The following is a 166,144-nucleotide window of genomic DNA, read 5'->3' as shown; positions in this document are numbered from 1 at the left end:
CCGAATCTTGTCCGTATCCATTCATCGCAACCTCCTTGGCTGAAGTGTTGCGACGACCGGTTGAATCCGCCCTGGGTCGCCCGGTCAAGCCGGGCGACGACAGCGGGAAGCGTCAGCGCGCCTCGTGCACGCTCTTGCGAAAGCGCTGGATCAGCCGCAGCGTGCGCGATGACCAGCCGTCGCCGCCGCCACGCAGGATTTCCCGGATGCGCAGCTTGATCGGCTGGACCAGGGCCGCCGCCTTGGCGCGCATCGCCATGATGAATTCATAGGTCTTCTTGAACCACGCCATCTGCAGGAGCTTCGTGCGCGTCACGTCGAAGATGAAGGCGGTGACGCCGACGCCGACGAATTTCCCGAGCACGATGACGGTGACGGCGCTCAGCCAATACTCATGCGCCAGCAGCCAGAGACCGACCAGCTTGAGCGGAAACAGCGGGATCACCGGCACGGCGAACACGATCAGCGTCATCGCCGGCGACAGCGCATCGACGCGCTCGGACAGCCATTGCTTGAATGCGCGCAGCGGGATCAGCGCGACGATGCGCTCGACGATCGGCTCGAGATGATCCCACAGCCAGGCTTCGATCAGGAAGATGACCGCAAGCAGGACCCAGAACGGCTGTAACAGGCGGCGCATCATCGATCATCATCTCTAGAGCGGAATGACGTCCATTGATTGGTCGCTCCGCTCTTTTTCTTCGTTCAAAGCATGATCTTTTCGAGAAACCGGATACCTGCTTCTTCAATCACGCTCTACCCGGTATGTTCCGGATGTGGATCACATATGGATGGCGCGTTTGCCGACCGCAAGCGCGGCCTCCTTGATCGCTTCCGACCGGGTCGGGTGGGCATGGCACGTGCGCGCCAGATCTTCGGCAGAGCCCCCAAATTCCATCAGTACGCAGGCTTCGTGGATCATTTCGCCGGCTTCGCGGCCGATGATGTGCACGCCAAGCACGCGATCTGTCTTCGCATCTGCGAGAATCTTCACGAAACCGTCAGTGGTCTGGTTGACCTTGGAACGGCCGTTGGCGGTGAACGGGAATTTGCCGGAGGTATAGGCCACGCCCGCCTGCTTCAGCTCTTCCTCGGTCTTGCCGACTGATGACACTTCCGGCGTGGTATACACGACGCCTGGAATAACATCGTAGTTCACGTGGCCCGCCTGGCCCGCGATAATTTCAGCGCAGGCGACGCCTTCATCCTCGGCCTTGTGCGCCAGCATCGGCCCCGCCACCACGTCGCCGATCGCATAGACGCCCTTCACGCTGGTTGCGAAATGCGCGTCGATCTGCACGCGCCCGCGATTGTCGAGCGCGATACCGGCTTCCTTGAGCCCGAGCCCTTCGGTGTAGGGCACGCGACCGATACAGACCAGCACCACGTCGGTTTCGAGCGTCTCTGCCGGTCCACCGGCTGCCGGTTCGACACTGGCCTTCAGCATCTTGCCCGACGTATCGACGCCAGTGACCTTGGCGCCGAGTTTGAACGCAAAGCCCTGCTTTTCGAGCATGCGCTGAAATTGTTTCGCCACTTCGCCGTCCATGCCGGGCAGGATGCGGTCGAGGAATTCGACGACCATGACCTCCGCTCCCAGCCGGCGCCACACCGAGCCAAGTTCGAGGCCGATCACACCGGCGCCGATGATCAGCATTTTTTCCGGCACTTTTTCCAGCGACAACGCGCCGGTCGACGACACGACGCGCTTCTCGTCGATTTCGACGCCCTTCAGCCGCGCGATATCCGAGCCGGTGGCGATGACGATGTTCCTGGTCTCGACCGTCTGCGCCTTGCCGTCGCCGCCCGTGACCTGAACCTTGCCGGCGCCGAGGATCTTGCCCTTGCCGCTGATCACGTCGATCTTGTTCTTCTTCATCAGAAACTCGACGCCCTTGACGTTGCCGTCGATGCCCTGCTGCTTGAACTTCATCATCGATGGCAGATCGAGTTTCGGCGCGGAAATGCTGACGCCCATTTTCGCAAAGGAGTGTGCGGCTTCCTCGAACGTTTCGGAGGCATGCAGCAGCGCCTTCGACGGCATGCAGCCGACATTGAGGCAGGTGCCGCCAAGCGTCGCGTTCTTCTCGACCACGGCGACCTTCATGCCGAGTTGCGCCGCGCGGACCGCGCAGACATATCCGCCCGGGCCGGTGCCGATGACGACGAGATCGTAGGAAGCCATGATCGAAGTCCTGTAGCTGGGAAAAATGTCAGGTATTACCGCCCGCCCGATACGTCGAGGATGGCGCTGGTGACGTAGGACGCCTCATCCGACATCAGCCAGACGATGGCGTTGGCGATTTCATCCGCGGTGCCGACACGTTGCATTGGCACCATGTGCGCCAGCCGGTGTGCGCGATCGGGCTCGCCGCCGGAAGCATGAATCTCGGTATCGATCAGCCCGGGCCGGATCGCGGCGACCCGAATGCCCTCGCCGGCGACTTCATGGCCGAGGCCGACGGTGAAGGAATCCACCGCGCCCTTGGAAGCCGCATAATCGACATACGTGTTGGGCGAACCGAGTTTCGCCGCGACCGAGGAAAGATTGACGATGACGCCGCCCTCGCCGCCCTTGCGGGTCGACATCCGCTTCACCGCCTCGCGCGCGCACAGGATGCTGCCGGTGACGTTGACGGCCATCATGCGCTGGATACGCTCGGCCGACATGTCCTCGACGCGCGCCGAGGGCCCGACGATGCCGGCATTGTTGACGAGCGCACCGAGCGTGCCGAATTCATCCGCGGCGGCAAACAGCGCTAGAATGTCCGCCTCGCTGCCGACATCGCATTTCACCGCAATGGCCTTGCCGTTCTTGCGCTCGATCGAGGCGACGACTTCCTTCGCCGCCGCCTGATTGCTGGCATAGCCGACCACGACGCGAAAGCCGCGCGCGGCGGCAGCGAGCGCGGTGGCGCGGCCGATGCCGCGGCTGCCGCCGGTGATCACAACAACCTTGTCCGTCACATCAGCCCCCACAATCAACGCGCATCGATCCATGCTCGCGATACCGGCTTGGGCGCCGGCGTCAGCTAGCGTGATATGTCAGAGATCCAGCACCAGCCGCGCCGGGTCTTCCAGGCTTTCCTTGACGCGAACCAGGAAGGTCACCGCTTCCTTGCCGTCGATCACGCGGTGATCGTAGGACAGCGCCAGATACATCATCGGACGGACCTCGATCTTGCCGCCGACCACCATCGGCCGCTCCTGGATCTTGTGCATGCCGAGGATGCCGGACTGCGGCGCGTTCAGGATCGGCGTCGACATCAGCGAGCCGTAGATGCCGCCGTTGGTGATGGTGAAGGTGCCGCCCTGCATCTCGTCGATCTTGAGCTGGCCATCGCGGGCGCGGCGGCCGAAATCGGCGATCGACTTTTCGATGTCGGAGATCGACTTGTGGTCGCAGTCGCGCACCACAGGCACGACCAGGCCCTTGTCGGTGCCGACGGCGACGCCGACGTGGTAGTAGTTCTTGTAGATCAAATCGGTGCCGTCGATCTCGGCATTCACCGCCGGGATGTCCTTCAGCGCCTGCACGACGGCCTTGGTGAAAAAGCCCATGAAGCCGAGCTTTGAGCCATGCTTCTTCTCGAACACGTCCTTGTATTGCGCGCGCATCGCCATGATGTGGGTCATGTCGACCTCGTTGAAGGTCGTCAGCATCGCCGCCGTGTTCTGCACGTCCTTCAGCCGCCGCGCGATGGTCTGGCGCAGCCGCGTCATCTTCACGCGCTCCTCGCGAGCCGCATCGTCGGCCGGCGAAGGCGCCCGCACCTGCACCGAAGCGGCCGGCTGATTGATCGGGGTCGGCGCGGAAGCCGCCTTCTCGATTGCGGCCAGCATGTCGCCCTTGGTGACGCGGCCGTCCTTGCCGGAGCCCGGAACGGTCGCGGCATCGATGCCGCTCTCCGTGGAGAGTTTTCGAACCGACGGCGCCAGCGGCGCATCGGATACCGCAGCCTTCAGGGCCGCAGCAGGCGCGGCGGCGGGCGCTGCAGCCGGGGCGGCGGCCCTGGCGGGCGCGACCGACTTGGCGCCACCGGCTGCACCTTCGTTGATCTGCCCGAGCAGCGCGCCGACGGCGACGGTCTCGCCGTCCTTGGCCGCGATCTCGCCGAGCACACCGGCGGACGGCGCCGGCACTTCGATGGTGACCTTGTCGGTCTCGAGCTCGACCAGCGGCTCGTCCACCGCGACGGCGTCGCCGGCCTTCTTGAACCAGCGGCCGATGGTGGCTTCCGTCACGGACTCGCCGAGCGTCGGAACACGAATTTCAGTCATGGTATTTTTCCTCTTTGCGTCATGGCCGGGCGTAGTAGTCTGCATTTTCGCAGACTACGTATACTTGTCTGCGCCCGGCCATCCACGCCTTAAGTCAATTTTCAAAAACAAGACGTGGATGCCCGGGACATCTGGCGCGAAAGCGGCGCTTCGCGCCTTTTGCCCGGGCATGACGACGTGAACAAATCCTAGTTCAGCGCCTCATCCAGCATCGCCTTGAGCTGCGCCAGATGCTTCGACATCAAACCGGTGGCGGTTGCGGCCGACGCGGCGCGGCCCGCGTAACGCGGACGCCGGTTCGGCGCATGGATCTGGTTCAGCACCCATTCGAGATAGGGCTCGATGAAGTGCCACGCGCCCATGTTGCGCGGCTCTTCCTGGCACCAGACCACTTCGGCGTTCTTGAAGCGAATGAGCTCCTGCACCAGCGCCTTGAGCGGCACCGGATAGAGCTGCTCGACGCGCATGATGTAGATGTCGTCGATGCCGCGCTTCTCGCGCTCCTCGTAAAGATCGTAATAGACCTTGCCCGAGCACAGCACGACGCGGCGGATCTTGTCATCCGGCGCGAGCTTGATCTTCTCGTCGGGCAGCATCTGGGCGTCATCGTACAGGATGCGGTGGAAGGTGGTGTCCGCCCCCAGTTCGTCGAGCCGCGAGACCGCGCGCTTGTGCCGCAACAGCGACTTCGGCGTCATCATGATCAGGGGCTTGCGGATTTCGCGATGCAGCTGGCGCCGCAGCACGTGGAAGTAATTCGCCGGCGTGGTGGGATACACCACCTGCATGTTGTCTTCGGCGCACATCTGCAGGAAACGCTCGAGCCGCGCCGAGGAGTGCTCCGGCCCCTGCCCTTCATAACCATGCGGCAGCAGGCAGACGAGGCCGGACATGCGCAGCCATTTGCGCTCGCCCGACGAGATGAACTGGTCGAACAGAACCTGGGCGCCGTTGGCGAAGTCGCCGAACTGCGCTTCCCACATCGCCAGCGCCTTCGGCTCGGCCAGTGAGTAGCCGTATTCGAAGCCGAGCACCGCCTCTTCGGACAGCAGCGAGTTGATGACCTCGTAATGGCCCTGGTCGTGGCCGAGATGGTTGAACGGCGTGTAACGGCTCTCGGCTTCCTGGTCGATCAGCACCGAATGGCGCTGCGAGAAGGTGCCGCGCTCGGAATCCTGTCCCGACAGCCGGACGTGATGGCCTTCCTGCAGCAGCGTGCAGAACGCCAGCGCCTCGCCGGTCGCCCAGTCGATGCCGACGCCGTTGTCGATGGCTTTGGCACGGTTTTCCAGAAAACGCTGAATGGTGCGGTGAACCCGGAAACCGTCCGGCACCTTGGTGATCTTGCGGCCGATATCCTTGAGGACGTTGATGTCGACGCCGGTGACGCCGCGGCGGGCATCCTCTTCCTGATCGGCTGACTTGAAGCCCGCCCACTTACCGTCGAGCCAGTCGGCCTTGTTGGGCTTGTAGCCGGAACCCGCCTCGAGCTCGGCATCGAGCCGCGCGCGCCAGTCGGCCTTGGCCTTCTCGACCTCGCCCTCGGTCATCACGCCGTCGGCGATCAGCCGCCTGGCGTAGATCTCCAGCGTGGACGGGTGCGAGGCAATGCGCTTGTACATTACCGGCTGGGTGAACGCGGGCTCGTCGCCCTCGTTGTGGCCATGGCGGCGATAGCAGAACATGTCGATGACGACAGGCTTGTGGAATTTCTGCCGGAATTCGATCGCGACCTTGGCCGCGAACACCACCGCCTCCGGATCGTCGCCATTCACGTGGAAGATCGGCGCGTCGATCATCTTCGCCACGTCGGACGGATAGGGCGAGGAGCGCGAGTAGCGCGGATAGGTGGTGAAGCCGATCTGGTTGTTGACGATGAAATGCACCGAGCCGCCGGTGCGGTAACCCTTCAGGTCGGACAGGCCGAAGCATTCCGCCACCACGCCCTGACCCGCGAACGCCGCGTCGCCGTGCATCAAGAGCGGCAGAACGGAAATACGCATGTCCGGCGGATCGCCGTGCTGGTCCTGCTTGGCGCGCACCTTGCCGAGCACGACGGGATCGACGATTTCCAGATGCGACGGGTTCGCGGTCAGCGACAGATGGATCCTATTGTTGTCGAACTCGCGGTCGCTTGATGCGCCCAAATGGTATTTGACGTCGCCGGAGCCTTCGACCGCGTCCGGGTTGGCGGAGCCGCCCTTGAATTCATGAAACAGCGCGCGGTGCGGCTTGCCCATCACCTGGGTCAGCACGTTGAGGCGGCCGCGATGCGGCATGCCGAGCACGATCTCCTTCACGCCGAGATTGCCGCCGCGCTTGATGATCTGCTCCAGCGCCGGAATCAGCGATTCACCGCCGTCGAGGCCGAAGCGCTTGGTGCCCGTGAACTTGAGATCGCAGAACTTTTCAAAACCCTCGGCTTCGACCAGCTTGTTGAGGATCGCGCGGCGTCCCTCGCGGGTGAAACTGATCTCCTTGTCCGGACCCTCGATGCGTTCCTGGATCCAGGCCTTCTGCGCAGCGTTGGAGATGTGCATGAACTCGACGCCGAGCGTCTGGCAATAGGTGCGCTCGCAGATCGCGACGATTTCGCGAAGCGTGCCGTATTCGAGGCCGAGCACGTGGTCGAGGAAGATCTTGCGGTCAAAATCGGCTTCGGTGAAGCCATAGGTGCGCGGATCGAGCTCTTCGCGATCGCGCTGCGCCTCGATGCCGAGCGGATCGAGCTTGGCGTGGAAATGACCGCGCATGCGGTAGGCGCGGATCAGCATCAAGGCGCGGACCGAATCGCGGGTCGCCTGGTTGATGTCGGCGGCCGACAGCTCGGCGCCCTTGGCCTGCACCTTGGCGGCAAGCTTGGCGCCGACCGCCTTCTCGACGGTGATCCAGTTGCCGTCCAGCGCCGAGGTCAGTTCGTCGCGCGGGGTGAGTGGCCAGTTGTCGCGGCCCCAAGAGGGTCCCTCGGCGTTCTTCTGGACGTCGGCCGGGGTGTCTTTCAGGCTCTTGAAGAATTCCTGCCATTCGGCGTCGACCGACGCGGGGTCTTGCTCGTAGCGGGCGTAGAGGTCGTCGATGTAGGTGGCGTTGGTGCCCTGCAAAAAAGAGGAGAGGGCAAATGCTGCATTCGCGTCCTGGCGAGACATGATGGCGTCCTGGTAATTTTCGCTTTGCGCGTGGAAAACGGCGCTTTAGCCGGTCCGGAAGCCCGAACCAGCTCGGTAAAGCACCTTTACCCTATTTAAGACGGATATTCGCGCCTAAAAGAACCAAGGACTGAATTAAGACTTCAACTTTTCGGCAAGGGTATGTCCGAGCCGCGCGGGCGACGGAGAGACCGTAATTCCGGCCGCTTCCATGGCCGCCGTCTTGGATCCGGCGTCGCCCTTGCCGCCGGAGATGATCGCGCCGGCATGGCCCATGCGGCGGCCGGGAGGGGCGGTAACGCCGGCGATGAAGCCAACCATCGGCTTCTTGCGGCCCCGCTTGGCCTCATCCTTGATGAACTGGGCTGCGTCTTCCTCGGCCGAGCCGCCGATTTCACCGATCATGATGATCGAGGTGGTCTTCGGGTCGGCCAGGAACATTTCCAGCACGTCGATGAACTCGGTGCCCTTGACGGGGTCGCCGCCGATGCCGACCGCCGTGGTCTGGCCGAGGCCCTCCTGGCTGGTCTGGAACACGGCTTCATAGGTCAGCGTGCCGGAGCGGGAGACGATACCGACACTGCCGGGCTTGAAGATGTTGGCCGGCATGATGCCGATCTTGCACTCGCCCGCCGTCATCACGCCCGGGCAGTTCGGCCCGATCAGGCGCGATTTCGATCCCGACAGCGAGCGCTTCACGCGCACCATGTCGAGCACCGGAATGCCCTCGGTGATACAGACGATCAGCGGGATTTCCGCATCGATCGCCTCGCAGATCGCATCCGCCGCGCCCGGCGGCGGGACATAGATCACGGAGGCGTCAGCACCGGTCTTCTCACGCGCTTCGGCGACGGTGTCGAAGACGGGCAGGTTGAGATGCGTCGAGCCGCCTTTGCCCGGCGAGGTGCCGCCGACCATCTTGGTGCCGTAAGCGATCGCGGCTTCCGAATGGAACGTGCCGTTCTTGCCCGTAAAACCCTGGCAGATGACTTTGGTATTCTTGTCGATCAGAACGGACATGATTGAGGACGCTTTCCTAGGTGACCGGGAACGATGGGTTTAGTGAATCCGCCGGTAGACGCCGGTGAGCACATCGGCCCATCCTTCGGCATCGGGCGAGAACTGGATTTTCAAGGTGTAGTTGTCGTTGTCGACGACTTCATAGACATGGCGCGCGTTGCCGCGCAGCGAGCCGCGCACGAGGATCAGCGACTTGCCGCTCCAGCCGCCGGAGGCCGGCGCCGGCGAATAGTAGCCGAGCGAATCGTGCCAGAACAATTTGTAGTGCCGGTCGTCGCGGTCGTAGGTGAACACGCCGTGGGTGGCGAAGGTTTCCTTGCCGTCGCGCATCTGGCGGGTGTCCTGGATCAAATAGAAGCCGTTGAGATCCATCCGCGCCGCCACATGCGAGGTCGCAGGACCGCCCGCGGTCCAGCGCGACGGATAGACCATTTCCTCACCTGCCCATTCGCCGGCAAACACCTCAAGCTTGCGGTGTTCTTCCAGCGGCATCGGTGCGGCGAGATGGTCAGCCATCGCTAGCCTCCCTTGACGGCTTTCACGATTTTCTGCGCGGCATCGTCGAGGTGATCGGCGGTTAGCACATTGAAGCCGGAATCCTCGATGATCTTCTTGCCGGCTTCGACATTGGTCCCTTCCAGCCGCACCACCAGCGGCACTTTCAGGCCGACGTCCTTGACCGCGGCGACCACGCCTTCGGCGATGATGTCACACCTCATGATGCCGCCGAAGATATTCACCAGGATGCCCTTCACGTTGGGATCGGCGGTGATGATCTTGAACGCCGCCGTGACCTTGGTCTTGTCGGCGCCGCCGCCGACATCGAGGAAGTTGGCCGGCGCCATGCCATAGAGCTTGATGATGTCCATGGTCGCCATGGCGAGACCGGCGCCGTTGACCATGCAGCCGATCGTGCCGTCGAGGGCGATGTAATTGAGATCGAATCTTGACGCCTCGATTTCCTTGCCATCCTCCTCGGTTTCATCGCGCAGCGCGACGACGTCGGGATGGCGGTAGAGGGCGTTGTCATCAAACGACACCTTGGCGTCGAGGACGCGCAGCTCGCCCTGCTTGGTGATGACCAGCGGATTGATTTCCAGCATCGCCATGTCCTTGGCGACAAAGGCGGAGTAGAGCTGCGCCACCAGTTTTTCCGCCTGCTTGGCGAGACCGCCAGTCAGATTCAGGGCTTTCGCGACCGTGCGGCCGTGATGACCCATGGCGCCGGTTGCCGGATCGACGGAAAAGGAGACGATCTTCTCCGGCGTCTTGTGCGCGACCTCCTCGATATTGACGCCACCCTCGGTCGAAACCACAAACGATACTTTGGAGGTTTCGCGGTCAACCAGAATGGAGAGATAGAACTCCTTGTCGATGTCGGAGCCTTCCTCGATGTAAAGACGGTTCACCTGCTTGCCGGCGGGTCCGGTCTGCTCGGTAACGAGGGTCGCGCCGAACATCTGCTTGACGAATGCATTCAACTCGGCGGCTGATTTGGCGATGCGAACGCCGCCCTTGTCGCCGGCGCTAGCCTCCTTGAACTTGCCCTTGCCACGGCCGCCGGCATGAATCTGGCTCTTCACCACCCATATCGGACCGCCGAGCTCTTCGGCGGCAGTGTCCGCGTCGGATAGTTTGATGATCGCGACCCCGCGCGACACCGGCACGCCGAACTCGCGCAGCAGAGCCTTGGCCTGGTATTCATGGATATTCATCTGGACGCTCCCCAAAACCCTTAGCGGCGAGTTCTACAGTTCACCGGCATTGGTAGTTGGCATACCATATACCAATAGAACTGCAACCCTGAAAACGCTTTCGCCCCCGCGCAGGAGCGAAAGCCGAGCAAAATCAACGTCCGAGCAGATCGGGCGCGATCTTCTTGCAGGCGTCGACCAAGCCCTGAACGGCGCCGACCGACTTGTCGAAGGCTTCGCGGTCCTTGCCGGCCAGTTCGATCTCGACGATGCGCTCGACGCCCTTCGAGCCGATGACGACGGGAACGCCGACATACATGTCCTTCACGCTGTATTCGCCGTTGAGATAGGCGGCACAGGGCAGCACGCGCTTCTTGTCCTTCAGGTAGCTCTCCGCCATCGCGATCGCGGAAGCCGCCGGGGCGTAGAACGCGGAACCGGTCTTCAAGAGGTTGACGATCTCGGCGCCGCCATTGCGGGTGCGGTCGACGATCTCGTCGATGCGCGCCTGCGAGGTCCAGCCCATCTTGACCAGGTCAGGCAGCGGAATGCCGGCGACGGTGGAATAGCGGGTCAGCGGCACCATGGTATCGCCGTGGCCGCCGAGCACGAAGGCGGTGACGTCTTCGACCGAGACGTTGAATTCGTCGGCCAGGAAATAGCGGAAGCGCGCGGAATCGAGCACGCCGGCCATGCCGACGACCTTCTTGTGCGGCATGCCGGAGGCCTTCTGCAACGCCCACACCATCGCATCCAGCGGGTTGGTGATGCAGATGACGAAGGCGTCGGGGGCATACTTCTTGATGCCGGCGCCGACCTGCTCCATGACCTTGAGATTGATGCTGAGCAGATCGTCGCGGCTCATGCCGGGCTTGCGCGGCACGCCGGCGGTTACGATGCAGACCTTGGCGCCATCGAGCGCGTCGTAGGAATTGGCGCCGGTGAGATGGGCGTCGAAACCGTCGACCGGCGACGACTGCGCGATGTCGAGCGCCTTGCCCTGCGGCACACCCTCGGCGATGTCGAACATCACGACGTCGCCGAGCTCCTTCAGGCCGATGAGGTGAGCCAGCGTTCCGCCGATCTGACCGGAGCCAATCAAAGCAATCTTGTCGCGCGCCATGGGAAATTTGTCCTTCTGAGACGAAGATGAGGGTGTGGATAGGAAAGTTGGATGGGTGGTTATCCCTTTCGAATGACCGGTTCAAGCCGGGGCGTGCCCAATTCTAAGGCCCCGCCTCGATTTCGGTCAGGTATGCCAGGAAACCTCGCCCACCGTCATTGCGAGGAGCGTTGCGACGAAGCAATCCGGACTGCCTCCGAGGAGGGATTTCTGGATTGCTTCGCTTCGCTCGCAATGACGACGGAGAGATTAGGTTTCCACCAGCCCCGTACTCGACCCGCTCGCCGCGGAATCCTTCCGGCCATGCGGCAGGGCCAGGTAGGATTCCGAGCTCATTTCGATCAGCCGCGACGAGGTCCGCTTGAACTCGTTGGCCTCATTGCCCTCGGTCGCCAGATACAGCGACACCGGATCGGCCTCGGCCGAGGCCATCAGCTTCACAGCGTTGTCGTAAAGCGTATCGATCAGCGAGATGAAACGCTTGGCGGCGTTGCGCTCGGGGTAATCCATGACCGGAATGCGGTCGATCAGGATGGTGTGGTAGTCGTGCGCAAGCCGCAGATAGTCGCTTGCCGCGAGCGGCTTCTCGCAGATGTCGGCAAAGGAAAACCGCGCCACGCCGTGCGCCGAGCACGGCACATGCAGCTTGCGGCCCTTGATCGTGATGTCGCGCGGCCGGCACGGCGCGTTGCCGGTCATCCTGCCCCAGGCGCGGTTGAGGACGAATTCGGCTTCCGGATCGTTCGTCAGCCACATCTTCACGCCGGCGAGTTTTTCCAGCCGGAAATCCGTGCGCGCGTCGAGCAGCAGCACGTCCATGTGATCTGCGATCTGCTTGATGAAGGGCAGGAACAGCGCGCGGTTGAGGCCGCCCTTGTAGAGGTCTTCGGGCGCAACGTTGGAGGTCGCCACCACGACGGTGCCGAGTTCGAACAGTTTTGAGAACAGCCGACCCAGGATCATGGCGTCGGCGATGTCGGTGACGTGAAATTCGTCGAAACACAACAGCCACGCCTCGTCGAAGATCGCATTCGCCGTCAACGCGATGACGTCGCCGTCGGCGACCTCTCCGCGCGCGATGTTCTGGCGATAGCTGTAGATCCGCTCATGCACCTCGGCCATGAATTCGTGAAAATGCGCGCGGCGCTTGTGCTGGACCGGTGAATGCTGAAAGAACAGGTCCATCAGCATGGTCTTGCCGCGGCCGACGTCGCCGTGAACGTAGAGCCCGAGCGGCGGCGGCTCGTCCTTGTCGGCGAACAGCCGGCCGAGCAGGCTCTGCTTGCGCAACGGCTTGTAGCTCGACAGCCGCTCCTCGAGCGCGGCAAACGCCTCGGCGGCGTCGGCCTGCGCGGGATCGGCCTCGATTGCGCCGGAGGAAACCAGCGCCTGATATTGTGCGCGGAACGAGGTGGGGTCGGTCGACAGCATGGCCCCCTTTCGGCCTCAAGCGAACAAAAATTGCAAGCCGTGAATTGGTGCTAGGGGTATGCAAGCGCTACGCGTCATACCCGCGAAAGCGGGTCCGGTACGCCCCGGCTCCCCGGTTCTGTCTCAGGCGTCACTGGTATACGGGATCATCCGCTGGAGCCTGCCATCGGGCGGCGCAACGCGCCGACCCGTTGGCGGATGACGACGGCGGTGGACATGACGCGCACCAAGCCTCACGCACTCAGCGCGTAGGAATCCTCGACTACATAGGGGCCGCCGCCGGTGGAGGCGCGGGAGGAGAACAGCACAAAGCGCGACGCCATAAACGTCCGGCTCGGAAAGTAGCCGCGCACCGAAAGATAATCGGCAACGTCCTGGCTCGACGCATCATGCAGCCGCGCCAGCGTCACGTGCGGCGTGAATTTGCGGCCCTCGGGATCGAGCCCGAGCCGCTGCATCAGCCGCTCAAGCTCGGCCTGCAGCTCGATCAGCGGCCGGCTCGGCTCGACGGACGCGACCACCGCGCGCGGTTTCTTGCCGCCAAAGCTCTGCAAGCCCTGCACCTTGACCTCGAACGGCTTGCGGTTGACCCGAAACAGCATCGAGGCGATTTCATTCGCCGACATGCCGTCGATATCGCCGATGAAGCGCAGGGTGACGTGATAATTTTCGGGATCGATCCAGCGTGCGCCAGGAAGGCCGCCACGCAAATTGGAAAGGCTCTGGCCGATCTCGGCCGGAATTTCCAGTCCAGCAAACAAACGCGGCATCGCAAAATCCTCGATGCGAAGGCGTCAGCTTGGAGGCTCACGCCTGACAGCAAACCCGGTGACGAATCACCGATCACTAATTTCTACCCGACTTATATGACCCTGCGAAGCACGCGGCGCGAGCAGACCGGAAAGCTACGGGGAAAACCGTCGGTAACGTTATTCGTTTGCATCCTTTTCAACTCCGCTGCCCGGAGATCGTGCCGAGAAATGCCTCCACCATAGGCAGAATATTCTTCACGATGACATCAACGCCCTCCGCGGTCGGATGCAGCCCGTCGGCCTGGTTGAGCTTTGCTTCGGCCGCCACCCCCTCCAGGAAGAACGGATAGAGCGGGACCCCGAAGGATTTGGAAAGCTCCGGATAGATCGCGTTGAAGCGGGCGGCATATTCGCTGCCGTAATTGGGCGGGGCAAGCATTCCGCACACCAGCACGGCGATCTTGCGCGCCTTCAGCCGCGTCAGGATATCGGTCAGCGCGGCGCGGGTGACGGCCGGGTCGATCCCACGCAAGGCATCGTTGGCGCCAAGTTCGAGGATGACCGCCTCGGTTCCTTCCGGGATCGACCAGTCCAGCCGGTCGCGGCCGCCGGAAGAGGTGTCACCGGACACCCCGGCATTGATCATGTCGACCTTTATCCCTTTGTCGTCCAAGGCCTTTTGAAGACGAGCCGGGAACGCCGCCGAGGCCTGCAGGCCAAGGCCGGCGCTCAGGGAATCGCCAAGGACGACCATCTTGACCGGCTTGTCCGGCACCACGGCCGGGGCTTGGGCAAATACCGGTCCCGCCGTCATCAAAGCCATAATCAACACGCGTATGTGCGCAAACATCCGTTTCAAGCCCTCGACCCGAGCGGCGGAAGTGCCATATGACCGAGCCATGGACAGTCTCATCGAACCCTCTTCGCTGGCCGGCCTCGGGCCGGACACCATTTCCATTTCCAACGTCAACCTCTCGCTCGGCTCAGGCGCTGCACGCGTTCATATCCTGAAAGATATCAGCCTTCGTGTGGCACCGGGGGAGGCGATCGGCCTGATCGGACCTTCCGGCTCCGGCAAATCGACCTTGCTGATGGTGATGGCGGGGCTGGAGCGTCCCGACAGCGGAGAGGTGGTGGTCAACGGCACGCCGTTCAATGCCCTCGACGAGGACGCGCTGGCGCGCTTCCGCGGCCGCCAGGTCGGCATCGTGTTCCAGTCGTTTCATCTGATCCCGACCATGACGGCGCTGGAAAACGTCGCGGTGCCGCTGGAGCTCGCCGGCAATCCCGACGCGGCAGCGCGCGCGGCGCAGGAGCTGGCGTCCGTCGGGCTCGGCGATCGCCTGCATCATTATCCGACGCAATTGTCGGGCGGCGAGCAGCAGCGCGTGGCGCTGGCCCGGGCGCTCGCGCCCGATCCCGCGATCCTGGTCGCGGACGAGCCGACCGGCAATCTCGACGAAACCACCGGCAAGCAGATCGTCGATCTCCTGTTCACCAAACATGCCGAGCGCGGCATGACCTTGGTGCTGGTGACGCACGATACCTCGCTTGCGCAACGCTGCGACCGCGTGGTGCGGCTGCGTTCCGGCCGGATCGACGGACATTCATGACGATCGTTTCCGAACCCCCTTACCGCAGCCGTGCGTCGTCCCTTGCCCTGCGCTACGCGTTGCGCGAGCTGCGCAGCGGCCTGCGCGGCTTTTATGTTTTCATCGCCTGCATCGCGCTCGGCGTGATGGCGATTGCCGGCGTCGGCTCGGTCGCAGCGAGCCTCAGCGAAGGGTTGACGCGCGAGGGCCGCACGTTGCTGGGCGGCGACGTTGCGTTCTCCCTGATCCAGCGCGAAGCCAAGCCGGAGGAAATCGCCTTCCTGCGCGCGCGCGGCCAGGTTTCGGTCGCGGCCGCGCTGCGCGTCATGGCCCGCAGCAACGACGGCAAGCTGGCGCTGGTCGAGCTCAAGGCCGTGGACGGCAACTACCCGATGCTCGGGGAATTGACACTTGAGCCCAAAATGCCGATGGCGGATCTGCTGGCCGAGCGCGACGGCGCGTTCGGCGCAGCCGTCGATTCCATTTTGCTGGCGCGGCTCGATCTCAAGCTCGGCGACCGCATCACAATCGGCAACGCCAGCTACCAGATCCGCAGCGTCGTCGGCGCCGAGCCGGACAAGCTCGCCGGCAATGTCGGACTGGGCCCGCGCGTTCTGGTCAGCGAGCAGAGCCTGCGCGCCACCGCATTGTTGCAGCCCGGCAGCCTGGTGCGCTGGCTCTACCGCGTGAAACTGCCGGACAATGCGGCCGACGATCGCGCAGCGACCCAGTTGATCGACAGCGCGCGGAGCGCCCTGCCGGAGGCCGGCTGGTGGATCCGCAGCAGCAGCAATGCCTCGCCGCAGCTCGAACGCACCATCAACCGCTTCACCCAGTTCCTGACGCTGGTCGGCCTCGCCGCACTCCTGGTCGGCGGCGTCGGCGTCGCCAACGCGGTCAAGAGCCACATCGACCGCCGCCGCGACGTCATCGCCTCGTTCAAGGCGCTCGGCGCCACCGGCCGCGACGTCTTCACGATCTACCTGACGCAGGTGATCCTGCTCGCCGCGGTCGGCTCAGTGATCGGGCTGGCGGCCGGCGCGGCCTTGCCGTTCGTCATCGTCGGCGTGTTCGGCAAGCTGCTGCCGCTGCCGGTGATTCCTGCCCTGCATTTCGATGAGCTGGCGCTGTCGTTCGTCTATGGCCTGCTCACCGCGCTCGCCTTTGGACTGTGGCCGCTCGGGCGGGTACACGACGTGCCGGTCGCGGCGTTGTTTCGCGAGGAGGTCGCTCCCGAATGGCATCGCCCGCGCTGGAGCTACCTCGCGCTGATGGCGGTGGTGATCGCGCTGCTGGTCGCGGTCGCCATCGGCCTTGCCTATGACAAGCGGGTCGCGGCCGTGTTCGTCGTCTCCTCGGTGGCGGTGTTCGCGCTGCTGCGCGGCGTCGCGGCCGGGCTGATGGCGCTGGCACGCCGGCTGCCACGATCCCGAATCACGATGCTGCGGCTGGCGATCGCCAACATCTACCGGCCGGGCGCGCTGACGCCCTCGGTCGTGATGTCGCTCGGCCTCGGGCTCGCGGTGCTGGTCACGATCACCCAGATCGACGGCAATCTGCGCCGGCAATTCCTGGCGGCATTGCCGGAGAAAGCACCCTCGTTCTACTTCATCGACATTCCGACCGCCGATGCCGACCGCTTCGGCGCCTTCCTCAAGAAAGTGGCACCGGAATCAACCATAGAGGACGTGCCGATGCTGCGCGGGCGCATCGTCGGTGCCCGCGGCGTCAAGGCCGACGAGCTCAAGTCGTCGCAGGATTCCGAATGGGTGCTGCAGAGTGACCGCGGCCTGACCTACACCAACGAAGTCCCGAAGGGCTCGAAGGTGGTCGAGGGCGAATGGTGGAGCGCGGACTATAAGGGGCCGCCGCTGGTCTCGATGGAAAAGAAGATCGCCGACGGCCTTAAGCTCAGAATTGGCGATGAGATCGTGGTCAACGTGCTCGGCCGCGACATTCCGGCCAAAATCAGCAATTTGCGCAACATCGACTGGCAGGGGCTCGGTATCAATTTCGTGCTGGTGTTCTCGCCCAACGCGTTCAGGGGCGCGCCGCACAGCCATGTCGCGACCTTGTCCGAGGTCCATCCGGATCCGGCCGGCGACGCCCGGATCATCAAACAGGTGGCGGACGCCTTCCCGATGGTCACCAGCGTACGGGTCCGTGAGGCGCTGGAAACTATCGGCACCGTCGTCACCAACCTCGTGCTCGCCATCCGCGGCGCCAGCGCCGTGACGCTGATCTCGGCGATCCTGGTGCTGGGCGGCGCGCTGGCGGCCGGCCACCGCCACCGGGTTTATGACGCTGTCATCCTGAAGACGTTGGGCGCGACCCGGGCGCGCCTGCTCGGCGCCTACGCACTGGAATACCTGATGATCGGCCTCGCCACGGCGGTTTTCGGCGTGATCGCGGGTTCGATCGCGGCCTGGCTGATCGTGACCCGGCTGATGACGCTCAGTTTCATCTGGCAGGCCGGCAGCGCCGCCGGTGTGGTCGCCGCCGCCCTGGTCGTCACGGTAGGGCTGGGGCTCGCCGGGACGTTGCTGGCCCTGAACCAGAAGCCGGCCAGCGTGTTACGGAATTTGTGACAATTTGTGCGGCGGAAAGGCGGGATTAACGCTGCTTTTGCTTGGGAATGACAGCAGAAGCGACATTCAGCCGCGCATGGAAGCTTGCGTCGAATGTGTTAGTTTCCCACATACCAGCCAAGATCAGAGGCCGGCTTGATGACGCGGAATTAATGTCAGCAAATCAGAGCATCTGAGATAGAAATCTAACCGGCGCCGCAAACCCCTTGCGCTCCGCCGGGCAACCAACGGGAATTCGACCATGTCGGACCTAGACCGTAACTACGTATCTCCTTTCGGCCGGGCCGCCGGGCGCGTTGATGCCGCGGCCGTCGATGCCGGTCTGCGCGCCTACATGCTGCGCATCTACAACTACATGAGCATCGGCCTGGCCATCACCGGCCTCGCGGCGCTCGGCGTCTACATGGCCGCGGTGACCACCGATCAGGCCGGTGCCGTCGCCAAGTTCGGTAACGCCTACCTGACGCAGTTCGGCTATGCGATGTATGTCAGCCCCCTGAAGTGGCTGTTCATCCTCGCGCCGCTGGCCATGGTGTTTGCGATCTCGGCCGGCATCAACCGGCTGCGTCCTGCGACCGCCCAGATGCTGTTCTGGGTGTTCTCGGCGCTGATGGGCATTTCACTGTCGTCGATCTTCCTGGTGTATACGCACACCTCGATCGTGCGGGTGTTCTTCATCACCGCGGCGTCGTTCGGTGCACTGAGTCTCTACGGTTACACCACCAAGCGTGACATGACCGGCATGGGCTCGTTCCTGATCATGGGCCTGTTCGGCGTCATCATCGCGAGCCTGGTCAACCTGTTCCTGGCAAGCTCGATGCTGCAGTTCATCGTCTCGGTGGTCGGCGTGCTGGTGTTCGCGGGCCTCACCGCCTGGGATACCCAGCGGCTGAAGAACGACTACATCTACGGCTACGCTTCTGAAGGCGGCGAGATTGCGGAAAAAGCGGCGATTACCGGTGCATTGTCGCTCTATTTGAACTTCATCAACCTGTTCACGCTGCTGTTGCAGCTGCTCGGCCAGCGCGACTAGTCGCTACCGACCAGGTACGAGCTGAAGCCCCGGCCTCGCGGCCGGGGCTTTTGTTTTGGCCGCCGGCGTCATGGCGGAGCTCATCCCGGACATGGCAGAAAGCGTTGATCCTTGCTGGTCTGCTGATATCTTTCTCTCCATGTCCGTTCCCGAAATTCGCTCCGCCACCGAGGCCGACCTCCCAGCCATCACCGCAATCTACGAGCACGCGGTGCGCTACGGCACCGCGACGTTCGAGCTGATTCCGCCCGATCTCTCCGAGATGACGCGGCGGTTCAGGGGGCTGATGGATGGCGGCTTTCCCTATTTCGTTGCCGCGGTCGAAGGCCGCGTGATCGGCTATGCCTATGCAGGGCCCTATCGCCCGCGGCCGGCCTACCGCTTCACCGTGGAGAATTCAGTCTACCTGCAACCCTCGACCCACCGCCGCGGCATTGGCCTGCAACTGATGCAGCGGCTGATCGCCGAATGCGAGGCGCGGGGCTACCGGCAGATGATCGCCGTGATCGGCGATTCCGCCAATGCCGGCTCGGTCGGCGTTCACACCAAATGCGGCTTCCAGATGATCGGGACGCATCGCAATGTCGGCCTCAAGTTCGGCCGCTGGCTCGACACCGTGATGATGCAGCGCGCGCTCGGTGAAGGCGGGTCGACGGTGCCGACGTCGTAGCTTCGCAGGGTGGGCAAAGCGAAGCGTGCCCATCGTTCACGACCAGCGTATGGATGGTAGATGGGTGGGCACGGCGCATTGCGCCTTTGCCCACTCTACGGATCTTCGTCCGGGCTACAGGATCCCGCCTACACCAGCGCCAGCTTGCGGTCGATCACCAGCAGCACGCGTTCAAGTTCGTGGCCGCGGCGCAGGATCAGACCGGTCGCCGAGATCACGCTGTACATGCCCTGCTTGCGCGCGAGGCGCGGATCTTTCTCGATGCGATAGATCGGAACTTCGGAGGCGCGGCGGAATACCGAAAACACCGCGCGGTCTTTCAGAAAGTCGATGGCATAGTCGCGCCACTCGCCATCGGCGACCATGCGCCCATACAGATTGAGGATACGGTTGAGTTCGAGACGATTGAACGTGACCCGATTTGGCGGCGGGACTGCAGCGGCGGCGCGCGCCACTGCGCGGTTAGCGCTTGGATCGGTGTCCTCCGATATCGAGCTCATGGAGCGCCTCCTGTCATCTCAGGCATGCCCTCGTTCCGAAAACCGGTCCCCACTTTTCGGGAACATGCCGAGGTTTACATGATCGCGCTAACCGCAGGACGCCGCAAGGGGGGCAAATACAAAGGGAACCCGGCCGATGACCCAGTATTACCGGAAATATCGATTCACGGGATCGTTAGCGGAATCTTATTGCTGCCCCACTTCCGCCAACCGCCCGCCCCGCTAGGTTGCGACAAGAGAGTACTGCGTTGGCCCGGTCCTTTCGGTTCCGGATTCCTCAGCCCCCAGCCCCCCGGGGCCGTCGGGATCGGGCCTGTTCGCAGAGGGAGTTAATCCCGATACTGGGCCAACGAAAGTTGGTCCTTTTTCGTTTGCGGGTCAGGCCTGGAGATCGGGCTTGGATACGGCGGCATTTCGGCGCGTTTGAACCGCGCCTGCTGCAGCAACATCCATTCAAGAAAATTCCGATAAGAGAACTATCGCAGCGCGGTGTAGGCGGCGCCGAGCATCGCGCCAGGCTTTTCGCGACTGCCATCCTGGACATAGACGACCGCAGCATCGACGCCGTCGCGGGAAATATTTTCCAGCGGAATGGTCCAGCTTCCCGCACCGCCGTTCCAGTCGCCGACCTTCACGAGATTGCGCACCACGTTGTAGTACGTGAGTTGTTGGCCGCGATTCTCGCCGCGCCCGATCGAAATCGGCACCGCTCGCGAGACCGAGCAAAGCCAGACTTCGCCGCGCCCCGTCGTCGCCACCTTGCTCGCCTCGACCGAGACGTTGATCAGTTTGCCCGACAACGTCATCGTCACCGGCACCGACATCACGCCCTCGGCCTTGCTCGTGTTCTTGATGGCGCCTTCGATGGCGGCGCGATCGCTGCCGATCACCTGCGCCGAGCCGTTGACGATCATCTGCGGCGTATAGAGGTTGCGGTCGCCGCGCACATGCGAATAGGCTTTCTGACGCGCGCTGAAACGCGAGTCCGCCAGCGTGTCCTTCCAGCCAAGATAGTCCCAGTAGTCGATCGGCATGCTCAGCGCGATGACGTTCGGATCCTTGGCGAGTTCGCCGACGATCCTGTCGGCCGGCGGACACGACGAACAGCCCTGCGAGGTAAACAGTTCGACCACGGCGCGCGGATCGGCATGAGCCGGGCGGATGACGGCGATGATTGCGCAGACGCCAAGCGCACCGGACCATCGCGATATGCAGTTGTAGGCCATCATCGCTGTCATAGGTCGAACCGGTCGTCGCGTTTTCTGTCCGTATTTGTACGGGGCATGACTTGATATCCTGAATGCGTGCCCCAGACGCGCGAAAGCGGCCTTGTCATAGGCCGCCTTCTTCTTGCTCGCTACTCACTTCGCAGTGAGGCACTGATCACAAATCCGCGTTAGGCCGCGAGTTTGCGCAGTACATAATGCAGAATGCCGCCGTTTCGGTAGTACTCGAGCTCGTCGAGGGTATCGATGCGGCAAAGCAGCGGCACGCGCTGCAGCGCGCCATCGCCGGAGACGATCTCCGCCGTCAGGGTCTGACGCGGCTTCAGGTCGCCCTGCAGGCCCCGGATCGTCACCTTCTCGTCGCCCTTCAGGCCCAGCGACGTCCATGACGTGCCATCCTCGAAGGTGAGCGGCAGCACGCCCATGCCGACCAGGTTGGAGCGATGGATGCGCTCGAAGCTCTGGCAGATCACGGCGCGAACGCCGAGCAGGCGGGTACCCTTGGCGGCCCAGTCGCGCGACGAGCCGTTGCCGTATTCGGCTCCGGCGAACACCACCAGCGGCACGCTCTCGGCCTGGTACTTCATCGCCGCGTCGTAGATCGACATCTGCTCGCCGTCGGGCCAGTGCTTGGTGAGGCCGCCTTCCGGAATATTGCCGTCAGCGCCCTTCAGCATGAAGTTCTTGATGCGGATGTTGGCGAAGGTGCCGCGCATCATGATTTCGTGGTTGCCGCGCCGCGTGCCGTACTGGTTGAAGTCGGCGGGGCGCACCTGATGCTCGCTCAGGAATTTTCCGGCCGGCGAAGTCAGCTTGATCGAACCGGCCGGCGAGATGTGGTCGGTCGTGATCTTGTCGCCGAACATCGCCAGAATCCGCGCATCGACCACGTCAGCGATCGGGTCGGGCTGCTTCTTCATGCCTTCGAAATAGGGCGGGTTCTGCACATAGGTCGAGCTCATGTTCCAGCGGTAGGTCTCGCTCTCGACCGTCTTGATCTTGCGCCAGTTGGTGTCGCCCTTGAACACATCGGCATAGCGCTTCTTGAAGATCGTCGCGGTGACGAACTTCTTCATGTAGGCGTTGATTTCCTTCGTGGTCGGCCAGATGTCCTTCAGGAACACCGGCTTGCCGTCCTTGCCGGTGCCGATCGGCTCGACCGCGAGATCCTTGGTTACCGTGCCTGCCAGCGCATAGGCCACCACCAGCGGCGGTGATGCCAGGTAGTTCGCCTGCACGTCCGGCGAGACGCGTCCCTCGAAATTGCGGTTGCCCGACAGCACGGCCGCGGCGACGATGCCGTTGTCGTTGATCGACTTCGAAATCTCCTCCGGCAGCGGGCCCGAGTTGCCGATGCAGGTGGTGCAGCCGAAGCCAACCAGGTTGAAGCCGACCTTGTCGAGATCGGTCTGCAGTCCGGAATTGGAAAGATATTCCGCGACCACCTGGCTTCCGGGCGCGAGCGAAGTCTTCACCCACGGCTTGGCCTTCAGGCCCTTGGCGGCGGCGTTGCGCGCCAGCAGGCCCGCGCCGATCAGGACGCTCGGGTTGGAGGTGTTGGTGCAGGAGGTAATCGCGGCGATCACGACGTCGCCATGGCCGAGATCGAAGTTGCGGCCCTCGACCGAATAGCGGTTCTCGCCGCCTTCCGGCTTCTTGTACTCGCCGGCGAGCGCGGTGGCGAAGCCGGTGGAAACGGCGGGCAGCGCGACGCGGCCTTCGGGACGCTTCGGGCCGGCCATCGACGGCACGACATCCTTGAGATCGAGCGTCAGCGTTTCCGTGAACACGGGGTCGGCCGATTTCGCGGTGCGGAACAGACCCTGCGCCTTGGCGTAGGCGGAAACGAGAGCGACGCGATCCGCCTTGCGGCCCGAGGTCTTGAGATAATCAATGGTCGCGGCATCGACCGGGAAGAAGCCGCAGGTCGCGCCGTATTCCGGCGCCATGTTGCCGATGGTCGCCTTGTCAGCGACCGAGAGGAAGTCGAGGCCGGGGCCGAAGAACTCGACGAACTTGCCGACCACGCCCTGCTTGCGCAGCATCTGCGTGACCGTCAGCACGAGGTCGGTCGCGGTGACGCCTTCCTTGAGCTGGCCCTTGAGCTTGAAGCCGACCACTTCGGGCAGCAGCATCGACAGCGGCTGGCCGAGCATGCAGGCTTCCGCCTCGATGCCGCCGACGCCCCAGCCGAGCACGGCGAGGCCGTTGACCATTGTCGTGTGCGAGTCGGTGCCGACGAGCGAATCCGGATAGGCGACTTCGAAGGTGCCGGTCTTCTTGCCGACCGTCATCTTCTCCTTCTTGGTCCAAACCGTCTGCGCGAGATATTCGAGATTGACCTGGTGGCAGATGCCGGTGCCGGGCGGCACCACGGAGAAGTTCGAAAACGCCTTCTGGCCCCACTTCAGGAATTCGTAGCGTTCCTGGTTCTGCTTGTATTCCTCGACCACGTTCTTGCCGAACGCCTTGTTGTCCCCGAAGAAGTTGACGATCACCGAGTGGTCGATGACGAGATCGACCGGCACCAGCGGGTTGATCTTCTCGGCATCGCCGCCGAGCGCCTGCATCGCGTTACGCATCGCGGCGAGATCAACCACCGCCGGCACGCCGGTGAAATCCTGCATAAGGACGCGCGCCGGACGGAACGCCACTTCATGCTCGAGTTTACGCTTCCTCAACCATTTCGACACCGCGACGATGTCTTCTTTCTTGACCGTGCGGTCGTCCTCATTGCGCAGCAGGTTTTCCAGGAGCACCTTCATCGAATAGGGCAGCTTGGAAATTCCCTTCAGACCGTTCTTCTCGGCGGCGGGCAGGCTGTAATAAACGTAGGTCTTGCTGCCGACCTTGAGGGTCTTGCGGCATTTGAAGCTGTCGAGCGAGGTCATGTCAGGAAATCCCAAATTCTAGTTATACCCGGCAAGGGTATTTAAACACCGTCAGCGTGAGGCTGGCCTCTTGGCTTGCAGCCGTCGATTGTGTGCTGCATCAAGTTCCGGGCTTATAGAATCTTTCTAGAAGCGCCGCCACACCGACAAGCGTGCTGCAGCAATGCGGTACCCACAAATTCTGACGCGGTACCCATCAATTTCAGAGGGCTGTGAAGAGGCAAAATGCGGCTCTCGGGGCGCCACATCGACTGTATCCGGGGCGGCCGAGACGTGTTCTCCGGCCTCGACTTCGAAGCCTCTTCCGGCGAGGTGCTGGCCGTGCTCGGCCCGAACGGCTCCGGCAAGACCTCGCTGTTGCGCCTGATCGCGGGCCTGCTGGTGCCGGCGGGTGGATCGGTCGGCCTGGAGGGCGGCGAGGCCGAGCTGACCTTGCCGGAACAATCCCACTATCTCGGCCATCGCGATGCGCTGAAGCCGGCGCTGAGCGTGCACGAGAACCTCGCGTTCTGGCGCGATTTTCTGGGCGGCGCGGCCGGCGACCTCAGCCAATGCCTCTCCGCCGTGGGGCTCGGCCATGCCACGCATCTGCCGGCGGCGTATCTCTCGGCCGGCCAGCGGCGGCGGCTGTCGATCGCCCGCCTGCTGGTGGTGCGCCGGCCGGTCTGGCTGCTGGACGAACCGACCTCGGCGCTCGATACCGCCGGACAGGACCTGTTCACCGGCGTCATGCGCGACCACCTCGCAAGCGGCGGCATCATCATCGCTGCGACCCACACTCCGCTCGGGATCGGGGCCAGGGAACTGCGGATGGGGGGTGGGAAATGAGCGCCCTGGCCGCACTGATTCTCCGCGACATCAAGATCGCCCTTCGCGTCGGCGGCGGGGCGCTGATCGGCGTGCTGTTTTTCCTCACCGTCACGGTGTTGATGCCGTTCGCGATCGGGCCGGATCTCGCGCTGCTGACCCGGCTCGGACCCGCGATCCTCTGGCTCGGCGCGCTGCTGGCGAGCCTGCTCACCCTCGACCGTCTGTTCACGGCCGACCATGAGGACGGCTCGCTCGACCTGATCGTGATGGGCCGGGCGCCGCTGGAACTGGCGTGCGCCGCAAAAGCGCTGGCTCACTGGCTTGCCGCGGGCGTGCCGCTGATCGTGGCGACCCCTGCGCTGGGGCTGCTGCTCAATCTCGACGCCACCGCAACCGCGGCGGTGGCGCTGACGCTGCTGGTGGGAACACCGGCGCTGACCTTTACGGGCATGATCGGCGCTGCGCTCGCCGTGACACTGCACCGCGGCGGCCTCTTGCTGGCGGTGCTGGTGCTGCCGCTCTCGATCCCGGTACTGATTTTCGGTGTCGCAGCGTCGCAGGCCGCCATAACAGGGCCGCTGTCGTTTGGAACACCGTTTTCGATCCTGTGCGCGCTCTCGCTGGTCAGCCTCGTCGTCGGACCGTTCGCGGCCGCGGCAAGCCTGCGCCACGGTCTGGACTGACATGGCCAAGACTGACAGTAACTTGACCCCGATCAACTCTCGCGGAAGGCAATATGAAACAAACCGAGCCGCATTGCCTGCCCCGCCGCTGACGACTATCAGGATGCCATGACGCTGATCGATCTCGCCAATCCCACCAAATTCCTGTCGCTGACGGCGCGCGTGCTGCCGTGGCTGGCGGGCGCGGCCGCGATCCTGCTGCTGATCGGCTTCTATCAGGCGGCGACGGCGCCCGATGACTATCAGCAGGGCGCCACCGTCAAGATCATGTTCATCCACGTACCGAATGCGTGGCTTTCGATGTTCGTGTGGGGCGTCATGAGCGTGGCCGCGCTGGGCACGCTGGTCTGGCGGCATCCGCTGGCCGATGTCGCGGCCAAGGCCGCCGCCCCGATCGGCGCGGCATTCACGTTTCTGGCTCTGGTCACGGGTTCGCTGTGGGGACGGCCGATGTGGGGCACCTATTGGGAATGGGATGCGCGGCTGACCTCGGTCCTGATCCTGTTCCTGATGTATCTCGGCCTGATGGCGCTGTGGCGCGCGGTGGACGATCCGTCGCGGGCGGCGCGGGCCGCCGCCGTCCTGACGCTGGTCGGCGCGCTCAACCTGCCGATCATCAAATTCTCGGTCGACTGGTGGAACACGCTGCATCAGCCGGCCTCGGTGATGCGGATCGGCGGCTCGTCGCTCGATCGGGCGTTTCTGATTCCGCTGCTGGTGATGGCGATCGGATTTACGCTGCTGTTCGTCACACTGCATCTGGCGGCGATGCGCAACGAGATCCTGCGCCGGCGCGTGCGCAGCTTGCAGATGATGCAAGCCAGCCAGCAGGCGGCGTGACGCGATGTCGCTCGGACCTTACGCCTCCTACATCGTGACGTCCTACACGCTGGTGGCGGCGATCGTGCTGATTCTCATCGTCTGGATCGCCATCGATTATCGCCACCAGAAGGAGCGCCTGCGCGAGCTCGAGGCCAGCGGCGTGACCCGGCGCTCCGGCCGCCAGGCGACGGACATCTGATGAGTGTGCCCGCAACATCGGAGGCTCCCGCGCGCCGCCGGCGCTGGCTGGTGGCGCTGCCGCTGATCGGCTTCATGGCCATTGCCGGGCTGTTCCTGGTACGCCTGTATGGCGGAGATCCCTCCAAAATTCCTTCCGCGCTGATCGGCCGCCCGGCGCCGCAAACGTCTCTGCCGGCGCTCGAAGGTTTGATCCATAACGGCGCACCCGTACCGGGGCTCGATCCCGCCGCCTTCAAGGGCAAGGTCTCCGTCGTCAACGTCTGGGCATCCTGGTGCGTGCCATGCCACGAGGAGGCGCCGCTGTTGACCGCCCTGGCCAAGGACACGCGGCTGCAGATCGTCGGCATCAACTACAAGGATTCGCCCGATAACGCCCGCCGCTTCCTCGGCCGCTACGGCAACCCGTTCAGCATGGTCGGCGTCGACGGCAACGGCCGCGGCTCGATCGAATGGGGTGTCTACGGCGTGCCCGAAACCTTCGTGGTCGGCCGCGACGGCACCATCGTCTACAAGATGGTCGGGCCGGTGACGCCGGCCAATCTCGACAGCGTGCTGAAGGTCGCGATCGAGAAGGCGTTGAAGGCGGGGCCTTGAACGGGCCTGTTTACGGAAGCCGCGGGAAATGAAATACGTAATTGCATTCGGGCTGGCGATCATGGTCGTTCTGGCCAGCGCCGCAGCCTATGTCTATTACGGGCTGACTCACCGACCTGATCTCTCCTCATTTGTTGCTCTCACGGCAGCGCCCGATATCAACCGCAATGCTCCGTTGCGGGTAACGTTTCTCGGCGTGTCAACATTGCTGTTTGACGACGGCAGCACCGCAATCCTGCTCGACGGGTTTTTCACGCGGCCGAATTCCAGACAGTTGTTTCTTGAAAAGATTTCGCCCGACAAGACGATCATCAAGAACAGCCTGCAGCGCGCCGGAATCGACAAGCTCGCCGCGGTGATCGTCAATCATTCTCACTATGACCACGCGATGGACGCGCCTGAGGTCGCCGCGCAGACCGGCGCCGTGCTGGTCGGCTCCGAATCGACGGCCAATGTTGGACGCGGTTGGGGCTTGCCGGAAGCCAACATCGCGGCCCGCCGTCCCGGGGACATCATGACCTTCGGCCGTTTTACGGTAACGCTGTTGCAAAGCCGGCACGTGCCGTCGCCCTTCACCGGCGGCGAAATCGCAGCGCCGCTGGTCCCGCCGGTGCGCGCCAACGCCTATCTTGAGGGCACCAGCTTCGCCGTCCAGATCGAACATGATGGCCGGCGTCTGCTGGTCAACGCCAGCGCCGGATTCGTTCCGGGCGCCCTTGCCGGACGGCGCGCCGATGTCGTGTTTCTCGGCATCGGCCAGCTTGGCAAGCAATCCCTGTCCTACATGGCGGAATATTGGCGGGAGTTGGTGACGACCAGCGGCGCCCGGCGGGTGATCCCGATCCATTGGGACGACTTCACGGCTCCGATCGATCAGCCGCTGCGGCCGATCCCCGTGCTACTCGACGACATGAACGCATCGATGAAATTCCTGGTCGCGGAGGGCGGCAAGTCGGGGGTCGAGGTGAAGCTTCCGGAGGCGTGGACGGTCTTTGATCCTTTTTACCGGCTGCCGGCATCGGCACGCTGAGACGGAGCGGCACGGACCCATGCGCGGTTCGCAGTGCGAAGAATCCAAATAATTTTCCGCTTTTATCTGGCGTTCATTTCGCAGCCATGGCGCCGCCACGAATTCGCAGCTAGCTTGATGGCGTTACTTGAACCGTCCTTGGAGGGACACCCTATGCGTCATTTCACGCTCGCTTCCGTTCTCGCAACCGCACTTGCCCTGGGCATGCTGACGGCGACCCCGTCGATGGCCCAGACCGCGCAGCCCGCGGCCAAATCCGACAGCAAGATGGCTCCCGCGCCGAAGGCCTCGGAGTCGAAGATGGCGCCCGCGCCGAAGGTCGAACTGCTCGACATCAATTCCGCGACCGCCGATCAGCTCGACGCGCTGCCGGGTGTCGGCAAGGCCTATTCCGCCAAAATCATCGCCGGCCGGCCGTACAAGGGCAAGGACGAGCTGGTGCAGAAGAGCATCGTGCCGCAGGCGACCTACGACAAGATCAAGGACAAGATCATCGCCAAGCAGAAGAGCTGATCTTTACAGCAGAGAGACGCATCGGCGCTCCGCGCCGGTGCGTCTTGCTTTTGATCACCCCTTGCTCACATCACCCGCTTCCGCCTCGCTCGCCTCGAGCGTGGCCGGCTCCAGATGGTAGCGCTTGATCACCGGCATCTGGGAAATCGCAAAGATCATCGTCAGCGGAATTGCACCGAACGCCTTGAAGGCGACCCAGAAGTCGGTCGACTGCGTGCGCCAGATGAATTCGTTCAATATCGCCATGGCGAAAAAGAACAGCGCCCAGCGCATGGTCAGGATGCGCCAGCCCTTCGGCGTCAGGTTGAACATCTGATTGAACAGGATCGCGATGAAGGAGCGGCCGAACAAAAGACCGCCGCCGAGGATCGCGGCGAACAGGCCGTAGATGATGGTCGGCTTGACCTTGATGAAGGTCTCGTCGTGCAGCACCAGCGTCAGCGTGCCGAACACGAGCACGATGATGGCGGTGACGATCGCCATCATGGGCACATGCCGCACCACCACATAGGAGGCGATCATCGCGGCCACGATCGCCACCATGAAGGCGCCGGTCGCGACAAACAGGTTGAATTTGGCGTTGGCGACGAAGAACACGATGAGCGGACCGAGTTCGGTCGCGAGCTTGAACACCGGATGCGGCTGGGTCTTGTCCATCGTTCACTTCATCTTTCGTTTGGGCATGATCTTGGCCGAAAACCGGTTCCCACTTTGCGCTAACGCGGCCCTTCGGGTCGGGATCATGCCCCTTCAATTCCTGCAATCGCGTTGGCAAAATCCCGCGCGGTGAACGGCGCGAGATCCTCGATGCCTTCACCGACGCCGATGAAGTGCACCGGCAGTTTGAATTTCTCCGCCAGCGCCACCAGGATGCCGCCGCGCGCGGTGCCGTCGAGCTTCGTCATCACGAGCCCGGTGACGCCAGCGGTACGATGAAATGCCTCGACCTGCGACAGCGCATTTTGTCCCACCGTGGCATCGAGCACCAGCAGCACCGCATGCGGGGCTGACGCATCGACCTTCTTGATGACGCGAACGACCTTTTCGAGCTCGTTCATCAGCTCGGCCTTGTTCTGCAAACGCCCTGCAGTATCGACCAGCAGCACGTCGATATTCTGTTCTTTCGCCGCGGTCAGCGCATTGAAGGCAAGGCTCGCCGAATCCGAACCCTGCGCGCCTGATATCACCGGCGACCTGGTGCGCTCGCCCCACACCTTGAGCTGTTCGATCGCCGCGGCACGAAACGTATCGCCGGCCGCCAGCATGATCTTGCGGCCTTCCGCACCGAGTTTCGCGGCAAGCTTGCCGATGGTGGTGGTCTTGCCCGAGCCATTGACGCCGACCACGAGAATGACGAACGGCTTTTGCGCCGCGTCGATCTCCAGCGGCTTCGCCACCGGCGTCAGCACTTTCTCGACCTCGCTCGCGACAACCGTCTTCACTTCGTCGGCCGAGATCGCCTTGTCGTAACGGCCGGCGCCGACGGCGTCCGCAATCCGTACCGCCACGACAGTGCCGAGATCGGCGCGCAGCAGCACATCCTCGATATCGTCGAGCATGGCGCGGTCGAGCTTGCGCTTGGTGACGAGGTCGGCAACGGCGGAGCCTAGCGAACTCGAGGTCCGCTTCAGGCCGCTCGAAAGCCGCCGCCACCAGCTTAGTTTGGGGGTTCCGGGAGTGGTATCGCTCATGTCGGGGACGTGTTAGCGGTTTCGCGCCATGAGCGGAAGTCACAACAGGTCCATCAATGTTCCCGGGACATCTTTCAACGTTCCAGGATTAACGGCAGAAGAAATCCAGGCTCGCGTGCTCCACCGCGACGGGCTGATGCTGGTCATCGACAAGCCCGCCGGGCTGCCGGTGCATCGCGGCCCCAAGGGCGGCGCCAATCTGGAAGCCTCCTTCGACGGCTTGCGATTCGGCCTGCCGCGGCCGCCGGTGCTGGCCCACCGGCTCGACAAGGATACCTCCGGTTGTCTCGTGCTGGGACGCCACCGCAAGGCCACCGCCTCGCTCGGCCTGCTGTTCAAGCACGGCAAGATCGGAAAGACCTATTGGGCCGTGGTCGAGGGCGGACCTGCCGAAGATGAAGGTACCATCGACATGCCGCTGGGACGGCTCAACGTCGAGCGCGGCTGGTGGCAGAAGCCGGATCCGGACGGGCAGAAGGCCGTCACCAATTGGAAAGTGCGCGGCCGCGGCGATGGCCTTTGTTGGCTCGCGCTGGAACCGGTGACCGGCCGCACCCATCAATTGCGCGTGCATACGTCCGCCATGGGCTGGCCGATCGTCGGCGACAATATTTACGGCAACGGCCCAAGGTTCGGCGAGCCGATCCTGCATCTGCACTCCCGCGAGATCGTGATTCCGATTTCGAAGAACAAGGAACCGGTGCGCGTGGTGGCGCCCGCGCCGGAACATATGCGGGAGCGGCTCAGGGCGTGCGGGTGGAACGGGGAGTAGGTGCCAGTGGCCAACGCTTGATGCCGGCGACCGGGGCAAACTCGACCAAATCCGCCATCTCGAATGTGCCTGCGAGCGACCGCCAATCCTCTGCCAGTAAACTCCTCGCGTGATCTATCTCGACGTCCGTCATGCCCGTTGCCAGAGTGCAATGGGGCGTCCAGCGCCCAGCTTGGTAATGGGGCCTGCAAGTTTCGCTGATCGCAGCAACGATCGTGGCATGTAACCGCGTGAGATCGGGAGAAGAGGCCAGGGCCGCGTAGCAAACGCCACTGCCGGCTCCAAATGTCGAAAAGCCGGTCAAGGTGACGGGTATCCGGTCGACAGAGCGGCGCTCGCCGCCTCTACGGCCAACGCGTCATAAACAGCCAATGTCAGATGCGGCTGGTATCCGAGATCACCCATCGAACGCGACAAGCCGGCATCGGCGAGGCGCTGCCAACGGGCCGAAACGGCATCCGCAATTTCCGAGTTGAAGAGCAGGCTCACCGCGTAGGCCATCGCTGGCTAGTGCCCCGTTAACCGCGCGCCATCATGTCCATTGATCGCAAGCGCCCGCACAGCGCCCGGGGTCTCGCCACTGATCGCAACCGGCAGGAAATGCTCCGTCCGCCCCTGCGTCGCGCTCTCGATCAGGACCTGGCGCATCGCACCGATTTCCGATGCGAGCCGCTTCTGCAGGGCTGCGTCCCCGGCCGCCCGCAGGCGTCGTGCCCGATTCTTGATCGCCTCGCCCGCCACCTGCGGCATCCGCGCGGCCGGCGTGCCGGGTCGCTTCGAGTAGGGAAACACGTGCAGGAAGGTGAGATCGCATTCGTCCACGAGAGCCTGCGAACGCGTGAACATGTCTTCGGTCTCGGTCGGAAAGCCTGCGATAATATCGGCGCCGAGCGTGATGTCCGGACGCAACCGCCGCACCCGGGCGCAGAACTCGATTGCGTCGTTGCGTGAATGCCGGCGCTTCATCCGCTTCAGGATGAGATCGTCGCCGGATTGCAGCGACAGATGCAGATGCGGCATCAGCCGTTCGTCACTGGCGATGACATCGAGCAGATCGCGATCGGCCTCGATGGAATCGATGGACGAAATCCGCAGACGCCTCAGCTCCGGCACGTGGCGCAAAATCTGTTTTGTCAGTTGCCCCAGCTTCGGCGTCCCCGGCAGATCGGCGCCGTAGCTCGTCAGATCGACACCGGTCAGCACGATCTCGGCATGGCCGCGTTCGGCCAGCGTACGAACCTGTTCGACGACCGCACCCATCGGCACCGAACGCGAATTGCCGCGGCCGTAGGGGATGATGCAGAAAGTGCAGCGATGGTCGCAGCCGTTCTGCACCTGCACGAACACGCGCGGCAGGCCGCTCTTGAAACCATCGAGCAGATGCGGCGCCATTTCCTTGACCGCCATGATGTCGGCGACCGCGATCTTTTCGCTTGTCCCGACGCCAAAGCCCGCGTCGAACGCCGCGCGCGCGCCGCGCCACGCCTCGCTCCGCATCTTGTCGTCATTGCCGACGACACGATCGACCTCGGCCATTTCGGCGAACATTTCCGGCTGGGTCTGCGCCGCGCAGCCGGTGACGACGATGCGAAGCTCCGGTCGCTCGCGCTTCAGCCGCCGGATCGATTGCCGCGCCTGCGCCACCGCCTCGTTGGTGACCGCACAGCTATTGATGACGACGGTATCGGAAAGCCCGGCGCGCTCCACCTCGCGGGCGATCACTTCGGATTCGAAGGCGTTGAGGCGGCAGCCGAAAGTGAGGACGTCGACGCTCATTGCTCTCAGGCGACGCTGGCGAACAGCGCCGGATCGAATCGCCCCTCATATTCGAAATCGGCGGTGCCGGTCATCAGCACATGGTCGTCGTGCTCGCGCCATTCGATCGCAAGCTTGCCGCCGGGCAGCGTGACCTCGACGCTGCGATTGGCACGCTTCAGCCGCGCCGCCGCGACCGCAGTCGCACATGCGGCCGAGCCGCACGCCTTGGTCAGGCCGACGCCGCGCTCCCAGGTGCGGATCGTGATGTGATCGCGATCGACGATGTGGGCGAGCGTGATGTTGGCGCGCTCGGGGAAGATCGGGTGGTTTTCCAACAGCGGCCCGAAGCGCTCGAGGTCATAGGCGTTGACGTCCTCGACCCAGAAGATCGCGTGCGGATTGCCCATCGAGACCACCGACGGCGAATGCAGCACCGGCGCATCGATCGGCCCGACCTGCAGCTCGATGTAGCGGGTATCGCGAAACTCTTCGGCCAGCGGAATATCCTGCCAGCCGAACTTCGGTGCCCCCATGTCGACGGTGTAGAGATCGGGCGCCGGGCCCTGCCAGCAATTCAGAAGGCCGGCGCGGGTTTCGAAGGTCACCGCGGTCTGGCCGGTCCTCTCGAACAGCCGGCGCACCACGCAGCGCATGCCGTTGCCGCAGGCGCCGGCTTCCGAGCCGTCATTGTTGTAGATGCGAATAAAGGCCTCGGTGCCCGAAAGCCGCGGCGGCTGCAATACCATCAACTGGTCATAGGGCACGCCCGCGGGGGAGGCGACCGCACGCGCCTCCTCGGGCGTCACGGCGGCCTTAGAACCGCGCAGATCGGAATCGCGCAAATCCACCACGACGATTTCGTTGCCGATACCGTTCATCTTGGCAAATGCGTGGTTGGCGAGCGCGCTCATGGAATTTCCCAAATTATGCCTGCCTTATATGGCGAATGATGGCGGGTTGCCTAGTACGCGGGGGCATATGACGCATCTGTCATGGGACGAAAGCGGACCTTGCGTGTTAGAAAATAACACCATCCTGGCGGGCGCGGACCGGGACATGCCGCCGCCAGGTGGGGTGGATGGAGAATACCTGAAATGAACCGTATCAGCACTTTCCGTGCGGCCCTGGTCGCGCTCTCCATGGTTGCGTTTGGCGGGGCCGCGCTGGCGCAATCGCCGGCGCCCTCAGCCTCGCCGGCCACGAGCCCGTCGGCTGTGCCCAGCCCCGCACCATCGGCGGTGCCGGTCCCGCCGCCAGCCGAAACCAAGTCGCCGGCGGATGCCCCCACGGCGGAAAAGGCCCCGCCGCCCGCACCCCCGCCTCCTCCCGCCGCCAGCGTCCAGGCCGCCGACCCCTTCGGCGAGGAATTCACGCTCGAGCCCAGGAAGGTGGTTGTCATGAAGGGCACCGCAAATTGGGATGCGGCGTTCGACACCCTGATCGATGCGTTCAAGGCCCTGACCACCCTGCTCGACAAGCAGGGCATCAAGGCCACGGGCAATTCGATGATCGTCTACACCTCGACCGACGACACCGGCTTCACCTTTCTGGCGGAAATCCCGGTCGATCAGGAGCCGAAGAACCTGACCAAGGACATGAGCATCGGCAAATCGCCCGAGGGCAAGGCGCTGAAGTTCGTCCATCGCGGCTCCTACGACAACATGGACAACACCTATGAGGCGATCACCAACCACCTCGACGACAAGAAGCTCGAGGCCAAGGACACCTTCATCGAGGAATACATCACCGATCCCCTAAAGACGGCGGAGGACAAGCTGGTGATCAACGTCTACGTGCCGCTGAGGTGATCGGCTTGAAACGTCCGCTCGCCTTCGCCGTCGTTACCGCCGCGTGGCTCGCCACGCCCGCGCTGGCGCAGACGATGCCGCCGCCTGCGATTTCCGTGACCGGCGAAGCGAACGTGTCGGTGGCGCCCGATCAGGCCCAGATCGACGGCGGCGTGACATCGGACGCCAAGACCGCGCGTGAGGCGTCGGATGCCAACAACGCCGCGATGGGCAAGGTGCTGCTGGCGCTCAAGGGTGCCGGCATCGAGGAAAAGGACTACCAGACCTTGCGGCTGTCGCTGCAGCCGCAATTTGCAACGCCTTCCAAGGTCGCGGAGCGCGCAGCAGGCATCGTCAGCTTCCGCGCCAGCAACCGTGTCACGGTCAAGATCCGCGATGTCACCAAGGTCGCGAACGTGATCGACGTGCTGGTAGGCGCCGGCGCCAACGACATCGGCGGCATCAATTTCACAGTAACGCAGGCCTCAAAGCATCTGGACGAAGCCCGCGAGAAGGCAATCGCGGATGCGCGCCGCAAGGCGGAGATCTACGCCAAGGCCGCCGGCGTCACGCTCGGCGATCCGGTCAGTATTTCCGAGGAAGGCGCGCCCACGCCGGTATTTCGCGGCAAGATGGCAGCGCCAATGGCCGCCGGCGCGCCGGTAGCGCAAGGCGAGGAGACGCTTTCGGTGACGGTGAGCGTGACCTGGGCGATCAAGGCGGCGCAGTAGTTGCTGTCGTCCCTGCGAACGCAGGGACCCATACCGCGTGATCCATCGAGGAAGCGCGGTAGCTGACGCTCTACATTGTCCGACACGCGCAGTGGATTGCTGAACCGAAGCCGTCTTCCAATGTGCCCATTCCGTCGGCCGCGGCGTATGGGCCCCTGCGTTCGCAGGGGCGACGGATCAGATCTCCACCACCTGCCCCGGCTTCAGCGCCGCAAACCGCTCCGGCGGAATCTTCGCTTCCTTGAGCGCTTCCGCCAGCGCATTCACCGGCGCGTCGATCGCCTCATCCGTCAGTTGGAACGTGCCGTGATGATGCGCCAGCGCCTGTTCGGCGCCGCAATCGGCCAGCGCCTTCACGGCATCAGACGGATTCATGTGCTGGTCCTTCATGAACCAGCGCGGCTCATAGGCGCCGATCGGCAATATCGCCAGCCGCAGCGGCCCGTGCTTTTCGGCCACACGGCGGAAATGCGTGCCCTCGCCATAGCCGGAATCGCAGACGATGTAGATTTTTCCCGCCGGCGTCTCCAATACAAAACTCGCCCATAGCGCCTTGTTGCGGTCGAGCAATCCGCGCGCCGACCAGTGCCGCGTCGGCGCCAGCGTCACCGCAATGCCGTTGCCGAGCTCGACGCGGTCCTGCCAGTCGAACGCTTCCGCTTTGATCGCGGCATCCGCATCGCGCATGGTGACATCGTTGCCGAGCGGTGTGATCACGCGCGGCGAAAACTTTTCTGTAAGCTTCGACAGCGTCCCGAGGTCGAGATGGTCGTAATGGCCGTGCGACACCAGCGCGACATCGATCTCTGGCAGCGCATCGAACGCAATGCCGGGGTCGTTGCGCCGCTTCGGCCCGGCGAAGGAAACGGGCGAGGCCCGCATCGACCATACGGGGTCGATCAGGATGTTGAGATCCCGGGTCTGGATCAGCCAGCTGACGTGGCCGACGAAAGACAGCCGCACCTTGTCGCCACTGACGCGCGGCGGCGGCGTATCGCTGTGCGGGCTCGGCACCCAATCCGGCCAGTTCACGCGCTGCCGATCGGTCCCGAACTGCCAGCGCAGCACCCCGGCCAATGATTTCGGCGGGACCCCATCGGGATCGAAGAATCGTATTCCATCGAAATGATCGGAGACGGGGCCGTCATAGGTCTTCATGCTGCTAATCCAGGCAGAGGGCACACCGACGGCCGCCCCGGCGCCGGCGAACATTCCAAAAACACGGCGGCGGGTGACCGGCACGGGGCGGGATCAGGTAAGTTGGGAGTGAACGAGGGTCATAAAACGTTATATGGCGCATGAGGCTCAACTTTGAAGCTGCGGCGAAAAGACGTGCCTTCCGCCGACTCTAAAATCCTAAAACGATCAATTTTATCAAATGCTTGTGCGGATAACGCATGTGCCTTTACCCCAGTTTCTCCTTGACTTTCGCTCCCTCCAGGCGTTTAAGGCGCGCACTTTCTCGGAAAGACGTTCTTTTCGACCCGCCGCCCGGCCCCTGAGACCGGAGGCCAACGCCCGACAGCGCGATGCGCCCTCGGGCGCGAAAGTGTTTGGATCGACATAGCGCCTGCAAACGGCAGGACAGAGGACAACGGCATTGTTCGACAATCTGTCGGAAAAGCTTGGTGGGATACTCGATCGGCTGACGGGCCGCGGTTCGCTGTCGGAGGCCGATGTCGATGCCGCGATGCGCGAGGTGCGCCGCGCGCTGCTGGAAGCCGACGTTGCGCTCGAGGTCGTCAGAGGTTTTACGGAACGCGTCCGCGAGCAGGCGGTTGGCGCCACCGTCGTCAAGTCGGTCACTCCCGGCCAGATGGTGGTCAAGATCGTCCATGACGAACTGGTCGCAACCCTTGGTTCCGACGGCCAGACCATCGATCTCAATGCGGTGCCGCCGGTCGCCATCATGATGGTCGGTCTGCAGGGTTCCGGCAAAACCACCACCACCGCAAAGCTCGCCCGCCGCATGACCCAGCGCGACAAGCGCAAGGTGCTGATGGCTTCGCTCGACATCTACCGCCCGGCGGCGATGGAGCAGTTGGCCGTGCTCGGCCGCGATCTCGATATCCCGACGCTGCCGATCGTGGCGGGACAAAAGCCGGCGCAGATCGCCAAGCGCGCCCTCGAAGCCGGCAAGCTCGGCGGCTACGACGTGGTGCTGCTCGACACCGCCGGGCGCACCACGCTCGACGAAGAGATGATGAGTGAGGCGGCGGAAATCAAAACCGTCGCCAATCCGCATGAAGTGCTGCTGGTCGCGGATTCGCTGACCGGCCAGGACGCGGTCAACCTCGCTCGCGCCTTCGATCAGCGCGTCGGCCTCACCGGCATCGTGCTGACGCGGGTGGACGGCGACGGCCGCGGCGGCGCGGCGCTGTCGATGCGCGCGGTGACCGGCAAGCCGATCAAGCTGATCGGCACCGGCGAAAAGACCGACGCGCTGGAAGATTTCCATCCGAGCCGCATCGCCGGCCGTATCCTCGGCATGGGCGACGTGGTGTCGCTGGTGGAGCGGGCGGCGGCGAATATCGACGCCGAGAAAGCCGCGCGCACGGCCGAGCGGATGCGCAAGGGCCAGTTCGACCTCAACGACATGCGCGAGCAATTGCTGCAGATGGCGAATATGGGCGGCATCAGCGGGCTGATGGGCATGATGCCGGGCATTGCGAAAATGAAGAACCAGATTGCCGCCGCCGGGATCGACGACAAGATCATCAAGCGTCAGGTCGCGGTGATCGATTCGATGACGCGGCAGGAGCGCAAGAATCCCGATATCCTCAAGGCAAGCCGCAAGAAGCGCATCGCCGCAGGCGCCGGCCTGGAGGTCCAGGAAGTGAACAAGCTGCTCAAGATGCACCGGAACATGGCCGACATGATGAAGGCCATGGGCTCGGGCAAGCGCGGCCCGCTGGCCGGCATCGCGCAGGCGATGGGTTTTGGCGGCGGCATGAAGCCGCCCTCGCCGGAAGAGATGAAGGCGCTGGCGGACAAGATGCAGGGCGGCGCCGGAGGCGGCCTGCCGAATTTGCCGAAGGATCTTCCCGTCGGCCTGCGCCAGGGACTGCCGAACGTGCCGGGCCTCACGGGCCTCAGCGGCAAGCCGACCTTGCCCGGCCTCGGCGGCTTTCCGGGGAAGAAGAAATGAGGACACCGTCATTGCGAGCGTAGCGAAGCAATCCATCGATCCGCGAAAGAAAGAATGGATTGCTTCGTCGCTTCGCTCCTCGCAATGACGAATTAGACCAACCAACACACTTTCAATTAACCCACACTCAGGAGAACCAAATGTCAGTCGTTATCCGCCTCGCTCGCGCAGGCACCAAGAAGCGTCCGGTCTATCACGTCGTCGTCGCCGACTCGCGCTTTCCCCGCGATGGCCGCTTCATCGAGCGTCTCGGCCATTTCAATCCGCTGCTGCCGAAGGACAATGAGTCGCGGCTGAAGCTCGACATGGACAAGGTCAAGGCCTGGCTCGCCAAGGGCGCGCAGCCGTCCGACCGCGTCACGCGCTTCCTGGATGCGGCCGGAATCGTCAAGCGCCCCGCCCGCAGCAACCCGGAAAAGGCCGTGCCGCGCAAGGAGCGCAAGGCGCGCGCAGAAGCCGCCGCGAAGGCCTAAGACTTAGCGGCGCACGACGGTGGCTGCACCGATTTGCGTCGCGCGTATCGGCGCCGCGCATGGCGTGCGCGGCGCGGTGAAACTGTGGACGTTCACCGAGGATCCACTGGCCGTAAAACATTACGGTCCGCTGACCACCAAGGACGGCGCGCGCCAGTTCGAGGTGACGCATGTCCGCGAGGCCAAGGACCATCTAGTGGCGACGCTGAAAGGCATCGCCACCCGCGAGGACGCCGAGCGGCTCAACGGCATCGAGCTCTATATCGCGCGCGAAAAACTGCCCGAGACCGACGAAGACGAATATTATCACGCCGACCTGATCGGGCTTGCGGCGGTCAATGCCGCCAACGAGCCGCTCGGCCGCGTCGCTGCGATCCATAATTTCGGCGCCGGCGACATCATCGAGATCGCGCCTCCGCAGGGGCCAACCATGCTGCTGCCGTTCACCAATGCTGTCGTGCCGACAGTCGACCTCGCCGGCGGCCGCGTGGTGATCGAGCTACCGCAGGAAATCGAAGGCGACGACGCCCCGACGCTCACGTGATGGGTTTGACATGACCTGGCGCGCCACCGTTCTCACGCTCTTCCCCGAGATGTTTCCCGGGCCGCTCGGCGTCAGCCTGGCGGGCAAGGCGCTGGCCTCCCGTCTTTGGGAACTCGAGGCACGGGACATCCGGGCCTCCGCCACCGACCGCCACCGCAGTGTCGATGACACCCCGGCCGGCGGCGGCCCCGGCATGGTGCTCCGGGCCGACGTGCTCGCGGCGGCGATCGATGCCGCGGATACCGGCCAGAACCGGCCTCGCCTGCTGATGAGCCCGCGGGGTCAGCCATTGACCCAGTCGCTTGTGGCAGAACTCGCCGCCGGGCCCGGCCCCCTGATCGTCTGTGGCCGGTTCGAGGGGGTCGATCAACGGGTCATCGAAACACGACACCTCGAGGAAGTCTCGATCGGGGACTATGTGCTGTCCGGTGGCGAGATCGCCGCGATGGCCCTGATCGACGCCTGCGTACGGCTTCTGCCGGGAGTGATGGGCAAACAGGCCTCGGGCGAGGATGAAAGCTTCTCCGAAGGACTACTGGAATACCCCCAATTTACCCGCCCGCAGGAGTTCGAGGGCCGCGGTATCCCCGAAATCCTGATCTCGGGGGACCATGCCAAAGTGGCGGCCTGGCGAAAGGCCGAAGCCGAGGCGCTGACCCGGGTGCGGCGGCCGGATTTATGGGCCGCGAGGCCCGGCCAAAAAGGCACAAAAAGAACGACAGACGGGTGACAAGCGCCCGCCTTTGCCTTATACGGGCGCCAAATCCGCGCAATGGCAGGATACTAGGACGTTCGCGCAGCCCGCGCTGGACTGGCTGGGCGCGCCGCCGATGGAGATTTCAATGAACCTCATTCAACAGCTCGAAAAAGAGCAATTCGATAAACTGTCGGCGACCAAGGTAATCCCGGAGTTCGGCCCCGGCGACACCGTGATCGTCAACGTCAAGGTGGTCGAAGGCGAGCGCACCCGCGTGCAGGCCTATGAAGGCGTCTGCATCGGCCGTTCCGGCGGCGGGCTCAACGAGAGCTTCACCGTCCGCAAGATTTCCTACGGCGAAGGCGTGGAGCGCGTGTTCCCCGTGATGTCGCCGATGATCGACTCGATCAAGGTGGTGCGCCGCGGCAAGGTGCGTCGCGCCAAGCTGTATTACCTGCGCCAGCTGCGCGGCAAGTCGGCCCGCATCGTCGAGAAGCAAGACCGCGCGACCGCCGTCGGCGAGTAATTCGTCCCAAACGGGATGTGACGAAAAGCGCGGGGCTTGCCCCGCGCTTTTTATTGTGCCTCCCCGTCATTGCCTGCGACAAACGCGAAGCGTTTGCGCAAGGGAGCGAAGCGACGAAGCAATCCATCTGTCCCGGGCGGAAGGTGGATTGCTTCGCTTCGCTCGCAATGACGGTGGGCGACAAACGCATATCGCGCTTAGATAGCTCATGTGCTATGAGACTGGAATGGTTCTAGATCACACCAGCGCCGCCTTCGGCACCGCCCAGCGCGTCGTCATCGACGACCGCTCGCGCCTGCCCGGCCGCTTCTTCGGACGGTTCGCGACGTCGGCGACGTCTGAGCTTACGCGCGCAGCTTGAAGCTGCGCCGACGTCCGTTGCTTGCGCGTATCCGCGCTTGACCGCTCACACAGAATTTCATTTTGGAGCTGACGCTCATGTCCAAACCGACCACGCTGTATGACAAGATCTGGAACGACCATCTGGTGCACGAAGCCGATGACGGCACCTGCCTGCTCTATATCGATCGCCATCTGGTGCATGAGGTGACCTCGCCGCAGGCGTTCGAAGGCCTGCGCGCCACTGGCCGCAAGGTTCACGCGCCGGAGAAGACGCTGGCCGTCGTCGATCACAACATCCCGACCACCGACCGCTCGAAACCCAATCCCGATCCGGAAAGCATCGAGCAGATGCGCGTGATGGCGGAAAACGCCAGGGAATTCGGCATCGAGTATTACAACGAGCACGACAAGCGTCAGGGCATCGTCCACGTGATCGGCCCCGAGCAGGGCTTTACGCTTCCCGGCACCACCATCGTCTGCGGTGACAGCCACACTTCCACGCACGGCGCGTTCGGCGCGCTGGCGCACGGCATCGGCACCTCCGAGGTCGAGCATGTGCTGGCGACGCAGACGCTGATTCAGAAAAAAGCAAAAAACATGCGCGCGGTGGTCGACGGCAAATTGCCCGACGGCGTCACCGGCAAGGATATCATCCTGGCGATCATTGGCGAGATCGGCACCGCCGGCGGCACCGGCTATGTGCTGGAATATGCCGGCGACGCCATCCGCGCGCTTTCGATGGAGGGCCGCATGACGGTCTGCAACATGTCGATCGAGGGCGGCGCCCGCGCCGGCCTGATCGCGCCGGACGAAAAAGCGTTCGAATTCCTGAAGGGTCGGCCGAAGTCGCCGAAGGGCGCCGACTGGGACGCCGCGATGCGTTATTGGGAAAAGCTGCGCTCGGACGAGGGCGCGCATTTCGACCACGAGATCCGGCTGGACGCAGCAACACTGCCGCCGATCGTGACCTGGGGCACCTCGCCCGAGGACGTGGTGTCGATCACAGGCTTCGTGCCGGATCCCGACAAGATCGCGGACGAGGCCAAGCGGCTGTCGAAACACCGCGCTCTGAAATATATGGGCCTGACCGCGGGAACGAAGATCACCGACATCAAGCTCGACCGCGTCTTCATCGGCTCCTGCACCAACGGCCGCATCGAGGATCTGCGCGCTGCCGCAAAGGTCGCCGAAGGCAAGACCGTCAACGCCCACGTCAATGCGATGATCGTGCCGGGTTCGGGCATCGTGAAGGAACAGGCCGAAGCCGAAGGGCTCGACAAGATCTTCATCAAGGCCGGCTTCGAATGGCGCGAGCCGGGCTGCTCGATGTGTCTGGCGATGAACCCCGACAAGCTGTCCCCGGAAGAGCGCTGCGCCTCGACCTCGAACCGCAATTTCGAGGGCCGCCAGGGCTTTAAAGGCCGCACCCATCTGGTGTCGCCGGCCATGGCCGCAGCTGCGGCGATCGCCGGGCATTTTGTCGACATCAGGGAGTGGCGTTAACCCTGCTTTGCCTAGATAGCGAGGCGTTCCGGAAACGCCACGTTAACAGGCGAAGTGCAGACTGGTCGCTTGCGAAGCGCTTTCGCGAGGGACCCGACCGTGACGGACAAGCCAGAATTTGTCGATATGATCAGCGAGGCGACGCGGCAGGTGCGGCGGCGCATGACGCCGCGCATCGTCGACCTGCAGCCCGTCGCCACCAAGGAAGCCTCGCGCCTCAGTCACTGGCCGCCGGAACACTGGCAGCAGTGGCGGATGGAGAAGCTGACGCCGTGGAAGATCAAGCCTTGGGAAGGCAAGGATTGGGATTGAGCCGCGAAATTCTTCTGCCGCTAATGAAAACAGGCGCCCCACCGGGCGCCTGTTTTGTTTCAACCTGTCTCACCAATAGCGGTACGGGAATCCGTAGTAGCGGTGGCGCCAGTGGTGACGATACCACGGACGATAGCGGCAGATCTTGCGCGGCCCGTAATAGGTCCAGATCACGCGGCAGTAGCGATGCCGGTAGCCATAGTAATATGGGTATCCGTAATAGCTCGGCGCGTAGAACCGGCGATGGAAGTGATGCCGGTGATGGAAGTGCGGCCGGTGATAGACTTGGCGATATCCGTAGCGATAACCGCCGCCGTGGAACACCGGCGCGGCGCGAAAGCCGCCGCGATGGATCGCAACACCACCGCCTCTGAACCCGCCGCCATGGAACGCGGCGCCGCCACCCCTGAATCCACCGCCATGAAACCCGCCGCCGCGGAAGCCACCGCCTCCACCGCCACGAAAACCGCCGCCGCCGCCATGGCCGCCATGCCGCACTTCGGTCGCAAGCCCGTCGGTTGCAAATTTCGCTGAAGGCGCCGCGCCGGGACTTGCAAGCGAGAGCGCCTCGGCGCGCTGTTGTGATGCCGCTGCGAACGCAAGCAGAGCCGCAGCCGTTACACCCAGACGGCGGACAAGGCCGCGTCCGGGATCGGATAACGCCATGGATGAACCTCCCTAACCGGCGACGGCGCGCCCTCAACCGCTCTGCGGCTGGTCCCCGTCGCGTTTCATTGCGGTCGCTCCCAACGTGACGTTAGAGACAGGCACGTGAACGCGCCATGAATGCGCTGATCGCAAAGATGAACGCGTGCGGAAAGGGATTACCTCTACGTGATCGTGTCGGCTAATAGTCCGTCACCAGTACGGCCCAACTCCCACACCAAAGCCGAAACCGAACGGCCCCACTCCGAAGTAAGGATAAGGTCGATAGTAGGGATAGGGCCGATAGTAGTAGGGATACGGCCGATAGTAATAGGGCCGCGCATAGTAGTAAGGCCTGTAGTAGGGCCGATAGTACGGTCGGTAGCCGTATCGATAGTAGCGCCGGTAGTGGCGCCGGTGCGCACTGAAGTCGGTCGCATCCGATGAAGCGGCGGTTTGCGCCTTCGCTTGCGGCGCGGCAACAGCCGAATCGATCGCTGCCGGCCCGACCAATGCCAGGGCGCCAGCGACAATTGCGGCTCCGATCAATCTTTTCATGGCGAACTCCTTTACGCTCATCTGGTGACCAAAATAACGCGCAGCAATCGTGCCAGTTTAATGGCGGCGATATCCGCGCAGATGAGACCAAAATGAAAATAGGCCCGCGATGAAGCGGGCCTATTGATTTCAATCAAACCGTCCTCACCAGCGATGCCAATGACGATGATGATGATGGTGCCAGCGATGCCAACGGTGATGGCGGTGATGCCGCCAATGCACTTCCGTTGTCGCCAGCCTGGCATCTTCCTGAACCGCCGCCGCCGCGCCGGGATTGCTGAGCGACAGCGCATTGGCGCGCTCGGCCGGCGCAGCGAGCGCGAGCAACGCGCCAACGGCGGCGAGCCCAAAAACTTTCGTGACAAGAACTTTCGCGAACTGCATGAATGCTCTCCTTGGGTCGGGTGTCACGTCTGCGCCGAATCGCTCGCCGCAACGCTGCACGCAAACTGACGCCAGCGACTTGAATGGGTCCTGAATGAATGCGCCACGAACATGAATGGATGACGGCCGCGGCTCGCCGCAATCCTTGCGCACGAAATCGGCGCAGAACGCCGCCGCGACTTCAGCGTGGAGTGCCCGCAGAGTCGGGCCCGACCCGCGTCACCGAAATGAGCGATAAAAAATGCTGCGGGAAAAAACCTAGCCCGGGCGCCAGTAGCAGTTCATGCGCGGGGTGATCACCGTGCCGCTCGGCCGGTACTCCTGCACATAATGCGCGGTGCAATCGCGCACGGCGTTGGGGCCGGGGTTGTAGCGCGGGTAGACGTCGGGCGTCCATTCCTGCCGGTAGATCGGCACGCGCCGCAGCGGCCGCCGCCGTTGTGCGGACACATCCGTGACGGCCGGCTCCGGCGCCGTCGCGACCCGCAGCACCGGCGATGTCGTCTGCGCCTGCGCCATCGTACCGGGGAGCAGGAGCCCGGCAAAAGCAGCCCAAATTGCGACCGTCACAATCCGCTTCATCTTAAGTCCACCCACGCCTTATATCCCCCGTACGGTCACCGATTGGCGCGCCGAGGTCAACTCCGCAAAACCAGTATGCGCCCGGGCACAACACACGCTAAATACGTCCTGATGTGGACCGAAGCAAAAGCCCCCTCGCTCGCCGAAATGGAAGCCATGGCGCATGAGGTGTTCGAGCGCCTGCCCAAGACGTTTCGAACCCTGTGCCAGGGCGTGATCATCCGCGTCGATGATTTTCCGACCGATGAGGTCCTCGACGAGATGGAAGCCCAAAGCGAATTCGACCTGCTCGGTCTGTTCCAGGGCATCGGCCTGCCGCACCAGAGCAATCAGGACATCGCCCGCCTGCCCAACATGGTTTGGCTCTACCGCCGTCCGATCCTGGATTACTGGGCCGAACATGAGGAAACGCTGGGCCATATCGTCCGCCACGTCCTGATCCACGAGATCGGGCACCATTTCGGGCTGTCGGACGCCGATATGGAGGCGATCGAGGCGGGTGCCGGCTAGGTTGCGCAGGCTAGGATTGCGCAAATTGGCCTTTTGCCGGGGCCATATTCGCGATAAATCAACGCCCCTGTCCCACCCTTCAACCGGGAAGTGCGATCGATGGAAAAGTTCACCACACTGGAAGGCGTAGCTGCCCCCCTGAAGATCATCAATGTCGACACCGACATGATCATCCCGAAACAGTATTTGAAGACCATCAAGCGCACCGGCCTCGGCAAGGGCCTGTTCTCGGAACAGCGCTACAAGGATGACGGCAGCGAGAACCCGGACTTCATCCTCAACCAGCCGGCCTATCGCAACGCCAAGGTGCTGGTCGCCGGCGACAATTTCGGCTGCGGCTCCAGCCGTGAGCACGCGCCGTGGGCGCTCTTGGATTTCGGCATCCGCTGCGTGATCTCGACCTCGTTCGGCGACATCTTCTACAATAACTGCTTCAAGAACGGCATCCTGCCAATCCGCGTCACCCAGGACGACCTCGACAAGCTGTTCGACGACGCCGAGCGCGGCGCGAATGCGACGCTGACCATCGATCTCGCCAACCAGGAGATCCGCGGTCCCGACGGCGGCAAGGTGAAGTTCGAGATCGACCCGTTCCGCAAGCACTGCCTGATGAACGGCCTCGACGACATCGGCCTGACCATGGAAAAGAAGTCGTCGATCGACGATTACGAGGCGAGGCTGAAGAAAGAGCGCGCCTGGGCCTGACCGTGTTACCTGTTCGTGTTACGAGAGCCCCGATCGCATCGGGGCTCTTTCGTTAAGCGGAGGCGACGCGGATGCGGCCTGACGTCGTCACCTTCTGGCACGGCCGGCTCGACGGGCTGCGGCTGACCTGCCTGCGGTCGCAGGTCGCTGCCGGCCACAAGGTCACGGTCTACAGTTTCGATCCATTGCCGGGCCTGCCCGACGGCGTCGGCAATGCCGAGGCCGAGGCGATCCTGCCGCATTCCTTTTCCGAGCGGCTGCGTCCGCCCGAGCCGGATGGGAGCTGGCGCGACTGGACCATCCTGCAGTTCAGCGATTTCTTCCGGATGCGGCTGATGGCGGAGCGAGCCGGACTGTGGCTCGACGCCGACGTGCTGCTGCTCAAGCCCGTCGAGATCGATCCGGCAAAACCCTATTTCGCCTGGGAACGGCCGCACCAGCTCGGCAATTCGGTGCTGTACCTGCCGCCGGACGATCCGATCGTGCTGGCGTTCGAAAACCTGATGGAACAGGACGATCTGACGCCGGACTGGCTGGCGTGGCGGCATCGCCTCACCTTCGCGCTGCGGCAGTTGCGCGGCCGGTCGAACCGGCTCTCCGACATCCGCGTCGCGATCTATGGCCCCGCCGCACTGACCGCGCTCGCGCGCCGCTCGAACCGATTGCAGCACGCGCTGCCGAAGCAGTCCTTCTACGCGGTCCACGCCGAGCCGAAGCTGTTCTTCGAGCCAACGGATTTTTCAGGCCTGCTCGCCGATCCCCAAATCATCGGCCTGCACATCTCGCCAAAGGGCCGCGGCGGCGAAAAGCCCATTCCCGGCAGCCTTTATGCCTGGGCAGCGGAGAAGTTCGGCAAATAGCCGTGGCGCGCCGCTTCCCCAGTTTGATCCAGCGCAACGACGCCCGCGCGATCTGCCCTAGCCTTCGGTCATTGGAACTACTCAAGGGAACCGTGCCATGACCATTCAGGAAAAGCCCTATCCCGTCGTCAGCCTCGTGGTCGACACCTTCGGCGAATGGCTGAAGCACCGGCGCGAGTTGAAGGAAATGCGCGAGATGGATGCCGCCAATTTCGACCGGATCGCCAGCGAATTGCGGATGTCTTCCGCCGACCTGGAGGCGCTGGTTCGCCAGGGACCGCATGCCGCCGACGAGCTGCCGAAGATGCTGCAGGCGCTTGGCATCGACCAGGAGGATCTGGCGCGGAGCGAGCCCCTCGTGCTGCGCGACATGGAACGCGTCTGCTCACTGTGCAACCACAAGCGCCAGTGCGACCGCGATCTCGCCGCCGGCACCGCCGCTGCGCATTATGAGGAATATTGCGGAAACGCCGATACGATCGATGGTCTTGGCCAGCGGTGAACCAGTAAGGACGTCCTGCAGGGGTTGCCGAAAATGGCGCGTTCCACTTGGCTGCAAATTTTGATCGCAGTTGCCGCAGGCCTTGCGGTGCTGTTGTTCGTGCGGCTGCATAATGCGAACGGCGCCCCGCTGCCGTCAGACAGCGCCTCGGCCGGGCATCGTCTCGCCGAGGCTTGGTGCAAGGATTGCCACGCGATCGAGGCTGCGACCGTGGGAACCAGAGGCGGCCCGCCGGATTTCGTCGCGATCGCCAACCGGGCATCGACCACGGCGCTATCGTTGAAGGTATTTTTCAAGACCAGCCATCATCGGATGCCCAATCTCATCATCGCGCCCGGTGAGGCCGACGATCTCACGAATTACATCCTGAGCCTGAAGCGCAATTAAAGCGCTTTCCAGCGAAGTGGGGCCGGTTCGCGTCAAGAAAACGCGTCAACTCAGGAATCTAGTTCCCCATCGCCGCGATCGCGTCGGCAATCGTAATCGTCCGCCGCGCCATGTCGGCGTGTAGCCGCTCCACCATCCGCCCGTCGAGTTGGATGGCGCCCCGTGAGGCGTTTTCCGGCTTTTCGAACGCCGCGATGATCTTGCGCGCCTGCTCGACCTCTTCCGCCGGCGGCGTGAAGATGGCGTTGCAGGCCTCGATATGGCTCGGATGGATCAGCGTCTTGCCGTCGAAGCCGAGATCGCGGCCCTGCGCGCATTCGACCGCAAAGCCGTCGATATTGCTGATGTCGCTGTAGGGCCCGTCGAGAATTTCGAGCCCGTGCGCGCGCGTCGCCAGGATGCAGTGCGTGATCATGGGGATCATCGCGGCACGGCCCGGCTGCATGCGGATACGTGTCTCCCGCGAAATGTCGTTCGGCCCAAACACGAAGCCCGCAAGCCGGGTTTCCGAATCCTTCGACGCCGCCGCCAGCTTGTCGGCATCGAGCACGGCGCGCGCGGTCTCGATCATCGCCCATACCCGGATGGACATGTCGGCGTTGATGTCGCTCAGGCGGTTTGCGATGGCGTTGAGATCGGCCACGGTGGAAATCTTGGGAACCAGAATCCCGTCGGGCCTGGCCTTGCCGGCCATGGTGACGTCGTCGACCCACCAGGGCGTATCGAGGCTGTTGACGCGGATCAGAACCTCGCGCTTGCCGAACCCGCCGGCCGCAATCGCCTTGGCGATCTGGTCGCGGGCCACAGCCTTGGCGTCCGGCGCCACCGAATCCTCGAGGTCGAGAATGATGCCGTCGACGGGCAGGTTGCGCGCCTTTTCCAGCGCCCGCGCGTTCGATCCCGGCATGAATAACAGGCTGCGGCGCGGACGGATCATGGGCTGGTTCCTCTGGAGGCTTCGAACCCCCCGCCCTACCATTTCAAACCGGGGTCCGAAAGTCTTGTTCCCGTCATCGGCTTATGGTTAGCCATGCCCGATACGGACAGGACACCATGGCTCCATTCCCGCAACATCTGCTCGACGGCTACCGGGCCTTTACCTCGCAGCGTCTGCCGACCGAACAGACGCGCTACCGGGAACTTTCCGAGCGGGGCCAGTCGCCCGCCGTGATGGTGATCGGCTGCTGCGATTCGCGCGTCTCGCCGGAAGTGATCTTCGACGCCGGCCCCGGCGAACTCTTCGTGGTGCGCAACGTCGCCAATCTGGTGCCGGTTTTCCAGCCGGACGGCGGCGCCCATGGCGTCTCGGCGGCGCTGGAATACGCGGTGCAGGTGCTGCGCATAAAGCACATCGTGGTGCTCGGCCACGCGCAATGCGGTGGCATCCGCGCCTTCATCGACGATATCGATCCGCTGTCGCCGGGCGATTTCATCGGCCGCTGGATGGCGATGTTCATCAAGCCGGGCGAAAAGGTCGGCCAGCGCGAACGCGAGACCCGGCAGGATTTCACCACGCGGATCGAGAAGGCCGCGGTGTTCCGCAGCCTCGAAAACCTGATGACGTTTCCGTTCGTGCGCAGCCGCGTCGAGCGCGGCGAGACGGAATTGCACGGCGCCTATTTCGGCGTCGCCGAGGGCTCGCTGTTCGTGCTCGACCAGGAGGCGAAGGAATTTCGCAGCGTCAGAAATGGCGAATAGCTGCGTAGAGATGGGCAAAGGCGCACCGCGCCATGCCCACCATCTGTCCTCGATCGCAATGCTGAATGGTGGGCTCGCTTCGCTTTGCCACCCTGCGAATCACAAATTCGACTTATGCTGCCTTCTTCTTGGCGCTGATCAGCTTGCGGTTGATCAGGCATTCGGCGATCTGGATCGCATTCAGCGCGGCGCCCTTGCGTAAGTTATCCGACACGCACCACAGCGACAGGCCGTTCTCGACGGTGTTGTCCTCACGGATGCGGCTGATATAGGTCGCGTCTTCGCCCGCCGCCTCATACGGCGTGACGTAGCCGCCGGGCTCGTGCTTGTCGATCACCAGGCATCCCGGCGCATTGCGCAGGATGTTGCGCGCCTCATCGGCCGTGATCGGGTTCTCGAATTCGATATTGACGGCCTCCGAATGGCCGACGAACACCGGCACACGCACGCAGGTGGCGGTGAGCCTGATTTTGGGATCAAGAATCTTCTTGGTCTCCATCATCATCTTCCACTCTTCCTTGGTGTAGCCGTCCTCCATGAACACGTCGATCTCGGGGATGACGTTGAAGGCGATACGCTTCGGGAATTTCTTGTTGATCAGCTCGCTGTTGGTGTAGACGGCCTTGGTCTGCGAAAACAATTCGTCCATCGCATCCTTGCCGGCGCCCGAGACCGATTGATAGGTCGCGACCACGACCCGCTTGATGGTGGCCTTGTCGTGCAGCGGCTTCAGCGCGACCACGAGCTGCGCCGTGGAGCAGTTCGGGTTGGCGATGATGTTCTTCTTGGCAAAGCCCGCGACCGCATCCGCATTGACCTCGGGCACGATCAGCGGCACGTCCGGATCCATCCGCCAGGCCGACGAATTGTCGATCACGACCGCACCGGCGGCGCCGATCTTCGGCGACCATTCCTTCGACACCGAGCCGCCCGCCGACATCAGGCAGATGTCGACGTCGGAGAAGTCATAGTGCTCGAGCGCTTTGACCTTCAGGGTGCGGTCGCCATAGGAGACTTCAACGCCCACGCTGCGGCGCGAGGCCAGCACCACGACCTCGTCGGCGGGGAATTTGCGCTCGTCGAGAATGTTGAGCATTTCGCGCCCGACATTGCCGGTCGCACCGACGACAGCGACTTTGTAACCCATCGTTCACTCTCCGAGGAAAAATGCCGCCCCGCCGCGTCAAGCGGAAAGGGGGAAGGCAGCGCTTCTATGCGAGAAACGCCGATATGACAACGTTTGACGGCTGTGTTTGGGCGTTTGATGCATTCGTTTCCGGCCGATCCGGCCAATTCCTACTATACGCTGAGCATCCGACCAGCGCTGGCAAGCTTCGTGGACGAGGTCTGCGGCACGCTGGCACGGCTCTGCGCCTATCTGATGACGCTGGCGCTGATGGCCATTTGCGGTATCGCGCTATGGCACCATCTACCCGATGTTGTGGCGATGGAGACGTCACCCAAAACCTGGAGCCAGGCCGGACGCACTACGCCCGCGTTCGCGGTAAGCCATCTCATTTTCCCAGGTAAGACAGAGACTTATGAAGTTTTTCGGCATCCCGAGGGCGGCCGCAAGGACGTGTTCTACTGGAGCGGCACCGGCGGCACGCCGGTCGCTGAACTCGAAATCTATCGTCCGGGTGACGAAATCGATCAGGTCGGCTCGGCGGCCGGCTACCTTGCCGCAAGGATGGACCCGGCTGGCCCGCGCGAGTTGGAGGCGGCAGGACTCATCGACAGCAAGTTCGGCGCCGTAACCCTGTTTCGCCGGGTCGGCGGCGCGGAGGCCTCCCGCTCCTGCCTCCGATTTTTCAAGCATATCGATGAGCCGAAATTCCGTTTCTCCGGCTGGTCATGCCTGGGCGAGGATTTGCCAGCCCGCCGCACGGCGATCGGCTGCATCCTGAACCGGCTCATCCTGCTGACCGCCGGAAACGATACAAAACTGACGGAATTGTTCGCCCATGCTGAAGTCAGACGCAGCGATTGCGCGACATCGGGCGTGCCGGCCTTATCGGCGGATTGGGTGACAGGCGCCGATAACCCGCATTTGCGCGGCGCCCTGTAATCCACCGTTGGCGGGGCCTGCTTCGGCAGCCCCTCACAATTGTGGCAACAAGCAGCCAAGACACTGGTTTTCATGAAACTTTTTCGCTTCGCGCCGCATTATTCCAGCGCGGTGTGGCGCAATTGACCTAGCGACGATAGTCCCGCCGTGGCTACAATGCCGGCAACCAGATTTGGCGATCCGCCAGCCCGTCAAGGGCGGACAATGACGAGGATGCAATGACCCGAAAATTCCCCGCTGCGAGCAAGCTCGCGATGTTGCTTGCTGCGGCTGCCCTCGTCGCGCTCGGCTCGGCTTCCGCCAGCGCCCAGTCCAAGCAGAAATATGACCGGGACGGTCGTCCCTATTATGGCCCGAACGGTCCCAACCGGTCGTACCAGCAGGGGCCGCGCACCCGCGTCTACGTCACCACGCGCTCCTGGCTCGATGCCGGCACGGAAGTGTTGCCGGGCGACCGCAAGTTCCAGGACTACGCCTTCCCGCCGGAGATCGGCTATCCGACCTTCGCGCGCGAAAACCTCAACCGCCCGATCGACCGCCAGCCGCTCAACCCGCCATCGGACATGGGCGGCTATCCGCAGCGCTTCCCGCTGTATTGATCTGGAAAATGTAGGGTGGGCAAAGGCGCGCTTCGCGCCGTGCCCACCATTTTTCCTTGCGCATAAGCTGGTGGGCACGCTTACGCTTTGCCTACCCTACAAATCGCTACGCATGCAGCTTCTGCAACTCCTTCAGGATCGCCTCGCCCATCTGCGTGGTTGAGGCAGAAGTCGTGCCCTCGGACTTGATATCAGCGGTGCGAAGACCGCTGGCGAGCACCGCCGCAATCGCCGCATCGACCTTGTCGGCCAGCGCGCCCATGTCGAAGGAATAGCGCAGCGCCATCCCGAACGAGGAGATCATCGCGATCGGATTGGCGAGGCCTTGGCCCGCGATATCGGGCGCCGAGCCATGCACCGGCTCGAACAGCGAGCGGCGCTTTTTGGTCTTGGCGTCGATTTCGCCGAGCGAGGCCGAGGGCAGCATGCCGAGCGAGCCGGTCAGCATCGCCGCGATATCGGACAGCATGTCGCCGAACAGATTGTCGGTGACGATGACGTCGAACTGCTTCGGCGCCTTCACCAGCATCATGCCGCCGGAATCGGCGAGTTGATGCTCGAGCGTCACGTCCTTGTATTCGCGCGCATGCAGCGCCGTCATGACCTCGTTCCAGAGCACGCCCGACTTCATGACATTGCGCTTTTCCATCGAGGTCACCTTGTTGCGGCGCTTGCGCGCCAGATCGAAGGCGACGCGGCCGATGCGCTCGATCTCATAGGTGTCGTAAACTTGCGTGTCGATGGCGCGCTTCTGGCCGTTGCCGAGGTCGATGATGGTCTTCGGCTCGCCGAAATAGACGCCGCCGGTGAGCTCGCGCACGATCATGATGTCGAGGCCTTCGACCGCCTCGCGCTTCAGGCTGGAAGCATCCGCCAGCGCCGGGTAGCAGACGGCGGGGCGCAGATTGGCGAACAGGCCGAGATCCTTGCGCAGCCGCAAGAGACCAGCCTCGGGCCGCACCTCGTAGGGAACGCTGTCCCATTTCGGCCCGCCGACCGCGCCGAAGATGATGGCGTCCGCAGCCATGGCCTTGGCCATGTCGCCTTCCAAGATCGACACCTTGTGCGCGTCATAGGCGGAACCGCCGACCAGACCCTGCTCGGTCTCGAACCTCGCGATCCCCTCCTTGTTCAGCCAGTCGATCAGGCGCTGCACCTCCCCCATCACTTCGGGGCCGATGCCGTCGCCTGGGAGAAGCAGCAGTTTATGGGTCGCCATGGTCAGGTCCTTTTAGATCGCGGGTCGTCATTCCGGACGCCGAGCGCGAGCCGAGGCGATCCGGAATCCATGCCGGCCACGGGTCCCAGCGGGCGAATGGATTCCGGGTTCGCAGCTTCGCCGCGCCCCGGAATGACGGGTCGGGCGGAGTGCTAAAGCGCCGGAAGCGGATTGGCAAGGCGCAGAAAACAGGGCCAGAATGGTAGGGAAAGAGCAACCCGCAGCCCCCGAGAAGGCACCAAGACGGACCTCATGACATCAGCCATTATCTACGCCTTCGCTTCGGCGGGCTTCCTGGGCGCCGGCGTCGTTCTGGCGCAGCTGGGCTTGCGGACCGTCGAACCGCTGTCGGGGGCCGCAATCAGCGTCCCCTCCTTCACGCTGCTGTTCCTGCTGCTGTCGCCGCTGATCCTCCAGGGCGAGCCCGTGGTCTGGCGCGGTCTCCCCATATTCATCGCCATCGGCCTGTTCTTCCCGGCCTCGCTGACGCTCTTGACCTTCGCCTCGAACCGGGCGCTCGGGCCGGTCATCACCTCGACGCTCGGCAACCTCGCACCGATCTTCGCAGTGACGACGGCGGTGATCCTGCTGCATGAGCCGCTGCATCCGCCGCAACTCCTCGGCCTTGTCGTTGCGGTCGCCGGTGCAGGGATCATCACCGTGACCCGGCCGCGCGATCTCGGCCATTGGCGGAGCTGGGCCCTGCTCCTGCCGCTATGCAGCGCGCTGGTCCGCGGCGTGGTGCCGCCGATCGTCAAACTCGGGCTCATCGTCTGGCCAAGCCCGCTCTGGGCCTGCCTGATCGGCTACGTCATGTCATCGCTGGTGGTGCTGACGGTGCAGCGCATCCGCAAGGGCAGCTTTGTCGTGCAGGCGCCGCGCGCGGGCCTGTTCTGGTTCGCAATGACCGGCATCAGCAACGGCTTGAGCGCGCTCACGCTGTTCGCCGCGGTCCGCAACGGTCCGATCACGCTGGTGGCGCCGCTCGCCGCGATCTATCCGCTGGTCACGGTGGGGCTGAGCGCGATGCTGCTCAAGCATATCGAGATCACCGCGCGCATCGTGGCCGGGGCCGCGCTGACGGTGCTTGGCGTCGTGCTGGTGCTGATCGGTTGATCCTGTTGCAGGATCGGCAAGACACCGTTGCGGAGACGGCACCTGTGCAAGCCCGTATGCGCCTGCCACAATACCGACCTGCCGGAGTTTTCAGTGCGATCCCCAGACGTTCCCCAGCTCTACGCCCATCCCGCACGGCTGATCCTCATCCTGTCGCTGGCGCCCACTGTCGGTCTCGGAATCGGACGCTTTGCCTATGCGCTGGTGCTGCCGGATATGCGTGATTCGCTTCTCTGGTCTTATTCCGCGGCCGGATTCATGAACACCATCAATGCGGCCGGCTATCTCGCGGGCGCCCTTCTCGCCTCGCGCATGATCAGGACTTTTGGGCTGGCCGCATCGGTGCGATGGGGAACGCTGGCCTGCGTGCTGTCGCTGGCGCTGTGCGCCGTCTCAGGCAATTTCTACGTGCTGAGTTTCGCCCGGCTTCTGGCAGGTGTCGGCGCCGCGGCCGGATTTGTCGGCGGCGGCGCGCTGGCCGCGACGATCGCGCAGTCGCGCCCCGAACGAGCGAATTTTCTGCTCAGCCTGTTCTATGCCGGACCCGGGATCGGCATTTTGGCGTCGGGGCTGGTGGCGCCGTTTGTCTTGCAGGGATTTGGGCCGGGGTCGTGGTGGATCGTCTGGTGGGCGATGACGGGGCTGGCGGTCATCATGACGATCCCCGTGCTGCTCGCGCCGCTCCATGCCGGCGCCATGGCCACTGAGACGGCTGCGGCCAAATTCGCGGTAACACCGGTCCTGATCTACCTCACCGGCTACTTCCTGTTTGGCGCCGGCTACATTGCTTACATGACCTTCATGATCGCCTATGTGCGCGACGCCGGTGGCGGCGCGGTAGCACAGAGCGCATTCTGGAGCCTGATCGGCCTCAGTGCATTTGTGACTCCATGGGTGTGGCGGCGCGTGCTTGCGCTCGACCGCGGCGGCCTCGCCACCACGATCATTCTCGGCACCAACGCCATCGGCGCGGCGCTGCCGATCTTCGGACACTCGGTATGGCTGCTGGCGATATCGGCGTTGGTGTTCGGCGTCGCGTTTTTTGCGGTGGTCGGCTCCACCACGGCTTTCGTCCGCTTCAACTATCCGCCGCAGGCCTGGCCGACCGCGATTGCGGCGATGACGATTTCATTCGGCATCGGCCAGACGCTCGGCCCGATCGTCGTCGGCGCGATCACGGACGCGGTGGGCAGCCTGTCGTTTGCGCTGAATGTATCCGCCGCGATGCTGGCGCTGGGGGCGGTACTGTCGGCGTTTCAGAGGAAGGTGGGGAAGAAAACGTAGGGCGGGCGAAGGCGCATTTGCGCCGTGCCCACCATCATCTCGCACGTTGCTAATGGTGGGCACTCTTCGCTTTGCCCACCCACAATTCCCAGCGCGCGGCGTCCGTCATTGCGAGCAGCGAAGCGACGAAGCAATCCATGTCGAAGAAAACCGAGAAGTGGATTGCTTCGCTTCGCTCGCAATGACGGTGGGAGTTCTAACTCCCGCTGAACGAATTATACCCCTGGTCTTCCCAGAAGCCGCCCTTGTAGTCGTTGGTGACTTCCATCGAGATCACGTATTTCGGATTCTTGAAGCCGAGTTTGGTCGGCACCCTGATCTTCATCGGAAAACCGTAGGCGCGCGGCAGGATCTCGTCGCCGAACTTGAACGTCATCTGGGTCTGCGCATGCAGTGCGGTCGCCATGTCGAGCGGCGAATTGTAGCCGTCCTTGTCGGCACACTGGAACCAGACATATTTGGCGCGCGTGTCGGCACCGACCAGTTTCAGGAAATCGCGCAACGGCGTGCCGGTCCAGCTTCCGATCGCGCTCCAGCCTTCGACGCAGATGTGGCGCGTGATCTGTTTGACCTGCGGCAATTGATAGAGTTCTTCCAGCGTCCAGGATTTCTTGTTCTCGACAAGCCCGCGCACCTCGAGCTTCCAGGTCTTGCCGTCGACCGTCGGCGCGTCCTCGAGGTCGTAATAGGCGTTGAACGGGAAAGGCTTGGTGATGTCTTTCTCCGAGAAAGTCGGCGCCATCGCATTGGGGTTGAAGATCAACGCCTGCACGCCGTCATTGAACTTCGAGACCTGCTTCAGCATCTCCTCGGCCGAGAAACTGTCCGTCACGTCGCAGCCTGTGAGCAGCGTCAGCGCGCCGAGGCTGGCGCCGCCCGAGATGAAACGGCGGCGCGTCAGGTCCGGCATGGTCTTGACGGCGTCTCGGACCAGAAGCGTCTTGTCGACGCCGGGGATCAGGAGATTGCGCATGCGGCCCATGACCGTGCTCCCTTTAAGTTAGCGGCCGATGATCATGGCGCGCAGGCTCTTCGGCACCAGAAGGGCGAGCGCGACATGAACCACCATGAAGGCGACAATCGCCGCCATGCAGAAGAAGTGGACGTACCGGGCGGCATCGTAGCCGCCGAACAGCGCCGTCAGGTATTGCAACTGGACCGGCTTCCAGATCGCCAGGCCGGACAGCACGATGAGGATGCCGACGACGATGATTCCGGCGTAAAGCAGCTTCTGCACGTAGTTGTATTTGGTGAGATCGTCGTGCGACAGCTTGCCGGTCAGCGCCGCTTTGGTATCGGAGATCACACCCTCCGGCGTGATCGGCAGCAGCTTCTTGCGGAAGCGGCCGGTGGCGAGACCCACAGTCAGATAGATCAGGCCGTTGACCATCAACAGCCACATCGCGGCGAAATGCCAGAGCAGGGCACCGCCGAGCCAGCCGCCCAGCGTGATGCTCGAGGAGAAGCGGAAATCGAACAGCGGCGAGGCGTTGTAGATCTGCCATCCCGACATGATCATCAAAACCATCGCGAAGGCGTTGGTCCAATGCAGCGCCCGCACCCAGGCCGGCTGGATGACCTTGGCCTTGGATGACGCGGTGTGTTCGTCGCTGACTGTGAGGGCCGACATGGCTTTTTCCCGTGGTAGCGTTTTCCAGTGAAGTGGGTACCGGTTCACTTAAAGAAAACGCGTCAAACAAAAAGGCAATTCGATATCGTTTATACGCCGGGAACCGGCTTTCCGTTACTGCCGTGACGCTATCAGATCGATGCACGGCGCGTATCGGGTTCACAAAAAAGCGAGCCGGGTCGCCCCGGCTCGCCAATCCACACGCCCTGTTGGGACCAGTCAGGGGCGCGCGGGAGCTCAGGACGCCGGCATCAGCACGGTGTCGACCACATGGATCACGCCGTTCGACTGATTGACGTTCGAGATCGTGACCATCGAGGTTCCGCCCTTGGCGTCGACGATCCAGGTCTTGCCGTCGGACTTCTTGACGGTCAGTTCCTCGCCCTCGGCGGTCTTCAGCTTCTTGCCATCGGTCAGGTCGGACGCGGCGAGCTTGCCGGGCACGACATGGTAGGTGAGGATCTTGGTCAGGGTCGCCTTGTTCTCAGGCTTCACCAGCGTCTCGACGGTGCCGGCCGGCAGCTTGCCGAAGGCGGTGTTGGTCGGCGCGAACACCGTGAACGGGCCCTTGCTTTCGAGGGTTTCGACCAGGCCGGCAGCCTTCACCGCGGCAACCAGCGTGGTGTGATCCTTCGAGTTGACGGCGTTCTGGACGATGTTCTTGGAGGGGAACATCGCCGCACCCCCGACCATCACGGTCTTTTCCTCCGCGCTGGCGGGCGCGGTGATGGTGGCGGTGAAAGCCAGTGCGCTGAACACGGCGGCGGACAGAAGTGCAATACGTTTGGACATGGAATCTTCTCCCGAGGATTGTGATGGCCGGCGGGGCATCCGCCGGTGATGAAAACAACGACGCCAAGTCGATTGACCGGGTTGATTTCGTCGTCGTTGGGCGAGCTACGGGAGGTTTTTCGGCCGGTTTCGGCGAATAAATTATCGTGATGGCTGAAACTTTTGCGGGGGCGGGCCGTGCGCCACCGTCATTGCGAGCGAAGCGAAGCAATCCATCGTGCCGTAAGCAAAGGTATGGATTGCTTCGTCGCTGGCGCTCCTCGCAATGACGGAGCCCCATATCGCCGGAGGGTTACCGGGACTAATCCCTGTTATGCGGCGTCTGGATGAATCCGCGATTATGCGTCGGGCTGATCAGGATCTCGTTCATGCACACGCGCGGCGGCATGCTGGCGACGAAGGCGATGGTGCGGCCGCAATCTTCCGGCTGCAGCATTTTCGCCTGCTCCTCCTCCGACGGCACCACGGGTCGCAGTTTCAGGATCGGGGTGGCGACCTCGCCGGGCGACAGGCAGCAGGCGCGCAGGCCGTTGACGCATTCGTCCATGTTGAAGGAATGGGTCAGCGCCAGCACCGCATGTTTTGTGGTGGTGTAGGCCGGGCCCGGCATTTTCGAGACGTGACGGCCGGCCCAGGACGCGACGTTGATGATGCAGCCGTCCTTCTGCTTCCTCATCGCCGGCAGCACCGCGCGCATGCAGTAGAGCACGCCGTTCAGGTTGATATCGACGACCTTGTCCCAGCCCTCCAGTTCCATATCGGCCCAGCTGCGCTTCGGCACGTTGATGCCGGCGCTGTTGACGAGAAGATCGATCCGGCCGTGTTTGGCGAGAATCTGGTCGGCCGCCTTTTCCACATCGGCCTTGTTGCTGACATCGAGCGCGATCGCCTCGGCCTTGCCGCCCTTTTTGGCGATATCGGCCACGACCTTGTCGAGGGCCTCTTTCCGCCGTCCCGAAACCACCACGGTCCAGCCATCCGCCGCCAGGAATTCTGCCCCTGACGCGCCGATCCCGCTGCCACCGCCCGTCACCCAGGCCACGCGTTTCCCGCTATTTGTCATGCAAACTGTCTCCGTTGCTTTATGAGGGGCGTTCTTGCTAATCCAGCCGGCGAAATTCCGCTGGCCAGCGCCCTCTCAGGGAATGTTGCATGAACACGACCGCCAACGCCAACCTGTTTTCCCGCCTGTTCGACACGCTCGACGATCCGAACCGGCTCGCGATCGAAATGCTCGACGGCACGCGCATCAGCTATGGCGATCTGATTGCCCGCGCCGGCCAGATGGCGAACGTGCTGGTTGCGCGCGGCGTCAAGCCCGGTGACCGCGTCGCAGCCCAGGCCGAAAAATCAGTGCCTGCACTGGTGCTGTATCTTGCGACCGTGCGTGCGGGAGCGGTGTATCTGCCGCTCAACACCGCCTACACGCTCAACGAACTCGACTACTTCATCTCCGACGCCGAGCCGTCGCTGGTCGTGTGCGACCCCTCGAAGGCCGAAGGCATCGGCGCGATCGCGGCCAAGGTGAAGGCAAAAGTCGAAACGCTTGGGCCCGACGGCAAGGGATCGCTGACGGACGCCGCTGCCAAGGCTGAAGCTGCGTTTGCGACCGTCGCGCGCGCCAACGACGATCTCGCCGCGATCCTCTACACCTCGGGCACGACAGGCCGTTCCAAGGGCGCGATGCTGACGCACGACAATCTCGCGTCAAACTCCTACAGCCTGGTCGACTACTGGCGCTTCACGGACAAGGACGTGCTGATCCACGCGCTGCCGATCTATCACACCCACGGCCTGTTCGTGGCGAGCAACGTCACCCTGTTCGCCCGCGCCTCGATGATCTTCCTGCCGAAGTTCGATCCTGAAATGATCGTCAAGCTGATGGCGCGCGCCACCGTGATGATGGGTGTACCGACCTTCTACACCCGGCTGTTGCAGAGTCCGGCGCTGACCAAGGAATCGACCAGCCACATGCGGCTGTTCATTTCGGGCTCCGCGCCGCTGCTCGCCGATACCCACCGCGAATGGGCCGCGCGCACTGGCCACGCCGTGCTCGAACGCTACGGCATGACCGAAACCAACATGAACACGTCGAACCCCTATGACGGCGAGCGCGTGCCCGGCGCGGTCGGCCATCCCCTGCCCGGCGTTTCCGTCCGCGTCACCGATCCCGAAACCGGCAAGGAGCTCGCGCGCGACGCGATCGGCATGATCGAGGTCAAGGGCCCGAACGTCTTCAAGGGTTACTGGCGGATGCCGGAGAAGACAAAATCCGAATTCCGCGACGACGGCTTCTTCATCACCGGCGATCTAGGCAAGATCGATCCCAAGGGCTACGTGCACATTCTCGGCCGCGGCAAGGACCTGGTGATCTCGGGCGGCTTCAACGTCTACCCGAAGGAAATCGAAAGCGAGATCGACGCCATGCCGGGCGTGATCGAATCCGCCGTGATCGGCGTGCCGCATGCCGATTTCGGCGAAGGCGTCACCGCCGTCGTGGTCTGCAACAGGGGCGCCGAGGTCACCGAAGCGGGCGTGCTGCAGGCGCTGGACGGACGGCTCGCGAAATTCAAGATGCCCAAGCGCGTGTTCGTGGTCGACGAACTGCCGCGCAACGCCATGGGCAAGGTGCAGAAGAACATTTTGCGGGATACTTACGCGAAGATTTACGCGAAGTAGTTCGCCGCCGTAGCCGGATGGAGCGCAGCGCAATCCGGGGTTCTGGCAGATGGACAGATCGGTCCCGGATTTCGCTGCGCTCCATTCGGCTACACGCCTCACAACAAGCTGATCACGAACCTCCCGCCGACGATGAAAAGGTACGCGCCGAACGCCATCTCCAGGTTCCGCTTCGACATCGCATGCGCGGCGCGGACGCCGAGCGGCGCGGTGAGCAAGCTGGTCGGCATCACGAGCACAGCCCCGATCAGCGACACATAGCCGATCGAGAACGGCAGCTGCAGCGCGGTGACATCGGGAAAACGCGCCGCCGCGGGCCAGCCGGCATAGACGTAGCCGAGCGCGCCGGGGATCGAGATCAGCACGGCGAGCGCCGATGAGGTCGCCACCGCCTGGTGGATCGGCCGGCCGTAGAACGTCATCAGCAAGTTCGCGAACAGGCCACCGCCAACGCCCATCAGCGTCGAAAGCAGCCCGATGAAGAAGCCATAGACGCGCATCAGCGGTCCGGTCGGGATCTTGTCGCCGAGCTTCCAGTTGTCGCGCGCGAGCAGCAGCCGCGCCGCTGCCGACCACGCCACTATCACGAACACGATCTTAAACAGGCGTTCCGGCGCAAAGCGTGCGGTGACGCTCCCGGCGACCACCCCGATCACGATCGGCAGCCACCAGCGCCTGAGGATCTCCATGTCGACGGCGCCACGGGCGTAATGGGCGCGAAACGAGCTGATCGAGGTCGGGATGATGATCGCAAGCGAGGTGCCGATGCAGAGCGGCATCCGTACCTCCAGCGGCACGCCGGCCAGCCGAAAGCATTCGTAGAACACCGGCACCAGGATCGCACCGCCGCCGATGCCGAACACGCCGGCCAGAAATCCCGACAGCGCCCCGACCGCGATCAGAAGCAAGGCGAGTTCGATGAGCTCTTTGGGATCGAGGCCGGCCATCATGTCTTTGAGCATTCCGCGTTCAGCACCTGCGGCCGCGCATCTGCACGGCCGCCCGCGAGACTTAGCTGCTTCAAAGCAGGCCGCAAAATCCGCATATCCGGTCGGCTCTGGATGAATAGCCTCGATGCACTCGCCACGGTTGGGAAAGAAGGCGTCGGCATCGTGCGCGTGCCGTCGTGGCAGGCCGAGGCCGATCTGGCCGCCGGCCATCTGGTGCGCAGCTGGTCGATTACGAGCCGGCGCCAGTTCCATTGCACTTGATGTTTCAGCCGTCGCGGCCGGCTTCGCGAAGATCGGGGGCCTTCGTCGATTATCTCGTCGCGCGTTGGCGCAGCATCGATCCGCTCAGTGCATAGCCCCGCGTCGACCAATGAAAAGAATTAGCATTCAATTCTTAAACCGTGCCAAAAGGCCGTGGTATACCAAGCCGATGATTAATTGCGTTTCGTGGTCTCCTAGCAATGAACGGTGGTTCGATTCCGAGCGATTTGGTCGTTGCGCGGACTGATTCGACTCCGTAAATAGAATTCATCTACCGCGCATCCCCATGGGCCGGCCGCGGTTCCACACAACATAAAAGCCGCCGAATGACCGCCAGGATCGAACGACCGCTATCGCCCCATTTGCAGACCTATCGCGTCACCCTGACGATGGCGCTTTCCATCATCCACCGCGCCACGGGAATTGCGCTCTATTTCGGTACGCTGCTGCTCGCCTGGTGGCTGATTGCCGCAGCTTCCGGTCCCGGGGCCTACGCCAACGTCCAGGCCTTCACCGGCAGCATCATCGGCAAGCTGATCGTGTTCGGCTACACGTGGGCGCTGCTGCATCATCTGTGTAGCGGTATCCGCTACTTCTTCTGGGACCTCGGCTACGGCTTCAAGCCCAATGAGCGCGAGGCGCTCACCTGGGGCGCCCTGATCGCGGGCATTTCGCTGACCGTCCTGGTCTGGATCATCGCCTACACGGTCGGAGGCGGACGATGAGTGGCCCCTCCTCGATGCGCACGCCGCTCGGCCGCGTCCGCAATCTCGGTTCCTCGCATTCCGGCACCACCGATTTCTGGCGCCAGCGTCTCACGGCGGTGGCGATGGCGCTCCTGATCGTGCCCGTCATCGCGATCATCCTGATGCTGATCGGCCGCAATCAGGCCGGCGCCGCGCAAATCCTCGGCTCGCTTCCGATCGCAATCATCCTGGTCCTCTTCATCATCGCCAGCACCTGGCACATGAGGATCGGCATGCAGATCGTGATCGAGGATTACGTGCACAACGAGAAACTGAAGCTCGCCGGCGTGATGGCCAATAATTTCTTTTGTATCGCGGTGGCCTTGGCCTCGATTTACGCGATCCTCAAATTGTCATCGGGAGTGTAACCCATGGCTTCTCAAGGTTCGGCCGCTGAAGGTAACGGCAAGGCCACCAACGGCAGTAGCCCGGCCACCAACGGAAAAGCCTATCCGATCGAGGACCACACCTACGACGTCGTGGTGGTCGGCGCTGGCGGCGCTGGCTTGCGCGCCGTGGTCGGCTGCTCCGAAGCGGGCCTGCGCACCGCCTGCATCACCAAAGTATTCCCGACCCGCTCGCATACGGTCGCGGCGCAAGGCGGCATTTCGGCTTCGCTCGGCAACATGCATCCGGACGACTGGCGCTGGCACATGTACGACACCGTCAAGGGGTCGGACTGGCTCGGCGACCAGGACGCGATCGAATACATGGTGCGCAACGCGCCGGAAGCCGTCTACGAGCTAGAACATTGGGGCGTGCCGTTCTCGCGCACCGAAGACGGCAAGATCTACCAGCGCCCGTTCGGCGGCATGACCATGGACTACGGCAAGGGCCAGGCGCAGCGCACCTGCGCCGCCGCCGACCGCACCGGTCACGCCATGCTGCACACGATGTACGGCCAGGCCTTGCGCCACTCCGCCGAATTCTACATCGAGTTCTTCGCCATCGATTTGATCATGGACGACCAGGGCGTCTGCCGCGGCGTGATCGCGCTCAAGCTCGACGACGGCACGCTGCATCGTTTCCGCGCCCAGACCACGATCCTCGCCACCGGCGGCTACGGCCGCGCCTACGCTTCCTGTACCTCGGCGCACACCTGCACCGGCGACGGCGGCGGCATGGTGTTGCGCGCCGGCCTGCCGCTGCAGGACATGGAGTTCGTCCAGTTCCATCCGACCGGCATCTACGGCGCTGGCTGCCTTGTCACCGAAGGTGCGCGCGGCGAAGGCGGCTATCTCGTCAATTCCGAGGGCGAACGCTTCATGGAGCGCTATGCACCGTCGGCCAAGGATCTCGCCTCCCGCGATGTCGTCTCGCGCTCGATGACCATCGAAATCCGCGAGGGCCGCGGCGTCGGCAAGAAGAAGGATCACATCTTCCTTCATCTCGACCATCTCGATCCCAAGGTGCTGAACGAGCGGCTGCCGGGCATTTCCGAATCGGCAAAAATCTTCGCCAATGTCGACGTTACCCGCGAGCCGATCCCGATCGTGCCGACCGCGCACTACAACATGGGCGGCATCCCGACCAATTATCACGGCGAAGTGCTGACCAAGAAGAATGGCGACGACAATTCCGTGGTGCCCGGCCTGATGGCGCTCGGCGAGGCGGCCTGCGTCTCCGTGCATGGCGCCAACCGGCTCGGCTCCAATTCGTTGATCGACCTCGTGGTGTTCGGCCGTGCGGCTGCGCTGCGGCTGGCGGAAAAGCTGACGCCGAACGGCAAGCAGCCGGAACTGCCGAAGGATTCCGCCGATAAGGCGCTGGGACGGCTGGATCATTACCGCTACGCCACCGGCGGCACGCCGACCGCGAAGCTGCGCGACAGCATGCAGCATGTGATGCAGAACAATTGCGCGGTGTTCCGCACCGGAGAGGTGCTGCAGGAAGGCCATAACCTGATCCACAAGGTGCATGGTGGTATCAGTGACGTCGCCACCTCCGACCGCTCGCTGATCTGGAATTCCGACCTGATCGAGACGCTGGAATTCGACAATCTGATCGTGCAGGCGGTCGTGACCATGGATTCGGCGGCGAACCGCACCGAAAGCCGCGGCGCCCATGCGCGCGAGGATTTCCCCGATCGCGACGACAAGAACTGGATGAAGCACACGCTGGCGTGGATCGGCCAGAAGGGCGACACCACGATCGATTACCGCCCGGTGCACGATTACACAATGACGAACGACGTTCAGTACATCCCGCCGAAGGCGCGCGTGTATTGATCGCACTGGCCATGCGCGGACTTGATCCGCGCATCCATCCTCGGGAAAGGATGGATTGCCGGGTCAAACCCGGCAAGGACGAGAAGAACGGCAGAGGCAGGACATATGGTTGAATTCGCGCTCCCGAAAAATTCGAAGATCACCGGCGGCAAGAGCTGGCCGAAGCCGGCGGGCGCGACCGAGACGCGCGAGTTCAGGGTCTATCGCTGGAATCCGGACGACGGCAAGAATCCGAGCGTCGACACCTACCACGTCGACATCCACGACTGCGGGCCGATGGTGCTGGACGGCCTGATCTGGATCAAGAACCACATCGATCCGACGCTGACCTTCCGCCGCTCCTGCCGCGAAGGCGTCTGCGGCTCCTGCGCGATGAACATCGATGGTCAGAACACGCTGGCCTGCACCAAGTCGATGCACGACGTGAAGGACGGCGCGGTGAAGGTCAACCCGTTGCCGCACCAGCCGGTCGTCAAGGATCTGGTGCCCGACCTCACCAATTTCTACGCGCAATACGCGTCGATCGAGCCATGGCTGCAAACGACTACGCCGACGCCGCAGAAGGAATGGAAGCAGAGCCACGAGGACCGCGAGAAGCTCGACGGCCTCTACGAGTGCATTCTCTGCGCCTGCTGCTCGACCTCCTGCCCGAGCTATTGGTGGAACAGCGATCGCTTCCTCGGCCCCGCCGCGCTCTTGCAGGCGACCCGCTGGGTCAAGGATTCCCGCGATGAAGCCACCGGCGAGCGGCTCGACAATCTCGAAGACCCGTTCCGGCTCTACCGCTGCCACACCATCATGAACTGCGCCAAGGCCTGCCCGAAGGGCCTCAACCCCTCCGAAGCCATCGCCGAACTCAAGCTGAAGATGGTCGAGCGGCAGATCTAGCTAGGCGTGGTGCCGTAGCCCGGACTGATATCGCTGCACTGATCGGGCAACGGCGCTGAAGCTAAGGCTTCCCGGAGAAGTTACGTCGCAGCTTGTCGGCAAACCAGAACGCAAAAATACCGACGAACGAGAGAACGAATAATTCCCCGGTCAACAGAAAAGCCTGTTCTGCCGCTGACATGGATTCCCCCGCCTGCTTTGTTCGTTCACCGGTTGATGCCGGCGCACGACTGCCGGGTGGCAGGAAAATTACCTGCAACCGCCAACCCAACATTGCGATGGATCAATTCGGGAACCGTCGCCGTCGATCCCAAGGCTCAACGAGCGCATCGATGCCCTCCCCCGGGCATTTGCAATTTGAAGCAAATCAGAGCGTGCCAAGATGGCCGCGGCAAGCCATCGCGGCTCCATCGACGGGACTTTGTTCCCAGTCGAAGATTGCGTTAAGCTCGGCGTGGAGCCGGAGCGAACGTGCAGACCGCGCAACGTAATTCGCTGAGACTGCTGCAATGGATGATGGTCGCTTCGCTGGCCCTTCCGTTGGCCCTGTTTGCATTTGCATCCGCCGTCTCCTCGGTCTCGACCCGCGAAACGGCCGACCGTGAGATCGAACGCGCGCTGGATGTCGCGCATGAACATGCGCTGAAAGTCTTCGAGACCATCGACCGCAGCCTGTCGGAGATCGCCGAGATCATCCGCGACGTTCCCGATGCCGACATCGTTGCCCGCGAGCAATTGCTGCATCTGCGGCTGAAACAACTGGTCGCGTCCCTGCCGCAGGTGAAATCCGCCTGGATCTTCGACGCCAGGGGCCACGCGCTCGTCAACAGCCTCGTCGTCCCGGCGCCGGAGATCGATTTTTCCGACCGGGACTATTTCAAGTCCCACGCGGCCAGCGATATCGGAACCTATATCGGTGAAGCGCTGAAGCCGCGGCCGCCCTATCAGGGCGCTGAGTTCTTCGGCGTCAGCCGACGGCGCCCGAGCGAGGACGGCAGCTTCGCCGGAGTGCTGCAGGCGTCCGTATTTCCGGAATATTTCGAGAATTACTACGCCCGGATCGGCCGCGAGCCCGGCAGCTATTTCGCGCTCGGCCGGACGGACGGCACCGTGCTGGCGCGTTTCCCCCCCATCGGCCGCGACATCCGTCTCGACCGCAATGGGCCGATCGGGAAAATAATCGCCGCCAATCCGACGACCGGCCTCATCACCGTGACATCGCCGACCGACGGCATCGAACGCCGCCTCGGGTACCGGCGGCTCGCGGAATACCCGCTCTATGTCGGCGCCGGCCTCGAGACCTCGGCGATCCGGGCGCGCTGGCTGTCGACCATGGGCCAGCATTTGATCTTCGGCGCGCCGGCCACCGCGCTGCTGTTCGCCCTGCTCGGGCTGGCCTTGCGCCGGACGCGTCATCTTTATTTCGAAGCCGAGAAGCGGCAGGCGGCGGAGGAGGCGCTGAAGCACGGCCAGCGGCTGGAGGCGCTGGGCCAACTCACCGGTGGCGTCGCGCATGACTTCAACAACCTGCTCACGGTGATCCGCGCTTCCGTGGACCTCTTGCGGCGGCCCGACCTGCCGGAGCCGCGGCGGCTGCGCTATATCGAGGCGATTTCGGATACGGTGACCCGCGCCGCCAAGCTGACCGGGCAGTTGCTGGCCTTCGCGCGGCGGCAGACGTTGAAGCCGGAGGTATTCGAGGTCGGGCGAAGCGTGCAGACGCTGAGCGAAATGATCGGCACCCTGATCGGTTCGCGCATCGAGATCGTCATCCTCGGCCCGGAAGAGCCGTGCTTCGTTAACGCCGACGCCGGCCAGTTCGAAACTGCCATCATCAACATGGCCGTGAACGCGCGGGACGCCATGGAGGGCCGCGGACGGCTGACGATTGCAGTGGGGATGGCGGCCAGTCTGCCCAACGCCGCGCCGTTGTCGCAAAATCCATATGGCTATGTTGCCGTATCCGTCGCCGACACCGGCAGCGGCATTCCGCCGGACCAGTTCGAACGCATCTTCGAACCCTTCTTCACGACCAAGCAGGCCGGCCATGGCACCGGGCTCGGCCTGTCGCAGGTATTCGGCTTCGCCAGGCAATCCGGCGGCGAAGTGGCGGTCGCCAGCGAAGTCGGCAAGGGCAGCATTTTCACGCTGTATCTGCCGCGCACTGCCGGCAGCGGGAAATCGCGACAGCTGCCGGCGGATGCCCCGGCGATCGACGGCAGCGGGATGTCGGTGCTGGTGGTCGAAGACAATGCCGAGGTCGGACGATTCACCACCGACGCGCTGGCCGAACTCGGCTACGCCACCAAGCTCGTCGGCAACGCCGCGCATGCGCTCGAAGAACTGGCTGATGGCGCTGACCGCTTCGACGCCGTGTTCACGGACGTCGTGATGCCCGGGATGACCGGCATCGAACTGGCCCAGGAAATCCGCCGCCGCCATGCCGATCTGCCGGTCGTGCTGACCAGCGGCTACAGCCACATACTGTCGGAACACGGCAGCTACGGCTTCGAGCTGCTGCAAAAGCCCTACTCGATCGAGCAGCTCTCCCGGCTGCTGCACCGGGTTGGCCGCTTGCGCAAGGTGAGGCGCGCCAACGAAGTGATGTGACCCCGCCACTTCCCCATCACTGCGAGGATGCGAGCCGACAGAACCACAAGGAACCATTTGATTTTTCCCTGCGTTATCGGGCCATGGCCAAGACAGATGCAAAGCTCAAACCGCCCGCTAAAAAATCCGACGCGAAGAAATCCTCTGAGTCCGAAAAGAAATCAGAATTCGCTGAAGTCACCGCAGAAGGCGGCGATCACGTCGAACCGCCACCGCCGGACGTCGTCGAACCGGATCCGGAATTATCACCTGAGGAGGCCGAGCAGGCCCGCAAGGATTATCTGCTCACGCGGTTTTGGATCAGCGCGCGCGGCTATTGGGGCAGAAGCGGCGACCGGCTGGCGTGGCTGTTCACGATCGGGCTATTGCTCCTGATCGTCGCCAATGTTGGCTTTCAATACGGCATCAATGTCTGGAATCGCGCGATCTTCGACGCCATCGAGAAGCGCGATTCCGCCACCGTGTATTACCTTGCCGCGGTGTTTTTTCCGCTGGCGATCAGCAGCGTGCTGCTCGGCGTGGCGCAGGTGTTCACCCGCATGGGCATCCAGCGCCGCTGGCGCGCCTGGCTGACGCATGCGGTGATATCGCGCTGGCTGGCCAGCGGCCGTTACTATCAGCTCAACCTCGTCGGCGGCGATCACCAGAACCCGGAGTATCGCATTGCCGAGGATTTGAGGATCGCGACCGACTCGCCGGTGGATTTCGTCGCGGGCGTCACATCGGCGTTCCTGTCGGCCGCGACCTTCATCGTCGTGCTCTGGACCATCGGCGGCGCGCTGACGGTGACGCTCGCGGGGTCGACGATCACCATCCCCGGCTTCCTCGTGATCGCCGCGATCGTTTACGCCGCGATCGCCTCGGGCTCGATCATGACGATCGGACGGAGCTTCGTGCAGGTGTCCGAGGACAAGAACCAGGCCGAGGCCGAGTATCGCTATGCGCTGACGCGCGTGCGCGAGAACGGCGAGAGCATCGCACTGCTCGGCGGCGAGAAAGAAGAGCGCGACGGCATCGACAAGACCTTTACAAAAGTTCTGCGGCAATGGGCGCGGCTCGCCGGCCAGCACATGCGCACCACGCTGGTATCGCAGGGATCGAGCCTGATCGCGCCTGTGGTTCCACTGCTGCTGTGCGCACCCAAATTTCTCGACGGCAGCATGACGCTCGGACAGGTGATGCAGGCGGCCTCCGCCTTCACCATCGTGCAGACCGCGTTCGGCTGGCTGGTCGACAATTATCCGCGGCTCGCCGACTGGAACGCCTGTGCGCGACGCATCGCTTCGCTGATGATGTCGCTCGATGGCCTCGAGCGCGCCGAGCAGGGTGACGGCATCGGCCGCATCAAGCGCGGCGAGACCGAGGGCGACGCCATGCTGAGCCTCAACGATCTCTCGGTCACCCTCGATGACGGCACCGCCGTCGTCGGAGAAACCGAAGTCGTCATCGAACCCGGCGAGCGGTTGCTGGTGGCCGGCGAATCCGGCACCGGCAAGAGCACGCTGGTCCGTGCGCTGGCAGGGTTGTGGCCATGGGGCGGCGGCAGCGTCAACTTCCACCCCGACCGCCGGCTCTTCATGCTGCCGCAAAAACCCTACATTCCGTCCGGCACGCTGCGGCGCGCGATCGCCTATCCCGGCGCGGCCGACGACTGGCTGGCCGAGCAGATCTGCGAAGCCCTGCACAAGGTCGGCCTCGACCACCTCAAGGAGAAGATCGAGGAGGAGGGACCGTGGGACCAGACGCTGTCCGGCGGCGAAAAGCAGCGGCTGGCATTTGCGCGCCTCCTGCTGCACAACCCCGACATCGTGGTGCTCGATGAGGCGACATCGGCGCTCGACGAAAAGAGCCAGGACAGGATGATGGAGATCGTCATCCGGGAGCTCCCGAAGGCCACCATCGTCAGCGTCGCCCACCGCGTCGAACTGGAGGCGTTTCACAGCCGCAAGATCGTGCTGGAGCGGCGCAAGGGCGGCGCCAAACTGGTCAGCGACGTCGCGCTGATCCCGCGGAAGGACAGGCGACGCCTGCTCGGACGATTCCTGCGCCATCGCAAGGCCACGAAAAAGGCGGCGTAGTTTCTTCCCGTTCTCCCCTCAGTGGCGTGCACGATCTCTCCATCCGTCATTGCGAGCACAGCGAAGCAATCCATCTCTCCACTTGCCGCGCTGTGGATTGCTTCGCTGCGCTCGCAATGACATGGATAGGCCGCGGCGTACTGAACACACCCCATTCGTGGCACGACGGGCCGGTCAAACCCGCACAACAATCGAGCCTGTTTCACGGCCGCAAAACCGGCTATGGATGCGCCGCTTCACCGAGGACTTTGGTTTGACGCCCGACAACGATCCTTCGCCCGCGCCGTTCGGCGCATTCGCCCCGAATGCCGCACAGGCCGTGATCATTTCACTGGCCCACCGCACGCGGCTGAAGCGGGGCGCGTTCCGGCCGATGCTGTCGCGGCTGGTGAATCTGCTGCGCGCAGGTCCCGTCGACGTGCCATACCAGGGCGCCGCGTTCCGCTTCTACCATCAGGCCAGCGCCACCGAGCGCGGCGCGCTGTTCAATCCCGCCTATAACATCGAGGAGCTGGATTTCTTGCGCGCGCATGTTCCCGCGGGCGGGGTCTTCGTCGATGTCGGCGCCAATGTCGGCACCTACGCACTGGCGCTGGCGCGGCATGTCGGCACCGGCGGCAAGGTGATCGCAATCGAGCCGCATCCGGTCACCCATGCGCGGCTGGCCTTCAACAACTCAGCCTCCGGCACCACCCAGGTGCGGCTGGTCGCGGCCGCCGCCGGCCCTGCCGATGGCGAATTGCTGATCGAAACCGACGGCGACAATCTCGGCGCCAGCCACGTCGTGTCGGGCGAGGCCTCAGGCAAGGCGATCAAGGTGCCGTCGCTGCGGCTGCAGCGCATCCTCGAAGAGGCCGGTGTCTCGCATGTCGACGCGCTCAAGATCGACGTCGAGGGTTTTGAGGATCGCGTGCTGACCGGCTTCTTCGCCGACGCACCGCAGGCATTGTGGCCCCGTGCGATCGTGATCGAGCATCTGTCGAAGGACGAGTGGCTGGACGACTGCATCGCCGACATGCGCGCGCGGGGCTATATCGAGACGGGCAGGACCCGCAGCAACACGCTGCTGGCGCGAGGCTGAATTTTCCTATTCCTCAAACCGCAGGAGAGCTTGATGATCGACCACATCGGATTTCCGGTTTCCGATTATAAGCGCTCCAAGGCCTTCTATCTGAAGGCCCTGGCGCCGCTCGACTACACCCTCGTGATGGAAGTCACGCAGGAGCAGACAGGCCACGATCCCGCCGCAGGTTTCGGCGCCAATGGAAAGCCCGATTTCTGGATCGGCGGCGAAGGCGGATTGGCCAAGCCGCTGCATGTCGCGATCGTGGCGAAGGACCGCGCCACGGTAGACGCTTTCTACCAGGCAGCCATGGCCGCCGGCGGGCGCGACAACGGCGCACCGGGAATTCGCGCGCACTACCACCCGAACTATTACGGCGCCTTCGTGCTCGATCCCGACGGCCACAATATCGAAGCCGTCTGCCACGCGCCGGCCTAGAGCCCCGTTCCGATTCCATCGGGAGGGGGCTCTAGATTTTTGATTTGACGCGTTTCCTTGCCGCGAACCGGTCCCCACATCGCTGGGAAACGCTCTGGTCGGTTCCATCGGCGAGGCGCGCGGGAACTTCGCGCCCGCCTCGCCGTTGTTGTTCCTGGAGTTGAAACTTCAGGAGACGTGATGCCGATTGAACCGCCGGGGATACCGCCGGCGACACCGGGACAACCGACTGAGCCGCCGCAGGAGAGCCCTCCGGGTAATCCTCGCCCGGAAGTGCCACCACCATTCCGTGAGCCGGATCAGCCACCACAACCGCAGGAGTTACCGGGCGAGATGCCGGAGGAGTTACCGATACGCGGGCCTAACGGGCCCCGCACCCCCAATCCCGCCACCGATCCGGGTGCCGGATGATTATCTCGCCTGAACGCGCAATGAATAATGATGCATGCAACCCATTGCGCCGATGAAATAAAAAGCATCCGACCATTTGTCGGCCGCCACAATCCGGCCTAATGATTAGCCGTTCAATCGACCAACTGACATGCCAGTGCAGGCCATTCCGTTGCTGTCAGGCCTACTTCCGGGGACCAAGGACATCATGACAAACCTTCGCATCCTGCTGCTCGCCACGACTGCCTTGACGGCGACGCAGTTCGCGACCTCCGCATCGCACGCACAGACCGCACCGATTGTCGTGGCGCAAGCCAGGGATGAGGGCGGCCCCCCAGGCGCCAAGAAGGAGGCGCCGAAGGGTGCCCCGCCGGCTGCCGCGCCAAAGGCGCCCGCGCCTCCGCCGCCCCCGGCCGCCGCACCTCCGCGTCCGGCAGCCCCTCCGCCGCCACCGGCAGCTGCGCCGCCACCACGTCCGGCTCCGCCGCCGCCCCCGCCTGCTGCGGCCCCGCCACCGCGTCCGACTCCACCGCCCCCGCCTCCCGCGGCCGCACCACCGCGCCCGACGCCACCTCCGCCGCCCCCGGCAGCCGCGCCGAAGGCCCCGACTCCGCCTCCGCCACCCCCGGCGGCCGCACCTTCGCGCCCGACGCCGCCTCCGCCCCCTCCGCCGGCGGCAGCGCCCGCGGCACCGAAGCAACCGGCTGCACCTACCCCGCCACCGCCACCGCCGCCGCCTTCATCTCAGAAGGCGACGCCATCGCCCGTACCGCCGCCGCCACCGCCGTCTGGCGCCAAGCAGCTGCCGGCTCCTGCCACCACGCCGGCTCCGACAGCGCCGCCGGCGGCCGCCCCTCCACCTGGCGGAAGCACGACGACGGCGCCACCGCCGCGTCCCGGCGCACCGACGACGCCTCCGAGCGCGGGCGCCCCGACGACCACGCCGACCACACCGCCTGGGCGACCCGGCGCGCCGCCGCCTGCCGCGCCGAGCGCTGGCACCCCCGCCGCTCCGGGCGCAACGCCGCCGGCGGCTGCTCCCGCGGCTCCTGGAGCCACGGCGCCAACCGCCGTGCCGGGCACGCCGAACGCCGCGCCACCGGCCGGCCGGGCACAGAACGCCCCGCCGACGGTCGCGCCGGCCTTCCGCCAGGCGCCTCAGGTCACCGCGCCGCTGCCGGCAGCCCCACTGCCTGACGCCGGGCTCAAAGCCATTGCCCCGGGTGCGCCACCGTCCGGACCGCAACGCCTTGACGACTTCCGCGGCCAGCGCCGCGAGAGCCAGCAGGGCGGCCGCACCATCATCACCGAGCCCGGCCGGATCATCATTCGCGATCCCGGCGGACAGCAATATGTCCGTCACAACGAAGTGGACCGTTTCCGCTACGGCGCGCGTGACATCCAGACCCAGACCGTCGGTGGCGAGACCCGCACCGTCGTGATCCGGCCAGACGGCACGCAGGTGATCACCGTGGTTGGCCGCGACGGCCAGTTGCTGCGCCGTATCCGCCGCGACCAGCGCGGCCGCGAGATCATCATCATCGACAACAGCTACCGCGATCCGCGCGGGGGCGGCGGATTCTATGTTGCCCTGGCGCCGCCAGTGGTCCGCATTCCTTATAACCGTTACATCGTCGATTCCGAGGAGGCGTCGCCGGAGGTGCTCTACGAGACCATGATGGCGCCGCCGGTGGAACGGATCGAACGGCGCTATTCGCTGGACGAAATCCGCTACAGCCCCACGGTGCGGCAGCGGATGCCGAGCATCGACGTCAACACCATCAACTTCGAAACCGGATCGTGGGAAATCCCGCCCGACCAGGCGGCGAAGCTGCAGGCGATCGCCGACGGCCTCAACCGGGCGATTCAGGAGAATCCGCGCGCGGTGTTCCTGATCGAGGGCCACACCGACGCGGTCGGAAACGATGTCGACAATCTGTCGCTGTCGGACCGCCGCGCGGAATCCGCGGCCACCCTGCTGACGCAGCAGTTCAACGTGCCGGCGGAAAACCTGACCTCGCAAGGCTACGGCGAGCAGTATCTGAAGGAGCCGATCGACGGGCCGAGCGCGATCAACCGGCGCGTCACCATTCGCAACATCACGCCGCTGCTCAATGGCGGGCAGGCCTCGCTGCCGCCGCCCCCGCCCGGCACCGCGCCGCCGCGCCGATAAGACAGGTCATCGCAATTGAAAATGGCCGGGAGCAATCCCGGCCTTTTTTTGCGTCAGGCGCTAAGCGCCCGCGGCGGCACGCAGGCATCGCAAATGGCTGCTGCATGCCGGTGATCGGTGCCGCAGCAGCCGCCGAGAATACGCATCTTCGGAAACGCGCCCCTGAGGCGGAGGTAACGCCGTCCCAAATCGGACGGATCTCCTGCATCAAGTGTTTCCGACTCGTCGAGTTCAGCGTGGCTCTTCGTCGACGCATTGGCCCTGACGCCGTGGATGCGCGTCGTCCAGGCCTCGCCCGCCTTCAATGCACCCTCGAAATGTGTGGGGTGGGCGCAGTTGATCAGGAAGTATTCGGGCGCGCCGTCGGTCTCGCGATCCACGGTCTCGATCGCCTCGCGCAACGTCTCTCCATTCACCAGACGGCCGTTGGTTTCCACGGTGAACGAGATCGCCGCCGGAATCCGCTGCGCCCACGCCGCCCGCGCGATGCCGATCGCTTCATTGATACTGGTGAGCGTATAGGCCGTAATCATGTCGGCGCCGCCCTCCACGAAGGCTGCGATCTGCGCCCTGTGATAGGCCTCCGCTTCCGCAGCCTCCATGTTGCCTGCCTTGTAGCCATCGCCGCGCGGGCCGATCGCGCCGCTGATGACGCAGGGCGCGCCGGGCTTTTCCCAGCCGGCGCGCAATTCCTCCAGGAATGCGATCGAACGGACATTGATCGCCTTGAGCGCGGCCGCATCGTAATCAAGCTTCGCACCCCAATCCGGATTGGCGCGCCACGTCGGGCTGTCGAGTACGAACCCGACCCCATGCTCGCGCGCGACCGCAAGATAGTTGGCATAATACCGCTTCAATTGCTGCCGGCCTTCGGCGCTGTCGAGCAGCACGAAGGCGGCGAAATGCGGCAGTTCGATTCCTTCGTGAAAAATCAGCGTCGTTTCCATGCCGCCATCGGTCAGGAAAATGCCACCGCGCCGCTGCGGAAGATCATCTCTGTATTTGGACATTTCAATATCTCCGGATCTGGTCGCCGGCGGTTACGTCTCTCCCGCCCCGGCTCGGGTCTTTCGATGTTGGTGCCTCATAGTGTCGCGGCTTCCTAGGCGGCCCGTGGTTTGGATGAACCAGAAGCCGCAAAGTGATACGAAATCAGACGGTTGTGGATTGGGCGGCAGTGCTGCCGTGCTGCCGGCCGTGGAGAAACCGTACCGTGAGTGCAGTTTTGGAGAAGCGGATGGGAAAGGGCGAGGCGACGCGCGAGCGAATTTTGGAGATCGCGGAATCCGCCGTGCTTGCGAAGGGATTTGGCGCGACCTCGATCGACGAAGTGATTGCCGAGGCCGGGCTCACCAAAAGCGGCTTCTTCTACCACTTCAAGGACAAGAATGCGCTCGCCCACGAAATGCTCCGCCGATACGTCGCCACCAACGATCAGCTCTTCGACGAAATCTTCGCGCGCGGCCACCAGCTATCCGACGACCCACTGCAGGCTTTCCTCATCTCGCTGAAGCTGCTTGCTGAGACGATGTCCGACCTGCCGAACGGCCATCCCGGCTGCCTGATCGCCAGCATCTGCTATCAGGAGCGGCTGTTCGATCGCGAAGTGCGCGAACTCACCGCACAATCGGTGCGGGACTGGAACGCGCGCTTCCGCAAAATCCTCGATGGCATCGCGGCCGTGTATCCGCCGAGGGAGCCCGTCGATCTCGACGATGTCGCCGACATGCTGTCCTGCATCGTCGACGGCGCCATCATCATGTCCAAGACGCTGAACGATCCGAGCCGTCTGGAACGGCAGATCCTGATCTTTCGGAGCTGCGTCAAACTGATGTTTGCGCCGTCGCCGCTTCCCTGAACGCGCAAGGAACTGGCGTGGAGCTATGGGCCCACCGCCGCGAGCCCGAGCGCATCGGCCATGACATGGAAGACTTCGGTATTATCCATCGAGCCGTGCACCCGCTCACTGCCGGGCCCGGTTGCGGTCAGGATGACGTCCTCGCCCGAATGCACGCTGGCGCCGATCATCGCCGGCAGATTGCCGAACCGCAGCACGACGCCGGGAACATCCTTGTACTTTTCGTTGGCCTTGAAGGCATCAGGCTGCTCCCCCTTCACGGTTGGCTCATTCGGATTATCGAGCTTGGGGCGAAAGGTTTCGTAGTGGTCCGGCAGGCTGGCAGAGAAGATGGCGAGGCGCTTGCTGACGTCCACGCGTGATGGATAGCCCTCGGCGTCGGGCGCCGGATAGTTGGGAAATCCAGCCTTCTCATACACACCGACGCGCTCGCGCAGCGGCACGTTGGGCGTCGTGCTCATGTCGTCATTGATCGTTCCGACCAGGCTGTTCGGATGATTGTGGTCGGCCAGCACCAGGATCAGGGTGTCGTCGCCCCGCGCGCGCGCCCAGTCGCGCGTCAGGCGAACGGCGTTGTCGAGCATGATCGTGTCGAAGACGGCGCGCTCCATGTCGAGGAGATGCGCGTATTTGTCGATCATCCCGGACTCCACCATCAGGAAGAAGCCGGCCTCGTTCCTCGATAGCACGTTCAGCGCCGCCTGCACCTGTTCGGTCAGGTCGGGTTGATCAGGAAACTTCTTGACCCCGCCGCCCTTGAGGAACTTGCGGTCCAGCGCGCCATCCATGTTGCCGGTGGCAAACAGCCCGAGCAATTTGCGCGTGTCCGAATTCGCCGCCGACGCATCCAGCTCGGACCTTGTCATAGCCACCTGATAGCCGGCGTCGCGAAAGCGGGCGATGTAATCGACGTCGTCCTTGCGTTTGGAACCGGCCGCGGCCTGCGGCAGGAAATTCGCGCGGCCGCCGCCCATCAAGACATCCGGCTTGGCAGCGAAATATTGCGCGACGATCTCGTCATAGGCGGCGCGGCGGCGGGTATGCGCCACCATCGCCGCCGGCGTGGCGTCCTCGATTTCGGTATTGGTGACGATGCCGATCGCCAGGCCAAGCCGCCGCTTCGCCACGCTTGTGATGGTTTCGACCCTGGGATCGTCGACCGGACTTGCGGTGCGGTCGGCGTAGACGCCCATCGCGTTGACGGCGGTCTTGTGGCCAGTGGCGTAGGCGCTCGCGGCATTCGCCGAATCGGTGATGATGGAATCGGAGCCGGCGGTGGCCACCAGCGCCATGTGCGGCATGTCGTCGATGGCAAGCTTGCCGCGGCTCTTGCCTTCAGCAATCCCCTTGGAGAGAAGGCGCGCGGCGACACGGTGGGCGGGCGACAACCCGTCGCCGATGAACAGGATCACGTTCCTCGCCTTGCGCGGACCGGTATCATAGACCGTCCACACCACGCTGCGGCTGCGTGTGCCGTCGCTGACCTCAACCGTGACGCTGCCGGGTTTCGACAATGCGACATTGCGCAGGATCAGCGACGAATGGTCCTTTTCGTCTTCGCGATCGACGAAGGTCCCGTTCTGGCCGAATACGGCCGGAGAGTCCGTCCCGTTGACCGTCACTTTCAGTTTCGCTGGGTCGACGCGATCAGGAAACTCGACCTTGAAATCGAAATTCGCGCCGGCAAGAATTTCGGCGCGGTCGATCGGATAGATCGTTTGAGCCGATATCGGCGATGCCGACAACAGGACGGCAACGGCGGTTGCGGTGATTGGCTTGATCATGATCCATGCCCCACAATCGTTGGTGGTGCCGCGGACGGCGGAATTCAACGCCCCCGTGCGCGCTGCGCGGCTAGCCTAGCCGAGCAGAATGACGTCTCCATTACATCAGGAGTCGGACACCGGCCAGGAACGACCAGAGCCGCAGCCGCTTGCGCTGACCGGGCGCGAGCGCCCCGCGCGGTTCAGCCCTTGTCGCTACCGAGCTTGAAGATGTCGGAGCCTTCCCGGCTCGATAGCAGGCCTGTCTTGCCGTAGAGATCCAGCTTGGCGCGGGTATCGGCGATGTCGAGGTTGCGCATCGTCAGCTGGCCGATGCGGTCCGCCGGCGTGAACGCTGCATCCTCCACCTTCTCCATGCTCAGCCGCTCCGGCTGATAGGTCAGATTGGGGCTCTCGGTATTCAGGATCGAATAGTCGTTGCCACGGCGCAGCTCCAGCGTCACCTCGCCGGTGACGGCGCGCGCCACCCAGCGCTGCGCGGTCTCGCGCAGCATGAGGGCCTGGGAATCGAACCACCTTCCCTGGTAGAGCAATCGGCCAAGACGCATGCCACTGATCCGGTATTGTTCGATGGTGTCTTCGTTGTGGATACCGGTGACCAGGCGTTCATAGGCGATGTGCAGCAGCGCCATGCCGGGCGCTTCGTAAATGCCGCGGCTCTTGGCCTCGATGATCCGGTTCTCGATCTGGTCGCTCATGCCAAGGCCATGCCGGCCTCCGATGGCGTTGGCTTCGAGGAACAACGCGACCGGGTCAGTGAACGTCTGGCCGTTCAGCGCAACCGGCTGGCCCTCCTCAAAACGAATGGCGACCTTTTCGGCCTTGACGGCACAGTCGTCGCGCCAGAACGGCACGCCCATGATCGGATTGACGATCTTGATGCCACTGTCGAGATGCTCGAGATCCTTGGCCTCGTGGGTAGCACCGAGGAGATTGCTGTCGGTCGAATACGCCTTCTCGGCGCTCATCTTGTAGGCGAAGCCATTGGCGGTCATGAACGCCGACATTTCCGCGCGGCCGCCCAGTTCGTCGATGAACAGCTGGTCGAGCCAGGGTTTGTAGATCCGCAACCTCGGATTGGTCAGCAGGCCGTAGCGGTAGAACCGCTCGATATCGTTGCCCTTGTAGGTGGAGCCATCGCCCCAGATGTTGACGCCGTCCTCCTTCATGGCCGCGACCAGCATCGTGCCGGTCACGGCGCGGCCGAGCGGCGTGGTGTTGAAGTAGGCGATGCCGCCGGTAGAGACGTGGAAGGCGCCGGACTGGATGGCGGCGATACCTTCATGGACCAGTTGCGTGCGGCAATCCACCAGCCGGGCCTTTTCGCCGCCGAACTCGAGCGCCTTGCGCGGAATCTCGTCGTAGTCGGCCTCGTCAGGCTGGCCGAGGTTGGCGGTATAGGCAAAGACGCGCGCGCCCTTTTGCTTCATCCAGAGCAGCGCTGCGCTGGTGTCGAGACCGCCCGAGAAAGCGATGCCGACCTTTTCTCCCTTGGGCAGGCTTTTCAGAATCGTACTCATAGAGCTTCCAATCGATCGAAATGGCGAAGGCCGTTTGCGGCTTTAAGGGCGCGAATAACAAATTTCGCGCTGATGGGCACGCGTTTAATGGCGCCTGACGCGATGAAGTCGACGGCAGAATGATCTCGCTACTGTTTCGCGGGATTCCCCGACCCGCGCCAGCGCTGCAGCAGCCGGTATCCGGGCCAGCCCCATCGCGCCAGTGCGGCCTCGATTTGCCCATCCGTGAGCCGGGTCGATGGCCAGCGGTAAATCCAGGCATAAGCCAGCCAGATCACGAAAAAGCTGACAAGGCCCGCGGCGGCGACGTCGGTAAAGAAATGCCCGCCGAACGCCATCCGCAGCACCGAGGTCGTGACGCCGAACACGGTCGCCGCCACGTAGGCCAAGGGCCGCCACGCCGGCGGCGTCAGCGCCGCGGGCGCATAGGTCCAGAACGCGGTGGCGCCTTCGCCGGAGAAGAACGAGCAGTTGCGCCCGCACTCCCCGCGCGGGTCCCACCACGGCACGAACTGCCAGGGGCCATTGAACTCTGTCACCACCACCGGCCGCGGCCGCCCCCAGTAGCTCTTGAAGGTGAGGTTGGTCAGCACGACCGCGGAGAGCAGGATGGTGACCAGCAGGAACACCGCCGCGCGTCCCGGAACCAGCATCGGCCGGTCCGGCCGCACCAGCTTTCCCACGATGGCAATCAGCGCCGGCAGCGCCAGCGCCCAGGCGATCCACATCGCGCCATCGCGCGCGAAGGCGGCAAGCCCGCGCTGCTTCAGCGGAAACGATCCGCTTGTGGCATCGTAGAACAATGCCGCCAGCTTCAGGTCGAGTTCGGGGAAAATCCCGAACAGCAGTCCGATGACGAGCGATATGCCCACCGCGATAACAAGTCCGGTCCGGTTCATGGCGCGGGGTTTAGCCGAGGTGGTTGGGGATGGAAAGGCTCACGCTGATCTCCCTTCTCCCCTTGTGGAGAGGAGAAGAAACAAGAACGCGTCACGCTTGCGGCCGCGAGTGCGAGGGCAATGGCGGCGGTGGCCGCAACGGCGGAGGCGGTTCGCGCCAAGCGCCGGCGGACCGGCCCGCGATCATCCAATAGATCAGGCCGGCGACGATGCCCGCGCCGGTCATGATTTCGAGATGGCGGCGCACGATGCCGTCGAATTTCAGCGTCTCTGGATCGAACGGAATGAGACCGAGATAGCAGGCCGCGCCGACGATTGCGCCACCGACCGCATAGGCGAGCACGCTGCGGATATAGAAGGCCTCGGTGATCAAAACCACAATCAGCGCGGGCAGCAGCGCAAAGCCGGAGAGAAAGATGAAGCCAAAGCCGATCAGGACATTGAACGCGCTCTGATCGATCTGGCCGTCGCCGAGATCGCTGAATTCAGGGTAGAGCACCGCGCCGACCACGATCATCCCTGCCACGAAGCAGGCGGCGAGGAAGGCGAACAGGATGACGAAGATACGGCCGATCAGCGCCATCGATCCATACCCCTCTCGTTGCCTGCTTAATTAACGACGAAATGGAATTTGAGATGTTCTCACCTCGGCCTTGATTCCAGCATTTTCGAGAATCATTTCGACTGCTTCCAACAACATCTCTTGATCGGCGTGCGGCCCAACAATCACCGATCTAATTGGTAGAATTGTATCCTTTGTTTCAAATATTTCGACGTAAGGCACAATAGAGCCATTTCTAATTCTAAATTTGATTGGCTTGTGCTCGCCCTTAAATCCCTTGTCTCCATGCCTCTTCCTGACAGGCGCTAACACCATGCGGTACTCGCGCTCCTCACGAAAACCGGCGTGCTTTAGGAACGGTGCCACCAAGATGTAGTTGCGAATGGCTTCGTCTATGTTCTTTTGCCCCGTTATCTGACTTGTATCTCGGTTGCCAAACAACTTTGCAATCAGCGCCCCCGCAAGGCCCTCAAACTGCTCAGGCTTGAACAAGGATTCAAAATTTTCGTACAAAACATCGGAGGTTTTCGAAACACCGTAAATGAATTGGGCATCCTCGGAATGCAAGAAGGCGTCGATTCCCATCTCGTCGAATTCAATTGCGACTCCACCTCCATTGGAATAGCCGCGCCATTGGCTTAGCAGCCCGTGCTCAAATTGATCCGTGTTTTCGTCATGCCTACAAAATGAGAGCACGAAATATGGGCTGACATTGTCGATCGTTTGAGTGATCGCTCGATAAATAGATTCAGCCTGTATTCGGTGCCCGTTTGCACCATATTCCTCGTAGAATGCAGGCTTTAGCCATCCGCGCTCAATTAGTTTTGGCGTGACACTAGCCACCTCCCTTTCGAGAATGGGCATAATCAAATTGCGGATAACCTTGGCTTCAGTGGAATCATTCAAGCATCTGTAGTGAGTTGCGAATAGCGATTTCGAGGTAACAATGCCTACCAACCCGGCAGCGTCCGTGTAGTGAAAAATAGAAGCCATCCTCAATCCGTCATCGCCATGGCGCGGAGCGCCTGGCGCTCGCGCGCGGACAGCTTTTCGGTCTCCGACTTCAACTGGCCGCAGGCGGCGAGAATGTCGCGGCCGCGCGGGGTGCGGACCGGCGAGGAATAGCCGGCATTGAAGATATATTCGGAGAATTTTTCGATCTGCTCCCAGTCCGAGCACTCATACTTCGTGCCCGGCCATGGGTTGAACGGGATCAGATTGATCTTGGCCGGAATACCCTTCAGCAGCTTTACCAGCAGCTTGGCGTCATCCATGGAATCGTTGACGCCCTTGAGCATCACATATTCGAAGGTGATGCGCCGCGCGTTCGATGAGCCCGGATAGTCGCGGCAGGCCTGCAACAGTTGTTGAATCGGATATTTCCGGTTGAGCGGCACCAGCTCGTTGCGCAGTTCGTCGCGCACCGCATGCAGCGAGATCGCCAGCATGACGCCGATCTCGTCGCCGGTGCGGATGATGTTCGGCACCACGCCGGAGGTCGACAGCGTGATGCGGCGGCGGGAAATGCCGATGCCTTCATTGTCGGCGACGATCAAGAGCGCATCGCGCACCGCGTCGAAATTATAGAGCGGCTCGCCCATCCCCATCATGACGACATTGGTGACGAGCCGGCTGCCGGTCGGCGTCTCGCGATCGGCCCAGTCGTTGAGGCGGTCGCGCGCCACCATGATCTGGCCGACGATTTCGCCGGCGGTGAGATTGCGCACCAGCCGTTGTGTGCCGGTGTGGCAGAACGAGCAGTTCAGCGTGCAGCCGACCTGCGAGGAAACACACAGCGTGCCGCGATCGGTTTCGGGAATGTAGACGCACTCGACCTCGTGCGCCTTCTGGAACGCGTCACCGCTCGGCAGGCGGAGCAGCCATTTGCGGGTGCCGTCGTTGGAAACCTGCTCGGCCACCACTTCGGGGCGATCGACGGTAAAATGCTGCTCTAGCTGCGCGCGCATTTCCTTCGAAATGCTGGTCATCTCGTCGAACGCCTTGGCGCCGCGGACATACATCCAGTGCCAGAGCTGCTGCGTGCGCATCTTGCGCTGCGCGGGCGCAACGCCGATCTCGCCCAGCCCGTCGGCGATCTCGGTGCGCGACAGGCCGATCAGCGAAGGTTTTGCCGGCGGCACGTAGGTTTCGAGCGGAACCTTCTCAAGCGGCGCCACGGAAGATGAAAGCGACATTAAAATTCACACGAGGACGGTTGAGTGGATACGTAGGGTGAAGCGAAGCGTGCCCACCACAAACGCTAATGGTGGGCACGGCACCTCCGCGCCTTTGCCCACCCTACGAAGTCAATCAAATAGGCCTTCCAGGCCCTCTAAACAACGCCAATCTAGGCTCAAAACCACCTAGCGCTTGCAATCCTGCGCCAGCCGATCGAGCGCCTGGGACAGCCCCTTCAGTGAAAAGACGTCCGTGGTCTCGGTGCCCTTGGCCGAAATTCCCTTGACGGTGACTTCGGCGGATTTGCGCATGGCGCTGACCATCTGCTCTTCCTCCGCGGCGTTCTTGATCCAGAGCCCGTCGCCCTGGGTATACATCGCATAGGACGAGCCGCCGACTTCGAGCGAGGATTCCGAACCCGGCTTCAGCGCGTATCCGATCATGATCGAAACTTCGTTGACGACTTTTTCGGCCGGACGCGTCGAGACGAAAGCGTAGGCGGGATCGCGCGGACGATTCGGCGGATTGGTTTTGGATGACGATGGCTTCGCCAACGCGAAACAAACCTTCCTGCCGTTCGGTGTCGCCGTGTAGGCGCCCCAGGTACCGTACTGACCGATCAAGGTGGGCTCCGCACCGCCGGCAGCGGCGGTCGCTGTCGGTTCCGGCTTCGCGGGCTTGGCCGCCGTGGGCTTGGCCGCTGGAGAAGGCGCAGGCTTGGCGGCTTCTTTTGCCGATTCCTTGGCGCCCTTCGAAGCAGCGCTCTGTGCTTGTGCGAGGGAAGCCGCCCCACACAACGCCGCAATCGCAACCAGAAATGTCAGTATTCGCAACACGGACAACTGGTTCCCTCATCATTGTGACTGGAAGATGGCCCGAAGGCGCATCGCGCCGCCGGGGGATGGATAGCCGGGAAATGCTTTTTTGGGAAGGCGGTTGCGGTGTTGCTCACCGCCATGGCGACGCTTCGTCCCAAGTCCCTTTGGTGAATCAAAAACGCAGGCTTCGGTTTCAGCCCCTGGGACGGCGCTCGCGCTGCTTTTGCCACTGCGCATCGGTCCATTGCAACAGATCCTCGGCGCCGGAACTGCGCAAATGGGCGCCGCCATCCTGCACTACCATCTCGCCATTGATATAGCCGGCCTGGTCCGAAATCAGAAAGCTCGCCAGGTTCGCAAGTTCGCCATGCTCGCCGGCGCGGCCGAGCGGATTGCGCTGCGCCCAGCTTTCATCGCGGCCCTCGGGACGGAGCTGACCCGAAGCCCCCGGCGTCGGAAACGCGCCGGGCGCGATCGCGACCGTGCGCACACCCTTGGGTCCCCATTCCACCGCAAGGCTTTTGGTCATCGCGAGCACGGCCGATTTCGCCATCGCCGAAGGCACCGTGAAGGCGCGGCCGGTGATCGTCGAGGTCGAGAGGATGCTCAACACCACGCCCCTGTGCTTGCCGTCGATCCAGCGCCTGCCCGCGGCGAGCGTGCAATACATCGCGCCGTGCAGCGTCGGCGCCAGGATCGCGTCCGCCGCCCGCGGCGACAGATGTTCGGTCTGCGCGATGAACGTCGCGGCGGCATTGTTGACCAGCACATCGAGCGGCGCCTCCCGCCATATCGCTTCCATCATGGCATCGACCGCGGCGCCGTCGCGGATGTCGCAGCTGATCACGCCCACCTTGCCGCCGAGCTCGCCGCGCATCCGCGCGGCCGTCGCCTCCAGCAATTCGAGCCGGCGGCCGCAAATGATCAGCTCGGCGCCGAGCTCGACGAAGCGGTGACCCATCGCAGCCCCGAGCCCCGAACCGCCACCGGTGACCAATATCCGCTTTCCCGCCAGCAGGCCCTTTTCAAACATCGTTTGAATCCCCCTCGACCACCATGAAGCCATGCGCCTGAATCGGATTGTAGCCTGCCTTCAATTCCGGCAAGAAGCATCCAGCCTTTTCTTTCCCGGTCCGAAATCAGGTGCGCCCATGAAAGCCATTCTCTGCTCGCAATATTGCCAACCCGACGACCTCGTGCTGGCCGACGTCCCCGATCCGGTGGCCGAACCGGGACAGGCCGTGATTGCGATCAAGGCCGCGGCGCTGAATTTCTTCGACATCCTGATGATCCAGGGCAAGTACCAGATCAAGCCGCCCTTCCCGTTTTCGCCGGCCGCCGAGGTTGCCGGCGTGATCGAAAGCGTCGGCGCAGGGGTCACCGACCTGAAGGTCGGCGACCGCGTGGTGGCGTCCTGCGGCCACAACGGCGCGCGCGAAAAGATCGCGCTGCCCGCGAACTCAATTGTGAAAATTCCCGACAATCTGGATTTCGATCGCGCCGCCGGCATCATCATCATCTACGGCACGGCGCTGCACGCGCTGGAAGACCGCGCCAGTCCGAAGCCCGGCGAGACGCTCGCGGTGCTGGGCGCTGCCGGCGGCACCGGACTTGCGGCCTGCGAACTCGGCAAGCTGATGGGCCTGAAGGTGATCGCCTGCGCATCGTCGGACGAGAAACTCGAATTTGCCAAAGCACATGGCGCCGAGCTCGCGCTGAACTACAGCAAGGAAGACCTGAAAGAGGGCTTGCGCCGGCTCACGGGCGGCAAGGGCGTCGACATCATCTTCGATCCGGTCGGCGGCACTTACGCCGAAGCTGCATTGCGCTCGATCGCCTGGGAAGGTCGCTTCCTGGTGATCGGCTTCGCCGCGGGCGACATTCCGAAGATGCCGCTCAACCTCGCGCTGCTCAAGGGCTGCGATATCCGCGGCGTGTTCTGGGGCGCGTGGACCAGGGTCAATCCCGAGAAGAACCGCGCCAACCTGGAAAAGCTCGTGAAGTGGACCGCGGAAGGCAAGATCTCCTCGCATGTCGACCGCACGTTCCCGCTGGCGCAAACCGCCGAAGCGCTGAAGGTGCTCGCCGGCCGCAAGGCGATGGGCAAGGTGATCCTGCATCCCTGAAAGGAAATGGCGGATTATCCGTTGAATTTTTGAATTGTTGTCCGCTTGAAAAAGCTCGAACGGCCCGTGCGATGCGCGGGCCGCGGAGGTGTGTCGCGATGTGACGCATGCCTCGATGTCATGTCACCGAGATAATTTCTCGGTAACAATGCGTGTTCCAAAACCCCCTTATGCCGCTTCTCTGCCTCAATCATACCAAAATATCTCCCAATTCACCCCGGCCGCCGTCGTTTTTTGAACCCATTCCGTATGCGACTTTAACCATCAGTAAAGGGCGCCCTGTACGTCAACAAAAGCAAGAAGTAGGTGCAGGGGACGCCCGTCGTTGCGTTCAAGTAGTGGGGAGCATCAACCATGGCGGAGAATACCAGACCGGTTCAGTCAAGAGATCCGTTTGACCGGTTCGACGAAGCCATCAGCGATCCTCGGTTGTATGAAGCCGATCAATCTCGATACGAGCAGCTACGAGCGCAGCTACGGTACGAGCCGCAGCATGAGCCGCAACCTCAATATGAGCAGCCCGAATACGAGCGGCCTCAATACGAGCAGCCCTTTGCGCTGTCGTTTGAGCGGACGGATGTGCTGCCGGAGGAGCTGCCGTCACACGAGCCGGTACCGCTTTTCCTCTCCAACTACGAGGAGGAGGCCCATCAGCAGCTTTCCGAATATGCTTTCGCGAGCGGCAACCGACGGTTCGGCAGCGGCGGGCTGAAGAAAGCGCGCGCGGGGCGCATCGTAACCGGCGTGGTGGTGGTGTCGGCGATAGCGGCCGTTCTCGCGCTGTTTTCCATCGACTCGACGCGCGCCGTCATCTTCAACGCCTCGCTCGGCGGTGGCGGCGGCAGTGCACCGCCGCCCGCTCAGCTTGCCGCGGCGGTGCCGGAGCCTGCGCAGCCGCAGCGCAGCATTGCAGCGCCGCCGCTCGCCGCCGAACCGACCGGCGCGGAGGTTGCGGCCGCACGCCGCACGCCGCCCAATGCGCTGGCATCGGCATCGCCGTCCCGCGACGAAATCGCCGCCGCCTATCAGAGCGCGCTCAAGGGCAAGGTCGCGGTGCCTGAGCCTGTGGCGCGGGACGCTTCCCGCGAGGTCGCTGCGGTAACGCCAGCGGCCCCGGTCGTCGCGGTCGCTCCGGCCGTTCGCGAGCCCGTTCCGGTGACGCGTGAGGCGGTTCCGGCAAGACGCATCGATCCGGACGAGCTTGCGGCGCTGCTGAACCGGGCGAAGAGCCTGCTTGCGATCGGCGATATCACCTCCGCCCGATTGCTGCTCGAACGGGCCGCGGACGCACAGGAGGCGGAAGCGGCGCTGATGCTGGCGGGGACGTATGATCCGCTGGTGCTGGGCAGCCAGGATTTGCGGAGTGTCACAGCAGATCCGGCGGCGGCGCGGGTTTGGTATCAGAAGGCCGCCCAGCTCGGTTCGGCGGACGCGAAACGGCGGCTCGGTCAGCTGCAGAACTAGGCAGAACTAGGCACTTACTCAAGACCAGCGCAGAGGTATCTATGCGACATTTGTTCGGAATGGCATTGCTTGCCATAACGATGGCATGCAGCAACACGGCGGCCCAGGCCGCAGAGACGGAATACGATCCGGCCAAGGTCAGCGATAGCCTGAAGGCCATTTTTCAGTTCGGCTCGGTCGCCACCAAGCAGGCGCTGAACCAGAACACAGTCACGCTTATCTCGGGAACGATCGGCGGCACCTATGTGCAGTTCGGTGCCGATCTCGCTTCCGTGCTCGACGACGGAAACAAGTTGCGCGTACTTCCGATCGTCGGGCGCGGCTCCGTGCAGAGCGTCGCCGATATCCTGTTCCTGCAGGGCGTCGACCTCGGCATCGTGCGAGCGGACACGCTCGACTATCTCGAGAAAAAGGGCTTTGCGAAGGACATCAAGAAGCAGTTCACCTATGTAACCAAGCTTTACAATGAAGAAATGTATGTCATCGCGTCGAAGTCGGTTACCAATGTGAGCCAGCTCAACGGCAAGAAGGTCAGCGTCGACCTTCCCAACGGCGGCACCTTCGTCACCGCGGCGGTCGTGTTCGAGCGGCTCGGCATCAAGCCGAACTTCCTCTATATCGAACAGCGCATTGCGATGGAGAAACTGAAGGCTGGCGAGATCGACGCCGTGATCGCCTGCGGCGGCAAGCCGTACAAATCGGTCAGCGCGTTTAAGGACGACCGCTTCCACCTCGTTCCGGTCGACTATGCGCGTCCGCTGCAGACCGACTATCTGCCCGCAACCCTTACGTCGAAGGATTATCCCAACCTGATTGCGGAAGGGGAGAAGGTCGATACCATCGCGGTGCCCGCGGTGCTCGCCGCCTACAACTGGGCCCCCAACACCGACCGCTACCGCAAGCTGGCTCAGTTCGTGGACGCGTTTTTCACCAAGTTCCCGACGTTCCAGAACCCGCCGTTCCACCCGAAGTGGAAGGAGGTCTCGCTGTCGACGCCGTTGCCCGACTGGCAGCGTCTGCCGGTCGCCGAACAATGGCTCAAGAGCCACAACGTCGAGGCCGTGACGCGCGCCAGGTTCGACGAATTCCTGAAGCAGAGCCCGGCGACCGCGGCAAGCGTCAAGACGGATGCAGACAAGGAAACCCTGTTCAAGCAATTCCAGGCGTGGGAGGCCGAGCGGGGCGCAAGAGCGCAGGCTCACCCGCCGGCACAGCGCTAAGGAAAACGCATCAAATCAAAAATCCAGGGCCCCGTTCCGATTCACATCGAACGGGGCTCTTCGCTATTCAATCCGTCGCTTCGGCGGCGTCGATCCCGCGCTTTAAGGCGGCGCGGGCGGCATCGCGATGCTCCTGCGTGATGTGGCCGGCGACCATGCGGATGGCGGTGGCCAGGATGGCGGCATCGTCGGTAAAGCCGAGCAACGGCAGCATGTCCGGCATGAAATCGAACGGCAGGATGAAATAGGCAACGGCGCCGAGCAGCGCCGCCTGCACGTGACGCGGCGTCTCTTTGTCGAACGCACAATAGTAAGCGGCGAGCAGATCCTCGGCAAAGGGAAGCTGCGCCACCACCTGCTTGAATTTGATCCAGAAGCGCCGGCGCACGCTCTCGCGGTCCTGCGCCAGCCGGTCGGCCGGTTCGAAACCCACGGTGTGATCGGACGATGCCATCGCGGCGCTCCTCGGAACCCGGCGCGGCGGATCGCCGCGGCCGCTCGTATGATTCAAGAATTGGGGATGTCCGCCCCGCCCTGCAAGATCATGGGCGCACGAACTCAGGTGACGCCCAATTGCCTCGCGATCGCATTCATCGCCTTGGCCAGATCGATGTCGAGCCGGGTGACGCCGCCGGCGTCGTGGGTCGCCAGCACCACTTCCACCGTCTTGTAGACGTTCTTCCATTCCGGATGATGGTCGTTCTTTTCCGCCACCAAAGCGGCGCGGGACATAAATCCGAAGGCTTCGTTGAAGTCTGTGAAGGTGTAGGTCCGCGCGATCGCCTCGCGTCCCGGCGTCTCGGACCAGCCGGGAAGTTCCGCCAGCGCCGATTTCCGCGCCTCCGCCGACAGCCGTTCCGCCATGATCGCCTCCCGTTTCAAACCGCCTCTACCCTAACACCGAAGACCGCATCGGGGATCCCCAGCCCCGGAACAGACCGCAACTGGCCTCTTGGGGGCACCGGTAACCATGACGGAGATGTAACAATGGTTAAGCGGGAAATTTGCTAGAGTACGCGTGTAAGTGTGCCGGCGGCATGAAATTGCACCTCCAACGATCATCCAGGGATTGATGAGCGACGGCCCCCTCCTTTCGGAAAAGCCGGCCCCACCCTCGCCCCGCTCAGCGAAACGACGGCTGACCTTCGTCACGCTGGCCGGCGTGCTCGCCATCGTCGGCGCGCTGGTTGCTGGCTATTACTTCGCCATGCGGCCGGTGACCCTGCGGATCGCCGTCGGCCCCGCCAACAGCGACGACCTCAAGGTCGTTCAAGCCCTGACGCAGGCCTTCAACAACCAGCGAAACAGCGTGGTCCGGTTGCGCCCGGTGCAAACCGATGGCGCGCTGGCGAGCGCCAACCTGCTCGGAGAAGGCAAGGCCGATCTCGCCATCATCCGGGGCGACCTCGATGTGCCGAAGAATGCGCAGGCCGTGGCGACGCTGCGCAAGAACGTCGCGGTGCTGTGGGTGCCGCCTGCGGCCAAGACCAAGGGAAAGAAGGCCGCGCCCGCCATCACGAAAATCGGCCAGCTCGCCGGACGCCGCATCGGCGTCGTCGGCCGCACCCAGGCCAATGTCAATCTGCTCAAGGTGATCCTGCGGCAATACGGCGTCGATCCGGCAAAGGTCGAAATCATCCAGTTCCCCGCCAACGAAGCCGCTGAAGCCATTCGTAACCAGAAGGCGGACGCCTATCTCGCCGCCGGCCCGGTCAACAGCAAGATCACAACGGACGCGATTGCCGCCTCCGCGCGCGACGGCGGCACGCCGAAATTCCTCGCGATCGATTCGGCCGAGGCGATTGCGCAGAACCATCCCGCCTACGAGGCCTCCGACATCCCGGCCGGAACATTTGGCAGCGCGCCGAGCCGGCCCGAAGAGGAGATCAAGACAATCAGCTTCTCGCACCACATCGTGGCGCGCAGGGGTGTTGCAGAATCGACCATCGCCACCTTCACGCGGCAGTTGTTTGCGATCCGCCAGACGCTGAAGACCGAATTTCCGCTGGCGGCCAAGATCGAGACGCCCGATACCGACAAGGACGCCACGATCCCCGTTCATCCCGGCGCCGCAGCCTTTGTCGACGGCGAGGAAAAAACCTTTCTCGACCGCTACAGCGATTACATCTGGTGGGCGTTGATGGCGCTGTCGGCGATGGGTTCCGCCGGCGCCTGGTTCGCCGGATATCTCAAGAAGGATGATCGCAGCATCAACACGTCGCAGCGCGACCGGCTTCTCGACATGCTCACTGCCGCCCGCCAATGCGATTCGATGGAAGAGCTCGACCGGATGCAGTCGGAAGCCGACGCCATTCTGCGCGACACGCTGCAATGTTTCGAGCACGGCGCGATCGAGGATGGCACATTGACCGCGTTCAACATCGCGATCGAGCAGTTCCACAACGCGGTGGCCGACCGCAAGGCGTTGTTGATGAGCATGCCGCAAAACCTGCAACGGGCGAGCGCGCAATTCCGCGCAGCCGGCAACGCCTGATCTGCAAATCCGGTAATCCAACCGTCATCAATTCTTTCTAGGTCTGTCGGTGCTATCGTCGCATCCGCCAGATCCGAAAGAGGCTCGCATGACGTTCAGGATTTCCCGCAATGATCGCCGCGGAATTTCGCGGCGCCGTTTTCTCTCCACCGCGGGCGCCGGCGCTATCAGCGCCCTTGCGATGCCTTATCTCAGCCGCGCCGACGACCGGCCGGTCGTCACCTCCGGCGTGCAATCCGGCGATATCGGCGCCGATGGAGGCGTGGTGTGGGCGCGCGCCGATCGCCCCTCGCAAATGCTGGTCGAGGTCGCCACATCGGAGTCCTTTGCCGACGCACGGGCGCTGCCGCCGATCGCGGCGCTGCCCGAAAGCGACTTCACCGCAAAAATGCTGCTGGAGAACCTGCCTGCCGGACAGCAGATTTTCTACCGTGTCCGGTTTCGCGACCTCGCGCATATCGGCATCGAAAGCGAACCGGTAGTCGGACGGTTCCGCACCGCCCCTCGCGATCGCCGCGACGTCAGTTTCGTCTGGGGCGGCGACGTTGCCGGACAGGGCTGGGGCATCAACCCGGACGACGGCGGCATGCTCACCTTCGCCACCATGCGCAAGCATCGCCCGGATTTTCTGCTGCACTCCGGCGACACCGTCTATGCCGACGGACCGATCAAGAGCGAGGTGACGCTTCCCGACGGCAAGGTCTGGAAGAATCTCACGATTCCGGAGAAGGCAAAGGTCGCCGAAACGCTCGACGAATTCCGCGCCGCGCACAGGTACAATTTCATGGACGAACATCTGCGCGCGTTCAACGCCGAAGTGCCTGTGTTCGTGCAGTGGGACGACCACGAAGTCACCAACAACTGGTCGCTGTCGAAGGAATTGCCCGCGACCTACAAGGAACGCAACATCGCCCTGCTCGCCGCCCGCGCGGCGCGCGCATTCCACGAAATGTATCCGATGCGCGAGAGCATCGCGGAGCCGGGACGGGTCTATCGCACGCTGAATTACGGTCCGCATCTCGACGTGTTCATGCTGGATGAGCGCAGCTATCGCGGCCCCAATGGCGCGAACCAGGAGACGGCCTACGGGCCGGAAAGCTTCTTTCTCGGGCCTGCGCAACTCGCCTGGCTGAAACGGGGGCTGATAAATTCGCGCGCCACCTGGAAGGTGATCGCATCCGACATGCCGCTCAGCATCATCGTCTATGACGATGCGCCCAACAAGAAGGGCTCGGAGGCCGTTGCGCAGGGCGATGGGCCGCCGCGCGGCCGCGAACTGGAGATCGCCGACCTCCTGCGCTTCATCAAGACATCAGGCGTCGTCAACACGGTGTGGCTGACGGCGGATGTGCACTACGCGGCCGCGCACTACTACAATCCCGACAAGGCGCAGTTTCAGGAGTTCGACCCGTTCTGGGAGTTCGTCGCCGGGCCGCTGCACGCCGGCACGTTCGGCCCGAACGAACTCGACAACACCTTCGGTCCCGAACTGAAGTTCATCAAGGCGTCGGGACCCGGCAATCAAAACCTGCCGCCATCGGCCGGCATGCAGTTCTTTGGCCATGTCAGGATCAACGGCGCCAGCGGGCAGATGACGGTGACCTTGCGCGACCGCGCCGACGTGGCGCTGTGGTCGACAACGCTCGATCCCAAGCCCGTGTAGCCGTCGCGACGGCCGCAATCGCTCAAGGCCTGCTGCAACCGTTCTTCAAGAGCGCCTGCAGCGCGTCGGTCGAATAGGGCTTGGGCAGCCGCGGCCTCGTCGCGAACGCCGCCGGCAGCATCGTGTCGGCGCCATAGCCGGTGACGAAGGCAAACGGAATCTTGAGTGCCTCCAGCCGTTCGGCTACGGCAAAACTCTTCTCGCGGATCAGGCTGACATCGAGCAGCGCGAATTCCGGTGGCCGGTCGGCGATCATATCGAGCGCTTTGGCCACGTTCGCGGCGGCCCGCACCGTCTTCACGCCAAACCCCAAAATCGTGTCTTCGAAATCGAGCGCAATGATTGGATCGTCTTCAACGATCAACACATCGTTGGGCATGCCGTCATAGGAGGCGGGTTCCATGTCTCTCGCCAGTTCAAGGTTCAGCATTTGATCAGAAGCCCGGGCCGAAGCCCCGGAAGGCGCAATGCCAGCCGACGCCCATAATAGCGCATCGCCGGTTCCGGAACCGAAACCACCATATGTAAGTTGCTACCGTCTGTCCACTAGTGAACACATAAACCGCTTTGGACCGATTATTGTGCTCCGGCGGGGAGCAGGAACCTTCAATGATTTCGCGACAGGAAGACACGGCCGGCGAGCGGCCGTTCAACAATTTGCTGCGCCGCCTGAACGACGCCGATTTTGCGTTGATCGAACCGCACCTCGTCCCGGCCGACGCCGCTCCGAACGACCTGCTCTACAGCCCCGGCGACCACGTCGAGACCGTGCACTTTCCCTGCGGTCCCAGCCTCGTGTCCTACATGGTGACCAACGAGGACGGCCGCGATGTCGAGACCATCCTGATCGGCCGCGAAGGCGCCGTCGGCGGCATCGTCAGCCAGGGCTACCTTCCGGCGTATACCCGCATCACCGTCAAATTCGCCGGGCCCTTCGTGCGGATGCCGGTCAGCAAGCTCGATGCGGCGAAACTGAAGTCGCGCACCCTGAACAACATCTTCGCGCGCTATGCCGACTGCATGCTGGCCCAGATCTTCCAGTCCACCGCCTGCAATGCCATCCATTCAATCGAGCAGCGCACGGCGAAATGGATCGTTTCGGCGATGGAACGCACCGACGGCGACGAGGTCGTGCCGCTGACTCACGAGCAATTGGCGACCCTGCTCGGCGTCGGCCGCTCCTATACCAGCCGGGTCATTCAGACCTTCAAGGCGGAACGCACGCTGGAGACCCGGCGCGGCTCGATCCTGGTCCGTAACCCGGATGCGCTGCGAAACCGGTCCTGCCAGTGCAATGAGGCGGTCAAAGCCCATTTCGAGGAGGTCTTGCGGGGGGTCTATCCCGACCCCGAAAAGGGCAATTAAGGCCGCGGACGCGCCCAAAATCGGCTAACCAAATGGCAAACAAACCATTGTTTTTTGGCGTTTTCTGAATATATTGCGCCGCAACGCGTAAGGTATTGCCCGGTCCTTTTGGCCGGGCTTCCTTTTTGGGGGAAAAGCGCCCCCGGAGCATGATCCGGAAAAGTGGGTACCGGTTTTCCCTCGGGACAAACGCGGTACGCGTTTGCCCGGAGATCATGCTCGAACAAAATAGATGGAGCGGGATGACGATTCGAAGAAGCGTCATCACGCGCCGGTATTCCAGGTTTTAGAAGCGCGATCCGGAAAAGTGGGTCCCGGTTTTCCGGTGAGATCGCGCATTCACCTTTGCACGACCAGAAGAAGAGCCATGAACCTTCGTAACGTCGCCATCATCGCCCACGTCGACCACGGCAAGACCACCCTCGTCGACCGCCTGCTGCAGCAATCCGGCACCTATCGCGAGAACCAGAAGGTGACCGAGCGCGCAATGGACTCCAACGACCTGGAGCGCGAGCGCGGCATCACCATTCTGGCCAAGGCCGCCTCGGTGCAGTGGAAGGACACCCGCATCAACATCGTCGACACCCCCGGCCACGCCGATTTCGGCGGCGAGGTCGAGCGCATCCTGAACATGGTGGATGGCGCGCTGGTGCTGGTGGATGCCGCCGAAGGTCCGCTGCCGCAAACCAAATTCGTGGTCTCCAAGGCGCTCAAGGTCGGGCTGAAGCCGATCGTCGTCATCAACAAGGTCGACCGCCCCGACGCCCGCCCGACCGAGGTCATCAACGAGGTGTTCGACCTGTTCGCGGCGCTCGACGCCAGCGAGGAGCAGCTCGATTTTCCGATTCTCTACGGGTCGGCCAAGCAGGGCTGGATGGCCGACAGCCCGGACGGTTCGCACGATGCCGGCATGCAGCCGCTGTTCGACCTGATCGTGCGCCATGTCGCGCCGCCGACCGTCGAGGAGGGCCCGTTCCGGATGATCGGCACCATCCTCGAAGCCAATCCCTATCTCGGCCGCATCATCACCGGCCGCATCACCTCGGGCTCAATCAAGCCGAACCAGCAGGTGAAGGTGCTCGGTGCCGACGGCAAGACCATCGAAACGGGGCGTATCACAAAAATCCTCGCCTTCCGCGGCATCGAGCGCACCCCGCTCGATGAAGCCGAAGCCGGCGACATCGTCGCCATCGCAGGCCTCACCAAGGGCACCGTCGCCGACACCTTCTGCGATCCCAGCGTCGAAACGCCGCTGGTGGCGCAGCCGATCGATCCGCCGACGGTTTCGATGTCGTTCATCGTCAACAACTCGCCGCTCGCCGGCACCGAAGGCGACAAGGTCACCTCGCGCATGATCCGCGACCGCCTGCTGCGCGAAGCCGAAGGCAATGTCGCGCTCCGCGTGGTCGAGGCTTCCGACAAGGATTCGATGGAAGTCTCCGGCCGCGGCGAATTGCAGCTCGCGATCCTGATCGAGACCATGCGCCGCGAGGGCTTTGAGCTCTCGGTGTCGCGTCCGCGCGTCGTGCTGCAGAAGGACGAGGCCACCGGCCAGTGGAAGGAGCCAATCGAGGAAGTCGTGATCGACGTCGACGAGGAGCATTCCGGCGTCGTCGTGCAGAAGATGAGCGAGCGCAAGGCCGAGATGATCGAGATGCGCCCCTCCGGCGGCAACCGCCTGCGGCTGGTGTTCTACGCGCCGACCCGTGGCCTGATCGGCTACCAGGGCGAATTGCTCACCGACACCCGCGGCACCGCGATCATGAACCGCCTGTTCCACGGCTACGCGCCCTACAAGGGCGACATCCAGGGCCGCCGCAACGGCGTGCTGATCTCCAACGATCAGGGCGAAGCGGTGGCTTACGCGATGTTCAAGCTGGAAGACCGCGGCCCGATGATGATCGAGCCGGGCTGCAAGGTCTACAAGGGCATGATCGTCGGCGAGCACACCCGCGACAACGACCTCGAGATCAACGTGCTCAAGGGCAAGCAGCTCACCAACATCCGCACCACCTCCAAGGACGAAGCGGTGCGCCTGACGCCGCCGATCCGGATGACGCTGGAAAAGGCGCTGGCCTATATCGAGGACGACGAGCTGGTCGAAGTGACCCCGAAATCGATCCGCCTGCGCAAGAAGTTTTTGGACGCCAACGACCGCAAGCGCGCGGAAAAGGCCAAGGAAGCGGTGGCGTAAGGGCCTCCTGTCCATCGAAGAAACCGTCATGGCCGGGCTTGTCCCGGCCATCCACGTCTTCGATACTGCGACAAAAGAACGTGGATGCCCGGGACATCTCGCGCGAAGACGCGCTTCGCGCTTTTGCTCCGGCGTGACGATGAAGCAGACGACGTAATGTCCCTCCCCTCCTCAGTCGATATCGCGATCATCGGCGCCGGCGCCGCGGGCCTCGGCGCTGCGAATGCGCTGAAGAATTCCGGTCTCTCCACCATCGTGCTGGAAGCGCGCGACCGCGTCGGCGGCCGGGCGCATACCATCATGGCCTCGCCTGACGTCACCTTCGACGTCGGCTGCGGCTGGCTGCATTCGGCGGACCAAAACTCCTTCGTCCAAATTGCCGAACAGCTGAATTTCGAAATCAACAAGGCGCTGCCGCCCTGGGGCGAGCGCGCCTATGGCAAGGCGTTTCCGCAGGACGACCGCGACGACTTCATCCGCGCGCTGAACGCGTTCTACGATCGCGCCGAGCAAGCCGCTGATGAGGCCGAGCGAAGCGGCCGCGACGGCCCCGCCAATGCTTGCCTCGAGCCCGGCAACCGCTGGAACCCGATGATCGATGCGATCTCGACCTACATCAATGGCTGCGAGCTCGATTCCGTCTCCCTTCTCGATATGGACGCCTATGAGGATACCGACCTCAACTGGCGAATCCGCCGCGGCTACGGGGCGCTGATTGCCGCCTACGGCGCGACATGTCCACTCGCGCTCAATTGCAAAGTGACGCTGATCGATCATTCGGCAAAGCGCATCCGCATCGAGACCTCCCGGGGCACGCTGACGGCCGACAAGGTCATCGTCACCGTGCCGACCAACCTGATCGCCGACGAGACGATCCGATTTCACCCGCCCCTGCCGGCAAAGGTCGACGCCGCGCGCGGCCTGCCGCTCGGCCTTGCCGACAAGGTGACGCTCGCTTTGGACGAGCCGGAGGCGCTGCCGAAAGAAGGCAATCTGCGCGCCGCCACCATGCGCACCGCAATGGGCACCTATCACATCCGCCCATTCGGCCAGCCCTGCATCGAAGGTTTTTTCGGCGGCCGTTTTGCGCAATCGCTGGAAGACGCCGGCCCCGGCGCGCTCGCGGCGGAGAGCATCAACGAGATCGTCTCAATCCTCGGCAACGATTTTCGCCGCAAGCTGAAGCCGCTGGCGGAATCGCGCTGGGCTCATGATCCCTTCGCGCGCGGTTCGTACTCGCATGCGCTGCCGGGACATGCGGGGGATCGTGCGATACTGGCCGCGCCCGTCGACGGACGATTGTTCTTTGCGGGAGAGGCGACCTCACCGGATTTTTTCACGACCGCGCATGGGGCACGGGACAGCGGAGAGAGGGCGGCGGAGGAAGTGATGGCGGCGCTCGCGGGCCAATAAATCGGACTGGTAGGGTCGCCAAGGGGCACCCAGACACAAAATCTCGAAAACAACCCCATGCAAAGTAGAAATGGGGCAGGCTCGTGGTCCTCAGACCGGCTGGCGTTCGGAGCACGTAGATGGTCTTCGCCACTGCCAAGGCCAATTTCATCCTGCTCAAGTTACGGCTCGCGGTGAACAACGTTCCAATTGAACGTTGCTCAACTCTGGCGGACAAACTATCCTGCCCGTCTTAGCAGATCCTGTTGAGATAGGTGCAGGCTCCCAATGAACCCTCACAAAGATGGCTGGTCGTGGTCAGAGATCGGCTTCACAGACTGGCGACGCGTCGTCGATCTGCGGCTTGAAGAGGTCTATGCGATAACCATCGAAGATGCCGGGTTTGACGACGAGTTCTTGAAATCCCATTGGGAGGAAAAAGAGCCACCATTTGAGTTTGTACGATGGTTTGGCGAAAAGCACGATCTGGAGCCAAGAAAGCCAGTTTGGCTATATCCAGATCAAGTGGTGGCCCCGCATCAGTACTGACGAAATGGCCGACGGCGAACGCAACAAGGATTGGACGGTCGAGGAACTCGATCTGATCGTTGCTGACTATTACTCGATGCTGAGCGCCGAAATACGGCGGGTATCCTACGATAAGACCCAGCATCGGAAGGCTCTCATGGCCCAGATCGATCGCAGCAACAGCTCGATCGAATTCAAGCATCACAACATTTCAGCGGTGTTACAGCAGCTCGATTTGCCCTGGATCAACGGATACAAGCCGAGGGTACATTTTCAGAAGTCGATCGTGAACGCGATAGAGCGATATATCCTGAAACACCCGACCGCTCAGCATCCGGAAGCCTTGGCTGGGGCTTTCACTGAACGACCTCCGCTTTTCATAGAACCTCCTCCTTTGCTTGAGCAAAAGAAGGAACGGCCGGAGATCGTTCAACGACTCGTGCGGAAGTTCAATCCTGCCGAGCGCGATTTCGTCAATCGCAGGCTCGGGCATGACGGCGAAGAAATGATCTTCAATTTTGAGCAGCAGCGTCTGCGGCAAGCGGACAGACATGACCTTGCAAGAAAGGTCCGCTGGATATCTAAAGAGGAAGGTGACGGTGCCGGCTACGATATTTTGTCTTTCGATCAAAAAGGCCGTGAACGGTTTCTTGAGGTAAAGACAACCGTCGGCTCGCAGACTGCTCCATTCTATCTGACGAGGAACGAGCTATCGTTTTCAAAGGAAAGGCCGACGGAATTTCGGATTTGCCGACTGTACGATTATTCAAAGATTCCCCGAATGTTCGAGATTGCGCCTCCGCTGGACAAATTCATTCATCTTGAGCCCCTGTCATTTGAAGCATCTTTCAAGTGAAGCCGTAATCCTACTCCATCACCCGCGCCCTCATGCTCGCATCCGGCACGAAGCACTCCTCATACTTCCCGAAAATCCGGTACCGGTTTCGCGCGACCAGCGTATAGACGCCATCGCGCAGTGGCTTCGGCACGGCGAACAATGCCCGCGTCCACCGCCAGCCGGGCAGCGAGCCCAGCACCATTAATGCGGCGTCGGATTTGAAATACGCGACGCCGCCATGGACGACGGCATTGGTATCGGGATCATCGGGATCGATACCGAACGCCTGCGCCAGCCGCGTGCCGTAGGGCGACTGGATCGCGGTGAAGCGGAATCTCCGCTCGGTGTCGCGGGTGGCGACGAAGCGGACCCAGCGCGAGCAGAAGATGCAGACGCCGTCATAGAGGATCACGTCGTCGTCGGGCCAGCCTCCGGTCATCTATTATCCAGGGTCAGCAGCGCCACCAGCATCAGCACCACGGCGGGACCGGTCTTCACCAGCGCGCCGAGCGGCTCGATCCAGAGGTCCGGCGTCAGGATCGCCGCGCCGATCATATAGCCGAGCGAGGCGACGATGCCCGCGATCAGACCCGATGCCGCGGTGCGGCGGAACGCGATCAGCACGCCGATGCTCATATCCATCAGGCTTGTGCCAATTGTGACGGGAGCGACGAGCCACGGCGGAAAGCCGTGGCTATGCAGGATCCCTGCCGCCGCGTCATAGGAAATCACCAGCGCAATGAAGCCCGAGACGACCCAGAACAGCACGAGGCTTGCGACCATCAGCGCCTTGATCGGGAACAGCCGGGCAAACCATTTGTCCTGGATGGTCGCCAGGCGTTTTCCGGCCATCTGTTCGATGCGCTTCGGCACGATGCCGGTGGCGGCCATCCAGCCGACCGGGTCGCCGTTTACGCCGCGGCGCAGCTCCGCTATCGCCGTGGTTCGCATCGGCGGCATCCAGCCGAGCAGGCTCGTGAGGTCGCCGAGCCTGGCGCCGAAATCGAGCAAGAACACCGGCATCACAATGCGCCGCCATCTGCCGGTGCCGAATACCTCGCGGAATTGATCGATCACGTCACCGAGCGTGACCGGCTGCTCCTGCATCAGGTCCCACGTCACGGCGTTCGCCTCGCCGGGATCGCGCGCCGCGAGCCAGGCGATGGTCGCGGCAATGTCCTCCATGGCGACCGGCTGGAATGGCGCGGCACGTTCGGCGGCCGGGAGATCGATCGGAAACGCCGCGAGCGAGCGCACCATGGCGCTGCCGCCATAGGCCGCAAGCGCCACCACGAAGCCCGGCCGCAGGATCGTGAACGCGACGCCGGATTCCGCGATCAGCCGCTCGGCCTCGCGTTTGGTGGTGCTGAAGGCGGTGCGGTCGGTCTCGGTCGTGCCGGGAATCGAGACATGCACCAGCCGGATCGCACGGTCGCTTTCGCGGATCGCCTGCAACAACCGCGCGACGAAATCGCAATGCACGGCGGCCGTGTCGCTGCCGGGGCCGTCCTGCAGCACGCCAAGGCAATTGACGACGACATCGATGCGGTGATCGCGCAGCAGCCGCGCCAGCGTCGCCGCTACCATCGACATGACCGGCAGTTCGAGATCGAGCGCGGCGCGTTTCTGCGACGCGGGCAGTTTGCGGGCAACACCCACCACAGGAAATCCCCGCCCGCGCAGATCATCGGTGACGAAGCGGCCGATCAGGCCGGAGGCGCCGAGCACGAGGATTTTTCGGATGTCGGCGTTCATGCTTGCCTAGATCGGTTTGGCGATCATCAGCCAGAGAATAGCCATGACAGAGCCAAAACCGGGAATCCCGAACAGAAACCAGCGGTGGAAAAGTGTGAAATAGCGCGGCGGCAACCCCAGGTTCTGCTCAACCGCCTTGGCCGCGAGATCGCGCATTTCGATCTGCATGAAGATCACCGGCACCCAGAACAGTCCCGCAACCGCATAGAGCCCGAGCGAGGTCATCAGCCAGCGCTCGCTCCACATGGTAGAGGACAACCACATCAACACGCCGCCGCTCACCGGCTGCAGCAGCACCGCCGTCAGCGTGAACAGCATGTCGGCGATCACGACGGTCCCGGCCGTGCGCGCGATGAAGGCCGCATCCCGGCTGCGATGGGCCATCAGCATGAAGAACGCGATACCGGTGCCGGTGCCGAGAATGACGATCGCGCCGAGCACATGCAGGTATTTGACGAGGAAATACAGCGTCATCGCTTGGCCGCCGGGGTTGGAAATCGCGCCTTCAAGGCGCGATCGAGTTCGCCTCCGGCGAGTTTTACCCCGCCCTCGGTTTCCACCAGCCAGTGACCTTCGCTGCCATGCGCCGGCAGCACGCGAAAATCGGCCGTGCCGCCGGCGCCACGAAACGCGTCGACCAGTTGGCGCGAGAAAGCGGGCGAAAAGTAACTGTCATTGGCGGCCACCAGCCAAGTCACCTTCACGCGCGCAGCCTTGCCGAATTCGCCGGCCGCGGCCATCAGCGTATGCGGCGCGCAGACCCGGTTGGGAAAATCATTGGCATGCCCGCCGCGCCCCGGTGCGAACGCGACGATAGCGGCAATTTTCTTTGGGTCTTCGCCGGCCAGCGCCAGTGCGCCCCAGGCGCCGGCCGAATGGCCGATCACGACCATGGCCTCGGGGCGGATGAAGGGTTGCTTGCGCAGATGGCCGGCCGCGGCGGCGATCTCGTCCGCCGTGACGCGGCCAGACCTGACGTAATCAGCCTCGTCGCAGCCGCCTTGATCTTCGAGGTATTTTCCGCCTGTCGCGCCATGGCCCGGACGCTCGGGGACCAGCACGGCAAAACCGCGCGCCACCAGCCAGGCGGCGAGCGCGCGGTATTCGGGCTGCGGCATTTGCGCCCGTCGCAGCACGTTCTGGGTGGAGGCGTGCGCGATCACGGCAAGCGGAAACGGCCCCTCGCCGGGCGGCCGAAACAGCACCGCATGCGCCGCGGCGACAGGATCGGAAGAGGGCACCAGCCAATGCTGCAGCCGGTGAGGCTCGCCCTCCGCACCTTGCGCGCCAAGGGCGGGCTGCGCGGATGCGGCCTTGATACCGAGCGCGGCAACGAGAACCAGCGCACAAAGCAGCTTTGGCGGATGCATGAATGGGCCTGATACAGCCGAGGGAGGGCGCAATCCGAAGTCACCAACAGAATACCGCCGGCGAATCAAATCCAGCGCATTTTTCCGTGAACGGAATTCGCGGAGACGTTTTGCTGGATGACTCTGACAACCATTGCGCCCAGCATTCGTCAGGAAATACCGGTTAAGACAGGCCCGCTGTCCTCTTTCGGCACAGAACCACACATAACTGATGCAGAAAATCCACAGGTTAACCGATAATTAACGATGGACCTTGAAGCCGGCCCGCCGACTTGCTTTGATCAGCTTATGAGCACAACCCTGATCGAGGTCCGACCGGCCAAGGCTGCAGACGCAGCCGCGGTGGCGTCTACCCATGATGAAGCCTGGCGGTCCGCCTATCAGGGCATCATTCCCGGCGCCGAGCTCGAAAAACTCATCAACCGTCGCGGCCCGCAATGGTGGGACAGCGCGATCCGCAAAGGCAGCCGCGTCAGCGTGTTGGTGTTCGGTGACAGGGTCGCGGGCTACGCCAATTACGGCCGCAACCGCGCCCGCAGCCTGCATTTCGAAGGCGAGATTTACGAGCTCTATCTGCGGCCGGAATTCCAGGGCCTCGGCTTCGGCCGCCGCCTCTTCACCTCCGCCCGGCGCGATCTGATGCAGAGCGGGCTGAAGAGCATGGTGATCTGGGCGCTGTCCGACAACGATCCGGCGACGGAATTCTACCGCGCGCTCGGCGGCCGGATGGTGGCCCGCTCCTCGGAGAAGTTCGGGCCGAAGTCGCTCGATAAGGTCGCTTTCGCCTGGACTAATTGAGGCTTTCCCCTGCTCTGCTGCGGGTCTAAACGGACCCTAACGCGCGCCTGATTTCCAGGCGTGCCCCTTAACGCAAAGCGGAGCCCCTATGCGCATTGACGCCATCCCGATCGGAGTAAGTCCGCCACACGACGTCAACGTCATCATCGAGGTGCCAGTTGGCGGCGAGCCGATCAAATATGAAATGGACAAGGAAGCCGGCACGCTGGTGGTCGATCGCTTCCTCTATACGGCGATGCGCTATCCCGGCAATTACGGTTTCATCCCGCATACGCTGTCCGGCGACGGCGACCCCTGCGACGTGCTGGTCGCCAACACCCGCGCGATCGTGCCGGGCGCCGTGATGAGCGTCCGCCCCGTCGGCGTGCTGCTGATGGAAGACGAGGCCGGCGGCGACGAGAAGATCATCGCGGTGCCATCCTCGAAGCTGACCCAGCGCTACGATAAGGTCAGGAATTACAGCGACCTCCCCGATATCACGCTGCAGCAGATCCAGCACTTCTTCGAGCACTACAAGGATCTCGAGAAGGGCAAATGGGTGAAGGTGCTGCGCTGGGGCAACGCCGAGGACGCCCACCGGCTGATCCTGGAAGGCATCGAGCGGGCGAAGAAGAAGTAGGCGCTGCCTCTCGATCGAGAGCTATGCCGACAGGATCCGGTTTTATCGGCGACTTATCGAGAACGCGGCGGGATATCCGACTTCTCTGTCATTGCGAGCGAAGCGAAGCAATCCATCTCACCGCGGAAAGAAAGGATGGATTGTTTCGTCGCTTCGCTCCCTTGCGCAAATGCTTCGCGTTTGTCGTAGGCAATGACGAGGTGAGAAATGCGCGCTGCCTCACACGCCCGGCTTCGGCAGCCCGCGAATCGCACAGGCCGCGCGCAGCGTGTTGACCAGGAGGCACGCCACCGTCATCTGCCCGACGCCGCCAGGCACCGGGGTGATCGCGCCTGCCACCTCCGCCACTTCCTTGAACGCGACGTCGCCGACGAGGCGGGTCTTGCCATCGGGTAATGGCAGGCGGTTGATGCCGACGTCGATCACGGTGGCGCCCGGCTTGATCCAGCCGGCGCGCACCATTTCGGGCTTGCCTACGGCGGCATAGACCAGATCGGCGCGGGCGCAGAGTTGCGGCAGATCCTTTGAGCGCGAATGCGCGATCGTCACCGTCGCATTTTCATTGAGCAGCAATTGCACCAGGGGGCGGCCGACCAGGTTGGAGCGGCCGATCACGATGGCGTTCATGCCTTCCAGCGAGGCATGCACGCTCTTGGTCAAAATGATGCAGCCGAGCGGCGTGCAGGGCGACAGCGCGGCAAAGCCGCCGGCCAGCCGGCCGGCATTGTTGGGGTGCAAGCCATCGACATCCTTGGCCGGGTCGATCGCGTTGATGACGGTTTCGGTGTGGATCGATTTCGGCAGCGGCAATTGCACGAGAATGCCGTGCACGGCCGGATCGCCGTTGAGTTTTGCGATCAGCGCCAGCAGATCGGCCTGCGCGACATCGGCGGGCAGTTTGTGCTCGAACGAGGCCATGCCGGCGGCCTGGGTCTGCGTATGCTTGCTGCGGACATAGACTTCGCTGGCGGGGTCGTTGCCGACCAGAACCACCGCAAGGCCCGGCGTGAGCTGATGCTCGCGCTTGACCCGGGCGACCTCTTCCGCAACGTGGGCGCGAAGCTCCGCAGCAATGACTTTTCCGTCGATAATGCGTGCCGTCATCTCAATCCTTCGTCTTTTCCGGCTTGGCGGCGGTCACCTTTCGCAGCGTTTCGCCGAGAATTTTGGGATCCCCGCCGACGGCGACCTGCTTGAGGCGCGAGGTCGTGCCTGAAAGAATCTTCACCCTCGCCTTCGGCACGCCGAGCACTTTCGCCAGCAGTTCCGTGACTGCGCGGTTGGCCTCGCCGCCATCGGCGATGGCGCGGACACGCACCTTGACCACGGAGCGGCCGTTGGCGAGCGTTTCAATGCCGTCGATGTCGTCGCGCCCCCCGCGCGGCGTCACCCGCAATGCAATGCTGATGCCCTCGGTGGAATAGCGCCAGGGATCCATGAGCTATCCATCGGCGACCGGCGCCTGCGATCAGACGACGTTGGGATAGATGTAGTAGAGAATCACCCGCTGGACGAACATGATGACCAGGATCAGGATGATCGGCGAGATATCGAGCCCGCCCAGATTGGGCATGAACCGGCGGATCGGCGCCAGCGCCGGCTCGGTGATCCGGTAGAGGAACTCGGCCACCGCAGCGACGAACTGGTTGCGCGTGTTCACGACATTGAAGGCGATCAGCCAGGACAGGATGGCCGAAGCGATCAAAAGCCAGACATAGAGGTCGAGGACGATGATGACGATATCGAGGATAGCGCGCATGTGGCGGGGGCTCGCGAGGAGGGATATTTAGTAGATATCGGTTCATCCCCCCGCAAACAAGGGAAGTTCCCGGCAAAATGGCGCCAAAATCGATGCTTTCACCGTTCTTGACTTGGCCTTGGGCCGGACTGTAAATGGCGCCGATTGTCGATCGCTTCGGGTCACTTCGAAGCGGTCGCGACGGGGCCATAGCTCAGCTGGGAGAGCGCGTCGTTCGCAATGACGAGGTCGGCGGTTCGATCCCGCCTGGCTCCACCAGCCTTCGCTTGCTTCGCAAGCTACGGCTCGGCAAGCCTGCCCGTGCCCTATCGTAGCGAAGCAAGCGAAGGCTGCCGCGGCATAGCCCGACGGGCGAAGCCGGGCCTCGGCAACCCCGCCGTCGACCCAAACCTCCCCCTCACTTCCCCGTAAACCGCGGCGGCCGCTTCTCCACAAAGCTCGCCACGCCCTCCCGGAAATCGCTCCCCTTCAGCGCGATCTGCATTTCCCGGTTGGCGTCGATGGTGGCTTCCGCCAGCGTCTGGAACGGCACGTCGTAGAGCTGGCGCTTGATCACCGAAATCGCGCTGGGCGAGACGAAATCGGCCAGGTCGCGCGCATAGGCATAGGTCTGTTCGCGCAACTGGTCCGGCGGATAGAGCCGGTTGACCAGCCCGATCCGCAGCGCCTCCTCGCTGCTCACCCGCCGCGCGGACATCAGAAGATCGAGCGCATTGGCGTGGCCGACGATGCGCGGCAGCATCCAGCTGATGCCATGCTCGGCGATCAGCCCGCGGCGCGCAAACGAGGTGGTGAAGACGGTGTTGTCGGCGGCAAAACGCAGGTCGCAATACAGCGCATGGACGAGACCGATGCCGGCGGTGGCGCCGTTCAGCATGCCGATCACGGGTTTCGGGATCGCCGGATAGTAGGCATAGCGCGTCTGCCAGTCCGCCCGGCGGTTCATGTCGAACGGCGGGATGTTCTCGCCGCGCCTGATCTCGCTGGGATCGATACTCTGCAACGCCTCCATATCGGCGCCGGCGCAGAATGCGCGACCGGCGCCGGTGAGCACGATGACGCGGACGCTGTCATCAACGGCCGCCGCCTCCATCGCGTGGCGGACGTCGCGCTCCATGGTCGCGGTCCACGCATTCATGCGGTCGGGCCGGTTGAGCGTGATGGTCGCGATCTTGTCGCTCGCCTCGTAGAGAATATGCTGATAGTTCACCGCGACCTCCCTGTCGTTTCTGTCATTGACGTTTCGCGCGCGAGCCCTTGGGCCGCGCCAGATAATCTAACGTTTCCGGCCGCTCTTTGAGCCAGCCCGTCCAGCGCCGGAATACTTTCTCCATCCGCGCCGGCTCGACGCCGAGCTGCGCCATCGCGACGCCGCCATTGACGGACTCGCGATATTCCGCGATCAGCCCGTCGCGCACGAGAAAGCGGCTCATGCCGTCGATCACCACGCGCCGGCCCTCGAATTGAGGAATCGTGGACGTGAAGCTCGACAGCGACCACGCATAACCCTGACGGCCGTCGAATACGGGATCGAACATTTCCCAGCGGTAATCGGTGGCGTCGCGGTGAAACAGGTTCTGCATCATATGCGCGATGTCGGCGCGGCCTTGGTGCGGGCCGTAGATGTAGTCGTAATAGACGGCGTCTTCGGTGAAGTGGCTGGCAAAGCGCGCGCCATCGCCTGACTCCGCCGACAGCGTGAAATCACTGAGGAGCCGTGCGAACTCGTCGCCGGTCATGTCGCCTCCCATTGGCCTGCTGGTGTCCGCAGGCTTCAGGCAGCGACACTATCACATCCAGGAATTTTGAAAGATGCTCGCAGGCGCGGATGAAATTCCGCGCGGCGGCTATTCTGCCGCTTCCAGCACGATCGCGCGCGACGGGCGCGCGAGCCAGCCGGTGATGAAATTCTTCAGCCAAGCGCGTTCGATCGCGTCATGCACCGCGCGATCGGCAAAGTGAAGATGGCGCGGATGCGCGCCCGGCGAATCCATGCGGACGCACCCGCGCGTGGTCCAGCGATGCATCATGGCGTAGGTCACGTCGGGATGAAACTGGAAGCCGAACGCATGACCGTGCTGATACGCCTGCACCGGAAAATCGTCGCCTTCGGCGAGCAGTTTCGCCCCGCGAGGCAGTTGAAATCCTTCGCCGTGCCAGTGGTAGACGCGCTCCGGCCAGTCCGGGCACAGCGCATGTCCCGCCTCCGTCGGACGGATCGGATAGTAGCCGACCTCGACCCGGCCTTCATGATGCGGCGCGACCTGCGCGCCCAATTGTTTGGCAAGCATCTGCGCGCCCAGGCAGATGCCGAGAAACGGCCGTTGCTCACGCAGGGGAACTTCGATCCAGTCGATCTCGCGGCGGACATAATCGTCGGAGTCGTTGGCGCTCATCGGGCCGCCGAAGATGACCGCGCCGGCATGCCGGTCCAGCGTTTCCGGCAGCGCGTCGCCGAACCGCGGCCGGCGGATGTCCAGGGGATAGCCGAGCGCCCGCAGCGCATTGCCGACCCGCCCCGGCGTCGAGGTCTCCTGATGGAGAACGATCAGAACGGGCAAGAGGGGCGTCGCGTCAGGTGCAACCAGCGTCCTTTGGCCCGGAAAGGGCAGGATGTTGTCGCCAATTTTGCTCGACCGGAACGACATCGAAATTGCCTTGGGGCACCTCAAACCGAAACCATACCTAAGTGAGTCTTAATTTCGCGTGAGTTCACGCACGCTCAAAAGATTCCAAGCAAGTCGCGGGCCAGACGCCGCAGCCTGACCGGCGATGCCGGGAAGGGCAGGTTTTCGGCAGGGAAAGCAGCGCTTTCTCAGCGCTGGCGGAGCTGGAGGCGGCCAACGGCGCCGAGGATAAAGGAGCGCGGAAACAGCCGGAGCAGAAACGGCACGATCTTGATGCCGAGGCCGGGCATCACTGCCCGCTTGTTCGCCATCAAGCCGCGATAGGCCTGCTGCGCGACGTCGGCGGGCAAAACCTTGAGAACGGCCGAATCGAAACCGGGCCTGAACCCGGCGCGCGCCTGGAATTCCGACGGCACCGGACCGGGACAGAGCACCGTCACGCGCACGCCATGCGGCGCCAGCTCGGCCCGCATCGCCTCCGTGAACGACAGCACAAAGGCCTTGGTGGCGTAATAGACCGCCATTCCCGGACCCGGCAGAAAGCCGGCGATCGAGCCGACATTGAGCAAGCCGCCGCGGTTGCGGATCAGCTGGTCGGAGAACCGCAGCGACAGATCGGTCAATGCGTGGATGTTCACGGCGATCATGTCGAGCTGATCGGAACGATCGCGCTGGACTGCCCGGCCGAACAGGCCGAAGCCGGCATTATTGACGACGTACTCCACTTCCAGGCCGGCCGCGGCCAGAGCTTCGGCAATCCTGTCGCCGGAATCGGGCTGCACGAGGTCGCAGGGAATGACGATCGGAGCCGTGCCGCCCGCAGCCGTGATTTCGGCCGCCAGCGCTTCCAGGCGATCAGCGCGCCGCGCCACCAGCGCCAGACGATGGCCGTGGGATGCAAAAACGCGCGCCAGTTCGGTGCCTATTCCCGCCGATGCACCGGTAATCAGCGTCACACGTTCGGTCACGATTGAATGCTCTTAAATCAATTGCAGATAGCCGCCAGCGCTGGAACGAGAGCATAGGCGCGCAGTGTGACGCAAGCCACGTGCATGGCATATGCCCATGCACGGCTGCGCGCCCCGGCAATTGAAGTTCAATAGTTTCAGGCCTATCGCGCTTGTTCGCGGCTGATGCGGGGCACATTAAAGTTTCGTCATCTGCGGTGCTGCGCAATCCACGAGTGTAACCGCGGCGCCGTTACGTCGCCACGTCGGCCGCTTTCGAAAGGCCGCCGGGCGCGGGCGGTTGCCGCTGCTCCGCCACCTTGTGCTTGAGATCGATCCGGTCTCGCGATGAAACACCGAGCAGATCAGCCGCGCGCCAGACGACGTTATCCTCGAACTCGCTGACCTGGCCGTCCGCGTATACCAGCTCCCACATCATCTCGATGATGCGGAGCCGGCCGTCATCGTTCACCGCACGCATGATGACGCTGGTGAAATGATAGAGATCGACCGCCTCGCCTTCGGCCCGCGTCGCCTGCGCGATCAAATGATCCGCCGTACCAGGATCGAGCTTGAATCGGCTTTCGATCAGACTGTGCAATTTGCGCTTCTCGATCGCGCTCGGCTCGCCATCGAGCGAGACGACGTGAACCAGCAGCGCAGTCGCCGCCAGAAGGTACCCGGTATCGTCAAACGACAGATCCGAATCCGCACTGGGCGCAACGATGTCGGCAATGAATTGGCGCAGTCCGTCGAGCATCAATCTACCTGCAAATCGGGGAAGCTGTTCAGCAATATGGGTCGAAGATTTGGCCTCCGCAATCCATGCAATGAGTGCCTGACGGTGTGGGCAGATTAAATCGACGTCACGTTGAATGCGCGGAAACATCTGCGAAACCCCAGGCAGCGCCATAACGGTCGCAGCGATCTGCCGAGCCTTCCGCTTCCAGTTGGGTTGGAGCCCGCGGGCACGGGTTCAACGCGCGAAACCCCGCCGCGTTCGAGGGACACGGCCTATCGGCCAGAGGCTAATTGCGCGATTCGCCGCAGGCAGCGTGACCGATATCTAATTGCAAGTCATTCGCATTTGCATTAGGGATGAACTCGTTGTTTCAACAAGCGATTTCTCAAAGGGAAACGAACATGGCCTCCTTCCGCTTCGCACTTGGCGCTGCCGTTGGGTTGGGAATCGCTTCGGGCGCTGCGCTGGCGGCGGGCGATCTGGCGAAGCAAACGCCGATCGAGGTGACGGTCGATCTCGGCTCACCCGGCAAACATGAATTCGCGCCGAAGCAACTCAAGTTTGAAACCGGCAAGCTCTACAAGCTGATCCTGCGCAACACGAGCAGCGATCCGCATTACTTCACCTCGCATGCGTTCTCGCAGATGGTGTTCACGCGCAAGGTGCAGGTGACGCAGCAGCAGAACGGCAAGGTCGTGACGCTCGCGGAGTTCAAGGGCGCAATCCGCGAGATTGAGGTCTATCCGGGACAATCCGCCGAATGGTGGCTGGTGCCGGTCGCGGCCGGCCGCGCCAGCGACCTGCGCTGCGACATCAAGACCAGCGACGGCAAGACCCACGCCGAACTCGGCATGACCGGTGAGATCGTGATCGAGTAACCTCTACGGTATCTCGTACACCACCATCTTGTCGGCGATGCCGCGCAGCGCGGCTTCCTTCTGGATCGGCCTGATCGACTCTTTCTGAAGGATTGTGGCGACCGCCGGCGATTCGATTACAGGTCCCGTGATGTGGATCTCTTGCGAGGTCGACAGGCTCTGCACCCTTGAAGCGATGTTGACGGTCTGGCCGAAATAATCCTGCCGCTCGTTGAGCATCACCGCAAGGCACGGGCCTTCATGGATGCCGATCTTGACGACCAGGTCCTCCCTGCCGCGCTCGACATTGAGTGCGGCCATCGCCGCGCGCATGCGCAACCCCGCCACGATCGCGTGTTCCGGCCGGATGAAGGTCGCCATCACGGCGTCGCCGATCGTCTTCACCACCGCGCCCTTCTCGGACGCGATAATTTCGAGCAGCGCATGGAAATGCGCCCGCACCAGATCGAAAGCGGCGAGATCGCCGACCCGCTCATAAAGCGCGGTGGAGCCCTTCAGGTCCGTGAACAGGAACGTCAGCGAGGTGATCTTGAGGCGCTGATCGACGTTGAGATTGTCCGCCTTGAAGACGTCGCGAAAAGTCTGGTTCGACAGCATCCGCTTGGCGGTCAGGATCGGCTTGCGCTTGCCGAGCAGCTCATGGAGCGTGTCGTTGGCGACCCAGACCGCGGGAAGTACCCGATGGTCGGTCTGGTTTTCGAGCGACAGCCGCAGCGGCCCCGGACGCATCACGGTCGTGCCGGTCGGCGCGTGCAGCTTGTTGAAGACGATGGAAAATTGCTGGCGCTCGCGGGTCGGCTCGCCCTGAATATCAAAAAAATGTGCCGAATGCGTCACCGGCTCGAACACGATCACGAACTGATTGGGCAGTTGCAGCGACAGCACCGCCTTCTCGCCCGCCGGCAGTTCGATGGCTTCGAGCGAAACCTCGTCGACCAACCGCTTGATCGATTCCTCGCTCAGGTCCATCCCCGAGCTCCAGAACATCTGTCGGTTATATTCCCAGATCGGCAACGTGTTGGGATCGTGTGCGGCAATGCGCCTGACGCGGGGACTGACGGTGAAGGAAACCTCCACGCGATCGTCGACGGATGCCTCATAGCCCTGGGCGCAGAGCGCGCAATTGTAGTCGTCGTGCCGAAGCGATTTCAGGGTATTGTGCGCGCCGAGCACGCCACCACAGCCGGGGCACAGGACATTCCAGCTGAGATCGAACAGCCCGAGCCGCGCCGAATGCAGGAAGGCCGAAATGACCTTTTCCTCGTCAAGCCCGTACTGCGCAGCAAAATCCAAAAGGTTGATCCGGTTGAGGTCACGATCCTCGCCCTTTGCGATCAACTGCGAAATGGCCTCGACGACCGCTGGATCGGCGGTCTGCCGCAGAACAGAGAACTGGGCCTGGGTATCGCTCATGGTGACAACCTAGATGACGTTCCCGTGGCATTTACGCAAGATGCTACCGCGGACTTATCGCAAACATCGGCGAACGGTCGGGCTGTGTCGTCACCACGCCGATCGGCATCACCGGCTCCTTGTCGACCAGGGCAACGCGAAACGCGCCGATCATCTTCGCCAGCGCCAGCGTTGCTTCCACCAGCGCGAAATGCGCGCCGATGCAGACGCGCGCGCCGACGCCGAACGGCAGATAGGCGAAGCGATCGGGCGGCGTGCCGGTCATGAAGCGGGACGGGATGAAGGCGTTCGGATCGCGCCAGAGCTTTTCGTGCCGGTGCAACAGCCACGGCGCGATCAGGATGACGTCCTTCTTCTTGACCGGAAGCCCCATGATCGTATCCGGTCCGCTGGCGGCGCGCGCAATCAGGAACGCCGGCGGATAGAGCCGCATGGTCTCGTCGATCACCGCACGGGTGAATTTCAGCCGCTCGATATCGTGCGTGCCGTTGACGGTTGCCCCCTCCACCTCCTTCGCGACGTCCTGCTGGATCGCAGGATCGAGCGCCAGCAGATAGAGCGCCCAGAACAGCGCCGTCGCCGTCGTCTCATGGCCGGCGAGAATCATGGTCGCGATCTGATCGCCGAGCTGCGCATCGGTAAAGGCCTCGCCGGTTTCCGGATCGCGCGCGTCGCCCATCAGATCGAACAGGTCGCGCGCCGGCGCGCCCTCGTTCTTGCCGGCGGCACGACGTTCGGCCATCAGCATGCCGACGAAGGCCGTCCAGCGCTTGCGGAAACGGGCGCGGGCGAAATCCTGCGGGCTTGGCCAGTTCAGCGGCAGCAATAAATCGAGAAAATGCGGCCGCGCCAGCCGCTCACCATATTCCATAACGAAATCGCGCAAGGCTGCGCCATGGCGATCCATCCCGAACGAGAACATGGTGCGGCCGGCGATTTCCAGTGTCATCCGCTGCATGGCTTCGCGCAGATCGACGGGCGCGTTGCTGGCGGCCCGGAGCTTGGCAACCGTCTCGTCGGTCGCCGCCAGCATGTGCGGAACGAGCGTCGAGACCGCGCGCGGCGTGAAGGCCGGCGCCAGCGTTCGGCGCTGGTGTTTCCACGCGCGTCCTTCGGCAATCAGCAGGCCTTGGCCCAATATCGGACGTAACACCCGGAAGCTAACCGGCGTGCGCGTATAGTTTTCGAAATTGTCGACCAGCACATGCCGGATCGCATCGGGCGCGTTGAGAATGAAACTGCCACGCCCGAAAAAGCGGCCCTGGACGATATCTTCCTCATAGGCCCGCTGGCCCCACATGCCGATCGGGCTGATGCGGATCGCCTTCATCCGCCCGAACACATTCATGTCATCGGGGGCCCGTGGCGGGCTCGGCGGCACCAGCGGCGCGCGTGCGGCCGGCATATCGTAGGCTTCGGCTATGCTCATCGATGCCACTTTCGTAGCCCGGATGAGCGCAGCGATATCCGGGATCCTGCCAAAGCCCCGCATATCGCTGCGCTCATGCGGGCTACGATCACATCTATGTCTCCGATCCGGGCGCCGCAAAGGCGCAACCGATCAACAAAACAGCTAGTAAGTCAGTTCGGCAACCGCAATGCGGTTCTCCGAGGCCGGCCAGGCCCGCGCCACGATCCGCTCCGCATTGAACATGGTTACCACGGGGCGGCCAACCTCCTCCGCCGGAAGCCGCAAGGTCGTGACCGCATCGGTCGGTACGCCGGATTTCACATCTTTCGGCTCCTTGCCGTCGATCAACACCACGTCCCGCGGCAGGCCGAAATAGCCCCGCGGACGTGTCATCAGGACCACGGCGCCCGCGCCGGCGTCGGCCGGCCCGAGCGGGCGTGCGGCGCGCAGATGCACGATGTCGGAGGAGCGCGGAAACGGCGAGCGATAGAGATGCGTCGTGGGGGAGCCGGCCGATGCCAACACGATTTCGAGATACCAGCTCGGCTCGACCTGCGCCGGGCCCCAGCGGCCGTCGGCGCCGGTTTGCGACGAATGGATCGGCCCGCCGATCCGTTCGCCGGTGTCGGGAGAGACGCGATAGATTTCGACCGTCGCACCGGATACCGGACGGTTGGTGACCACACCGCCCGGCCCCGTCACCAGCCCGCTCAGTTTGACTTCCGCTTCCGGGACGATGTCGATATGCGACGGTTCTTGAGCGGCGATGAATTTATAGATCTCGCGAAACGCGCGCGGATGAAACGCGACCTCGCGATGATCGAGTGCGCCGAGCACGAGATTGGTCGCGCCCTTCAGCGCAGGTCCTGCCGACGTCACCCCGGTCGGCATGCCGGGCTTGCCGACCAAGCGCCCGTCGGCCTGCGCAAATTTGTCGATACCGTCGCTGCGCAAGGTGAGAAACGCCGTGCCCGGCGTCACCTCGCTCTCGCCCTCGTTCAAGCCGCGCAGGAACGGGCCGCGGCCGTTGAACTCGCCGCCCGGACCGTCGTCCCAATCATAGACGCCATGGTTTGGGACGCCGCACAGCACGGCATGGCTGATATCGGCGCCGCCGCCATTCTTGATGTAATTGCGGATCGAATAGCCGCCGCGCGAATTGCCGACGAGGGCGATGCGCGACGCGCCGGTGCGACGCTGCAATTCCTTGACGGCCTCGCCGAGCTCCCGGCGCTGATCTTCGGTCGAGGAACGGTTTGCCTGCTCCACTCTGTCATCGGTGCGCGCCAGCGGATCGGTGAAATTGATCGCCAGCATTCGCTCGCGCGGCATGCCGTTCGATTCCATGCGCCATAATGTGGTGATCCAAAGCGCCGCATGGTCGCCATTGCCGTGCACGAAAAGAACCGGCGGAACCTCCGCCGGCCTGGATGCAGCCGGCGACGTCTGCGCCCGCGCCCGCCAGTCCAGGAACGGGAGACCGAATGAGCCAGCCAGCAAAGGCAGCGCTCCGGCGCCCTTCAGGATCAACCGCCGTGACAGCCGCATTTCGAAACCTCCCGTAGCTTTTCAGTACCTTAGCTGTGCTGTAGCACCGCCGAAAGCGGTCTAACGACTGGACAGGCCAGGGTTTTCGCAGGCATCACTTTAAGTTGGAATGGAATCAAGCCGGTGACAGAACGCCAACGGAACCGATCATGACCGACCAGCCGAAACGCTCGCGTCCTGCGACGGAAGGCATCGCAGCGCCGCTGCGGCATGCGGTGTTCCGGCGTATCTGGCTCGCCAGCCTCGTATCCAATCTGGGGATATTGATCCAGGGCGTCGGCGCGGCCTGGGCGATGACGCAGATGACCTCTTCCGCCGACAAGGTCGCGCTGGTGCAGACCGCGCTGATGCTGCCGATCATGCTGATCGCGATGCCGGCCGGCGCCATCGCCGACATGCACGACCGGCGGATCGTCGCCCTGGTCTCGCTCGGTATCGCGCTGGTCGGCGCGACCACGCTCACGGTGCTGGCGTGGCTCGGCCTCGTCACGCCGAATATCCTGCTGGCGCTGTGCTTCGTCGTCGGCAGCGGCATGGCGCTGTTCGGGCCGGCCTGGCAGGCCTCGGTCAGCGAGCAGGTGCCGGCGGAAACGCTGCCGGCGGCGGTCGCGCTCAATGGCATCAGCTACAACATCGCGCGCAGCTTCGGCCCGGCGATCGGCGGCATCGTGGTCGCGACCGCGGGCGCGGTCGCGGCGTTCGCCGTCAATGCGGTGCTGTATCTGCCGCTGATGGTGGTGCTGTTTCTGTGGAACCGTACCCACGAACCGTCGCGCCTGCCGCGCGAACGTCTCAACCGCGCCATCGTCTCGGGGGTGCGCTACATCGCCAACTCGCCGTCGATCCGGATCGTCCTGATCAGGACGTTGGTCACCGGCGTGATCGGCGGCTCGGTTTCGGCGCTGATGCCGCTGGTCGCCCGCGACCTCCTGCATGGCGGCGCGCAAACCTACGGCATCATGCTCGGGGCCTTCGGCATGGGCGCGGTGTTCGGCGCGCTCAATATCGGCGAGGTGCGCCGGCGCATGAGCGGCGAGGCCGCGGTGCGGGCCTGCGCGATATCGATGGCCGGCGCGATCGCTTCGGTCGCCCTGAGCACGAACGCCATCCTGACGGCGATCGCCCTGGTGATCGCCGGCGCGGTATGGATGCTGGCGGTCGCGCTGTTCAACATCGGCGTGCAGCTTTCGGCGCCGCGCTGGGTCGCAGGCCGCTCGCTGGCGGCTTTCCAGGCATCGATCGCCGGCGGCATTGCGGTGGGCAGCTGGGGCTGGGGACACCTCACCGACCTCGCCGGCGTGGAGACCGCGCTGCTGGTTTCGGCCGGCCTGATGCTGATTTCGCCCCTGCTCGGAATCTGGCTGCGCATGCCGCCGGTCGGCGCGCGCAACGAGGACGCCACCGAACTCCTGGCCGATCCCGAGGTACGGCTGTCGCTGACGGGGCGCAGCGGGCCGCTGGTGGTCGAGATCGAGTATCGCGTCGCGCAGGACAGCGCCCGCGCATTCCACAATGTGATGCAGGAAGTACAGCTCAGCCGGCAGCGCAACGGCGCCTATGGCTGGTCGATTGCGCGCGACATCGGCGACCCGGAATTATGGACCGAGCGCTACCACTGCCCGACCTGGCTCGATTATCTGCGCCAGCGAAACCGCGCGACGCAGTCCGAGCGCGCCCTGCACCAGCGTGCGATCGACTTTCATCTCGGGCCCGACCCGATCCGCGTCCGCCGCATGCTGGAGCGGCCGTTCGGTTCGGTCCGCTGGAAGGAAGATACCCCCGACCGCGCCGCCAACGAGGTCTTGCCGGTGGTCGCGACGGCGGCAGGGAGCAGTACCTGATTTTGCCGGTGCGCCGGGATCGCGTGGCGCTCCGGGCCGTCGGCCGGCCGGGCCGCCCGGCCGGCCTAAGGGTTGCGCCAGGGATTGCGCCACGGGTTGCTGCCCACGACCGCGCCGCACCCTAACGCCGCATTGGTATAACGTATCCTTGCCAAAGCTTGGGCCCGGCCTCTAATGTTCCCGTCAATCAACAACGACCGGCCGACCAAGGACCGGTCCAACCGGGAGGACGCACATGACCAAGCCAACCAAGGACAAGACTTCGACGCGCCGCCGCTTCCTGAAAGTGGCTGCGGCAAGTGCCGCCACGGCAGTTGCCGCTCCGACCATCGTCAGCGCCCAGGGACCGATCAGCATGCGCTGGCAGAGCACCTGGCCGTCAAAGGACATTTTCCACGAATACGCCCTCGACTACGCCAAGAAGGTCAACGACATGACCGGCGGCGATCTCAAGATCGAGGTGCTCCCGGCCGGCGCCGTGGTGCCCGCCTTCGGCCTGCTCGATGCGGTATCCAAGGGCGTGCTGGACGGCGGCCACGGCGTGCTCGTCTATCACTATGGCAAGCAGACCGCGCTCGCGCTGTGGGGCTCGGGACCGGGCTTCGGGATGGACGCCAACATGCTGCTGGCCTGGCACAAATACGGCGGCGGCAAGGAACTCCTCGCCAAGCTCTATGAATCGATCGGCGCGAACGTCGTCTCGTTCCCCTACGGACCGATGCCGACGCAGCCGCTCGGCTGGTTCAAGAAGCCGATCGCCAAGGCCGACGATCTCAAGGGCCTGAAGTACCGCACCGTCGGCATCTCGATCGACGTGTTCACGGCGATGGGCGCCGCGGTCAACGCGCTGCCGGGCGGCGAAATCGTCTCGGCGATGGACCGCGGCCTGCTCGATGCGGCCGAGTTCAACAACGCTTCCTCGGACCGCGCGCTTGGATTTGCCGACGTTTCCAAGGTCTGCATGCTGCAGAGCTACCACCAGAACGCCGAGCAGTTCGAAATCACCTTCAACAAGACCAAATACGATGCCCTGCCGGAAAAGATGCGGGCCATCATCGCCAACGCCGTCGACGCCGCCTCGGCGGACATGTCTATGAAGGCGATCGACCGGTATTCGAAGGACTACATCGAGCTGCAGACCAAGGACAACGTCAAGTTCTACAAGACGCCCGACGCCATTCTCAAGCAGCAGCTCGAGGTTTACGACGAGGTCGTCAAGAAGAAATCGGCTGAAAATCCGCTGTTCAAGGAAATCCTGCAATCGCAGCTCGCCTTCGCCAAGCGCACGACGCAGTGGGAGCAGGATACGGTGGTGAGCCGCAAGATGGCCTATGACCACTATTGGGGCGCCAACGGCGCGGCCAAGAAGATCTGACGCCGCGCTTGAAAATGCTCTAAACTGCAAAGCACCGTTCGGGCGCGCGACCCGGATGGTGCTTTGTACTGTGGATCCCTCGCGCTGAACGATCGCACCCCATGAGCGTCCAGAGTTTTCTGCACACGATCGACGGCATCAGCACCTGGGTCGGCAAGGCCACCGCGTGGCTGATGATCGTGCTGATGAGCGTCGTCTGTATCGAAGTGTTCAAGCGCTACATCATGAATATGCCGACGTCCTGGATCTTCGACCTGGACAACATGCTGTACGGGTCGCTGTTCATGCTCTGCGGCGCCTATACGCTGGCGCAGAATGCCCACGTCAGGGGTGACTTCCTCTACTCCTCGATGCGGCCGCGCACCCAGGCCATGCTCGACCTCGTGCTCTACATCGTGTTCTTCCTGCCCGGTATCGCCGCGCTTTGCTATGCCGGCTATTTCTACGCCGCGGACTCCTGGCATATCGCTGAACATTCGAACGTCACTGCGGACGGCCCGCCGGTCTACCACTTCAAATCGGTGATACCGATCGCCGGCGCGCTGATCATGCTGCAGGGAATAGCCGAGATCGTCCGCTGCGTCGTTTGCCTGCAGACCGGCGAATGGCCGAGCCGGCTGAAGGACGTCGCCGAGATCGACGTCATCGAAGAACAGCTCGCGCACAGCGAATATGTCGATGAAGAATCGCGCAAGATGGCGATCGAGGGCGCGGCGCGCATCGACGAAATGGCGCGCCAGCGCGGAATGGGCGGAGACGTGCAAACATGAGCGATCCGGCACTTGGCCTGTTGATGCTGGCACTGATCGTCGTCGTCATCATGATGGGTTTCGCGACGGCCTTCACGCTGATGGGCCTCGGAATGTTCTTCGGCTTCATCGCGTTCTACGATCCGTCGCAGAACTGGACGCAGAATCGCGTGTTCGACCTGATGGTTCAGCGCACCTATGGCGCGATGACCAACGACGTCCTGATCTCGATCCCGCTGTTCGTGCTGATGGGATATGTGATGGAGCGCGGCGCGCTGGTCGACAAGATGTTCTATTCGATCCAGCTCGCGTTCCGTCGCGTGCCGGCTTCGCTGGCGGTGGCGACCCTGATCGTATGCACGTTCTGGGGAATCGCCAGCGGCCTGGTCGGCGCCGTCGTGGTGCTGATGGGCGTCATCGCATTCAATCCGATGCTGCGCGCCGGCTACGACGTCAAGCTCGCCTCCGGCGTCATCACCGCCGGCGGCACGCTCGGCATTCTGATCCCGCCGTCGGTGATGATCATCGTCTACGCCGCCGTCGCGGGGCAATCGGTGGTCAAGCTGTACGCGGCGGCGATGTTCCCCGGCTTCTTCCTGGCGTTCCTGTACCTCGTCTACGTGATCGGCTGGGCGCTGATCAATCCGAAGATTGCGCCGACGTTGCCGGAGGAACAGACCCGCGTAAAGGTGCCGGCCTGGATCACGAAGTTCGAGACGCTGTATTCGCCGAACATGCTCGTCGCTTTGCTCAAGGCGCTGGCCTCGCCGGCGCAGGCGAAGACTTTGGAGATCGACGGCCGGCCGATGACCTACGGGGCGGTGGTGAAGAATTTCATCATCGCCCTGGTACCGTTCCTGATCACCGCCGTCACGCTGTCGACCGTCTGGTGGTATGTCGTGATCCATCAGCAGGCCGGCGCAGCCTCCGGTCCGGTTGAGGGACTGCAGCAACTCGGCAGCTCGGTGGCGACGCCGGAGGCCACGCCCGCCGAAAAAGGCCCGGACTTCCAGTTCTATCTCTGGTTCGGGATCAGCGCGGCCGTATTGCTGCTGTGGAACGCGCGCTCCTATTGGCGCATGAACGGCGAGCGTTTCGAGGTGCTCAAGCTCCTGACGTCGTCGGTGATGCCGCTCGGCATCCTGACGGTGATCGTTCTCGCGGTGATCCTGTTCGGGATCACGACCGCGACGGAGTCCGCGGCGGTCGGCGCGGCCGGCGCCTTCATCCTGGCGTTCCACGCCCGGACGCTCGACTGGAAGCGCACCAAGGAAGCGGTGTTCCTGACCGCGAAGACCACGGCCATGGTGTGCTGGCTGTTCGTCGGCTCGGCGCTGTTCTCGGCCGTGTTCGCCATTCTCGGCGGTCAGGCGCTGCTGGAGAGCTGGGTACTCTCGCTCAACATGACGCCGGTGCAGTTCATGATCCTGTCGCAGGCGATCATCTTCGTGCTGGGCTGGCCGCTGGAATGGACCGAGATCATCATCATCTTCGTGCCGATCTTTTTGCCGATGCTGAAGCATTTCGGCATCGACCCGATCCTCTGGGGCACGTTGGTATTCGTGAACTTGCAGGCGGCGTTCCTGTCACCGCCGGTCGCAATGTCGGCGTTCTACCTCAAGGGCGTCGCCCCGAAGCATGTCACCCTCAACCAGATCTTCGCCGGCATGATGCCCTACATGCTGATCGTGATCCTGTGCATGGTGATCATGTATCTCTGGCCCGGCATGACACTGTGGCTGCCGAACTATCTCTACGGCGGCTGAGCCCTCGAGAGATCTTACTGCCCGTGGCTCGCCAGCTTCTGCTGGCAGGCCTTGCTGATCTTGGCGCGGTTCTGCTTCAGGCAGGCCAGAATGATCTGATCGCCATCCTGCATCTGCGCCCGGCAAAACCGCGAGACATCACGCGCGCACTCGTCATGCCCCTCTTTTTTTTGTGTCTGTGCCGACGCGCTCGAAGCCATCAGGATCAGGGGAATAACGAAAAGGATCTTGGTCATTTGCTGTGCCTTTACACGAGAACGCAATCCGGGCGTTCTATAGCGTTTTCCAACGAAAGCCAGTCGGGCTCGATTCGGAGGACACCGGTTCGCGTCAAGAAAACGTGTCAGAATGGGAATCCGATCACCGAAATTCGGCCGGCAACGCATTTGTGAACAGCGAAACCGCGCGACCGTGGGCCTGGTGAACGCCCTGAAAAGCGAAAAACGCCTGCGTCGCATCGACGCAAGCGTTCCCGAGAGCCAAACGAATGAGCCGGTTATTGCGCGGCGAGCTTGCCGGATTTCTGGGCGGCGAGATCGCGGTCCATGACACCGCGGCAGCCCGGGCTGAGATCGGCGCGATGCTTCACCATGCAGGCGGTGATCTTCGGGATATTGGGTATTTCCGAACTGCAGAGGCGGAACGCGTCGCCGGTGCACTGCTGCTGCGCTTCAGAGCTGAAGGCGAAGCTCGCGGTCGACGAGACGGCGGCGAACGGGGTGGTCAAGGCCAGCACTAAACTGACCTTGCGAACGGTATTGAAGAAGGCTGCGGTCATTTTCGGCTCCTGTTGGCCCAGCTACGTGGACCGGCTGTTGATGGTTGCAGCATGCGCCCGGAACCGAGCGGCGACTGTGACTGACATCACTCAACCTCAAACCTCTCATTCCGTTCGCCTAACCGGCGCCTGTTCGGGAGACGTTAAGACTTTGTTGGCACTAATGCCCCGTTGCGTGTGTGTACCCCGAGTATGTGGAAAGAGTAGCGATGCGTAATGCGTTGGGCCTGATGCTGGCCAGTGTAGTGACGGCGGTCGTAATCACCGGCGTTTGGTTCTGGACCTCCTCGCCGCGCGCCGACGCGGCCGCACCCCAAACCGTCGCCGCCCGCAAGGCCGAGCCGTTACCGGCACCGGCCGCGGCAAAGCCGGCGCTGAGGGACGACGTCGAGATCACGGCTTCTCTCTCGAAGCCGGCCCCTGCCCCCGCGCCCGTTCCCGCAGCCCAGCCGGTGCGATCGACCTGCGCCAATCCCGATGCCCTCGGCGTCAGCCGCGTCGTTGTGATCGACACCACCGGCGGCCCCGGCTTCGGCTTCCTGCAATACAAGCAGTTCGATTTCCTGACCGACAAGGAAATCGTGCTCACCTTCGACGACGGCCCATGGCCGACCACGCCTGCCGTGCTCAAGGCGCTTTCGGACGAATGCACCAAGGGGCTGTTCTTCCCGGTCGGCAAGCACACCACCTACCATCCGGAAATCCTCAAGCAGGTTGCGTCCGCCGGCCACACCATCGGCTCGCACACCTGGTCGCACGCCCATCTCGACAGCAAGAAACTGACCGAGCAGCAGGTCAGGGAAGAGATCGAGAAGGGCTTTAGCGCCGTGAAGATGGCGCTGGGAGCAGCGCCCGCGCCGTTCTTCCGCTTCCCTGGGCTCGCGCATACGCAGCCCGCCCTCGGCTATCTCGCGTCGCGCAACATCTCGATGTTTTCAGTTGATGTCGATTCCAACGACTTCAAGTCGTCGGGTCCTGACCAGGTGATCCAGAACGTCATGACCAAGCTCGACAAGCAGGGCAAGGGCGTCATCCTGATGCACGATCTGCAGAAGCATACGGCGATCGCCTTGCCGACGCTGCTGCGCCGCCTCAAGGCCGGCGGCTACAAGGTCGTGCAGATGAAGGCCAAGGAGCAACTCGAAACCTTGCCGGAATACGATGCGATGCTGGTGAAGGACCAGAAGGTGCCGGCGGTTGCCAGCCGCCCGATCAGCAGCGTGGTGCAGACGGTTTCGCAATAGGGTTGGCGGGAAGCCGTTCGCTGGTTCCAGCCTTACTCAATGAAAGACGCGCCCTTCGGATTCAATCCGGGGCGCGTTTTGTTTTGGCAAGATTACCAGTAGATGCCGTGCCGGTGCAGTGCGCCGATGATGCGCGCTGCGATCTGGTAGCGCATGCGGTGCGGCCTCGCGGTCCTCGACATGTACGCCGTTCTCCGGGCCATAGGCCTCCCGGGTCCGGCGCTCGCGGGGCCAGCAGCGGGCCGATGCATCCTGGCCGCCCTGGGCGTGACCGTCTCGGTCCTGCTCGTCTCGACCTTGCTCGTCTCGGGCTTGGGCTCGACGACCGCGGGCCGCTCGACATATTTTGGTGCTTCCGAAGCCTCCGCGCTTTTCGATGCATCGGTAGCTTTGGGTGGCGCCGGAGCGGCCTGCGTCCCGCTGCCGGCCAGCGACAAGCTCCGATCGCCAGCTTGAGCTGTGGCGGAGGCCAAAACGAATCCTGCAATCAGAATGAATTTGCGCATGTTTGTGTCTCCCCTTGAGGTCGAGGCGGAGACTATGCCGGGCAGGCGATCCCCGATGTGAGACAGGTCACGCACGGCGGCGTCATCCTAGCGCGCCTACGACAGGGGCTGGTCCGCGCCGCAGGCCGGCCCGCTCGCGCGCGACGTAGTCTTCAAGACGCGTCTCCGCGGGGGCTGACCAACGGTTCCGCAAGGATGGCAGTCGGGTGCTTTCGCAGCAGCTTTTTTCCCGGCACCTCGATCAGGCGATACGTGATCGATGCCAGTCCAACGATTGCGAAGAAGAAACCTGCCAGGAAAAACGCGCTGTCGTAGGGCATCTGAATGAAAAACACGACAGATGCCAGATGCACGCCCAGCTGAAGCGGAAAATGCACGAGATAGATGGAGTAGGAGATGGTGCCGAGATAGATCAGGGGGCGCAGCGTCAAAACCCACTTGACTACCCGGCCATGGATCGCACCGACAATCAGGGCTGGAAAGCATATGGCCACAATCACCAGGTGAAGTAGCCCGGCCAGCTCGCCCTCTGCGCTGTAGTAGAGAAATCCGGAAGCCGCGGCGATAGCAAGTCCGTCGGCAAAGCCGCGATTCAGGTTGATCCGCGGCAGCCAATGCGAATGTACGCTGTGCAGGGCTATTCCGCAGCAGAAGCCGACGATGGTCCGGAACACGTCGTTGGTGGTTCCAGGCACGGCTGCATCGCTGATCAGACCGCCTTTCAGGATTGCGGCAAGTAGCACCGCGAATAACGCGAACAGTCCCGCGCGGACAATGTTGCGCGGGAGCGCGATGGCCGCCAGGAACAGAACATTGACGACGAACTCTGTCGAGATCGACCACGACGGTCCGTTGAATGAAGGCCCTCGCTCAAGCCCTGTTCGATTCAGCAGCAGGAGATTCAATACGAAATCATACGTGTCGTTGAACTGGTAGACAAACGGCGGCGAGCTCAGACGATCGACCAGTATCCATTGCATGACAGCCACGGCGCATAGCGTCGCGAAGTGCAACGGATACATTCGGGCAATTCGATCGCGAACGTTGTTCGCGAACGTCGCGCTGCGCTGGTCGTTCCAATACGCGCGGGCGAGCACAAAGCCGGACAACACGAAGAAGAAGTCAACGAGAAGCTCTCCGTGGTGATAGAAGGGTGCCATGAGCGACGGAAGCGGCGCAGCACCGAAATGGCTTGCGTAGTGCCATCCGACAACGCCGATCGCCGCAAGGGCTCGCAGACTATCCAACTCATGCAAACGAGTCGGTTCGCGGCTCCTGGAGCGCCCTGACCCGTAGTCCGCAAGCTCAATCATCCGGTCTCCAGCAGGAGAATCGCGCGAAGTGCCGGTTGACGCACTTCCAACGCGGTTCGCGCGCTGCGAGACGCAGTTGAGATTTCGGGTTCACGAAGTGTCGCGGGGCCTGCACGCCTGCTGATACAGCGATTCGTCGAACAACCATAGAGGCACATCCAAAAATGGTGTACTCTGGTTTAACGACACGTCCAGGATGTACTCGGCAACACGTTGAGGCCGTCAGCATGAACGCTGATTGCGGCCGGCGTAACGAAAACGCAGCGATCGTCGGCGCGCGGGTCAGGCAAAAGGTGAGACGAAAAAATTTCCGCGCCAGAGGATTGCGCGGCGATTTCCCTGGTCCAGGACCGATGGCAGTGAAGTAAATCGATCAGGCAAATGTGGTGCCGCAAACAGGACTCGAACCTGTGACCCCGTCATTACGAATGACGTGCTCTACCAACTGAGCTATTGCGGCGGACCAAACGCGGCGTTCGGGCGTGAGCCGGAAAACGCCCGCACCTGATATCGGGGACGGCCCCGATTGGCAAGAAAAACGCGGGCCCCACCAAGCGTTTTCAAGCGAGGCATGCCCTCGGACTTGATCCGTGGGGGACACCGGTTCGCATCAAGAAAACGCGTCAAAACAAGAATCCAGGCGACTAGTTGCCGCCCAAGCGTGACAAAAATCCCCGCCAGCCGCCGGCCTGCGCCTTGGGCGGGCCGATTTGTTCCGCGAATTCGTCCGCTGGGCCGTCCTCGTCGATCCCGGGGTCATCAGGCGCCCGGATAAGGGGGATCACGGCCGGAATCGGGGTCGGAACGGCCTTCGGAATATCCTGCCGCGAACGGAACAGGGGGGCCGGCCGGCTTGGTGCCGATTCGGCCGGCTTGGATGGGGCTGACGTTGGGGCAGCGACCGGCTCGGCGGGGGTCGCCTCGGCGGGGGCCACCTCAGCGGCAGCAGCCGCCGGCGGCGCGTTATCCTGCTCGGCGGGCGGCACCGGCGCGACGGGGGCGATCGGCTCGGCGGCCGATTCGTTCACGTCCTTTGGCGGCTCGAGCACGACGGCCCGGCGCGGGGTCGCCAGCATGGCTTCCTCGAAGGCTGAGGATTCGATCGCGCCACCCTTGTCGGACGGCAGCGCCGCGACCGGCGTCTGCCACTGGAAGGCATCGAGCCTGCCGGTGACCGGCGAAACCGGCCGCCAGCGATCGCTGACATAGCCGTCCGCGGTCCAGGCCGGATCGTGCAGCGCGCGCACGGCGCGCAGGGTCCATGCCCGCGCGCGGCCGCTATCGCCATGCTCGGTGCGCTCGAGTTCCGCCATCAAGAGCGCGACGCGTTGCGTAGGCTGAGCGATGAAGGGCGCCAGCGCCTCGCGCGCTTTGGCAAACTCGGACGCGTCGATCGCGGCGCGGGCAATCGCCAGCGCGCCCTCGATGTGGCCTGGCATCTTCGCCGCGAGCGTCTCCACCCGCACCAGCCGTTGGCGCGCGGAGTCGCCGAGCTTCACATGCGCATAGGCATCGGCGAGATCGGGATGCGGCTGCGCCAGCCACGCCGTCTCGACCAGGCGCATCGAACGCCGCACCTGATGCGCCTCGCTCTCGAACTTGCTCGCCAGCACCGCAGCCGGCACCAGCGTCGGCGCCAGCTTGACCGCTTCCATCACGCTCTCGCGCGACAGATCGCGATCGACCTTTTCGAGTTCGAGCGCGCGGGCCGTCAGCAGCACGCCGCGTTGCCGGCGATAGGTTGCCTTGTCGATCAGTCCGGCCGATTGATTGTTGTCGAGGATTTTTAGCGCGCCGGCCCAGTCGCCCTTGGCGCAGCAGAAGCCGAGCACCGCATGCGACGCCCATGACGAGGACGGCGACAGCTTTAGCGCTTCCTCGGCGACCATCACGGCCGCAACCGGATCGTCGGCGCGCTGCGCCTCGATGAACAGGCCGCGCAGGCCCAATAGCCGCGTGTCCTCGCGCTCCGCCATGGCGCGGAAGGCGCGCTGCGCGCCTTCACGGTCGCCATCGAGCTGCGCCGATTGCGCATGCAGCAGCAGCGCCAGCGGATCGTGCGCCGCATGTTTGCGCGCGGTTTCGGCATGGATGCGCGCGGCGGAGGAATCGCCATGACCGATCGCGAGCAGTCCTTGCGTGATCGCATGCCGGCCGCGGGCCAGCCGCCGTTCGCGCCGGCTCTTCCGCATACGCGCCGGCGTGCGCCACAGGCCGCGCAGGATCGCCCAGATCATCATGGCGGCAACGACGACGATGCCGAGCACCAGCACGAAGACCGGCAGCGTGGTCTGGGCGCGATAGCCGCCCCATGACAGCACGACATCGCCGGACTGCTCGGCGATCCAGGCCGCGCCGGCCGCTCCCAGCGCGATCAACAACAGAAACAGAATGATCCGGACCATCGAAATCCTTATTGCGCCGGTTTGGCGAGCGCAGCCATGGCGTCGGCCGCAAATTGACGGGAGGCGCCCAGCGCGGCGTCGCGCGCATCGGTCTTGTCGAGCCAGCCTTGCGCCGCGGCCCGATCTTCGGGCGACAGCGTCTTCAATTCCCGCCGCGCCTCGTTGAAATCATTTCGCAGCGCGGCCGCGGTGATCCGCGCCACCACGGCGCCGCGATCCGTGCCGGCGGTGTCGGTGCGTTCGATCTTGACCAGTTTGGCGGCGCCCGCCTGCAGACGCTCGACAATGCCCGTGCCGGTCGTGGCATTGTTCTGTTGGGCGGCCGGCAACAGCTTTGGCACCAGGGCCAGCAGTTCCGTGCTCAGCTTGCCGGCGTTCGGCACGCCCTTCTCCGCAAACGGATCGAGCGGCTTCAGGACATCTGGATTGGGCGCCAGCGCCTTGGTCGCGGCGAGCGCAGCCGGATACGGATCGCCGATCCGGACCAGCACATCGAGCAGCGCTCCGGCCACCAGGCGGCGCAGCGGCATGTCGTCGGCAGGTTTGGGGTCGGCCTTCGCATCGGCAAGCTTGCTGCCTTGCTGCGCGATCTCGGCGCCCTGCGTCCGCATCTGGCTCTCGATCTTCGCAATGCGCTCATCGATCCCGGAGAGATCGACAGACGCCGCGCCGTCGCCGCGCGGGGCTGATTTCACATCGTTGATGGCGGACGCCAGCTTCTCGCCTTGCGCCCGCGTTGCCGCGAGTTCGGCACGCAACGCCGCAACTGTTTTTTCCAGGGCCTCGGTGCGCGCGGCCGCGGCGGGATCGGGTACGGGCTTGCCGACCTTTGGCTCCAGTCCGGCGACACGCGCGGTGAGACCGTCGATGGCGGCGCTGAGCTGCGGGGCAGGCGGCGCGGACGCAGGCTGAATCGCGGGCCAGCCCAGCATCCAGCCGACGCCAATCACCAGCGCCGCGGCAACCGCGCCGGAGACCGGCGCGATGATCCAGGGCGAGACAGGCCGGGGGGCCGGGGCATCAACCGGTGACACCGAGGGAGCCTCGGGCGTGGGCTCGGGGGCAGGCTCGGACGGCGCTTCGGACGACGTCTCGGCAGCGCTCTTCGTCTCGCTCGACACCTCAGTCGCCTCGAGGTCGATGGTCGGCGGCTCGCGCTTCGGCCGGCCCGAATCGGGCAGCGATCCAGTGTCTTCGGGCCTGTCATCGACCATCACAGCGGTTCCCTTGAATGTTAGGTGCCGGAACTTAGCAGAATCGGGACGTCTTAGAGCATGATCCGGCAGTGGCGGCACCGGTTTTCCGATAAGACCATGCTCAGACTTAAAGATTAGGGCTCAACCGCGGTTGCAACGCCCGGCCCAAAGCCTCGAACAGGGCATTTTCGTCCGGCGAAGCCGCCGCCGTGACCTGGGTCGCGCCGGCATCCCGCAAGACTGCGGCAACGGCCCCCGAAATGCAGCATTGCGGCAGCGCCAGTGCCGAGATTTCGACGCCGGCGGAGCGCGCCGCCTCCAGGAATGCGCGTGCGCTGCGCCGTGAGTAATGCAGCACGGCCTCGATCTCGTGCGCCACGAAAGCGTCACATATTTCCCGTGGCAGGCTGGGTACGGGCACCATCCGGTAGGTGGTCTGCGTCACGACCGTAAAGCCGTTCTCGCCGAGTTCGCTCCCCAAGTCGCGCGCGAGATCGGCGCCGGCAAGGTACAGGATTGGGCTGGTTTTCTTCAGTCGCTTCGATTTCGCACGCGCCAGCACCAGATCGCGCAACGCGCCGGCATCACCCTTGGACGCGATCACCTCGCCAAACCCGGCATCGCGCGCCGCGGCCGCTGTATTTTCGCCGACCGCAAACAGGGACAGTTTGAGGAGCCGGCTATCGGCCAGATGGGGCGCGATGGCGCGCAGGGCGTTGGCGCTGGTGACGATGACGGCGCCATAATTTGCATCCGCATCGTCCTGGAACGGCACCGGCTCGAACCGCAGCATCGGCGCGCGCAGAACCTCAAAACCCCTGGCGCAGAGGGCCTTGGCCGTCGTCTCATCATCCGGGCTTGGTCGCGTGACGAGAACGGCCATATTTCAGATCTCCGCCAACACGATTTCGGCACCTAGCGCGATTGCACGCCGTCACCTCGTAATGCTACCCGGTTACGGAAGCGTTGCGATAGCGCAAGGGATCAAATTGGACAACGACACGCCGATGCTGGTGCTGGGTATCGAGACCACCTGCGATGAAACCGCGGCCGCCGTGGTGGGACGCCAGGGCGACGGCAGCGGCAGGATTCTATCCAATATCGTGCGCTCGCAGACCTCGGAACACGCCCGTTTCGGCGGCGTGGTGCCGGAGATCGCGGCGCGCGCCCATGTCGACCTGCTCGACGGCATCGTCGGCCAGGCGATGAAGGAAGCGAATGTCGGGTTTGCGCAATTGTCGGCGGTGGCGGCCGCCGCCGGCCCGGGCCTGATCGGCGGTGTGATCGTCGGCCTCACGACTGCAAAAGCGATTGCGATGGTGCACGACACGCCGCTGATCGCGGTCAATCATCTCGAAGCCCACGCGCTGACGCCGCGGCTAACCTGCGCGCTCGCCTTTCCCTATTGCCTGTTCCTCGCCTCCGGCGGTCACACCCAGATCGTGGCCGTTGTCGGCGTCGGCAAATATGTCCGGCTCGGCACCACCGTCGACGACGCAATGGGCGAGGCCTTCGACAAGGTCGCCAAAATGCTGTCGCTGCCCTACCCCGGCGGACCGGAGGTCGAACGATCAGCGGCGAGCGGCGATGCCAAACGGTTCGCCTTTCCGCGGCCGATGCTCGGGCGGCCGGATGCGAATTTCTCGCTGTCGGGATTGAAGACGGCGGTTCGCAACGAAGCCAGCCGCATGACGCCGCTGGAACCGCAGGACGTCAGCGATCTCTGCGCCAGTTTTCAGGCCGCGGTGCTGGAATCGACGGCGGACCGGCTGAGCGTGGGCTTACGCCTGTTTCACGAACAGTTCGGTCCGCCGCGCGCGCTGGTCGCCGCCGGCGGCGTCGCCGCCAACCACGCCATCCGCGGCGCGTTGCAGGACGTTGCCGCAAAGGCGCAGACCACGCTGATCATTCCGCCGCCTGCGCTGTGCACCGACAATGGCGCGATGATCGCCTGGGCCGGCGCGGAACGGATGGCGCTCGGGCTGACCGATACGATGGACGCGCCGCCCCGCGCGCGCTGGCTGCTCGACGCCAACGCGACAGCACCGGCCGGCTTCGCCAACACACGCGCGGGATTCTGACATGGCGTCCTTCAATTCAGTCGCGGTGATCGGCGGTGGCGCGTGGGGAACAGCGCTTGCCGGAACAGCCGCGCGGACCGGCCGTGACGTGACGCTTTACGCACGCAGCGCGGAAGCGGCCGCACAGATGAGATCGGCACGCAGCAATCCGCGATTGCCCGGCGTGCGCGTCGACGATCGCATCGAGATCACCGGCGACATCGCGGCTGCCGCGCGCGCGGATATCATCCTGATCGCAACGCCCGCGCAGCATTTGCGCGAGGCGGTCACGGCACTAGCGCCTCATCTGAAGAAAGCGACTCCGGTCATCGCCACCGCCAAGGGCATCGAGCGCGGCACGCACAAGTTCATGACGGAAGTGATCGCGGAAGCCGCACCCGATGCGACGCCTGCGATCCTGTCGGGACCGAGCTTCGCCGACGACGTAGCCCGCGGGCTGCCGACTGCAGTCACGCTGGCGGCGAAGGATGGGAAGCTCGCGGCAGCACTGGTGCAGGCGCTGGGCTCGTCGACCTTCCGGCCCTATCACACCACGGACGTCCGCGGCGTCGAGATCGGCGGCGCGGCGAAGAATGTGCTGGCGATTGCCGCCGGCATTGTCGAAGGACGCAAGCTCGGCGCCTCGGCGCTGGCGGCGCTCACCACGCGAGGTTTCAGCGAACTCGCCCGGCTCGGCCGCGCCTGCGGCGCGCGCAGCGAAACGCTGGCGGGTCTATCCGGCCTCGGCGACCTGATCCTGAGCTGCTCGAGTCTGCAATCGCGCAACTTTGCTTTCGGCATCGCGCTCGGCCGCGGCGAACAGCCGAACCGCGACAAGCTCGCCGAGGGCGAGTTCACCGCGCCGGTCCTGATCGAACTGGCGGCTTCGCAGAACGTCGATATGCCGGTATCAACTGCGGTCGCGGCGATCCTGAGCGGCAAAGTGACGATCGACGCGGCGATCGAAGGCCTGCTGACGCGGCCGTTCAAGGCGGAGGAATGACGATGGCGTATTGGCTGGTGAAATCCGAACCCTCGGTCTGGTCGTGGGACCAGCAGGTCGCAAAGGGCGCAAAGGGCGAAGCCTGGACCGGCGTGCGCAATTTCACCGCCCGGCAGAATCTCGTGGCCATGAAGAAGGGCGACAAGGCCTTCTTCTATCATTCCAACGAGGGCAAGGAGATCGTCGGCATCGCGGAAATCATCAAGGAAGCCTATCCCGATCCGAGCGACAAGACCGGTAAATTCGTCTGCGTCGACATCAAGGCGGACAAGCCATTGAAGACACCGGTCACGATGGCCGCGATCAAGGCCGACAAGAAACTCGCCGACATGGCGCTGGTAAAATATTCGCGGCTGTCGGTTCAGCCGGTAACGGCGGAAGAGTGGAAGATGGTCTGCAAGATGGGCGGGCTGTAGGGTGGGCAAAGGCGCGCAGCGCCGTGCCCACCATTTATCACCATCGGGGTATTGAATGGTGGGCACGCTGCGCTTTGCCGACCCTACGGCTACGGTCGAACTTACGCCGCCGCCGCGGTCACCACCTGGGCCAGCAGCGCCTCGCGCTTGGCTTGCGTGCGGTAGCCCTTCATCGTCGCGGCGAAGCGCTCGAGGATGCCGTCCTCGAACGCGGTGACGATGGTGTCGTGGACATAGCTCTTGCGGCAGATCGCCGGCGTGTTCGATAGCTCATCCGCCGCGGCACGCACCGCATCCAGCACCTGCTTCTTGCGGCCACGGGCGCTGGCTGCCGGCGAAATCCGCGACAGCGATTCCAGCACCACGGCGGACGCCATCAGGGTGCGGAAATCCTTCAGTGAAATCTTGATGCCGGCGATCTCGCGCAGGAACGCATTCACCGTGGTGGTCGAGACCGTGCGAACGGTGCCGGAATTGTCGCGGTACTGGAACATGCGCTTGCCCGGCACAGTGCCCAGGATGCCGATAGCGCGCACCAGTTTTGCCGCGTCGCATTCCTTGCGCACGGCCTTGCCGCCCTTGGCCTTGAAGGTCAGGACGAAGCTGTCGTCTTCCAGCGTGACGTTGGACTTCAACATCGTGGTGGCGCCGCGGGTGCCATTGAGGCGAGCGTAGGATTCGTTGCCCGGGCGGATCGCGGTGCGGGCGATCAGCTCGATCACCGCCGAGAGCGCGAACTCACGCGTCGGCTCGTCGCCGGACAGATACGCCGAGACCTTGCGGCGGATCTTCGGCAAGGCCGCCACCAGCCGCGCCAGGCGATGCGCCTTGCGCTGCTCGCGGACCTTTTCCCAATCGACATGGTAGCGGTACTGCAGCCGCCCGGCCGCATCGATGCCGACGGCCTGCAGATGCGAACTCGGATCGGCCGAATAGCGCACGTCACGATAGGCCGGCGGCACCGCCATCGCGTGCAGGCGGCGGATGGTGCCGGCATGACGGATCTGCGTGCCGTTGGCGCGATGGAATGAATAACCCTTGCCGCGCTTGACGCGGCGGATGGTCAGCCCGTTCTGGTCGCCGAGCTTGAGGCCGTGTTCCCCGGCCAGCTCTTCGACGGAGGTCTTGGCGATAATGTGCGGCTTTGCCGCGGCCTGCTTGACGGTTTCCTTGGGCAATTGCCCAAGCGCTTGCGCCAATGCAACGGCGGGATCGGCGGAAACGGGCCGCGTAGCCTCGAAACTCTGCTGATCCATCATGACCGTTATCGCCTTGCTCCACCTGTCTGCCGGCAATGCCTGTTGTTGTGGCTTGGTTCCGGAGGGCCGTCCGGCCCCGGGGAGGCCATTTAGGGGGTAACGGCCGGCTTTGCGAGTCCCGATTCCGTCATTGACGGTTATTAGATACCGATCATGGGAGCCATTCCGGCGATAACGTTGATTTCCGGCTGAGCCGGCTCGCGAAAATGATGCGACTTTGATCCGTGACAAGGCGGGAACCGGCTTCCTGACCAAGGTCGCAGAGTTTCCGCCTTGTCCGGGCATCGTCCCGCGACGCATAATCAATGCAACAATCAGGACGGCTTGCGGTCGCCCAGGTATCCGGCCGCAATGCGTGGGAGGGAAAGATGTCCGACAAGATTTACGACGTATCCGCCGATTGGGCCAAACGCGCCTGGGTCGACGACGCCAAGTACCGCGAAATGTATGCCCGCTCGGTCTCGGACCCCAATGGCTTCTGGGGCGAGCAAGCCAAGCGTCTCGACTGGATCAAGCCCTTCCACAAGGTCGAGAACGTCTCCTTCGCCCCCGGCAACATCTCGATCAAGTGGTTCGAGGACGGCGTCCTGAACGCGGCCTGGAACTGCATCGACCGCCATCTCGACACGCGCGGCCACCAGACCGCGATCATCTGGGAGGGCGACGACCCCTCCCAGTCCAAGCATATCACCTATCGCCAGTTGCACGACGAAGTCTGCAAGATGGCCAACATCCTGCGCACGCGGAACGTCAAGAAGGGCGATCGCGTCACGATCTACCTGCCGATGATCCCGGAAGCCGCCTACGCGATGCTGGCCTGCGCGCGGATCGGCGCCATTCATTCGGTGGTGTTCGCCGGCTTCTCGCCCGACAGCCTTGCCCAGCGCATCACCGACTGCCAGTCCAAGATCATCATCACCGCCGACGAGGGGTTGCGCGGCGGCAAGAAGGTGCCGCTGAAGGCCAATGTCGATGCCGCCATCGCCAAGACTGGCGGCGTCGATTGGGTCGTCGTCGTCAAGCGCACCGGTGCCGCCGTCGACATGAGTCCTTCGCGCGATTTCTGGTACCACGAAGCGGCCGCGATGGTGACGACGGAATGCCCGGTCGAGCACATGCACGCGGAAGATCCGCTGTTCATTCTCTATACGTCGGGCTCCACCGGCCAACCCAAGGGCGTGCTGCACACGACCGGCGGCTATCTCGTGTACGCCGCGATGACGCATCAATACGTGTTCGACTATCACGACGGCGACATCTTCTGGTGCACCGCCGACGTCGGCTGGGTCACCGGCCACAGCTACATCGTCTACGGGCCGCTCGCCAACGGCGCGACCACGCTGATGTTCGAAGGCGTGCCGAATTATCCGGACAATTCGCGCTTCTGGAACGTCATCGACAAGCATAACGTCAACATCTTCTACACCGCGCCGACCGCGATCCGCGCGCTGATGCAGGGCGGCGACGAGCCGGTGAAGAAAACCTCGCGCAAGAGCCTGCGCCTGCTGGGTTCAGTCGGCGAGCCGATCAATCCGGAAGCCTGGGAGTGGTATCACCGCGTGGTCGGCGACGGACGCTGCCCGATCGTCGACACCTGGTGGCAGACCGAGACCGGCGGCATTCTGATTACGCCGCTGCCCGGCGCAACCAAGCTGAAACCGGGTTCGGCGACGCGGCCGTTCTTCGGCGTGGTGCCCGAGATCGTCGACGCCGACGGCAAGGTGCTGGAAGGCGAATGCACCGGCAATCTCTGCATCGCCAAATCCTGGCCGGGGATGATGCGCACGGTCTATGGCGATCACGCCCGGTTCGAGCAGACCTATTTCTCGACCTACAAGGGCAAGTATTTTACCGGCGACGGCTGCCGCAGGGATGCCGATGGCTATTACTGGATCACCGGCCGCGTCGACGACGTCATCAACGTATCCGGCCATCGCATGGGCACGGCCGAGGTCGAAAGCTCGCTGGTCGCGCATGCCCTGGTGTCGGAAGCGGCCGTGGTCGGCTATCCCCACGACATCAAGGGCCAGGGCATCTATGCCTATGTGACCCTGATGGCCGGCATCGAACCGACCGAGGAGTTGCGGAAAGAACTGGTCGCCTGGGTGCGCAAGGACATCGGCCCGATCGCTTCCCCCGACCAGATCCAGTTCGCGCCGGGCCTGCCGAAGACCCGCTCGGGCAAGATCATGCGCCGCATCCTGCGCAAGATCGCCGAGGACGAACCGTCCAGCCTCGGCGACACCTCGACGCTGGCCGATCCACACGTGGTCGAAGATCTCGTGCACAACCGGCAGAACAAGAAGGGGACGTCGGCGTAGGCCGCCGTCTGTCGTGCCTCGCGCCCGCGGCGCGGGGCGCGCGCGCCCCAGTCCCGGCGGTAAACCCAGGCCGGGCATTTCCTTGTCCGCTCACGCGTTTGTCAGTGCGGGGACCTGCGCACCAGGCATTTCGCCGCTCGGTGTTGTTTTCAGGTCATTTACTTTGATTCGAACATTTTCTTTGTTCCCCCCGACTAAATGAGTCTCGAGACCGGTGTGGAAACCACCCGGTTAATACACGCGGTCAAAAATGCGTGGACGAGACGCGAGCCGGCAAGGCTTGCAAGGCGTTTTGAGGGCCCCGGAAGGGGCGGGCGAGTGGGAGCTGATCATGTCGATGAGGATTGGGGTGGCGCTGGCCGCCACCATCGCGGTAGGCATTGCGATGTCGTCCGCAGCGCAAGCACGGCCTGAAATGGTCGGCATTAGTGGCGAATACACGCCGGGTACGATCGTGGTGAAGACCCATGAGCGACGCCTCTATCTCATTCTCGATTCCGGCCGCGCCATGCGCTATCCGGTCGGCGTCGGCAAGGCCGGCAAGCAGTGGGCAGGCACCACGCGGATCGACGGCAAGTACCTGCACCCGGCGTGGTCGCCGCCAAGCGAAGTCAAGCGCGACAAGCCTGAGATGCCCGACGTCATTCCCGGCGGCTCGCCGCGCAATCCGATGGGCGTCGCGGCGATGACGCTGGCCGGCGGTGAATATGCCATCCACGGCACCAACGTCCCGGGCTCGGTCGGCGGCTTCGTGTCCTATGGCTGCATCCGCATGCTCAACGACGACATCTCCGACCTCTATCAACGCGTATCGGTCGGAACGACGGTGACTGTCACGCGCTGATCCACGGATCAGATGGATACAAGAGCCGCGCGATTGCGCGGCTTTTTCATTTGAGCGGCGTTTGTCCTGCATTCGCACACCAGCCGTTGCGATGGCCGCCGCCGTAGCTGCGGGCATGACCTGCGGCGAGCATCGCCGTCGAAACATTTCCAGTGCGCCTGGTTACAACGTCGGCGACGACGCGGCCGGCATATTTGTCCGGCCCGATATTGAAGATCCTGACATCGCCTTCGCCGAGTATTGCGCGCAACGCGCCCGTCGCGGCCTCGGCCATATGCAATTCCTGCGGACACGACGCCTTTAATTCAGGCGCGTCGATGCCGCGCAAACGCACCCGTGTGTTGAGATCGAGACCCGACTCTAAGTGAACCCGCGCCTCGAACGTGTCTCCATCAATTGTGCGGACGACATCGACGGGATGACGCGTGTCCGGACTTCCGGCCCGCTTCCAGATGAACTCGGCATCGCGCGCCGCCTGGCTGTCGGCTGAGCTCGGCAACGACCGCCGCACCCAGTCCCGCACCGGCAGCATCGTCCCTGCCGCCACGCCGAGCACGAACACCCACGGCAGGGCCGCCGAAAACCAGCGGCGCCAGAGACCCGGGCGCGGGGGCCGATATGCATTGATTCTTTCGTATGGGGGCATTTTCCCCGACTAAGGGCTGAGTCGGGGCATCCGGCAAGGGCCATTGCGCTCCCTTGAGCCTCAAAAGTCTTGGGCCTCAAAAGTCTTGGGCCTCAAAAATCCGACGCGATTCCCTTGCGCTCCCAATCGCCATATCGGGTCGGTTCCGGACCCTTCGGACCCTGGAATTCCTTCTGCAGCGAGGTGGCGCTGGCCGCGGCGGCCTTGCGGCGGGCCTCGGCCTCGGCCAGCGCGCGCTCGGCGGCGGGCGTCAGCTTCTTGCGTTCCGCGGTTTGCGCGGCAGATGAGGAACTGTCGGTCATCGCAGTTCTCTTCTTAGCACAAGGATGGGCGCACAGATGACATCACAATCGTGAAATTGTCTGTGGCGATTCTTACATTTGGCATATTCGCATGCCAAATGGACTTTCATTCCAATGGCATAAGCCAGAACCTTTCCGCTTTTCGAGACGTTGCTGCTTCATGCCCCCTTCCAGATTCGCAGTACCTGCCGAAGTGCCCGGTCTCGCGGCGCGGCGGATCGCGGCTGATATTCTCGACGGCGTGCTGCACAAGCATCGCACTCTCGACGACCAGCTCGACGGCGCCGGCGCGCATCCCGGCCTGAAAACGCTGGCCGATCGCGACCGCGCCCTGATGCGGCGGCTGGTGGCGACGATTCTTCGGCGGCTCGGCACGCTCGGCCATTTGCTGTCGCGCCTGCTCGATCGCGGCATCCCGACGGACGCGCCGCGCGCGCAAAGCGCGCTGCTGATCGGCGCCGCGCAGATTCTCTGGATGGATGTGCCCGATCACGCCGCCGTCGATCTCTCGGTGCGGCTGGTGCAATCGGACCGCCGCGCCGCGAAATATGCCGGCCTCGTCAACGCGGTGCTGCGCCGCTGCGCCCGCGAGGGGCAGCCGCTGATCGACGAAGTCAAATCGCAGAACCTGGACATTCCGCCGTGGCTATTGGCGCGCTGGATCGGCGCGTATGGCGAGACCACCGCACGGCAGATGGCGCTCGCCATCGGCTATGAACCGTCGCTCGACATCACCGTGAAATCAGACGCGGCGCAATGGGCGAGCCGCCTGCATGGTGAAACCTTGCCGACCGGCACCGTGCGCACCTTGCTGCAGGGTTCGGTGACCATGCTGCCGGGCTTCACCGAGGGACAGTGGTGGGTGCAGGACGCCGCCGCCGCACTGCCGGCACGGTTGTTCGGCGACGTCGGCGGCAAGACCATTGTCGACCTCTGCGCCGCGCCCGGCGGCAAAACCGCGCAACTGGCGCAAGCCGGCGCGCACGTGACCGCGGTCGACCGCTCGCCAGCGCGCATGGCGCGGCTGCGCGACAATCTGGCGCGGCTTTCGCTGCAGGCCGACGACGTGGTGACCGATGCCGCCGAGTGGCCCGGTCATGGCAATGGCGGCTTCGACGGCGTGCTGGTAGACGCGCCCTGCACCTCCACCGGCACCATCCGCCGCCATCCCGACGTCGCCTGGCTGCGGCAGGAAGCCGATATTGCCGCACTGGCAGCATTGCAGAAGCGATTGCTGCAACGGGCGGTCGCGCTGCTCAAGCCGGGCGGAACACTGGTCTATTGCACCTGTTCGCTGGAGCCGGAGGAAGGTGAACAGGCCATAGCGTCCCTGTTGGCCGCCGAATCGGGGGTCCGCCGCGTGCCGGTCGAAGCCGGCGAAGTCGCTGGTCTCAGCGAAATCGTGACCGCAAACGGCGATTTACGGACCCTGCCCTGCCATTTGCCCCATACCGACCCCCGGCTCGGCGGGCTGGATGGATTTTATGCCGCGCGGCTGGTTAAATCCTGATTTTAAACCGTAATTCCCTGGTCTTGGGGTGATTCGCGCCTGTTCAAGATGGTGTCACGGCGGCGTTTCCGGATTAAAAGGATTCGCCAGAATACCCCTCCCTCCCTAAGCAAGGCACGGCGTGTCGGTCGCTCAACGCAGACGCATCTCGACGCTTATCATGAGCCGCTCGGCGCGGACCGTGATCGCGCGCGCGACCGGCGCAACGGTGGCGGTGTCGCGGCTGTGGCCCGGCCGCGCCGACCGGCTGATCATCGCGCCGCATGACCTGCGTACCGCCGACGCCACCCGCGCCGCCGAGATCTATGCCGGCCGCTTCGTGTTCGCCGGCAAGATAGTGACCTGCCACGGCCGCTCGATCTTCGATCTCGAGCCGCCGTCGGAAGACTGGGAAGTCGCCCTGCTCGGCTTTGGCTGGCTGCGCCACCTGCGTGCCGCCGACACCGCGCTGACCCGCGCCAATGCCCGCTCGCTGGTCGACGACTGGATCTCGAATCCGGCGCGCAAGCGGCCGCTGGAACGCCGCCCCGACGTGCTGGCGCGCCGCGTGATCTCGCTATTGTCGCAGGCGCCGCTGGTGCTCGGCGACACCGACGGAAAATTCTATCGCAAATACCTGCGCGGGCTGACCCGCGAGATTCGCTATTTGCGCTACGCGATGCTCGACATCGCCGACGGCGTGCCGCGGCTGCAGGTCCTGATCGCGCTTTGCTACGCCTCGCTGTGCCTTGCCAATCAGGCGCGTCACATCCGCTCCGCCACACGACGGCTTTCCGACGAATTGCAGCGGCAGATCATGCCCGACGGCGGGCACATCTCGCGCAATCCCGGCGCGCTGGTCGAACTGCTCAGCGACCTCCTGCCGCTGCGGCAGACCTTTGCCGCCCGTAACATCGCGCCGCCCCCCGCGCTGTTGAATGCGATCGACCGCATGATGCCGATGCTGCGCTTCTTCCGTCACGGCGACGGCAGCTTTGCGCTGTTCAATGGCATGAGCAACGCGCCCTCGGACCTGGTGGCCACCCTGCTCGCCTATGACGACACCCACGGCGTGCCGATGGCGAACATGCCGCATACCGGCTTCCAGCGCCTCGATGCCGGCACGACCACCGTCATCATGGACACCGGCCCGCCGCCGCCGCCGAATGTCAGCCAGGAAGCGCATGCCGGTTGCCTCTCGTTCGAACTGTCGTCCGGGCCGAGCCGGATCGTCGTCAATTGCGGCATGCCCTCGACCGGCCGCGACAATTGGCGCAGCTTTGCGCGCAGCACCGCGGCGCATTCGACCCTGACCTATCACGACACCTCCTCGTGCCAGTTCATCGAACTGTCGGCGATGAAGCGCCTGCTGCAGGGCGCGCCCGTCGTCAGCGGCCCGGTCAATGTGGAAAGCTACCGCGAGGCGAGGGCCGACGGCGATCTCTTGACCACGTCGCATGACGGCTATCTCGCGCGGTTCGGCGTCGTGCATCGCCGGGTGCTGATGATCTCGCAGGATGGCGGCAGGCTCGACGGCGAGGACACCATCGCGCCGGCGCCGGGGGCGCGCATCAAGGGTGACGAGACCGATTTTGCCCTGCGGTTTCATCTGCATCCCGCGGTCAAGGCAAGCCGCCTCAGCGATGCGCGCGGCGTCATGCTGGTATTGCCCAACCGCGACGTCTGGACCTTTGAGGCGCTCGACGACAAGGTCGACCTCGAGGACAGCGTATTTCTGGCCGGCAATGACGGCCCCCGCCGCACCGCCCAGATCGTGATCCGCCAGGATTCCCGCCACGCCTCCTCGGTCCGCTGGAGTTTTGTCCGCTCGACGACGGCGGCCGCCGCCACCAGCGCCCGGCGCAACGCGCGGCGCGAGCCGGAACTGCCGCTGTAGGGGCTGTCGCGGCCGGCCAATGGCCGTTGCTTGACGTAAGTAAGCTATTTGCTTACATTGGCGATGTGATAAGAACCTTCAAGAGCAAGGTCCTTTCGGAGTTGTGGACCAAGGGGAAGAGTTCGAAGATTGATGCGAAAATGCAAAAGCGCATTTTCGCGAGGCTAGACCGTCTCGACGTCGCCCTCCGCGCCGAGGAAATGAATATCCCCGGCTTCGACTTTCACGGTTTGCACGGCTTTAACCCAAAACGCTATTCGGTCCACTTCAACGGACCGTGGTGCATCACGTTCGAATTCGAAGATGGCGACGCCTGCCGAGTCGATTTCGAGCAATACCACTAAAGGAGCAAACATGGTCTATGCAGCCAAGCGCAGCAAGAACCGCTGCCCCATCCATCCGGGTGCGCTACTTCGCGATGACATTATTCCGGCTACCGGCCGGACCAAGGCCGAGATCGCCGGCCTGCTCGGAATTTCGCGCCAGCACCTTTACGACATCCTGGGGGAACGAAAGCCGGTATCTCCCGCCATCGCGGTGCGCCTCGGCAAGCTTTTCGGCGACGGCGCGGGAATTTGGACCAGGATGCAGGGCGCCCACGATACGTGGCATGCAGAACGGACCGAAGATGTCAGTCACATCCCTACCATCAAGGCCAAAGCCGCCTGAGACCTGACCCTCGGGAAGTGCCGATTTCTCTCCAATTTTCGTAGGAAAGCGGTGCCGATCCCGGTTTCTTGACCTTCCAAACCATGCTACCGGGCTGACCTTAACAGCCAGGAATTCAGATATGAACGACCATCCGCGCCGTGTAACCCGCGCCCTGTTGTCCGTTTCCGACAAGACCGGCCTGATCGAATTTGCCAAGGCGCTCGCTAGCCATGGCGTCGAGCTCGTCTCCACGGGCGGCACCGCGAAGGCGATCGCGGCGGCCGGCCTACAGGTCAAGGACGTCTCGGAGCTGACGGGATTTCCCGAAATGATGGACGGCCGGGTCAAGACGCTGCACCCGAAGGTGCATGGCGGCCTGCTCGCGATCCGCAACAACAAGGAACATGCCGAAGCCATGAAGGCGCACGGCATCGCGCCGATCGACCTGCTGGTGGTCAACCTCTATCCGTTCGAGGAAACCGTCGACAAAGGCGCGGGCTACGAAGACTGCATCGAGAACATCGACATCGGTGGCCCCGCGATGATCCGCGCCGCGGCGAAGAACCACGACGACGTCGCCGTCGTCGTCGAGGCGCAGGACTATCAGTCCGTGCTCGACGAACTCGCCGCCAACAAGGGCGCAACGACGCTCTCGCTGCGCCGCCGCCTTGCCGCCAAGGCCTATGCGCGCACCGCCGCCTATGACGCAGCGATCTCGAACTGGTTCGCCCTTCAGCTCAAGAACGACGCGCCGGATTTCCGCGCCTTCGGCGGCCGGCTGATCCAGTCGCTGCGCTATGGCGAGAATCCGCATCAGACGGCCGCGTTCTATCGCACGCCCGACAAGCGCCCCGGCGTCGCCACCGCGCGGCAGTTGCAGGGCCGGGAACTGTCGTACAACAACATCAACGATACCGATGCGGCTTACGAATGCATCGCCGAGTTCGACCCGGCGCGCACTGCAGCCTGCGTCATCGTCAAGCACGCCAACCCCTGCGGCGTCGCCGAAGGTCCCGACCTGGTCAGTGCCTATCGCAAGGCGTTCGCCTGCGATACGCAATCGCCCTATGGCGGCATCATCGCCGTCAATCGGACGCTCGACGCCGACGCGGCGCGCGTCATCACGGAAATCCTGACCGAAGTGATCATTGCGCCCGACGCGACGGAAGAGGCCATCGCCATCATCGCGAAGCGGAAAAACCTCCGGCTTCTCCTCGCCGGCAGCTTGCCCGATCCGCGCGCGGCCGGCCTCACCGCAAAGACCGTCGCGGGCGGTCTGCTGGTGCAGAGCCGTGACAACGCTGTCGTCGACGACATCACGCTGAAGACGGTGACCAAACGTGCGCCGACCGACGCCGAGCTGCGCGATCTTAAATTCGCCTTCCGCGTCGCCAAGCACGTCAAGTCGAATACCATCATCTATGCCAAGGATCTCGCCACCGTCGGCATTGGCGCCGGCCAGATGAGCCGGGTCGATTCCGCCCGCATCGCCGCCCGCAAGGCGCAGGATGCCGCGGCTGACGCGAAGCTCGCCGAACCGCTGACCAAGGGCTCGGTCGTTGCGTCAGATGCGTTCTTCCCGTTCGCCGATGGCATGCTGGCCTGCATCGAAGCCGGCGCCACCGCCGTGATCCAGCCCGGCGGCTCGATCCGCGACGAGGAAGTCATCAAGGCCGCCGACGAGCATGGCATCGCCATGGTGTTCACGGGCGTGCGGCATTTCAGGCATTGAGCGACGATGCTGTAGATTTCGTAGGGTGGGCAAAGGAGCGAAGCGACGTGCCCACCATCTACCACCGAGCACGCTGCGAGATGGTGGGCACGCTGCGCTCTGCCCACCCTACGACAGCGGAGCCCTCGTAGCCCGGATTTCGCTGCGCTTCATCCGGGCTACGAATCCTCCCTCACGCGCGCCAGCAGCGCCAGCCCTGCCACGAAGAACACCACCAGCAGCGCCATGCCGGCCTTCTGGCTCGCGGTGATTGCCGTGATCGCGCCGATCAGCAGCGGGCCGATGAACGAGGTGACCTTTCCGGTCAGCGCGAACAACCCAAAATACTGCGCGATGCGATCCTCCGGTGCGAGGCGTATCAAGAGCGTGCGCGATGCCGCCTGCAGCGGACCGCCGGCCGCGCCGATCAGGCATCCAAGCACGAGATAGGCGCGCTCGGCCGCTCCCGAGAACAGCGGGCCGCCCGGCACCGGCGGCGCGACCTTCACGAACAGGATCGAATCCTTGTCGACCAGCAAAATCGCGCCAAGCGCGAACAGCAGGATCAGCAGACTTCCGGCAATGACGCGTTTGGATCCGAGTTTGTCGTCGAGCTTGCCGCCGAGCCACGCCCCGAAGGTGCCGGCGATGGCCAGCAAAATCCCAAAACTTCCGATCTGAATCGTATGCCAGCCGAACGTGCCGGCGGCGTAGATGCCTCCGAACGCAAACAACGACACCAGCCCGTCGGTATAGATCATGTTGGCGAGCAGGAATGTCGCCACCGATTTCTGCTTCGGCAATTCGCCGAGCGTCCGCTTCAGCCCGCTCAATCCTTCACGCATCGCTTCGCGGATCGGACGTTTTGCCGGGTAATCCGGCGTCAGCAGAAACATCGGCAACACGAAGATGATGAACCAGATACCCGTCAGCGGGCCGGTGATGCGATCGCCCTGATGGGAGATTGGATCGAGGCCGAACAGCGGCGCCAGGCCGAAAAGTGTGCGCCCGGTGTCGGGGCTTGCGGCCAGAAAGCCGAGCACCAGGATGAGGCTGAGGATGCCGCCGATATAGCCGGTGGCCCATCCGGTGCCGGACAACCGCCCCATTTTTTCCGGCGGCACCAGCGTCGGCATCATCGCGTTGTTGAAGACGGTGGCGAATTCGACGCCGACGCTCGCGACCGCATAGGCAAGCAGCAGCGGCGCGATGACGCTTGCGTCGCCCGGCTTTCCGAACCACATCAGCGAGGCGCCGATCACCAGCAACGTGCCGAAGCCGGCGATCCACGGCTTGCGGCGGCCGCTGGCGTCGGCAATCGCACCGAGTACCGGCGACAGCAGCGCGATCATCAGGCCGGCGGCAGCGGTGGCAAATCCCCACAGCGCCTGCCCCTGTGCCGGATCCGGCGCGACGAAGCCTGCGAAATAGGGCGCAAATACAAAAGTGGTGATGAGCGTGAAATAAGGCTGCGCGGCCCAATCGAAGAAGATCCAGCTGATGACGGCGGCGCGGCGCGGATATTCCCGCGGTATCTCGGCGCCGGCTGCCTCGGAAGCGATCACCGTCATGTGAGGAATTTCCTTCAAAAGTGCCGCGAGGCGTTTTGCCCGTTGAATTCAAACCCATATAGCATGCGTCACCGGCGCTGGGGGCTGTTGCCAGGCGTCACACAGACTCCAACTGCGGCGGATTTTCGATGGCGGTTTTTTCAATCCGGTGGCGCCGAGTAGCCGCCACATTCGTACTTGCGTTCGCCTGCGGGGCGACAGCCTTTGCGCAAGAACGCCGTTCCTACGCGCCCCCCGATCTCTCCACCGTTCGCGCCATTGCGGTCGAACATGGTTTGGTGGTGGCGCAGGAAAGGCTAGCCGCGCAAGTCGGGGCCGATATCCTCAGCCAGGGCGGCAATGCCGTCGACGCGGCGGTCGCCACCGGCTTTGCGCTTGCCGTTACCTATCCGCGCGCCGGAAACATCGGCGGCGGCGGCTTCATGGTGATTCATTCGGCCGGGCGCAATGAAGATGTCGCCATCGATTATCGCGAGACCGCACCGGCCGCGATCACGCGCGATGTTTTCCTTGGGACGGACGGCAAACCCGATACCGACAAGTCGCGCAATTCCGCGCTTGGTATCGGCGTGCCCGGCACGGTAGCCGGGCTGGCAGTGGCGCTGGAGAAATACGGCTCCGGCCGTTTTACGCTCGCGCAAATCCTGAAACCCGCCATCGAACTGGCGCGCAACGGTTTTGTGATCGCCGACGACCTGGCCGACACGCTGCCGGATATGTATCGCCGGATGGCGCGCTGGCCGAATTCGGCGAAAGCGTTCTCCCGCAGCGACGGCACGCCTCTGCAAGAGGGCGACCGGTTGATCCAGTCCGATCTCGCGGCAACATTGTCTGATATTGCCGAGCAGGGACCACGCGGATTTTATGAGGGGTCGGTCGCCGAACGGCTGGCAAAGGCCGTCCGCGACGGCGGCGGTCTCATGACGGTGGACGATCTGAAATCCTATCAGGCGATGAACCGCAGCCCGGTGCGTGGCAGCTACCGCGGCTACGACATTGTGTCGATGCCACTGCCCTCGTCCGGAGGCACGGTGCTGCTGGAGACGCTGAACATCCTCGAAGGGTTTCCGATGTCGGAGATGAGCCAGGGCTCCGCGCCCTCGCTGCATCTTCTGATCGAGGCCATGAAGCGCGCTTACGCCGACCGGGCGCGCTATCTCGGCGATCCCGCCTTCGTCAACGCGCCGGCGGACATGCTGATCAGCAAGGACTACGCAGCCAAACAGCGCGCCGGCATCGACCTTGCTCGCGCGACGCCGGCCGACGCATTGTCCGTGAAGTCACCACGCGAGGGCAGCAACACCACGCACTATTCGGTCGTCGATTCCAGCGGCAACGCGGTCAGCAACACCTACACGCTGAATTTTCCCTATGGTGTTGGCCTGGTCGCGGAGGGTACCGGCGTGCTGCTCAACAACGAGCTCGACGATTTCACCGCGGCACCCGGCGCGTCGAACGCCTTTGGCCTGGTCGGTTTCGAAGCCAATCTGCCCGGTCCGGGAAAAAGGCCGCTATCGTCGATGTCGCCGACCATCGTGCTGAAGGACGGCAAGCCGGTGCTGGTCACGGGCTCGCCGGGCGGCAGCCGTATCATATCGGCGGTAATGCAGGTCGTGATCGACGTGATCGACTACAACATGGATGTCGCCGCCGCCGTGGCGGCCCCCCGGGTCCATCATCAATGGATGCCCGACGAGGTGCGTGCGGAACGCGGCTTTTCCGACGAGGTATTGGCCGAGCTGAAGGCCAAAGGCCACAAGGTGATCGAGCCGCTGGGCCAGACGTCGGTCAATTCGATCGCCGTCACGCCGAACGGCCTGCTCGGCGCCCCCGATCCGCGCACAAGGGGAGCGGCAGCGGTGGGGCAGTGAAGCGGTGACGGGTGACAATGATTTGACCTATAGATTACAGCCAACGACCTGAATTGAAACCGGGAGCGAGCCCAATGACATCTCTCAAAGACAAGACGCTGTTCATCTCGGGCGCCAGCCGCGGCATCGGTCTGGCCATCGCACTGCGCGCCGCGCGTGACGGTGCCAATGTCGCGATTGCGGCCAAGACCGCGGAACCGCATCCAAGACTCAAGGGCACCATCTACACCGCGGCGGAGGAAGTTCGCGCTGCCGGCGGCAAGGCGCTGCCGGTGCTGTGCGACATCCGCGACGAGGCGCAGGTGATCGCGGCGATCGAGCAGACGGTCGCCGAATTCGGCGGCATCGACATCTGCGTCAACAATGCGAGCGCCATCAGCCTGACCAATTCGCAAGGAACCGACATGAAGCGGTTCGACCTGATGATGGGCATCAACACCCGCGGCACCTTCATGGTGTCGAAATATTGCATTCCGCATCTGAAGAAGGCGGCCAATCCGCACATATTGATGCTGTCGCCGCCGCTCGACATGAAACAAAAATGGTTCGAGCATTCCACCGCCTACACGATGGCGAAGTTCGGCATGAGCATGTGCGTGCTGGGGTTATCAGGCGAATTGAAATCCGCAGGCGTGGCCGTCAATGCGCTGTGGCCGCGCACCACCATCGCCACCGCCGCGGTCGGCAATTTGCTCGGCGGCGAGGCCATGATGCGCGCCAGCCGCACGCCCGAGATCATGGGCGATGCCGCGCACGCGATTCTGACAAGACCCTCGCGCGAGTTTACCGGGCAGTTCTGCATCGACGACAAGGTGCTGTACGCCTCTGGCGTCAGGGATTTCGAGCACTACCGTGTCGATCGATCGGTGCCGTTGATGTCGGATTTCTTCGTCCCCGATGACGACGTGCCGCCACCCGGCGTCACCGTGCAGGCGCTGCCCTCGGTGGGTGCGGCGCAGACGTCGCGTTGAGGGCCTGCCGGCTGGTCGCTCTGGGCGAAGCATATGAAATTGCGGAAATGGGTCGTTGTCTTCCTATTGGTCTTCATTGCCGCGTTGGCCGCGACGAGCCTTTACTTCCGGCCCGATCGCGCCATTCGCGTCGCCACCGGCGTGGTCGCGCACAATGTCTGTTCCAAGACCTTCGTCTCGGAGCTCGATCCGCAGGCTGTGTTCTCGGAAACCGTTGAGCGCGACGGTATTCGCCGCCTGCGCTGGGTGCTGCGGTTGCGGGTTGACCGCACCGCGCATTCGGTCGATGCGTCCGCGGCGGGGCTGCTCGGCAGCCGCGCCCTGTTTCGCGAGGGGCTGGGGTGCGTGCTGCAGCACGGATCGAGCGAGCCTTATGTGCTCAAGAGTGACATCGAGGCGCTGAAGGTTCCAAAAGCGGCGCCGCTTCTGCCCGAGATTGCCGGGCCCAACATCGTGCAACCGTCGGATCCCGCATTGAGAGCCGCCCTCGACCATGCCTTCGAGGAGCCGGCCGAGCCACCGTTCCGAAGAACCAAGGCGGTGGTCGTGGTGCATGACGGCAAGGTGATCGCCGAGCGTTATGCGGGCGGAATTGGCGTCGATACGCCGCTGCTCGGTTTCTCCATGACCAAATCGGTGATCAATGCGCTGATCGGCATTCTCACGCAACAGGGCCTGGTGACGCCCTCGATGCCCGCCCCGATTCCGGAATGGCGCGGCGACCTCCGGCGCGAGATCGAGGTCGAGCATCTCATGCGCATGACGACGGGCCTGGCGCTCGACGAAACCAATAGCGGTTTCGATCCGGCCAGCCAGATGGTCTATCTGCACGACGACATGGCCGGCTTCGCGGTCAATGCCGCCGTCGTTGCCCCGCCTGGTACGCGCTGGGCTTACTCCAGTCCGACGACGCAGCTATTGGCGCGCATCGTTCGCGATGCCGTCGGCGGGCCGGAGCAGGCATTGGCATTCGCGTGGCGCGAATTGTTCAATCCGCTCGGCATGCGCAACGTGACGCTGGAGTTCGACGCCTCGGGCACGCCGCAGGGCTCGACCTACATGCTGGCAAGCGCGCGGGACTGGGCGAAATTCGGCCTGCTCTATCTCAATGACGGTGTGGTCGGAGGAAGACGCCTCCTGCATGAGGACTGGGTGGACTTCTGCGCCGCGGCGACGCTCGACACCGATTACGCGGCCGGCTTCTGGACCAATCGCAGCGAGCACCCCAATGCCAAGGGCCGCGTCCGGCTCGGTATCCCGCGCGATGCATTCTTTGCGTCGGGCGACCTTGGCCAGCGCATCGTGATCATGCCGTCACAGCGCCTCGTCGTGGTGCGTCTCGGTGACAGCGTCGATCCGAGCGGTGACATTCGCGGGCTCGGCCGGCTGGTGAAGGAGGTAATCGCAGCGGTGCAGCCGTGAGACGGTCACCGCCCAATCACATACGGCCCGCCCTTTTCCAGCGCGCGCGCATAGGCCGGCCGGGCGTGAATGCGTTCGAGAAACGCCATCGCTTTGGGATGCCCCACCTCCAGCCCGCCACGCGCGGCGGCGGCTTCCAGCGGAAAGCTCATCTGGATGTCGGCGCCGGTGAACTCGTTGCCGGCGAACCACTCGCTTTTTGCCAGTTCGCCTTCCCAGTAATCCATATGCTGCTTGAGCTGCGGGTTGACCAGCGTGGTCAGCGCCGTGTTGGAGACCTTGCGCACCAGCGGCCGCAGCAGGGCCGGCGCGCGCTTCGGCATCAGTGTGAACAACAGCTTCAGCAGAAGCGGCGACATTGCGGAACCTTCCGCATAGTGCAGCCAATACGTGTAGCGCAGCCGCTCCGGCGTGTTCGGCGGCGGGATCAGGCGGCCATTGCCATAGGTGGCAATGATGTATTCGCAGATCGCGCCGGACTCGGCGATGGTGTTGCCGTTGTCGGTAATGACGGGCGATTTGCCGAGCGGGTGGATGGCGCGCAGCTCCTTGGGCGCCCGCATGTCCGGCTGGCGCTGATAGCGGACGATCTCGTAAGGCACACCGAGCTCTTCGAGCAGCCACAGCACGCGCTGGGAGCGGGAATTGTTGAGATGATGAACCGTCAGCATGGCGTTCCCTTCAATTGGCTGCCGTTGGTGCCAGCCGGGGAACGGAAAGTCGAGACGGCCTGAGGAGCAACGCGATATTTACCCGGATGATATTGACATTCATATTTATCCGGGTAAATATAGACTACCGAAAATCCAGAGTTTCTCCAATGGCTGACAAGACCCGCCCCCATTTCACGGCCTTCATCGGCCCGCAGCGCCTCGCGGCAGGCCCGCTCGCCGAGGTCGCAATTGCGGTGATGCAGGCTTCCCGCCGGCCCGCCGCGCCGCCGATCATCATCTTCAGCGATGCGACCGGCCAGCCGATCGATCTCGATCTTCGCGGCACCGAACGCGAAATCATTGCCCGCTTGCCTCAACCCGCCTCGCCTCCGGAGGTCGAAACCGATGAGACGGTGTCAGCGGAGCCGCGTGGGCGCGGACGCCCCAAGCTAGGCGTCGTCGCGCGCGAGGTGACGCTGTTGCCGCGTCATTGGGAATGGCTGGGGTCGCAGCCCGGCGGCGCATCGGTGGCGTTGCGAAAACTGGTGGAAGAAGCGCGCCGCGCCAATGGCGATGCCGATCGCGCCCGCGCGGCAAGAGATGCCGCCTATCGCTTCATGTCCGTGATGGCCGGCAATCTCGCGGGCTTCGAGGAAGCGTCGCGGGCGTTGTTCACCGATGACCGGCGGCGATTCGTCGGTCTTGTCGCCGGCTGGCCCGACGATATCCGCGACCACGTCGTCAAACTCGCGTTCAGCGATCGCGCCGAGCCATAGGCGCGGGTCGCACCGCTAGCCGAACCTCCAAAAGTCTTTCACCCGCCACCGCTCCGGTGCGCGGCAATGGTCTGTCACGTATTCAGCAGGAAAATCGCCGTGTCGAAAACCCCCTCTCTCTGGAAGACATTTCTCGTCTTCCTCGCGCCCCTGATGCTGAGCAACGCGCTGCAATCGCTGTTTGGCACCGTGAGCAACGCACTTCTCGGCCAGATGATCGGGGTCGACGCGCTGGCGGCCGTCTCGGTGTTCTTTCCCGTGATGTTCTTCCTGTTCGCCTTCGTGATGGGCCTGAGCACCGGCGCGACCGTCCTGATCGGACAGGCCTGGGGCGCGGGCGAACGTCACAAGGTGAAAGCTGTTGCCGGCGCAACGCTGGCGGTCGCCCTCCTCCTCGCCATCACTGTTGCGCTGTTCGGCGGGCTGTTCAGCCGGCAATTGATGATCGCGCTCGCCACGCCGCCGGATATCCTCGACCAGGCCAGTGCTTACGCGCGCGTCATGTTGCTGACGATGCCGCTCGGCTTCGTCTTCCTGCTGACGACCGCGATGCTGCGGGGCGTCGGCGACACGTTGACGCCGCTGATGGCGCTGGCCTTGTCGACCGCAATCGGCCTGATCCTGACGCCACTCCTCATCAGCGGCTGGTTCGCACTGCCCGCTGTCGGCGTGACGGCCCCGGCGTGGGCGTCGGCTATTTCCAGCGCGCTGACGCTGTTCGCGCTCAGTCTATATCTGCGTCGCAAGAAGAGTCCGCTGGCGCCGGACGCCGAATTTATGCGCAGGCTTCGGCTGGATGGCGCGCTGCTCGGTAAAATCCTGGGCATCGGAATCCCGAGCGCGGTCGGGATGGTGGTGATGGCGATCGCCGAACTGGTGCTGCTCGGCCTCGTCAACGGCTTCGGTTCTGAGGCCACCGCAGCCTATGGCGCCGTCAACCAGATCATGGGCTATGCGCAGTTCACCGCGATGTCGATTTCGATATCGGTTTCGATCCTTGGCGCGCAGGCGATCGGCGGCGGCCATGCCGGCCGCCTGGACGCCATCGTCCGGACCGGCCTGCTCCTCAATCTCATCCTGACCGGCGGCCTGGTGGCGCTGATCTATCTGTTTCCGCGCGCCGTGCTGGGCGTCTTCATTACTGACGCAGCCGTGCTCGAACTCGCAAGAGGGCTGCTCATCATCGCCTTGTGGAGTTCGGTGCCGTTCGGCATGGCGACCGTCTTCTCGGGCGCGATGCGCGCAGGCGGCGTCGCCTTGGCTCCCATGCTGCTGTCGATCTTCGCCATCGCCGCCATCGAAATACCTTCTGCCGTAATCCTGAGCCGCACCATCGGGCTCGACGGGATCTGGGCCGCCTATCCGATCGTGTTCTGCGCCATGTTCATCCTGCAACTCGGCTACTACACGCTGGTCTGGCGGCGCCGCCCGCTTCGGCGGATGGTGTGACGTCGGGCAAGTCGCGCATTGCCACGATATTACGATCGTCATAATACCGTGGACGCGCCGCCTGCCTTGCGCCACAATACGCCAAAACATCAGGGAGACCGCCGTGCGCTCAAATCCGCAATTCCTGTTCGACTTCGGCAGCCCCAACGCCTTCCTCAGCCACGAAGCGATTCCGGCGATCGAAAAGCGCACCGGCGTGAAGTTCGAATATGTACCGATCCTGCTCGGCGGCATCTTCAAGGCCACCAACAACAAATCGCCCGCCGAAACGCTCGCCGGCGTCAAGAACAAGCGCGAATTCCACGCGCTGGAAACCGAGCGCTTCCTGAGGCGCTTTGGGGTCAAGCCCTATGTCTGGAATCCGTTCTTCCCGGTCAACACGCTGAACCTGATGCGTGCGGCGGTGGCGGCCCAGTTCGAAGGCGTGTTCGAGAAATATGTCGAGGCCGCCTTCCATCACATGTGGGTCGAGCCGAAGAAAATGGATGACCCCGAAGTCGCGGCCAAGGCGCTGGCCTCGTCCGGCCTCGATGCCGCAAAACTGCTGGCACGCTCGCAGGACGCCGATGTAAAGGCCAGGCTGATCGAGAATACGCAAAACGCCGTCGCGCGCGGCGCGTTCGGCTCGCCGACATTTTTCGTCGGCAAGGAAATGTTTTTCGGCAAGGAGCAGCTTCGCGAGGTCGAGGAAATGGTCTCGGGGAAATAGCCGCTCTCGAAGCGAATGGCGAGTGGCCAATGGCGAATGGTTGGTAGTAGATAGTAGTCAGGATTTTCCTACTCGCTACTCGCCCATTCCAAGACCAACAACAAAAGGAAGCTCCCACATGCGCATTCTCGTGGTCGGCGCCGGCGCCATCGGCGGCTATTTCGGCGGCAGGCTGCTTCAGGCTGGAAATGACGTGACGTTCCTGGTCCGGCCGAAGCGCGCTTCCGAACTCGCGAGCGCAGGCCTCGTCATCAAGAGTCCCGCTGGCGACGTGACGCTCAAGAGCCCGCCGACGGTGCAGGCGGAAAAGTTCACCGAGACGTTCGACGTCGTGCTGTTGAGCTGCAAGGCGTTCGACCTGGAAGACGCGATCAAGTCGTTTGCCGCCGCGGTCGGGCCAAAAACGGCGATCATCCCGCTGCTCAACGGCATGCTGCACCTCGACGTGCTGGACAAAAAATTCGGAGCCGACCGCGTGCTCGGCGGTCTCTGCGCGATCGCGGTGACGCTCAACGACGCCCGCGAAGTGGTCCAGCTCGCGCCGATGCAGTCGCTCAATTTCGGCGAACGCGATGGCTCCATGTCGGATCGGGTGCGCGCGATTGCGAAGGTGTTTGAGAGCGGCAAGTTCGGCGCGGTCGCCAGCGAACACATCATGCAGGACATGTGGGAGAAGTGGGTTTTCCTCGCTTCGCTCGCCGCGTCGACCTGCCTGATGCGCACTTCGGTCGGCAACATCGTGGCGGTCGCCGGCGGCAAGGATTTCCTGCTCGGCATGCTCGATGAATGCAGCGCGATTGCAAAGGCATCGGGTTACGAGCCGGCCGGCCCATTCTTCCAGCGCACCGCCGGCCTGTTGACGACCGAGGGCTCGCCAATGACCGCCTCGATGTTCCGCGACATCAAAGCAGGCCTGCCGGTCGAGGCCGACCATGTGATCGGCGATCTCGTTGCGCGCGCCGACGCGGCGAAGATTCCGGTGCCGAAGCTGCGCATCGCCTACATCCATCTCAAGGCGTATGAGAAGCAGCGAGGGTGAGCCTGGATTGGCGAATGGGGAATAGCAACAGCCGGCCTCGGGAAATTACCCCGAGGGCTTCGGACGGCCCCAACATTTCTGCAAAGACTTTGAGAAACTGGAGCGGGCGAAGGGGCTCGAACCCTCGACCCCGACCTTGGCAAGGTCGTGCTCTACCACTGAGCTACACCCGCATCCGAGATGGCGGCGAACGTTCGCCGTCAACGGCAGACCTATGCCAAATGCGGACCGTGAATGCAACAGTCCGCGTGCGATCCGTTGCCATGCGGATCATCCGATTTCATTACCAAATGGGAGCGAATCGGTCCGAAACATCGCCTAAACGGGATTTATCGGCCCATTACGCCCACGCTGGGAACCCAAGGCCGGGCCGCTAGCATGACGCGGGGCGATTCGAGCCATTTTCGAGCCGGCCTCCCAACGTCCCTGTCATTTGGTCCCACACGCCGCAATCGCAGGTAAAGGTCCCTTGCGAAGGTTCCTCGGCTCCCTCGACAGGGCATCGACGTCCCCGATGGGTTCCGGTCCATCCGGTCTCCGATGACCCGGACGGCTGCCGATTGAATTTTGCGGCCAAGCCGCCATCTAGCGAATGAGGAACTTCACCCCTGGCCGTGCTAGAACGGGCCCGCATTCCAAGACACCTTCTAATTCCAAGACATCTTCTCAAGACATCAGGCGAGGATACCGTGACGATAGTTGAGCAGGGCGGCGGCCCGGCGCCGCAGGCAGCACCCGATCTGATCAAGGAGACGACCACCCAGACCTTCGTGAAGGACGTCATCGAGGAATCGAAGCGCCAGCCGGTGCTGATCGACTTCTGGGCGCCCTGGTGCGGACCCTGCCGCCAGCTGACGCCCGTTCTCGAAAAGGCGGTGCGCGCGGCCAAGGGCAAGGTCAAGCTGGTCAAGATGAATATCGATGAGCATCCGGCCATCCCCGGCCAGATGGGCATTCAGTCGATCCCGGCCGTGATCGCGTTCGTGGGTGGCCAGCCCGCCGACGGCTTCATGGGCGCGGTGCCGGAGAGCCAGATCAACGCCTTCATCGACAAACTCACCAAGGGCATGACGGCGCCGGGCGAGCCGAATATCGCAGAGATCCTGCAAGAGGCCGAGGCCGTGCTCGCGGAAGGCGATCCTGCCGCGGCAGCCCAGATCTACGCCGAGATACTGGGTTTCGATGCCACCAATATCGCCGCGCTAGCCGGGCTGGCGAAATGCTATGTGACGACGGGCGCGATCGAACAGGCCAAGCAGACGTTAGCGATGGTGCCGGAATCGAAGCGCAATGACGCCGCGGTCAAGGCGGTGCAGGCCTCGATCGACCTCGCCGAGCAGGCCCAGGCGGTCGGTCCGGTGACCGAGCTGGAACAGAAGGTCGCCGCAAACCCGCTCGACCATCAGGCGCGATTCGACCTCGCGACCGCACTCAACGCCCAGGGCAACCGCGCCGAGGCGACCAACCAGCTGCTCGAAATCGTCAAGCGCGATCGCAAGTGGAACGATGACGGCGCGCGCAAGCAGCTGGTGCAGTTCTTCGAGGCATGGGGCGGCGCCGACGAGGCCACCGTCGATGGACGCAAGCGGCTGTCGACGATTCTCTTCTCGTGAGACGCGTACTCCACCAGAACGTGGCATGGTTTTGTGAAGAGAACACCCACCGAACCAACGAACCAACGAACTGACCGGGACTGCAGATGCCGATCAATGCCGAATACCGCGGACCCGGCGAGCTTCCCGAAATCATTCCGGTGTTTCCATTGCCGGGCGCGCTGTTGCTGCCGCGCGGCCAGATGCCGCTCAATATTTTCGAGCCGCGCTATCTGGCGATGGTGGACGACGCGCTACGCGACGGTCACCGGCTGATCGGGATGATCCAGCCGGATATTTCCCACAGCAGGGACGAGGCCAGGCCGGAGCTGTTCCGGGTCGGCTGCGTCGGCCGCATCACGCAGCTCGCCGAATCCGGCGACGGCCGCTACATCCTGGAACTGACCGGCGTCGCGCGCTTCAAGGTGGTCGAGGAAATCTCGGCACTGACCGCGTATCGGCAATGCAAGGTGGATTTCTTTCCCTATGCCGACGATTTCGTTGCGCGCAAAGGCGAAGAAGCCGTCGACCGCACGGCCCTGCTTGATGTGCTGACGGATTTTCTCGAAGCCAACAATCTGAAAGTGGATTGGGAAGGTATCGAGAGTGCGCCGAACGAGGCGCTGGTCAACGCGCTGGCGATGATGTCGCCCTATGGTCCGGCGGAAAAGCAGGCGATGCTGGAGGCGCCCGACCTGAAAACCCGCGCCGAAATCCTGATCGCGGTGACCGAAATGGACCTCGCCAAGAAGCGCACCAGCGGCGACACGGGGCTGCAATAGCGCTTCAGTATCCCGCCACGGCGAGCACGACGACGGCGCCGAGCGCTTTCCAGCCGAAGCCGCGGCCGCGCGACCACCAGGCATTGGCGGCGGCGGCAAAGGCGTAGACCGCGACGATCGTCACGACGATCCAGTGCCGCGCGCTCTCCGATCCAAACGAGGGCGCGGCAATCAGCAGCACGCCGCCGCCGATCCAGGCCACAGTGCCGGCCTGCCAGACCAGGCGGATCAAGGTCCGCAGGCTCGCCGGCTGAATGGTCGCCCTGGCAAACACCTTGGTTTCCCCCAGCACGCCGTGAATGAGGGCCACCGCTATTCCGGCGACGCCAGCGCATTGCAAAATGAGATCGCGCATCCGATGTCTCCATACGCTACTGTATGGTTATGCGCCGCATTCTGGCGCCTGTCAATACAGTAGTGTATGGTGGGACTTTGCATGGAACGGACATGAGCGATCAACTCTCGGCAAAGAACTGGGTCGACCAGGGCCTTAAGGCACTGGCGAGCCGCGGCTTCACCGCGCTGAAGGCGGAACCTTTGGCCAAGGCGATGGGCGTGTCGCGCGGCAGTTTCTACTGGCATTTCGCCGATATCGCCGCGTTTCATGCCGCGATCCTTGCGCGCTGGCACGAGGTTGCGGCCGAGCAGATTATCGCCAATGTCGAGGCGGCCTCAAAGGACGAGAACCCGCTCGCGCTGCTGCTGCGCCGCGTGTTCGGCGAGCGGCTGATGCTGGAACGGGCGGTCCGCACCTGGGCAAGCGTCGATCCCGCTGCCCGCGCCGCCGTACAGGCGATCGATCGGCGCCGGTTGAGCTATGTGGAGGGCCTTCTGGTGCAGTCCGGACTATCGGCGGAAATTGCCCGCGCCCGTGCCCAAATTCTCTATTGGGCGTTTCTCGGCTTTGCGCTATCGGATCAGCCGTTGCCGAAGGCGCGACAACAGGCCGTGGTCGACGAACTGGTGCGGATGTCGGCGTCATGACACCTCGCGATCCTGTATGGTAACGACCATGCCAATCCGGAGACAATAAATGAATGCCACGCCCGAACGCCTCGACGGCACCGTCGATCCGAAGCTGCTGGAAATCCTGGTCTGTCCGGTGACCAAGGGTCCGCTCGAATTCGATTCGACGAGGCAGGAACTGATCTCGCGCTCGGCCAAGCTCGCCTACCCGATCCGCGACGGCATCCCGATCATGCTGCCGGAAGAGGCGCGGAAGATCGAGTGACGAAGCCCCACCGGCCTCTCCCCGTCATTGCGAGCGAAGCGAAGCAATCCATTGCGCCGCTTGCGGAAGCATGGATTGCTTCGTCGCTTCGCTCCCTTGCGCAAACGCTTCGCGTTTGTCGCAGGCAATGACGAGCGCGGGCCTACAGCGCCTCGCCCTTCAGCAGCCGCGGCACTTCGCCTGACAAACCCGCGGCCTGGCGGATGAACAGGTTCTTCAGCGGCGGCGCGCGATCGACGAGGCCAAGCCCGATATCGCGCACGGTACGCAGCAGCGTCGATTCGTTCGAGAACAGGAAGTTCAGCGAATTGGTGGCAAGCCCCATCGCCATGGTGTCGAAGCGCCGCCAGCGCTGGTAGCGGTCGAGCACGTCGGCCTGCCCGGGATCGATGCCGAGCCGGGCCGCATCGACCACGACTTCGGCGAGCGCCGCGACGTCCTTCAGGCCCATGTTGAGCCCCTGCCCGGCGATCGGATGAATCACGTGCGCGGCGTCGCCGACCAGCGCCAGCCGCTCGGCAATGAATGAGCGCGCGACGAAATAGCCGAGCGGAAACGCGCGCGGCTTGTCGAGTGCCTTGATCTCGCCGAGGTGCAGCCCGAAGCGCTTCTCCAGCTCATCGTGGAATTCGGCTTCGCCAAGCGCGGTGATGCGTGCGGCCTCGGCGCGATTCTCGGTCCACACCAGCGACGAGCGCTTTCCGGTCAGCGGCAGGATCGCGAAAGGACCAGCCGGGAGAAAATGCTCTTCGGCGCGGCCGTGATGATCCCGCTCATGGCCGACGGTGACGACGATGCCGGATTGATCGTAATCCCAGCCATGGGTGGCGATGCCGGCGCGCTCGCGCAGTTTTGAGCGCGCGCCGTCCGCGGCGACCAGCAGGCTTGCCTCGATGACATTGCCGTCGGCAAGCGTCACGGTGACGCCATCGGGACGAGAATCGTAGGTCGAAACCGCTGTGGCCCGGAGATCGATGCCTTCAGCCTCGGCACGCGCGACCAGCGCATCGATCAGCCGGCGATTTTCGACCATGTGGGCGAAGGGTTCGCCAGGTTCGACTTCTCCTGCAAAGGTCAGGAACACCGGACGGGTGGCATCCTCCAGTTTGGAATCGGTGACGACCATGTCGAGTATCGGCTGGGAGTCCGATACCTGGTCCCAAACGCCGAGCGCCTCGAACAACCGCCGGCACGCGGCCACAATGGCGGTCGACCGCGGATCGCGGCTCGGCCGCACCGCCAGGGCCGGATCGGCCACGATGACGGGAATATCAGCGCCAAGGCCCTGACGGAGCGCCAGCGCCAGCGCCAGCCCGGCAAAGGCGCCACCGCAGATGACAATGCTTCGCTGTGCCGCCATGCGATCCCTTACCCGGTTACTTCGTCAGACTACGCTTGCTACCTGATAATAGCTGGGCGAAACAGGGGCGAGAAACAAGGATTCTGACGTCATTCCGGGGCGATGCGAAGCATCGAACTAGGGGGCGCCCCTTGCGCCCCTGAGAATCTCGAGATTCCTGGTTCACGCTCACGCGTGCCCCGGAATGACGCAAATGTTCAATCGAAAGCACCATCATGTCCAAAGGCCTGATTGATCTGATTTCCATTCTCGATCTCGAACAGCTTGAGGTGAACCTGTTCCGGGGCAACAGCCCGAAGACGAGCTGGCAGCGGGTGTTCGGCGGCCAGGTGATCGGGCAGGCCATGGTTGCAGCCTGCCGCACCGTCGAGGGCCGCCTGCCGCATTCAATCCATTGCTATTTCATCCTGCCCGGCGATCCGCAGATCCCGATCATCTACCAGGTCGAACGCCTGCGCGACGGCAAGAGCTATTCGACCCGTCGCGTCACCGCGATCCAGCATGGCAACGCGATCTTCTCGATCATGGTGTCGTTCCATGCAGAAGAGGAAGGTGCGTTCAATCACCAGGAAAAGATGCCGGATGTCCCGCCGCCGGAAAAACTCACGGCGGAAGAAGTCTCGAAGCAGCCGATGTTCAAGGAGATGCCGGAATTCATCCGCCGGTATTACGAATCTGACCGGCCGATCGAATTGCGCCCGGTCGAGCTCGGCCGCTATTTCGGCCAGAAGATCGACGACGGGCGCATCCATGTCTGGATTCGCACCGCGGCCAAGCTACCCGACGATCCCGCGCTGCATTTGTGCGCGCTGGCCTATGCGTCGGATTTCTCGCTGCTCGATGCGGTGATGGCGCGCTACGGCCGCACCCTGTTCGACAAGCGCATGATGCCGGCGAGCCTCGATCACGCGATGTGGTTTCACCGGCCGTTCCGCGCCGACGAATGGCTGCTCTATGCGCAGGACTCGCCGAGCGCGCAAGACGGCCGCGGGTTGACCCGCGGCCTGATCTTCAAGCCCGACGGCACGCTGGTGGCGTCGGTGGCCCAGGAAGGCTCGGTGCGCCAACGCAAGTGAGCGCGGGCGCTCCGGTCAGACCGTGCGGTCGGCCAGCGCGAATTGCGACACGTACCAGCTTGCGTACCAGCGCAGCACCCACGGGATCGGGATGATGAAGACGCAGCCGATCCCGAACACGATGGTTCGCCACAGCACTTCCAGTCCCGAAGCGAGGAAGATGACTTCACGATGGGTGCCGCTGATGTTGCGGCAGATCCAGCGCATCCAGGCCGTCATCACCCAGGCCCAGCCGATAATCGTGAGGAACGAAAGATACATCAGGACCTGCCAGCCGACGTACCCGAGCGCGCTGCCGTCGAAGGAGATCGGAAGCTGCTGGCCGTTGGAGCTGAGATTTGCAGCGATCCACCGAATCACCATCCAGGACAGCACGGCCTGAATGGGAATGGAGAGGTATTGCAGATAATAGAGGTCGGCCGCGCCCAGATAGGTCAGGGCGCCGATCGCGATGAAGACGTACCAGATGTCGAGGGGCTGGCCGGTGAAACCGATGTTTGGCCGGCCCGGCACGTAAAGCCGGGAAGCCATCCAGCGATAGAAGCTGGTCGCGGTCCAGGGCGCCGGAATCACCAACAGCATGCCGATCACGAACAGCAGGCTTCGCCCAAGGAAGGGCCAAATCGGCAGGTCGGCCGACAGCGCTCCGCCGGCATAACCGCCGGCCGCAACCGCGGGCGGGCCGCCGGGGTGCGCGATAGAGGGCGGGGCTGATCCGCCGGGGACCAGGCCGGGAATGTCTCCGGCCCGCTGCCAGCCCGACATCCCCTCGGTCCAGACCAACGTGTCCGCCCCAACCATGCCCCGGGTCATGAGGTCGCGAAGCTGCGCCTCCGGATAGGGGCCCTGTTGCTGGCCGCTGGATGCATAAAACCACGATCGGTTCGACATTTTTGTCCCTTGAGCCGTGGAGAGGGGGAAGCCAGCCGAATAGCTGGCGGTGAAACCGCATTTTGGCGGACGATCCCGCCGCCTGTACAGTGATCGAAGTCACCAGCTCGAAATGTTTTCCCCTGCTACCTGCAACTTTTTTGTGCCATTTGCCCAGAAAGATGCCAGATTTGCGTCGGCAGCGAGCCGCCGGGCGGTCATCCTGCCGAGTGCTCAAGAAATATCCAGGGAAATAAAGGCCTGACCATGAAACTCGTCGTCGCGATCATCAAACCCTTCAAGCTTGACGAGGTGCGCCAGGCGCTGACGGCCATCGGCGTCCACGGCATGACGGTGACCGAGGTCAAGGGCTACGGCCGCCAGAAGGGTCATACTGAAATCTATCGCGGCGCCGAATATGTCGTGAACTTCCTGCCCAAGCTCCGGATCGAAATCGCGGTCGCCTCCGACGTTGCCGAGAAGGCGGTCGAGGTCATTACCGCGAACGCGCGTACCGGGCAGATCGGCGACGGCAAGATCTTCGTCACACCGATCGACCACGCCCTGAGAATCCGCACCGGCGAGACGGACAGCGACGCGCTCTGAGACATCACTGAATCCAAAGCGCGGCGGCAACGACGCTGAAACGCGCCAGCCAAGAAACGACAACAGCCGGGGGAATTCCATGGGGGCACCATCGTATCGTGCAGCGGGTAATGCTGCGCTCATCACTCTTGCGGCGAGCTCGCTCGCGACGCCGGCCCTGGCCGAGACGTCCACCATCAACGCCGCCGACACCGCGTGGATGATCGTCGCCACCGCGCTGGTCTTGATGATGACGATACCGGGCCTGGCGCTGTTCTATTCCGGCATGGTGCGCAAGAAGAACGTGCTGGCGACAATGGCGCAGAGCCTCTCTGCCGTCGCGGTCATCTCGATTCTCTGGGTGGCGTTCGGCTATTCGCTGGCCTTCGTCGGCGATGGTCCCTGGATCGGCACGCTCGATCGCTGGTTCCTGATCGGAATGACGATGGAGAGCGTCAACCCGGCGGCGAAGACGATTCCGGAAGCGCTTTTCATGCTGTATCAGATGACGTTTGCGATCATCACGGTAGCGCTGGTGGCGGGCGCCGTGGCGGACCGGATGCGGTTCTCGGCCTATCTGCTGTTTTCAATCGGCTGGTTCACCTTCGTTTATGTGCCGCTCGCACACTGGGTGTGGGGCGGCGGTTTCCTCGGCACCATGGGCGTGCTGGATTTCGCCGGCGGCCTCGTCGTGCATCTTTCCGCCGGCATCGGCGGACTGGTTGCCGCGACGGTGATGGGCCGGCGTCAGGGCTATGGCAGCGAGAACCTCGCGCCGTTCGACCTGTCGCTCGCCGTGATCGGCACCGGTTTGTTGTGGGTCGGCTGGTTCGGCTTCAACGGCGGATCGGCGCTGGCTGCGAATTCGCGCGCGGTCATGGCGATCACCGCGACACATCTGGCCGCCTGCGCCGGCGCGCTGACCTGGGCCGCGATCGAATGGGCGACACGGCGCAAGCCATCGGTACTCGGCATGATTTCGGGCGCTGTCGCGGGTCTTGGCACCATCACGCCAGCCTCTGGATTCGTGGCGCCGTGGCATGGCGTCATCATCGGCATCGTCGCGGGAACGCTCTGTTTCTGGGCCTGCACCTGGCTCAAGCAGCGCTTCAAATATGACGACTCGCTCGACGTGTTCGGCGTCCACGGCATTGGCGGATTGACCGGCACATTGCTCGCCGGCGTGTTTGCGGTGAACGCGATCGGCGGCACCGCAGGCCTGATCGAGGGCAATGCGCAACAGGTCCTGATCCAGCTCTATGGGATCGCCGCCACCCTGGTGTGGTCCGGCGGCATCACCTTTGTGCTGCTCAAGCTGGTGGGTGTGTTCGCGCCGCTGCGGGTGTCGCTGCAGCAGGAGCTGGAGGGCCTCGACATCTCGCAGCACGGCGAGGCGCTGCAATAGGCCACCCACCCAATTACCGTTTCCTGCCCGGCCGCTGAGCAGGATTGTGACGCCGGCAAGGGCCTGCTCACAATTTGTGCAGGCCTGACTACACTTTGGGCGCGACCGAATGGCGCAGGAAAGTGCAATTCCCGCAAAGGGCGAAAAGGGCCGGATTCATAATCTCTTAGTGAATGGTCCCGATCTGGCACGGCATTTGATTCTAAGGGTCCTGGCTGTGCCCGCGTAGTGAACATCTCCGCGTGGTGAACCTCAGTCGAGAACGCCCGGTCGGTCTGAACCGGGCCCAAGCGGGGATAGGACCCATGAAAATTGTTATGGCGATCATCAAGCCATTCAAACTCGAAGAAGTCCGTGACGCCCTGACCGCCATTGGCGTTCACGGTCTCACGGTGACGGAAGTCAAAGGTTATGGCCGCCAGAAGGGCCACACGGAAATCTATCGCGGCGCCGAATATGCTGTGAGCTTCCTGCCCAAGATCAAGATCGAGGTCGCTGTGGCCTCGGATCAGGTCGACAAGACCATCGACGCCATCACCTCAGCTGCCAAGACTGGCCAGATCGGCGACGGCAAGATCTTCGTCATCAACCTCGACCATGCGGTGCGCATCCGCACGGGTGAGGCGGATGCCGCGGCCCTCTGATTTCGCGCTCAAACCTTCCCACTCAGGAGTAAAACCAAATGACGTTTAAACGTCCCTATAGCGCGGGACTGGCGGCCCTCGCAGTCGGCCTGTTCGCCGCGACCGCTGCCTACGCCGAACCAACCGTCAACAAGGGCGACAACGCCTGGATGCTGACGTCGACAGTGCTGGTGCTGTTGATGACCATCCCGGGCCTGGCGCTGTTCTATGGCGGTCTCGTCCGTTCCAAGAACATGCTCTCGGTGCTGATGCAGGTCTTCTACACCGTCTGCATCGTCACCGTGCTCTGGGCGCTCTACGGCTACAGCCTCGCCTTCACCGGCGGTTCCGACTTCATCGGCGGCTTCTCGAAAGCCTTCATGATGGGCATCACCACCGATTCGAAGGCAGCTACCTTCTCGGTGGACGCCAACATCTCGGAACTGGTCTATGTCTGCTTCCAGATGACCTTCGCGGCGATCACGCCCGCGCTGATCGTCGGCGCCTTTGCCGAGCGCATGAAGTTCGCGGCGATCGCGCTGTTCATCCCGCTCTGGGTGACGCTGATCTACTTCCCGATCGCGCACATGGTCTGGTACTGGCCCGGTCCGGACATGATCCAGGATGCCGCCAAGGCGCTCGCCGCGGCTGCTGACGGTGCGGCGAAGACCGCGGCGCAGGCCAAGCTCGACGAGATCAACGCCGACGCCGGCTGGATCTTCAAGAAGGGTGCGATCGACTTCGCCGGCGGCACCGTGGTGCACATCAACGCCGGCATCGCCGGTCTCGTCGGTGCGCTCCTGATCGGCAAGCGCGTCGGCTACGGCAAGGAGCTGATGGCTCCGCACTCGCTGACCATGACCATGATCGGCGCCTCGCTGCTCTGGGTCGGCTGGTTCGGCTTCAACGCCGGATCGAACCTGGAAGCCTCCGGCGGCGCCGCGCTCGCCATGACCAACTCCTTCGTTGCAACCGCAGCGGCGGCGCTGGCCTGGATGTTCGCGGAATGGATCGTCAAGGGTCATCCCTCCGTGCTCGGCGCGTTGTCCGGCGCGGTGGCAGGCCTCGTGGCGGTCACGCCCGCTGCCGGCTATGCCGGTCCGATGGGCGCGATCGTGCTCGGCCTCGTGGTCGGCGTCGTCTGCCTGTTCTTCTGCACCGTGGTGAAGAACTCGCTCGGCTATGACGACTCGCTCGACGTGTTCGGCGTTCACTGCATCGGCGGCATCGTCGGCGCGCTCGGCACCGGCATCCTGGTGAATCCGGCCCTCGGTGGTGCGGGCATCATCGACTACACCGCCGTTCCGCCGAAGGTCGCCGACTACGACTTCGCGGCGCAGATGATCTCCCAGCTCTGGGGCGTCAGCACCACGCTGGTTTGGTCGGGCGTCGGCTCGGCGATCCTCTACAAGGTGGTCGACGTGATCGTCGGCCTGCGCGTCAACGTCGAAACCGAGCGTGAAGGCCTCGACGTCACCGAGCACACCGAGCGCGCCTACAACATGTAAGTTCTCCCGGGGGATGATCTCCAAAGGTCATCCCCACAACTCCGGTTCGGGCACATACCCGGCAATGCCCTGACCGTTGAGGGGCTCCAGCGCAAGTTGGAGCCCCTTTCTTTTTGCTGCCCGTTGAGAAAGATTGCCGTATTGGCCCGCTACGATTGAACGGCAAAAGCTGGGCGAAGAAGCCAGGCAAAAAAACGGGAGGACGTCATGAGAGTCGAAGGCGGATGCTATTGCGGCAAGGTGCGTTACGAGGCCGAGGGCGAGCCGATGATGGCGGCGCAGTGCCACTGCCGCGAATGCCAGTATATCTCCGGCGGCGCGCCGAACATGTTCGTGGCGATGCCGGTCAGCGGCTTCAAATACACCGCAAGCCAGCCGAAGCAGTTCACCCGCAGCGACCTCGAGCGCGCCGTGACGCGTGAATTCTGCCCGGAATGCGGGACCCATTTGGTGACCAAGGTGCCCGGATTGCCTGCCGTGGTGCTCAAGGTCGGAACCTTCGACAATCCCGCTCTCTTCAATCCGCAGATGGCGATCCACACGCTCGACAAGCAGGCGTTCCACCACGTGCCCGAGGGCATGCCGGCCTTCGAGCGGCTGCCGCAGCGGTAGTGCCAGCGCATCATCACCGCGGCGGTCGTTCAGTCGCCGCGGAGCAGCTTCGGAACTGTGACTCTGCCATTCTTGGCAACTTTGGGCATGGTGGCCTCGGCGACGTCCCGACAATCCAGCAAAATCCACGCTAGCACCGATGGTTAATCGCGTCTTAACCTCGCCGTATCTATGGTGGTTTGATGTGTTTCCGGTCATCGGTTTGGGCCCTCGACCGCTTTTGAAAGTGCTGGCGTTTCAGACATGGCAATGACTGCCTCTTCCGGCGTGGCGCAGGGCGCCGGCAGCGTACCTGCCGGTCAGGCCGAGCGCTCGCCGTTTATCCGGACGACCGAACTGCTGGCACCGTACCAACCTGCCAAGCCATTGATTACACTGTCATTAGGCGAGCCGCAGCATCCGGTACCGGATTTTGTCGGGCCGGTCCTGGCGAAACACATCGCTGATTTCGGCCGCTATCCCCTTGCCAAGGGGATCGAGCCGTTCCGGCGCGCCGCAGCAAACTGGCTGACCACCCGGTTCGACCTGCCGCGGCCGGTCGATCCCGAAAGCGAAATCCTGGTGCTGAAC

General features: G+C 63.5%; 166 protein-coding genes and 3 tRNA genes (1 of these 169 running past the window's edge). 93 read left to right on the top strand and 76 right to left on the bottom strand.

Translation table 11 applies throughout. The annotated features are described in order from the left end of the window. Positions 1-112: 112 nt before the first annotated feature. From JQ624_RS03505 to JQ624_RS03450, 12 genes are all read right to left on the bottom strand, one after another. The gene (locus JQ624_RS03505) at positions 113-643 is read right to left on the bottom strand and encodes a hypothetical protein (protein ID WP_212417413.1); all 531 of its coding nucleotides are present in this window, start codon (positions 641-643) and stop codon (positions 113-115) included. 138 nt (positions 644-781) lie between these two features. Further along, positions 782-2,185 carry a dihydrolipoyl dehydrogenase gene (gene lpdA / locus JQ624_RS03500; RefSeq protein WP_212417412.1) on the bottom strand — a complete coding sequence of 468 codons (1,404 nt, stop codon included), beginning with the start codon at positions 2,183-2,185 and terminating at the stop codon, positions 782-784. A 35-nt stretch (positions 2,186-2,220) separates the two neighbouring features. Continuing rightward, on the bottom strand, positions 2,221-2,967 hold the full coding sequence (locus tag JQ624_RS03495) for an SDR family oxidoreductase (RefSeq protein ID WP_212417411.1): 747 nt from the start codon (positions 2,965-2,967) through the stop codon (positions 2,221-2,223). A 78-nt stretch (positions 2,968-3,045) separates the two neighbouring features. Beyond that, positions 3,046-4,281, bottom strand: coding sequence for a 2-oxoglutarate dehydrogenase complex dihydrolipoyllysine-residue succinyltransferase (odhB, locus tag JQ624_RS03490; protein WP_212417410.1), 1,236 nt, complete (start codon positions 4,279-4,281; stop codon positions 3,046-3,048). A 188-nt stretch (positions 4,282-4,469) separates the two neighbouring features. After that, entirely contained in the window at positions 4,470-7,427 is a 2,958-nt protein-coding gene (locus JQ624_RS03485; protein ID WP_212417409.1) for a 2-oxoglutarate dehydrogenase E1 component, read from the bottom strand. 135 nt (positions 7,428-7,562) lie between these two features. Next, entirely contained in the window at positions 7,563-8,447 is an 885-nt protein-coding gene (gene sucD / locus JQ624_RS03480; RefSeq protein WP_212417408.1) for a succinate--CoA ligase subunit alpha, read from the bottom strand. Positions 8,448-8,486: 39 nt separating this feature from the next. Next, the gene (locus tag JQ624_RS03475; protein ID WP_212417407.1) at positions 8,487-8,963 is read right to left on the bottom strand and encodes a DUF1579 family protein; all 477 of its coding nucleotides are present in this window, start codon (positions 8,961-8,963) and stop codon (positions 8,487-8,489) included. 2 nt (positions 8,964-8,965) lie between these two features. Continuing rightward, positions 8,966-10,162, bottom strand: a complete 1,197-nt coding sequence (gene sucC / locus JQ624_RS03470) for an ADP-forming succinate--CoA ligase subunit beta (RefSeq protein WP_212417406.1) — start codon at positions 10,160-10,162, stop codon at positions 8,966-8,968. 133 nt (positions 10,163-10,295) lie between these two features. After that, positions 10,296-11,264, bottom strand: coding sequence for a malate dehydrogenase (gene mdh / locus JQ624_RS03465; RefSeq protein ID WP_212417405.1), 969 nt, complete (start codon positions 11,262-11,264; stop codon positions 10,296-10,298). Positions 11,265-11,513: 249 nt separating this feature from the next. Next, on the bottom strand, positions 11,514-12,695 hold the full coding sequence (gene zapE, locus JQ624_RS03460) for a cell division protein ZapE (RefSeq protein ID WP_212417404.1): 1,182 nt from the start codon (positions 12,693-12,695) through the stop codon (positions 11,514-11,516). A 233-nt stretch (positions 12,696-12,928) separates the two neighbouring features. Continuing rightward, the gene (thpR, locus tag JQ624_RS03455; protein WP_212417403.1) at positions 12,929-13,465 is read right to left on the bottom strand and encodes an RNA 2',3'-cyclic phosphodiesterase; all 537 of its coding nucleotides are present in this window, start codon (positions 13,463-13,465) and stop codon (positions 12,929-12,931) included. A 178-nt stretch (positions 13,466-13,643) separates the two neighbouring features. Beyond that, on the bottom strand, positions 13,644-14,348 hold the full coding sequence (locus tag JQ624_RS03450) for an arylesterase (protein WP_212417466.1): 705 nt from the start codon (positions 14,346-14,348) through the stop codon (positions 13,644-13,646). Here JQ624_RS03450 and JQ624_RS03445 point away from each other — a divergent pair. From JQ624_RS03445 to JQ624_RS03430, 4 genes are all read left to right on the top strand, one after another. After that, positions 14,347-15,060: an ABC transporter ATP-binding protein gene (locus JQ624_RS03445; RefSeq protein WP_212417402.1), complete on the top strand. Its 714-nt coding sequence runs from the start codon at positions 14,347-14,349 to the stop codon at positions 15,058-15,060. The two genes, JQ624_RS03450 and JQ624_RS03445, sit on opposite strands and share 2 nt — an antisense overlap. Beyond that, the gene (locus JQ624_RS03440) at positions 15,057-17,627 is read left to right on the top strand and encodes an ABC transporter permease (RefSeq protein ID WP_212417401.1); all 2,571 of its coding nucleotides are present in this window, start codon (positions 15,057-15,059) and stop codon (positions 17,625-17,627) included. Before JQ624_RS03445 ends, JQ624_RS03440 begins: the two co-directional genes overlap by 4 nt. A 241-nt stretch (positions 17,628-17,868) precedes the next feature. Beyond that, the gene (locus JQ624_RS03435) at positions 17,869-18,660 is read left to right on the top strand and encodes a Bax inhibitor-1/YccA family protein (RefSeq protein ID WP_212417400.1); all 792 of its coding nucleotides are present in this window, start codon (positions 17,869-17,871) and stop codon (positions 18,658-18,660) included. Between the two features lie 139 nt (positions 18,661-18,799). Further along, complete coding sequence (locus tag JQ624_RS03430) at positions 18,800-19,330, top strand: GNAT family N-acetyltransferase (RefSeq protein WP_212417399.1); 531 nt, start codon at positions 18,800-18,802, stop codon at positions 19,328-19,330. 128 nt (positions 19,331-19,458) lie between these two features. On the opposite strand, the gene JQ624_RS03425 is transcribed toward JQ624_RS03430, so the two are convergent. The 3 genes from JQ624_RS03425 to acnA all read right to left on the bottom strand — a co-directional run bounded on the left by JQ624_RS03425 (position 19,459) and on the right by acnA (position 23,947). Then, entirely contained in the window at positions 19,459-19,830 is a 372-nt protein-coding gene (locus tag JQ624_RS03425; protein WP_212417398.1) for a DUF2794 domain-containing protein, read from the bottom strand. Positions 19,831-20,306: 476 nt separating this feature from the next. After that, on the bottom strand, positions 20,307-21,068 hold the full coding sequence (locus tag JQ624_RS03420; RefSeq protein WP_212417397.1) for a thioredoxin family protein: 762 nt from the start codon (positions 21,066-21,068) through the stop codon (positions 20,307-20,309). 158 nt (positions 21,069-21,226) lie between these two features. After that, entirely contained in the window at positions 21,227-23,947 is a 2,721-nt protein-coding gene (gene acnA / locus JQ624_RS03415; protein ID WP_212417396.1) for an aconitate hydratase AcnA, read from the bottom strand. 225 nt (positions 23,948-24,172) lie between these two features. Between acnA and ccmA the strand changes: the two genes are divergently transcribed. From ccmA to JQ624_RS03380, 7 genes are all read left to right on the top strand, one after another. Further along, complete coding sequence (gene ccmA / locus JQ624_RS03410; RefSeq protein ID WP_212417395.1) at positions 24,173-24,775, top strand: heme ABC exporter ATP-binding protein CcmA; 603 nt, start codon at positions 24,173-24,175, stop codon at positions 24,773-24,775. After that, positions 24,772-25,440, top strand: a complete 669-nt coding sequence (ccmB, locus tag JQ624_RS03405) for a heme exporter protein CcmB (protein WP_212417394.1) — start codon at positions 24,772-24,774, stop codon at positions 25,438-25,440. Before ccmA ends, ccmB begins: the two co-directional genes overlap by 4 nt. A 108-nt stretch (positions 25,441-25,548) precedes the next feature. After that, positions 25,549-26,280: a heme ABC transporter permease gene (locus tag JQ624_RS03400; protein WP_212417393.1), complete on the top strand. Its 732-nt coding sequence runs from the start codon at positions 25,549-25,551 to the stop codon at positions 26,278-26,280. Between the two features lie 4 nt (positions 26,281-26,284). Further along, a complete protein-coding gene (gene ccmD, locus JQ624_RS03395) occupies positions 26,285-26,461 on the top strand; it encodes a heme exporter protein CcmD (protein ID WP_212417392.1) in 177 nt (58 codons plus the stop codon). After that, positions 26,461-27,057, top strand: coding sequence for a DsbE family thiol:disulfide interchange protein (locus JQ624_RS03390; protein ID WP_212417391.1), 597 nt, complete (start codon positions 26,461-26,463; stop codon positions 27,055-27,057). Before ccmD ends, JQ624_RS03390 begins: the two co-directional genes overlap by 1 nt. A 28-nt stretch (positions 27,058-27,085) precedes the next feature. Beyond that, positions 27,086-28,087, top strand: coding sequence for an MBL fold metallo-hydrolase (locus tag JQ624_RS03385; protein WP_212417390.1), 1,002 nt, complete (start codon positions 27,086-27,088; stop codon positions 28,085-28,087). A gap of 153 nt (positions 28,088-28,240) precedes the next feature. Next, entirely contained in the window at positions 28,241-28,600 is a 360-nt protein-coding gene (locus JQ624_RS03380; protein ID WP_212417389.1) for a helix-hairpin-helix domain-containing protein, read from the top strand. A gap of 54 nt (positions 28,601-28,654) precedes the next feature. Here JQ624_RS03380 and JQ624_RS03375 read toward each other — a convergent pair whose 3' ends face one another. Both JQ624_RS03375 and ftsY read right to left on the bottom strand, forming a co-directional pair. After that, positions 28,655-29,257, bottom strand: coding sequence for a septation protein A (locus tag JQ624_RS03375; protein ID WP_212417388.1), 603 nt, complete (start codon positions 29,255-29,257; stop codon positions 28,655-28,657). An 83-nt stretch (positions 29,258-29,340) separates the two neighbouring features. After that, positions 29,341-30,291, bottom strand: a complete 951-nt coding sequence (gene ftsY, locus JQ624_RS03370) for a signal recognition particle-docking protein FtsY (protein WP_212417387.1) — start codon at positions 30,289-30,291, stop codon at positions 29,341-29,343. Positions 30,292-30,319: 28 nt separating this feature from the next. On the opposite strand from ftsY, the gene JQ624_RS03365 reads away from it, so the two are divergent. Then, a complete protein-coding gene (locus JQ624_RS03365; RefSeq protein ID WP_212417386.1) occupies positions 30,320-31,063 on the top strand; it encodes an RNA pseudouridine synthase in 744 nt (247 codons plus the stop codon). Here JQ624_RS03365 and JQ624_RS39655 read toward each other — a convergent pair. From JQ624_RS39655 to dapF, 4 genes are read right to left on the bottom strand one after another with little or no spacing between them, the layout of a single operon-like run. Next, positions 31,035-31,367, bottom strand: coding sequence for a 2'-5' RNA ligase family protein (locus JQ624_RS39655; protein ID WP_212417385.1), 333 nt, complete (start codon positions 31,365-31,367; stop codon positions 31,035-31,037). The two genes, JQ624_RS03365 and JQ624_RS39655, sit on opposite strands and share 29 nt — an antisense overlap. Next, complete coding sequence (locus tag JQ624_RS03355) at positions 31,364-31,564, bottom strand: hypothetical protein (protein ID WP_212417384.1); 201 nt, start codon at positions 31,562-31,564, stop codon at positions 31,364-31,366. Before JQ624_RS03355 ends, JQ624_RS39655 begins: the two co-directional genes overlap by 4 nt. A 6-nt stretch (positions 31,565-31,570) precedes the next feature. After that, positions 31,571-32,839, bottom strand: coding sequence for a tRNA (N(6)-L-threonylcarbamoyladenosine(37)-C(2))-methylthiotransferase MtaB (mtaB, locus tag JQ624_RS03350; protein ID WP_212417383.1), 1,269 nt, complete (start codon positions 32,837-32,839; stop codon positions 31,571-31,573). Between the two features lie 5 nt (positions 32,840-32,844). Next, positions 32,845-33,732 (bottom strand): diaminopimelate epimerase, encoded by an 888-nt coding sequence (gene dapF / locus JQ624_RS03345; protein ID WP_212417382.1) that lies wholly within the window; start codon positions 33,730-33,732, stop codon positions 32,845-32,847. Positions 33,733-33,915: 183 nt separating this feature from the next. On the opposite strand from dapF, the gene JQ624_RS03340 reads away from it, so the two are divergent. Both JQ624_RS03340 and JQ624_RS03335 read left to right on the top strand, forming a co-directional pair. Beyond that, on the top strand, positions 33,916-34,629 hold the full coding sequence (locus JQ624_RS03340) for a GyrI-like domain-containing protein (protein WP_212417381.1): 714 nt from the start codon (positions 33,916-33,918) through the stop codon (positions 34,627-34,629). Positions 34,630-34,634: 5 nt separating this feature from the next. Further along, the gene (locus JQ624_RS03335; RefSeq protein ID WP_249129261.1) at positions 34,635-35,339 is read left to right on the top strand and encodes an SIMPL domain-containing protein; all 705 of its coding nucleotides are present in this window, start codon (positions 34,635-34,637) and stop codon (positions 35,337-35,339) included. Between the two features lie 177 nt (positions 35,340-35,516). Here the strand turns inward: JQ624_RS03335 and JQ624_RS03330 are convergent, their stop codons facing one another. Further along, positions 35,517-36,581, bottom strand: coding sequence for an MBL fold metallo-hydrolase (locus JQ624_RS03330; RefSeq protein ID WP_212417380.1), 1,065 nt, complete (start codon positions 36,579-36,581; stop codon positions 35,517-35,519). 358 nt (positions 36,582-36,939) lie between these two features. Here JQ624_RS03330 and ffh point away from each other — a divergent pair, with 358 nt between their 5' ends. The 8 genes from ffh (at position 36,940) to JQ624_RS03295 (ending at position 42,884) form a co-directional block, all read left to right on the top strand. Then, positions 36,940-38,487 carry a signal recognition particle protein gene (gene ffh, locus JQ624_RS03325; protein ID WP_212417379.1) on the top strand — a complete coding sequence of 516 codons (1,548 nt, stop codon included), beginning with the start codon at positions 36,940-36,942 and terminating at the stop codon, positions 38,485-38,487. A 140-nt stretch (positions 38,488-38,627) separates the two neighbouring features. Beyond that, positions 38,628-38,960 carry a 30S ribosomal protein S16 gene (rpsP, locus tag JQ624_RS03320; protein WP_212417378.1) on the top strand — a complete coding sequence of 111 codons (333 nt, stop codon included), beginning with the start codon at positions 38,628-38,630 and terminating at the stop codon, positions 38,958-38,960. Between the two features lie 19 nt (positions 38,961-38,979). Beyond that, positions 38,980-39,504 carry a ribosome maturation factor RimM gene (gene rimM, locus JQ624_RS03315; RefSeq protein WP_212417377.1) on the top strand — a complete coding sequence of 175 codons (525 nt, stop codon included), beginning with the start codon at positions 38,980-38,982 and terminating at the stop codon, positions 39,502-39,504. A gap of 10 nt (positions 39,505-39,514) precedes the next feature. Next, positions 39,515-40,234, top strand: coding sequence for a tRNA (guanosine(37)-N1)-methyltransferase TrmD (gene trmD / locus JQ624_RS03310; protein ID WP_212417376.1), 720 nt, complete (start codon positions 39,515-39,517; stop codon positions 40,232-40,234). Positions 40,235-40,346: 112 nt separating this feature from the next. Continuing rightward, complete coding sequence (gene rplS, locus JQ624_RS03305) at positions 40,347-40,727, top strand: 50S ribosomal protein L19 (protein ID WP_212417375.1); 381 nt, start codon at positions 40,347-40,349, stop codon at positions 40,725-40,727. Positions 40,728-40,953: 226 nt separating this feature from the next. Then, on the top strand, positions 40,954-41,088 hold the full coding sequence (locus JQ624_RS39250) for a hypothetical protein (RefSeq protein ID WP_283816891.1): 135 nt from the start codon (positions 40,954-40,956) through the stop codon (positions 41,086-41,088). Positions 41,089-41,165: 77 nt separating this feature from the next. Then, positions 41,166-42,572 carry a 3-isopropylmalate dehydratase large subunit gene (leuC, locus tag JQ624_RS03300; protein ID WP_212417374.1) on the top strand — a complete coding sequence of 469 codons (1,407 nt, stop codon included), beginning with the start codon at positions 41,166-41,168 and terminating at the stop codon, positions 42,570-42,572. A 99-nt stretch (positions 42,573-42,671) separates the two neighbouring features. Beyond that, complete coding sequence (locus tag JQ624_RS03295) at positions 42,672-42,884, top strand: hypothetical protein (protein WP_212417373.1); 213 nt, start codon at positions 42,672-42,674, stop codon at positions 42,882-42,884. Between the two features lie 69 nt (positions 42,885-42,953). Here JQ624_RS03295 and JQ624_RS03290 read toward each other — a convergent pair whose 3' ends face one another. Both JQ624_RS03290 and JQ624_RS03285 read right to left on the bottom strand, forming a co-directional pair. Further along, positions 42,954-43,550 carry a hypothetical protein gene (locus JQ624_RS03290; RefSeq protein ID WP_212417372.1) on the bottom strand — a complete coding sequence of 199 codons (597 nt, stop codon included), beginning with the start codon at positions 43,548-43,550 and terminating at the stop codon, positions 42,954-42,956. Positions 43,551-43,742: 192 nt separating this feature from the next. Continuing rightward, positions 43,743-44,087 carry a hypothetical protein gene (locus JQ624_RS03285; protein WP_212417371.1) on the bottom strand — a complete coding sequence of 115 codons (345 nt, stop codon included), beginning with the start codon at positions 44,085-44,087 and terminating at the stop codon, positions 43,743-43,745. A 159-nt stretch (positions 44,088-44,246) separates the two neighbouring features. On the opposite strand from JQ624_RS03285, the gene JQ624_RS03280 reads away from it, so the two are divergent. Further along, positions 44,247-44,540 (top strand): hypothetical protein, encoded by a 294-nt coding sequence (locus JQ624_RS03280; protein WP_212417370.1) that lies wholly within the window; start codon positions 44,247-44,249, stop codon positions 44,538-44,540. A gap of 189 nt (positions 44,541-44,729) precedes the next feature. On the opposite strand, the gene JQ624_RS03275 is transcribed toward JQ624_RS03280, so the two are convergent. Then, positions 44,730-45,053 (bottom strand): hypothetical protein, encoded by a 324-nt coding sequence (locus JQ624_RS03275; RefSeq protein ID WP_212417464.1) that lies wholly within the window; start codon positions 45,051-45,053, stop codon positions 44,730-44,732. Between the two features lie 111 nt (positions 45,054-45,164). On the opposite strand from JQ624_RS03275, the gene JQ624_RS03270 reads away from it, so the two are divergent. From JQ624_RS03270 to JQ624_RS03250, 5 genes are all read left to right on the top strand, one after another. Further along, positions 45,165-45,563 (top strand): metallopeptidase family protein, encoded by a 399-nt coding sequence (locus JQ624_RS03270; protein WP_212417463.1) that lies wholly within the window; start codon positions 45,165-45,167, stop codon positions 45,561-45,563. A gap of 99 nt (positions 45,564-45,662) precedes the next feature. Further along, positions 45,663-46,268 carry a 3-isopropylmalate dehydratase small subunit gene (gene leuD / locus JQ624_RS03265; protein WP_212417369.1) on the top strand — a complete coding sequence of 202 codons (606 nt, stop codon included), beginning with the start codon at positions 45,663-45,665 and terminating at the stop codon, positions 46,266-46,268. A 71-nt stretch (positions 46,269-46,339) separates the two neighbouring features. Further along, entirely contained in the window at positions 46,340-47,128 is a 789-nt protein-coding gene (locus JQ624_RS03260) for a hypothetical protein (RefSeq protein ID WP_212417368.1), read from the top strand. 97 nt (positions 47,129-47,225) lie between these two features. Next, positions 47,226-47,630, top strand: coding sequence for a DUF6455 family protein (locus tag JQ624_RS03255; protein ID WP_212417367.1), 405 nt, complete (start codon positions 47,226-47,228; stop codon positions 47,628-47,630). A gap of 33 nt (positions 47,631-47,663) precedes the next feature. Continuing rightward, entirely contained in the window at positions 47,664-48,017 is a 354-nt protein-coding gene (locus JQ624_RS03250; RefSeq protein WP_212417366.1) for a cytochrome c, read from the top strand. A 58-nt stretch (positions 48,018-48,075) separates the two neighbouring features. On the opposite strand, the gene JQ624_RS03245 is transcribed toward JQ624_RS03250, so the two are convergent. Next, the gene (locus JQ624_RS03245) at positions 48,076-48,954 is read right to left on the bottom strand and encodes a CoA ester lyase (protein WP_212417365.1); all 879 of its coding nucleotides are present in this window, start codon (positions 48,952-48,954) and stop codon (positions 48,076-48,078) included. 116 nt (positions 48,955-49,070) lie between these two features. Between JQ624_RS03245 and JQ624_RS03240 the strand changes: the two genes are divergently transcribed. Continuing rightward, positions 49,071-49,715: a carbonic anhydrase gene (locus tag JQ624_RS03240; RefSeq protein WP_212417364.1), complete on the top strand. Its 645-nt coding sequence runs from the start codon at positions 49,071-49,073 to the stop codon at positions 49,713-49,715. A 112-nt stretch (positions 49,716-49,827) separates the two neighbouring features. Here JQ624_RS03240 and JQ624_RS03235 read toward each other — a convergent pair whose 3' ends face one another. Then, entirely contained in the window at positions 49,828-50,862 is a 1,035-nt protein-coding gene (locus tag JQ624_RS03235; protein ID WP_212417363.1) for an aspartate-semialdehyde dehydrogenase, read from the bottom strand. 234 nt (positions 50,863-51,096) lie between these two features. Here JQ624_RS03235 and JQ624_RS03230 point away from each other — a divergent pair, with 234 nt between their 5' ends. Then, positions 51,097-51,783 (top strand): hypothetical protein, encoded by a 687-nt coding sequence (locus tag JQ624_RS03230; protein WP_249129259.1) that lies wholly within the window; start codon positions 51,097-51,099, stop codon positions 51,781-51,783. Between the two features lie 218 nt (positions 51,784-52,001). Continuing rightward, positions 52,002-52,382 (top strand): hypothetical protein, encoded by a 381-nt coding sequence (locus tag JQ624_RS03225; protein WP_212417361.1) that lies wholly within the window; start codon positions 52,002-52,004, stop codon positions 52,380-52,382. Between the two features lie 106 nt (positions 52,383-52,488). Here the strand turns inward: JQ624_RS03225 and leuB are convergent, their stop codons facing one another. Beyond that, positions 52,489-53,601: a 3-isopropylmalate dehydrogenase gene (gene leuB / locus JQ624_RS03220; RefSeq protein WP_212417360.1), complete on the bottom strand. Its 1,113-nt coding sequence runs from the start codon at positions 53,599-53,601 to the stop codon at positions 52,489-52,491. A 252-nt stretch (positions 53,602-53,853) separates the two neighbouring features. Between leuB and JQ624_RS03215 the strand changes: the two genes are divergently transcribed. Together JQ624_RS03215 and JQ624_RS03210 are read left to right on the top strand one after the other, a co-directional pair. After that, positions 53,854-54,717, top strand: coding sequence for an EamA family transporter (locus JQ624_RS03215; RefSeq protein WP_212417359.1), 864 nt, complete (start codon positions 53,854-53,856; stop codon positions 54,715-54,717). Positions 54,718-54,810: 93 nt separating this feature from the next. Then, positions 54,811-56,001, top strand: coding sequence for a YbfB/YjiJ family MFS transporter (locus JQ624_RS03210; protein WP_212417358.1), 1,191 nt, complete (start codon positions 54,811-54,813; stop codon positions 55,999-56,001). A 196-nt stretch (positions 56,002-56,197) separates the two neighbouring features. On the opposite strand, the gene JQ624_RS03205 is transcribed toward JQ624_RS03210, so the two are convergent. The 4 genes from JQ624_RS03205 to JQ624_RS03190 form a co-directional block, all read right to left on the bottom strand. Continuing rightward, positions 56,198-56,983 (bottom strand): molybdopterin-dependent oxidoreductase, encoded by a 786-nt coding sequence (locus tag JQ624_RS03205; protein WP_212417357.1) that lies wholly within the window; start codon positions 56,981-56,983, stop codon positions 56,198-56,200. A gap of 18 nt (positions 56,984-57,001) precedes the next feature. Beyond that, positions 57,002-57,631 carry a cytochrome b/b6 domain-containing protein gene (locus tag JQ624_RS03200; RefSeq protein WP_212417356.1) on the bottom strand — a complete coding sequence of 210 codons (630 nt, stop codon included), beginning with the start codon at positions 57,629-57,631 and terminating at the stop codon, positions 57,002-57,004. 237 nt (positions 57,632-57,868) lie between these two features. Beyond that, entirely contained in the window at positions 57,869-58,423 is a 555-nt protein-coding gene (locus tag JQ624_RS03195; protein WP_212417355.1) for a fasciclin domain-containing protein, read from the bottom strand. Positions 58,424-58,724: 301 nt separating this feature from the next. Beyond that, positions 58,725-59,486, bottom strand: a complete 762-nt coding sequence (locus tag JQ624_RS03190; protein WP_212417354.1) for an SDR family oxidoreductase — start codon at positions 59,484-59,486, stop codon at positions 58,725-58,727. A gap of 89 nt (positions 59,487-59,575) precedes the next feature. On the opposite strand from JQ624_RS03190, the gene JQ624_RS03185 reads away from it, so the two are divergent. Beyond that, positions 59,576-61,102 carry a malonyl-CoA synthase gene (locus JQ624_RS03185; protein WP_212417353.1) on the top strand — a complete coding sequence of 509 codons (1,527 nt, stop codon included), beginning with the start codon at positions 59,576-59,578 and terminating at the stop codon, positions 61,100-61,102. Between the two features lie 98 nt (positions 61,103-61,200). On the opposite strand, the gene JQ624_RS03180 is transcribed toward JQ624_RS03185, so the two are convergent. Continuing rightward, positions 61,201-62,052: a sulfite exporter TauE/SafE family protein gene (locus tag JQ624_RS03180; protein ID WP_212417462.1), complete on the bottom strand. Its 852-nt coding sequence runs from the start codon at positions 62,050-62,052 to the stop codon at positions 61,201-61,203. Between the two features lie 111 nt (positions 62,053-62,163). On the opposite strand from JQ624_RS03180, the gene JQ624_RS03175 reads away from it, so the two are divergent. From JQ624_RS03175 to JQ624_RS03130, 11 genes are all read left to right on the top strand, one after another. Further along, positions 62,164-62,313 (top strand): hypothetical protein, encoded by a 150-nt coding sequence (locus JQ624_RS03175; protein WP_212417352.1) that lies wholly within the window; start codon positions 62,164-62,166, stop codon positions 62,311-62,313. 326 nt (positions 62,314-62,639) lie between these two features. Further along, positions 62,640-63,038: a succinate dehydrogenase, cytochrome b556 subunit gene (sdhC, locus tag JQ624_RS03170; protein WP_212417351.1), complete on the top strand. Its 399-nt coding sequence runs from the start codon at positions 62,640-62,642 to the stop codon at positions 63,036-63,038. 14 nt (positions 63,039-63,052) lie between these two features. Next, positions 63,053-63,427 carry a succinate dehydrogenase, hydrophobic membrane anchor protein gene (gene sdhD / locus JQ624_RS03165; RefSeq protein ID WP_212417461.1) on the top strand — a complete coding sequence of 125 codons (375 nt, stop codon included), beginning with the start codon at positions 63,053-63,055 and terminating at the stop codon, positions 63,425-63,427. Between the two features lie 3 nt (positions 63,428-63,430). Continuing rightward, entirely contained in the window at positions 63,431-65,287 is a 1,857-nt protein-coding gene (gene sdhA / locus JQ624_RS03160) for a succinate dehydrogenase flavoprotein subunit (RefSeq protein ID WP_212417350.1), read from the top strand. A 105-nt stretch (positions 65,288-65,392) separates the two neighbouring features. Next, entirely contained in the window at positions 65,393-66,175 is a 783-nt protein-coding gene (locus JQ624_RS03155; RefSeq protein ID WP_212417349.1) for a succinate dehydrogenase iron-sulfur subunit, read from the top strand. Positions 66,176-66,646: 471 nt separating this feature from the next. Continuing rightward, positions 66,647-68,785, top strand: coding sequence for a hybrid sensor histidine kinase/response regulator (locus JQ624_RS03150; RefSeq protein WP_212417348.1), 2,139 nt, complete (start codon positions 66,647-66,649; stop codon positions 68,783-68,785). A gap of 83 nt (positions 68,786-68,868) precedes the next feature. Continuing rightward, positions 68,869-70,863 (top strand): ABC transporter ATP-binding protein/permease, encoded by a 1,995-nt coding sequence (locus JQ624_RS03145; RefSeq protein WP_212417347.1) that lies wholly within the window; start codon positions 68,869-68,871, stop codon positions 70,861-70,863. A gap of 253 nt (positions 70,864-71,116) precedes the next feature. Next, complete coding sequence (locus JQ624_RS03140; protein ID WP_212417460.1) at positions 71,117-71,944, top strand: FkbM family methyltransferase; 828 nt, start codon at positions 71,117-71,119, stop codon at positions 71,942-71,944. 33 nt (positions 71,945-71,977) lie between these two features. Next, positions 71,978-72,364, top strand: a complete 387-nt coding sequence (locus JQ624_RS03135; protein WP_212417346.1) for a VOC family protein — start codon at positions 71,978-71,980, stop codon at positions 72,362-72,364. Between the two features lie 180 nt (positions 72,365-72,544). After that, entirely contained in the window at positions 72,545-72,775 is a 231-nt protein-coding gene (locus JQ624_RS38355) for a hypothetical protein (protein ID WP_249129257.1), read from the top strand. Positions 72,776-72,962: 187 nt separating this feature from the next. After that, the gene (locus JQ624_RS03130) at positions 72,963-74,927 is read left to right on the top strand and encodes an OmpA family protein (RefSeq protein WP_212417345.1); all 1,965 of its coding nucleotides are present in this window, start codon (positions 72,963-72,965) and stop codon (positions 74,925-74,927) included. A gap of 53 nt (positions 74,928-74,980) precedes the next feature. Here JQ624_RS03130 and JQ624_RS03125 read toward each other — a convergent pair whose 3' ends face one another. Further along, positions 74,981-75,937 (bottom strand): homocysteine S-methyltransferase family protein, encoded by a 957-nt coding sequence (locus JQ624_RS03125; protein WP_212417344.1) that lies wholly within the window; start codon positions 75,935-75,937, stop codon positions 74,981-74,983. 227 nt (positions 75,938-76,164) lie between these two features. Here JQ624_RS03125 and JQ624_RS03120 point away from each other — a divergent pair, with 227 nt between their 5' ends. Continuing rightward, the gene (locus JQ624_RS03120; protein WP_212417459.1) at positions 76,165-76,785 is read left to right on the top strand and encodes a TetR/AcrR family transcriptional regulator; all 621 of its coding nucleotides are present in this window, start codon (positions 76,165-76,167) and stop codon (positions 76,783-76,785) included. A 23-nt stretch (positions 76,786-76,808) separates the two neighbouring features. On the opposite strand, the gene JQ624_RS03115 is transcribed toward JQ624_RS03120, so the two are convergent. From JQ624_RS03115 to JQ624_RS03080, 8 genes are all read right to left on the bottom strand, one after another. Continuing rightward, complete coding sequence (locus tag JQ624_RS03115; RefSeq protein WP_212417343.1) at positions 76,809-78,569, bottom strand: alkaline phosphatase; 1,761 nt, start codon at positions 78,567-78,569, stop codon at positions 76,809-76,811. Positions 78,570-78,751: 182 nt separating this feature from the next. Then, positions 78,752-80,089 carry an argininosuccinate synthase gene (gene argG / locus JQ624_RS03110; RefSeq protein ID WP_212417342.1) on the bottom strand — a complete coding sequence of 446 codons (1,338 nt, stop codon included), beginning with the start codon at positions 80,087-80,089 and terminating at the stop codon, positions 78,752-78,754. Positions 80,090-80,217: 128 nt separating this feature from the next. Continuing rightward, positions 80,218-80,988: a phosphatase PAP2 family protein gene (locus JQ624_RS03105; RefSeq protein ID WP_212417341.1), complete on the bottom strand. Its 771-nt coding sequence runs from the start codon at positions 80,986-80,988 to the stop codon at positions 80,218-80,220. A 91-nt stretch (positions 80,989-81,079) separates the two neighbouring features. Next, positions 81,080-81,571 carry a hypothetical protein gene (locus JQ624_RS03100; protein WP_212417340.1) on the bottom strand — a complete coding sequence of 164 codons (492 nt, stop codon included), beginning with the start codon at positions 81,569-81,571 and terminating at the stop codon, positions 81,080-81,082. Between the two features lie 30 nt (positions 81,572-81,601). Further along, entirely contained in the window at positions 81,602-82,543 is a 942-nt protein-coding gene (locus tag JQ624_RS03095) for a DUF2971 domain-containing protein (RefSeq protein WP_212417339.1), read from the bottom strand. A 2-nt stretch (positions 82,544-82,545) separates the two neighbouring features. Beyond that, positions 82,546-83,745, bottom strand: a complete 1,200-nt coding sequence (gene rlmN, locus JQ624_RS03090) for a 23S rRNA (adenine(2503)-C(2))-methyltransferase RlmN (protein ID WP_212417338.1) — start codon at positions 83,743-83,745, stop codon at positions 82,546-82,548. A 168-nt stretch (positions 83,746-83,913) separates the two neighbouring features. Beyond that, positions 83,914-84,570 (bottom strand): invasion associated locus B family protein, encoded by a 657-nt coding sequence (locus tag JQ624_RS03085; protein WP_212417337.1) that lies wholly within the window; start codon positions 84,568-84,570, stop codon positions 83,914-83,916. Positions 84,571-84,739: 169 nt separating this feature from the next. Beyond that, positions 84,740-85,579 (bottom strand): SDR family oxidoreductase, encoded by an 840-nt coding sequence (locus JQ624_RS03080; RefSeq protein WP_212417336.1) that lies wholly within the window; start codon positions 85,577-85,579, stop codon positions 84,740-84,742. 118 nt (positions 85,580-85,697) lie between these two features. Between JQ624_RS03080 and JQ624_RS03075 the strand changes: the two genes are divergently transcribed. From JQ624_RS03075 to JQ624_RS03065, 3 genes are all read left to right on the top strand, one after another. Beyond that, the gene (locus JQ624_RS03075; RefSeq protein WP_212417335.1) at positions 85,698-86,672 is read left to right on the top strand and encodes an NADPH:quinone oxidoreductase family protein; all 975 of its coding nucleotides are present in this window, start codon (positions 85,698-85,700) and stop codon (positions 86,670-86,672) included. Positions 86,673-87,026: 354 nt separating this feature from the next. Continuing rightward, a complete protein-coding gene (locus tag JQ624_RS03070) occupies positions 87,027-88,136 on the top strand; it encodes a hypothetical protein (protein WP_212417334.1) in 1,110 nt (369 codons plus the stop codon). Between the two features lie 41 nt (positions 88,137-88,177). Further along, the gene (locus tag JQ624_RS03065) at positions 88,178-89,356 is read left to right on the top strand and encodes a TAXI family TRAP transporter solute-binding subunit (protein WP_212417333.1); all 1,179 of its coding nucleotides are present in this window, start codon (positions 88,178-88,180) and stop codon (positions 89,354-89,356) included. Between the two features lie 67 nt (positions 89,357-89,423). On the opposite strand, the gene JQ624_RS03060 is transcribed toward JQ624_RS03065, so the two are convergent. Both JQ624_RS03060 and JQ624_RS03055 read right to left on the bottom strand, forming a co-directional pair. Continuing rightward, positions 89,424-89,810, bottom strand: coding sequence for a YkvA family protein (locus JQ624_RS03060; RefSeq protein WP_212417332.1), 387 nt, complete (start codon positions 89,808-89,810; stop codon positions 89,424-89,426). A gap of 104 nt (positions 89,811-89,914) precedes the next feature. Continuing rightward, positions 89,915-90,238 carry a 4a-hydroxytetrahydrobiopterin dehydratase gene (locus tag JQ624_RS03055; RefSeq protein WP_312014370.1) on the bottom strand — a complete coding sequence of 108 codons (324 nt, stop codon included), beginning with the start codon at positions 90,236-90,238 and terminating at the stop codon, positions 89,915-89,917. A gap of 190 nt (positions 90,239-90,428) precedes the next feature. Here JQ624_RS03055 and JQ624_RS03050 point away from each other — a divergent pair, with 190 nt between their 5' ends. Both JQ624_RS03050 and JQ624_RS03045 read left to right on the top strand, forming a co-directional pair. Continuing rightward, complete coding sequence (locus JQ624_RS03050) at positions 90,429-91,850, top strand: TAXI family TRAP transporter solute-binding subunit (RefSeq protein ID WP_212417330.1); 1,422 nt, start codon at positions 90,429-90,431, stop codon at positions 91,848-91,850. 88 nt (positions 91,851-91,938) lie between these two features. Further along, positions 91,939-93,513, top strand: a complete 1,575-nt coding sequence (locus JQ624_RS03045; protein ID WP_212417329.1) for an alkaline phosphatase — start codon at positions 91,939-91,941, stop codon at positions 93,511-93,513. Positions 93,514-93,535: 22 nt separating this feature from the next. Here the strand turns inward: JQ624_RS03045 and JQ624_RS03040 are convergent, their stop codons facing one another. Beyond that, entirely contained in the window at positions 93,536-93,916 is a 381-nt protein-coding gene (locus JQ624_RS03040) for a response regulator (protein WP_212417328.1), read from the bottom strand. A 206-nt stretch (positions 93,917-94,122) separates the two neighbouring features. On the opposite strand from JQ624_RS03040, the gene JQ624_RS03035 reads away from it, so the two are divergent. The 5 genes from JQ624_RS03035 (at position 94,123) to JQ624_RS03015 (ending at position 99,848) form a co-directional block, all read left to right on the top strand. Further along, the gene (locus tag JQ624_RS03035) at positions 94,123-94,878 is read left to right on the top strand and encodes a Crp/Fnr family transcriptional regulator (RefSeq protein ID WP_212417327.1); all 756 of its coding nucleotides are present in this window, start codon (positions 94,123-94,125) and stop codon (positions 94,876-94,878) included. A 367-nt stretch (positions 94,879-95,245) separates the two neighbouring features. After that, the gene (gene typA, locus JQ624_RS03030) at positions 95,246-97,072 is read left to right on the top strand and encodes a translational GTPase TypA (protein WP_212417326.1); all 1,827 of its coding nucleotides are present in this window, start codon (positions 95,246-95,248) and stop codon (positions 97,070-97,072) included. Between the two features lie 156 nt (positions 97,073-97,228). Continuing rightward, positions 97,229-98,485 (top strand): NAD(P)/FAD-dependent oxidoreductase, encoded by a 1,257-nt coding sequence (locus JQ624_RS03025; protein WP_212417325.1) that lies wholly within the window; start codon positions 97,229-97,231, stop codon positions 98,483-98,485. Between the two features lie 267 nt (positions 98,486-98,752). Further along, complete coding sequence (locus tag JQ624_RS03020; protein ID WP_212417324.1) at positions 98,753-99,013, top strand: hypothetical protein; 261 nt, start codon at positions 98,753-98,755, stop codon at positions 99,011-99,013. A 4-nt stretch (positions 99,014-99,017) separates the two neighbouring features. Continuing rightward, positions 99,018-99,848, top strand: coding sequence for a DUF3883 domain-containing protein (locus JQ624_RS03015; RefSeq protein ID WP_212417323.1), 831 nt, complete (start codon positions 99,018-99,020; stop codon positions 99,846-99,848). A gap of 10 nt (positions 99,849-99,858) precedes the next feature. Here the strand turns inward: JQ624_RS03015 and JQ624_RS03010 are convergent, their stop codons facing one another. From JQ624_RS03010 to JQ624_RS02995, 4 genes are read right to left on the bottom strand one after another with little or no spacing between them, the layout of a single operon-like run. Beyond that, entirely contained in the window at positions 99,859-100,269 is a 411-nt protein-coding gene (locus tag JQ624_RS03010; protein WP_212417322.1) for a thiol-disulfide oxidoreductase DCC family protein, read from the bottom strand. Further along, the gene (locus JQ624_RS03005; protein WP_212417321.1) at positions 100,266-101,585 is read right to left on the bottom strand and encodes an SDR family oxidoreductase; all 1,320 of its coding nucleotides are present in this window, start codon (positions 101,583-101,585) and stop codon (positions 100,266-100,268) included. Before JQ624_RS03005 ends, JQ624_RS03010 begins: the two co-directional genes overlap by 4 nt. Before the next feature lie 6 nt (positions 101,586-101,591). Continuing rightward, positions 101,592-102,059: a DUF2269 domain-containing protein gene (locus JQ624_RS03000; protein ID WP_212417320.1), complete on the bottom strand. Its 468-nt coding sequence runs from the start codon at positions 102,057-102,059 to the stop codon at positions 101,592-101,594. Continuing rightward, entirely contained in the window at positions 102,056-102,955 is a 900-nt protein-coding gene (locus JQ624_RS02995; protein WP_212417319.1) for a S9 family peptidase, read from the bottom strand. Before JQ624_RS02995 ends, JQ624_RS03000 begins: the two co-directional genes overlap by 4 nt. Positions 102,956-103,243: 288 nt before the next feature. Between JQ624_RS02995 and JQ624_RS02990 the strand changes: the two genes are divergently transcribed. Together JQ624_RS02990 and ppa are read left to right on the top strand one after the other, a co-directional pair. Further along, a complete protein-coding gene (locus JQ624_RS02990) occupies positions 103,244-103,753 on the top strand; it encodes a GNAT family N-acetyltransferase (protein WP_212417318.1) in 510 nt (169 codons plus the stop codon). A gap of 88 nt (positions 103,754-103,841) precedes the next feature. After that, positions 103,842-104,372, top strand: a complete 531-nt coding sequence (gene ppa, locus JQ624_RS02985) for an inorganic diphosphatase (protein WP_212417317.1) — start codon at positions 103,842-103,844, stop codon at positions 104,370-104,372. A gap of 219 nt (positions 104,373-104,591) precedes the next feature. Here the strand turns inward: ppa and folD are convergent, their stop codons facing one another. The 3 genes from folD to JQ624_RS02970 are packed head-to-tail and all read right to left on the bottom strand — an operon-like array spanning position 104,592 to position 106,131. Continuing rightward, the gene (gene folD / locus JQ624_RS02980) at positions 104,592-105,476 is read right to left on the bottom strand and encodes a bifunctional methylenetetrahydrofolate dehydrogenase/methenyltetrahydrofolate cyclohydrolase FolD (RefSeq protein WP_212417316.1); all 885 of its coding nucleotides are present in this window, start codon (positions 105,474-105,476) and stop codon (positions 104,592-104,594) included. A 1-nt stretch (position 105,477) separates the two neighbouring features. Beyond that, complete coding sequence (locus tag JQ624_RS02975; protein WP_212417315.1) at positions 105,478-105,810, bottom strand: DUF167 domain-containing protein; 333 nt, start codon at positions 105,808-105,810, stop codon at positions 105,478-105,480. A 30-nt stretch (positions 105,811-105,840) separates the two neighbouring features. Further along, positions 105,841-106,131: a YggT family protein gene (locus JQ624_RS02970; RefSeq protein WP_212417314.1), complete on the bottom strand. Its 291-nt coding sequence runs from the start codon at positions 106,129-106,131 to the stop codon at positions 105,841-105,843. Positions 106,132-106,313: 182 nt separating this feature from the next. Here JQ624_RS02970 and JQ624_RS02965 point away from each other — a divergent pair. Continuing rightward, positions 106,314-106,389, top strand: a tRNA-Ala gene (locus tag JQ624_RS02965). Between the two features lie 139 nt (positions 106,390-106,528). On the opposite strand, the gene JQ624_RS02960 is transcribed toward JQ624_RS02965, so the two are convergent. The 5 genes from JQ624_RS02960 to JQ624_RS02940 form a co-directional block, all read right to left on the bottom strand. Continuing rightward, positions 106,529-107,341 carry an enoyl-CoA hydratase gene (locus JQ624_RS02960; RefSeq protein WP_212417313.1) on the bottom strand — a complete coding sequence of 271 codons (813 nt, stop codon included), beginning with the start codon at positions 107,339-107,341 and terminating at the stop codon, positions 106,529-106,531. A gap of 22 nt (positions 107,342-107,363) precedes the next feature. Then, positions 107,364-107,870 carry a nuclear transport factor 2 family protein gene (locus JQ624_RS02955; RefSeq protein ID WP_212417312.1) on the bottom strand — a complete coding sequence of 169 codons (507 nt, stop codon included), beginning with the start codon at positions 107,868-107,870 and terminating at the stop codon, positions 107,364-107,366. A gap of 108 nt (positions 107,871-107,978) precedes the next feature. After that, positions 107,979-108,779 (bottom strand): glutamine amidotransferase, encoded by an 801-nt coding sequence (locus tag JQ624_RS02950; protein ID WP_212417311.1) that lies wholly within the window; start codon positions 108,777-108,779, stop codon positions 107,979-107,981. Positions 108,780-108,946: 167 nt separating this feature from the next. Then, a complete protein-coding gene (locus JQ624_RS02945) occupies positions 108,947-109,726 on the bottom strand; it encodes an SDR family oxidoreductase (protein WP_212417310.1) in 780 nt (259 codons plus the stop codon). A gap of 232 nt (positions 109,727-109,958) precedes the next feature. Further along, a complete protein-coding gene (locus JQ624_RS02940; protein ID WP_212417309.1) occupies positions 109,959-110,465 on the bottom strand; it encodes a TerB family tellurite resistance protein in 507 nt (168 codons plus the stop codon). 383 nt (positions 110,466-110,848) lie between these two features. Between JQ624_RS02940 and JQ624_RS02935 the strand changes: the two genes are divergently transcribed. Further along, complete coding sequence (locus tag JQ624_RS02935) at positions 110,849-111,325, top strand: hypothetical protein (protein ID WP_212417308.1); 477 nt, start codon at positions 110,849-110,851, stop codon at positions 111,323-111,325. 3 nt (positions 111,326-111,328) lie between these two features. Here JQ624_RS02935 and JQ624_RS02930 read toward each other — a convergent pair whose 3' ends face one another. From JQ624_RS02930 to JQ624_RS02920, 3 genes are all read right to left on the bottom strand, one after another. Beyond that, positions 111,329-112,738, bottom strand: coding sequence for an adenylate/guanylate cyclase domain-containing protein (locus JQ624_RS02930; protein ID WP_212417307.1), 1,410 nt, complete (start codon positions 112,736-112,738; stop codon positions 111,329-111,331). A 43-nt stretch (positions 112,739-112,781) separates the two neighbouring features. Beyond that, positions 112,782-114,167: a cytochrome P450 gene (locus JQ624_RS02925; protein WP_212417306.1), complete on the bottom strand. Its 1,386-nt coding sequence runs from the start codon at positions 114,165-114,167 to the stop codon at positions 112,782-112,784. Positions 114,168-114,311: 144 nt separating this feature from the next. Further along, positions 114,312-115,697, bottom strand: coding sequence for a hydrolase (locus JQ624_RS02920; RefSeq protein ID WP_212417305.1), 1,386 nt, complete (start codon positions 115,695-115,697; stop codon positions 114,312-114,314). Positions 115,698-115,846: 149 nt separating this feature from the next. Here JQ624_RS02920 and JQ624_RS02915 point away from each other — a divergent pair, with 149 nt between their 5' ends. From JQ624_RS02915 to JQ624_RS02900, 4 genes are all read left to right on the top strand, one after another. Then, positions 115,847-117,538, top strand: coding sequence for an MFS transporter (locus JQ624_RS02915; RefSeq protein ID WP_212417304.1), 1,692 nt, complete (start codon positions 115,847-115,849; stop codon positions 117,536-117,538). A gap of 235 nt (positions 117,539-117,773) precedes the next feature. Next, positions 117,774-118,913, top strand: a complete 1,140-nt coding sequence (locus JQ624_RS02910) for a TRAP transporter substrate-binding protein (RefSeq protein ID WP_212417303.1) — start codon at positions 117,774-117,776, stop codon at positions 118,911-118,913. A gap of 101 nt (positions 118,914-119,014) precedes the next feature. Continuing rightward, the gene (locus tag JQ624_RS02905; RefSeq protein WP_212417302.1) at positions 119,015-119,683 is read left to right on the top strand and encodes a TRAP transporter small permease subunit; all 669 of its coding nucleotides are present in this window, start codon (positions 119,015-119,017) and stop codon (positions 119,681-119,683) included. Next, positions 119,680-121,428, top strand: a complete 1,749-nt coding sequence (locus JQ624_RS02900; RefSeq protein ID WP_212417301.1) for a TRAP transporter large permease subunit — start codon at positions 119,680-119,682, stop codon at positions 121,426-121,428. The genes JQ624_RS02905 and JQ624_RS02900 overlap by 4 nt, the downstream gene beginning before the upstream one ends. A 14-nt stretch (positions 121,429-121,442) precedes the next feature. Here JQ624_RS02900 and JQ624_RS02895 read toward each other — a convergent pair whose 3' ends face one another. Together JQ624_RS02895 and JQ624_RS02890 are read right to left on the bottom strand one after the other, a co-directional pair. After that, on the bottom strand, positions 121,443-121,664 hold the full coding sequence (locus JQ624_RS02895) for a hypothetical protein (protein WP_212417300.1): 222 nt from the start codon (positions 121,662-121,664) through the stop codon (positions 121,443-121,445). Between the two features lie 260 nt (positions 121,665-121,924). Further along, positions 121,925-122,206, bottom strand: coding sequence for a hypothetical protein (locus tag JQ624_RS02890; RefSeq protein ID WP_212417299.1), 282 nt, complete (start codon positions 122,204-122,206; stop codon positions 121,925-121,927). 209 nt (positions 122,207-122,415) lie between these two features. Here JQ624_RS02890 and JQ624_RS02885 point away from each other — a divergent pair, with 209 nt between their 5' ends. Continuing rightward, positions 122,416-123,450, top strand: coding sequence for a polysaccharide deacetylase family protein (locus JQ624_RS02885; RefSeq protein WP_212417298.1), 1,035 nt, complete (start codon positions 122,416-122,418; stop codon positions 123,448-123,450). A 658-nt stretch (positions 123,451-124,108) separates the two neighbouring features. On the opposite strand, the gene JQ624_RS02880 is transcribed toward JQ624_RS02885, so the two are convergent. The 5 genes from JQ624_RS02880 to JQ624_RS02860 form a co-directional block, all read right to left on the bottom strand. Next, complete coding sequence (locus JQ624_RS02880; RefSeq protein ID WP_212417297.1) at positions 124,109-125,269, bottom strand: acyltransferase; 1,161 nt, start codon at positions 125,267-125,269, stop codon at positions 124,109-124,111. A 384-nt stretch (positions 125,270-125,653) separates the two neighbouring features. Beyond that, positions 125,654-125,729 (bottom strand) — tRNA-Thr (locus JQ624_RS02875). Positions 125,730-125,913: 184 nt separating this feature from the next. After that, positions 125,914-127,674, bottom strand: coding sequence for a heme biosynthesis protein HemY (locus tag JQ624_RS02870; protein WP_212417296.1), 1,761 nt, complete (start codon positions 127,672-127,674; stop codon positions 125,914-125,916). An 8-nt stretch (positions 127,675-127,682) separates the two neighbouring features. Beyond that, positions 127,683-128,888, bottom strand: coding sequence for a COG4223 family protein (locus JQ624_RS02865; protein WP_212417295.1), 1,206 nt, complete (start codon positions 128,886-128,888; stop codon positions 127,683-127,685). A 109-nt stretch (positions 128,889-128,997) separates the two neighbouring features. After that, the gene (locus JQ624_RS02860; RefSeq protein WP_212417294.1) at positions 128,998-129,753 is read right to left on the bottom strand and encodes a uroporphyrinogen-III synthase; all 756 of its coding nucleotides are present in this window, start codon (positions 129,751-129,753) and stop codon (positions 128,998-129,000) included. A 124-nt stretch (positions 129,754-129,877) separates the two neighbouring features. On the opposite strand from JQ624_RS02860, the gene tsaD reads away from it, so the two are divergent. The 3 genes from tsaD to JQ624_RS02845 are packed head-to-tail and all read left to right on the top strand — an operon-like array spanning position 129,878 to position 132,349. Then, on the top strand, positions 129,878-130,951 hold the full coding sequence (tsaD, locus tag JQ624_RS02855; protein ID WP_212417458.1) for a tRNA (adenosine(37)-N6)-threonylcarbamoyltransferase complex transferase subunit TsaD: 1,074 nt from the start codon (positions 129,878-129,880) through the stop codon (positions 130,949-130,951). Between the two features lies 1 nt (position 130,952). Further along, positions 130,953-131,933: an NAD(P)H-dependent glycerol-3-phosphate dehydrogenase gene (locus JQ624_RS02850; protein ID WP_212417293.1), complete on the top strand. Its 981-nt coding sequence runs from the start codon at positions 130,953-130,955 to the stop codon at positions 131,931-131,933. Positions 131,934-131,935: 2 nt separating this feature from the next. Next, on the top strand, positions 131,936-132,349 hold the full coding sequence (locus tag JQ624_RS02845; protein ID WP_212417292.1) for an EVE domain-containing protein: 414 nt from the start codon (positions 131,936-131,938) through the stop codon (positions 132,347-132,349). 101 nt (positions 132,350-132,450) lie between these two features. Here the strand turns inward: JQ624_RS02845 and JQ624_RS02840 are convergent, their stop codons facing one another. After that, a complete protein-coding gene (locus JQ624_RS02840; protein WP_212417291.1) occupies positions 132,451-133,608 on the bottom strand; it encodes a DNA topoisomerase IB in 1,158 nt (385 codons plus the stop codon). A gap of 368 nt (positions 133,609-133,976) precedes the next feature. Between JQ624_RS02840 and acs the strand changes: the two genes are divergently transcribed. Continuing rightward, positions 133,977-135,929 (top strand): acetate--CoA ligase, encoded by a 1,953-nt coding sequence (gene acs / locus JQ624_RS02835; RefSeq protein ID WP_212417290.1) that lies wholly within the window; start codon positions 133,977-133,979, stop codon positions 135,927-135,929. A gap of 331 nt (positions 135,930-136,260) precedes the next feature. Beyond that, the gene (locus JQ624_RS02830; protein WP_212417289.1) at positions 136,261-136,773 is read left to right on the top strand and encodes a L,D-transpeptidase; all 513 of its coding nucleotides are present in this window, start codon (positions 136,261-136,263) and stop codon (positions 136,771-136,773) included. 46 nt (positions 136,774-136,819) lie between these two features. On the opposite strand, the gene JQ624_RS02825 is transcribed toward JQ624_RS02830, so the two are convergent. Both JQ624_RS02825 and JQ624_RS02820 read right to left on the bottom strand, forming a co-directional pair. Beyond that, entirely contained in the window at positions 136,820-137,419 is a 600-nt protein-coding gene (locus JQ624_RS02825; protein ID WP_212417288.1) for a thermonuclease family protein, read from the bottom strand. 92 nt (positions 137,420-137,511) lie between these two features. Next, complete coding sequence (locus tag JQ624_RS02820) at positions 137,512-137,721, bottom strand: DUF1674 domain-containing protein (protein ID WP_212417287.1); 210 nt, start codon at positions 137,719-137,721, stop codon at positions 137,512-137,514. A 160-nt stretch (positions 137,722-137,881) separates the two neighbouring features. Between JQ624_RS02820 and JQ624_RS02815 the strand changes: the two genes are divergently transcribed. The 5 genes from JQ624_RS02815 to purH all read left to right on the top strand — a co-directional run bounded on the left by JQ624_RS02815 (position 137,882) and on the right by purH (position 143,490). Continuing rightward, positions 137,882-139,231, top strand: coding sequence for an RsmB/NOP family class I SAM-dependent RNA methyltransferase (locus JQ624_RS02815; protein WP_212417286.1), 1,350 nt, complete (start codon positions 137,882-137,884; stop codon positions 139,229-139,231). A 160-nt stretch (positions 139,232-139,391) separates the two neighbouring features. Then, positions 139,392-141,107: a heparinase II/III family protein gene (locus JQ624_RS02810; RefSeq protein ID WP_212417285.1), complete on the top strand. Its 1,716-nt coding sequence runs from the start codon at positions 139,392-139,394 to the stop codon at positions 141,105-141,107. A 65-nt stretch (positions 141,108-141,172) separates the two neighbouring features. After that, positions 141,173-141,451 carry a type II toxin-antitoxin system RelE/ParE family toxin gene (locus JQ624_RS02805; RefSeq protein ID WP_212417457.1) on the top strand — a complete coding sequence of 93 codons (279 nt, stop codon included), beginning with the start codon at positions 141,173-141,175 and terminating at the stop codon, positions 141,449-141,451. 10 nt (positions 141,452-141,461) lie between these two features. After that, positions 141,462-141,776, top strand: a complete 315-nt coding sequence (locus JQ624_RS02800) for a HigA family addiction module antitoxin (protein ID WP_212417456.1) — start codon at positions 141,462-141,464, stop codon at positions 141,774-141,776. A gap of 121 nt (positions 141,777-141,897) precedes the next feature. After that, positions 141,898-143,490, top strand: a complete 1,593-nt coding sequence (gene purH / locus JQ624_RS02795) for a bifunctional phosphoribosylaminoimidazolecarboxamide formyltransferase/IMP cyclohydrolase (protein ID WP_212417284.1) — start codon at positions 141,898-141,900, stop codon at positions 143,488-143,490. Between the two features lie 158 nt (positions 143,491-143,648). Here purH and JQ624_RS02790 read toward each other — a convergent pair whose 3' ends face one another. Continuing rightward, positions 143,649-145,040 carry an MFS transporter gene (locus tag JQ624_RS02790; protein WP_212417283.1) on the bottom strand — a complete coding sequence of 464 codons (1,392 nt, stop codon included), beginning with the start codon at positions 145,038-145,040 and terminating at the stop codon, positions 143,649-143,651. A gap of 128 nt (positions 145,041-145,168) precedes the next feature. On the opposite strand from JQ624_RS02790, the gene ggt reads away from it, so the two are divergent. The 3 genes from ggt (at position 145,169) to JQ624_RS02775 (ending at position 149,304) form a co-directional block, all read left to right on the top strand. Beyond that, complete coding sequence (ggt, locus tag JQ624_RS02785) at positions 145,169-146,911, top strand: gamma-glutamyltransferase (RefSeq protein WP_212417282.1); 1,743 nt, start codon at positions 145,169-145,171, stop codon at positions 146,909-146,911. Between the two features lie 74 nt (positions 146,912-146,985). Continuing rightward, a complete protein-coding gene (locus tag JQ624_RS02780; protein ID WP_212417281.1) occupies positions 146,986-147,882 on the top strand; it encodes an NAD(P)-dependent oxidoreductase in 897 nt (298 codons plus the stop codon). A gap of 33 nt (positions 147,883-147,915) precedes the next feature. Then, entirely contained in the window at positions 147,916-149,304 is a 1,389-nt protein-coding gene (locus tag JQ624_RS02775; RefSeq protein ID WP_212417280.1) for a serine hydrolase, read from the top strand. 5 nt (positions 149,305-149,309) lie between these two features. Here the strand turns inward: JQ624_RS02775 and JQ624_RS02770 are convergent, their stop codons facing one another. Continuing rightward, complete coding sequence (locus tag JQ624_RS02770) at positions 149,310-149,975, bottom strand: glutathione S-transferase family protein (protein ID WP_212417279.1); 666 nt, start codon at positions 149,973-149,975, stop codon at positions 149,310-149,312. 149 nt (positions 149,976-150,124) lie between these two features. Here JQ624_RS02770 and JQ624_RS02765 point away from each other — a divergent pair, with 149 nt between their 5' ends. The 4 genes from JQ624_RS02765 to panE all read left to right on the top strand — a co-directional run bounded on the left by JQ624_RS02765 (position 150,125) and on the right by panE (position 153,930). After that, complete coding sequence (locus tag JQ624_RS02765) at positions 150,125-150,733, top strand: DUF2239 family protein (RefSeq protein ID WP_212417278.1); 609 nt, start codon at positions 150,125-150,127, stop codon at positions 150,731-150,733. A gap of 66 nt (positions 150,734-150,799) precedes the next feature. Then, a complete protein-coding gene (locus tag JQ624_RS02760; RefSeq protein ID WP_212417277.1) occupies positions 150,800-152,182 on the top strand; it encodes an MATE family efflux transporter in 1,383 nt (460 codons plus the stop codon). Between the two features lie 103 nt (positions 152,183-152,285). After that, a complete protein-coding gene (locus JQ624_RS02755) occupies positions 152,286-152,891 on the top strand; it encodes a 2-hydroxychromene-2-carboxylate isomerase (protein ID WP_212417276.1) in 606 nt (201 codons plus the stop codon). A gap of 118 nt (positions 152,892-153,009) precedes the next feature. Then, positions 153,010-153,930, top strand: a complete 921-nt coding sequence (panE, locus tag JQ624_RS02750; protein WP_212417275.1) for a 2-dehydropantoate 2-reductase — start codon at positions 153,010-153,012, stop codon at positions 153,928-153,930. A gap of 98 nt (positions 153,931-154,028) precedes the next feature. On the opposite strand, the gene JQ624_RS02745 is transcribed toward panE, so the two are convergent. Beyond that, positions 154,029-154,103, bottom strand: a tRNA-Gly gene (locus JQ624_RS02745). A gap of 516 nt (positions 154,104-154,619) precedes the next feature. On the opposite strand from JQ624_RS02745, the gene trxA reads away from it, so the two are divergent. Further along, the gene (gene trxA, locus JQ624_RS02740; RefSeq protein ID WP_212417274.1) at positions 154,620-155,543 is read left to right on the top strand and encodes a thioredoxin; all 924 of its coding nucleotides are present in this window, start codon (positions 154,620-154,622) and stop codon (positions 155,541-155,543) included. 86 nt (positions 155,544-155,629) lie between these two features. Then, entirely contained in the window at positions 155,630-156,304 is a 675-nt protein-coding gene (locus JQ624_RS02735) for an LON peptidase substrate-binding domain-containing protein (protein ID WP_212417273.1), read from the top strand. Between the two features lie 4 nt (positions 156,305-156,308). Here JQ624_RS02735 and JQ624_RS02730 read toward each other — a convergent pair whose 3' ends face one another. Continuing rightward, complete coding sequence (locus JQ624_RS02730; RefSeq protein WP_212417272.1) at positions 156,309-156,659, bottom strand: hypothetical protein; 351 nt, start codon at positions 156,657-156,659, stop codon at positions 156,309-156,311. Between the two features lie 92 nt (positions 156,660-156,751). Between JQ624_RS02730 and JQ624_RS02725 the strand changes: the two genes are divergently transcribed. Together JQ624_RS02725 and JQ624_RS02720 are read left to right on the top strand one after the other, a co-directional pair. Then, the gene (locus JQ624_RS02725; RefSeq protein ID WP_212417271.1) at positions 156,752-157,288 is read left to right on the top strand and encodes a TetR/AcrR family transcriptional regulator; all 537 of its coding nucleotides are present in this window, start codon (positions 156,752-156,754) and stop codon (positions 157,286-157,288) included. A gap of 49 nt (positions 157,289-157,337) precedes the next feature. Next, complete coding sequence (locus JQ624_RS02720; RefSeq protein ID WP_212417270.1) at positions 157,338-157,535, top strand: Trm112 family protein; 198 nt, start codon at positions 157,338-157,340, stop codon at positions 157,533-157,535. A gap of 142 nt (positions 157,536-157,677) precedes the next feature. On the opposite strand, the gene JQ624_RS02715 is transcribed toward JQ624_RS02720, so the two are convergent. Then, positions 157,678-158,895 carry a ubiquinone biosynthesis hydroxylase gene (locus JQ624_RS02715; RefSeq protein WP_212417269.1) on the bottom strand — a complete coding sequence of 406 codons (1,218 nt, stop codon included), beginning with the start codon at positions 158,893-158,895 and terminating at the stop codon, positions 157,678-157,680. A gap of 215 nt (positions 158,896-159,110) precedes the next feature. Here JQ624_RS02715 and tesB point away from each other — a divergent pair, with 215 nt between their 5' ends. Further along, a complete protein-coding gene (gene tesB / locus JQ624_RS02710; protein ID WP_108520136.1) occupies positions 159,111-159,971 on the top strand; it encodes an acyl-CoA thioesterase II in 861 nt (286 codons plus the stop codon). A gap of 15 nt (positions 159,972-159,986) precedes the next feature. Here tesB and JQ624_RS02705 read toward each other — a convergent pair whose 3' ends face one another. After that, on the bottom strand, positions 159,987-160,862 hold the full coding sequence (locus JQ624_RS02705; protein ID WP_212417268.1) for a DUF4339 domain-containing protein: 876 nt from the start codon (positions 160,860-160,862) through the stop codon (positions 159,987-159,989). Between the two features lie 246 nt (positions 160,863-161,108). Here JQ624_RS02705 and JQ624_RS02700 point away from each other — a divergent pair, with 246 nt between their 5' ends. The 6 genes from JQ624_RS02700 to JQ624_RS02675 all read left to right on the top strand — a co-directional run. Continuing rightward, positions 161,109-161,447, top strand: coding sequence for a P-II family nitrogen regulator (locus tag JQ624_RS02700; protein ID WP_108520132.1), 339 nt, complete (start codon positions 161,109-161,111; stop codon positions 161,445-161,447). A gap of 79 nt (positions 161,448-161,526) precedes the next feature. Continuing rightward, positions 161,527-162,831, top strand: coding sequence for an ammonium transporter (locus JQ624_RS02695; protein ID WP_212417267.1), 1,305 nt, complete (start codon positions 161,527-161,529; stop codon positions 162,829-162,831). Positions 162,832-163,136: 305 nt separating this feature from the next. Further along, positions 163,137-163,475, top strand: coding sequence for a P-II family nitrogen regulator (locus JQ624_RS02690; protein WP_008142813.1), 339 nt, complete (start codon positions 163,137-163,139; stop codon positions 163,473-163,475). Positions 163,476-163,513: 38 nt separating this feature from the next. After that, a complete protein-coding gene (locus JQ624_RS02685; protein WP_212417266.1) occupies positions 163,514-164,962 on the top strand; it encodes an ammonium transporter in 1,449 nt (482 codons plus the stop codon). A 207-nt stretch (positions 164,963-165,169) separates the two neighbouring features. Beyond that, positions 165,170-165,574, top strand: coding sequence for a GFA family protein (locus JQ624_RS02680; protein ID WP_212417265.1), 405 nt, complete (start codon positions 165,170-165,172; stop codon positions 165,572-165,574). Positions 165,575-165,817: 243 nt separating this feature from the next. Beyond that, a protein-coding gene (locus tag JQ624_RS02675; RefSeq protein ID WP_212417264.1) for an aminotransferase class I/II-fold pyridoxal phosphate-dependent enzyme crosses the window boundary here: on the top strand, positions 165,818-166,144 show its 5' portion. It continues 897 nt past the right edge of the window; the window shows 327 of its 1,224 coding nt (coding positions 1-327); the start codon lies at positions 165,818-165,820; its stop codon lies beyond the right edge, outside the window.

The sequence above is a fragment of the Bradyrhizobium sp. AUGA SZCCT0283 genome (genome assembly GCF_018130385.1).
In the GTDB taxonomy this organism is placed as follows: Bacteria; Pseudomonadota; Alphaproteobacteria; order Rhizobiales; family Xanthobacteraceae; genus Bradyrhizobium.
Note: the sequence above shows the minus strand (reverse complement) of the source record. Positions and strands in the feature narration are given on the sequence as shown.

Bases quoted from the DNA above. Each gene is read 5' to 3' on its own strand.
- JQ624_RS03505 (WP_212417413.1), bottom strand. From the start codon at position 643: ATGATGCGCCGCCTGTTACAGCCGTTCTGGGTCCTGCTTGCGGTCATC.
- lpdA (WP_212417412.1), bottom strand. From the start codon at position 2,185: ATGGCTTCCTACGATCTCGTCGTCATCGGCACCGGCCCGGGCGGATAT.
- odhB (WP_212417410.1), bottom strand. From the start codon at position 4,281: ATGACTGAAATTCGTGTTCCGACGCTCGGCGAGTCCGTGACGGAAGCC.
- JQ624_RS03485 (WP_212417409.1), bottom strand. From the start codon at position 7,427: ATGTCTCGCCAGGACGCGAATGCAGCATTTGCCCTCTCCTCTTTTTTG.
- sucD (WP_212417408.1), bottom strand. From the start codon at position 8,447: ATGTCCGTTCTGATCGACAAGAATACCAAAGTCATCTGCCAGGGTTTT.
- JQ624_RS03475 (WP_212417407.1), bottom strand. From the start codon at position 8,963: ATGGCTGACCATCTCGCCGCACCGATGCCGCTGGAAGAACACCGCAAG.
- sucC (WP_212417406.1), bottom strand. From the start codon at position 10,162: ATGAATATCCATGAATACCAGGCCAAGGCTCTGCTGCGCGAGTTCGGC.
- mdh (WP_212417405.1), bottom strand. From the start codon at position 11,264: ATGGCGCGCGACAAGATTGCTTTGATTGGCTCCGGTCAGATCGGCGGA.
- zapE (WP_212417404.1), bottom strand. From the start codon at position 12,695: ATGCTGTCGACCGACCCCACCTCGTTCCGCGCACAATATCAGGCGCTG.
- thpR (WP_212417403.1), bottom strand. From the start codon at position 13,465: ATGCCGCGTTTGTTTGCTGGACTGGAAATTCCGGCCGAGATCGGCCAG.
- JQ624_RS03445 (WP_212417402.1), top strand. From the start codon at position 14,347: ATGGACAGTCTCATCGAACCCTCTTCGCTGGCCGGCCTCGGGCCGGAC.
- JQ624_RS03450 (WP_212417466.1), bottom strand. From the start codon at position 14,348: ATGGCTCGGTCATATGGCACTTCCGCCGCTCGGGTCGAGGGCTTGAAA.
- JQ624_RS03440 (WP_212417401.1), top strand. From the start codon at position 15,057: ATGACGATCGTTTCCGAACCCCCTTACCGCAGCCGTGCGTCGTCCCTT.
- JQ624_RS03435 (WP_212417400.1), top strand. From the start codon at position 17,869: ATGTCGGACCTAGACCGTAACTACGTATCTCCTTTCGGCCGGGCCGCC.
- JQ624_RS03430 (WP_212417399.1), top strand. From the start codon at position 18,800: ATGTCCGTTCCCGAAATTCGCTCCGCCACCGAGGCCGACCTCCCAGCC.
- JQ624_RS03425 (WP_212417398.1), bottom strand. From the start codon at position 19,830: ATGAGCTCGATATCGGAGGACACCGATCCAAGCGCTAACCGCGCAGTG.
- JQ624_RS03420 (WP_212417397.1), bottom strand. From the start codon at position 21,068: ATGACAGCGATGATGGCCTACAACTGCATATCGCGATGGTCCGGTGCG.
- acnA (WP_212417396.1), bottom strand. From the start codon at position 23,947: ATGACCTCGCTCGACAGCTTCAAATGCCGCAAGACCCTCAAGGTCGGC.
- ccmA (WP_212417395.1), top strand. From the start codon at position 24,173: ATGCGGCTCTCGGGGCGCCACATCGACTGTATCCGGGGCGGCCGAGAC.
- ccmB (WP_212417394.1), top strand. From the start codon at position 24,772: ATGAGCGCCCTGGCCGCACTGATTCTCCGCGACATCAAGATCGCCCTT.
- JQ624_RS03400 (WP_212417393.1), top strand. From the start codon at position 25,549: ATGACGCTGATCGATCTCGCCAATCCCACCAAATTCCTGTCGCTGACG.
- ccmD (WP_212417392.1), top strand. From the start codon at position 26,285: ATGTCGCTCGGACCTTACGCCTCCTACATCGTGACGTCCTACACGCTG.
- JQ624_RS03390 (WP_212417391.1), top strand. From the start codon at position 26,461: ATGAGTGTGCCCGCAACATCGGAGGCTCCCGCGCGCCGCCGGCGCTGG.
- JQ624_RS03385 (WP_212417390.1), top strand. From the start codon at position 27,086: ATGAAATACGTAATTGCATTCGGGCTGGCGATCATGGTCGTTCTGGCC.
- JQ624_RS03380 (WP_212417389.1), top strand. From the start codon at position 28,241: ATGCGTCATTTCACGCTCGCTTCCGTTCTCGCAACCGCACTTGCCCTG.
- JQ624_RS03375 (WP_212417388.1), bottom strand. From the start codon at position 29,257: ATGGACAAGACCCAGCCGCATCCGGTGTTCAAGCTCGCGACCGAACTC.
- ftsY (WP_212417387.1), bottom strand. From the start codon at position 30,291: ATGAGCGATACCACTCCCGGAACCCCCAAACTAAGCTGGTGGCGGCGG.
- JQ624_RS03365 (WP_212417386.1), top strand. From the start codon at position 30,320: ATGAGCGGAAGTCACAACAGGTCCATCAATGTTCCCGGGACATCTTTC.
- JQ624_RS03355 (WP_212417384.1), bottom strand. From the start codon at position 31,564: ATGGCCTACGCGGTGAGCCTGCTCTTCAACTCGGAAATTGCGGATGCC.
- mtaB (WP_212417383.1), bottom strand. From the start codon at position 32,839: ATGAGCGTCGACGTCCTCACTTTCGGCTGCCGCCTCAACGCCTTCGAA.
- dapF (WP_212417382.1), bottom strand. From the start codon at position 33,732: ATGAGCGCGCTCGCCAACCACGCATTTGCCAAGATGAACGGTATCGGC.
- JQ624_RS03340 (WP_212417381.1), top strand. From the start codon at position 33,916: ATGAACCGTATCAGCACTTTCCGTGCGGCCCTGGTCGCGCTCTCCATG.
- rpsP (WP_212417378.1), top strand. From the start codon at position 38,628: ATGTCAGTCGTTATCCGCCTCGCTCGCGCAGGCACCAAGAAGCGTCCG.
- trmD (WP_212417376.1), top strand. From the start codon at position 39,515: ATGACCTGGCGCGCCACCGTTCTCACGCTCTTCCCCGAGATGTTTCCC.
- rplS (WP_212417375.1), top strand. From the start codon at position 40,347: ATGAACCTCATTCAACAGCTCGAAAAAGAGCAATTCGATAAACTGTCG.
- JQ624_RS39250 (WP_283816891.1), top strand. From the start codon at position 40,954: ATGGTTCTAGATCACACCAGCGCCGCCTTCGGCACCGCCCAGCGCGTC.
- leuC (WP_212417374.1), top strand. From the start codon at position 41,166: ATGTCCAAACCGACCACGCTGTATGACAAGATCTGGAACGACCATCTG.
- JQ624_RS03290 (WP_212417372.1), bottom strand. From the start codon at position 43,550: ATGGCGTTATCCGATCCCGGACGCGGCCTTGTCCGCCGTCTGGGTGTA.
- JQ624_RS03285 (WP_212417371.1), bottom strand. From the start codon at position 44,087: ATGAAAAGATTGATCGGAGCCGCAATTGTCGCTGGCGCCCTGGCATTG.
- JQ624_RS03280 (WP_212417370.1), top strand. From the start codon at position 44,247: ATGACGATGATGATGATGGTGCCAGCGATGCCAACGGTGATGGCGGTG.
- JQ624_RS03275 (WP_212417464.1), bottom strand. From the start codon at position 45,053: ATGAAGCGGATTGTGACGGTCGCAATTTGGGCTGCTTTTGCCGGGCTC.
- JQ624_RS03270 (WP_212417463.1), top strand. From the start codon at position 45,165: ATGTGGACCGAAGCAAAAGCCCCCTCGCTCGCCGAAATGGAAGCCATG.
- leuD (WP_212417369.1), top strand. From the start codon at position 45,663: ATGGAAAAGTTCACCACACTGGAAGGCGTAGCTGCCCCCCTGAAGATC.
- JQ624_RS03260 (WP_212417368.1), top strand. From the start codon at position 46,340: ATGCGGCCTGACGTCGTCACCTTCTGGCACGGCCGGCTCGACGGGCTG.
- JQ624_RS03255 (WP_212417367.1), top strand. From the start codon at position 47,226: ATGACCATTCAGGAAAAGCCCTATCCCGTCGTCAGCCTCGTGGTCGAC.
- JQ624_RS03250 (WP_212417366.1), top strand. From the start codon at position 47,664: ATGGCGCGTTCCACTTGGCTGCAAATTTTGATCGCAGTTGCCGCAGGC.
- JQ624_RS03245 (WP_212417365.1), bottom strand. From the start codon at position 48,954: ATGATCCGTCCGCGCCGCAGCCTGTTATTCATGCCGGGATCGAACGCG.
- JQ624_RS03240 (WP_212417364.1), top strand. From the start codon at position 49,071: ATGGCTCCATTCCCGCAACATCTGCTCGACGGCTACCGGGCCTTTACC.
- JQ624_RS03235 (WP_212417363.1), bottom strand. From the start codon at position 50,862: ATGGGTTACAAAGTCGCTGTCGTCGGTGCGACCGGCAATGTCGGGCGC.
- JQ624_RS03230 (WP_249129259.1), top strand. From the start codon at position 51,097: ATGACGCTGGCGCTGATGGCCATTTGCGGTATCGCGCTATGGCACCAT.
- JQ624_RS03225 (WP_212417361.1), top strand. From the start codon at position 52,002: ATGACCCGAAAATTCCCCGCTGCGAGCAAGCTCGCGATGTTGCTTGCT.
- leuB (WP_212417360.1), bottom strand. From the start codon at position 53,601: ATGGCGACCCATAAACTGCTGCTTCTCCCAGGCGACGGCATCGGCCCC.
- JQ624_RS03215 (WP_212417359.1), top strand. From the start codon at position 53,854: ATGACATCAGCCATTATCTACGCCTTCGCTTCGGCGGGCTTCCTGGGC.
- JQ624_RS03205 (WP_212417357.1), bottom strand. From the start codon at position 56,983: ATGGGCCGCATGCGCAATCTCCTGATCCCCGGCGTCGACAAGACGCTT.
- JQ624_RS03200 (WP_212417356.1), bottom strand. From the start codon at position 57,631: ATGTCGGCCCTCACAGTCAGCGACGAACACACCGCGTCATCCAAGGCC.
- JQ624_RS03195 (WP_212417355.1), bottom strand. From the start codon at position 58,423: ATGTCCAAACGTATTGCACTTCTGTCCGCCGCCGTGTTCAGCGCACTG.
- JQ624_RS03190 (WP_212417354.1), bottom strand. From the start codon at position 59,486: ATGACAAATAGCGGGAAACGCGTGGCCTGGGTGACGGGCGGTGGCAGC.
- JQ624_RS03185 (WP_212417353.1), top strand. From the start codon at position 59,576: ATGAACACGACCGCCAACGCCAACCTGTTTTCCCGCCTGTTCGACACG.
- JQ624_RS03180 (WP_212417462.1), bottom strand. From the start codon at position 62,052: ATGATGGCCGGCCTCGATCCCAAAGAGCTCATCGAACTCGCCTTGCTT.
- JQ624_RS03175 (WP_212417352.1), top strand. From the start codon at position 62,164: ATGAATAGCCTCGATGCACTCGCCACGGTTGGGAAAGAAGGCGTCGGC.
- sdhC (WP_212417351.1), top strand. From the start codon at position 62,640: ATGACCGCCAGGATCGAACGACCGCTATCGCCCCATTTGCAGACCTAT.
- sdhD (WP_212417461.1), top strand. From the start codon at position 63,053: ATGCGCACGCCGCTCGGCCGCGTCCGCAATCTCGGTTCCTCGCATTCC.
- sdhA (WP_212417350.1), top strand. From the start codon at position 63,431: ATGGCTTCTCAAGGTTCGGCCGCTGAAGGTAACGGCAAGGCCACCAAC.
- JQ624_RS03155 (WP_212417349.1), top strand. From the start codon at position 65,393: ATGGTTGAATTCGCGCTCCCGAAAAATTCGAAGATCACCGGCGGCAAG.
- JQ624_RS03145 (WP_212417347.1), top strand. From the start codon at position 68,869: ATGGCCAAGACAGATGCAAAGCTCAAACCGCCCGCTAAAAAATCCGAC.
- JQ624_RS03135 (WP_212417346.1), top strand. From the start codon at position 71,978: ATGATCGACCACATCGGATTTCCGGTTTCCGATTATAAGCGCTCCAAG.
- JQ624_RS38355 (WP_249129257.1), top strand. From the start codon at position 72,545: ATGCCGATTGAACCGCCGGGGATACCGCCGGCGACACCGGGACAACCG.
- JQ624_RS03130 (WP_212417345.1), top strand. From the start codon at position 72,963: ATGACAAACCTTCGCATCCTGCTGCTCGCCACGACTGCCTTGACGGCG.
- JQ624_RS03125 (WP_212417344.1), bottom strand. From the start codon at position 75,937: ATGTCCAAATACAGAGATGATCTTCCGCAGCGGCGCGGTGGCATTTTC.
- JQ624_RS03120 (WP_212417459.1), top strand. From the start codon at position 76,165: ATGGGAAAGGGCGAGGCGACGCGCGAGCGAATTTTGGAGATCGCGGAA.
- JQ624_RS03115 (WP_212417343.1), bottom strand. From the start codon at position 78,569: ATGATCAAGCCAATCACCGCAACCGCCGTTGCCGTCCTGTTGTCGGCA.
- argG (WP_212417342.1), bottom strand. From the start codon at position 80,089: ATGAGTACGATTCTGAAAAGCCTGCCCAAGGGAGAAAAGGTCGGCATC.
- JQ624_RS03105 (WP_212417341.1), bottom strand. From the start codon at position 80,988: ATGAACCGGACCGGACTTGTTATCGCGGTGGGCATATCGCTCGTCATC.
- JQ624_RS03100 (WP_212417340.1), bottom strand. From the start codon at position 81,571: ATGGCGCTGATCGGCCGTATCTTCGTCATCCTGTTCGCCTTCCTCGCC.
- JQ624_RS03095 (WP_212417339.1), bottom strand. From the start codon at position 82,543: ATGGCTTCTATTTTTCACTACACGGACGCTGCCGGGTTGGTAGGCATT.
- rlmN (WP_212417338.1), bottom strand. From the start codon at position 83,745: ATGTCGCTTTCATCTTCCGTGGCGCCGCTTGAGAAGGTTCCGCTCGAA.
- JQ624_RS03080 (WP_212417336.1), bottom strand. From the start codon at position 85,579: ATGTTTGAAAAGGGCCTGCTGGCGGGAAAGCGGATATTGGTCACCGGT.
- JQ624_RS03075 (WP_212417335.1), top strand. From the start codon at position 85,698: ATGAAAGCCATTCTCTGCTCGCAATATTGCCAACCCGACGACCTCGTG.
- JQ624_RS03070 (WP_212417334.1), top strand. From the start codon at position 87,027: ATGGCGGAGAATACCAGACCGGTTCAGTCAAGAGATCCGTTTGACCGG.
- JQ624_RS03065 (WP_212417333.1), top strand. From the start codon at position 88,178: ATGCGACATTTGTTCGGAATGGCATTGCTTGCCATAACGATGGCATGC.
- JQ624_RS03060 (WP_212417332.1), bottom strand. From the start codon at position 89,810: ATGGCATCGTCCGATCACACCGTGGGTTTCGAACCGGCCGACCGGCTG.
- JQ624_RS03050 (WP_212417330.1), top strand. From the start codon at position 90,429: ATGAGCGACGGCCCCCTCCTTTCGGAAAAGCCGGCCCCACCCTCGCCC.
- JQ624_RS03045 (WP_212417329.1), top strand. From the start codon at position 91,939: ATGACGTTCAGGATTTCCCGCAATGATCGCCGCGGAATTTCGCGGCGC.
- JQ624_RS03040 (WP_212417328.1), bottom strand. From the start codon at position 93,916: ATGGAACCCGCCTCCTATGACGGCATGCCCAACGATGTGTTGATCGTT.
- JQ624_RS03035 (WP_212417327.1), top strand. From the start codon at position 94,123: ATGATTTCGCGACAGGAAGACACGGCCGGCGAGCGGCCGTTCAACAAT.
- typA (WP_212417326.1), top strand. From the start codon at position 95,246: ATGAACCTTCGTAACGTCGCCATCATCGCCCACGTCGACCACGGCAAG.
- JQ624_RS03025 (WP_212417325.1), top strand. From the start codon at position 97,229: ATGTCCCTCCCCTCCTCAGTCGATATCGCGATCATCGGCGCCGGCGCC.
- JQ624_RS03020 (WP_212417324.1), top strand. From the start codon at position 98,753: ATGAACCCTCACAAAGATGGCTGGTCGTGGTCAGAGATCGGCTTCACA.
- JQ624_RS03015 (WP_212417323.1), top strand. From the start codon at position 99,018: ATGGCCGACGGCGAACGCAACAAGGATTGGACGGTCGAGGAACTCGAT.
- JQ624_RS03010 (WP_212417322.1), bottom strand. From the start codon at position 100,269: ATGACCGGAGGCTGGCCCGACGACGACGTGATCCTCTATGACGGCGTC.
- JQ624_RS03005 (WP_212417321.1), bottom strand. From the start codon at position 101,585: ATGAACGCCGACATCCGAAAAATCCTCGTGCTCGGCGCCTCCGGCCTG.
- JQ624_RS03000 (WP_212417320.1), bottom strand. From the start codon at position 102,059: ATGACGCTGTATTTCCTCGTCAAATACCTGCATGTGCTCGGCGCGATC.
- JQ624_RS02995 (WP_212417319.1), bottom strand. From the start codon at position 102,955: ATGCATCCGCCAAAGCTGCTTTGTGCGCTGGTTCTCGTTGCCGCGCTC.
- JQ624_RS02990 (WP_212417318.1), top strand. From the start codon at position 103,244: ATGAGCACAACCCTGATCGAGGTCCGACCGGCCAAGGCTGCAGACGCA.
- ppa (WP_212417317.1), top strand. From the start codon at position 103,842: ATGCGCATTGACGCCATCCCGATCGGAGTAAGTCCGCCACACGACGTC.
- folD (WP_212417316.1), bottom strand. From the start codon at position 105,476: ATGACGGCACGCATTATCGACGGAAAAGTCATTGCTGCGGAGCTTCGC.
- JQ624_RS02975 (WP_212417315.1), bottom strand. From the start codon at position 105,810: ATGGATCCCTGGCGCTATTCCACCGAGGGCATCAGCATTGCATTGCGG.
- JQ624_RS02970 (WP_212417314.1), bottom strand. From the start codon at position 106,131: ATGCGCGCTATCCTCGATATCGTCATCATCGTCCTCGACCTCTATGTC.
- JQ624_RS02955 (WP_212417312.1), bottom strand. From the start codon at position 107,870: ATGACCGGCGACGAGTTCGCACGGCTCCTCAGTGATTTCACGCTGTCG.
- JQ624_RS02950 (WP_212417311.1), bottom strand. From the start codon at position 108,779: ATGTCGTTCCGGTCGAGCAAAATTGGCGACAACATCCTGCCCTTTCCG.
- JQ624_RS02940 (WP_212417309.1), bottom strand. From the start codon at position 110,465: ATGCTCGACGGACTGCGCCAATTCATTGCCGACATCGTTGCGCCCAGT.
- JQ624_RS02935 (WP_212417308.1), top strand. From the start codon at position 110,849: ATGGCCTCCTTCCGCTTCGCACTTGGCGCTGCCGTTGGGTTGGGAATC.
- JQ624_RS02930 (WP_212417307.1), bottom strand. From the start codon at position 112,738: ATGAGCGATACCCAGGCCCAGTTCTCTGTTCTGCGGCAGACCGCCGAT.
- JQ624_RS02925 (WP_212417306.1), bottom strand. From the start codon at position 114,167: ATGAGCATAGCCGAAGCCTACGATATGCCGGCCGCACGCGCGCCGCTG.
- JQ624_RS02920 (WP_212417305.1), bottom strand. From the start codon at position 115,697: ATGCGGCTGTCACGGCGGTTGATCCTGAAGGGCGCCGGAGCGCTGCCT.
- JQ624_RS02915 (WP_212417304.1), top strand. From the start codon at position 115,847: ATGACCGACCAGCCGAAACGCTCGCGTCCTGCGACGGAAGGCATCGCA.
- JQ624_RS02910 (WP_212417303.1), top strand. From the start codon at position 117,774: ATGACCAAGCCAACCAAGGACAAGACTTCGACGCGCCGCCGCTTCCTG.
- JQ624_RS02905 (WP_212417302.1), top strand. From the start codon at position 119,015: ATGAGCGTCCAGAGTTTTCTGCACACGATCGACGGCATCAGCACCTGG.
- JQ624_RS02900 (WP_212417301.1), top strand. From the start codon at position 119,680: ATGAGCGATCCGGCACTTGGCCTGTTGATGCTGGCACTGATCGTCGTC.
- JQ624_RS02895 (WP_212417300.1), bottom strand. From the start codon at position 121,664: ATGACCAAGATCCTTTTCGTTATTCCCCTGATCCTGATGGCTTCGAGC.
- JQ624_RS02890 (WP_212417299.1), bottom strand. From the start codon at position 122,206: ATGACCGCAGCCTTCTTCAATACCGTTCGCAAGGTCAGTTTAGTGCTG.
- JQ624_RS02885 (WP_212417298.1), top strand. From the start codon at position 122,416: ATGCGTAATGCGTTGGGCCTGATGCTGGCCAGTGTAGTGACGGCGGTC.
- JQ624_RS02880 (WP_212417297.1), bottom strand. From the start codon at position 125,269: ATGATTGAGCTTGCGGACTACGGGTCAGGGCGCTCCAGGAGCCGCGAA.
- JQ624_RS02870 (WP_212417296.1), bottom strand. From the start codon at position 127,674: ATGGTCCGGATCATTCTGTTTCTGTTGTTGATCGCGCTGGGAGCGGCC.
- JQ624_RS02865 (WP_212417295.1), bottom strand. From the start codon at position 128,888: ATGGTCGATGACAGGCCCGAAGACACTGGATCGCTGCCCGATTCGGGC.
- JQ624_RS02860 (WP_212417294.1), bottom strand. From the start codon at position 129,753: ATGGCCGTTCTCGTCACGCGACCAAGCCCGGATGATGAGACGACGGCC.
- tsaD (WP_212417458.1), top strand. From the start codon at position 129,878: ATGCTGGTGCTGGGTATCGAGACCACCTGCGATGAAACCGCGGCCGCC.
- JQ624_RS02850 (WP_212417293.1), top strand. From the start codon at position 130,953: ATGGCGTCCTTCAATTCAGTCGCGGTGATCGGCGGTGGCGCGTGGGGA.
- JQ624_RS02845 (WP_212417292.1), top strand. From the start codon at position 131,936: ATGGCGTATTGGCTGGTGAAATCCGAACCCTCGGTCTGGTCGTGGGAC.
- JQ624_RS02840 (WP_212417291.1), bottom strand. From the start codon at position 133,608: ATGATGGATCAGCAGAGTTTCGAGGCTACGCGGCCCGTTTCCGCCGAT.
- acs (WP_212417290.1), top strand. From the start codon at position 133,977: ATGTCCGACAAGATTTACGACGTATCCGCCGATTGGGCCAAACGCGCC.
- JQ624_RS02830 (WP_212417289.1), top strand. From the start codon at position 136,261: ATGTCGATGAGGATTGGGGTGGCGCTGGCCGCCACCATCGCGGTAGGC.
- JQ624_RS02825 (WP_212417288.1), bottom strand. From the start codon at position 137,419: ATGCCCCCATACGAAAGAATCAATGCATATCGGCCCCCGCGCCCGGGT.
- JQ624_RS02820 (WP_212417287.1), bottom strand. From the start codon at position 137,721: ATGACCGACAGTTCCTCATCTGCCGCGCAAACCGCGGAACGCAAGAAG.
- JQ624_RS02815 (WP_212417286.1), top strand. From the start codon at position 137,882: ATGCCCCCTTCCAGATTCGCAGTACCTGCCGAAGTGCCCGGTCTCGCG.
- JQ624_RS02810 (WP_212417285.1), top strand. From the start codon at position 139,392: ATGAGCCGCTCGGCGCGGACCGTGATCGCGCGCGCGACCGGCGCAACG.
- JQ624_RS02800 (WP_212417456.1), top strand. From the start codon at position 141,462: ATGGTCTATGCAGCCAAGCGCAGCAAGAACCGCTGCCCCATCCATCCG.
- purH (WP_212417284.1), top strand. From the start codon at position 141,898: ATGAACGACCATCCGCGCCGTGTAACCCGCGCCCTGTTGTCCGTTTCC.
- JQ624_RS02790 (WP_212417283.1), bottom strand. From the start codon at position 145,040: ATGACGGTGATCGCTTCCGAGGCAGCCGGCGCCGAGATACCGCGGGAA.
- ggt (WP_212417282.1), top strand. From the start codon at position 145,169: ATGGCGGTTTTTTCAATCCGGTGGCGCCGAGTAGCCGCCACATTCGTA.
- JQ624_RS02780 (WP_212417281.1), top strand. From the start codon at position 146,986: ATGACATCTCTCAAAGACAAGACGCTGTTCATCTCGGGCGCCAGCCGC.
- JQ624_RS02775 (WP_212417280.1), top strand. From the start codon at position 147,916: ATGAAATTGCGGAAATGGGTCGTTGTCTTCCTATTGGTCTTCATTGCC.
- JQ624_RS02770 (WP_212417279.1), bottom strand. From the start codon at position 149,975: ATGCTGACGGTTCATCATCTCAACAATTCCCGCTCCCAGCGCGTGCTG.
- JQ624_RS02765 (WP_212417278.1), top strand. From the start codon at position 150,125: ATGGCTGACAAGACCCGCCCCCATTTCACGGCCTTCATCGGCCCGCAG.
- JQ624_RS02760 (WP_212417277.1), top strand. From the start codon at position 150,800: ATGGTCTGTCACGTATTCAGCAGGAAAATCGCCGTGTCGAAAACCCCC.
- panE (WP_212417275.1), top strand. From the start codon at position 153,010: ATGCGCATTCTCGTGGTCGGCGCCGGCGCCATCGGCGGCTATTTCGGC.
- JQ624_RS02735 (WP_212417273.1), top strand. From the start codon at position 155,630: ATGCCGATCAATGCCGAATACCGCGGACCCGGCGAGCTTCCCGAAATC.
- JQ624_RS02730 (WP_212417272.1), bottom strand. From the start codon at position 156,659: ATGCGCGATCTCATTTTGCAATGCGCTGGCGTCGCCGGAATAGCGGTG.
- JQ624_RS02725 (WP_212417271.1), top strand. From the start codon at position 156,752: ATGAGCGATCAACTCTCGGCAAAGAACTGGGTCGACCAGGGCCTTAAG.
- JQ624_RS02720 (WP_212417270.1), top strand. From the start codon at position 157,338: ATGAATGCCACGCCCGAACGCCTCGACGGCACCGTCGATCCGAAGCTG.
- JQ624_RS02715 (WP_212417269.1), bottom strand. From the start codon at position 158,895: ATGGCGGCACAGCGAAGCATTGTCATCTGCGGTGGCGCCTTTGCCGGG.
- tesB (WP_108520136.1), top strand. From the start codon at position 159,111: ATGTCCAAAGGCCTGATTGATCTGATTTCCATTCTCGATCTCGAACAG.
- JQ624_RS02705 (WP_212417268.1), bottom strand. From the start codon at position 160,862: ATGTCGAACCGATCGTGGTTTTATGCATCCAGCGGCCAGCAACAGGGC.
- JQ624_RS02700 (WP_108520132.1), top strand. From the start codon at position 161,109: ATGAAACTCGTCGTCGCGATCATCAAACCCTTCAAGCTTGACGAGGTG.
- JQ624_RS02695 (WP_212417267.1), top strand. From the start codon at position 161,527: ATGGGGGCACCATCGTATCGTGCAGCGGGTAATGCTGCGCTCATCACT.
- JQ624_RS02690 (WP_008142813.1), top strand. From the start codon at position 163,137: ATGAAAATTGTTATGGCGATCATCAAGCCATTCAAACTCGAAGAAGTC.
- JQ624_RS02685 (WP_212417266.1), top strand. From the start codon at position 163,514: ATGACGTTTAAACGTCCCTATAGCGCGGGACTGGCGGCCCTCGCAGTC.
- JQ624_RS02680 (WP_212417265.1), top strand. From the start codon at position 165,170: ATGAGAGTCGAAGGCGGATGCTATTGCGGCAAGGTGCGTTACGAGGCC.